The following is a 227,999-nucleotide window of genomic DNA, read 5'->3' as shown; positions in this document are numbered from 1 at the left end:
GAGTCCGAGCACGATTTCGTCGAGAACTCCCACGCCTCCACCGCGCTGTCCTACGCCGACGGCCTGGCCAAGGCGTTCAAGCTGCGCGGCGAGCACGACCGCACGGCCATCGCGGTGATCGGCGACGGCGCGCTGACCGGCGGCATGGCCTGGGAGGCGCTCAACAACATCGCGGCGGGCAAGGACCTGCGGCTCGTCATCGTGGTCAACGACAACGGCCGCTCCTACTCGCCGACGATCGGCGGCCTGGCCTCCCACCTGTCGTCGCTGCGGGTCAACCGCCGCTATGAGGACATGCTCGAGTTCGTCAAGGAGAAGCTCGGGAACGTTCCGGTGCTCTACGACGCGCTGCACGGCATCAAGAAGGGCGTCAAGGACGTCTTGGCCCCGCAGGTCATGTTCGAGGACCTCGGCCTGAAATACGTCGGCCCGATCGACGGCCACGACGAGCAGGCCATGGAGGCGGCGCTGCGCAAGGCCCGCGACTTCCGCGGCCCGGTCATCGTGCACGCGCTCACCCAGAAGGGCCGCGGCTACTCACCGGCCGAGAACCACGACGAGGACCAGTTCCACTCGCCCGGCGCCTTCGACCGGGCCACCGGCGCCGAGAAGCCCAAGGGGCGCATCTGGACCAACGTGTTCAGCGAGGAGCTGGTCAGGCTCGGCAAGGACCGCGAGGACCTGGTCGCCATCACCGCCGCGATGCTCCACCCGACCGGTCTGGCCGCCTTCGCCGAGGCCTACCCCGACCGCATCTACGACGTCGGCATCGCCGAGCAGCACGCCCTGACCAGCGCGGCCGGGCTGGCGCTCGGCGGCATGCACCCGGTCGTGGCCGTCTACGCGACCTTCCTCAACCGGGCCTTCGACCAGCTGCTCATGGACGTGGCGCTGCACCGGCTGCCCGTCACCGTGGTGCTCGACCGGGCGGGCGTCACGGGCGACGACGGCGCCAGCCACAACGGCATGTGGGACCTGTCGATCCTGCAGGTCGTACCCGGCCTGAAGATCGCCGTGCCGCGCGACGGCGAGCGGCTGACCGAGCTGCTCGGCGAGGCCGTGAAGATCTCCGACGGGCCGACCGTGCTGCGCTTCCCCAAGGGCCCGGTCGCCGAGCCGATCGAGGCCGTCGGCAAGCTGGGCGAGATGGACGTGCTGCGCGCGGGCGACCCCGACGTGCTGCTGGTGGGCGTCGGCCCGATGGCGCGGGTCTGCATGGACGCCGCCGTCCTGCTCGACGCGCAGGGCATCTCGGCCACCGTGGTCGACCCGCGCTGGGTCAAGCCGCTCGACGAGGCACTCGTGCTCGCCGCGAGCGCCCACAAGCTGGTCGCGGTCGTCGAGGACAACGGCCGCGTGGGCGGCGTCGGCGACGCGGTGTCCCGCCTGCTGCGTGACGCCGACGTGGACGTGCCCGTACGCGGCTACGGCATCCCGCAGCGCTTCCTCGACCATGCCAAGCGGGCCGCGATCCTCGGCCAGATCGGGCTGACCGCCCAGGATCTGGCCCGTGAGATCACCGAGGCGATCGCCAAGCGGAGCAGCCAGGTCGAGAGCCAGTCCGCGCCGCGCTGAGCGCCCTCCTCACCCTCGGGACAGGAATGATCACCGAGGGTGGGGGAAGACGCTGGATGTGGACATCTTTCGCACCAAGAGCGTCGAGCAGTCGGTCCGCGACACCGAAGCCCCCGAGCACCGGCTGCGAAAGCGACTGACCGCCATCGACCTCACGGTCTTCGGCATCGGCGTCATCGTCGGCACCGGTATCTTCGTGCTGACCGGACGCGTGGCCAAAGAGACGGCCGGGCCCGCCGTGGCGTTCTCCTTCATCGCGGCGGGCATCGTCTGCGGCCTGGCCGCGCTGTGCTACGCGGAGTTCGCCTCGTCGATCCCCGTGGCCGGGTCCGCCTACACCTTCTCGCTGGCCACGCTGGGGGAGTTCCCGGCCTGGGTCATCGGCTGGGACCTGATGCTGGAGATGGCGCTCGCGGCGGCCGTGGTGGCGGTCGGCTGGTCGGGCTACTTCGCGTCGCTGATGTCCTCCATCGGCCTTGAGCTGCCCGCGTGGATGGCCGGGGACGAACCGGTGGTCAACCTGCCGGCGATGATCGTCGTGCTGATCCTCACCGGCGTCCTGGCCGCCGGGATCAAGCTGTCAGCGCGCGTCAACCTGGTGATCGTGACCATCAAGGTGGCGGTGATCCTGCTGGTCATCGTGGCCGGGCTGTTCTTCGTCAAGGTGGCCAACTACTCGCCGTTCATCCCCCCGCCGGTGTCCACGCCCGGGGTCGAGGGGCTGAAGGCGCCGCTGATCCAGGTGCTGTTCGGCATCACGCCCGTCGCCTTCGGCGTGATCGGCATCTTCTCGGCCGCCGCGATCGTGTTCTTCGCCTTCATCGGCTTCGACGTCGTCGCCACCGCCGCGGAGGAGACCATCGACCCGCAGCGCGACCTGCCGCGCGGCATCATCGGCTCCCTGGTCATCTGCACCGTGCTGTACGTCGCGGTGTCGGTGGTCGTGGTCGGCATGCAGCGCTACGACCAGCTCAGCGAGAAGGCGCCGCTCGCCGACGCCTTCACCGCGGTCGGGCAGTCATGGGCGGCCGCGCTGATCAGCATCGGCGCGATCGCCGGCCTGACCACCGTGGTGATGATCCTCATGCTGGGGCAGAGCCGGGTGCTGTTCGCCATGTGCCGCGACGGGCTGCTGCCGCGCGGGCTGGCGAAGGTCCACCCCAGGTTCGGCACGCCGGCCCGGCTGACGATCATCATCGGGCTGGTGTCCGCGGCGCTGTCCGGGTTCATCTCGCTCGGGGCGCTGGCCGAACTGGTGAACATCGGCACGCTCTTCGCGTTCGTCGTGGTCTCGGCCGGTGTGATCATCCTGCGCCGCACGCGGCCCGACCTGCACCGGGCCTTCCGTACGCCGTTCGTGCCGGTGCTGCCGATCCTGTCGGTGCTGGCCTGCGTCTACCTCATGCTCAACCTGCCGGTCGAGACGTGGCTACGGTTCGTGATCTGGATGATCATCGGTGCGGTGCTCTACTTCGTGTACGGCTACCGCCACAGCCGGGTCGAGGCGCCCAGCCCGAAGGGGTAGACGCCCGGAAGCCCCCACCCCCTCGGCGGGCCATCAGAAGGTGAAGACCGCTCCGCCCGCTGCCTTCATCCGGCAGGAGTTGGAGTAGGCGTGGGCCCACTTGACCGTCCGGTCGTGCCACCTGCCCCGCACCATGACGGTGTGGCGCTCGTACTCGTCGGTGCACACGGGGTTGGGCACCACGTTCAGCTTGGCCGGGTCGCCGTCGACCTTCCGCAGCAGCTCGCAGGCCGCGGCCGGGGTGGGGTGCCCGCCGCCGTCGGGGTCGCAGGTGAGGACGACCCCCTTCAGCGGCCGGTCCTTCACCATGACGACGATCCTCAGTGTCGCCTGGGGGCCGGGTTCGGCGAGTGCGGGGGACGCCGTCGCGAGGACGGCGCCGCACAACGCGATCGTGCCGGCTGCTCTCATCATTCGATCTTCTCCGTTCGTAGCGCGGCGAACACGCTATGTGACGGAGTGCCATGCCCGGGGAGGCCCGCCGTGCGGGCCTCCCCAAGCTTGGGTCAAGCGGGTACGGAGGCCACGCCGGGCGCGAGGAAGCGCGGCCGGGCCAGACCCGACCTGTCCAGGTACGGGGTGATCCCGCCCAGGTGGAACGGCCAGCCGGCACCGAGGATCATGCACAGGTCGATGTCCTGCGCCGCCGCGACCACGCCCTCGTCCAGCATGATCTGGATCTCCTCGGCCAGCGCCCGCAGCACGCGCAGCCGTACCTCGGCGGCGGTGGACGGCGTGGCGCCACCCGCGAACAGCGCCACCGCCTCCGGGTCGAGCGAGAAGTCGGGCAGGTACACGCCCGGCTTGCCGGAGGCGACCAGCTTGGCCATGTTCGCCGAGACGCCGAAGCGCTCGGGGAAGGCCGCGTGCAGGGTCTCGGCCACGTGCAGTCCGACGGCCGGGCCCACGAGCTGCAGCAGCGCGAACGGCGTCATCGGCAGCCCGAGGTCGTCGAGCGAGTGCTCGGCCGTCTCCAGCGGCGTGCCCTCGTCGACCGCGGCGATCACCTCGCCCATGAAGCGGGTGAGCAGCCGGTTCACCACGAACGCCGGAGCGTCCTTCACCAGCACCGACGACTTCTTCAGCGACCGGCCCACGGCGAAGGCGGTGGCCAGCGTCGCGTCGTCGGTCGACGGCGCCTTGACGATCTCCAGCAGCGGCATCACCGCGACCGGGTTGAAGAAGTGGAACCCGACCAGCCGCTCCGGACGCTCCAGCCCGGCGCCCATCTCGGCCAGCGAGAGCGAAGAGGTGTTGGTCGCGAGCACGCAGCCGGGCGAGACCACCGCCTCCACCTCCGCGAACACCTGCCGCTTGACCGACAGCTCCTCGAAGACCGCCTCGATGACGAAGTCGGCGTCGGCGAACGCGTCCTTGGTCAGCGAGCCGGTCACCAGCCCCTTGAGCCGGTTGGCCTGGTCGGCCGAGACGCGGCCCTTGGCGAGCAGCTTGTCGACCTCCGCGTGCACGTGGCCCACGCCCTTGGCGAGCCGGGCCTCGTCGAGGTCGGTCAGCACGACCGGCACCTCCAGGCGGCGGGCGAACAGCAGCGCCATCTGCGAGGCCATCAGCCCCGCGCCCACCACGCCGACCTTGGTCACCTTGCGGGCCAGCGCGGCGTCGGGGGCGCCCGCCGGGCGCTTGGCCCGCCGCTGCACCAGATCGAAGGAGTAGAGCCCGGCCCGCAGCTCGTCGCCCATCAGCAGGTCGGCCAGCGCCTCATCCTCGGCGGCGAAGCCCTCGTCGCGCGAGGCCGTACGGGCCAGGGAGATCAGGTCGAGCGCCCGGTAGGGCGCGGGGGAGGCGCCGCGCAGCTTCATGTCGACCAGGAACCGCGCGTCGGTGACCGCCTTGTCCCAGTCGTCGGCCTCATGCGAGGCGCGCTCCACGACGGTGTCGCCGGTGAGCACCCGGGCGGCCCAGCGCAGCGACTCCTCCAGGAAGTCGGCCGGCTCGAACATCGCGTCGGCGACGCCCAGCTCGAACGCCTGGGCCCCCTTCAGCATGCGGTTCTGCGACAGCGGGTTCTCGACGATCAGCTTGATCGCGCGGGCCGGCCCGATCAGGCGCGGCAGCAACTGGGTGCCGCCCCAGCCCGGCACCAGCCCGAGGAAGCACTCGGGCAGCGCGATCGCCGGAACGCCCGAGGAGATCGTCCGGTAGGTGCAGTGGAGGGCCACCTCCAGCCCGCCGCCCATCGCCGCCCCGTTGACGAAAGCGAACGACGGGATCGGCAGTTCGCCCAGGCGGCGGAACACGTGATGCCCCAGCGCGCCGATGGCCTGCGCCTCCTCGCGCGCGGCCATGCTCGCCGCGCCCTTGAGGTCGGCGCCCACCGCGAAGACGAACGGCTTGCCGGTCACGCCCACGGCGGCCAGGTCGGTGCGGGCGGCGATCTCGGACAGCGCGCCGTTCAGCGCGAACAGCCCGTGCGGGCCGAACGTGCTGGGCTTGGTGTGGTCGAAGCCGTTGTCGAGCGTGATGAGTGCCATCGTGCCGGCCCCGCCGGGCAGCTCGACGTCGCGGACCAGGGCCTTGGTGACGACTTCGCCGGTGTCGCGCTCGGTCAGCAGCGAGCGCCAGGTGTCGAGGTTGCTCATGCCAGGTTCTCCCAGATCACGGTGCCGCCCATGCCCATGCCGACGCACATGGTGGTGATGCCGTAGCGCACGTCGGGACGCTCGCCGAACTGCCGCGCGAGCTGCGTCATCAGCCGCACGCCCGAGGAGGCCAGCGGGTGGCCGAAGGCGATCGCCCCGCCGTAGGGGTTCACCCGGGGGTCGTCGTCGGTGATGCCGAAGTGCTCCAGGAAGGCCAGCACCTGGACGGCGAACGCCTCGTTGATCTCAAACAGCCCGATATCGGAAATATCAAGATTTGCCAGGCGGAGCGCCCGCTCAGTGGACGGGATCGGGCCCACGCCCATCACCTCGGGGTCCACCCCGGCGAAGGCATAGGAGACCAGCCGCATCTTCGGCGCCAGGCCGAGCTCGGCGGCCGTCTCGGCGGCGGCCACGACGCAGCCGGTGGCGCCGTCGTTGATGCCCGAGGAGTTGCCCGCCGTGACGTTGCCGTGGGAGCGGAACGGCGTCTTGAGCGCGCTCAGCCCGTCCAGCGTGGTGCCGGGGCGCGGCGCCTCGTCCTCGACCGCCAGCCCCCAGCCCTTCTCGGCCGTCCTGATCGCCGTGGGCACCAGATCCGGCTGGATCCTGCCGTCGGCGTACGCCTTGGCCACCTTCTCCTGCGACAGCACCGCGTAGGCGTCGGCGCGGTCCTTGGTGATCGCCGGGAAGCGGTCGTGCAGGTTCTCGGCCGTCATTCCCATGACCAGAGCGCTCGGGTCGACCAGCCGCTCCGACAGGAACCTCGGGTTGGGGTCGACGCCCTCGCCCATCGGGTGGCGGCCCATGTGCTCGACGCCGCCCGCGATCGCCACGTCGTACGCGCCGAACGCGATGCCGCCCGCGACCGTGGTCACCGCGGTCATCGCGCCCGCGCACATGCGGTCGATCGCGTAGCCCGGCACGGTCTTGGGCAGCCCGGCCAGCACCGCCGCCGAGCGGCCGATGGTCAGGCCCTGGTCGCCGATCTGGGTGGTCGCGGCGATCGCGACCTCGTCCACGCGCTCCGGTGGCAGTCCCGGGTTGCGCCGGATCAGCTCGCGGATGACACGCACGACCAGGTCGTCTGCGCGGGTCTCCGCGTACATGCCCTTGGGCCCGGACCGGCCGAAAGGTGTGCGTACGCCGTCGACGAACACGACGTCACGAGAGGAAGGCACGGATTCGCTCCTCGTTGCTCGGCAGTTACCGCGCCTATGCTACTCGCCAGTAACCACGCCGCAGACGAGGACGGCCGCCAGCAGCACGTACAGCGTCACGGTCGCCGGCTCCCACAGATGAGCCCGCGCCCCGACCAGAGCCATAACCGCCCCCACCTGGAGCCCAGCCCCCACACGGAGCGCCGCGCTCGCATCGAGGGTCGTGCCTGTGCGAAGCGTCCGGCCTTTTCGCCGACGCGTGAGCCGGTCGGGGTCCCACGGATCGTCAGGTGATCCACCCGGCCGGTTGGCACGCGTCGGCTGCCCCCATGCCTCACGTGCCCACCAGGCGACGAAGCACACGCCCGCCGCCGAACCCGCCAGCGCCAGCGCCTCGGTGGCCTGGCCCAAGGCGTGGGCGAGGTCGTACAGGCCCGACTCGCGGAACGGGCGCGGCGCCGTACAGCCGAGCAGCAGCGTCACCGCCCATCCGCAGCCGACGCCGAGCCTGCTGAGCGCCCGTAGCGGCGTGCCGGGCGGGCTCGCGTACAGCTCGTGCTCGCGTCTGCGCACGGCCCGCGTCCGCGCGCCCCAGACGGCCTGGGTGACCGCCAGCGCGGGCAGCGCGAGGAGAAAGAGCGTGAGCGCCAGTACGGCCAGCGGCAGGGTCTCCTCGCCCGCCGGGGCCCGTTCGGCGAGCGATTGGGAGAAGGCGATCAGCGCGAGCGAGCACGAGAGCGTGACGATCGCGGTCCGGCGCGCGGCGCGGGCCCGAGCGCGTAATCCGGTCATCGCCAGGGCGCCGGGAGGGGGTGGAACCTCGGTCATACTGGTCATGATGTCGTCACGCCGCGTAACGGCGCCCCGGATTCCGGTCTTTTGGCTGGAGCCCTAGATGAGACCGTAATTCCCGTCCTGACCGAGATCAGCGCCGTCATATGCGGCATTTGTTGGCTTTGGGTCGGCCGTGTGTCGTTACGGTGCGTATGGGGATGGACCAGGTGCGTGGCCAGGTGCAGGCAACCATTGGACATACCCTGAGGGGGGTTTCTGAAACAGTTGTGACACCAGGTTATTTGTGAGCATCTTGTGAAATTTCCGGACAAGTGGTGGTGGAGTCTGTTAGGAAAGGTCGCGGTCCAGATTCGTATTAGAGAGGTTCCATCGTGGCGCGCGACGAGAACGACAGGCCATATGAGGATGGGCAGGGAAGGTCGCTGAACCCGGATTTGACCGGCGACGTTCTGTCCCCGCGGTGGAGCACGGATGACACCGACGAGCAGCCGGCCATTGTGGTCTCGGGCAACGAGACCTACATCCTCCCGCCGGACAGGGGCGCGCCCGAGCTGTACACCCCGCAGGCCGAGGGACAGCACCGCGTTGAGAGCGTCGAGGGTGACGGCCCGCTTTACACCGGCGACTCGCCCAGTGGCGCCCTCTATGGGGATTCGCTCTACTCGGGCGGTGACCAGCTCTACACGGGCGACGCGCCCAGTGGCTCGCTTTACACCGGTGACGCCGCCAGTGGGCCGCTCTATTCCGGTGACGCGCCCAGCGGTCCCCTTTACGGCGGCGACGCGCCCAGTGGTCCGCTTTACACCGGCGACGACAGGGAAGGCGCCCCGCTCTACACCGGCGACCAGCCGAGCGACGCCTACCTTCCGCTCGACAAGAGCTACGAGTCCCCGTACGACGATGACGAGCCCGAGGCGCCCAAGCGTGGCTTCCTCGGCTCCGGCTGGACCGACAGCTCCCAGGGCGGTGGCGGCCACCAGGCCGAGGGCGACAAGGAGGTGCGCCGCCGTACCAAGGTGCTGCTCATGGCGGCCGTCGCGGTCGTCGTGCTCGGCGCGGGGGCCGGCTGGATGCTGACCGGCACGTCGTCCGACGACCCGTGCGCGGGCGCGAAGTGCGCCAGCGCCGAGCAGGTGAAGAAGCCCGCCACCTCTCCCGCGGAGATCGAGGACACCGAGGAGCCGGTCGCCGATCCCACGGACACCGACACGGCGGAGCCGACCACGTCGCGGACCGCCGCCCCGTCGCCGACCGCCGCCAAGGTACGCGCCACCCGTACCCCCACGCCCCGGGCCACCCGCACGCGCATCGGCCAGCCGACCGCCAAGCCGAGCAGCCGGGCCACCAGGGCGCCGCAGGAGACCATCAAGGACACGGACGCCGACACCGCGACCGAGACCGAGCAGCCGACGGCCAAGCAGCCGACCAGTCAGCCGACGCAGGCGGTTCAGACGCAGGCCCCGGTGCCGGCCCCGACGCAGACCAGCAAGGGCCTGTTCGACATCCTCTTCCCCTGGTCCTGATGCTTTTCGGCGGCGGCTTCCTGTCGCGCTGGGCCCGAGGCGTGTAAGGATGCGGACCCAGGTGTCGATCTGGCACACTGGAAACCGCTTTCCTGGAGGTCTCGTGGTCACGCTGGAAGACGTCGCCAAGCAGGCGGGCGTCTCGCTCGCGACCGCCTCGCGGGTGCTCAACGGCAGCACCCGCCAGGTGGGCGCCGACCTGCGAGCCCGAGTCGAGCGGGCCGCGTACGAGCTCGGCTACCGCGCCAACATCGCGGCGCAGACGTTGGCCCGCGGGGCGAGCAACGTCATCGGCATCGTGGTGCACGACCTGACCGACCCCTACTTCGCCGCGCTGGCCGACGGCGCGATGCGGGCCGCGGCCGGCGAGAACCTGCTGGTCATGGTGGGCACCACGCACCGCGACCCCGACCAGGAGATCGCCTACGTCGCGACGCTGAACGCCCAGCGCGTGCGCGCCGTGCTGCTGGTCGGCTCCCGGGTCGCCGATCCCGGCGTGACCGAACGGCTCCGCGGCGAGCTGGACCGCTACCGGACCAGCGGCGGCCGGGTCGCCTGCGTGGGCCAGGACCTGCTCGGCGTCGACACGGTCGCGCCCGCCAACTACGAGGGCGCCGCCGCGCTGGCCCGTTCGCTGGCCGAACTCGGCCACACCCGCTTCGCCATCCTGGCCGGGCCGCCGCACCTGATGACCGCCCGCGACCGGTGCGCCGGATTCGCCTCGGCACTGGCCGAACTCGGCCTGCCGGAGCCGCGCGTCATCCAGGGCCCCTTCGACCGCGACGGCGGCTACCGGGCGGCTCAGGAGACAGGTGACGCGACCTGCGTGTTCGCCGTCAACGACGTGATGGCCGTGGGGGCGCTCGCCGCGTACCGGGAGCGGGGGGTCCGGGTGCCGGACGACGTGTCGGTGGCCGGCTTCGACGACATCGCGACGCTGCGGGACCAGGTGCCCGCGCTGACCACGGTACGGCTGCCGCTGCAGGACATGGGCGCCCGCGCCCTTGAGCTGGCGCTGGCGTCGGGGGAGGAGCCGACGGTGGAGCAGGTGGCGGGCGAGGTGGTGTTGCGGGAGAGCGTACGGGCGTTGGGGTGAGCGCGGGGCAAGGGGCGCTTCCGAAGGGGAGGTGCCGCACAGGCGGTACGGTCGCTCGGGAGGGCGCGATGAAACTGGCGGTCAGCACGCTCGGGATGCCGGGAGACGGGCTCGACAGGGCGATCGAGGTGGCGACCGGGCAGGGTTGCCAGGGCCTGGAGCTTCGGTTGCACCCCGACACCGGCGTACACCGGGGCCTGTCGGCGGCCGAGCGGTCGTCGGTGCGGGAACGGGTCGAGGCAGCCGGTCTGGAAATATCCGCGCTCGCCGGATATGTCGGCGTATGCGAACCAGGTCCCGACGAGCCGCTCGTCGAGGCGCTCATCGCGGACCTGACGCTCGCCGCCGACCTCGGCGCCCCGGGCGTCCGGGTGTTCCCGCGCGGCGACGACCCCACGATCGGCGCGCGCAGGCTCAAAGCCGTCTCCGGTACGGCCGCCGAACTCGGCCTGCGGGTCCTCGTCGAAACCCACGACCGCATGGCCACCGGCGCGGCCGTCGCCCGGCTGCTCGGCGAAGCGGCCTGCCCCGAGACGACCGGAGCACTCTGGGACCTGCTCCACCCTTGGCGTCACGGCGAGTCCCCGGCCGACACCCTGGCCCTGCTCGGCCCGTACCTCGCCTACGTCCAGGTCAAGGACGCGGTCTCCGCCCAGGACACCACACCGGTGCCGATGTGGACCGGCACGGTACCGCTGGACGAGTCCGGCGAACTGCTGCGCGCGTGGGGCTACTCCGGCTGGGTGTCGCTCGAGTGGGAGCGCACCTGGTATCCCCAGGTCGCCCCGGTGGAGGAGATACTGCCTGGGGCCGCCGAATGGGTGCGGCGTTTCCGAAGGGAGTAGCCATTGAAGGACAAGGTGCTGGTCGTCGGCATGGACGGTCTCCGCTTCGACCGCCTGCTCGCGGTGGGGCCACCGGAGTTGACCGGACTGATGTCCAGAGGCGCGTACGGAACGAGCCTCCTCCCGTACGGCGAGGCCACCGCCCCGCGCACCGAATCCCCCGGCGAGATCGTCCCCGAGACCACCAGCGAGCCCGCCGAGCCCGACCAGCGGAGTGCCGTCCGTGTCATCAGGTCTCGGACCGACTCCGGGCCCGGGTGGTCGTCGATCGCGACGGGGGTGTGGCCCGACAAACACGGCGTCGTCGACAACGCGTTCACCCGCCAGCAGTTCGCGAAATATCCGGACTTCTTGACTCGCGCCAAGACGGCCCGCCCCGACCTGGACACCGCGGCGTTCTTCTCCTGGGCGTCGCTGGCGGAGCACAGCGCGTTCGGCCCGGCCATCGACACCCGCTTCGTCCTCGACGGCTACACGATCGACTGGCCGATCGCCGACAAGCAGGTCGCCGAGGCCGCCGAGCGGCACCTGGCGAGCGCGGGCGCCGACCTCACGTTCGTGTACCTGGGCGAGACCGACGAGGTGGCCCACGACCTCGGCCCGCACTGCCCCGAATACACCAAGGCGCTACATACCCAGGACTCCTACCTGGGCCGCCTCCTCGACGCGATCCGGGGGAGGTGGACGTTCTCCGACGAGCGCTGGACCGTGCTGGTCACCACCGACCACGGTCACATCGACGACGGCGGCCACGGCGGCACCTCCGTCGAGGAGCGCACGGTCTTCGTCATCACCGCCACTCTCGGCGAGGACCTGGGCGGCGCCGACCTCGGCGGCCCGAGGCTGGTGGACGTCGGCCCGACCGCGCTCGCCCGGCTCGGCATCGAGCCCGACCCCGCCTGGGGCCTCGACGGCGCGCCCCTGGAAGTGTGAGCGACGCCACTGTTCACCAAGTGTTGAATTCTTTGCCGCGAAGCGTGAGACTCGTAACCAGACGCTGAACGGTGGGGGTACACCCAATGAAGACGGCACTGGACTTTTCCGAGATCGACGGCGGCATGCTGGCCGAAGTCGGTGGCAAGGCGGCCAACCTCGGTGAGCTGACCCGGGCCGGGCTCCCGGTCCCGCCCGGCTGGGTGCTCACCACGGAGGCCTACCACGAGGTGGCACAGGCGGCGGGCCTGGACGACGTCATCGCGACCGGCGGCCCGGGTCTCGCGGAGGCCGCCAGGACCCGGCTGCTGGAGGCCCCGATCCCCGAGGCCATCGCGGAGTCGATCCGCGAGGCCTACACCACGCTGGGCAAGGCCGTACAAACACCAAAGGCGGTGCCGGTCGCGGTGCGGTCGTCGGCCACGGCGGAGGATCTGCCGTTCGCCAGCTTCGCCGGGCAGCAGGACACCTACCTCAACGTCGTCGGCGCCGACGCCGTGCTCGACGCCGTACGTCGCTGCTGGGCCTCGCTCTGGACCGACCGCGCGGTCGCCTACCGCGACTCCAACGGCATCGACCACGCCTCCGTACGGCTGGCGGTGGTCGTCCAGGTCATGGTCGACTCGCGTACGGCGGGCGTGATGTTCACCGCGAACCCGCTCACCGGACGCAGGCACGAGGCCGTCATCGACGCGAACCCCGGCCTGGGCGAGGCCGTGGTGTCCGGCGCCGTCAACCCCGACCGGTTCGTGGTCGACGCGGCGAGCGGCGAGATCCTCGACCGGCACGCGGGCGACAAGCGGCTGGCGATCCGAGCCCTGCCCGGCGGCGGCACGGAACGCGTCGAGTCCGCCCACGACGGCCTCTGCCTGACGGATGATCAAGTACGCGATCTGGCCGCGCTCGGCGCGCGCGTCGAGGACCACTACGGCGCGCCGCAGGACACCGAGTGGGCCATCGACGCCGACGGCACGCTCTGGCTCACGCAGGCGAGGCCGATCACCACGCTCTACCCGCTGCCCGAGACCACCAGGGAGGGCCTGCGGGCGTACTTCTCCATCAATGTCGCCCAGGGCGTCATGGGCCCGCTCACCCCGATGGGCCTGTCCGCGTTCCGGTTGATCAGCGCGGGTGCCGCCGGGGTGTTCGGCTACGGTCCGGCCGAGGCGCGCGATGGGGCCGCGTTCATGTTCGAGGCGGGTCAGCGCACCTGGCTGGACCTGACCACGGCCCTGCGCAGCCGTATGGGGCGGGCGATCCTGCCGCGCGCGCTGACGATGGGCGAGGCCAGGGCCGCGGCGGTGCTGACGGACCTGTTCGAGGAACCACGGTTCTCGGTGATCCACACCTCCCGCCGCCCGTTCTTCCGCGCGGTGGCGCACTTCGCCCGCCGCGTGCACGCCCCGACGCGCGTCCTACAGGCGTTGATCAGGCCCGATCGGGCGCTCGCCTACACCAGGCGACTCGGCGAGGACCTGGACCGGCGGCTGCGCGTGCCCGGCTCCGCCACGCCCGTCCAGCGCCTCGACCACGCGGAGCGGATGCTCAGCGGCACGTTCCCGGTGATCGTCTCGCTCATGCCGATCGCGATCACCGGCTACGGCCTGTTCGGGCTGGCCTCGAAGCTCTCCGGCCGGTCCATGAGCGACATGCAGGACGTGCTCCGCAGCGTCCCCAACAACCCGACCACCGAGATGGACCTCGAACTCTGGGCGCTGGCGACGCGGATCGAGCCGGAACCGTTCAGGAACGAAACGGTGAGCGAGCTCGTACGCCGCTTCCGGGCCGGCGAACTGCCCCCGAAGGCCCAGCAGGGAATCACCGCTTTTCTGGATAAGTACGGGCATCGCGGTGTCGCCGAGATCGATCTGGGCGTTCCGCGCTGGTCCGAGGAGCCGGCGCACATCCTCGGCGTCCTGGCCAACTACCTGCGCATGGAGGACGGCGGCGACCTCGCGCCCGACAAGCTGTTCGCGAGGGGAGCGGCCGAGGCCGAGGCGGCCGTCGCGCGGATCGTGGCGACGGCCCGCGGCAAGGGCGCGTTCCGGGGCGCCGTCGCCGGGTTCGGGCTGCGGCGCACCAGGTTGTTCGCGGGGGTGCGCGAGATGCCGAAGTTCTACCTGGTCAAGACCCTGGCCGCGGTACGGCGGAGCCTGCTCGTCGTCGGCGAGCACCTGGTGACCACCGGCGTGCTGGAGACGGCGGACGACGTGTTCTTCCTGCGGATCGAGGAGGCGCGGTCGGCGCTGGGCGGAGGCGATCTGCGGGAGCTGGTGATCGAGCGGCGGGCGGCCTACGAGCAGGAGTCGCGCCGCAGGCACGTACCGAGGATCGTGCTGTCGGACGGCACCGAGCCCGAGGCGTTGTCGACCGTCGCCGCGGAGGGCGCGCTGATCGGCAGCGCCGCCTCCGCGGGCACGGTCACCGGCCGCGCCAGGGTGGTGCTCGACCCGATCGGTGCGCACCTGGAGCCGGGCGAGATCCTGGTCTGCCCGTCGACCGACCCCGGCTGGACGCCGCTGTTCCTCACCGCGGGTGGGCTGGTGATGGAGATGGGCGGCGCCATGTCGCACGGCGCGGTGGTGGCCCGCGAGTACGGCATCCCGGCGGTGGTCGGCGTCCCGGACGCCACCCACCGCATCGTCACCGGCCAGGAGATCACGGTGAACGGAGCCGCGGGCACGGTGACGATCACCGAGCCCGAGCCGGGCGTCGAGAACGAGGACGCGGCGGAGAACGCACCGGCCACCAGCCCGGCCTGACCCCCAGCGGCCAGGCCGGCCACACTCGGGGCGTTACGGGGTGGCGGTCACCACCTGGGCGTAGCGGCGCTTCATGGTGGCCACCACCTCGTCCGGGTCGGCGGCCCAGACGTCGGCGTTGAAGATCTCCACCTCGACGTCCCCCGTGTAGCCGGCCTCGGCCACGGCACGGGTGATCGGCGGGAAGTCGATCACCCCGTCGCCCATCATCCCCCGCCCCAGCAGCACGTCCGCCGGAAGGGGCTGCAGGAAGTCGCACACCTGGTACGACGCGATCCGCCGGCCGGCCCTGGCGATCTCCTCGAACACCCGAGGGTCCCACCACACGTGGAAGGTGTCGACCACCACCCCCACCTGCTCCTCCGGGTAGGGCAGGCACAGGTCGACCGCCTGCGCCAGCGTCGACAGGACGGCCCTGTCGGCGCAGTACATCGGATGCAGCGGCTCCAGCGCCAGCTTGACGCCCCGCTCACCGGCGTACGGGGCCAGCACCTCCAGCGCCTCGGCCACCTGCCCGCGGGCCCCGGCCAGATCCCGCGAGACCCCGGCGTCCGGCAGCGGTTCGCCCGGCTTCACGCCCGGGAGGCCGCCGACGACCATGACCAGGCAGGCCGCCCCCAGCTCCGCGGCCTCATCGATGGCCCGCCGGTTGTCGTCCAGCGCGCGGCCCGCGCCGTCACCCGGGGCCGTGAGGAAGCCGCCACGGCACAGCGACGACACGCGCAGCCCGGCCTCGCGAACCAGCTTGACGCTCTCGGCCAGGCCCTGCTCGGCCACCTCCTCGCGCCACAGCCCCACCGCCTCCAGGCCATGCCGTACGCAGCCCTCGACGGCCTCCGCCACCGACCACCGCTTGGTCGTCCGCTGGTTCAGGGAGAGGCTCACAGCCCGTTCACCTCCAGCAACGCCTTCATCCTCCGTACGGCCAGCTCCTGGTCGGCCAGCAGCCCGGCCTGGTCGGCGAGCCGGAACACCTCCGACAGGTGGACCAGCGAGCGGGCCGACTGGGCGCCGTTCACCATGGCGAACGCGTCCTGGTGGCCGTTCAGCCAGGCCAGGAAGACGATGCCGGTCTTGTAGTTGTACGTCGGCGACTCGAAGATCTTCCGGGACAGCGGCACGGTCGGGGCCAAGATTTCATCGTAGAGTGCGAAATTTCGGGCGGCCTCCGCGCCGGTGCCCCGCTCGGCCGCGTCCAGTGCCCGCAACGCCGCGGCCGCCGCCGGAGCGATGGCGTCGAAGATGCCCAGCAACGCGTGCGAGCCCGACTTGATCAACGACGGGTAGTTGAAGTCGTCCCCGGTATAGAGCCTGACCCCCGTGGGCAACGCGGCCCGCAGCCCCACCTCGTGCTCCTCGTCGAGCAGCGACACCTTCACCCCGTCCACCATCGAGGCGTGGGCGTGGATCAGCTCCAGGAACGACTCCGTGGCCGCGCCCACATCCGGCGAGCCCCAGTAACCGGCCAGCTGCGGATCGAACATCTCGCCCAGCCAGTGCAGGATCACCGGCCGGTCGGCCTGCCCGAGCAGCTCCCCGTACACCTGGTGGTAGTCCTTGGGCCCGCTCGCCACCCGCGCGAGCTGCCGCGAGGCCATGATGATCACTCCGGCGCCCGCCGCCTGCACGGTCTCCAGCTGCTCCGCGTACGCGGCGGTGATCGCGCGCAGGTCGGCCGCGCCGGGGGCGTGGTCGGTGCCCGCGCCGCAGGCCACCAGCGCGGCGGGGTCGCCGAACGAGCGGGCCTCGGCGGCGCTGCGCCGGATGAGCTCCTTCGTGGCGGCCCAGTCCAGGCCCATGTTGCGCTGGGCGGTGTCCATGGCGTCGGCCACGCGCAGGCCGTGCGACCAGAGGTGCCTGCGGAACCGGAGCGTGGCGTCCCAGTCGACCGCGGCGGGGGAGCCGGGCGTGTTGTCGCCGAGCGGGTCGGCCACCACGTGCGCGGCCGCGTACACGACCCGGCCGGTCGCCTGCTGCTCGACGACGGGCCAGGTCACGGGCTCACGCAGGGTGTAGGCGCCGCCGGGCAGGTTGATGTTCACAGGTGGGGCACCTCGATCCGGCGGCCCTCGGCGGACGAGCGCAGGCCCAGCTCGGCGAGCTGCACGCCGCGCGCGCCCGAGGCGAAGTCGTTCGGGAACGGCGCGTCCTCGAGCACGTGGCGGATGAACTGCTCCCACTGGATCTTGAAGCCGTTGTCGAAGTCGGCGTTGTCCGGCACTTCCTGCCAGCCCTCGCGGAAGCGGGCCGTGGCGGGCAGGTCGGGGTTCCAGACCGGCTTGGGGGTGGCGGCGCGGTGCTGGAAGCGGCAGTTGCGCAGGCCCGCGACCGCGCTGCCGTGCGTGCCGTCCACCTGGAACTCCACCAGCTCGTCGCGGTTGACGCGGACGGTCCAGGAGGAGTTGATCTGGGCGATCACGCCGCCCGCCAGCTCGAAGATGCCGTACGCGGCGTCGTCGGCGGTGGCCGCGTAGGCCCTGCCCTGCTCGTCGACCCGCTGGGGAACGTGCGTCACGGCCTTGGCGTAGACGGACTCGACACGGCCGAACAGGTTCTCCATCACGTAGTGCCAGTGCGGGAACATGTCGAGCACGATGCCGCCACCGTCCTCGGCGCGGTAGTTCCACGACGGCCGCTGGGCCTCCTGCCAGTCGCCCTCGAACACCCAGTAGCCGAACTCACCCCGCACCGAGAGGATCTGGCCGAAGAAGCCGCCGTCGATGAGCCGCTTCAGCTTGAGCATGCCCGGCAGGAACAGCTTGTCCTGCACCACGCCGTTCTTGACACCCTTGGCCTCGGCCGCCTCCGCCAGCGCGACCGCCTCCTGGACGGACTCGGCCGTGGGCTTCTCGGCGTAGATGTGCTTGCCGGCCTCGATGGCCTTGAGCACCGCCTTCACCCTGGCGCCCGTGACCTGGGCGTCGAAGTAGATGAGATTGTCGTCGTCGGCCAGGGCCGAGTCGAGGTCAGTGGTGTAGCGGGAAATGTGGTGATCGGCAGCGATCTTGGAAAGCTTGTCCGCGCTCCTGCCCACCAGGACCGGCCTGAGCTTGACCCGGCTGCCGTCGGAGAGGACTACCCCGCCCTGCTCGTTGATGGCCAGAACCGAACGGACCAGGTGCTGGCGGTAGCCCATCCGGCCGGTGACGCCGTTCATCACGACGCCGATGGTGCGCACGCTCATGAGGATCCTTTCACGGAAAGCGCTTTCCCGAACGGTAAGGCCGCCCCCGTGGGGGCGTCAAGGGGGCCGTACCTAGAGCTCGCCCTTGGTCTCCAGGCGGGCCAGGGCCTTGGCGAGCGGATGGGCGGTGAGGGAGAGCTGCCATTCGCGGGCGCCGAGCCCGCGCAGCCGGGTGGTCACGGCGTCGTCGGTGATCTCTTCCGGCGGCTCCCAGGTGAGCCTGCGCACCGCGTCGGGCTGCAGCAGGTTCTCCGTGGGCATGCGATGCTCGTCGGCGAGCGCGGCCACGACGGCGCGGGCGGCGGCGAGTCGTTTGGCCGCCGCCGGATCGCGGTCGGCCCAGCGGTTGGCCGGGGGCGGCCCGTCGCCGGGCGTGCTCGGCTGTGGCAGCTGGGATTCGGGCAGCCCGCGCGCCCTGCTCACCGCGGCCAGCCAGTCGGTCATGTGCCTGCGCGCGCTGCGTCCGGTGAACGCCGAGATCTCGGTGAGCGCCTTCTTGGTGCGCGGCACCTCCAGCGCGGCCGTGACGATCGCCGAGTCGGGCAGCACCCGGCCGGGCGCCAGGTCGCTCTCGCGGGCGATGCGGTCGCGCATGGTCCACAGCTCACGCACGATCGCCAGCGCCCGCATGTTGCGTACCTTGTGGATGCCCGACGTACGCCGCCACGGATCGGAGCGGGGGACCGGCGGCGGGGTGTTGAGCACGGCGGCGAACTCCTCGCGCGCCCACTCGAGCTTGCCGCTCTCCACCAGTTCGCCGTGGAGCACGTCGCGGAGCTCGACCAGCACCTCGACGTCGAGCGCGGCGTAGCGCAGCCAGTCTTCCGGCAGTGGCCTGGTCGACCAGTCGGCCGCCGAGTGGCCCTTCTCCAGCCGCAGCCCCAGCACGGTCTCGACCATCGTGCCGAGCCCCACCCGCTCGTAGCCGAGCAACCGGCCCGCCAGCTCGGTGTCGAACATGTCACGCGGCCTGAACCCGACCTCCAGCAGGCACGCCAGATCCTGCGAGGCGGCGTGCAGCACGATCTCCGCGCCCGACACGGCCTCGTCCAGCTCCGACAGGTCGGGGCAGGCGATCGGGTCGATAAGCGCGCTGCCCGCGCCCGCCCGGCGCAGCTGCACCAGGTAAGCGCGGTTGCCGTAGCGGTAGCCGGAGGCCCGCTCGGCGTCGACCGCCACGGGACCGGTGCCGGCCCCGAAGGCCTCGACGACGCGCGCCAAAGACGCGGCATCCTCGACGACCGGCGGGATGCCTTCACGCGGCTCCAGCAGCGGGACGACGGTTCGTTCTTCTGTCATGAGTTCACCGACCTCATGACCCTTGTGCGGTATTGACTGGTGCCCTCACTTCGTACGGTCACTCTCCGGATCTTCACGTCGGCGTGGCATGGCGGCCACGTCGGGAGGGAGCGGCGGGATCCCGGCCGCCAGGCACATGAGATCGCACCAGGCGGCCACATGGCCGGAGAGATCCTCATGCGCGGGCGACCAGGACGCCCTCAGCTCTAGCTCGGTGGTGACCGGATCTTCGGCCTTGTTGCCGAACCCCTCGGACACGGCTCTAGTCACGGTACCGCCAGCGGCGGAGTAGTCGGCCTGATGGGCTTCGAGCGCCTCGGTGAGCCAGCTCCACGCGACGGGGCCGAGCAGGGGGTCGGAGGTGATCTCCGGCTCCATGTCGGCCCTGACGTAGGCGACCAGCCGGAACGGGCCCTCCCAGCCGCGCTGGCCGTCGGGGTCGAAGAGCAGGATCAGCCTGCCTACCGCGAGCTCGTCGTCCTCGCGGTAGACCGAGGCGCCGATCGCGGCCGCGAAGGGGGCCAGCCGCTGGGGCGCGGGCAGGTCTTCGAGCTCGATCTCCGGCCGGACCTCGGCCTGACGCAGGCTTTCGACCGCGCGCCTGAAGGAGGCGGGGGCCGGTGGCTGCTCACCGAGGGTCATAGCCGAAGCGTAGGTCGAAGACGGGCGGAAGGGGACCACGGGGGTGCTCATAGTTCGCGATCAAACCGATGCCATAGCTAGCTGACGGACCGGCAGAGTGATCCCGCCGAGGATGATCGCGTGACCGCAGTCGAGGCAGGCCCACTCCGGACAGTCGCCCGGCTCGTGCCCGTCGAGACACGGAGGCTGCTCGAACAGCCGCTCGCCGGCGCAGAGAGCGCAGTGCTCACTGCGGTGTCCTGGGGAACCCCACAACGCGGTCATCGCACCGGAGCCTTTCTTCGGGTCGTCGCTCCGACGTTGGCACGGCACGCTGACAATTCGCCGCAACGCGCTCGGCGTGTCCCGAAAGTGGATGCTGAATCGATGCCGCGCGGTGGCTTGGCCAACTTTTGGTCCAGACGAGACCGGCTTTCTGGTCGCCCATGGGGTGCCGACGACCCGTGTGCGCCGCCGATGCCGAGCCGACCGGTAAACATCCATCTGGCTATCTGATCATGATTTGGACCAATCAATGCATACTTTTCCGACACCTCGCACCGGTTGCCGGACCAGCGCGAGGTCATGGCACCCTTGGAGGGTGAATCTCGCCGACTCAGCGTTCCTGCGCGCCTGCCGCCGCCAGCCCACTCCGCACACCCCGGTCTGGTACATGCGGATGGCAGGGCGCTCGCTACCCGAATACCTGAAGGTCCGCGAGGGCGTGCCGATGCTCACCGCGTGCGCGACGCCCGACATGATCGTCGAGATCACCCTGCAACCCGTCCGCCGCTACGGCGTCGACGCGGCCATCTTCTTCAGCGACATCGTCGTGCCGCTCAAGGCCATCGGCGTCGACCTCGACCTCAAGCCGGGAGTCGGCCCGGTCGTGGCCGACCCGATCCGCGACGCCGCCGGGATCGAGGCACTGCGCCCGCTGGAGCCCGGCGACGTGCCCTACGTGAGCGAGGCGATCAAGGCGCTGACCGGCGAGCTGGGCGCCACTCCGCTGATCGGCTTCGCGGGCGCGCCGTTCACGCTCGGCGCGTACCTCATCGAGGGCGGCCCATCCAAGAACCATGACCGCACCAAGGCCATGATGTACGGCGACCCGAAGCTGTGGCACGCGCTGATGGACCGGCTCAGCGACATCGTCCTGGAGCACCTGCGCATCCAGATCCGGGCCGGGGCGTCGGCCGTCCAGCTGTTCGACTCTTGGGTGGGCGCGGTGGCCCCCGACGACTACCGCGAGTTCGTGCTGCCCCACACGCGCCGGATCTTCGACGGGCTGGCCGACCTCGACGTGCCGCGCATCCACTTCGGCGTGGGCACCGGCGAGCTGCTGAGCCTGTTCGGCGAGGCCGGGGCCGACGTGGTGGGGGTCGACTGGCGGGTGCCGCTCGACGAGGCCGCCCGCCGGGTGGGGCCGGGCAAGGCGCTGCAGGGCAACCTCGACCCCGCCCTCCTCCTGGCCCCGTGGGAGGTCGTCGAGCGCAAGGCCCGCGAGGTGCTGCGCCGTGGCGAGGCGGCCGAGGGCCACGTCTTCAACCTCGGTCACGGCGTGCTGCCCTCGACCGACCCCGACCAGCTCAAGCGGCTGACCGACCTGGTTCACGAGGCCTGAGTCTCCGCCGGGGTCGGTGCCGGGCGAGCCGGGCGGCGGCGCCGTACGAGGAAGACCGCCAGGGCGGTCAGGGGTAGGACCACGATCAGCCACGGCAGCAGCACGCCGACGACCGTCAGCGCTACCTTCACGAACCCCACCAGCGCCGCCCAGCCCGACTTCAGGCCGCCGAGGAAGCCGGCCGGCTCCTCCGACGGCTCCTCCACGACCGCGACGGGGCCGACCAGGCGGAGCGTGAGCGTGGCCATGCCGACCTGGGTGGCGAGCTCCTTCTGCTGGGACTGCAGTGACTCCAGGTCGGCCTCGCGGTCGGAGATCTCCCGCTCGACCTGTAGGACCTGGCCGATCGTGTCGGCCTTCTTCAGCAGCGTGCGCAGCGATTCGAGGGCCTGCTGCGCTGACTTCAACCGGCTGTTGACGTCGGCCACCTGCAGCGTGACGTCCTGGGTGCCCTGCTGGACCGACAACTGCTTGCCGAGGTTCTTGCCGAGCGTGGTGAGCACCTCGCCGTAGCGGGCGGGCGGGATCTTGAACTCCAGCATGGCGCTGGCCTCGCTGCCCTCGGCGGAGTTCGACTCCTCCTTCGACAGGTAGCCGCCGGCCGCGGTGACGATCTGCTTGGCCTGGAGCGCCGCCCCCGTGACCTCCTTGGCCCGTACGGTCATGCTCGCGGTGTAGATGACCTGGCGGTCCTGCTGGGTGACTTTGACGTTCGAGGCGATGTTCTCGGCGGATTTGGCGGCCGGCTGCTTTTGCGGGGTGGACGCGCTGTCCTGGGCGGCCGTCGAGTCCCTGCTCTGGCCGGACGCCGCGTCGGGTGCCGACGCCGGGGCGATGGCCTCGCCGGATTGGAGGGACGCCTCGCCACCACCGCAGCCGGACAGGACCAGGACCGCGCAGGCGGCCGATAACGCTACGCCGTACCGGAATCTCTCCATGTACATAAGACGGGCGGCGGCTCGGGCGGGTTTGACGGCGGGCGTCACGGTCCGGTCACACGCGTGCTCGCCCCCGAAAGCCAGGTCGAGCCCGCTTCACGGAGTGAGGCCATAAGCAGGTAGCGTCTGGAATCGTGGCAGGGAAACAGGCGCACGTGGTCGTCATCGGGGGCGGGATCTCCGGGCTGGCCGCCGCGTGGTACCTCAAGCAGGGCGCGGGCGAGCGCGTGAAGGTGACCGTGCTGGAAGGCAGCCCGCGCATCGGCGGCAAGCTGCTCGTCTCCGAGGTCGCGGGCGTCGACGTCGACGCCGGCGCGGAGGCCATGCTGGCCAGGCGGCCCGAGGGCAAGGAGCTGGCCAAGGCCGTCGGGCTCGGCGACGACCTGGTGGACCCCGGCGTCACCCGCGCCGCCATCTACACCCGGGGCGCGCTGCGGCCGATGCCCAAGGGGCAGGTCATGGGAGTGCCCGCCGACCTCATGGAGCTGGCGAAGTCCGGCATCGTGTCGCCCGGCGGGCTGGCGCGCGTGCCGCTCGACCAGATCCTGCCTCCCACCCTGGTACGCACCGACGTCTCCGTGGCCTCCTACATCCGGGCCAGGATGGGCGGCGAGGTGCTCGACCGGCTGGTCGAGCCGCTGCTCGGCGGTGTCTACGCGGGCCGGGCCGACCGGCTGTCGCTGGAGGCCACGATGCCGGGGATCGCCGCCGCCGCGCGCGCCGAGCGTTCGCTGCTCACGGTGACCAGGCAGATCGTGGAGGAGACGCCCCGGGACGCGGGTCCCGTCTTCACCTCGCTCAGAACCGGGCTCGGCAGCCTGCCGGAAGCGGTCGCCAAGGCGTCGGGCGCCGACGTCAGGACCGGCGTCACCGTACGCGAACTGCACCGCACCGAACACGGCTGGCAGCTCGTGACCGGGCCCGTTCCGAGGCCCGAGATCATCGACGCGGACGCGGTGATCGTCGCCACGCCGGGCGCCCCCGCCGCCAGGCTGCTGCGGGCCGAGGTGCCCAAGGCGGCGAGCGAGCTGGACCGGATCGACTACGCCAGCATGGCCATCGTCACCCTGGCCTATCCCGTCGACGCCTTCCCCTCACCGCCGACGGGCAGCGGCTACCTCGTCCCGCCGGTCGAGGGGCGGCCGGTCAAGGCGGTCACGTTCAGCTCGGTCAAGTGGCCGCACCTGGCGGGCGACCTGGTGCTGGTGCGCTGCTCCATCGGCCGGATCGGCGAGGAACAGGTGCTCCAGCGCGACGACCCCGAACTCGTCTCGCTGGCCACGGCCGAGATGGGCGGCGTGATGGGCGTACGCGGGCTGCCGGTCGACACCCGGGTGTCGCGCTGGGGCGGGGCGCTGCCGCAGTACAACGTCGGCCACCTCGACCGGGTGGCCCGCATCCGCGCGGCGGTCGCCATGCAACCCGGGCTGGCGGTGTGCGGGGCGGCCTACGACGGGCTCGGCATCCCCGCGTGCGTCTCCACCGCGCGTACGGCCGCGGCCCGGATTCTGGACCACCTCTCGCCGGAAGGACAATGAACTCATGACTGAAGGCGCACCGCGGCCGAAGGCCCGCGATCTGAACCAGGTGATCCGTTACACGATGTGGTCCGTCTTCAAGGCGACCGACGCGTGTCCCGACAACCGCGAGAGCATGACCGGCGAGGTGGTCGACCTGCTGGAGGAGGCGGCGCTGAAGGACGTCGTCACCCGCGGTCTCTACGACGTGGCGGGGTTCCGGGCCGACGCCGACTACATGTTCTGGTGGCACGCGCCGACGGCCGAGGACCTGCAGGACGTTTACTCCCGCTTCCGCCGCACCGCGCTCGGCCGCCACAGCGCGCCGGTCTGGTCGGCGATGGCGCTGCACCGGCCGGCCGAGTTCAACAAGTCGCACATCCCGGCCTTCCTGGCCGAGGAGGAGCCGCGGGCCTATGTGAGCGTCTACCCGTTCGTCCGTTCGCTGGAGTGGTACCTGCTCGACGACACCGAGCGGCGGGCGATGCTGGCCGAGCATGGTCACATGGCGCGTGACTATCCGGACGTACGGGCCAACACGGTGTCGTGCTTCGCGCTGAACGACTACGAGTGGATGCTGGCGTTCGAGGCCGACGAGCTGCACCGGATCGTCGACCTGATGCGTCATCTGCGGGGGGCCAAGGCGCGCGAGCACACGCGCATCGAGGTGCCCTTCTACACGGGTGTGCGCAAGCCCGTCCAGGAGCTCGTCGCGGCGCTGCCGTAGCCACTCTCGTCACTGGCGCCCCAAGTTGGGGATCCAACTGAATTGATCTACCGCCTCTTGTCACAATCATGGGACTTCCCTTGCCTGTGCGGTGCTGAGCGAGGGTGTCACGTTCCAAGGGGGCGGGCGGAGTGCGGCGGTCGGAAGGGCACGGCTCTGGGCGACACGCGGCGGAACGATCCAGCACGCCTCCGCCGGGCCGTCGCACGCTCTTCGAACCTCCCGGGCGGAGTGCGGCGGGTCGTCGCACGCTCTTCGAACCCCCCGAGCGGCGTGCGGCGGTCTCCGCGTACGAGCCGTCGCCGAGGTCTCGGCGGGCTGGGCGGCGGCGCCGTCCCCAGGCCCGGCGTCCATGGGCCGTGGGGCTGTTCGCGGGGGCGGTGGTGCTGGCGGGCACGGCCCTGTGGCTGCTCGGCACGGACGGCACGCCGGCGCCCCGATCGGAGGCGAGCCGGAGCGTCTTGGAAGACGTGCGCCCGTCCGGAGGTACGAATTCCGGCACCGACAGCGGTTCGGCCGGGGACGGCGGTTCGGGAGAGCCGGACCTCGCTCGGGGCGGCACGACCCGCATCCCGATGAGCGTCGTCCCGACCCCGGCGAGCACCCCTCGCTCCGGAGGCGCTCTACCCTCGGGCGGCTCGAAGAACGGCACCCCGGCCGGCGCCACGCCGGGGTCGGTCACAGGAGGCGAACCCCAGGCTGAAGCGCCCCTGGACGCCGGGGCCGTCGACCCGTCGACGGGAGACGACCCGTCCGACTACAAGGCCGACGGGCCCTCGACGCACACCGACCAGGAAGCGGCCGAGTACTTCCGTACGCACTGGCCCCCGGACGACAAGGCGGCCAAACGCCTCAAGGACATCCGCAGCGTGGGCGGATATCTCCGCATTTATACCGACCTCCCGGAGTCGGCCGGCAACTCCAGCCAGGCCATCACCCTGTGCGAACGCGGCCTGCAGTACCTGAGGGAGATCGGTGAGCCGAACCCGATCGTCTTCGTCCAGGCCAAGTTCGGTGAGAACGGCAACCCGGTCCTGGCCAACATCCTCGGCCCCGCCGACAAGAGCTGCCGCGTCACCCACCCCGAACCCGACTAACCGCGCCCTCCGCACGTACCGCTTCATCCCCGGCACCGCGACCGATCGCTGTTCCCGCTCCCCAGGCGGTCCCGAGCGGTCGCCGTTCCAGCTCTCCGGAAGGTCCCGAGCGGTCGCCGTTCCAGCTCCCCAGAAAGACCCCAGCGCTCCCGCTCCCCAGAAGGACCTCAGCCGAAGTACGGCGGGGAGTGCGGAAACGTGGGCCAGTCGTGATGACATGCGAAATACGGGACCAGCCGCCCGCCCGCACCAGGGAAGACGACCGGCTCCCGGCTGGTTGGATCTGTGTGATCGACATTTCTGACAGCGGGCGAGGGGGCCTTTCGTGAGCGAGATCAAGCGAGCACTGGTGATGGGCGGCGGCGGGGTCGTCGGGATCGCGTGGACCACCGGCGTGCTGGCCGCCCTGGCCGCCGGCGGAGTGGACGTGGCCGGCTCCGCCGACAAGATCATCGGCACCTCGGCGGGATCCACCGTCGCCGCGCAGATCACCAGCGGCCTGTCGCTCCCCGACCTCCTCGAACGCCAGACCAACCCCGCCCTCCGGGCCCCCGAGCTCCAGAGCGGCGTGCCCATGGACCAGTTGTGGGCGACCTTCCAGCAGATTTACGAGAGCACAGAGGACCCGGCCGAGCAGCGGCGCAGGATCGGTGCGATGGCTCTGGCCACGGACACCGTCAGCGAAGCCGAACGCCGCAAGGTGATCGAGGCGCGCCTGCCCGCGCACAGCTGGCCCGACCGCGACCTCGTCATCGTGGCCGTGGAGGCGGTCACGGGCGAGCCCGCCCTGTTCAGGCCCGGCTCGGGCGTGGCGCTGGTCGACGCGGTCGCGGCGAGTTGCGCGGTCCCGGGCGTCTGGCCACCGGTGACGATCGACGGCGTGCGCTATGTCGACGGCGGTATCCGCTCAACGATCAACGCCGACCTCGCCTCCGGCTACGACCGGATCCTCATCCTCGCGCCGATGCCCGAACTTCTTCCCGGCTTCGAGGCGGTGGGCGGACAGATCGAGGTGATCGAGCCCGACGAGGCGTCAGTGGCGGCGGCCGGCGCCGACCCGCTCGACCCTGGGGTGCGCGGCGTCAGCGCCGAGGCGGGATACGCCCAGGGCGCCGCGCTCGTCGACCGCGTCGCCGCGCTGTGGACGTGACCAAGACGTTCTCCTGAGCGAGAACGGCTCTCTTCAGGCAGGCAGCCTCGACCGGGCGCTCGTCGGGAGCGCCCGGTCAGCGCACTCGGGTGCGGGTCTTGAAGCACACTTCGCACCGCTGGGTGACGATGCGGCCGATGGCCTCGATCGTGAACCAGCGGTGGCGAAGATGAACAAGGTTCACGGCCGTGTTCTTACCCGCCCCGCACGGTCGATACGCGGTGTCGCCGGTTGTTCACGCACTGGGTTCGAGTCGCAGGGACACGGAGTTGATGCAGTAACGGTCGTCCGTCGGTGTGGCGTACCCCTCGCCGTGGAAGACGTGGCCCAGGTGGGAGTCGCAGCGCGCGCACCGCACCTCGGTCCGCACCATGCCGTGGCTGGAGTCCTCGATCAGCCGGACCGCCGCCGAATCCGACGGCTGGAAGAAGCTCGGCCACCCGCAGTGCGACTCGAACTTCGTGTCCGACCTGAACAGCTCAGCCCCGCATGCCCGGCAGGAGTAGACGCCCTCGGTCTTCGTGTCGACGTACTCGCCGGTGAACGGGCGCTCTGTGCCCGCCTCCCTGAGCACGTGGAACTCATCGGGAGAGAGCTGGATGCGCCACTCGGCATCGCTCTTGACCACCTTTTCCATGCTTCCAGCGTACGAGATACGGCAAAAAGAGATCTCCGTCGGGTGAAGCATCCCTTCTGGGACTAATTCGCGTCTTTGACGACAAGGGGGTGTCGTCACCTCCTGCCCAGAGGTGAGATCACTCGCCGGAACGTCTGGGCGGCACAGCCCACGCCCGTGCTGGCGCCGCCGACGATCCGACAACCGGCCGGGTGGCGCGCCAGCGCCCGGAACGGTGCTGAGTGATCTTTAGGTCCGTCCCGTCGAGCCCCCGGTCCCGCCACCGCGGCGGCTCCGGGCCGGGCCGCCTCACCCATCTCACATTCACAATCTTTGTTCTTCTTTACGGCAGGCACGGTGAGCCCCACCCGCCTTACGAGGCTGGGGTCTGTCCAGGGGCACGCTCCTCCGGTGGAGGGGGCTGGGCGCCGTGACGCGCGCATGATGGGCCGAGTTCCGTGGTCGATGCGTGGGCAGGCGTTCGGCCTTACCCGATCCGCTGCAGGGCCTTCTCGCGGCGTTCGGCCACGCTGGAACCTGACTCCCGGCGGGCCATCCGGCGCAGGACGATCGGCGCGAGTAGCAGGCCGAGTACGGCCCAGGCGCCGAGCACCCCGATGGTCTCCAGGTGTCGCCAGGATTCGCCGATCTCGACGGCGGCCGCGCTGCCGGGCAGCAGGGCCGAGCGCATGCCGAGACCGAGCCAGTAGATCGGGAAGGCCTGGGCGATCCACTGCACCCACTCCGGCAGCACCGTGAGCGGGTAGAAGATTCCGGAGATCGCGATCATGCCCAAAATCGGGAGCGTGAGCAGTCCCTGGCCGCGCACGCTGACGAACACCGATCCCAGCACCGCGCCGATCGGCAGGGTCGCCACCAGCCCCAGTGCCAGCACCCAGCTCAGGGTCAGCCAGGAGCCCGGGTCGCTGATCGCGAGACCGGAGACGAGGAACATGCCGGGAATCAGAAAGATCGCAAGGTCGACGAGCAGGCCGCCGGACACCGAGACGATCTTGCCGAGCAGGTAGCCCACCATTCCGTTCGGCGTCGCCTTCGCGCGCAGCAGGGTCCCGTCCTCGCGGTCGGCGGTGAGCTGCTGGCTCATGCTCATCATGGACATCGCGGCGTTCATGCCGAGGATGCTCGGCAGTGCCAGGGTGCCGAGGGAGAACCCGCTCTGCCCGAAGGACACGTCCCGCAGGAAGAACGTGGTGATCAGCATCAACGTGGGCCAGAAGAAGTGGTTGACCAGATCTCCGGCGTTGGTGAGCGACTGCCGCAGCTCGATCAGGCCCCGGGACCAGCCCGCACGCCATGCCATCGCGGTCGGACTCATCAGGCCACCTCTTCCGTGGGCACAGTCTCATTCGGGGTGGATTCCGCCTGGCGCACCAGGGAGAGGTAGGTGTCCTCCAGCGAGGCCCGGGTGACCTCGAGGTTCTCGATCGATTCGCCGTACTGCTTGAACAGGTCGAACACCAGCCGGGTCGACTCGGTGGTCGACTGCCGGAAGCTCTGCCCGTCACGAGTCCAGCGCACCTCGTCCTGACCGGCGATCTGCCGGGCGAGCTCCGCCGCCGTGCCGTCGGCGATGATCCGGCCTCCGTCGAGGATCAGGATGCGGTCGGCGAGCTTCTCGGCTTCGGCGAGATCGTGGGTGGTGAGCAGGATCGTGGTCTCTCCCGCGTCGGAGAGGCCTTCGATGAGTTCGTGGAAACCGCGCCGGGCCACCGGGTCGAGCCCGGCGGTGGGCTCGTCCAGGAACACCAGCTCAGGGCGGCCCACGAGGCCGATCGCCACATCCAGCCGGCGCCGCTGGCCGCCGGAGAGCATCCTGACCCTCTTGTCCGCCTGCTCGGTCAGGCCGACCGCCGCGACGAGCTGATCCGCCTTCCACGGCCGTCTGATCGACTTGGTGGAGTAGACGGTGTAGTACAGGCCGAGATGCTCCAGCAGCTCGCGGACCCGCCATTTGCCGTGGTCGCGCCAGGACTGCAGGACGATCCCCACCCGTGCCCGCCAAAGCTCGTCGGCGTGTGCCGGATCGGTGCCGAGCACCTCGACCCGGCCTGCCGACCGCATCCGGAAACCCTCCATGATCTCGATCGAGGTGGTCTTTCCCGCGCCGTTCGGCCCGAGCAGGCACAGCACTTCGCCGTGATGCGCTCGGAAGTTCACGTCGTGCAGGACGTTGGTGGTGCCGTAGCGCATACGCAGGCCGCCGACATCGAGCACGACTTCGCTCGTCGCCATCGTCTCGCCTCTCGTGTGGTCGTGGTGGTTAAGGGCGCGCGGCTGGACCCGGCGAAGCATGTGAAGCCGATGGGCCGGGCTCTTGGGAGACGGGGGTCTCAGCCGCGGGCATGCAAGCAACTGTAGTTGACTAATTTGAAGTTAGTCAACGCGGGTTGCTTGGCGAGGGTGATCGCCGAGGTGGGAGTGCGGTGTGTGGTCGCTCGTCTCAGCCATTCCACGCGGATGGTTGTGCCGTCACGTCACGGCGCCCGGCCATCTCCACCGGAGGAGCGTTTCCCTGGACAGAGCCGGGCCCTGTGCGGCGAGTGGGGCTCACCCGGCCTGCCGTACAAGATCGAAAAAACAAAAGCGGTAAGTTGGGCGCATGGCGTCGCCGTTTGTTGAGATTGAGGTGGGGGAGCGGACCGTTAAGGTCACAAATCCCGACAAGGTGTACTTCCCGGAGATCGGGGCCACCAAGCGCGAGCTCGTCGAGTACTACGTGAGCGTCGGTGACGGCGCCCTGCGCGCGCTGAGGGACCGGCCGACCAACCTGAAACGCCACCCCGACGGGGTGCACAGTCCGGCGATCTACCAGAAGCGGATGCCGCCCAAGCATCCCGACTGGCTCCAGACCGTGACCGTCACGTTCCCCAGCGGGCGCAAGGCCGACTCGCTGCGCGTCACCGAGGTGGCCGCCATCGCCTACTGCGCGAACCTCGGCACCATCGACTTCCACCCCTGGCAGGTGCGCGCCGCCGACACCGAACACCCCGACGAGCTGCGCATCGACCTCGACCCGCAGCCCGGCCTGGAGTTCGACGCCGCGCGCAAGGCCGCGTTCCTGACTCGCGAGGTGCTGGACGAGCTGGGGATGACCGGGTTCGTGAAGACCTCGGGCAACCGCGGCGTGCACATCGCCGTGCGGATCGAGCCGCGCTGGGACTTCGTCCAGGTACGGTACGCGGGCATCGCCCTGGCCAGAGCCGTCGAGGCGCGGGACCCCGGCCTGGTCACGACCGCCTGGTGGAAGGAGGAACGCGGCGAACGGGTCTTCATCGACTTCAACCAGAACGCCCGCGACCGCACCATAGCCAGTGCCTACTCCGTCAGGGCCAGGCCGGACGCCACCGTCTCCACCCCGCTCACCTGGGACGAGCTGGCGGACGCCGACCCGCGTGACTTCGACATCCGCACCGTCCCGGCCCGCTTCGCCAAGCTGGGTGACGTCCACGCCGCCATCGACGACCAGGCGTACTCGCTCGACACCCTGCTCGAATGGTTCGACGGCGACGAACGCGGCGACATGCCCTATCCCCCCAACTACCCGAAGATGCCCGGCGAGCCCAAGCGCGTGCAGCCCAGCAAGGCCAGGGACAGCGACCAAGACTGAGCCGACGGCGATCTCAGAGCCGCACCATCGGCAGGAACACCTGGTCGACGATCTCGATGAGGGTCTCGTCCGTGATCTCCGCGGCCTGGCCGAGCAGGTACTCCTGGCGCAGCATGACAACGGGCACGGACGCGACGCGCGGCCTCAGCGCCTCGGGGCGGGCCTCGCCGCGCGCGACCGCCCGGCCCAGGATGGTCATCATGAGGTTCGGCTCCTGGGCGAACTCCTCGTGCAGGTGGCGTCTGAGCTCAGGGTGGGCATGGATCTCGGACATCACGCCGCGCAGGATCTCGCCGCCGGCCGACGATCCCATGCGGGCCACCGCTCCGCGCAGTAGCAGCAGGACGTCGGATCGCAGCTCGCCCGTGTCCGGCAGGGCCGCCGGTCGTCGTACGAACTCGTGGTACGCGGCGAGCGCCAGCGCGGCACGGTTGGGCCAGCGGCGGTAGATCGCGGTCTTGTTGGTGCCGGCGCGCTGCGCCACCCGGTCGATGGTCAATCGGGTGTAGCCGCCGTCGGCCAGCTCGTCGAGGGTCGCCTGCAGCAGCGCCCGCTCCAGCTCGGCTCCTCGACGCCGGGAGCGCTTGTCGCCTGCGGCCTCCCTGACTGATGGCACCGTCACGGCTACTCCTTCTGGTTACGGTCCGGTTGGTCCCTTATTGCATTCTAGGGCCCCCAGCTGTAAGGTCCTTTCCGTCCCTTAATAGGGTACTTAAGTTGCATGCAAGGGGCCTTCATCATCTCGGGGAGCCATCGATGAACAAATCCACCCTGCTCAAGACCCTTCTCCCGGATGTGGCGCTGCCCATCGCGGTGTACTACGCCTGCCGCAGGTTCGGCGTGGACGAGCAGGTCGCCCTCCTGCTGGGGGCGGCCGCCGCCCTCGTCCGGGTTCTGCTCGTGGCGGCCGTAAGGCGCCGGTTCAACGGCCTGGCCGCCCTGGTCTGCGGCGGTTTCGCGATCGGGCTGCTGCTGGCGTTCCTCACCGGCGACCCGCGATTCGTCCTGGCCAAGGAGTCGATCCTGTCGGGCTCGCTCGGACTCCTGCTGCTCGGCTCCTGCCTGGTGGGCCGCCCGCTCATGTACGCCCTCATGCGCCGCTTGACCGCCGACAACCCGCAGAAGCTGGCCGAATGGGAACGGCTCTGGCATTCCGCACCCGAGTTTCGGCGGCTGTTCCGCACGCTGACCCTCGTTTGGGGCGTCGGACTGCTCGCCGAGGCGATCATCCGGATCCCGCTCATCTATCGCCTGCCGCTCGACGTGATGACCGGCCTGTCCACGGTGCTGCAACTGGCCACGTTCGCGCTTCTGATCGGCTGGTCCCTGCTGTATCGGCAGCGGCGGATGGCCAAGGCCGCCCACTCGCGGTAACTGCCTGTCAGTCACTTCCGTGGTTTTCAGCCTGGAGGAAACGCTGAGTAAGTGACTGATTTCACTTCGGTCTCATTACTTGACTCTTGGTCTAATAATTCGCGAGGCTCTCTTTCTATCTCGGGGCGTGACAACCGATTCGGGAGCCTTGTTATGACAAGAGCGCGACGTCTCGCAGCCGCCGGAGCCTTGGCGGCCTTCGTGGCCGGTGGCGTGAGCATGGTGGCGGGCATCGGAACCGCTTCAGCCGCCACACGGGACGAGCCGGCCACCTGTCTGCTGCCCATCCTGCCGTGTGAGGTCCAGCCGTCGCTCGCGGTGCCTGACCTGCCCATCCCCAACCTGCTCGACAGCAGGTCGAGTGCGCCCGAGCCGGACGACTCGTGGTCGCCGCCGCCGGACGAGCCGGAGCCCTCCAAGGAGCCCGACCGGCCGTGGAAGCCGGTTGACGAGGACGAGCACCGGATGCCGCAGGGCCATCCCGAGACGGGCGCGGGTGGACTGGTCCCCGAGCCGCCGGTGTGGCCGTTCGCCGCAGGCGGCGTCGCGCTGCTCGCCGGGGCCGTGCTGACCGGGTTCGCCGTACGGCGGGGCAAGGGCGAGGAGGACGCGGAGAGGATGGCGCAGGCGGGCCTGCGATGACACGGGCACAGGCCACCGGCGGTGACACGGGCGCGGGGCGGGCGGGGCAGGCGGTGTGGGCGATGGCGTGGGTGACGGTCCGGTGAGCCGGGCGGCCGGGGCGAAGCTGATCTGGGCCGGGGCGGGCGTGGTATCGCTGGCCGGGGTGCTGCTGATCGGGTTCGGGATCAACGGCATGCTCGGCGACGGCGAGCCCGAGTCCGCGCCCGTGGCGGCCGCCGGGCCCCAGGCGCTCAAGGCCACCAGCCTGCCGTCGCTGGACGTGCCGCTCGACAAGGTCGCCAAGCCGATGAAGGCCGCGCGGCCCACGGCCGTCTACATCCCCTCGATCGGCGTGTCGGCGCCGCTGATGGAGCTCGGGCTCGACGCCGCCGGGGCGATCCAGAACCCGCCCTTCGACCCGCCGAACCTCGCCGGCTGGTACCGCTACGGCGCCGTCCCCGGCGGGCGCGGCGCCGCCGTGATCACCGGTCACCTCGACACGAAGAACGGCCCGGCCGTGTTCGCGAGCCTCAAGAACGTCAAACGCGGCGAACAGGTGCAGGTGCTGCGAGCCGACCGGTCCGTGGCCGTGTTCGTGGTGGACCGGGTCGAGCACACGCCGAAGAAGGGCTTCCCCGCCAAGAAGGTGTACGGGAAGATCAACTACCCGGGGCTGCGGCTGGTGACCTGCGGGGGGACCTTTGACCGGCAGGCGCACAGCTATCGCGACAACACCATCGTGTTCGCCCACCTGGCGGCGCCGTACTATCCGAAAAGCTAGGGGCTATCCGAAAAGCTAGGGATCGCGGGGGAGGCCGAGGGCGCGTTCGGCGATGATGTTCAGCTGGACCTCGGCGGTGCCGCCGCCGATGGTGAACGCCCTGGTGGTCAGGATCGTCCGTGACCAGCGGGCGTTCGACGGGTCGAGCGACCAGCAGAACTCGGAGATGGCCTGCGCGTGGCGCATGACGAGGAGTTTGCGCACGCTGGGAGCCGTTCCCGGGTCGGCGCCCGAGAGCTGGGAGAGCGTCACGCGCAGGCCGAGCGCCGAGATGGCCTGGCCCTCCGCCCAGAGGCGGCCCGCCTGTTCGCGCTGGGACTGCCGGAGGCCGGGCAGCTCGCCGACGAGTTCGATCATGTCGGTGTGCTGGGAGCCGGGGCCCCAGGAGTCGCCGAGCGCGACCCGTTCGTGCGACAGCGTGTCGCGGGCCACCCGCCAGCCGCCGTCGACCTCGCCGACCACCAGGTCATCGGGTACGAAGACGTCATCCAGGAACACCTCGTTGAAGACCTCCTCACCGTTGATCTCCTTGAGCGGCCTGACGGTGATCCCCGGTGTCGACATGTCCACCAGGAAGTAAGTGATGCCCTCATGCTTGGATTTTTCGGGAGATGTCCGCGCCAGACATATCCCGAAATGTGCGTACTGGGCGAGGGAGGTCCAGATTTTCTGGCCGGTCAGGGACCAGCCGCCCTCCACCCGCGTCGCCTTCGTCGAGAGGCCCGCCAGGTCGGAGCCCGCGCCCGGCTCGCTGAAGAGCTGGCACCACACGATCTCGCCGGCGAACGTTCTGGGCAGGAAGCGTTCCGCCTGCTCGGGGGTGCCGTACTTGATGATGGACGGCACGGCCCACGCCGCGATGCCGAGGTTCGGGCGGTTGAGGTCGCGGAACTCCTGATGGATGATCACCTGCTCCAGCGGTGATGCCGCCCGTCCCCACGGCTTCGGGAGGAAGGGCATGATCCACCCCTCCCGGGCGAACCTCCCCAGTCGGGCTCCCCGCTCCATCGCCCGCAGGGACGCCGCCTCGGCCCGGATCATGTCCCGTACGTTCGCCGCCTCCTCCGGCAGATCGGGTTCCAGGCGCCGCCGCACCCCCGCCACGGCCAGCCCGGCGACCTTCTCCGCCCACATGCCCGGATCGTCGGCCAGCATCCTGTCGGACAGGGCCCTGCGGTAGTAGCGATGGGCGTCGTGCTCGTAGGTGTAGCCGATGCCGCCGAGAACCTGGATCGCGTCGGCCGCGCACCGTACGGCCGCGTCGGGCCCCAGCACCGCCGCCACCCCGACCGCCAACCGCGCCTCATCGTCGACCATCCGCGATCCCGTAAGGTCTGCGGCCGGCGGGTTCCTGACGCCGGTGCGATTGCCGGCACCTGAGGAGGGGATCGTCTCGTCCAGGGCCCTGGCCGCGTCCCATACGGCCGCGCGTGCCTGCTCCAGCGCCACCAGCGCCGCCGCCACCCGATGCTTGACCCCCTGGAACTGCCCGATCGGCCGCCCGAACTGCTCCCGCACCTTGGCGTACTCGGCGGCCGTCGCCACGGCCCACGCCCCCACCCCGCACGAGTCCGCGCCCAGCAGCACGGCCGCCACCTCACGTACCGGTACGGCACCGAGCGGCCGCCCCCGCGTCTCGGCGAACCCCACGATCGAGCACCCGGCCCGGTCGAGATCCACGCCCTCGAACGGCTCGGCGGTGACGTCCGCCCGCTCGAACAACGACCACTCCCCGTCCCCGACGGGCAGCAGGAAGACCTCGGCCTCGGCGGACCCCAGCGCGAGCAGCGAGTCGCCGGCCGTACCGTGCAGAGCGACCGCCGCGGTGAGCGACCCGTCGGCGAGAGCGGTGAGCAGGTCCGTCAACCCCGAGGACCGCGCGAGCACCGCGGAGGCGAGCACGGTCGGCAGGTAGGCGCCGGACACCCGCCGCTCGCCGAGCACCTCCAGCGCCACGGCCAGCTCCAGCAGCCCGTAGCCCTGCCCGCCGTACTCCTCGGGCAGGTGCAGCCCGAGCACGCCCTGCTCGGCCAGCGCGCGATGGCTCATGTCCCGCCCGGCCTGCCCGCGTACGGAGGCGGCCAGCGCCCGGTGCTCCTCGGTCAGCCCGATCCCCATGCGACCGAATCTAGAACCCTATTCGGTAGATCTCCAGAGATCAGCGGGAACGTCGCTGATCTCAGACCGGGTAGTTTCCGGCTTCGAGGTCTTCGAGCAGGCTCGGGTGGGTGGGCCGCCAGGTGAACTTCTCGCGGGTGATCGCGCTGGCGGCCGGTTGGTCGGCGGCGAAGACGTTGCCGAGGAAGCCGAAGTTCTCCCTCGGCACGGCCTCAGTGGGCAGGCCGAGCCGGCGGCCGATGACCTCGGCGATGGCGCGCATGCTGTCGCCTTCGCTGCCGACCGCGTGCGCCACCGTGCCGGGAGCGGCCTCTTCCAGGAGCAGGCGGATGAGCCGGGCGGTGTCCAGGCGGTGCACCGCCGGCCAGCGCTGGGTGCCGTCACCGACATAGCCGGAGACCCCGGTGCGCCGGGCGGCCTCGATGAGTATCGAAGCGAACCCGTAAGGCCCGCCCCGGGCGTGTACCGATCGCGGCAGACGGACGACCACGGAGCGCACGTCTTCGGCGGCCAGATCGAGGACCGCCTGGGCGTTGCGTCCGCGACCGCCCACGGGTCCCTCGGTCGGCGCCGGGTCTTCCTCGGTCGAGGGGCGGCCGGGGACGGCGGGGGTGCCGGACGCGATGACGAGCGGCTTGCCGGTCCCCTTGAGTGCGGCGCCGAAGGTCTCGACCGCGAGGGACTCCTCGGCGACGCACCTCCCGAAGTCGGTGAAGTCGTTGCCGAAGGCGAGGTGGATCACCCCGTCAGCCTCGGTGGCGCCGGCGCGCAGGCTGTCGGGATCGTTGAGGTCGCCCCGGAGGGCAGTGGCCCCCGCGGCGGTGACGGCCCGCGCTGAGGCGTCGGAGCGGGCCAGGGCGAGAACCTCGTGGCCGGCGCCGATGAGCTCGGGGACGACCGCGGAGCCGATCCCGCCGCTGGCACCGGTGATGAAGACACGCATGGGAGACTCCCCAAAGTGATGAGACCTTTGTCCCATCACCGTAGCAGAGTGATGGGACAAAGGTCTCATTGATATGATGGCGCAATGCCCCGATGGGAACCCGACGCCCGCGAGCGGCTTGTCGCCGCCGCGCTGCACCTCTTCTCCGAACGGGGATACGACGAGACGACCGTCACCGAGATCGCCGAGCGCGCCGGGCTCACCAAGAGCACCTTCTTCCGCCACTTCCCGGACAAGAGGGAAGTGCTCGCCGCCGGTCAGGAGACGCTGTCGCGGCTCCTGACCGAAGGCATCGCCGCGGCACCCGAGGGCGCCACCCCCCTGACCGCGGTTGCCGCCGGGCTCGAGCGGGCGGCCGGGGCGATGACGCCGTTCAACCGCGAGCTCGCGCCCCGAGTCCGTGCCATCATCGCGACCAGCGCCGAGCTCCAGGAGCGTGATCAGCTCAAGCAGGTCGGCATGGCCGCGGCCATGGCGGATGCGTTGCGCGCCCGCGGCCTGCCGGACCCGGCGGCCACCCTGGCGGCCGAGCTGGGCATGCTCGCCTTCAAAGAGGCATTCGCCACATGGGTCACGACGGACAACCAGCAGGAGCTGGGCGAACTAGCCCGAACGAGTTTGGACCGGCTGCACGGCGCGCTCACCGAACTCGGCTGACCATCCGTCGCTCCGGCCTGCTCACGTGCGCGGCGGCCTGATGGAGGCTAGGACAGGGCGTCCGGGACCGGAGGTTCGGCGCCGGACACCCTGCTGCGGACCGCCGGGAACGCGAGCACCAGGACGGCCGACAGGGCGAGAGCGGCGGCCTGAAGGGTGAGCTGCACCCCGTAGTCGATGTCCCGCGTGGGGAACAACTGGCTCAGGTAGACCGCGTTGTGCACCCCCACCGACATCCACAACGCCCCCGTCCGCTCCCGAGCCGCCCCGCACAGCAGCCCGAGCGCGATGGCCATCACGACATAGAGCAGCTTCTCCGTGATCCCAGAGGCGGGGCTCTGCGACAGGATGTGGATCGAGCCGAAGGACAGTGTGGTGACCGCCAGGACGGCGCGTGGGCTGAGCCGGTCGGACAGCGTGTCGTACAGATGGCCGCGGAACAGCAGCTCCTCCGGGAACGAGGCTTTCAGCGCGATCACGATGACGACGAGCGGGATCATCAGGGGTGGGAAGTCCGCGGGCGGCAGCCACGTCGCCGCGCCCACCCAGACGGAGACGGCGTTGGCCCCGAGCAGGGCGGCCAGGCCCACCAGCATGCCGAGCACCGCCTGGGGCAGGGCCCACCAGGTCAAGCTGATCCGGAGGCCGGACCAAGGGCGGTGGCTCACGAAGCGCCGGTAGGCGTAGACGAGCAGGAGCACCAGCACCGTGATCAACGGCGCCACCGCCTGGGAGCCGCCGGGCAGGACGTTGCCGATCGCCATGACTCCGAACGTGGCCGCGAACAGCATCGCGATCGTGACCAGGACAGCACCAAGGATTCGCATGACGGCACGCTAGGGCCCACCCGTTGGAGCGCACATCGAGCGCAGGATAGATCCGGACATGACCGAAGTACCGTGTCGCTGGGGGGATGCCCCGAAGGCCGGCAGCCGCGTAGGGTCCGCAGCTGTGATGTTTCGCGACCCGGACCGGCCTGTGCTGCTCTCTGTGGTGTTCTGGGTGGTATTCGCGACGGTCCTGGCCGGTGGCGCCGGCGCCGCCGGTTCCTGGCCGCGTTTCGGGCTCTTCGCCGGTGTGATGGCGCTGGTGGCGGCGCTCTGGCTGATCATGCCGTGGAGCCCGGCAGCCGGCTCGGTGCGTAAGCTGGCCGCCCCGGTGCTGATGGTGACGGTCCTGCTCATCGGCCAGGTGCTGAGCGGATGGCACATCGCGCTGGTGTTCGTCGCGATCGTGAACCTCGCCTTCGTGTACGGCATGCGCACCGCGATCGTGATCACGGCGATCTACTTGCTCTCCGTGGGCGCGTTCATCCTGCTGTTGTCGGACGGGAGCTGGCGCCAAGCGCTCGACGAGTTCGTACCGATGACGCTGCTCGCCGTCTTCTCCCTGGTCATGACGTCCGCCCTGCTGGAGGCGAGGAGGCAGCGCGCGGCGGCGCAGCGCCTGATCGAGCGGATCAGGGAGCTGGCGGTGGCCGAAGAACGCGCCCGGATGGCCAGGGACATGCACGACTCGATCGGGCACCAGCTCACCGTGATCAAGGTGAACCTGGAGAACGCCGAGCGCTACCGCGAACGGCATCCCGAGCTGATCTGGGAGGAAGTGCGCCAGGCCAAGGAGATGACCGTCCGGGCACTGGCCGAGGCGCGGCGGTGGGTGCGCGCGCTGCGTCCCCTTGCGCTGGACGGCCAGCTCGGCAGCACCGCGCTCGGCCGGCTGGCCCGCTCCTTCGAGGGCGCCGGGGTCGAGGTCAGCTTCACCGTCGACGGGATCGAACGCCGCATCGACCCCGACTCCGAGCTGGTCCTCTACCGTGTGCTCCAGGAGGGGTTCACCAACGCGCTGCGGCACGCCGAGGCTCGCCAGGTGCGCGCCCGCCTGGATTTCGGCGAGGATCGGGTGGTGCTGGTGATCGGTGATGACGGCAAGGGCGCGGTGGACACGGCCGGGTTCGGCCTGTCCTCGCTGGCCGAGCGGGTGCGGGCCATCGGCGGCAGCTTCCGGGCGGCCAACGCGCGGGACGGCGGGTTCGAGCTGCGGGCCGAGGTGCCGGTGGCCCGGCCATGATCCGCGTGCTGCTCGTGGACGACCAGGAACTCATGCGCCGCGGACTGCGCAAGCTGCTGGAGATCGAGGACGGGATCGAGGTGGTGGGCGAGGCCGCCGACGGCTGGGAGGCGCTGGCCGCCGTGCCGCGCAGCACGCCCGACGTGGTGCTCGTCGACGCCAGGATGCCGCGGATGGACGGGGTCGAGCTGACCGCCCGGCTCGCCGCCGAGCACCCGCGCATCGCCGCGCTGGTGCTCAGCACCTTCGAGGAGGACGCGTACATCTTCGGCGCGCTGCGCGCCGGAGCCCGTGGCTACCTGCTGAAGGATTGCACTCCCGAGGAGCTGATCGCCGGGATCCGCAAGGCGTACGAGGGCGAGACCGTGCTCGACGGGCCGGTGGCCGCCCGGCTCGTGGCCGAGCTGCGCGGGTGGCCGCGCGGCCCGGTGAGCCCGGTTCGTGGTCAGGAACTGCTGTCGGGCCGGGAACTGGAGGTGGCCAGGATGATCGCGGTGGGTGCGACGAACCGGGAGATAGCCGCCCGGCTGTTCATCACCGAGGGCACGGTGAAGAACCACGTGTCGAGCATGCTGCGCAAACTCGGCCTGCGCGACCGCACCCAACTCGCCCTGCACCTGTCCGGCTCGTGAACGGCTGACTCAGGAGTCGCCGAACTCCAGCTCCAGCGCCCGGGTGAAGTCGGCCACCGCCTCCTCGTGCCGCTCCATCTCCTGCAGGACCTCCCCGCGCACCCGGTACGCCCAGGTGTAGTCCTCGTCCAGCTCGATCGCCCGGTCCAGGTCCCGCACCGCCGCCTCGTTGTCGCCCATCTCGCTGAGGACCGCGCCACGGCTGCCCAGCGCGCGGTCGTTGTCCGGGTCGAGCTCGATGGCCCGGTTCAGGTCGGACAGGGCTTCGTCGTAGCGGTCGATCATGCGTAGCGCCTCGCCGCGCCTGCTGAACGCCCGTACGTACTCGGGCTCCACCTCCAGCGCCCGGGTGTAGTCGTCGATGGCCTCGGAGTACAGGTGCATGCGCTGGTAGAGGTCGCCTCTGGCCAGCCACGAGTACGCGAGCTGCTCGTTCAGGGCGATGATCTTCGCGTGCTCCTCCAGCGCCTCGTCCAGGCGGTCGAGATCGGCAAGAGCGTCCGCCTTGGCCTCCAGGATCCACAGCGACTCGGGCGAGAGGGTCAGCGCGTGCTCGAAGTCGTCCATGGCCTCCTCCAGACGGCCGAGCGCGGCGTACGTCTGGCCGCGCGAGCCCAGGGCGTACCCGCTGTCCGGCTCCAGCTTCAGTGCCTCGTCGAAGTCGGACAGCGCGGCCTCGTAGCGTTCGATGATGCGATGGCTCTCACCCCGCAGCCGCCAGGCTCGGGCATTGTCCGGTACGAGCGCGATCGACTCCGTAAGATCGGCGATGGCGGCGTCGTGTCTTGACAGCGCGATGTACGACTCGGCCCGGCTGCGCAGCACCGAGGCGCGAGACTGTGCGGCAGCCTCGGAAAGCTCCGGCTTTTCGTTGATCCCCTCGCTCATGAGGGGAATCTATCCAACTAAATCTGGATGATGGCCGCCTTTTCCCGGGTGTACGCGAGGACCGAGTCGTGCCCGTACCCGCTGTCCTTCACGCCGCCGAAAGGCAGCCCCGGCGGCATCTGCCGGAAGGTGTTCACCCACACCGTCCCGCTCCGCAGATCGCGGATGAACCTGTGGGCGCGGCCCAGGTCACGCGTCCACAGACCGGCCGCCAGCCCGTACGGTGAGTCGTTGGCGATCGTCAGCGCCTCCTCGTCCGTGTCGAACGGGATCGCCACCGCCACGGGCCCGAAGATCTCCTCCTGGCAGATGCGCAAGGCGTTGTCGCCGGTCGTGTAGAGGGTGGGCGCGACCCAGTAGCCGCCGGGCAGATGCGGCACCACCTCGGCGCCCGCCCGGCCGCCGAACACCAGCTCGGCGCCCTCCTTCTCGGCCACCTCCAGGTACGACACGACGCGTTCGTACTGACCGGCCGACACGATCGGCCCCATAGTGGTCGCCAGGTCGAGCGGTTCGTCCAGGACGAGGCTCTCCGCGATCTGCTGGGTACGGCCCAGCACCTCATCCCAGATGGACCGATGGATCAGGATCCGCGAACCGGCCACGCAGACCTGTCCGGCGTTGCCGGTGAAAATGGAGTTCACGGTGATGCCCTGGGCCGCCGCCTCCAGATCAGCATCAGGAAAGACGATATTTGGCGATTTGCCGCCCAGCTCGAAGGTCATCGGCTTGAGCGAGTCGGCAGAGGCGCGGGTGATGGCCTGACCGGTGGCCGTCGAACCGGTGAGGCTGATCTTGCCGACGCCCCGATGCCGTACCAGAGCGTCACCCACGTCCTCACCCATGCCGCTGACGATGTTCAGCACCCCGGGCGGGAACACCTCCGCGAGCAGTTCGCCCAGCCGCAACACCGACACGCTCGCCTGCTCGGCGGGCTTGACGATGACCGTGTTGCCGGCCGCGAGGGCGAATGCCGCCTTCGCGGAGAAGGTCGAGATGGGGGAGTTCCAGGGGATGATGCACACGGCCACGCCGTACGGCTCGCGACGCGTCATGCCCAGGGCGTCGGGCCCCAGGATGACGGTGTCCCCCTTGACCGCGTCGAGGCACTGGCCCGCGGCGAGCTGCCACAGGTAGGTCATGCCCGGAAGGTCCTTCTTCAGGGTGTCGCGAAGGATCCTGCCGTTGTCGCGCGTCTCCAGCCGGGCCAGCTCCTCGGCATGCTGGGCGAACAGCTCGGACACCTTGCGCAGGAAGTGCGCCCTGCCCAGCGCCGGCATGGCCGACCAGCGGGGGAACGCCTCCTGAGCCGCCGCCACGGCCGCCTCGGCGTCCTTGGGGCCGCTGGCCGGGATGGTGGTCCATACCTCGCCGGTGGCCGGATTGACGGAGTTCATGGTCTTACCGTCGGCGGCCGGGACGAGCTTGCCGCCGATGAGATTGCGATAGTCAGCCACGGGGCCAAGCATATGCTTGCTTGCCTCGTACGGGCTAGATCTCCCATGATCATCAGGGGCCGGCCGGAGCTGCGGCAGGGCCCGCAGCTCCGAGACTTCCGGCGGTCCCACCCGGCGAACGAAGGGCCGGGTGGTCGGTACGGCAGGAGCGGTCACGGTCCCGCGTAGGCGGCGATCCTCTCGCGATCCTCCTGGGTGAGCGGCACCATCAGATCCGCGTGCTCGCGTGCCATGCTCGCCAGAAGCGGCTGCATGTTCTGGACGGACACGGTGATGTCGACGAACGACACACCCGCGCTCACGTCGACACCGGCCGGAAGTGGAACCGTCATGCTCGTCACTCCGCCGTTCGCCGACGGTGGCGGCTCGATGTTGGACAACCGGCCTTCGGTGCGACCCGCTCCCCTGATGGTGAACAGGTAGATGCCCGTCAGGACCAGACCGCCGACGACGCTGACCATGGCCAACCGCTCCGACCCGCTCACCCTCATGCGGATGAAGGGGCCGATCTTGAATTCCGCGTTCGCGGGCTGGTTCGAAGCCGACGCTTGGATCGTGTTGTTTTTCTCGCCATTGCCGATCCCCGCCGAGTTGTTACCCGTACGTGGGGTGACGACGAACTCGTCCACGTCCGCCAGCGAGTACGCATTGAACGCGCCTGAAATGGGGAACCTATTATTCCCGGTGATCGTATAATTCTCTCCCTCAGGTTCGCCGCTCTTGGCGGCCGGGAAGTAGATCCCCACCTCATCGTCCGATTGATTTACCGCCCAGATATGGTTGAATTCATCCAGCCAGAAAATCACCTGACCTATCTTCGGGTTGATGCCGCTGCCTGTCGGACCGATATGAGTCAGCGTCCCCGTGCTTCCCTGAAGAGCTCCCGCGATCTTGCCGATGGTCGTCCCCACGGAGAGAGCAGCATCCAGCCAGCCCATTATGGACTCCTTTTGTGTGATTTTTCCGACCGCACCGGGCAGGGTTCGGCCAGTCCATGCGCTGAAAGTATCAGCGCCGTCCAGATTGCCTGGAAATCGCGTGGGCTTCATTCTGCACAAATCAGCAAGATCTTCCTTTCGCTGATCGACGGTCGCCATGGCGATGTTTTGACCGATGGCGAGGCTTGCCGGCGTTCATCCCATTCATGAATGTCCCGCCAGGCAAGGGTTGATGGCCGAGGCGAGGCGGCCGGAAGTCCGGCAGGCGCCTTCTGTCCTCAGGCCTGTCGCCGAGGCCCGCCCGTCGCGCCCTCCAAACGCTGTGATTGACTCTCTGTCATCAATCAACTCCACATTGTGAGGAGAGGCCATGCTTCTGGATCCCAAACTCGCCGGCATCCACGTCGCGCTCAACGCCGATGGGCGCCTGGAGGCGGTCGCCCGAGGCATCGACAGCACCTTGCAGCACGTCTGGCAGACCACCCCCAACGGCAACTGGAGCGATTGGGACAGCCTCGGCGGTGTGGTCATCGCCGCCCCGACCGTCTTCCGCGACGCCGAAGACTGCCTGGAGGTGCTCGCCCCAGGCATCGACAACCGCATCCACCACATCCAGCAGACGGCCCCTGGCGTATGGGGCGAGTGGAACGACCTCGGTGGCGAGTCCTTCGGCGGCGAAGTCGCGATGTTCCAGGACGCCGGCGGAGGGCTGGTCGCCTTCATGCGCGAGATCAACAACACCCTTCAATGCGCCTGGCAGACCACCCCCGGCGGCGAATGGACCGGGTGGAAGGATCTCGGCGGCAAACTACGCAGCAACCCGGCGGTGTTCCAGAACGCCGACGGACGGCTGGAGGTGTTCGTGCGGTGGGACGGCAACGCCGTATGGCACATCGGGCAGAGCAGCGTCAACAACGGCTGGGGCGAATGGGAGAGCCTCGGCGGCAGCGTGGACACCGATCCGGCGGTGTTCCGGGACGCCGAAGATTGCCTGGAGGTGTTCACGCACCGCTCCGACAACACCCTGTGGCACATCAGGCAGACCAGCGCCAACGGCCCCTGGGGCGAATGGGAGAGCCTTGGCGGGAAGGTCTACGGCGTTCCGGCGATCTTCCGGGACCGTGACGACCACCTCGTCGTCCTCGCCCGAGGATCCGAGGACTCCGCGATCTACGCGATCGCCCAGACCGAGGACGGCTGGGGCCCGTGGAGCTCCCTCGGCGGCGAGGCGGCCGGCGATCCGGTTCTGGCCCGCAACGCCGACGGCCGTCTGGAGGCCTTCTACCTCGGCTACGACTCCGCTGTGTGGCACAAGTGGCAGGTAGACGGCACCTGGAAACCCGACTGGGTATCTCTGGGAGGCGACATAGCCGACTTCTGACCCCAGCTGAGACCCCGGCCCGCGTACCGCGGTCGCAGTAGCGCGGGCCGGTACCACCGGATGAGGGAATGCGCCCAGCTCACACCTAACGTGTAGGGGTGCGTCCGCTGACCTGGCTGAGACAGGAACTCCGTTCCCGACCCTACGTGGCGGACACGATCCTGGCCGTGTTCCTGTACGCGGCCATGCTGCTGACGCCGGTCGCGCCCCAACCGCCGGGGGCGATGTGGCGCGGCCAGGTGCAGCCCCTCACCACGTACAGCATCGCGCTGGCGGCGGTCGTCTGCGGGGCGCTGGCCTTCCGGCGGCGGTGGCCGCGCGCCGTTCTCGCGGTCACGGTCGCCGGGTTCGTGGCCCAACTCATGGTCGGCGGCGGGCGCAGCCCCTTGGACCTGGGGCTGGGGATCGCGGTGTACACCGTGGCCGCGCGCCACCCGCGCCGGGACGCGTGGATTTACGGCGGGCTCGTCGCGTTGGTGGTCACCGTGGCCAAGGTCGTGTTCAACGGTGACACGTGGCTGGCGCCCGAGGTGCTGGCACAGGTCGCCCCCATCGGCATGGCCACCGCCATCGGGGACGCGCTGCGCAGCCGCCGGGCCTATGTGGCCGCCATCGAGGAGCGGGCGCGCAGGGCCGAGGAGACGCGCGAGGAGGAGGCCGAACGCCGGGTGATGGAGGAACGCCTGCACATCGCCCGCGAGCTGCACGACGTCCTCGCCCACCACATCGCGCTGATCAACGTGCAGGCGCAGGTCGCCGCGCACCTGCTGGCGACCGAACCCGAGCAGGCCCGTACGGCGCTGGGCCATGTCCGGCACGCGGGCAAGGAGGCGCTGGACGAGCTGCGGACCACCGTGGGGCTGCTGCGCCGTCCGGGCAGCCGCGACGAACTGCTGACCGAACCCGCCCCCGGGCTGGATCGGCTGCCCGACCTGGTCGACTCGTTCACCGGCGCCGGGCTGAAGCTGGGCTGGCTGATCTACGGCGAACCGAGGCCGCTGCCCGCTCCCGTGGGCCTCGCCGCGTTCCGGATCGTCCAGGAGGCGCTGACGAACGTGAGCAAGCACGCGCCACGGGCGACCGCGACCGTGCGGATCGACTACACCTCCGACGCGGTGGTCGTCGACGTGGCCGACGACGGTGAGAGCGATCCGGGTGGAATCTCCTCCGGGACCGGTCACGGGCTGATCGGCATGCGGGAGCGGGCCCGGTCGGTCGGCGGGACGTTCGTCGCCGGACCCGTGGAAGACGGTGGGTTCCGGGTACGCGCCGTGCTCCCCACCTCCAGGAAGAACAGCCCATGACGATCAAAGTGGTACTGGCCGACGACCAGGCGCTGGTCCGCGCCGGTTTCCGGGTGCTGGTCGACTCGGCGCCCGACCTGGAGGTGGTCGGCGAGGCCGCCAACGGTCATGACGCCGTACGGCTGGCGCGGGAGACCATGGCCGACGTGGTGCTGATGGACGTCCGCATGCCCGGAATGGACGGTCTCGCCGCGACGAGTGAGATCACCTCCGACAAGGCCATGGCCGGGGTCCGGGTGCTGGTCCTGACCACGTTCGAGATCGACGAGTACGTCTTCGCCGCGCTGCGGGCGGGCGCCAGCGGGTTCCTCGGCAAGAGTGTGGAGGCCGGCGAGTTGCAGGAGGCCATCCGGGTGGTGGCCAGGGGCGAGGCGCTGCTGTCGCCGTCGGCGACCAGAGGACTGATCACCCGGTTCCTGGCCAGCCCCGGCGCCTCGGCCGAGCACGTGCCGGACGACCTGGCCGTGCTGACCGAGCGCGAAAGGGAGGTGATGATCCTGGTGGCCTGCGGGCGTACCAACGATGAGATCGCCGACCTGCTGGGAATCAGCCGGATGACCGCCAAGACGCACGTCAACCGGGCGATGATCAAGCTGAAGGCGCACGACCGCGCCCAACTGGTGATCATCGCCTACGAGACCGGTCTGATCCGCCCCCAGGCCCGCTGATCCGCCCCCAGGCCCGCTGACCGGCCGGGAACCGCGGGCGCGGTAGCCCGCCCCCGCGTCTACCGCGATCGCCGCAGATCAAGACCCTCCTCCAGGGGGACGTTCTCCCGGGACGAGGCCACGAGTCTTGAGTAGGGACCACGACGATGCCGTGCTGCTCGCCCGTGGTGAGGCGCCGCCTCCGGCTCTCCCGTTCCTGCGCGATGTGCGGTCTGACACCCAGCTGAAGAGAAGTGGAAAGATGTCGTTTCTGGCTAGATTGAGCCTCGCGAATCGAGGGCTCATCGCGCTCATCACGATCGTGGTGGTCGCGTTCGGCGCCTACATCACCCCGGCGTTGCAGCAGCAGCTCTTGCCCTCACTGTCGTTTCCGCAAGTGTCGGTCGTGGCGACGTACGCCGGTGCCGCGCCGCAGATCGTCGAGGACCGGGTCACGGTACCGCTGGAAGAGGGGGTACGCGGGGTGGCCGGCGTCACCGGCGTGACCTCGACCTCGCGGGAGGCCAGCGCGACGATCCAGGTGGCCTTCGACTTCGGCACCGACATCGACGACGCGCAGAGCAAGATCCAGCAGGTGGTCGGCGGGTTGTCCAGCCGGCTGCCCGACGGGGTGGATCCGCAGGTGGTCGTGGGCAGCACCGACGACCTGCCGGTCATCCAGCTCGCCGCCGCCTCCGACGGCTCCCAGCAGCGGCTCGCCGAGCGCCTGGACACCCAGGTGGTGCCGGCGCTCACCGGCATCGAGGGGGTGAAGGAGGCCTCGGTCACCGGTACCCGGGATCAGGTCATCACCATCACCCCCGACGCCGATGAGCTGAAGGAACACGGGCTGGACACCGCCGCGATCTCCACCGCCATCCAGAACGCGGGCCAGCCGATTCCGGCCGGCACCCTCACCAAGTCGGACACCACCCTGAGCGTCCAGGTCGGTGCCCGGTACGCCTCGATCGAGGACCTCAAGGACCTCTACCTGACCCCCGCCGCCCAGGCGTCCACCGCCCAGGCGTCCCCGGCCCAGCCCACGGCTCAGGGTCAGCGTCCGGGCGCGCCGCAGCCCAAGAAGACCCCCGCGAAGCCGAAGCCGGTACGACTGGGCGACGTGGCCACCGTGAAGCTCGGGCTGGCCGAGGCGGCCACGCTCACCCGCACCGACGGCAAGCCCAGCCTGGGCGTCTCGATCACCATGAAGCCCGACGGCAACGCGGTGTCGATCTCGGAGGACGTACGCGCCAAACTGCCCGCCCTGGCCACCGCGCTCGGCACGGACGCCGCGCTCACCATCGTCTTCGACCAGGCGCCGCAGGTGGAGAAGTCGATCGAGAGCCTGACCACCGAGGGCCTGCTGGGCCTGGCCATGGCCGTGCTGGTCATCCTGGTCTTCCTGGTCTCGCTACGCTCCACGCTGGTGACCGTGGTCTCCATCCCACTGTCGGTGCTGATCGCGTTGATCGGGCTGTGGGTCAAGGACTACTCCCTGAACATGCTCACCCTAGGCGCCCTCACCATCGCCATCGGCCGCGTCGTCGACGACTCGATCGTGGTCCTGGAGAACATCAAACGCCACCTGTCCTACGGCGAGCGCAAACGCCAGGCGATCGAGAACGGCGTGCGTGAGGTCGCGGGCGCCGTGACCGCCTCCACCCTCACCACCGTCGCGGTGTTCCTGCCGATCGCCTTCGTCGGCGGTTTCGTCGGCGAGTTGTTCGGCCCGTTCTCCATCACCGTCACCGTGGCCCTGATCGCCTCCCTGCTGGTGTCGCTGACCGTCGTACCGGTGCTGAGCTACTGGTTCCTCAAGCCGCCCAAGAACGGCGACCGCGACAAGGCCGAGGAGAAGGAACGCCGCAGCCTGCTCCAGCGCGCCTACGTCCCGGTGATCCGCTTCGCCACCCGGCACCGGCTCACCACGGTCGCCGGCGCCCTGGCGATCCTCATCGGCACCCTCGCCCTGGTCCCCAGCCTGCAGACCAGCTTCATCGACAACGCGGGCCAGAACACGGTCAGCGTCACCCAGAACCTGCCCGCCGGCACGTCCCTGGCCTCGGCCGACGCGAAGGCCAAAGAGGTCGAGAAGATCCTGACCGGCCTCGATGACATCCAGTCGTACCAGGTCACCGTAGGGGGCGCGAGCGGCGTCGGCTTCGGCGGCGGGCGTCCCGGCGGCGGTGGCGGCGGAGGTACGGCCCGCGCCAGCTACTCGCTCACCCTGCACGAGGGCAGCGACACCGCGGCCGTGGAGAACACCCTGCGCGATCGGCTGAGCAAGCTGACCGACGCGGGCCAGATCAGCATCGGCGAGAGCGGCGGCTTCGGCGGCGACAAGCTCGAGGTCCTGGTCCACGCCAGTGAGCAGGACACGTTGGACGACGCGGCGCGAGTCGTCCAGCAGACCATGGCGGCGATGCCCGGCGTCACCGAGACGACCAGCACCCTGGCCGACACCGCGCCCCGCGTCGACGTCACCGTCGATCGCAAGAAGGCCGCCAAGCACGACCTGTCCGAGGCCGTCATCGGCCAGGCGGTGTCCCAGGCGTTCCGCGACAGCACCGTGACCCAGCTCACCTTCGACGGCACCACCGCCGACGTCGTCGTACACACCGGCGACGCCCCTGTCTCCCTCGCCGAGCTGCGCAAACTTGATCTGCCCGGAAAGGTGGAACTCTCCGACGTCGCCGAGGTCAAGCAGGTCAACGGCCCCGTATCGGTCACCCGCATCGACGGGGATCGCACCGTCACCGTCTCCGGCAAGAGCACCGGCGCCAACCTCGGCGCCATCAGCGCGGATCTGGAGACCCGGCTCGCCAAGCTGACCCTGCCCGCCGGCGCCACCTACTCCATCGGCGGCGCCAGCGCCGACCAGGACGAAGCCTTCGGCAGCCTCGCCCTGGCCCTGGTGGCGGCCATCGCGCTGGTGTTCTTCGTCATGGTCGCCACCTTCCGCAGCCTCATCCAGCCGCTGCTGCTCCTGGTATCGATCCCGTTCGCCGCCACCGGCGCGATCGGCCTGCTGCTCATCACCGACACGTCCCTCGGCCTGGCCGCCATGATCGGCCTGCTGATGCTCGTCGGCATCGTCGTCACCAACGCCATCGTGCTCCTCGACCTGATCAACCAGTACCGCCGCCAGGGCATGCCGCTGTACGAGGCGGTCGTCGAAGGCGGCCGCAACCGGCTGCGCCCCATCCTGATGACCGCACTGGCCACGATCTTCGCCCTGCTGCCGATGGCCCTGGGCATCACCGGTGGCGGCGGATTCATCTCCAAACCCCTCGCCATCGTCGTCATCGGCGGCCTGATCAGCTCCACACTGCTCACCCTCGTCCTGGTCCCGACCCTCTACACCATGGTCGAAAGCCGCAAGGAGAAAATCCGCACCCGCCGCGCCGGCCGCCCCGACACCCCACCCCTGGCCGAAACCCCCAAGGAACCGGCCCACTCCAGCTAACCCCGACCCATAACGCAGCCACCCCGACGCCCCCGTGCCCCTGAGCCCCGAAAGACAGGCCAGGGGCACGGGGGTACGGCCGCGGCCGACACGCAGACAGCCCAGCGCCGCAGGCAGGCACTGAGCAACCGGGCAGGGCCGCACTGGGTCGCGCCGCACTGGGTCGCGCCGCACCCCGCCGCCCCGCACCCCGCCGCACGGCACCGCGCCGGGCCGCACCGTCGAGGGCAAGGCCACGTGAGGCAAGGCCATCGTCGGCGGGAGGGCGGGGCGGCCCTAAGATCGGAGGCATGGAGCTCGCCCCCGGAGTGCACGTCGCCATCACCGATCGTCACGGGGGAGTGAGCGCTCCGCCGTACTCGTCGCGCAATCTCGGCGGCCTCGTCGGCGACGACCCCGACGCGGTGCGCGCCAACCGGGCGGGTGTCGCGGCCGAGCTGGGCGTGCGGGCCATCGTGTTCATGCGGCAGGTTCACAGCGCCGACGTCGCGTACGTCAGCGAGCCGTTCGGCGACGACGCGCCGCCGTTCGACGGCGTCTTCACCACCGAGCCCCGGCTGGCGCTCGCCTCACTCGGCGCCGACTGCCCGGCCGTGCTCGTCGCCGACCCGGTCGCGGGCATGGTCGCCGCCGCCCACTCCGGACGACCAGGCACCGAGGCGGGCATCGCCACCGCCCTGGTCGAGGCGATGGCGGCCAAGGGCGCGGCCCCCGGGCGGATGGTGGCGCTGATCGGGCCCGGCGCGTGTGGCCGCTGCTATGAGGTGCCCGCCGAGCTGCGCGAGCGGGTCGCGTCCCGGGTGCCGGCGACCTGGTCCACCACCTCGTGGGACACGCCCGCACTGGACCTCCGGGCAGGCATCGAGGCCCAGTTGCGCACAGCGGGCGTCGCAGACGTACGGCACGACACCCGGTGCACGATCGAGTCGCAGGAGCTCTACTCCCACCGCCGCGAACAGCCGGGCGGCCGCTTCGCCGGCCTGATCTGGCTCACCTGACCCCGATTGCGTCTGACCCAGCGGATCTGGCTCGGCTGGGCCCCCGGCTGATCTGGCGTGCCCGCCTCGGCGGTGGGCGTCGAGGTCAGTTACGGCTACCGAAGATTCCGTTGAGCATGACGACGCCGATCCAGATCGGCGCGATCATCCACATCTCCTTGCCGCCGAAGATCACGGCCAGGGTCACGACGGTGCCCAGGGCGAGCGACACGATCGCCAGCGCCAGCCGCTGACCCTCGCTCGGCCCCTGCCTGGCGACGTCTTTGCCTTTGCCCTTGCCCTTCGGCCCCAAGGTGGCGAGCCGTTCGTCGACTCGCCGGTCGACCTCCTGCCCCATCTTCTCGAGGAAGGATTCGACTATCGCGTCCTCGAAATCGGGCCCAAGGTCGCGACGGGCGCCCACCGCCGCCCGTAACTCATCACCGGTACTCATATGTCGAGATATAACGGGTTGAGGGGCTATCGAGCAAGGATGTCGTCGAGGTTGTACGAGACCGGTCTCTCCAACTGCTCGTACGTGCACGATTCCGGCGTGCGGTCCGGCCGCCACCGCCGCCATTGCGCGGTATGCCGGAACCGATCGCCCTCCATCTGGTCATAGGCCACCTCGATCACCAACTCCGGCCGGAGCGGGATGAACGACAGGTCCTTCTTGGCGTTCCAGCGTGACACCGCGCCCGGCACCCGCTGCCCGCCCGTCGCGGGCCCGGCCGCCGGCTGCCCGACGGTGGCCGCCGCCTGCTCGGCCCAGTGGCCCCACGGATGCTCGCCCAGCTCGGCGATGTACGGCTTGAGCTCCTCGACCAGCTCGGCCCGGCGCGCCATCGGGAACGACGCCGCCACGCCCACATGATGCAGCCGGCCGTCATCACCATAGAGGCCGAGCAGGATCGAGCCCACGATCGGCCCCGTCTTGTGCTCGCGGTAACCGGCCACCACCACGTCGGCGGTGCGCTCATGCTTGACCTTGAACATCGTGCGCTTGTCGGGGAGGTATGGCTGGTCGCCGGGCTTGACGATGATGCCGTCGAGCCCCGCGCCCTCGAACATCTCAAACCATTCGGACGCCTGCTCGGTGTTGGTCGTGACCGGGGTCAGCCGGATGGACCTGCCCTTCTCCGGGAAGATCTGCTCCAGCCGGGCCCGCCGCTCGCTGAACGGCGTCTCCATCAGCGACTCGTCGCCCAGCGCCAGCAGGTCGAACGCCACGAACGACGCGGGAGTCCGCTCGGACAGCATGGTGACCCGCGACGCCGCCGGATGGATGCGCTGCTGCAGCGCGTCGAAGTCGAGTTGCGAGCCCTGCGGCAGCACGATCTCGCCGTCGACCACGCACCTGTCCGGCAACTCCGCCCTGACCGCCTCGACCAGCTCGGGGAAGTAGCGGGTGAACGGGCGCTCGTTGCGGCTGCCCAGATAGACCTCGTCACCGTCGCGGAACACGATGCACCGGAACCCGTCCCACTTCGGCTCGTAGAACAGCGTGCCGTCCTGCTCGGGCATCTTCTTGACCGGCTTGGCCAGCATCGGCGCCACGGGCGGCCGGACCGGCAGATTGGGCACCGGCTCCGGCTCTTCGGCGACCGCGACCTTGGCCTCGATCTCGGCCTCGATCTCGGCGGGCGGCTGGGTGGGCTCGGTCATGTCGTTGACTCCCTCGTGTACTTGCAGAAGAGGACCCCCTCCTCCTCCAGCACCTGGCTGAGCCGTAGCTCGACCTGCGATGCCTCGCCGTTCAGAATCCGCGCGGCCCCGCCCCCGACCAGCAGCGGGCTGATCGACAGGCAGAGCTCGTCGATCAGGTCGGCCGCCGCGAGCTGTCCGTTGAGCCGGGGGCCGCCCTCGCACAGGATCCGCGTCAGACCGCGCTCGTGCAGCTCGCGCACGGCCACCGACATGTCGACCGCGTCGCCGCCCGCCACCACGACGTCGGCCACCCGGGAAGCGTCGGCGCGGCGCTCGGCGGGCGCGGCCTCGCAGGTGATGACGATCGTCCGGCTGACGGCCTCGGTGAACAGCGGGCTGCCCAGATCGAGGTCGAGCCGGCGGGTGACCACCGCGAGCGGCGGGGCCGGCGGCCTGCCCTCCCGCAGCGTCCGCCAGGATTCGCGCGGCTTGACCGCTCCGTACCCCTCGGTGCGTACGGTCGCGGCGCCCGCCATGACCACGTCGGACAACCCGCGCAGGACCCGGAAGATCCGCCGGTCGCCCTCACTGGACAGCCCGCCCGACAGCCCCTTCAGCCAGGCGGCCCCGTCGGCGCTGGCGACCATGTTGAGGCGCAGCCATGGCCGCCCCTCCGGGTAGGCATAAGCCTGCTCGATGTCTGGTTCGTCTTGGATGTCGGGATGGATGCGACGCACTCCTCCACCTTGGCACACGCCTCCGACAACGAGCCGATGTAGGGGCCTTTGGCGGGAGGGATAGCACTTTTGTGTATCGAGGGACACACGCAGCGTGATGCGCATACCGTGGCGGCAGGCACATGGGGATCGGGGCACTTGGGGATCGGGCACGCGAGGGAGGCCCAATGGGGCTGATCACTGCCGTGACATGGCTGTTCACCGCGCTCGTGGGGATCTACCTGCTCTACCTCTGGCTGTCGGGCGGCGGGCTGCGGCAACAGGCGACGAAGGTCACGCGCTTTCCGGTGACGCTGATCTTCTCCCACCCGGTGCTGGCGCTGTCGGCGCTGACCTGCTGGATGGCCTTCCTGATCACGGGCAACCGCCTGCTGGCCTGGACCGCGTTCGGGGTGCTGGCGGCGGCGGCCCTGCTGGGCTTCACGATGTTCACCCGCTGGCTGGGCACAGGCCGCCACGCCCGAGGCGCGGAACGCCGCTTCCCACTCCTGGCAGTGCTTCTGCACGGCCTGGCTGGCGTGGCGACATTCGTCCTGGTCCTCCTCACCGCAAGCCTGACCGGCCACCTCTGAACGACCGGTCGGCGAGCAGACAGTCCAGAAAAGCTCGCCCACCCTGAACGTCTACCGGCGGGGGAGAGAGGCGGACCGGAATGGCCCGCCACCCCTGAACGTCTACCGGCCCGTGAGGCAGGCGGACCGGGAAGGCCCCGGTCTCACCGTCTCGTCACGGCGCCCAGCCGCGTGAACCGCAGGAGCGTTCCCCTGGACAGACGCCGACCACGTATGGCGGGTGGGGCTCACCGTGCCTGCCGTAAAACAAAATGGTGGTAATCAGCGCGGCCGATGAAGCACCTGCATGCTGCGGGAGGTCACCACCACTTGAGCAGCGCACTCATAATCTCCGTCGGAGACGCCCTTGTCGTCGGTGTTGAGGATCGGCAGCCAGTGGTCGCCGAACTCCGCGCCCGGCAAGGTGAACGTCATGTCCTCATGGTGGGCGTTGATCAGCAACAGGAAGGAGTCGTCCACGATCCGCTCGCCGCGCGTCCCCGGTTCGGTGATCGCCTCGCCGTTGAGGTAGACCATCAGCGACTTGGCGTAGCCGATGTGCCAGTCGCCGGCCGTCATCTCCGTGCCGCCGGGCGTGAGCCACACCAGGTCGCGCTTGCCGTCCTCCGGGTGGCGCCCGTGGAAGAAGCGGCGGCGCTGGAAGACCGGGTGCTCGCGCCGCAGCCGCGACAGCTCGCGGACGAAGTCCAGCATCTCCGACTCGGTGTGGAGCTGCGACCAGTCGATCCAGGCGAGCTCGTTGTCCTGGCAGTAGCCGTTGTTGTTGCCCCGCTGCGTGCGGCCGAGCTCGTCTCCGTGGGAGAGCATCGGCACGCCCTGCGACAGGAACAGCGTCGTCAGGAAGTTGCGGCGCTGGCGGAGGCGGAGCCGGACGATCTCGGGGTCCTCGACGGGCCCCTCGGCGCCGCAGTTCCAGGAGCGGTTGTCGTCGGTGCCGTCGCGGTTGTTCTCGCTGTTGGCCTCGTTGTGCTTGCGGTCGTACGACACCAGGTCCGTGAGGGTGAAGCCGTCGTGGCAGGTCACGAAGTTGATGGAGGCGACGGGCCGGCGGCCGGAGGAGGCGTAGAGGTCGGCGGAGCCGGTCAGGCGGGAGGCGAATTCGGGCAGCGCCGAGTGGGTGCCCCGCCAGAAATCTCGCACTATGTCGCGGTATTTCCCGTTCCACTCCGTCCACAATGGCGGGAAATTTCCGACTTGGTAGCCGCCGGGGCCGACATCCCACGGCTCCGCGATCAGTTTGACCTGCGAGATCACCGGATCCTGCTGGATCAGGTCGAAGAAGGCGCTCAGCCGGTCGACGTCGTGCAGTTCCCGCGCCAGCGCCGCCGCCAGGTCGAACCGGAACCCGTCGACGTGCATCTCCAGCACCCAGTAACGCAGCGAGTCCATGATGAGCTGGAGCGCGTGCGGCGACCGGACGTTCAGTGAGTTGCCGCAGCCCGTGTAGTCGAGGTAGTAGCGCCGGTCACCGTCGTGCAGCCGGTAGTAGGCCGCGTTGTCGATCCCCCTGAACCCCAGCGTGGGCCCCATGTGGTCGCCCTCGGCCGTGTGGTTGTAGACCACGTCGAGGATGACCTCGATGCCCGCCTCGTGCAGCGCCCGCACCATGGCCTTGAACTCCAGCACCTGCTCGCCCCGCGTGCCCGAGCTGCTGTAGCGGCCGTGGGGGGCCAGGTAGGCCATCGTGTTGTAGCCCCAGTAGTTGGTCAGCCCCCGCGCCACCAGGAAGTGCTCGGGCATGTAGTGGTGCACCGGCATCAGCTCGACCGCCGTCACGCCGAGCGAGAGCAGGTGGTCGATGATCGCCGGGTGTCCCACGCCCGCGTACGTGCCGCGCTGGTCCTCGGGCACCGCCGGGTGGCGCATGGTGAGCCCCCGCACGTGCGCCTCGTAGATCACGGTCTCGTGGTACGGGACGTGCGGCGGCCGGTCGTTCCCCCACTCGAAGAACGGGTTGACGACCACATTTTTCGGCATAAAGGGGGCGCTGTCGGCCGTGTTCAGCCGCGTCGGGTCGGTGAAGTGATACGGGAACAATGCCTCATTCCACGTCAGATCACCGTCGATCGCCTTGGCATAGGGATCGAGGAGCAGTTTCGCCGGATTGCACCGGTGCCCCTGCGACGGCTCGTACGGGCCGTGCACCCGATATCCATAACGTTGTCCTGGCGCGATGCCCGGCAGGTAGCCATGCCAGACGAATCCATCGACTTCCGGCAGACCCACGCGTTCTTCGGAGCCGTCATCGTGAAAAAGGCATAGCTCAACTCGCTCGGCCACCTCGGAGAACACCGCAAAACTGGTGCCCACGCCGTCCCAGGTGCCGCCAAGTGGATAGGGCTCTCCCGGCCAGACTTCGCGCATGTGACCCAATTGTCGCACGCGATCGCGGTCCCGCTAGAGGAGTTCGGCGTTGAGGGTGATCGTCGTGCCCGTCAACGCCTTACTCACCGGGCAATTGGCCTTCGCGGTTTCCGCCGCCTCCTGGAATTGCTCGGCCGTGATCCCGGGCACGTGTCCCTTCACGCTGAGGACGATTCCGGTGATGCCCTCACCCGGCTGGAACGTCACGTCCGCGCTGGTCTGCAGCGACTCCGGCGGCGTGCCGGCGCCGGCCAGGCCGTGCGAGAGCGCCATCGAGAAGCAGGAGGAGTGGGCGGCCGCGATGAGCTCCTCGGGCGAGGTCTTGCCGTTCGCCGCCTCGGCCCTGGAGGCCCAGGAGACCTCGAACGTGCCGACACCCGAGGTGTCGAGCGACACCGTGCCCGACCCGTCGAGCAGCGCGCCCTTCCACTGAGTGGTGGCGGTGCGAGTGGTGGCCATATCGGTTGCTCCCTCTGGTCGTGGGATTCCGACCCTATCGCGAGCTCGACAAAGTTCTGCGGCTCGGTCATCCGTGTGCACTTTTCCGGCGAATAATGACATGCTCGGGTCGCGGCGCACCCGCCGCCTTGGTCCGGATCACGGGAGTGTGGTGCCAGTGGAGGCACCGTACGACGACCGCCTGCTGCATCAGCGGGTGGTCGGCGGCGACGAGGCCGCGCTCGGGGAGGTCTACGATCGGCTCTCCTCGCTGATCTTCGGTCTCGCCCTGCGGGTCACCAGGGACCGTGTGATCGCCGAGGACATCACGCAGGAGGTGTTCCTGGTCTTCTGGGAACGGCCGCTGGCCTACGACCCGGACCGTGGCACGCTGCGCGCGTGGCTGGCCACGATCGCGCACCGCCGCGCGGTCGACCACGTACGGGCCGAGGAGCGCAGGCGGGTCTCCACGCTGGGTCCCAGGCTCTACGAGCCGGAGCCCGCCAGGCTGGAGGACAACGTGCTCGCGGCCGACGAGGCCGAACGGGTACGGCAGGCGGTGACGGCGCTGCCCGAGGGCCTGCGGGAAGCGGTCGAACTGGCCTACTACGGTGGTAGGACATACCGCCAGGTGGGCGAGGAACTGGGCGTGCCCGAGGGCACGGTCAAGTCGCGGATCCGGCTGGCGTTGCGCCGCCTGGCCGACGCGCTGGCAGAGGAAGAGGTGTGATGGAGCCCGTCGAGCGTCTCTATCTGGACGCGCTGATGGAGGACCCGGCCGTACCGGAACGCTCTCTGCGACCCCAGCTCCTCGCCGGGGCCAGGGCCCGCCGAAGGCCCGCCGCTCCCACCGCGCCCTGGGCGGAGCCGTACGCGGGGCGGGTCGCCGCCATGGACGCGCTGCTCGCCTCCGCCGGTGAGGACGACTGGTCACGGGTCATCGTCGAGGGCTGGACGCTTCAGGAGCTCGTCGCCCACCTCGCCGCCAAGGACGGCCTGCTGGCGGCCTCGGTCGGCGCCCCCGTACTGGGCCCGGCCATCGGCGCGAACGACGCGCTGGGCCGTACCGCCGACGTCCAGAACTACGAACGGGCCCGCAGCCCGGAACAGACCAGGCGCGACTGGCGCGCCCAGGCCGACGCCCTCTGCCGCCACCTGACCGACCTCGCACCCGGCACCGTCGCGAGCCTCGACGGCCTGGACGCGCCGGTGTCCGACCACGTGCTGGCCAGATGCCTGGAGACGTGGGTACACGCCGACGACGCCGCCCGAACCGCGAGCCTCCGGCTGCCGCACCCGATCCCCGAGCACATCCACCCCACGGCCGACCTGTGCGCGCGGCTGCTGCCGTGGACGATGCTCCTGTCCGGCCTGGACGGCAGCGGGCGCACGCTCCTGCTCACGCTGACCGGGCCAGGGGGCGGCGAGTGGCACGTGCCGCTGGGCGTGGGGGACGCCGCGGACGCCGCCGGTGGCGACGCCCCGGACGCGCACATCACGGCGGACGTGGTGGGGTTCTGCTTCCTGCTGGGCGGGCGGGGCGACCCGCGATCGTTCCCCGCCGACCTCGAAGGCGACCTCGCCCTGGCCCACGACGTCCTCGACACCGCCCCGGCCCTCTCAGGCCCCTGACGCGGGGCCGGCGTCCTCGCCGGAGTCGAGGCGCCTGTGTCTCCCGCAGAGCGGGCGGTCAGGACTGAGCCTGGGTCACCAGATCCCTGGCGTACTCGTCGTCGCTCTCCGCCAGCACCCGCTTGGCGCCCTGTTCGGCCCGCGCGTCGCCCCGGTCGGCGAGCCCCCGCGTGGCCTCCGCCACCGTACGGAAGTCGGTGTCGTCGAGCCGGTCGGCGAGTGCCTCGCGGATCCGCGGCGTGTCGGCCTTGAGCGAGGCCAGCCCGGCCGTGGCCCAGTCGCGGACCTCCGCCTCGTCGTCCCGCGTCATGCCGATCAGCAGCTCCAGCCCCTCCTCGTGGTCCGGCGGCAGCACGTCGGCCAGCGCGATCGCGTCGGTCATGGTGCGCCGGTGGTCCGGACGGCCGATGATGTCGAGCACCTGCGGCAGCCCCCGGGGGTCGCCCTGATGGCCGAGCGCCGCCAGCACCGAACGGAGCACCTGCGGGTTGCCCTCGGTGGTGGCCATCTTCTGCAGCAGCGGCAGCGTCTGCTCCAGGTATGGTTTGGCGTCGTCGGCGAACCCGAACTGGGCGATCGCGTCGACCCCGAACTCCCGCTCTCTGGCGTCCTCGCTCACGCAGAGCCCGGCCAGCACCTCGTAGGTCTCGTCATCGGCCCGCTTGCCCAGCGAGTCGGCGACGATCCACCACGTCTCGGCGTCCTCGTCGGTGTCGCGGTGCGCCAGGGCCCGCGCCACGAGCTGGTCGGCCGCCGTGTAGACGCTCGTGGCGTCCTCCAGCAGCGTCGCGATGGCGGCGTGCCCGCGCTGTGCCTGCACCTGCTCGGTCTGCTCGCCGTCGGGGGAGCGCCCGGCCACGGTGACGAGCTCGGTGCCGTCCTTGGCGAACTGGCGCGCAACGACGTACTCCCAGTCGTCCTGGCCGATCTGGTCGACCAGCGCGGTCTCCAGGTGCACGCCCACCCAGTCGATCGCGATGTCGAGCGGGCTGTCGCCGTCTCCGTCGTACTTGCCGGCGTCGGCCCCGCTGTCCAGCAGCAGCCGCACCACGCCCAGAGCGCCGCGCCTGGCCGCCAGCGAGAGCGGGGTGTCGCCGTCGTCGTTGGCGGCGTCGACCTCGGCCCCGGCCTCGATGAGCGCCTCGGCCGTCTCGGCGTGCCCCTTGGCCGCGGCCCAGAGCAGCGCGGTCCAGCCGCCGTTCTCCCGCCCGTTCACCTCGGCGCCGGCGGCCAGCAGCATGCTCGCGACCTCGGCCCGGTCCCAGGCGGCGGCCGCGCAGAGCGGCAACCCGCCTTCCTCGCCCGCACTGGCCTGGTTGGGGTCGGTGCCACCGGCGAGCAGCTCGCTCACCTTCTCCGACTCGCCGTTCAACGCGGCCCGGTAGAGCTGTTCCTCATGCATAACTGGACCCTAGCTTGGATCGGGGCACTCCCGGGTCCGGCCCCCGCGAGGCTCGCCGCCCCCCGCCCGCCGGTTGCCGGCGCGGGGTGGTGCTCCGGATCAGCTGTCGGAGGTATCACTGTTCCTCCCACGGGAGGAGCCAGATCATTCGGAAACGCGATATGTTGCGAGTATGACTGACCCTGGCGAGGTTAGGGCCTCGGACGCCGAACGTGAAGCAGTCGTGGAGCAGCTCCGGGTCGCCTCGGTCGACGGGCGGCTGACGCTCGTCGAGCTGACCGACCGCACAGAGGCCGCCTACACCGCCTCCACCCACGCCGAGCTGGCCATGCTCACCCAGGACCTGCCCGCCTCCGGCGCCGCGCCCATGCCGCCGGTCCACCAGCAACAGCCCGTGCGCAAGCGGCGCTGGTTCGTCGGCATCATGGGCGACTCCAAGCGGCGCGGTAGCTGGCGGATCGACCAGGAGTTGGGCGCGGTCGCCGTGATGGGCGACGTGCTGCTCGACCTGCGCGAGGCCGAGGTCCGCACGAACATGGTCGACATCATGGCCGTCTCGGTGATGGGCGACGTGAAGATCATCGTCCCCGACGGCGTGAACGTGGATCTCGACGGCATGGCCATCATGGGCGACAAGCGGGTCGACGTCTTGGAGGCGGCGCCGGGCACCAACGCGCCGGTCATCCGGGTGCACGCGTACGCGGTCATGGGCGACGTGAAGGTGATCGGCGACTCCCGCGCCCAGCCGCTGCAGCGCGGCCTGGCGGCTTGGCGCGAGCAGTGGCGCAAGCTGCACGGCGACGACTGGCGCGGCATGCGCAGGCAGCTCCGCGACGACCACCGCGGCTACTGACGCGTCAGGTGCTGGGCGGCGGCACGTCGTCCGCGGGGGCGGCGACCAGGCCGCGGCCTTTGATGCAACGTTTCGTGGGTTCTGGCGCGTAGAGATCGGTGACCTCCACCGAGCGGCGTCCCGGTGGACATCACCGATGAGTAAGGACTCCGATGCGGGATCGAGCCGATTTCGAGCGCTACGTCGAGCAACGCTCGGCCCGCCTCCTGAGGACGGCGTACCTGCTCTGCCGCGACTGGCCCACAGCCGAGGACCTGGTGCAGACGGCCCTGGCCAAGGCGTGGCTGGCCTGGCGGCGGGTCGGCGGCAACCCCGACCCGTACGTCTACCGCATCCTGGCCAACACGCACGCCTCCTGGTGGCGGCGGCGCTGGCACGGTGAGACGCCCACGGAGGACGTCCCCGACCTGGCCGGGCAGGACCCGAACGCCGATCTCGGCACCCGCGAGGCACTCAGGGCGGCCCTGGCCGCGCTGCCCGCCAGGCAGCGGGCCGTGATCGTGCTGCGGTATTTCGAGGACCTGCCCGACACGGTGATCGCCGGGATACTCGGCTGCTCGGTGCCGACCGTCCGCAGTCAGGCGAGCCGTGCGCTGGCCAAGCTGCGGCTCGACCCCGCGGCCAGGGCCGCGATCCAGACGGGGAGCTGACCATGACCATCACCGAACAGGACCTGCGCGAGTTGCTGGACCACGACAGCCACGACGGTCCCCACGGGGGCGTGACCGTCGCCGACGTCGACCGCAGGGCGGGTGCCATCCGCCGCAGGCGCGGCCAGGTGGCGGGCTCGATCGCCGCCGTCGCGCTGGCCGTCACGTTCCTGACCGGCACACCGGCTGAAACCCCCGAGGAGACCTGGCGCGGCACTCTGGCCGTGCCCTCGCCGACCTGGACCGAGGACTTGAACAACAGGTTCGTGTTCCTGGAAAGCTACCGGGAGGGGGGCAAGCCGAAGACGTTGACGTTCTCGACCGGGGCGAAGGAGGTCTCGGTCGCGGTCAGTTGCCCCGTGGGCTCGTACGCGCTGGCCTGGCTCAACGGCAAGCTCGTGGCGCACGGACGCTGCGATCGGGTGCACGCGGTTGTCGCCGGCTCGCTGGCCGCTCTCCGGGGCGAGAACAAGGTCGTCGCGGCCCTCATCCCCGTCGCGTCGGCTGCCGGTGCCGACCGGACGGCCGCCCAGTGGGCCGACGAGGCCCTGGCCTTCGCCCGGCCATACCCGGCGCGGTGGACGGCCGTCGTCCTGAAGGGTGCGGTGGATTCGCTGGCGACGTGCCAGATACCGCAGGACGGCGGCCGGATGCCGCAGCACGCCATGGTCAACCCCACTACAGGTGCGATCGAGGACTGCCGGCCCGGCTCATGAGCCCAGCACCGCCATCAGCGGGAGCGGGTTGATGTAGTCGCGATAGTGCACAATATGTCCGTCACGCACCCGGATCACGGCGATGACCCGCTGGGTGAACGGCGCCCCGGTGGCGGCGACGTGACCATGGACGGTGTACTCGACGATGACCACCTCGGGATCGGCCGTCTCATGGATCACCACATCGACGTGCTTCTCGAACTCGATCAGCCGCCCACCCGTCGCCATGAAGGCGCGGATCTCGTCCCGCCCGTTGAGGGTCTCCGGGACGCCCTCGGGACGGTACGGCCACTCGATGACCCCGTCGGGAGCCATCAACTCCACGAACCGCTCCACATCCGCCGACAGGCTCGTCTCCAGCACCCGCTCGGCCACCTCACGTGCGTTCACGGTCACACCTCTTTCGTTGAACACGTGTTCATTGAACGACCGTATAATGAAGATCGTGGTTCAGTCAACGCCCGTACAATGAATCGGTGTCCGACGAGAAGCCGCGCCGTACCCGCGCCGAACAGCGCCGTGAGACCGAGGCCCGGATCCTCGCCGCCGCTCGCGCCACCTTCGCCGAGCTCGGCTACGAGCGCACGACGATCCGGGGGGTGGCGTCCGCCGCGGGGGTCAACGCGGGGCTGGTGATGCACTACTTCGGCAGCAAGGAGGAGCTGTTCTCGCGCGCGGCCATGCTGCCGGAGGAGGAGCTGCCGGTGGGGCATCCGGCGGAGGCCCTGCTCACCTCGCTGCGCCGGCGACTCGACGACGAACCGGTCGCGTCGCTCGTCGTGCTGCGTTCGATGCTCACGCACGCGGAGGCGTCGGGGGAGTTCCGGGTGGCGGCGTCGGCCTGGCTCGACCGGGTGGGGGCGGCGATCCCGGCCGCCGACGCCGAGCTGCGGGCCGGGCTGATCAGCGCGATCATCAACGGAGTGGTGCTCGATCGCTACCTGCTCAAGCTGAGTTCGCTGGCGGACGCTCCCGCCGACGACATCCTCGCCCTGCTGCGTCCGTGCTTCGAGAGCCTGGCGGGAGAGTCGGGCTGACGTCCTGGGCCATGGGCCGCCGTTACGAGGCCGCCGCGCCGGCGGGCGCGCGGGCGGCGGTGGTGTAGCGCTCCAGGAGGACCTCGGCCAGTTCGGGAGCCGGGCCGAGCACGTCGGCGACCACGTCGGCGCCTGCTTCGAGGGTGGTCCGCCGCACCTTGTCGGCGAAATAACCGGGCGCCAGCAGGTACGGCGCGACGGCCACCCGCGGCGCGCCCGCCTCGCGGAGGAGCGCCACCGCCTGCGCGGGCGTCGGCTCGGCCGCCGACGCGTACGCCGCGGTAACCGCCCACCACCCTCGCCCCACCACACCCGAGCCACCGCTGAAGCCCGAGCCTGTCCGGGAGAGCGAAGGACGCCCCCAGTCGCGGGCCATCCGCGCGACCACGCCGTTGGCACGCGGATCGCTGGACCCGGCCGACACCAGCACGACCGCCGTATCCGGATCTCCGACCACCACTCCCGCCTCAGCCAGCCGCCGTTCCAGCGTCGTCAGCAGCAGCGGGTGCGGTCCCAGCGTCGCGCCGTAGCGCACGCGCAGCAGCGGGTCGCGCGCCCTGGCCTCGTTGAGCGCCGCCGGCAGGTCCACCCGGCTGTGGTACGCCTCGGTGAGCAGCAGCGGCAGCACCACGGCCTCGTCCAGCCCGCGCAGCGCCTGCGCCAGGGACGGGGTCGCGTGGTCGAGGTACGCCGTACGCACCGGCAGCCCGGGCCGGGCCCGCCGTACCTCGTCGAGCAGGGCTTCCACGGTCGCGGCGGCGCGCGGATCACGGGACCCGTGCGCCACCGCGACCAGTGGGACGTCCTGGCCCGTCCCGTCTGCCAACGAGACGGGCCACATGCTGGGGTTTACAGGTGAATGCCGCATTCGACCTTCCCCAGCCCCGCCCAGCGGCCGCTGCGCGGGTCCTCGCCCTCCGCGACCTGCCGGGTGCAGGGAGCGCAGCCGATCGAGGGGTAGTTGTCATAGTGCAACGGGTTGATCAGCACCCCGTTGTCGGCCATGTAGTTGTCGACGTCGTCCTGGGTCCACTTGGCGATCGGGTTGACCTTGACCATCTGCCGCTTGGCGTCCCACTCCACGACCTTGGTGTCGGCGCGGGTGGCCGCCTCGTCGCGGCGGATGCCCGAGATCCACGCCAGGTACGGTTCGAGCGCCCGGTTGAGCGGCTCCACCTTGCGCAGATAGCAGCACAGGTCCGGATTGCGGCCGAACAGGCGCGGCCCGAGCTCGCGTTCCTGCTCCTCCACCGTGCGCGGCCCCCGCACATTGATCACATTGACGTCATAGACCTGCTGAACCGCGTCACGCGTGCCGATCGTCTCGGCGAAATGGAACCCGGTGTCGATGAACAGCACGTCAACCCCGGGCTTGACCCGGCTGACCAGATCGATGAGCAGGGCGTCGCTCATCGAGGAGGTCAGGCACAACCGGTCGCCGAACGTCGCCGCCGCCCACCGGATGATCTCGCGGGCGGACGCGTCCTCCAGGAAGACCGCGGCGGACTCGACGATGTCCTGCAGGTCGAGCGTGCCGCGTTGATCTCTTAGACCGACCTCGATGTCGACGAGCGTCATATCTTCACTCCGATTCCGAGAAATTTAAGCTTGAAGGCGCGGGCGCAGGACCGGCAGTACCAGCCGCCGTGCGCCGCGGAGTCGGGGGCGTCGGGATCGCCTTCGTAGGGCTCGAGGTCCTCGTCGCCGCAGTAAGGGCAGTGGAAGGGAACGGCACGCGTGGTCATCTCAGGTCCGCCTCGTCCGCTCGCTGCACCCAGTCGGCGAACGACTCGCCGTCCTTCTTCTGGGCGTCGTAGTGCGTCACGACCCGCTCCACGTAGTCGGGCAGCGCCTCGGCGGTGGTCTTGAGCCCGCGTACCTTCCTGCCGAAGCCGGGGTTGACGCCGAGCGAGCCGCCCAGGTGGATCTGGTAGCCCTCGACCTGCTCGCCGTTCTCGTCGACGACGAGCTGGCCCTTGAGGCCGATGTCGGCGACCTGGATGCGGGCGCAGGAGTTGGGGCAGCCGTTGACGTTGATGGTGAGCGGCTCGGCGAAGTCGGGCAGGCGCCGCTCCAGCTCGTCGATCAGGTTGGCGGCGGTGGCCTTGGTCTCGACGATGGCCAGCTTGCAGAACTCGATGCCGGTGCAGGCCATCGTCTGGCGGCGGAACGTCGACGGGTTGACCTGGAGGTCGTTCGCCTCCAGCTCGGCGACCAGGGAGTCGACCTGGTCGGGCGCGACGTCGAGGACGACCATCTTCTGCTCGACCGTCGTGCGGACGCGGCCGGAGCCGTGCCGCTCGGCGATGTCGGCGATCACGTGCAGCTTGTCGCCGTCGAGCCGGCCGACCTTGGGCGCGAAGCCCACGTAGAAGTTGCCGTCCTTCTGCGGGTAGACCCCGACGTGGTCGCGGCGCGAGCCTCGGGGCACCTCGGGCGCGGGCCCGTCGGGCAGCGCCTCCTTGAGGTATTCGGTCTCGAGGACTTCCCGGAACTTCTCCACGCCCCAGTCGTTGACCAGGAACTTGATCCGCGCCCGGTGCCGCAGCCGCCGATACCCGTAATCACGAAATATCCCGATCACGCCGCCGTAGACGTCGCCCACCTGGTCAGGTCGTACGAACACCCCGAGCCGCTTGCCGAACATCGGGTTGGTGGACAGCCCGCCGCCGACCCACAGGTCGTAGCCCTTCTCCCCGCTGGGCAGCTCGACGCCCACGAACGCCACGTCGTTGATCTCGTGCACCGTGCAGTGCGACGGGCACCCGCTCAGCGCCGACTTGAACTTGCGCGGCAGGTTCGAGAAGGCCGGGTCGCCGATGAACCGCTCGTTCAGCAGGCGGATCTCCTCGCTGGCGTCCAGCACCTCGTCGGTGTCGATCCCGGCCAGCGGGCAGCCCAGGATGACGCGCGGGGTGTCGCCACACGCCTCGGTGGTCGACAGGCCGACCGCCTCGAGCCGCTCCCAGATGTCGGGGACCGACTCGATCTCGATCCAGTGCAGCTGGACGTTCTGCCGGTCCGTCAGGTCCGCGGTGCCCCGGCCGTAGTCGTTGGAGATGTCGGCGATGACCCGCAGCTGCGGGATGCTGAGCTGACCGCCGTCGATCCGCACCCGGAGCATGAAGTAGCGGTCATCGAGCTCCTCGGGCTCCAGGATCGCGGTCTTGCCGCCGTCGATCCCGGGCTTGCGCTGGGTGTAGAGGCCGTACCAGCGCATCCGGCCGCGCAGGTCGGCCGGGTCGATCGAGTCGAAACCACGCTTGGAATAGATGTCGATGATCCGCTGGCGGACGTTCAGGCCGTCGTCGTTCTTCTTGTTCTCTTCATTCTTGTTCAGCGGCTCCCGGTAACCGAGAGCCCACTGGCCTTCGCCGCGCGGGCGTTTGTGATGCCGGCTGGTGGCAGGGGTGCTCATTGCGCGTCCTTCGGTTGGTGGGCGCGCGCAGGCTTCCTCCCGCCTCATCATTGAGTGCAGGGGTGAAGGAGGAGATTTTGCGACGCGCGCAACGGAGAAAACGGGTGGGTTAGCGGGCGTCGCAACAGATGGCACTGCGGACACGCTGAAGATCGACGTGTCGTCGACCGACAAGCATGGGGTCCGCTGGCATATCTCGAAGATACGCTAGGTATCCGTTATGTCCAAGACAGGGTCCAGACTGTGGACGCCTCACTACCCCTGACGAGGCCAGTCCAGGTCCGACTCGGCCGGCTCCTCCGCCTGCTGGTGCTGGCAATCGCACCAGGATCCGCCGCGACACTCCTCGTGGCGCTTGTCCTTGCAGTTCTCGCAGATCACCCTTGCATTATTCCTCGTAGAACGTTGTTCGGTTAGGCTGGCCCGCGTGGACCTGATGGGCGAGTTGCTGGCCGACCTGCGCGCGGAGACCGCGTCACTCGACGATCTGTTACTGACCCTCGAACCCGGAGACTGGGAGCTCGCCACGCCCGCCGAGGGGTGGGCCGTGCGCGACCAGGTGAGCCATCTGGCCTGGTTCGACGAGGCCGCGCGCACCGCCGCGACCGATCCCGACGTGTTCCGCACGGCGGCGGCGCACTTCACCTCCACCGACGACCTCGCCGCGGAGTTCCGCGGGCTGGCCCCTGACGAACTGCTCCACTGGTTCCGTACGGCCCGCGCCCGCAGCATCGCGGTGTTCGCGCGGCTCTCCGCCCGCGACCGGCTGCCGTGGTACGGGCCCGATATGTCGGCCGCGTCCTTCGTGACCGCCCGGCTGATGGAGACCTGGGCGCACGGCCAGGACGTGGCCGACGCGCTCGGCGTCACCCGAGAGCCCACCCGCCGGCTGCGGCACGTGGCGATGATCGGGGTCAGGGCGATGCCCTACGGTTTCGCCGTCCGGAATCTGCCCCTCCCGGAGCGGCCGGTCCGCGTGGAGCTGACGATGCCCGACGGGACGCCGTGGACGGCGGGGCCCGAGGACGCCGCCGACGCGGTGAGCGGGCCGATGCTGGACTTCTGCCTGCTCGTCACCCAGCGCGTCCACCGGGACGACACCACCCTGGAGATCACCGGCGAGACGGCCCGTGCCTGGATGGAGACAGCGCAGGCGTTCGCCGGACCGCCGGGTAAGGGTCGATCAGGGAAAGGCCAGGGGCATACCCGATGATCTGAGGAGCGTTCGCGGTGTCATGCTGGGGTTATGCGGACAATCCTGAACATCATCTGGCTGATTTTCGCGGGGGTCTGGCTGGCCATCGGCTACACGATCGCCGGGATCATCTGCTGCATCCTGATCGTCACGATCCCCTTCGGCATCGCCTCGTTCCGGATCGCGGCCTACGCGCTGTGGCCGTTCGGCAGGACCGTCGTCCGCGACCCGGACGCGGGGGCGCTGTCCACCATCGGCAACGTCATCTGGCTCATCTTCGCCGGCTTCTGGCTGGCGGTCGGGCATGTGGTCACCTCGATCCCGCTGTTCCTGTCGGTCATCGGCATCCCGCTGGGCGTGGCCAATCTGAAGCTCATCCCCGTCTCGCTCCTACCGCTGGGCGCACGCATCGTCGACGTCGACTAGGGCAGTACTCCGGGGACGTAAGCTGTCCCGAAGAGTCACTGCCACACAACCGTTGGGTGCCATGACGTCCACCGATGCGCCTAGCCGGTCGAAGCGGAGGCGGCTCGCCTCCAACGCCCGGGCCAGGCTGAGCTGGGTGCGCGACACGAAGTCGTGGGCGACCGTCCGCGCGACCACGAACGCGGGCGTCACCTACCGCGTGACGGGTCTGGCGGGCGAGGCGGCCTTCTTCGCGCTGCTGTCCCTGCCGCCGTTCGTGCTGGGTCTCATCGGCGTCCTGGCCAAGCTCGGAAGCTGGCTGGGGCCTCAGGTAATCGGGCAGGTCAAGGCCTGGGTCATCGAGCAGGCCGGGCTGCTGTTCACCGACGACGCCGTGCACAAGGTGGTCAACCCGCTCATCACCGACGTCCTCAGCGACGACGCGAGCAAGGTGTCGATCATCTCGGTGGGCTTCCTGCTGTCGCTCTGGTCGGGCTCGCGGGCACTGTACGTGTATGTCGACCTCATCTCCGTCTCCTACGGGCTCGGCGAGGCGCGCGGCATCATCAGGACCAGGCTGATGTCGTTCGGCCTGTACGTGATCGGGCTGGTCATCGGCATCATCGTGATGCCGGTGCTGGTCATCGGGCCGACGCTGCTCAAGGACGCGCTGCCGGGGGAGTACGGCGTCCTCGTCGACCTGCTGTACTGGCCGGTGGTGGTCATCGGCTCGGTGCTCTTCCTGACCGTGCTCTACCACGTGAGCGTGCCGATTCGCACGAAGTGGTACCGGGAACTGCCGGGGGCGATCCTGGCGCTGTTCCTGTGGATCGTGTGCGCCGCCGTGCTGCGGGCCGTGCTCGCCGCGTGGTTCTCGCCCGTGTCCGTCTACGGCTCCCTGGCCGCGCCCATCGCGCTGCTGCTCTGGCTCTACATCACCGCGCTCGCCGTGTTGATCGGGGCCATTCTGAACGCCGAGATCGATCGGCTCTGGCCGGGCGCTGGCCGTACCAAATAGGAAATAATCCCCCCGATGGACGGACAGCAGCGGGTCGGGCCGTACACCCTCGTCCGCAAGCTGGGCGAAGGCGGGATGGGGTTCGTCTACCTGGCCACCGAATACGTCGAGGGCCCCGACCTGTCCGGCGTGGTCGCCCGGCAGGGGCCGCTGACCGGCTCGAACCTCGAGGCGCTGGCCGTCGGCGTGGCCACCGCGCTGGCCGCGATCCACCAGGCCGGGGTCGTGCACCGCGACCTGAAGCCGTCGAACGTGCTGCTCAGCTCGGTCGGGCCGCGCGTCATCGATTTCGGCATCGCCCAGCTCGCCGACACCGGGGGCGCGCCCGTCACCATCGCCCAGCACATGGGCACGCCCGCGTACATGTCGCCCGAGCAGGCCAAGGGCGAGCAGGTGACCTCGGCGAGCGACATCTTCTCCTGGGCCGCCCTGGTGACGTACGCGGGCATCGGCAGCCCGCCGTTCGGCACCGGAGGGGTGGCCGAGGTCGTCTACCGGGTCATCAACCACGCGCCGGTGCTCACCGGACTGGACGAGCGGATCAGGCCGCTGGTCGAGCGGGCCCTGGACAAGGACCCTGAGCGGCGGCCCAGTGCTCAGCAGCTCCTGGACCGGCTGCTCGGCCGCGCCGAGGTGCCGGTGGACGCCGCCACCCGGCTGGTCACGGACAACTGGACGCCGATCGTGCCGACCCCACCGGCGTCCCCCACGCCCGCTGTCACGCCTGCTGCTGTCACGCCCGCTGCCACGCCAGCCCCAGCGCCCGCTGCCACGCCTGACCTGCCGGGGTCGTCTGGCTCGCCTGGTTTATCCGGCTCGTCTGGCCCAGCTGGCGGGACGCGGGCGGTGCGGCGCGGCTGGAAGGGCCCGCTCGCCGGCGCCGTCCTCGCGGCCGTCCTGGGCGTGGCCGCCACGCTCGCCGTCCTGCGTCCGTGGCAGGAGCGGAGCGCCGAGCCGAACACCCCCGCCGTCACCCGCACGGTCGACGCCCTGAGCACCACCTTCCAGGTACGGATCGACTCGCTCGTACGGCAGGGCGGCACGGCCCGCCTGCAGTGGACGGTCAAGAACGTCGGCAAGCAGAACGCGCCCCTTTACGACAGGTTCGGCGGGGACACCTTCGACAACACCGTGTCGAAGGTGAGCATCGTCCCTCCCGGTGTGGGCAAGCCGATCTACCCGGCCAGAAAAGACAACGCCTGTCAGTGCGCCGACGTCCCCAAGGCCGCGTTCGAGGGCGGCATGCAGCTTCAGTTATGGGCCGTCTTCGAAGGCCTGCCCGAGGACGCGGAGCACGTGGACGTCAACCTGGGACCGCTCGGCATGATCAAGAACGTGGCCCTCTCATCCGCCTGATCACCTGATGCGTGCCCGGCCGCCCCCATGGGATCCGCTATCGTCTAGAACGTAGCGACTGGCGCGTTAGGTGGGGCGAACCACCGGGGAGCGGAGGGGCGAAGGCCGTGCGCCTGGGTCTTCGCGCATTGTCAACGATGACAGGAGAGTCATGAGTTCTCTCGCTACCGTAGACCCGCAGATCGCCGAGCTCATCAAGGCGGAAGAGCGTCGTCAGGCCGACACCGTCAAGCTCATCGCGTCGGAGAACTACGTCTCCAAGGCCGTCCTTGAGGCCACGGGCACCGTCCTGACCAACAAATACTCCGAGGGCTACCCCGGTAAGCGCTACTACGAGGGCCAGCAGGTCATCGACCAGGTCGAGACCCTGGCCAACGAGCGGGCCAAGGCACTGTTCGGCGTCAACCACGCCAACGTCCAGCCCTACTCGGGCTCGCCCGCCAACCTGGCCATCTACATGGCCTTCCTGCAGCCGGGCGACACCGTGATGGGCATGGGCCTGCCGTTCGGCGGCCACCTCACGCACGGCTGGTCGGTCTCGGCCACCGGCAAGTGGTTCAACCCGGTCCGCTACGGCGTGCGTCAGGACACCGGCCGCATCGACCTCGACGAGGTCAGGGCGCTGGCGCTGGAGCACCGGCCGAAGCTGATCTTCTGCGGCGGCACCGCGATCCCGCGCACGATCGACTTCGAGGGCTTCGCGTCGATCGCCCGCGAGGTGGGCGCCGTACTCGCCGCCGACATCGCGCACATCGCCGGCCTCGTCGCGGGCGGCGCGCACCCGTCGCCGGTGGGCCACGCCGACGTGATCTCCACGACCACGCACAAGACGCTGCGCGGCCCGCGCGGCGCCATGCTCATGGCCACCACCGACGAGCACGCGACCGCGCTCAACAAGGCCGTCTTCCCCGGCCTGCAGGGCGGCCCGCACAACCACACCACCGCCGCCATCGCCGTGGCCCTGCACGAGGCGTCCACCGACGACTTCAAGGCCTACGCGCACCAGGTGGTGACCAACGCGAAGGCGCTGGCCGAAGAGCTGTCGAGCCGCGGCTTCGACCTGGTCTCCGGCGGCACCGACAACCACCTCATCCTGCTCGACCTCACGCCCAAGGGCATCGGCGGCAAGCCGGCCGCCCAGGCGCTCGACCGCGCGGGCCTGGAGACCAACTACAACACGGTCCCCTTCGACACCCGCAAGCCCTTCGACCCGAGCGGCATCCGCATCGGCACCCCGTCTGTCACGTCGCGGGGCATGGGGCCGGCCGAGATGCGGCAGATCGGCGCGTGGATGGACGAGGTCGTCACCGCCCTGGCCAAGGGTGACGCCGAGCACGTCATCAGCCGCGTCCACCACGAGGTCAGCGAGCTCACCGCCCAGTTCCCGGCCCCCGGCCTGGCCTGATTTCGGTCCACCGCTTGCCGCACGTGGCTGGGGGCCTCCAGGAAGACGCCCGCTGAACCCGGCTTGCCTTTCGCGTGAACCGCTTTCATCCGTTACGGCAAGCCGCACTCACCGCCACCCACCGCACGTGGCTGGGGGCCTCCAGGAAAACGCCCGCTGAACCCGCACAGGGGCAGGCGCCGTTACGTGCGTTCAGTTGGCCGGTGGCGTGGTTCGGCGGGCTGGAGGCGCCCCTCCCGGGTGGTGATCACCGGGAGGACGCGGCGGGTGGGCGGGCGGCGGGTTCTGCGGGTGCGCACACATGCGCGGTTCGGCGCCTCGCCCCACAGCCGGGCCCCGGGGGCGTGCCGTGCCATCGTCTGCCAGCTCGCGGGGAGTCGTGGGCGCGCTGTGTTGTCGTCTGTCAGCTGCGGGGAGCTGTTGGCGTGCCGTGCTGTCGTCCGCCGACTGCGGGGAGCTGTCGGGTGCCGCGCTGTCCGGCGACCCGAACCGGCTGAGCACTGACGCGAACCATGGACCGCTCCCATGGTCAACAATGCGCACGTAACGGCGCCCGACCCCGTAAACCGGAGGAGCGTGCCCCTGGACAGTCCTCAGCCCCGGTCGGTGGGTGGGGTGGGGGTGGCCGGCCGTATCAGATCGGCCTTTGAGAGCGCTGGTCGGTGTGGGGGGCGGCTGGTCGTAAAGATGTAAAAAGCCCTGGTCGGCGGGCGGGGCGGGCGCGGCGGCCCGTAACGAGAGAGGCCGTAAGAAGCGAGGAGGCACACGGACGCCCCGCCGTACGGAGGGTTACGGCGGGGCGTCGGGTGCCTTCGGGGATGGGCCGGTGTACCCCCGAAGGCGGTGGCCGGTGGCGGGCGGGGGAAAGTCGCCGCCATCAGCCGGGGGCGGTCCTTGCGGGCGGGACCGAATCGCCCGCGCGGACCTGGTCTTCAGTTGGTCGGTCAGTTCAGGAGTGGGTGGTCGGGCGGGACCGGATTGCCCGCGCGGACCTGGTCTTCAGTTGGTCGGCCGGCTCAGGAACAATCAGCCCAGGAAGAGATAGTCGGCCTGGTAGTCGACCTGGGTCTTGGCGCCCACGGTGCAGGTGCCCGTGGGGGCGACGCCGCCCTCGGTGTTGAGGCGCAGGATCGTGGTGGCGTGGGCCAGCAGTCCGGTGTTCTTGCCGGACTGGGTGGCGTCCAGGACCAGCTCGGGGATGTTGCCGTCGCCGTTCGGGGTCTTGGTGACGAGCGTTCCGCGCACTGCGCTACCGTCTGGAGCGATCCACTGCGGTGGTCCCGCGGCGGGGGTCACGAAGGAGTGGTCGATGCCGCGCCGCAGCTTGGCGGACACGCCGAACTGGGTGAAGGCGGGGGCCGCGCCGGGCTGCTGGGTGCAGGCGTAGATCTGGGCGCCCTTCAGGACCTCGGCGGTGACCGCGCGGGGGTGGGCGAACGGGTCGCCGGAGAGCTGGCCGCGCACCGCGCCGCCGTTGAACTCCGTGGTGTGCAGGTTCGTGTAGTAGCGGCCGGGGTTGGCGGCGATGCGCTTGACGATCGGCGCGGCGACCTTGGTCTCGCCCGCGATGCCGGTCAGGTTCGACGGCAGGCCCGCGGCGTCGGCGAACAGGTCGGCGACCACGTCGCCGTTCTTGCCGTTCACGCCCTTGTGGATGTGGCCGTTGGTCACCGGGGCGAGCCCGGTCCAGAAGGCCGTGTAGCCGATGGCCGAGCCGTTCGGGCGCAGCCACCAGGTGGCCTGACCGTCCTGGTCACCGCGCTTCTTGCCGTCGTCGGCCGGCACTTCCTTGGTGCCGTCGGCGCGCGAGGAGAGCGTGGCCTGGTTACTGCCCTGAAGGACGCCGTTGAGGTCGATCGGCTTGTTCAGCCGGTGGAACTGGCCGCGGACCGCGCCCTTGGGGTGGGCGGCGTCGTGCAGGTTGGCGTAGAAGCCGGCCGGGTCGTCGATCAGCGCCTTGACCAGCGCCGGGTCGGCCGTGACCGTGCCGGTCACGCCGAGCGCGGACTTGGGCAGCGGCTTGGTGAAGAACTCGAGCTTGACGTCGCCGTTGGCGCCCTTGGCGGCCTGGTGGATGTGCCCGGCGGTAGGGGAGTCGATCTTGTTCCAGCGAGCCGCGAACGTGACCTCGTTGCCACTGATCTTGATGACCACGGTCGAACGGCCATCGGCGTCACCCTTGACGCCCACCTCGTTGGCGCCGCGCAGTCCGGCGGCGAGGTACACGTCGTCACCGGAGGCCTTGGCAGTCGCCTGAGCTGCGGTGACGGGAGCGAGCAGGCCGGTGGCGAGCAGTGCCCCGGACAGGGCGAGCGTGCGAATCGACATGATGAAACCTCTTAAAGGATTGTCATTCGGGTTGGTACGGCAAGCAGTACGCGACCCGGCCTCGAAGAGGTTCAATCGAGTTATCGGTAAAAGTACACATAGGGAGAGGGATACAAAAAAGCCCTCCCACCTGCGGCGGAAGGGCTTCTGAAGAGCTGGTTCAGGCTCTGACGGTAAGTAAAGTCTTACCTGTGGTGGTGACCACTTCGAAATGATCGATTTCCTGAATCTTCCACGGACTGCCGCCGTGCATGTAGAGAGGATCGGGCGAACCGGGCACGCCATATCCGGCGGGCGGCACCGACCAGCCCGTCATGATCCGCTTCTGGCCCGACTTGGACACCGAGATCAGCTCACATTCGAGCGGGCCCTTCACCCCCGAGAGCTTGAGCGCGGCATGCGTGCCCCAGCCCTTGGACTCCAGCACCAGCCCACCGGTCACGCCGTCCGCGCCGACGCCCGGGATCGGCGTGCCGTCGGCGTAGAACTGCTCCGCGGGACCCAGATGCTGGGCGTGCTGGTCCGACGCCACGACCGGCGCCGCGTCATTGCCCCCGAGCTGCGTGCCGACCGCGAGTCCGCCGGCCACCAGCGTGACCGAGGCAGCCAGCCCGATCACGAACGTGCCCCTCCTGGACCGCCGGTCCTCCGCCTTCTTACGCCGGAGCAGGTCGACGACATCGGCCTGCCCGTAATCAGGAGGGGGATCTTCTCGCACCGGCCCGATCCCTGTCAGCACGCTGGCCACCCCGGCCAGCTCGGACAGCTCCGCCGTACACGACGGACAGAAGGCGAGGTGCGCTTCGAAGGCCAGCCTGTCGTCGTCGTCCAGCAGGCCGAGGGCGTAGGCGCCTACGTCCGTATGCTCGACTCTGTTCACGCCGTCACCCCTCTCTCCTGCAGTGCGACGCGCAACGCGCGGACCGCGTAATAAACCCGGGACTTCACTGTGCCAACGGGTATGCCGAGCGCCAGCGCGGCGTCGTTGACCGACCGGTCTCGCAAGATCGTCTCGTTGAGGATCTCGCGGTGGGCCGGTGATAACGCCATCAGCGCCTCGGATACGACCACCTGGTGCAGCAGTCCCTCCATCTCGTCCGGCACGGGCATGCTCTCCAGCGGGCCGTCGCCTGATTCCGGCGGGCGGGCTTCCTTGCGCCGCCGGTCATCGATCACGATACGGCGCGCGACCGTCGCTAGCCAGGGCATAAGGGAAGCTGAGTTCGGATCGAGCTGCTCGGAACTTCGCCAGGCGCGGATCATGGTCTCCTGCACGACGTCCTCGGCCCATTGCCGATCGCCCGCCGTCAGCCGGATCACGAATGCCAGCAGCGGCCGGTGGTACTCCCGGTAGAGCGTGGAGACGACCACCTCGTCATCCGGACGTACTCGCCTCATCCGGTGGCGTGAGCGTGGCTTGCCCATGGGGGCGGCTCCCTCGGCCGAGGGCGGGGGACACGTGCTGACTCGCATCATTCCCCTTTCAAAGTGCAGTCGGCAGGAAGTACGGACAGAATGTGGCCCCAGGTTCAATAGATCGGGAAGAAACTCGTTGCGAATCCCCAGGGGAGATGCGTAGAGTCTGTCCCCAACAGGAGCGAGGAGGTGAAGACCATGCGGGTTGTTCTGTTCCGCTTGTCGTCTGTCAACCTCCGGGTGCCCGCGTAGTCACGCGTAGAGACCCGGGTCCTTCTCGACCACAAAGGTGTCACTCCGTTGTTTTCCGATCTGTTCCTGCTCGGCTGGACCGAATCCCGCGCCGCCGAGCTGCCACCGCTGACCGTCCCGGCCCGGGTGTCCCGGGTCGATCGCGGCGCGGCCGAGGTGATCGCCGCCGACGGGCAGCATCACGTCAAATACGGCGCCCGCGTCCGCAGGGCGTCCGCTGACGACCCCGTGGCGCTGCCCTGTGTCGGAGACTGGGTCGCGATCAAAGAGCTCCCAGAAGGCCGGTACGAGCTCGACGCGGTCCTGCCGCGAACCAGCGCCTTCGTCAGGGGCGGCGTCAGCCGCGACTCGCGCGGCGGGCTGTCGGGCGACGGCCAGGGCCAGGTGCTCGCGGCCAACGTCGACATCGTCTTCGTCGCCGAGCCGTCCATGCACGCCACGGACTTCGCCGACCTGGGCCGCATCGAGCGGCTCGTCGCCCTGGCCTGGGAGTCCGGCGGCACGCCGGTCGTGCTCGTCACCAAGTCCGACCTGTTCGAACAGGGCCTGGACGAGCTGCTCACCGACGTGCGCACCGCGGCGCCGGGCGTCGACGTGCACGCCGTCTCCTCGGTGCTCGGCGACGGCGTCGAGCTCGCCCGCGGCTACCTCGAGGGCTCGCGCACGGCCGTCGTGCTCGGCCCGTCGGGCGCGGGCAAGTCCACGCTCGTCAACGCCATGGCGGAGGGCGCGGTGATGGACACCCAGCAGGTCCGCGCGGCCGACGGGCGGGGCCGCCACACCACCGTGCACAGGGAGCTCATCCCGCTGCCTGGCGGCGGGCTCGTCATCGACACGCCGGGCATCCGCCGGGTCGGCCTCTACGAGATGAGCGAGGGCGTCGAACTCGTCTTCTCCGACATCGAGGAGCTGGCGGCCGGCTGCCGGTTCGACGACTGCGGTCACGAGAGCGAGCCCGGCTGCGCGGTGCTCGCCGCGATGGAGAACGGCGAGCTGCCCGAGCGGCGGCTGCTGAGCTGGCGCAAGCTCCAGCGCGAGGCCACCTGGATGGCCTCGCGCACCGACGCGCGGCTCCGCAAGGAGCAGCGGGACAAGTGGAAGATCATTCACAAGGAGATGCGCCGGACGGGCAGAAACCGGCCCTGATCGGGTAATACCCCTGCATGGACCTGCTGTTCGCGGACCGTGCGCAAGCGGGGACGATGCTCGCGGACCGCCTGCGCGGCGCGCGGGACCCCCTGGTGCTGGCGCTCCCGCGCGGCGGCGTGGCGGTGGCCGTGCCCATCGTCCGCGGCATCGGCGGCCGGCTCGACGTGCTCGTCACCCGCAAGATCGGCTATCCGCCGACGCCCGAACTGGGCGTCGGCGCGATAGCCGAGGGCGGCGAGCCGGTGTTCGACCTGGTCCTGCTGCGCCGGCTCGGGATGACGCCCGCGTCGGTGGCGGAGGTGGTCGCGGAGGAGCGGCGCGAGCTGGCCCGCCGGGTCAAGGTCTACCGGGGTGACCGCCCGTTGCCCGACCTCGCCGGTCGCGAGGTGATCGTGGTCGACGACGGCCTGGCCACCGGCGCGACCGCGCGGGCCGCGCTCCGGGCGGTCCGGGCGGCCAAGCCGGGCCGGGTGACGCTGGCCGTCCCGGTGGGCGCCCGCGACACCGTCGAGGCCATGCGCGCGGAGGCCGATGAGGTGGTGGTGCTGCGGGTTCCGGCGGATTTCCGGGCGGTCGGGCAGTGGTACGAGCACTTCGACCAGCTCAGCGACGCCGACGTGCTCGAACTGCTGGCAGAGGTTTGAGGCGCTCAGACCAGAGTCAGGCGGACAGGACGGCCCAGACGAGCTTGCCCTGGCCGCCGGGGGTGAGCCAGCCCCAGCCCGTGGTGAGCGCCTCGACCAGCCGCAGACCGCGACCGTATTCGGCGAAGATGTCGGTGGCGGGGGCGGTGGCCGGCGCGTGCCGGCTGTAGTCGCTCACCACGCACGCCACCTCGCGCAGCCGGCTCAGCAGCCGGAGCTGGATGGCGCCGCCGCCGTGCCGCATCGCGTTGGTGACGAGCTCGGAGACCACGAGCTGGGCATCGAAGACGATGCCGTCGGAGCCCCACGAGGTCAGCGTCCGGTCGACGAACCGCCTGGCAGAGGCCACGCACTCGGGCTCGAATGTACTGAGTTCGTGAAAGGGGAAGGCCGCGTCACACGGTCCGCGTCGCCCTTCGAGCAGAATGGGCAGCAGCCAATCCGGTGCCTCAGCACCGGCGGCGGCTTGCGGCCGAGCGTCGAAAGTCGTCATTCTGGCCCCCGAAGCGCGGTCTAGGTGATCCAATGCCCATCTTTACGGCGTGTGCTTACCGATGCAAGACTTTTCGTGTTTTACAGATGCAAATCGCATCTGCACGTGCAGATGATCTGGGAGCGGTAGTGTGAGCGCACTGAGTGCGGAAGGGAACGTCATCGGCCACTCGCCGGGAAGCCCGACGGTGCTGCGGATTCTGCTGGGTACGCAGCTGCGCAGGCTCCGTACGGAGCAGCGTATCTCGCGGGAGGACGCGGGGTACGCGATTCGCGCTTCTCACGCGAAGATCAGCCGGCTGGAGCTCGGTCAGGTCAGCTTCAAGGAGCGCGACGTGGCCGACCTGCTCACGCTCTACGGCGTCACCGACCCCGCCGAGCGGGCGCCGCTGCTGGAACTGGCCCGGCAGGCCAACGCCCCCGGCTGGTGGCACAAGTACGGTGACCTGCTGCCCGGCTGGTTCGAGGTGTACATCGGGCTGGAGGGCGCGGCCTCGGTCATCCGGACCTACGAGAACCAGTTCGTGCCCGGCCTGCTCCAGACGCCCGCGTACGCCAGAGCGGTGATCAAGCTGGCGCACGAGACGACTCCCGCCGCGGAGCTCGACCGGCGCGTCGCGCTGCGCATCAGGCGCCAGGACCGCCTGACCGGCGACCGGGCGCTCAAGCTGTGGGCGGTCATCGACGAGGCCGTGGTGCGGCGCGCGCTGGGCGGCCGCGAGGTGATGCGCGGGCAGATCGAGCACCTGCTGGAGATGACGGCACGGCCCAACGTCACCGTCCAGGTCGTCCCGTTCGAACGCGGCGGGCACGCGGCCGCCGGCGGGCCGTTCAGCATCCTGCGCTTCCCCGAGCGTGACCTGCCCGACGTCGTCTACCTGGAGCAGCTCACCAGCGCCCTCTACCTCGACAAGCCGGCGGAGTCCGAGCACTACATGCAGGTCATGGACCGATTGAGCGTCCAGGCCGACTCCCCTGAGCAGACCAAACGCTTCCTGGAGCGGCTTTTGTCGGTGTGATCCACACCATAAGAGGATTTTGGTCATCACCTATATGGCGATCTTGTCGCTACCGTATCGTGATCTCGCAACCACGGCTGCACGTGCATCCGTAAGCGCGCGAGGGAGCTTCCCCATGCATGAGTTCCGGAACGGAACGCCCGCCGGTCGCCTTTCCGCCGTCTGGCGCAAGAGCAGGCGGAGCAACCCGAACGGCAACTGCGTCGAGGTGGCCGATCTGCCCACGGGGGAGGTGGCGATGCGCAACTCGCGCTTCCCCGAGGGGCCCGCCTTGGTGTACACGCGGGCTGAGATCACCGCGTTCGTGCTGGGCGCCAAGGACGGCGAGTTCGACGACCTGATCGTCTGAGCCGGCAGCACCGAGCCGTAACGATCCAGCGGCACCTGTCCCCGGAAGGTGCTGAACCTGGGGATTCAGATCCGGAAACCACTTCAGCCCGGCGTCACGGATGACGCCGGGCTGAAGCGCGTGCTCGGGGTAGAGCTGGTGCTTGATCAAGCAGTTGTCCCGACCGGGTTCACCGGAGCCTGGACGTGGCGGGCCAGGCTTCGGCTCATCGGGACAACTGCGTGATCATGCGGTGATCACGGACGCTGCCGGGTGGAGTCAGGCGGCGGAGATGCCGGCGCTGGCCGCGCGGCGCATGCGACGGCGACGCTCGGAAGCGCGCTCGTCCTCGTTCAGGCCACCCCACGTGCCGTACTTCTCCGGACGGGACAGCGCGTAGTCCAGGCACTCGTTGCGGACAGGGCACTGGGCGCAGATCGCCTTGGCCTTCCGCTCGCGCACGTCACGCTCGGGCTGCCGCTCCCCATCGGGGCCGAAGAAGAGCACGAGGTCCTCACCCCGGCACGCGGCATCATCCTGCCAACCCCAGCTGGGGCGCGGGCGGGCGAGCTGCCGACGTACCTGAGACATGAGAAAACCACCTTCGTGAGAGGTATTTCAGTAATTGAGCCGCATTGGACGCTTTCGGCGTCACTGTTCCAACGCAAAGGTAGGCCGTGATGTTCCCGTGATCAGGTAAGCGCGGGCGTGGCGTACCGCACAGGCCTGAGCCTGTCCAGCGAAACCAGCCGGTAGGTGGTGATCTTCTCGGCGCAAGCCGTACCACACGGCGCTTGGAGCACCGATGGCTCAACCACAACCTGGAACCGGACGTCGCCGCAGCGCACGATGGCTTCGGTGACGTCGCCGTCCGACCTGGAGGATTCCACGGCCACTGCGCCGACAGAACGCTCTCCCGTATGGGTTCGGGCGAAGTGCTCGACGGCTTGCAATGGCTCAGGGATGCCTGCGCGTCCCCGGTAACGGTCGAGAATGATCTCGCCCGACCGGTACGCGTTAGCCGCTGCGATCGCAGCAGCCTGAGACATGCTGCCGTAGAAAATTCCGTGTGGCAAGCACACGAGGTTGGCGGCGTAACGATCGCCGCCAACGTGTGACGTTTCCCACACTCTGTCCGGCCAGTTTTCGGCCAGTGTCCGAGCGAGGGGTAGTCCAATGCGGGCGCAACACGCATTGCGCTTGGCGTGCGTGCAGACCAGAAATACCGGCTCGTCTTCAAGTATGCAGGACTCCGGGACCACTCCGGCCACCAGCGCGTCGAGGTCAAGATCTTCGGGACCTGCGATGACTCCGCTGGCCAGCCAGGGGTTGGGGCCTATGGCGTAGCCCACTAGCACACGCAGGTCCTGCTCCTGCGGGCGGGCTCGCCGGCCGGGGCGGCGGATGAGCTGGGGCCGGATGCCACGTTCGAGGGCGCGCTGCACGAGTTTCGAGATTCTCTCAGGAAGCTCGAAGCTTTCCAGATGCGACGGCCACGGCCCGTCGTACTCGACGAGTAGCCACAGCCGGGCTCCCACGGTGGCGCTGGCCAGATTCGGCACAGCGCCGGTGTGGGAGCCGTCCGGATGCTCGCAGGCCCTGGTCAACGCCTTCCTCCCTCACTTGCGAATTAGGTAAGACTAACCTAACGGCGAGGGGGTAAAGGTGTTATCCGGCAAACGCCGCCCGCGCGGCGGGCAGCGCCGCCGCCCTGTCCTCGGGGACGAGCCCGATCCTGGTCCTGCGGTCGAGCAGGTCGTCCGCGTCGAGCGCGCCCTCGTGGGCGACGGACCACCGCAGCTCGCCCAGGGTGATGCCGAGACAGACCTCTTCGGGATGCGCCTTGACGAGCTCGTGCACGGCCGCCGCCTCGAAGCCGTAGCGGGCGACCAGCCGCTCGGGCGTGCGGTCCGGCCCGCCGGCCGGGGGCGGGGCGCCATGATTCTGGACGGCTCCGACGAGCGGGAGCGAGGTGGTGCGGCTCGGGCCCGCCCGGAGGTTCCGCGCCGAGACCGCTCGATCCACCGCGTCCTCCGCCATCCGCCGGTATGTCGTGAGCTTGCCGCCCACGACCGTGATGAGGCCTCCATCCGCGAACACGGCGTGCTTGCGGGAGACGTCGGCCGTCCGCCCGTCCGCCGCCAGGAGCGGCCTGAGCCCCGCGTAGGCGCCCGCGACGGCCTCGCGGGCCACCGGTGCCGCCAGAACCGTGTTGAGCACGCTCAGGAGCGCCCTGATGTCCTCCTCGGGCGCCTCGGGCACGTCGGGGACGGGGCCGTCGAGAGGTTCGTCGGTCAGGCCCACGTACACGCGGCCGTCGGCTTGGGGGAGTACGAGCGCGAATCGGTTGCTCTCTCCGGGTATCGGGATGTGCAACCCGGACAGGAGGCCGGGCAGGGTCCCGGGGCGGAGCACGAGGTGTGTGCCACGTGACGGGCGCAGCTCCACCTGGGGATCCAGCAGGCCCGCCCACACGCCCGCCGCGTTGATCACCGTCCTGGCCCGGATGCCGAACTCCGCGCCGGTCAGCTCGTCGCGGACCTTGGCGCCCTCGCCGGTCAGTTCCAGGGCGCGGCAACGGGTCAGGATCCGCGCCCCGTGCGCCGCCGCCGTCCGGGCAATGGCGACGACCAGCCGGGCGTCGTCGAGCACGCGGCCGTCCCAGGACAGCAGCCCGCCCCGCAGGCCGTGCTCGCTCAGCATGGGCGCCAGCGTGTGCGCCCGGGCGGCCGTCAGCCGGGACGGGCCGGGCAGCAGGCGGCGCGGCGTGAGGGCGGTGGCGCGCAGGGCGTCGCCGAGCCGGTAGCCGGTCATCAGCAGCTTCGCCTGGGGCCTGGAGACCTCCGGCGTCAGCGGCAGCACGTACGGGTGCGCCTTGACCAGGTGCGGAGCCGTCCGCCGCAGCAGGATGCCGCGCTCGACGGCGCTTTCGCGGGCGACGCCCACCTGGCCCCTGGCGAGGTAGCGGAGCCCGCCGTGAATGAGCTTGGAACTCCACCGCGATGTGCCGAAAGCCAGGTCGTGCGCGTCGATCGCCGCTACGGTGAGACCACGCGAAGCGGCGTCGAGCGCCGCGCCCGCACCCGTCGCGCCCAGGCCCACGACCAGCACATCGACGGTCTCCTCCGCGACCACGGCCAGCTCGCGGGCCCGTCGCGGCGCGTTCAGCGAGCTATCCAAGGTAGGCCTCCAGCAGGGTGGCGAGTTCGGCGTCGAGTTCGTCGAGTGTCACGGGGTCGAGCATGGTGGGCGCCGACAGCAGGAACGACTGCGCCACGAGCAGCACCGCCCTGGCCTTGCGGCGGTCGCCGACGACGTCTTCGAGCACGGCCAGCACCGCCTCGTGGGTGGCGCCGCGCCGATCCAGCAGGTACGGCAGGAGCAGCTCCGGATCCGCTTCCACGATCTTGCGCCAGAGCGGATGCCCGCGCAGCCGTCGTACCCCTTCGACGACCGCCGCGACCGGATCCGACATGTCGAGATCCGTGACCGCCAGCACCCACTCCCGCGTCATCACGTCGGCGACCAGGCTCCGCACGTCGGGCCAGCGGCGATAGAGCGTCATCCGGGACACCCCCGCCCGGCGCGCCACGTCGGTGAGCGTGGTGCGCCGCACCCCGTAGGCGAGCACACAGTCGCGGGCCGCGTCCAGCACGCCGTCATTGTGACGAATCGACGTCATATGTCACAGTGTAGACGTGCTGAACGAACCCATGCTCTGGTCGGGCTGGGGCGACCCCGCCAAGGCCCGCGAGCTGCCCCAGCAGATCCGCGCGCTGCTCCACGACCTGCTGGGCGTGCGCGAGCCGGCCGCGCCCGCCGTCTCCTTCGAGTCCGTACGGCTGGCCCCGGTCGCACTCCCGCCCGCGCGCCTGGCCGCGCTGGCCGAGGTGGTGGGCCACGAGCACGTGCTGACCTCGCGCGCGGCCAGGATCGGGCACACGCGCGGCAAGTCCACGCCCGACCTGCTGCGGATGCGCGCGGGAGACGGCTCGGACGCGCCCGACGCCGTGGTGCTGCCCGGGTCGCACGACGAGGTGGCCGCGCTGCTGCGACTGTGCGCCGCCGAGCGGATCGCGGTGGTGCCCTTCGGCGGCGGCACGTCCGTGGTCGGCGGCCTGGCGGCGGCCCGGTCCGGCTTCGCCGGGGTGGTGGCGCTGGACCTGGCCCGGCTCGACCGGCTCGTCTCGGTCGACGCCGAGTCGATGGTCGTCACCGTCGAGCCGGGGCTCCGGGCGCCCGAGGCCGAGCGGCTGCTCGAACGGCACGGGCTGACCCTGGGGCATTTCCCGCAGTCGTTCGAGTACGCCACGCTGGGCGGGTTCGCGGCGGCCCGGTCCAGCGGGCAGGCTTCGGCGGGGTACGGGCGGTTCGACGACATGGTGGTGGGACTGACCGTCGCCACGCCCTCCGGCGACCTGTCCCTGGGGCGCGCGCCGAAGTCGGCGGCCGGGCCCGATCTGCGGCAGCTCCTGCTGGGGTCGGAGGGGGTGTTCGGCGTGATCACGGCACTGCGGCTGCGGGTGCGGCGGGTGCCCGAGCGGCGGGTGTACGAAGGGTGGCGCTTCGGGTCGTTCCAGGAGGGGGCGGCCGCGCTGCGGGTCCTGGCGCAGGAAGGGCCGCTGCCGACGGTGCTGCGGCTCTCGGACGAGACGGAGACCATGATCGGGCTCGCCCGGCCGGACGCCATCGGGGGCGGTGACTCCGGCTGCCTGGTGATCGCGGGCTACGAGGGACCGGCGGCCGGACCACCGGAGACGTCGGCCGAGGGGCGGCGGGCCGGGGCGGGGGCGGTGCTGGCGCGGATGGGCGGGGTGCCGCTCGGGACCGAGCCCGGACAGGCGTGGGAGCACGGCCGGTTCGCGGCGCCGTACCTGCGCGACTCGCTGCTGGCCGTCGGCGCGACGGTGGAGACCGTGGAGACGGCCGGGTTCTGGTCCGCGCTGCCGCGCCTGTACGACGCGGTGCGGCTGGCGCTGCTCGGGGCGCTGGAGTCGCCGCTGGTCATGTGCCATGTCTCGCACGTGTACGAGACCGGGGCCTCGCTGTACTTCACCGTCGTCACCGCGCAGAAGGGGGACCCGGTGGAGCAGTGGGAGCGGGCCAAGGAGGCGGTCAGCGCGGCCATCGTGGCGGCGGGCGGCACGATCTCGCACCACCACGGCGTCGGCCGCGACCACCGCGAGGCGTACGCGGCGGAGCTGGGGCCGGTGGGCGTGGACATCCTGCGGGCGGTCAAATCCCGGCTCGACCCCGCGGGCATCCTGAACCCCGGCATCCTGATCCCCTGAGCCCCCGCGGTCAGTCGGGTGGGTCGACCGCCGTGGCCTCCGTCATGGCCTCCGCCGCGTCGCCGTACCGCTGGAGGGCCTCGTAGACGTCCGACAGGCAGGCCAGCGAGACGATCAGCGGCGCGCCACCCGACGGGCGGCAGAGTTCGACGGCCTCCTGGGCGAGTGGCAGCGCCTCCTGGGCCTGGCCGCGCCGCAGCAGCAGCTTGGCGGCGGCCCGCAGGCAGCGGGCGAGCAGCACGGAGTGCTCGTCGGGGTCCGCGGCGACCAGCTCCCGGCTGAGCCCGATCGCCTCGTGGACTCTGCTGAGCGCGCCCCCGCCCCAGCGTGACCGTCTGCCGGCGTACGCCAGCAGTCCCTCGACGGCGGCCACCCCCATGGTGCCTTTCCGGGTGGCGTCGTCCGAACCGTTCCGGGCCATGGCAGCCCCCCTCGGCGGCGACGAACCGCTTGCTTGGGGCGTGAGGTTACACCATCACGAACCGATTGTGTTCCCCACGGCACGCTGCGTTCCGGATGTGCTTGGGGAAGAGGGTGCGGCTTGGGGAAGATCGCGGTAAAGATGTGGTCATGGTGGAAGTCGCGGCTGAGCGTGGAAAGCAGCTCTCCTCCCGGGTGTCGGAGGAAGGCGCGGGGTGGGCGTGCCAGCGGATCGGCACGTTCACCGGGCTGAGACCGGACACGAAGGGGTTCACCTGGTTCAGCCCGCGCACGCTGTGGCACTCGCGCAACCAGATCGTCGCCGGGCTCTTAGGCGACCCGTCCGGGCAGGTGCGCCGCAGGTGGGTGGCCGAGCAGGCGGCCCGTGGCGCCGACCCGGACTTCCGCGTCCGGCCCGAGGTGGGGGAGAGCTTCAGCTTCCTGCTGCTCGGCGACACGGGTGAGGGCGACGCCTCCCAGTACGCGGTCGTGCCCGGCCTGCTCAAGGTGGGCGAAGGCACCTCCTTCGCCGTCATCGCCAGCGACGTGCTGTATCCGGCCGGGTCCGGCAACGAGTACGAGAACAAGTTCTTCCGGCCGTACAAGGACTATGACGCTCCGATCTACGCGATCCCCGGCAACCACGACTGGTACGACGGGCTCGGCGGGTTCATGCGCGTGTTCTGCGACGCCCAGGCGCTCAAGCCCAAGCGGGAGTCCGGGCTGCGCGGCCTGCTCTGGCGCAAGTCGGACACGATCGACGAGCGGCTCCTGGCCGAGGCGCGCAGGTTCAGGGAGCGGCCGTCGCAGCAGGCCGCGCAGCCGGGGCCCTACTGGGTGATCGAGACCCCCAGCCTGCTCATCGTGGGCGTCGACACCGGCATCCAAGGGGGGATCGACGCGCAGCAGACCGAGTGGCTGCGCCGCGTCTCGCTGGACCCGCGCCCGAAGATCCTCGTCACCGGCAAGCCGATCTACACGCGCAACGACTACAAGCCGTCCCCGCTGGAGGGCGGCGGCACGATCGACGACATCATCCGCGCCCCCGAACACCGCTACGTGGCCGCCATCGGCGGCGACGTGCACAACTACCAGCGCTACCCCGTCAGAGTGGGCGACCGGGTGATCCAGTACATCGTCTCCGGCGGCGGGGGCGCGTTCATGCACGCCACCCACACCACCCGCCGGGTGGACGTGGCGGGCGTGCACGAGGACGACTTCAAGTGCTATCCGCTGCGCGGAGACTCGCTGTCCTTCTACAGCCAGCTGTACGCGAAGCGGCTCCGGATGAAGTGGATCTACCTCACCCCGGCCGAGGCCGCCTGCATCATGGCGGAGCAGATCAAGAACACCCCGGTCCGGCCCGTCGCGGGGCCCATCAAGATCACCCGCAGGATGAGGTGGGCGGCCCGGCTGCTCGGGGCCTGGCCGATGCCGTTCCGGCTGCCCGTGGGGACGGTCTTCCACCGGTACCTCTCCGAGCTCTCCGACTGGGACACACCACCGTTCTTCAAGCAGTTCCTGCACCTTTCGGTCACGCCCGACCTGCTCAAGGTGCGCTGTTTCGCCGCCACCGGCTGCCTGCCGCAGGAGGTGGATCCGCCGATGGAGGACGAGGTGCACATCAGTTTGTCGTAGTCACCTGGCAGGCTGGACGGCGTGCACGTAGTGGTGACAGACCGGACGATCCTCCCGGTCGGCGGCCCGGCTCGTCAGGTCGACGACCTGGCGCGGGCCGTACGAGAGCTCGAAGCCGAGCGGCCGCGCTGGGTCTGGGCGGACGCGCGCGAGGCCTATCCGCCCCTGCTGCGCAGCGGTGTGCGGGTGTCACGCTGTCACGATCTGGCCCTCACCGAGGGCCTGCTGCTCGCTCATGAGGGACGCTACGGCCAGCCGCGCTCGGCCAAGGCCGCCCACGCCAGGCTGCACGGCCTGCCGGTGCCCGACGAGCAGCCCAACATGCCCGACACCCTGTTCGCGCCCGAGCCGCTCGGCGCGGAGGCGGTGGCGGAGGTGCTGGCCGACCAACTGCGCCGGATCGAGGCGCTGCCGGACCCCGGGCGGTTCCGGCTGCTGGTGGCGGCCGAGTCGGCGGGCGCGCTGATCGCCGCCGAGATGGGTTACGACGGCATGCCGTGGCGCCGCGACGTGCACGAAGCCCTGCTCACCGACCTGCTCGGGCCGCGCCCGGTGCACGGCATGCGCCCGGCCAAGCTCCAGGCGCTGGCCGACGAGGTGTCGGCGGCGTTCGGGCATCCGGTCAATCCCGACTCGGTGCAGCAACTGGTCAAGGCGTTCAAGGCGGCGGGCGTCGCGCTCAGGACCACCCGGTCGGAGGAGCTCAAGCAGATCGACCATCCGGCCGTCGCGCCGCTGCTCGCCTACAAGGAGCTGGCCCGGCTCCACAGCTTCCACGGGTGGGTCTGGGCCGACCAATGGGTGCGCGACGGGCGCTTCCGTGCCGAGTACGTGGTGGGCGGCGTGGTGTCGGGGCGGTGGGCCACCAGCGGTGGCGGCGCGTTGCAGATCCCCAAGGTGATGCGCCGCGTGGTGGTCGCCGACGACGGCTGGACCCTGATCGTCGCCGACGCCGCCCAGCTGGAGCCGCGGGTGCTGGCCGCGATGGCCGGAGACAACGGGCTGGCGCGGGCGGCGGGGGAGATCGATCTCTACTCGGCGCTGGCCAAGTCGTTCGGGGGCGAGCGCGACCACGCCAAGATCGCGATGCTGTCCGCCATGTACGGGGGCACCAGCGGTGACGCGCCCAAGCTGCTGGCGGTCATGCGGCAGCGCTTCCCCAAGGCGTACCAGTTCGTCGAGGACGCGGCCAAGGCGGGGGAGGAGGGGCGGCTGGTGCGTTCCTGGCTCGGCCGCACCAGTCCGCCGCCGTCCGACCGGTGGAAGTCCCTGGTGTCGGGGCCCGAGGGGAGCAGGGCGCTGCGTGATCGGGGGCGGTTCACCCGCAACTTCGTCGTGCAGGCCACCGCCGCCGAGTGGGCGCTGGTGCTGATGGCGGTGCTGCGCGGGCGGTTGTCCGGCCCGGCCCGGCTGGTGTTCTTCCAGCACGACGAGATCATGGTGCACTGCCCGCTCGGCCAGGCCGAAGAGATCATCGCCGCGGTGTCGGAGTCGGCCGCCGAGGCCAGCCGGCTGCTGTTCGGGCAGACGCCGGTGCGGTTCCCGATGGAGGCGGTCGCGGTCTCCTGCTACGCCGACGCGAAGTGACGCGTTTCTCCGTACGTCAGGCGGTGACTTCTCCCGGCGCGCGGTGCCAGGTGATCGCCAGCCAGACTCCGGCCAGTGTCACCATCACGCCCACCACCAGCCCGAGCACCCCGTACGACAGCCCGCCCACGATCGCGCCCGCGACGATCGTGCCGGTGGCGCCGCACACGTTCATCAGCAGGTCGGACAGGCCCTGCACGGCGGGACGGCTCCCGACCGGCACTGACTCCGAGACCAGCGCCGACCCGGCCACCAGGCCGCACGACCAGCCCAGGCCGAGCAGGATCAGCGCGGTGCTCACCTGCCAGACGCGGTGCCCGGCCGTACCCGCCAGAACGGCGGAGCTGAGCAGCAACGCCATGCCGAGCAGCAGCACCGGCACCTTGCCCGCCTTGTCGGCCAGCCAGCCCACCACCGGCGACATGACGTACATCCCGGCGATGTGCAGGCTGATCACCAGGCCGATGACGTCCAGGTTCGCGCCGTCGTGGTGGAGTTTGACCGGGGTCATCGACATGACCGACACCATCGCCGTGTGGCTGATCGCGATCATGACCAGGGCCTTGCGGGCCATGGGGGTGGTGCGCAGGGTCGTCCAGGCGTTCCTGATCGTCCGGTTCCGGCCGGGGGCGGGGGGCTGCGTGCCGTTCAGCTCGCGGGCCAGTTTGAGCGGGTCCGGGCGCAGGCCCACCAGGATGATGAGCATCGCCAGCGCGAACGCCAGCGCCGCGAACGCGAACGGCCCGGCCTTCTCCACCAGGCCGGCGGCCATGCCGATCTGGTCGGCGGGCTTGGCCAGGTTCGGGCCGGCGACGGAGCCGATGGTGGCCGCCCAGACGACCAGGGACAGGTGCCTGGCGGCGTGCCCCGACGGTGACAGGTCGGTCGCCGAGTAGCGGGCCGCCAGGTTGCCCGCGCTGCCGCCGCCCACCAGGACCAGCCCGGCCAGCAGCAGCGGCCAGTTGCGGAGGCTGATGGCGCCGACCGACACCACGCAGCCCGCCAGCGCGGCGACGTACGCCAGCGCCAGGCCCGCCCGCCGGCCGCCCCGGCCGGACGCCTTGGCGGTCGGCAGCGCCAGCAGGGCCGCGCCGAGGACGGTCGCGGTGCCCGCGAAGCCGCTGATCACGGTGGAGCCGGAGAGCTCGTCGACGACGACCGAACTCAGGGCCAAGCCGACGGCGACGCCTACGCCACCCACTATTTGCGCGGCGGACAGGATCGCGAGAGTGCGCCGCTGGACGACCCGGATCCGGTCAGGGGATGAAATATAGGGCTTAATAGGGGCGCTGGTCACGTGTGAAGTCTCGCATAGCCCCCGAGATCCCCCTAAAGACCCAAATCACCCCACGCGGTGGTATTCGGCCATATGCAGGATGCTTTCGGGTGCTCGATCGCCCGCCGCCGCGCTCAAAGGACCGCTACCGGATCGCCCTGCGTGATCCGGCCCGGTGCCTCCGGGATGAGGTTCCTGCCGAACCAGACCTTGCCGTCCCACCGGCGGTGCTTGGCCAGGGTGCGGATGGGCTCCTTGCCCTTGGTGTAGGTGCGGGTGTCGACGGTGGTCAGCACGCAACGGTCGCAGCTCTTGACCACCCGGAACTCCGTGTCGCCGATGCGGATCCGCTTCCATCCGTCCTCGGCGAAGGCGGTCTCCGCGCCGTCCACGACCACGTTCGGCCGGAACCTGCTCATGGGTAGCGGCGCGGGCAACTCCTCGCCGCGCTCGACCGCCGTCTCCGCGATCCAGTCGTTGAGCTGCGCCAGCGAGGCCGTGGACGTGAGCAGCAGCGGGTACGCGTCGGCCAGGCTGACCCGGTCGTCCGGCCGGCCGTACTCGGGATCGACGGGACGGCGGGTCGGGTCGTCCAGCCAGGCCAGCCGGGCGGGGCGGTCGATCAGCGCGGTCAGCCACGCGGCGGCGTCGTCACCGCAGTCGGTCAGCTCCACCGGCGTGTTCCGCATGTTGATCACGGAACGGGTGGAGGTGGGGGTGACCCGCAGCGGCGCGGCATGCGGGCCGGTGAGCGTGAGCGTCTCGCCGTCCAGCTCCGGCAGGCACATCAGCAACCGGGGGAACTCGCGGGCGGTCAGTATCACGCCGTGCTCGTCGAGGACGAGGTAGCGCCGGTCACCGGCCAGGCCCCAAGGCTGGACCTCGGCCTCTCGCACGTCGTGTCCGCTCGTCGACTTGACGGGATAAAAGTGGATGCTCGCCAGCTTCATGCGGCCGACGGTACCTGACGCTCACCTGCGGGGACATCCGGCGCTTCGCCGAGGGCCGAGGCGTTGGGGGTGGGTCGTCGGGCGGCTGTTAGCGTACTGATCGTTCCGAGAGAGGAGAGGTGTATGAGGGCTGCCACACCTGGGGTGACGTTCGACAGCGACGGGGTGCCGTTGCTGGGGGTGCTGCACCTGCCGGCGGGCGAGGGGCCGCATCCGGTGGTGGTGCTGCTGCACGGTTTTCCCGGGAACGAGCGCAACTTCGATCTCGCCCAGGCGCTGCGCCGGGCCGGGTACGCCAGCCTGGTCTTCCACTACCGGGGCTCCTGGGGAGTCGGCGGGCACTGGTCGTGGGCGAACGGCCTGGCGGACGCGGCGCGGGTGGTGGCGGCCGTGCGGGACAAGCCGTTCGCGGTAGAACACCGGCTCGACCCGGAGCGGGTCGCCGTGGTCGGACATAGCTTCGGGGGGTTCGTGGCGCTGATGACGGGCGCCGCCGATCCGGGCATCGCGGCCACCGTGTCGGTGTCCGCCTTCGACTTCGGTACGATCACCCGCGGGCTCGACGCCGAGGGGCGGCGGGCGTACGTCGAGGCGTTCGACGACGAACTGCTCCCGCTCACCGGCACCAGCGGCGAGGCGCTGGTGGCCGAGATGGAGGCCGCGGGGGAGCGGTGGAGCCTGGCCTCGCTGGCACCCGCGTTCGCCGGACGCCCGGTGATGCTCATCGGGACCGGACTCGACCCCGTGACGCCCGCCGAGGTGCACCACCGGCCGCTGGTGCCCGCGTACGCGGGGGCCGCGCTCGAACACCATGAATGGGCCACCGACCACGCCCTGTCCGACCACCGCGCCGAACTGGCCACGACGGTCCGCGACTTCCTCGACCGCGCCCTCGGCGCGCGGTGACCGTTCAGATCCCGGCCGCGTGACCCGCCCACCCGCGCTCATGGCGCGGTGGGCGGGGGGTCAGGTCGTCTGGCGGAAGGTGTCGAAGAAGACCTTGCGGGTTTCGGCCTGGTCGTCCCACTTGAGCTCGGGCATGGTAAAGATGATCTTGAAGGCGTTGGTGTCGTCCATCGTGACGTACCGGGTCAGGGCGTGCATGGGGACGCCGTTGGCCAGCGTGTAGGTGTACTCCCAGTCGGCCGCCTTCCAGTCGCGATACCGCGTCGCCTGGAGCTGGACCTGGATGTAACCGTCGACGCGGCCGTCCGCCTCCTCGCGGGCCAGCTCCGCCAGGCCGCCGTCCGGCTGCGGGGTCGCCTGCTCGACCCGGGTCGTCATGCCCGAGTCCTTGGGGCCGGTGAACGTGGCGTCACCGCCTGACGCGGTCAGCTTCCAGCCGTTGGGCACGGCGGCGGAGAAACCGGGTGGGGTCTGCTCGCCGAAGCCGTCGGGCACGGTCGCCGTCAGGGGGTCGTCGGCGGCGGGCTGCGACGCGACGGTGGTCGCCGCGCTCGGCACCGGAGCGGGTGTGCCATCCGTGCGGACGTACAGGACGACGGCCACGATCGCGCCGAGTGCCGCGATGGCGGTGACGATCAGGCGCGGGGTGGGGCGGCCGTCGCGGAGCCAGCCGCCGTCGTCGTCCTCGACCCTGCGCCTGCTCTTGGTCAGGCGTTGCGAGGCGCTGGGCAGGCTGGCCAGGCGGTTGTGGGTCAGGTCGCGCGACAGGTCGATGGCCTGGTCGCGCAGGTGGTCGGACGAGGCCAGGGGCCAGGGGGCGGCGCGGCTGTCACTGGTCAGGGGCAGGATCGGCTGCGGTCCCGACGGGCCGAAGGCGTCGTCGCGCGATTCCGGGCCCGCCGAGCCGCGGCGCGGGCCCGAGGGGCCGCCGAACGGTGAGCGGTCGGGCACCCGATGCGATCCCGATGGGCCGCCGAACGAAGGCGGCGCACCGGACGGCGACGAAGGCGGCGCTCCGAGCGGCCCGCCGGACGCGAAGCCCGGCGACGACGGCGGCCCTCCTGGCGGGAAGCCCGGCGACGACGGTGGCCCGCCCGACGGGTAGTCCGGCGGTGGGAAGCCCTGCGACCCGTAGTCCTGCGACGCGTAGTCCTGGGACGCGTAATCCTGGGACGGGTAGCCCTGGGACGGGTAGCCCTGCGAGGCGTAGTCATGCGACGGGAAGTCCCGTGACGGGGGGCCGCCCAGCGGTCCTGTCTGGCCGCCGGTGAAGGGGCGTACCACCGACGGGCCGGCCGGGTCGCTCTGCGACGGATGCGGGCCGGTCCCCGGTACCCGGTGCGACCCCGACGGGCTGGTGAACGCGTCAAACCCGTCCGCCCGGGGCAGCGCGTCCGTGCGGTGGCTGCCGGACGGGGTGGACATCCCGTCGTACGGCATGGAGTAGCCGCCCGACGGGCTGTTCAGCGGGTCGTACGGCACCCGTACCGGCCCCGAGGGGGTCTCCACGATCCGCGACGGCATCGGCCCGGACGGCATGTCCAGCGGCGGCAGCAACTCGGCCGGCGTCGAGTCCGTCCGCGTCGGCAGGGACCGCGCGGATTCGGCGGGGCGCGGGCGGACCGAGCCGTGCGCGTGCAGGACCCGTTCCAGCATGTCGCTGACCTGTTCGGCGGTGAGGCGTTCGGCCGGGTCCTTGCGCAGCAGGCCCTCGATCACCGGTGCCAGCGCGCCCGCCCGCTGCGGCGTGACCGGTTCCTGCGTGAGGACCGCGCCCAGCACCGCGATCGGGTCCGGCCCCTCGTACGGCGGGCGCCCCTCGACCGCGGCGTACATCGTCGCCCCGAACGACCACAGGTCGGCCGCCTGGGTGATCGACTGCCCGGACAGCCGTTCCGGCGGGATGTAGGCGGGCGAGCCCATGAGCAGTCCGGTCTGGGTGATCGTGACGTCACCCTCGATCGCGGCGATGCCGAAGTCCGTGAGGATCACGCGGTCCGCGGTGAGCAGGACGTTGCCCGGCTTGATGTCACGGTGCAGGATCCCGGCCGCGTGCGCGTGCCTGACCGCGTCGAGCACCCGGATGCCGATCTCCGCCGCCTGGATCACCGGGAGCGGTCCGCTCTGCCGGACCGCCTGTTCGAGGGACCAGGCCCGGACCAGTTCCATGACGATCCACGGCCGGCCGTCCTCTTCGACCACGTCGTGCACGGTCACGATGCCCGGGTGGGTCAGCCGTGCGGCGGACCTGGCCTCCCGCAGCACGCGCCGGTGGGCCACTTGCCTGCCCGTCTGGTCCAGTCCGTACGGGAGGATCAGCTCCTTGACCGCCACGTCGCGGGCGAGAAGCACGTCATGCGCGTGCCACACGATCCCCATGCCGCCTCGGCCGACCGGTGACATCAACCGGTAACGCCTGCCGATCAGACGACCCTGGCTCTGTGAAGCGTTTCCCTCCGCACCGGTGCCGCTGAGCAAGCGGTCGGCTGCCATGTTCCCGCCCCAATCTCCAGCCTCATCGGTCACAAGCGTCGCGCCGCCATACTTCCAGATTATGAGCGTTGGCCACGATATAGGCAGGTCATCGCCAAAGGAACCCAACGCGCTTCTTACAAATGCCTTGACGTGCGGAAATATCATCCATCAAATGGATCAGTCAGAGCGGTCGGCCAGTGCTATCAATGCGCTGGTGAATGCCTCTACGGGCGGTTTCACCAGGCCCGCTCCTACCTGACCGGTGCCCGCCACGCGGCCCGCGATACCCGTGTTGACGACGGGCAGGACACCGGTCCTGGCCACCAGCGTGAGGTCGATGCCGACCGGCGTGCCGCGGAAACCGAGCCCCGGGATCTGATAGGCGGGATGCTCGGCCAGCGTGATCTCGTACATGGACCGGGTCGCCGCCACCGCGTCCGCCACCTCACCGCCGACGAAGCGGACGATGGCCGGAGACGCCGCCATCGCGAACCCGCCCAGGCCGGACGTCTCGGTGATCGTTGAGTCGCCGATGTCCGGGTTGGCGTCCGCCGGGCCGTACGCGCCGAGGTAGAGCCCGTCCGGTACGCCCGCCGGACCGGTGAACCACTGATCGCCCAGCCCCGAGACCTGCACCCCGAAATCGGTGCCGTTGCGGGCCATGGCGACGACCATCGAGGAGCCCGGCACGTTTCTGGCCGCGTCGGTGCTCACCTTGCCCGCGGCCATGGCGGCGTTCAGGAAGAAGTGGTCGTTGCCGTTGACGAAGCGCAGCACCTCGGCGGCGCTGCCGGCCGCGGCCTCGACCACCCACGGGGCCAGCTCGCGCAGAAGCAGTGAGGTGGCCGCGCGGTTGCGGTTGTGCAGCTCGTCGCCCATCTGCAGCGCCTGCGCGATCAGCGCGCGCAGGTCGATGGGCCCGCTCAGCTCGATCGCCGCCGAAAGGACAGGCCCGAGCACCCGGTCCATCCAGTGCAGCCGGTCGAGCACCTCGGGCCCGTACGCGCCGTAACGCAGCACCTTGCCCAGGCCCTCGTTGAGCGAGCAGTACGCCGTGCCGCCATGCTCGGTGTCGCGCACCTCCAGCATCCACATCGACGGGCTCACCACGCCCGCCATCGGGCCGACGGTCGCGTGCCGGTGGCAGGGCTCCAGGCGCACCTGCCCGGAGGCGAGCAACTGCTCGGCCGACGGCACGTCGCGGGCGTACTCCTCGAGCAGCATCGCGCCGATCAGCGCCCCGCGCATCGGGCCCGACGCGCGTTCCCAGTCGATGGGCGGGCCCGCGTGCAGGAACATCAGCTCCGGCAGGCCGAGCACCTCCGAGGCCCGCCGTACGCCGACGAGCTGGGGACGGGCCGAGGTCAGGCGGCCGACGGCGCGCTCGTTGGCCGCGGGCAGGCGCGGGTCGGCGAGCACCCGGGCGAGCGCGTCCGCGGTGCCGGGCAGGGGCGGGCGCCACGCGACGGCGGTCGTGGGCACGGCCTGCGCGTCGAGCGACTCCTGGAGGAGGCCGGCGCCGACGGTGATCACGTGGGGCGGGCCAGAGAGCAGGGTCATAGGAGGTTCCTGGCGTGCCGGGCGGCTTGGGCGTTGGACGTGAAGACGGTCGCGCCCGCCTCGCGGAACGCGGCGGCCTGCCGGTGCAGGCCCTGCGGATCGCCCTCGGTGCCGATGAGCGCGACGACGACGGTGGCGGCCCCGTGGCCGCTCGCGTGGCTGGGGGCGTGATAGGTGGTGCGGGCGGTGACGTGGGCGATGGCCGAGGCGAGCGAGGCCGCCGGGTCGGGGTCGGCGCCGTGGCCGAGCACGACGTCCATCAGGATCACGTCGCCCGGCTCCACCTGGGCGAGGGCCTCCAGGCGCAGCGTCGGGTCGATCATCGGATGGGCGCGTCCCCGGGTGTAGGCGTCGTCGCCGTAGTCGGTGAACTCGCCCGACCCGGCGATCAGGCTCGCCTCGGCGCAGAGCGTGCCGCCCGAGTAGATGCCCTTGAGCTTCGTGTACGTCGACGTGGGCGACCAGCCGGGCCACGACTCCCATGCGGGGACCGGCCGGCCGAGGGCGCGCAGCGCCTCCTCTGTCGCCGACGTCAGGTCGCGCTCCCCGAGCAGCGCGGAGACGACCGGCGTACGCAGCGTCTCCACCACCTCCTGTACGGCCCGCGCCACCGCCGGGTCGGGCGGCTTGGAGACGAGCACGATCAGCTCGGTGGCCGGGTCGTCGTCCAGCATGCGCAGCGCCCGCATCGTCGACAGGCCGCCCACCTCGGCCGACAGGTCCCTGCCGCCCACGCCGAGCACGTGGCTCACCCCGGCCCCCGCCTGGTCGAGCAGGGACGTCACCTGCTGGGCGCCGGTACCGGAGGCCGCGACGACGCCGACCGGGCCCGGCCTGAGCACGTTGGCGAAGCCCAGCCCGGCGCCGGCGATCACGGCGGTGCCGCAGTCGGGGCCCATGACCAGCACGTCCCGCTCCTCGGCCAGCAGCTTGAGCCGCCGCTCCTGGGCGACCGGGACGCCGTCGCTGAAGATCATCACGGGCAGGCCCGCGTGGACCGCGTCGAGCGCCTCGCAGAAGGCGTGCTCGCCGGGGACCGACACCAGCACCAGGTCGGCCGGGGTCCTGGCGGCCGAGCGAGTGGTGAGCGGGGGCTGGTCGGCCGCCTGGGTCCGGGAGGCGGACAGCAGGGCCAGGGCCTGGTCGAGCTCGCCGGCGGCGGCCTCCACGCCGTCGCCGCGCAGCGCGACGAGCAGGTCGCCCGGGTCGGCGGGAGGCAGGTCGAAGCCCAGGTCGCGGGCCAGGCCGAGGTTCAGTTCCGTGGCCATGGCGACGATGGCCACCTGCATGCCGGGCAGGTCCGACAGTGAGCGGCTCACCCGCATGAGGGTGACCGAGTCGTGGTAGACGCCCTTGCGGATGAGCACCGCGTCTCGGGTCATCCGAGCACGCTCAAGGCATCGGACGGGGTTCCGGTCCCGCTCAGGCTTTCGGTCATGGCAAGGACGGCGTTCAGGCCGATGGAGATGCCCTGGAGCAGGTCGGATCCGGAGGTGTGGCCGAGCGCCCGCAGCCGCCGCCGCGCCGGTTCGAGCTCCTGCCGCCCGGCGAGGCCGCGCAGCACGGCGATCATCTCGGGGCTCGCCTCGCCTCTGGCCGCGCAGTGCAGGAGCGTCGCCGAGATCGGCGTCGTACGGGCGCGGGCGTCGTACGTCACGGTCGCGGCCAGCCAGTCCGCCAGCCACACCGCCCGGTCCGACCCGGTCGCCGCGCCGAGGTGCCTGAGCGTGACCAGCAGCCCGGCGAGCACGTCGTCCCCGCTCGGCGTCAGCCCCGGACCGAGGCCGACCAGCTGCTCGGCCGCCGTCACCGCGCCCAGCAACCGGCCGCTCGCGCAGCTGGTTGCCAGGAGTTCGATGGCGGCGTTGCCGGCCAGTCCCGGTTCGCCGGGGGCCAGGTGAGGGGCGGTCTGTCTGAGCCGTACCGGATCGACCTGACCGAGCGGCGGCGCGGGATCCCACCAGCGGCGCGCCCGCAGGCTCAGCCGTCCCAGCTCGATGGAGCCGTCGCCCACGGCGGCCTCGTCACCCACGGTGAGGTGCGGCAGCTCGGCGGCCAGCAGCACGGAGTTGGGCAGCCGGGTCGCCGCGCCCGTGATGACGGCGATCACGGACGGCTCAAGATCAGTCCTGACCTCCACGTACGCCCCGGCGGGGAAGACGGCCAGCACGCGGGCGGGGCTTCGCGGCGCCTCCAGCACAGGGCGTACCGCCGCGCTGGCCGCCCCTGTCACATGGGTACGCGGGCGCCTCGCATGAGTACCGACGGTCACCGAACCTCCCTGCTGACGTTGGACCTGACCGTAGAACGTCTCGGACAACCCTCCGTACGGATAAATTTGCCAACAGTCAGCGAGAAGGTTGGCTCTTCCTGACAGACCGCTTCTGGGGTCACAATCTTCACATGGAGCCCCCCGTCCGACTCGCCAGCACGGGCACGATCACCCACGGTGTGTCCGTGGGCGAGGTGCTCGGCGTATCGACCCTCGCGGACGCCCGCCTGATCGCGGGGGAGAGCGGGCTGGGCCGCATCGTGCAGCGCCTCAACGTCATGGAGGTGCCGGACATCCTGGCCTGGGTGAAGCCGCACGAGTTGCTGCTGACCACCGGCTACCCGCTGCGCAACACCCCGCAGTCGCTCGGCCGCCTGGTGGCCGACCTCGACGAGCGCAAGCTGGCGGCGCTGGCCATCAAACTCGGCAGGTACGTGGACAAACTGCCCGACGAGATGGTCGAGCAGGCCGACCGGCTCGGGTTCCCGCTCATCATCCTGCCGAACGACGTCGGCTTCGACGACATCCTGAACCAGGTCCTGACCGACATCCTCAACCGGCAGGCCGCCGTGCTGGCCCGCGCCGAAGAGGCGCACCGGGCGCTGGTACAGGTGGTGCTGGCCGGTGGCGGGCTCGACGAGGTGACCGCCGAGGTGGCCGCGCTGCTCGACGTCGCGGTGGCGGCGGTGGACGGCGGCGGGCGGGTGCTCGCCACGGCCGGGCCGGCCGACCACGTGACCCTCCTGTGGGAGTCGATCGCGCACGAGGGACCGCCGCTCATCCCCGCCCCCACCTCGGGCCGGACCCCTTCAGGCACGCCCGCCTCCGGTACGGCCGGCCGCACGCGGGCGTTCGCCTCCGTGCCCGTCGTCGCGGGCGGGCACCACCACGGCCGCATCGTCGCCTACAGCCCGGCCGGGACGATCCGTGACAGCGACGTCGGCATCCTGGAGCGCGCCGCGACCGTGGCCGCGCTCGTCGTCACCAGGCAGGAGGCGGTCAACGCCGTCGAGAGCAAGTACCGGGCGGACTTCCTGCGCGACGTCCTCACCGGCCGGGCGGGCACGGCCGAGCGCGTCACGGCACGGGCCAGGGCGTTCGGCTGGGACCTGGAACGGCCGGTCACCGTGCTCGTCGCCGAGCTCGACCCGGACGGCGACGAGCGCGCCACCCAGGACCGCCTCGTCGCGTGCTGGGTCGCGGCGATGCGCCGCCACGACCCCCAGGGCGCGGTCGCGGGTTTCTCGCACGAGGTGGTGGCCGTGCTGGACGCCACGGTGGACGCCGCCAGGGTGGCCAAGGACGCCGCCTCCGCGTTCGCCGATGTGCCGCCCGCCACGTTCTCGACCGGCACCTCCCGCCCCTCGCCCGGCGCCGAACTGCTGCCCGAGGCGTACTCGCAGGCCCTGAAGGCGGCCCGCGTCGGCCGCCAGCTCCACGGCCCCGGCGCGGTGGCCCACTTCGACCAGCTCGGCGTCTATCGGCTGCTGTCGCTGGTGAACGACACGGAGGAGCTGCACGCGTTCGTCCGCGAGACGCTGGGACCGCTGGCCCTGGACAACGACGCCGAGAACTCCGACCTGCGCCGCACCCTGCAGGTGCTCCTGGAGACGAACCTCAACGTGGCGGAGACGGCCAGACGGCTGCACTTCCACTACAACACGCTGCGCTACCGCATCGGCAAGCTGGAGCGCCTGCTCGGCAACTTCACCGACGACCCGCACCTGCGCCTCAACCTGACCCTGGCCCTGCACGTGCTGCGCATGCGGGGCATCTAGGCTGAGTGGTCGTGGACTTCGAACTGCGCTCCGAGTACATCCCGCTGTGTGACCTGCTGAAGTACTGCGGGGTCACGGAGACGGGCGGCATGGCCAAACACCTGATCGCCGAGGGGCTCGTGTCGGTGGACGGGGAGGTGGAGCTCCGCAAGACGTGCAAGATCCGGGCGGGGCAGGTGGTCACGGGGGACGGCTTCTCGATCCAGGTGCACTGAAGTCACGGGAAGTCACCGCGAGATTACTCGCTGTTTACTATCCTCGAACATGAGAGTGAAAAAGAAACGGCCCCCGTCGCCGGGGGCCGTAGAGCCCGGGAACGTAGCCCCGGGCGTTGCATGACTCCATGTTAGGGAAGGTCGCCGTGGGTGACAAGTCAAACACCGAAACAGCGCGCGTCGGAGTGTACGTCGACGGCTTCAACCTCTACGACGGTCTCAAGCGCCTCAGCGGTCGGCGTGACCTCTGGCTCGACCTGGCGGCGATGGCCCGGGACCTGCTCAGGCCCGGGCAGCGGCTGGAACTGGTCACCTACTTCACCACGCTGGTGCGCGGCGACCCGACTTCCGTGGAGCGGCAACGGGCCTACCTGGCCGCGCTGAAAGCCCACGGCGCCGACGTGGTGCTCGGCAGGTTTCAGGAGCAGCTGAGGAGATGCCGGAAGTGCGGCGCCACCTGGCGGTCCTACGAGGAGAAGAAGACCGACGCCGCCATCGCGAGCGCCATGGTCGCTGACGTCGCACTCAGTGCGATCGATGTCGTCATGCTCGTGTCGGCCGATTCGGATCTCTGCGCGGCGGTCGAAAAGATCCGCGAGATCGACGTGCTGCGTGGAACCAAGACGCGGGTCGTCGCCGCCTTCCCACCGGGCAAAAGCTCGGACGGCCTGCGCAGGTGTAGCGACGCGTGGTTTCCCATCGGAGCGGCCGTCGTGCGGCGCTCCCAGTTCCCCGATGTGGTGAGCGGCCCTGGAGATGCCGTCTACCATCGCCCCCCGCACTGGAACTGACCGTTCACCGAACCCCCCGAAGGTAGTGCGCAACCACACCTCTGGTCAGGAAAGCGAATTTGGCAGATCATGCCCGTGTACGAGCACGCCCACGGGCCTAATGTGCCCGCAACGGCAGCACGAATCTCAGGCGGGATGCAGAAGGAGCCTGCGGGGCGGCACTGGAAGCGGCGGCCCGGGTGAAGAGGGGCTCACATGGTTTTCGGTTGGACCAAGCACGGCGACGGCAAGCACCTGGCTCCCGGTGAGATCGTCCGGCCCGACGAGCGGCTGACCTGGCCGCGCATGATCGGGTTCGGCGCGCAGCACGTGATCGCGATGTTCGGCGCGACGTTCGTGTTCCCGCTGGTGATGGGGCTGGACCCCAATGTCGCGATCATGATGTCGGGTGTGGCCACGATCCTGTTCCTGCTGATCGTGAAGGGCAGGATACCCAGCTACCTGGGCACCAGCGCGTCGTTCGTGGGCGGGGTGTTCGCCATCAGGGCGATCTTCGGCGGCGACACCGCGGGCGCGGACGCCATCGTGACCGGCGCGATCCTGGTCGTCGGGTTGGTGCTCGCGCTGGCCGGGGTGGCCGTGCACTTCCTCGGGGTGGAGATCATCCACCGGATCTTCCCGCCGGTCGTCACGGGCGCGGTGGTCATGCTGATCGGGTTCGGGCTGGCGTACGTGGTGGCGGACGTCTACTGGCCGCAGGACCAGTGGATGGCGCTGATCACGATGCTGGTGACGTTCGTGGTCGTGGTGGCGTTCAAGGGTTTCATCGGGCGGATCGGCATTCTCATCGGCCTGATCGTCGGGTACGCGCTGTCCTGGGTCGCCGACCAGCTCTTCGGCCAGGTCCCGGCCTACACCGACGGCACGCTCAAGATCGCCCCGCACCTGCGCGTCGACTTCTCCAAGCTCGCTGACGCGCCTTGGGTGGGCCTGCCGTCGTTTCATCTGCCAGACTTCAGGTTCTCGGCCGTGCTGCTCGTGCTGCCCGCGGTGATCGCGCTGATCGCGGAGAACATCGGTCACGTCAAGGCCGTGGGAGAGATGACGCGGACCGACGTCGATCCTTACGTCGGCCGCGCCATCGCCGCCGACGGCGTCGCCACCGTGGTGACCAGCGCCGTCGGCGGCTCGCCCACCACCACCTACGCCGAGAACATCGGCGTCATGGCCGCCACCAAGGTCTACTCCACCGCCGCCTACTACATCGCCGGCCTCATCGCCATCCTGTTCGGGCTCAGTCCGAAGTTCGGCGCGCTGGTCTCCGCCACTCCCTCTGGTGTACTGGGCGGTGTGACCGTCATCCTGTACGGCATGATCGGCCTTCTCGGCGCCAAGATCTGGATCGAGAACCGGGTGAACTTCGCCGACCCGGTCAACATGGTCCCCATCGGCGCGGGCATCATCCTGGCGATCGGACCGGTGAAGCAACTGATCAGCGGCGACTTCCGGCTGGAGGGCATCGCGCTCGGCACCATCGTCGTCGTGGGCGGCTATCACCTGCTGCGGGCCATCGGCGGGCGGGCCCCGGACGAAGGAACGGCCCCCCACGGGAGCGACGCCGGGTGAAGCCGCCGCCGTTCGAACACCACGCGCCGCGCGACCTCGGCGAGGCCCTCGACGTCCTCGCCGAGGTGGGCCCGCACGGCAAGGTGCTCGCCGGCGGCCAGAGCCTGATCCCCATGCTCAACATGCGGCTGGCGGCGCCCGAGCACCTGGTCGACATCAACCGCGTCGAGTCGCTGGCCACCGTCGACCCGTCCGCGGAAGGCGTCACCGTGGGCGCGCTGGCCAGGCACTCCCAGGTGGAGCGGCAGGCCGGGCATCCGCTGCTGCGGCAGGCGCTCCGGCTGGTCGCCCACCCGGTGATCCGCAACCGGGGCACGGTGGTGGGCAGCCTGGTGCACGCCGACCCGGCCGCCGAGCTCCCCGCCGTGCTGGCCCTGCTCGGCGGGACCGTGCGGCTGGCCCGGCTGGGGGGTAGCCGCGAGGTGGCCGCCGCCGAGTTCTTCGTCGGGCCGATGGAGTCGGCCGTCCAGCCGGGCGAGCTGGCTGTGTCCGCATATTTCCCGTCACCCCCGCCGAGGTCCGGCACGGCGTTCCGCGAGGTGGCCAGGAGGCACGGTGACTACGCCCTGGCCGGGGTGTGCGCGGTGGTCACGCTGGACGACGACCTGCGCATCGCCGCCGCCCGGGTGGCCTGCGTCAGCGTCGGGCCGGTGCCGGTCGTCGTGGACGTGGGCGGGCTGTGCGAGCGCCGTCCCGCCTCGACCGTCGACTGGGCGGCCGTGGCGCAGGCCGTACGAGAAGAGACCGAGCCGGAAGGCGACATCCACGCGAGCGCCGCCTACCGCCTGCACCTGGTCGGCGTCCTCGCCGAGCAGGCGCTGAAGGACGCGGCCCGTGAGGCGGCGGAACCGTGGGGTAGCGATCCAGCAGGGACGTGAAAGGGAGGCCGGTTTGGAGCGCGAGATCACGCTGGTGGTGAACGGCGCCGCGCGGCGGGTGCGGGTGCCCGGGCGGCGGCTGCTGTCCGACTGCCTGCGCCACGACCTCGGGCTGACCGGCACGCACGTGGGCTGCGAGCACGGCGTGTGCGGGTGCTGCACCGTGCTGCTGGACGGCGAGCCGGTGCGGTCGTGCCTGACGTTCGCGGTGACCGTCGACGGGCAGGCGATCACCACGGTGGAGGGGCTGGCCGGACCGGACGGGATGTCGGCGGTGCAGCGGGCGTTCGCGGAGTGCCACGGGCTGCAGTGCGGCTTCTGCACACCGGGCTTCCTCTGTACGGTGACCGCGCTGCTGCGGGACAACCCGGCGCCCACCGACGAGGAGGTGGTCGACGGCATCTCCGGCAACCTGTGCCGCTGCACCGGCTACCAGAACATCGTCAAGGCCGTCCACCGGGCGGCGGAGCTGATCGCCGAGGAGACCTAGGGATGACCACCAGGCTGTTCGGGGAGGCGGTCCAGCGCCGGGAGGACCCCAGGCTGCTCACAGGCGGCGGCCGGTACCTCGACGACCTGGGCTCCGGCGCGCTGGAGGCGGCGTTCGTGCGGTCGCCGCACGCCCACGCCCGCATCCGCGACATCGACGTGAGCGCCGCGCTCGACGTCGACGGCCTGGTCGCGATCTACACCTGGGAGGACCTGCCCGAGCGGGTGGGCCGCCCCCTGCCCCTGCTGATCCCGCATCCCGCGCTCACCCACGGCCGCACCGCCTACCCGCTGGCCAGGGACGTCGTCCGGCACGTGGGCGAGCCGGTGGTGATGGTCGTGGCGAGGGACCGCTACCTGGCCGAGGACGCGTGCGGGCTGATCGAGGTCGACTACGAGCCGCTCAAGCCGGTGGTGGGGCTGGAGGAGGCGGTTCAGGGCGCCCAGCTCGTGCACGAGGACGTACCGGGCAACGTGGGCGCCCATCTGGTGCAGGAGGTACCGAGCCGGACGGGACGGAGCGCCCGCGAGGCCATCGAGGCGTCGCCGCACACGCTGTCCTTCCGGCTCGACATCGAGCGCAGTGCGAGCATGCCGCTGGAGGGCCGCGGCGTGTACGCCCGGTGGGACGGCTCCGACCTGCGTGTCTACACCAGCACCCAGACCTCGACCAGCGTCCGCATGGCCGTCGCCGCCGCCCTGGACCTGCCCCTGCCGCACGTCGAGGTGATCGCGCCCGACGTGGGCGGCGGGTTCGGGGTGAAGATCGTGCACCCGTGGCCGGAGGAGATCCTGGTGCCGTGGGCGGCGATGCGCCTCGGCCAGGAGGTCAAGTGGACCGAGGACCGGCGCGAGCACTTCATCTCCTCGGCGCACGAGCGGGGCCAGGTGCAGCACGTCAAGGTCGGGTTCGACGACGACGGGGTGGTCAACGGGCTGGACGTGACGATCCTGCACGATCACGGCGCCTACACGCCGTACGGGATCATCGTCCCGATCATCACCTCGACGCAGTTGCTCGGGCCGTACCGGATCGGTGCTTATCGGGTCGAGTTCTCCGCCGTATACACCAACACCGTGCAGGTCACCCCGTACCGGGGGGCGGGACGGCCGCAGGCCGTGTTCTGCATGGAGCGGACGATGGACAAGATCGCCCGCTACCTGGGCAAGGACCGCACCGAGGTGCGCGCGGCGAACTTCATCGGGCCCGACGAGTTCCCCTACGACCAGGGCATGATCTTCCAGGACGGGCGCCCGCTGATCTACGACAGCGGTGACTATCCCGAGATGCTCCGCATGATCAAGGAGCTCATCGGCTGGGACGACTTCGAGCCCGCCGAGCACCGGGGCATCGGCATCGGCTGCTACGTCGAGGGCACCGGCGTCGGCCCGTACGAGGGCGGCCACGTCCAGATCACCTCAGACGGCCGCGTACACGTCTCCACCGGGCTCACCTCGCAGGGGCAGGGCCACGAGACCGTGTTCGCCCAGATCGCCGCCACCGAGCTGGGCGTGCCCATCGAGCGGATCTCGGTCGTCACGGGCGACACGCGCAGGTTCGGGTACGCGGTGGGCACGTTCGCCTCCCGCGCGGCGGTGATGAGCGGCAACGCCATCGCCCTGGCCTGCCGCAAGGTGCGCGAGAAGGCGCTGCGCATCGCCGCCGAGGCGCTGGAGGCCGACCCGGGCGACCTGGAGATCGCCGACGGCCTGGTGCACGTGGTGGGCGCCCCGTCCGCCTCGATCCCGCTGTCCACGGTGGCGGTCCTGGCCAACCCGCTGCGGTACGCCTTCGACGAGGAGGCGGCCAAGGCGACCCAGTTCTCCGGCAACTCCTCGCCCGACAAGCCGCCGGTGGCCGAGGGCGACGAGCCGGGGCTGGAGGGGCGCGACTACTACTCGCCGATCAGGTCCACGTTCGCGGCCGGGATGCACGCCGCCATCGTCGAGACCGACCCGCTGACCGCCGAGATCAAGGTGCTGCGCTACGCGGTCGTGCACGACTGCGGCCGGCTGATCAACCCGATGATCGTGGAGGGACAGATCCACGGGGGAGTCGCCCAGGGCATCGGCGGCGCCCTGTACGAGCGGATGGTGTACGACGGGCACGGGCAACTGCTCAACGCCTCGTTCATGGACTTCCTCATGCCGTACGTCACCGAGATCCCGCACATCGAGACCGCCCACCTGGAGACGCCGTCGCCGCTCAACCCGCTCGGCATCAAAGGAGCGGGGGAGGCCGGGGTGATCCCGGTCTCGGCGGTGATCGCGGGGGCGATCGAGGACGCGGAGGGCATCGAGATCGACCGCATGCCGATCTCGCCGTCCGAGCTGTTCGACCTCAGGAACCTCGCCGGACAGGCCGGCGGCGGCGCGTGCGATGATCGGCGCCGTGACGATCCATGACGAACTGCGCGCACCCGGCGCGGGTCTGACCACCTTCCCCGGCTCGGCCGCCGAACTCGGCGAGGTGCGACTGATCGACCTGGCCTGGAACGAGCTCGCCGAGCTCCCCGCGTGGCTGGGCGGCCTGACGTCGCTGGCGGAACTCCGGCTGGACGGCAACCGCCTGAGCTCACTGCCGAGCCTGGCCGCACTCACCGGACTGCGGGCGCTGCACCTCGACGGCAACCGGCTGACCGAGGTCCCCGGCTGCCCGCCGTCACTGGAGACACTCTCCCTGTACGGCAACGCCATCGAGACGCTGCCGGAACGGCTCAGCACCGGGCTGCGGCACCTGGCGGCGGGCGGCAACCGGCTGACCGGCGTCCCCGACGCGCTGTGGAAGCTGACCCGGCTCGAATCGCTCAACCTGGCCGAGAACGCGCTCACCGAGGTGCCTGCGGCGATCGGCGGCCTGACCCGGCTGCGCATGCTCGACCTCGGGCACAACCAGCTCACCGCGATCCCGCCGGAGATCGGCGACCTGGGCCTGACCGACTACCTCTACCTGAGTGACAACCGGTTCACCGAGGTGCCCGCCGCGATCGGCCGGCTCGACCGGCTCGCCTACCTCAACGTGACCGACAACCTGCTGACCGGCCTGCCCGAGGCGCTCGGCGGCATGGCGTCGCTGGTCGAGCTCCGGCTCTACAACAACCGGCTGGCGGAGCTGCCCGGCTCCATCGGCGGGCTGGGCCGGCTGCGCGAGCTGCACCTGCAGGGCAACCGGCTGGCCGCGCTGCCCGCCTCGATCGGCGAGCTCGGCGAGCTGCGCGTGCTCGACCTGCGAAACAACCAGTTGCGCTCGCTCCCCGGCGCGGTCGCGGGGCTGGCCCGGCTCACCCACCTGGACCTGCGCAACAACCGGCTCAGGACGCTGCCCGAGAGCCTCGGCGACCTGCCCGCACTGGAGAAGCTCGACCTGCGCTGGAACAAGCTCGACGGCGAGCCTGACGCGCTGCGCCGCCTGGCCGAGCGCGGCTGCGTCGTCCTGCGGTGAATCTCGGTTTTATCTCAAGCGAAAGTGAACCGGCCCTATGAGGGTTGCGTATCTCGGCACATGACGACATTTCCACGTCTGGCCGCTACTGCGCTGCTGGTCGGGCTCGTCGCTGGCTGTACTAACGCCAGCGGCTCAGTAGGCGCGGGCGAGAGCGCCGCGAATGCTGGGGGCGAAGCCATCGTGCAGAAGCCCAAGGTGGTCGACAACAACGTGTACACCGTCGAGCAACTGTCCGAGAAGGTGGGCTGCAAGCCGAAGATCCAGGTGAACGCCAAGGAGCTTCGTACGGGTTTCTGCAAGACCCAGGACGGCGAGTTCTTCGTGAACACCTTCGCCACCCAGGAAGGCAAGGACGCCTGGATGGACACCGCGCCCGAATACAACCCGCACCTGGTCGGCAACCGGTGGACCGTGCTGTCCAGCCGCAAGGTGCTCGATCTGATCAAGGAGCGGCTGCACGGTGAGCTCCATCTCAAGGACCACAGGACCAAGCAGATGCAGACTAGCGGCACCACCGGCTGACGGAGGGCTGGGAAGGCGGTGGGAGTCCTCCCAGCCCCAGCCGTTCAGCCTCGGGTCGCCAGCTTGTACTGGGCCCAGACCTCTATGGGCGCGGCGACCCTGTCGAGGAACATCAGGTCGTCCATCCGGCAGTTACACGGGTTGTTCTCTCTGGTGTTCTGCGGGTAGCTTCCGCCGATCTTGATGCCTCGGGGGTCGGTGGCCGAGGTCAGATCGGGTTCGGGCGCGCCCTCCACGGCCCACGGGTCGCCGGTGAGGGTGTAGAAGCCGTCGAGCGGCCGGCCGTTCTTGTAGAGCTTCATCGTGGCGTTGTCGAAGTCGAACGTGGCCGCGAGGAAGACCCATTCGTTCAGCGGGAGCACGCTCTGCCAGGGCTCGCTCGCGGCGAACGTCTGGGAGCTGCCGCCGTCGACGCGCCTGCCCAGCGCGACCACGCGCAGCTCCCCGTTCACCGTGATGAGCTCGAGCAGGGCCCGCACGTCGTGGCCCTGGGAGTTGCCGCTGAGCACCCCGGCCAGCCCGATCGCTCCGAACTGGTCGGCCGGGTCCTCGGTGTTGGAGTTGGGGCTGGGGTTCTGGCCGGTCATCTTGAACCAGCCCATGACGGTGGCGCCCTCGACGGCGTTGAAGGCGTGCAGGGTGGGCACTCCGGTCTCGGAGTAGATCCCGGCCTTCCAGTCGTCGTTGCCCATCGTGGCAGGGTTCACCTGCTGGAGCTGGATGGCGTGCCCGCTGCCCCGGTGGGCGTTGTCGGCCACGCGCATGGCTGCGCCGCCGTTGATCAGCGTGATGTCCGTCCCCGACCTGCCCTGGTCGCGCTCCCGCGCGGGGTCCGCGGAGACCGGGTGGTCGAAGTCGTACGCGGCGACGAGGTTGTGGCGCAGCGTGGGCAGCACGCCGGGCCGGTCGTGGGCGGCGGCCGGGGTGGCGAGCGTCGCCGTCAGCACGAGGGCCACCACGGGGGCCAGATACCGGTGTCTCATGGCGTCGCCGTCATGCAGGCGCCGGTGACCTTCCAGATCTTGCCGTTGGCCTTGGACAGCAGGTAGAGCTCGCCCGCGGCGTCCCGGCTCAGGCGCAGGTCCACCCGGGTGTCCCCGGCCAGGTCGCGCATGGTGACCGCGGTGCCGCTCGCGTTCACCAGCTTGGGCTGGTAGATCGTGGCGCGCGGGGCGCCCTGCTTCATCTGACCGGCGATGGTGAAGAAGACGCGGCCGTCGACGATGTCGCCGAACAGGTACTTGCCGTAGAGCAGCGGCAGCCGCGAGCCGCGGTAGACGAATCCACCGGCCACCGCGTGACCGCTGTCGGCCGTGCAGGAGTGCCCGGGCGGCGGGTCGTGGTCGTAGGCCGCGACCGGGTAGGTGTAGCCGAACGTCGCGTCGTTGTCGGGCAGCGTGTACAGGTGGCAGCGGTCGGCCTTGTTGAACACGAAGGATCCCTCGCGCTCGCTCCAGCCCAGGTTGTTACCGGCCTTGACCTCGTAGATCGCCTCTATGGCGTGCTCGCCGATGTGGCCGAGGAACAGCCTGCTGCCCTGCGGGTCCCAGCTGAACCGGTGCGGGTCGCGCATGCCGTAGGCGTAGATCTCGCCGATCGCGCCCGCCTTGGTGACGAACGGGTTGTTCGCCGGGATGCCGTACTTGCCATTGGCCGCGTTCGTGCCCAGCGGGTCGATGCGCAGCAGCTTGCCCTGCGGGATGGCCAGGTTCTGCGGGTCGTCGCTCGACACGCCCCGGCCGCCGTCGCCGGCCGCGATGTAGAGCTGGCCGTAGTCGGCGTCCCTGCGCCGCGCGAACGGGTTGAAGTCGATCTGCTGGATGCCGTGGACCTGGCCGTTGAAGCCGAGCCTGAGCACCTCTCTGCGGGTGCCGCTGAAGGTGTCGGCCTTCGGGTTCGTGGCCGTCCACTCGGTGAGCACGCCGTGGAACTTGGTGTCGGGCTGGGGGGTCAGGTCCGGCGTCTTGGTGGTGAGCGCCGCTCCCCATTCAGTGTGTACGGTGTAGAACTTCCCGTTACGGGCGAAGTCCGGGTGGAAGGCGACATACCCGAACCCGGAGCCCAGGCCGCGGCCGGAGAGGAAGTCCGGCGCGAACGTGGCGCCGACGTCGAGGTACTCCTGCGGCTGGCCGTTCTTCAGCAGGTACAGCTTGCCGTTGAGGTCGTTGACGAACTGGCGGTGCGACCCGTCGGGGATCTCGCCGATGTTGTTGATCCTGGCCCAGCGCATCAGCCGCTGGTCGGTGGGCGTGGGGACCGGCTCGGTCTTGGGGAAAGCGGCGTACTCGGTCAGCGTCAGCGTGAGAGCGGACGCGGTGGGATTCTCCGGGATGGGATCGTCGAGCGGGGTCGAGTCCAGCGCGACTGCCGGTGACGCCCATAACGCGGTCGCCAGCATCGCGGCAAGGAGGTACCGGAGGTATTTCGGCATTCCTGTCCACCACCTGAGGGTTGTTGGGAGTGTTGTTCAGCCGGTCTTGCAGGCGGGGGTGCCCGTGACGGTCAGGCCGCGCACCCTGCCGATGTTGTCGAACGAGCCGAAGCCGACCCGGCCCGAGGTGAAGGTGTGGTCCGTGGCCGTCATCAGCGGCGTGGCCGAGCCGTCGACGAAGACCGAGATGCGGCCGGTGTCGGTGCAGAACCGGACGCGGACCTTGTGCCACTGCTCGTCGGTGACCGCGGGAGGCGCGCCGACCTGCCCGTTCCACTGGTCGTCGATGCGGAGCCGGTCGGCGTTGTTCACTACGAAGATGCCGTTGTGCGGGTAGATGGTGTTGTCCTGGGAGAGGTGGGTGTAATAGAACTCCGTGTCCGAGCGGTAGCCGAACACGATGATCACGTCGCGGTTGCTGACGCTGGTCGGGGTGTCGAGGCGCACTTCTGCGTCGATCTGCACCGAGCCGAAGGATGGGCCCTTCTGGAGCACGGCGTACTCGAAGGGACGGCGCGGGCCCGGACGCTGCTCGCCCGCCTCGGCCAGGATCACCTGGTCGCCGGGGAACTGCCACTTCGCCGGGGTCACCGGCGCCCAGTTGGCGCCGGCGTTGGTGTTGCGGACGACCGTACGGCCCTTGCCGCACTCGGCCGCGGCTGCGGCCTGGCCGGTCGCCGGCTGATCCGCGGCGGTCGCGTGGGCGGTGGGCGCGATGAACTGGGCCAGGATCAGCACCAGGCCGAGCGCGCATAGGCGGATGAACGTGGGCATCGGAATCCTCTCAGTGGGGGAGGGGCGGATCCGAGTGGCCGGGGCGGTCAGTCGCTGTGGCCGGCGGCCCCCAGCAGGTCGCGGATGTGGCTGGTCGCGGCGGCGAACGCGGGCTGGGACATGGTCGCCGCGTAGTCACGCACCCGCGGCAGCGCCACGTCGATGACCTCGGCGATCGTGCCCGGCCGCGGCGTCATGACGACCACCCGGTTGCCGAGGTAGACCGCCTCGGCGATGGAGTGCGTGACCAGCAGGACCGTGGTCTCGGTCTCGTGCCAGATGCGGTGCAGCTCGACGTTCATCTGCTCCCTGGTCAGCGCGTCGAGCGCGCCGAACGGCTCGTCCATGAGCAGCACCGGCGGCCGGTGCAGCAGCGCGCGGCAGAGCGCCACCCGCTGCTGCATCCCGCCGGACAGCTCGTGCGGCAAGGAGTCCTCGAAGCCCGTCAGCCCGGTCATGGCGATCAGCTCGTCCGCCCGGGCGGCGGCCTCCTTCTGTGCCATGCCACGCATCTCGGCCTGCAGCAGGATGTTCTTGCGCGCCGTACGCCACTCCAGCAGGGCGGCGCGCTGGAAGACGTACCCGACGTCATGACGTGGGCCGCCGACGGTGCCGCCGAGCAGCCGCACCGCGCCCGCCGACGGCTTGAGCAGCCCGGAGACCAGCTTGAGCAGCGTGGACTTGCCGCACCCCGACGGGCCCACGATGGACACGAACTCGCCGGGGCGGACGTCCATCGACACGTTCTCCAGCGCGAGCACGTCGCGCTTCTTCGATCGGAACCGCACCGCCACCGTGTCGATCTCGACGGCGGGGGCCTGTTGCGTCACGGTCATCCCTTCGGCGCCACGCTGGAGTCCCAGTAGGCGCTGGGCGCCTGCGGGTTGGAGACCAGGCCGGCCTTGGCGAACGTGTCGATCGTCTTCTGCCAGTCGGCCTCGGTGTTGACCCCCGGGGCCTGGCCCTGGGTGGCGTCCGTGTGCAGCAGCGTGGTCGTGGTCTTGAACTGGTCGAGCAGCACCTGCGCCGGGGGCAGCTGCTCCGAGGCGCCCTTCATGGCGTCCACCGCGGCCTGCTGGTCCTTCTCCGCCGCCGCCCACGCCTCGCTGGTGGCCGCGACCATCCGCTTGGCCAGGTCGGCCTTGCTCTGCAGGAAGCTGGCGGAGGTGAGCAGGCCGTTGCTGTAGTAGTTCAGGCCGAACTCGGAGAAGCGCAGGTACGCCACCGGCTTGCCGGCCTTGTTCTGCATGGTCGGGCCCTGGTCGGAGGCGTAGCCGAGCAGCGCGTCCGTCTGCCCCGACATGACCGCCGCGATCTTGCCGGCCGGGTCGGTGTTCTGCAGCTTGACGTCGGCGTCGGTCATCCCGTTGGCCTTGAGGAACACCGGGAACGTCTTGGTGAGCGCGTCACCGGCCGTCGAGGCGATCGTCTTGCCCTTCAGGTCGGCCGGCTTGGTGATGTTCTTCTCCTGGAAGAACTGCACCGAGGCCGGGGTCGTCTGCAGGAAGACGCCCAGGCTCTTCACCGGCACGCCCTGGCTCACCCCGCCGAGCAGCGCGGGGGTGTCGGCCCAGCCGAAGTCCGTCTGGCCGGCGCCGGTGGCCTGCACGGTCTTCTGGGAGCCCTGCCCGGCCTGGATCGTCAGGTCGATGCCGTGCTTCTCGAAGATGCCCTTCGACTTGCCGTAGTAGAACGGGGCGTGCTCGCCGTACGGATACCAGTTGAGCGTGAGCGTGGCCTTGTCGAGCTGCTTGCCCGACGAGCTGGTGGTCTTCTCGCCGCCGCCGGAGCCGCACGCGGTGGCGAACAGGAGCAGGGCCGGGGCTAAGGCGGCGATCAGCGTGCGTGTCTTCATGGCGTCCTCAGTAGGTCACGGTTACGGCGTCACCGCGGCGGCTGGCGTGCCAGGGCAGCAGCAGCCGCTCGGCGAACTCGACGGCGACGAAGAGCACGACGCCGAGGAATGACATGACAAGGAGTCCCGCGAACAGCATGGGCGTGTCGATGTTGCCGTTGGCCTGCAGGATGACCGAGCCGAGCCCGTCGTTGCCGCCGACGAACTCGCCCACGACCGCCCCGGTGACCGCGAGCGTCACGGCGACCTTCAACCCGGAGAACAGGAACGGCAGGGAGGCGGGAAACCTGATCTTGACGAAGGTCTTGGCCGGGCTCGCGCCCATGGTCGAAGCCAGCTGGAGCATCTCCGGGTCCACCGACTTCAGGCCGGTGACCATGGAGATGACGACGGGGAAGAACGCGATCAGCACGGCGACCACGATCCTCGGAGTCAGCCCGAACCCAAGCCAGACCACGAACAGCGGGGCGATCGCGATCTTCGGGACGACCTGCGCGAACAGCAGCAGCGGATAAAGGGTCTTCTCGACCTCGGCCGAGGCCACCATCAGCACGGCCGCGGCGATGCCGACGACGACGGCGATCGCGAAGCCGAGCACCGTCTCATAGCCGGTCACCAGTGTGTGGTGACCGAGGTAGCCGGCCTTGTCGGCCATCACCTGGAGGGTGACCCCGGGCGACGGTACGAGATATCGGGGCACGATCTCGAACTCGGTGATCGCCCACCAGATCGCATAGCAGGCGGCGAGCAGGGCGAGGGGCCGCCAGGAGCGGTCCACCAGTTCCACGACGCGGTCGCGCGAGCTCGGGCTCTCGCGCCGCATGATCCCATCAACGGTCTGTACCACGATCGAAGGTCTCCCTTCACCGCGTGCCATCAGGCCATATGCGAGAAAGCGCTATCTGAAAGCGCTTTCCTGCGGTACGCTAACCCGGTACGGTCGAGGGGTCAAGGTCGTGAACTTCCTGTTACAGGAGGGCGAGTGGCCGATCGCGTTCACGTCACTCTGCGGGATGTGGCGACGGCCGCCGGAGTCTCCCTCGCCACCGCCTCACGCGTCCTCAACGGCACCGCCAAGGTCCGCGAGGACCTGCGCGACCGGGTCGAGGCCGCCGCCTCCGAGCTCGCGTACACGCCCAATGCCCACGCCCAGGCCCTCGTCCGGGCCTCCAACGAGACCGTCGGCGTGATCTGCCACGACGTCAGCGACCCCTACTTCTCCGGCATCGCCAGAGGCGTCATGCGCGCCGCCGCCCAGCGCGACCTGCTGGTGATGCTGGCCAGCACGTTCCGCGACAGCGCGCGCGAGGTGGCCTACGTCTCGATGCTGCGCGCCCAGCGGGCCCGCGCGATCCTGCTGATCGGCTCCGGCTTCGAGGACCGGCGGTGGGAGCGGGCCATGGACGTCGAACTGCGGCCCTACCTGAACGCCGGCGGCCGGGTCGCGGTGGTCAGCCGGCACCGCAGCCTGCGCGTCGACACCGTACTGCCGGAGAACCGCGAAGGCGCCGCCGCCCTGGCCAGGGCCCTGCTGGCGCTCGGCCACCGGCGCTTCGCCGTGCTGTCCGGGCCGCCTGGCCTCAGCACGGTCGTGGACCGGGTCGGCGGCTTCCGCGACGCGCTGGCGGCGGCCGGGGTGTCGGCCGGCCAGGTCGTGGAGGGGCCGTTCAGCCGCGAGGGCGGCTACGCCGGGGCGTCCGCCCTTTTGGACCGGGGGCTTGATGCCACGTGCCTGTTCGCCGCCACCGACGTGATGGCGGTAGGGGCGCTGGCGGCGTTACGGGAGCGGGGGCTGCGGGTGCCGGATGACGTGTCGCTGGCGGGGTTCGACGACATTCCGGTGGTACGTGATCTGACGCCGCCGCTGACCACGGTGGCGCTGCCGTTGGAGGAGATGGGGGAGCGGGTGATGGCCCTTGCTTTACGGGGTGGGAGCCGGGGGCGGCGGCGGATCGAACGGATCGCGGGCCGGGTCGTTCTCCGCGCCAGCACCACCGGCCCTCCCTAGTCTCATCAGCCCTGTACAACGCCATTCACCCACGAATTCCTGATCCCGCGACAGCGCCCTCATTTGCCAGGCGGTTGGGAGAGTGTCCCATGCGGCACCGTCCCCGGGGCGACCTGCAGCAAGGCGGCCATGAGAGTCAGGCCGACACCGATGCTCAAGGCGTGCTCAATGATTGCGACCATCACGTATTCCGCGGTCACGAACCCTCCGGGTCGCAGAATCGCCATGGGAAGCTTCCAGCAACTCCACGCGAACAGCGACCCTGACGCCCCGAAGGCCAGCGTCATGGGGATCCACCGTCGGAGCCGGACAGGCCGGCGCCGCGTGACCGTCCAGATGCTCCAGGCTCCGAGCAGGGCCCACAGTCCCGAACTCGAGTTCAGCAGCCGCCCGTTGAGATCCCAGTGATCGCGATGAGCCGGGTCAAGGCCCAACGTCCCGCCCAGCGCCCAGTAGGACCAGAGCAGGCCCAGCCCGACGGCCACCGCCATCGCCGCCGTGACGGGCTTCGATGAGCGGGCGGTACCGTCCCCGACCCGGCCGAGAAAGGGACGCGGCCATCGCTCTCTCAGGTAGATCGGCAAGGCCACGGCCAGCCCCACGGCCATCGCGGCGAAGCCGATGGTGATGAAGATCTCCTCTCCTCGCGGACTCGAGGCTGAGTCGTCACCACCACCCAGGTCGATCCGGAGCGCGCCGAGAACATTACTGATCACCACATAGGGCAGCATCGGGACCAGGAACCCCGCACCCACCCAAGAAACGAAGATCACTGGGATGGCCGGCAGCCGACGGCCCCACGGCTGGGCCAGCGCCAGCCCCAACCCGATCCCGGTCACCGCCATCAGCACGGTGACGGCGTTGAGCGCCACCCAGTCGCCGGTGCTGTAGTCGTCCGGACCATGCCCCAGTAAAGCCGCGACGACCCAGACCACCTTGACGGCCGAATAGAGCGCCATCCCGAGCGCCGCGGTATAGCCCGCGAGCCTGCGCACCCCACTCCATCGCGCGCCTACAGCCGGAAAGCTCGCCGAATCCTGTGCCACCTGCACCCGAACCCCCAAAGCCGGTCGATCTCGACACCGTCGATCTTTCTGGAGCCGTCGACCGGGCAGGATCCCTCTCCGGCGTGAACCGCGATGGTTTCGTCCCCTGCACGGGGGAGGTCGGGTGTCTCGTCGCGGCCGGCGTTTCGGCGAGCATGTCGCCCAGCTAATAGATAGATCATCGGTATATAATGATCAAATGAAACCCATGCGGCTGCGCGCCGCCGGCCTTGGAGGAACGGCGTGAGATCCCTCGAAGCTCGATACCGGCGGATCCTGGCCTGGTATCCCCAAGATCATCGTGCCCGGCACGAGGAAGACATGATCGGCGTACTGCTGGCCGGATCACGACCCGGTCAGACCCGCCCGCGCATCGCTGACATGGCCGATCTGCTGGCAGGCGCGATGCGCATGCACTGCCGGCGAGCCTTCGGTACGGTGTCGGCGCCCGCCTGGCGGGACGCCATGGCCGTGGGCATGGCGCTGTGGCCGCTTCTCGTCCTGACCGACGCGCTGGCCCGCCAGGTTCTGTCGCTGGGGCAGAACCTCGTCCTCGTCCCCGACCTGCCTCACTACTGGATGCAAGAGCCGTGGTCGCTCCTGCACTGGGCCCGACCGATCATCGTCTTCGCCCTGCCCGTGCTCGCGGTCGCGTTCCGTCACCGGGGGATCGCCGTGCTGGGCGCACTCGCTTTCCTGCTGTATCTGTCGGACGGGTCAGGCTCCCCCCTGCCCTTCGGCGAACTGGACGGGCTGTTACTGCCGAGCGTTGGTCTGCCTCTCCTGGCGCAAGTGGTGGCGGTCGTCGCCGCCTTCACCCGTCAGGCTCCCACCGGGATGTCGCTCATCTCCCGGCGTACGCTCATGCTCTGGATGCCGCTCGGCCTGATCGGGTTGGCGGCCAGCAAGGTCGGCAGGCACTTGCTCGACGCCGCCACCCATCATGAGATCGCGCTCTGGAAGCCTGTGCCCTGGCTCATCATCATGGCGGCGGCCGCGGGATCCGCGGCGGGGTTCGCGGTGGGACGGCGCGTGGCACTGCTGATGTTCCTGCCCGCGGCGGCGCTGGGTGATCTCGGGAGGCTGCCTTCCGTACCCGCGTCCCTGGCCCTTGTGCAGATCGGCTGCGTGCTCAGCGCTTTCGCCATCGGAACGGTGCTGGTCTCTCGGCGTGGAAGCCGAGAGAGTGCCTTGCCGGAGATCCGGGCGTAGCGGGTTCGCGAGGCGATCGACGTCGTACTCTGGCCCGCCCGGTCGCGCGGTTCACGACGTGGCCACCGTGAGCGTACGGCCGTGGGCGGTGCCTTCCACGGCCTCCACGTAGACCCGGGCGACCTCGGTCACCGGGGTGCCGGGAGCCGGGTCCATGCCGAGGCTCAGGAGGGTTTCGCGGACCCAGCCGGGGCTGACGGTGTTCAGGCGGACGCCCCGCGGCATCTCCGTCGCCGCGGCGTGTACGAACGCCTCCAGGCCGGCGTTGACCAGATAGCCGAGCGAACTCCCCGGGATGGGCTCGGCGAACCGGCCGCTGGTGAGCGTCACGGATCCGCCGTCGCGTACGTGGGTGAGCGCTCGCCGTACCAGGTTCACCTGCCCGATGAGTTTGCCGTCGAGGCCGTTCCAGAAGTCCGGGTCCGACGGCGCGTCCAGCGGGGTGAGGCTGCCGCTCGCGGCGCAGCACACTACCGCGTCCACCTCGCCGACCTGCGCGAACAGGGCGTCGATCGACGCGGCGTCCGCCATGTCCACCCGCGCTGGGCCACGGCGGGACGCACTCAGCACCTCATGGCGCGCCGCCAACGCATCGGCGACCGCGCTGCCGATGGTTCCCGTCGCACCGATCACAAGAATCTTCACCGTAGGTCCGTTCCGTCTGGTGGCTGGTAGGGACCAGATTGCGACAGGTCGGCATGCCGGGCCCAGCCATCTGCCGGGTGTACACCTGCGGTGACTACATCTGGCAGGTGCAGGCTCGGCTCGCGGAACTCGGGGTCGCCCACACCGCGGCCCGTACCTGGTGCCATCCGGTGGGCGCTCATGGCCGAGGTAGCCAGCCCTCCGGATTTCCCCTGTCCTCGATTGCGAGCCTTCTCCCATCCGATGTGATCATCTCGATGGTCAAGGTGCACCTCCCGCGGCAGCGGCACCTCTCGGTTGGCTTTCCCAGATTTACGACAAAGGTCACGTACGAGGCGTTGGCGATCGGCCGGTGAAGGCTCGACGGTCTTGGCTCCGCGACACTGGTACGTATGGCGGAGTTGGGGGAGTTTCTGCGATCGAGGCGGGCGCGGCTGCGGCCGGAGGATGCCGGGCTGCCCACGTACGGGGGGCGGCGCCGGGTGCCGGGGTTGCGCCGCGAGGAGCTGGCTCAGCTCGCCGGGGTGAGCGCCGGATACTACACGCGGCTCGAACAGGGGCAGAGTCCCAATGCCTCGGATGCCGTGCTCGACGCCGTCGCCCGCGTTCTGCGTCTGGACGATGACGAGCGCGCCCACCTGTACTCACTGGCCCGGCCGAAGCGTTCGGCAACCCGCCGCCGGGTCGCCGCCAAGCCCGAGCAGGTACGGCCGGGTGTACGACTCATGATCGAGTCGTTCGGGGACGTGCCCGCTCTCATCATGGGGCGCTTCCTCGACGTCCTCGCGTGGAACCCGATGGCGCACGCTCTGCTGGCCGGCCATCTTGACGCGGCCGCGCCGAACCGGGCCACCGAGCGGCCCAACATCGCCCGCATGCTGTTCCTGGACCCCCACATGCGGGAGCTTTATCCAGAGTGGACCCGTAAGGCCCGGTCCACTGTCGAAGACCTGCGGCTGATCGCCGGACGCCACCCCGGCGCCCCCGAGCTGAGCAGGCTCATCAGCGAGCTGACCCTCGGCAGCCCCGAGTTCGCGGAGCTCTGGGCCGCCCACGGGGTGGGTGACTGCGGCACCGCAGCCCGTACCTACTGCCACCCGGTGGTGGGCGGCATGACGCTCATGGCCGAGTTCATGGTCCTGCCGAACGACGAGGGGCAGCGCGTGGCCGTGTTCAACGCCGAACCGGGCTCACCCTCCGAAGCCGCCCTGCGGATGCTCGCCGGCCTGACCGCCACCGCTACGCCGCTCGTCGGGTCACTGGACATCAAGGCGCGCCGCCTCTGAGGGGGGCAGACCAAGTACGAGACTGAAGGAGGCCGACTTCACCCGGAGTGGTGATCGTCCGCAGCGACGTCGCTGAACCCGAGGCTGCTCCCGTGAAACGGCAGGTTGGCGCCAGCACGTGGGATTCCATCGCTTTGGGGCCTTGAATGTCGAAAGACGTCGATCGCACCCCGTTGGCTAGAACCGGCGGCCGCCGGGCGGCAGCCTGTGACCCGTGATTACTCGTGACATCGACCGGATCGACCACTCCGTCCTCTACACCACCGACATGGACGCCACCGCAGCGACCTACGAGGCGCTCGGCTTCACGCTCAGCCCGCTGTCCATGCACATGGGCTCCGACCGCCCCGGCGGCGAACGCGGGCCGATGGGTGCCGGAAACAGATGCGCCCTGTTCGGCCGCACCTACCTGGAACTGCTCGGCCTGTACGGGGACGGCTCGGTCGACCCCTGGAACATCCGCCCGCTCATCGCCCAGTACGAGGGCCTGCACGGCTACTCCTTCGGCTGCACCGACATCGAAACCGCCGAAAAGCGCCTGCGCGCGACCGGCTTGTCCTCCTCCGGCGTGCTGCCGCTGCAGCGGGATGTAGACACCCCTGACGGTATGGAGAGCGCCCGCTTTCAGGCGGTCCACCTCGACCGCGCACTCACACCCGAAGGCCTGATCCACGCCGCGTACCACCTGACCCCCGAACTGATCCACCAGCCGCGCTACCTGGAGCACGCCAACGGCGCCACCGGCCTGTACAGTGTGCTGCTCGTGGTGGACGAGGCCGACTTGGAGTCCACCGTCGCCCGCTACGCCCTCATCCTGGACACCGAACCGGTGATCGAGGGGCCGGCGCACGTGCTGCCGCTGCCGCTGGGACGGGTGCAGGTCGTCGCGGTGTCCACCTTCCGCGCGATGATGCCCGGCGAGCCGGTGCCCGCATTGCCGTACATGGCCGGGCAAGCCGTGTCGGTACGGGACGTGCGGGCGGCCCGCGACCTGGTGGAGGGGAACGGGTTCACCACGGGGGACATGCCCGGCGGGTTCTTCGTCGGGGCCGCCCAGGCCCGCGGCGCCGCGCTGGCCTTCCTGGAGGTGTGACCGGTGACCGGCCTGATCCACGCACCCGCCGGGACGTTGCGCGGCGTCCCCGCGGGCGGCGCGGTCACCGTCTTCCTCGGCATCCCCTATGCCCGCGCCGGGCGGTTCGCCGCGCCACAGCCGACGCGGTGGAACGGCGTGCTGGATGCCGTCCGACCGGGCCTGGCAGCCCCGCAGCCGCGCAGCTTGAGCAGCTCGTGAGGCAGGTGCAGGACGCCTGGACGGCCTTCATCCACGACGGCTCGCCTGGCTGGCCCGCCTTCCCTCACGTCGAGCACATCACGCTGGCCTGACCACCGTGGCTGCCCTGGCCATGGACGAGCTCGATCGCGCCATCGTCCACGCCCTGCACGTGGACGGCCGCGCGCCCTTCAGCCGTATCGCGTCCGTGCTGGAGGTGTCCGATGCGGCCGGACCCATCGCTGGGGCACTGGCTCGTCGGGCACGCTCTACGCCAAGCCCGGCGCCGAGGCCATCGCGGCGGTCACCCCCTATCTTGGCTCGCCACGCCGTATCCACTGAACCAGCTCCTCTCCCTGGGCAGGTCTGGCCACTGCCCCTTTCCGGCGTGCTTGGTCTGCCCCCTGAAGGGCTCCGCTGACCGGGCTGCCGTTGGACGCCTGATCGCCGATGGTAGGCACCGGCATGGAAACGCCGGGGAAACGTGCCTCCGGGTTGTGTGGCCTCACGACCGCTGCGATTACCGCGGCGGTGCGACTTTCGAGCACGACGTGAGGACCTTGATATGACCCCTTCGGCCGATTTCGATGCCCCCGACCGGCGCGCGTTCCTGCGGGGCCTGGCCGTGGCCGCGAGCCTTCCCCTGCTGGGTTCCGTCCCGAGCCCGGCGTTCGCCGCCGCGGACGATCCTGACCAGTTGTTCAAGGACGGCAGGTTCGCCGCGGCCGAGCGCGGCTATCGGCGCCTCCTGCGCGAGGATCCGCGGAACGCGCACGCCTACGCCCAGGCCGGATACATCGCCCTGCTGTCCAACCGCTTCGGCGAGGCGGAGAAGCACCTGTCCAAGGCCGTCGCCCTGCAGCCCGGCGACGTCGCCTCGGCGCAGCGGCTGGCCGAGTGCTTCGTCCGGCAAGATCAGCTCGCCCCTGCTATACCGCTGCTCCAGGGGACCGGCCGCCCTCGTGACAAGGCGTACGCCGACCTCTACTCCCAGATCAGCGGCTCACCATGGCAGATTCACGGGGCGCGGAGCGCGCACCTGCCCTTCGTCACCCTGGATCCCGTGCCTGCCGTCGAAGCCAGCCTGAACGGGGGGAGGCCCGGGACGTTCTGGCTCGACACCTACGCGACGCTCGACCTGTCGCGCGAGGTGGCGGAAGCGGCGGGGCTGCGCGCGGTGGCGAGCCACTCGGGAGGCGTCGCCAACAATCAGCCGATCACCATCTGGCTCGGTGTCCTGAACTCGTTCAAGATCGGCAACATTGAGATCCGGAACCTTCCGGTGCAGTGGAGCGACGCGCAGCGGCCGTCCCTGCCTGACGGGTCACCGGCGGCGGGCGCGTTCGGAACGACGATCTTCTACCACTTCCTGACCACGATGAACTACGCCGGCCGCGCCCTGATCCTGCGGCCCAAGGCCAAGGCCGCGCCGCGCGCGGGCGCCGCCGACCGGCTCCCGCTGTGGCTGGCCGGGGACCACTACCCGTGCACGCTGGGCAGTCTGGGTGACTACGGGCCGCGGATGGTCACCCTCGACACCGGCGGCATCGGCGTCGGCCTCGACACCACGGTGGAGATCGCCGAGCGGGTGGGCATGAAGGTGGACTACGACCATCCCATCCCACAGCCCGGAACCAAGCTCTATCCGATCACGGCCGAGCGCATCAGCCTGGGCGGGGCCGTCGGGCGCGAGGTGCGCGGCCATGCCGCCGAGCAGGTCTTTCCCGGGTTCCCCGGCCCAGGTCAGTCCGCGCAGTTCGGCTTCGATCTGATCGCCAACTTCACCCACGAGTTCTTCAAGCCTTTCGCGATCACCTTCGACTACACCGACATGCACCTGTACATCACCCGCGGGTGAGTCCTGTCAGTGCGTCAGGACCACGCGCTTACGGAACACCCAGTACGTCCACCCCTGGTACACCAGCACGAACGGCAGCGTGATCAGCCCGATCCAGCTCAGCATCGTGAGGGTGTACGGCCCCGAGGCCGCGTCCGTGAGGGTGAGGCCGGGTAGAGGAGCCCACCGAAGTTCGGCGAAGAGCGCCACGGAGGCCAGGGCGATGGCGCCGGCGGTGGCGGCGAAGGCCCAGCCCTCCCTGCGGCGGAACGTCAGTGCCGCCGCGGCGGCCAGCGCCGCCATGGAGATCAGGGCGGGGATCGAGCCCAGGGCGGACAGCGCCGCCACGGCCAGCGGCAGGACCACGGCGCTCGCGGCCAGCGCGGTCGCGCGGGCGCGTCGGCGTACGGGGCCGTCGGTCTTGAGCGACAGGAAGACGGCGCCGTGCAGGACGCACGTGGCCAGTGTGAAGAGGCCGCCCACGAGCGCGGCGAGCGCGCTGTCGAACAGCAGGTCGGCGAAGACCGCGCCCCACAGGAACGCCGGAAGGGCACTGCCGGCCACGATGCCCAGGTCGCACCAGAACGGGTTGGTCACCTTGCCGCGCCATTCCAGGCCGACGCCGCGGACGATCAGGCCGACCAGGATCAGCACCACCGGCAGGTAGAAGGCGCTGAACATTCCGGCGTACCAGGCGGGGAAGGCCGCGAACATGGCGCCCACGGCGGTGATCAGCCACACCTCGTTGCCGTCCCAGACCGGGCCGATCGTCTCCAGGCTCTGCCGGTGCTGCTCGGGGCCCCTGCTCACGAACGGTGCCAGCAGGCCCACGCCGAAGTCGAAGCCCTCGAGCACGAAGTAGCCGGTCCAGAGGAAGGCGATGATGACGAACCACAGATTGATCACTGTCTGCACCTCAATACATCAGCGACGGCTGGAGTCGCTCGGTCGCGGGGACGGGCTCCGTCTGCTCGGGGCCCTTGCGTACGTGCCTGGTCAGGAGTACGGCTTCGGCCACCGCGAGCCCGCCGTACAGGAGGGTGAAGATCGTCAGTGAGGTGGCCACCTCGGCGAGGCTCACGCCGGGCGACACGCTGGCGGCCGTGAGCAGTTCGCCCGCCACCGTCCACGGCTGGCGGCCTATCTCGCTCAGCAGCCAGCCGGCGATCATCGCGAGGAACGGCAGGGGCAGGGCCAGCACCATGGTCCGGGCCAGCCAATCGGGCAGGTCGCGTCTGCGGCGGGTGAGCCAGAGGCCGAGCACCGACAGCGCCACCGTGGTCAGGCCGAAGACGATCATCACCCGGAACGACCAGAAGACGACGGTCTGGTTGGGCCGGTAGTCGCCGGGGCCGAACTGCCGCTCGAACTTGGCCTGCAGGTCCTCGGTGCCCTGGACCGTGGCGGTGAAGTCGTGGGTGGCGAGGAGGCTGAGAAGGTTGGGGATCTCGATGCCGGGGGCGATGGAGAACGGGGCTCCGGCCGTGTCGTGTTCGAGGCCCTCGGCGGAGGCCAGCTTCATCGGCTGCTGCTCGTACAGCAGCCTGGCCGAGGTGTCGCCGGTGCCCGCGACGACGGCCCCGGCCAGCGCGGTCATGACCAGCGCGGCCCGCGCGGCGCTGCGCCACATGGGTGCTTTCGTCTTCAGCAGCCAGTAGCCGCTCACCGCCAGCACGAACCCGCCCGCCACGATGAAGGCGGCGGCTATGACGTGCGGCACCTGGGCGATCGCGGTGGGGTTGGTGAGCACGGCCCACAGGTCGGTCATCCTGGCGCGGCCGCCGACCACCTCGTAACCGACCGGGTGCTTCATCCAGGCGTTGGCCGCGAGGATGAAATAGGCCGACAAGTTGGAGCCGATGGCGGCGGCCCAGATGCACGCCAGATGGACCTTCTTCGGCAGCCGTTCCCAGCCGAAGATCCACAGTCCCAGGAACGTGGACTCCATGAAGAACGCCAGCAGCGCCTCCATGGCCAGGGGCGCGCCGAACACGTCGCCGACGAACGTGGAGTATTCGCTCCAGTTCATGCCGAACTGGAACTCCTGCACGATGCCGGTGACCACACCCATGGCGAAGTTGATCAGGAACAGCTTGCCGAAGAACTTCGTCAGCCGGAGGTAGCGCTCCTTGCCCGTCCGGTGCCAGGCGGTCTGCAGCCCGGCCACGAAGATGCCCAGGCCGATCGTCAACGGCACGAACAGAAAGTGGTAAACGGTGGTCACCCCGAACTGCCACCGCGCGAGATCGAGCGCGTCCATCTTCCCCCCACCGGGTGCTTTGCTCTACAAGCTGTAGTGCGTCTACTTACAGTAGTACTACAGGCTGTAGAGCTGGGCTATGCGATCTTCGTCACAAGCCTGCGGATCGGTGGTCTCACGATGGCGTGCGGGGGTGTTCGGGCGCGTCAGCCGAGGGGCTGATTCGTGCGTACGTCTTGGGGTGGACCTGGTCCACGGTGCTGGGTGTCAGCCGGTTACGCCGCTCGAGATCTCCGGCGCCTTCGACAGCATGGGCATGGACGCCGGCCAGCTGCTGGCCGCAGAGATCGAGACGATGGTCGCCGCGGCAGACGCCCGCTGACCCTCCCTCGTCGGGGCGCGGTCAGCTGGCGTTTGTCCGGCTTGCCGCGGTCGCTGCCGCGCTTCTCACGGTTGCCGCGGCTTGCCGCGGGGCAACGTGATGGATCATGGCCGGCCTGTACTTCCTGCGCGGTGGGCCGGAGCCCGCGTCTCCCCGGGGCGGGGCGCTTCTGGCAGGCGCGGGGGATGGCGCATGGGGATCGGCGTGATGCTCAGGTGATGCGGCCGGTCCAGGAGGCGGCCGCGGCCTTGAAGATCATGGCCAGTTCAGTGTCGAAGTACGGGGAGGCCCCCGTGTCGTAGCGGCCGTCGCCGTCGGTGTCGGAGACCCCGGTCGTGATGCCGTTGAGGTAGCCGAGGCCGTGCTCGTCGCTGTAGTCCTTCAGCCAGGCGGAGCCGAGCGAGCCGTCGCCGGTGAACGGGGACTCGACGCCGACCAGTTGATCGGCGGGCGGACTGGACAGGCTCATCGCGGATGTCCTGCCGGTGGACCGTTCGAGGCTCTGGCCGGTGTAGGGCCGGGTTCCGTCGGGGTGGGGGCCGGCGGGGAAGCCGAAGATGTCCACAGCGGGGGCCGTCGTCTCGTTGATCTCCTGATTGAAGGTCAGGCCCTGCCCGCCGACGATGTCCGCCAGCCTCCCGTTGGTGGTCAGCGTTCCGTCGGCGGACGGGACGACGCCGCTGTAGACGTTGACGAAGGCGAAGTCGCGGTCATGGTCCTGGTACTGGGTGAAGTCGTAGTGGGTGAACGCCCGCTTGCCGACGTAGAGGCCGAACGGGGTCGCGCCTTCGGCGGAACCGGGGATGAAGACCCAGTTGTGGGTCGTGACGGGCGCGCCCACCGTGTCGTACACACAGTGCGCGGCCGTGGCGACGACGTTGCGGTACTGCGTGTGCACGGCGGCTCCCGAGCACCAGTGTGGCTGCTCGTCACCGCCGACGAAGAACACCTTGCCCGCGGTCTGGGGCAGGTCGCCCTCCGCCAGCGGAGCCACGGGGTTGTACTGGACGGGCTGGGTGGACGGCACGATGGCCCCGGACGTGCGTTCCCCGCGGACCTCGTGCGGCGGGGCGAAGGGGGTGGCGGCCTTGAGGTTGGCGGCCCCGTCGGCCAGCCAGAACGCCGCGACCTGCTGGGCTTCCGCCGCGCTGAAGGCCAGCGGGGCCGACACCACGTTCGCCGCATGGGCGGGTGTGGCCAGAGCGGTGGCGCCCAGCAAGCCTAAGGCGACGCCGGACGCGAGCAGCTTGCGTCTCATATCGATCTTCCCCGTTCCGTCGTGGGGCCGTTGTGACGACCTCATCTACGTGGAGCAGCAGGAAGATCGTAAACTTTGGCGAGTGCACAGGGAAGCCTTTATGCGAACCTGTATTCGATTAAGGCGCTGCCTTCGAATATAAGCTTTCGTACGCGCTCGATCACCGCGTGGTGGGCAGGCGTGCGAAATGGCCAGGGGGTGTCCTGGTCTTTTCGGGCTGAGGTCGGGACGGCCGGTGTCAGCGGTTGGTGGCGGCGTCCAGGTACGCCTGGAGGTTGCCCAGTTCGTAGCCGCGGCGCTTGATCTTGTTGACCAGGATGCGGAAGTCCCTGGCCAGGTTCGGGCGGAAGTGGATCAAGAGGATGTCGCCGGGGCGCAGCTTCTTGTCCGGCACCTGGTAAGCGATCTTGCCGCCGGGCTGCACGGTGGCCGTCCAGAGCAGGACCGTCTTCAGGCCGCAGTTCTTGGCGGCTCTGAGTGTGTCGGTGTTGTAGTTGCCGAACGGCGGCCTGAACAGCGTCGGCCTGGCCCCCAGCTCTCTCCTGATGATGGTGGAGGAGCCGCAGATCTCCCGTCGCTGGGCGTCGTAGCCGAGGAGGCGGAGGTTCGGGTGGGTGAGGGTGTGGTTCTCGATGGGTACGTGGGCGTCACGTAACGAGCGGAAATATCCCCATTTCCCGGCGCCTACGAACTGGCCGGGGCCGCCGGCGGGGTCGGGCGTGCCCTTGGCCTCCACCGCGTCCCGCATGGCGAACGCGGTGATCGGGATCCGCTGGTCGCGTACCTGCTGGACGAAGCCGGGGTCCTGTTCCCAGCCGTCGTCGATGGTCAGGAAGACGACCTTGCGGGTGGTGGGGATGGAGCTGATCACCTGGGGCAGGGGGCCGGTGGCCGGGAGCTCGCGTACCTCGCCGCGCCTGGGCACCGCGCCGGGCGGGCCGTCGAGTTGCTGCGTGGTCGCGTCGGATCTGGGGGCGGTAGTGCTGGTGGCCGTGCTGCCTGGCGTGGCGCCGGTCGTGTCGCCTCCTGGGCCGTCTGCCGTACCGCCTGACCCGCCGCTGGTCGCACAGCCGGCCAGCAGGACCGCGACCGCCGCCACGGCGGCCACGCGGATCGGCCGGGCCACGGGGGCCAAATCGTCCGCTTGGGCCGCTCGCGTCAGGGCCGCATGGGTTAGGGCCGCTTGGGGCGGGGCCGTTCGCGTCAGGGTCGCTCGGGCCAGGGCCGCTCGGGCCATACCGGCCGCGCGTACTGCGGGGACCTGCGCGCGTACTGCGGGGAATGCGCGGGCGACTCGGGACACTCGGGCACCCAGCACATCGGCCACATGGGCCACGATCGACACGTTTCGTCCCCTGACTCGACCCTTCAACATCGGTCCCATCCTGCCAGCCATGATCGCAAGGCGGGCACATCCGATAAGGAGTGATCGTCCGGCTGGCGAGTGTTGCCCTTATCGCGAACGTCCCTTCGTCCCTAGAGTGGCGATGTGAAGGTGGCAGGCAGCGCCATGATCGGCGTCGAGAGGCATCGCGTGTGGGACGCGCTCCAGGATCCGGCGGTGCTGGTACGCACCATCCCGGGCTGTGAGCGCCTGGAGGAGACGGGGCCGGACACGTACAGGATGACGGTGACGGCGGGGGTCGCCTCCATCAAGGGCGTCTACCAGGGCGAGGTGTCGCTGGCCGAACCGTCGGAGCCGGAGAGCTTCGTGCTGCGGGCGCGCGGCCAGGGCGCTCCGGGGACGGTGGAGGCGACCGTTCTGGTACGGCTCAGCGAGGTGGACGAGGGGACTCGGGTCGACTACGACGCCGACGCGGTCATCGGCGGCATGATCGGCGGGGTGGGGCAGCGGATGCTCGGCTCGGTGGCCAAGAGGACGGCGGGGGAGTTCTTCGCGGCCGTCGAGGATCATCTGCGTGCCCCGGAGGATGAGTACGCCGTGCGCGGCGGCGTACCCGCGGCCGGAGAGGCCGGGTCGCGAGCGGCGGCGGACCGTGGGGCCGGGCAGGGCGCGGTGGTGCGTTCCGGAGCCGGGCAGGGAGCGGTCGCCGAGGGAGGAGTGGGGGTGGACGAGCTGGCCGCCCGCCGAGCCGCGGTGGCGCGTGCGGCTGGTGAGGCCGCGGATGCGGAGGGGCGCCGGGCGCCTGCCGTGTACGAACGCCCATCCGCCGTCTACGAACGCTCGCCCAGGAGCCACACGGAGACACGCCCGTGGGTGATGCTGGCGTCGTTCGGGATGGGGGCGGGCATCGCCCTGACCGGCGTCGCCGTGGGCTGGCTGCTCGGCCGGACAGGCCGTCGTCCACGCCCCTGACCGCTGCTCGGTCGAACGGGCCGTCGTCCGCGCGCGCCCCTGACCGCCGCCCCACCGGACCAGCGCCATCCTGGCGCGTCGAGACGGCGATACGGGAAAGGACGGCTGCGCCTGCCACCGGGTTCCGTCTCGAAGGATGTCGGGATCTTCTTGAGGGACGTCCGGCATCGCCTCGGGGATGGCGGTGCCGACGGATTGGCCGCCGGTGAGGGCTGAGGCCTTGAAGGGGGCCGGGTCGTCAAACCGGCTGCTCATGAGGGTGGGAATGAGCTCTCGCGGAAAAGGATCTCCAGGCGTAGCGTGGCTGTATGCGGCAGGCACACGCTGAAGACGCACGAACCGAGGCCCGGCGAGTCATACGCAACCTACTTGGAGAGGAGCGCCCGACCGCCGAGGCGCTGATCGGCGACGCGCGCCCCGCCCTGGGCGACGAGCGGACCGAACGCTGTCTGAGTCTGGCGCTCGGCGCGTCTCTCACCAGGCGGTCCGCCGAGCTGGCCGCCATCGCCGCGCTGCTGGTCGGCGCCCGCGAGCTGGGTGCCGAGTGGTGGACGCGGCCCCGGGGCGGCAAGTTGCCCGCACCCGACGAGGTGCTCCGTACGGCTGTCGCGATCGAGCCGTGGACCGATCTGACCGCGCTGGAGATGCTCGCCGCCTGGATCTCCGACGACGCGGCCGACCAGCTGTGGGGCGAGCCCGTCGCCCAGGTCGACCTGAACTCGTGGCAGGCCGAGGACCGTTTCGAGCTGCCCGAGGGGGCGAAGCCGGGTCAGCGGCTCGTCGTGCACTTCGATGCCGGCGGGCGGCTCGACGCGGTCGTCACCCGGCGGCCTGACGAGGACCTGGGCTCGAACCTCGACTTCCACTCGTTGCGTTATTCGCGTCCGGCCGAGGCGCAGTGGAGCTGGGGAGTGGCGGCCGGGCTCGGGCCGCACCGGCTGCCGGGGGAGGACCCCGATCCGTACGCCCGCGAGGTCCCCAGTGCCGCCGCCGGCATCCTGCGTGCCTGGGCGCTACGGCACGGCGCCACGCGCGAGCAGCTGGGCGAGCGGTGGCAGACGGTCGGCGACGTGGTGGCGGCCATTGAGAGGGTCGACTGGATGTGGCGGAGCGGGGAGTGGTTCGGCTGGTGGCGTGGCGCCTCCGCTCTGGTGGACGACTCGGCCTACCTCCCCTATCGGCTGGAGGAACTGGCCGCCGGGTGACCGGCCCGTAAGGGAACGGCCGACGGGTGACCGGCCTGTCGGTAACGGCCGCTGGGCCACCGGCCTGGTGACCATGGGCCACCGGCCTGATGGGGCGTACCCGGCCGGTGGAATGGGGGCCGGGTTCCGGAGGTTGTCATCGAGCGTGAAAGTCGAGATATTTTCGGACATCGTCTGCCCCTGGTGCTACATCGGTCATGCCCGCTTCGCCCAGGCCGCCGACCGGTTCCGCGCCAAGGGCGGCATCGTGGACATCACCATGCGCCCGTTCCAGCTGAACCCGGACGCCCCCGCCGAAGGCGAGCCGTTGCTCCCCGCCCTGGAGCGGAAGTTCGGCGGGAACGTCGCGCAGATGACCTCCCGCGTCACCGGCGTGGCCGCCGAAGAGGGGCTGGACGTGCGCTTCGAGCAGGCCGTCAGCGCGAACACGTTCGAGGCGCACCGGCTGGTCGAGCTCGCCACCCGGCAGGGGCGCGGCCAGGAGGCGGTCGATCGGCTGTTCCGCGCGCACTTCACCGACGGGCTGAACGTCGGCGACCAGGACGTGCTCACGAAGCTGGCCGCCGAGGTGGGCGTGGACTACCCACTGGGTGAGGGCGTCCAGGAGGTGCGCGAGCAGCTTGACCGGGCGCGGGCGCTGGGGATAACGGGTGTGCCGCTGTTCCTGTTCGAGGGGCAGTTCGCGGTGTCGGGGGCGCAGCCGACGCAGACGTTCGACGCCGCGTTCGACGAGGTCGCGGCGCGCACCGGCCAGACGCCGGTGACCGTCCTCGCGGACCCGGCCGACGGCTGCGACGACGGTTACTGCGCCGTCTGAGCGGTGATGTTCCCGGGCAACCGCGCCGTCCCAGCGGTGACGTCCTCGGCCTATTTCGCCGTCTGAGCGATGATCTCCTCGGCCAGCCACTCGGCCACGTTCGCGGGGCCGGGTGGGCGGACGCCGAGGACGAAGTGCGTCACACCGGTGTCCGCCAGCTCGCCGATCAATGACCGGGAGGTGGCGGGGTCGTCGGCGGAGATGACGAGCTGCGTCGAACGGGTGATCTCCGCCGGATCGCGGCCGATGGCGGCGCACTTCTCGTCGAGCACCTTGTTCCGCTCCCTGATGAACTCGACCGTGTTGTGCGGCGGCCCCGGCACGTTCCAGATATCGGCGTGCTCGGCCACCACACCGAGCGTCCTGTCGCCCCACCCGCCGATCAGGAGCGGTGGCGGCACGGCGGGCTTCGGCGCGCACACCACGTCGCGCAACTGGTAGTAGCGGCCGGAGAAGTCGAACCGGTCCTCGGTCCACATCCGCTTGATGATCGTGCAGGACTCGGCCAGCCGGGCCACGCCCTCGGCGGGTGAGGCGATGTGCAGGCCGTACGCGTTGTACTCCCTGGGCACCAGCGTGTCGCCCGGCTGGTGGGTGCCGCCGACGCCGAGGCCGAGGACCAGCCGGCCGGGCGCGATGGCGTCCACGGTCGCCGCGATCTTGGCGAGTACGGCCGGCGGCCTGGTGAGGTTGCTCGTCACCATGAGCCCAAGCTGGAGCCGTGAGGTCCGCGCGGCCAGGGCGGCGAGCATTGTCCAGCCCTCGTGGATCGGCGCGTCCACCGGCCCGAACAGCGGCAGCATGTGGTCCCAGAGCCAGGCGTGCTCGATGGCCGGTACGGCGTCGGCCTGCTGCCAGGTCCGCAGCAGCGCGTCATAGGTGACCCCGACGGGGACGGTCTTCATTCCGAAACTCAGCATGGATCAGCTCCACTGATTGTCAGTAATGCTGATGATTAGGCTAGTGCGAGAATCGGGAGGTGTCGAGACGCCGCCTTGGATACCTGCTGAAGCACGCGAACCTGCGCCTGACCCAGCTCACCGGCCCGGCCCTGGAGCCGTACGGGATCGACGGCCGTGAGCTCGCCGTGCTCCACGTGCTCGACGAGGCCGACCCGTTGTCGCAGCAGGAGGCCGCGCGGCGGCTGCGGATCGACCGGACGACGATGGTCGCCCTGGTCGACGCGCTCGAAGGCAAGAAGCTGGTCAGCCGCCGGCCGCACCCGGACGACCGGCGCAAGAACATGGTCGAGCTGACCACGCGCGGCCGCGACACGCTGCGCGACGGGGGTCAGGCCGTGGAGGAGGCGGAGCGGGCGTTCCTGGCGAAGCTGCCGGCAGACGACGCGGCCCTCCTCAGAGAGCTGCTCGACCGGCTGATCTAGATGGTGCCCTCGCCCAGGAGTCCAGAGCGGTGATGGCGGCGGCAGAGCACCTGGTAGCGCACTGGAGAGGCGTCCGTGTCGCCGATCACGACCTGCTCGCCCGTACGGACCAACTGGCCGCCCACGATCCGCCCGTTGAGCAGTCCGGGCCGCCCGCACCAGCACAGCACCTCGACCTGCAGCCGACACACCTCGTCCGCCAGCTCGAACAGCCGCTGCGCCGCCGGGAACATCACCGACCTGAAGTCGGAGGCCAGTCCGAAGGCGTAGACGTCGACGCCGTGGTCGTCCACCAGGTCGGCGAGTTGCTCGATCTGGTCGACGGTGTAGAAGCAGACCTCGTCGCAGATCAGGTAGTCGATCCGGTCACGCCCGGTCACCAGCGCCACCAGATCGAGCGAGTCCACGACCTCGATCGCGTCCAGACCGAGCCCTATCCTGCTGGTGACCTGGGGTCCGCCCGAGCGGTCGTGCTTGGTCAGGACCAGCCCGCGCCTGCCCTGGCGGCCGTGGTTGTAGTTCATCTGGAGCGCGAGCGTGGACTTCCCGCAGTCCATGGGACCGAAGTAGAACTTCAGCACGGCATCACGAGCGCCGGACGGGACGGCGGACAGGGCAAACGATTCGGTCACAGGGGGCCACCTTAGCGGCTTGGCTTGTTCCATGACCTCGTGGGACATTTCTCCCCTGGAGTTATCAGGAGGATCCGTGGTCACAGAGAAGCCACCACCCGCGCTCGACGCGATGATGACGACCGACGACCTCACGGCGGCGCAGGCCGACGCCACGAGGTGGCGGTACGGCTTCCTCGTCGTCGTGACGGGGATCATCGCGATCCTGGTGGCCTTCGGGGCCGCCGTGTTCGCCACGAGGGAGTTCGCGGCGTTGTTCGCGGGCGTGGCCGGGGTGGTCGGCACGATCATCGGCGCCTACTTCGGCGTGCAGGCCGGGCAGTCGGGAAAGGCCAGGGTTGAGGCCGAACTGGCCAGGTCACAGGAGTTGGTAGTGCGGTTGGCGGCATATGTTGGCACTGAGAACGCGCCCCGTGTCATCGATGAAGTGCTCGGCCGGCGCCGAAGCTGAGGAGCCATGCGTAGCGTCCGTATCGGAGTCGACACCGGAGGCACCTTCACCGATGTGGTGGCGGTGGACGACCAGACCGGTGAGATCGTCACGACCAAGACCCCCTCGACCCCGGCGAACCCGGCCGACGGGTTCGTCAGGGGCATCGAGAAGCTGGGCCGGCTCGACGCGAGTTCCGTCGTGCACGGCACCACCGTGGCCACCAACCAACTGCTAGAGGACCGGATCGCGAACCTGGGGTTCATCACGACCGAGGGTTTCGAGTACATCCTGGAGATCGCCCGGCAGAGCGTGCCCGACGGCTATGGCAACTCCTACTTCTGGGTCAAACCACCGAGGATCGTCCCGATCCACCTGGTCAAGACCATCGGGGGGCGCCTCGACCACACCGGCGCCGAGGTGCGGCCGTTCGCCGAGGAGCAGGCCGCCGAGGTGGCGCGCTGGTTCAAGGCCAAAGGCGTGACCGCGATCGGCGTGTGCTTCCTGCACTCGTACGCCAATCCGGACCACGAACGGCGCATGCGGGACGTGCTGGCCCGCGAGCACCCCGAGGCGGTCGTCTCGCTGTCGAGCGACGTGCTGCGCGAATACCGCGAGTACGAGCGGTCGGTCACCACGCTCGTGGACGCGGCGGTCAAGCCGACGATGCGCCGTTACCTGGCCAACCTGTCGGCCCGGCTCGGCATGCCGTTCTCGGTGATGAAGTCGAACGGCGGGGTGCTGTCGGCCCGCGAGGTCGTCAACCAGCCGATCACCACGGTGCTGTCGGGACCCGCGGCCGGCGCGCTGGGCGCGGCGCTCATCGCGTCCACGGCGGGGCACCCGTCGGTGATCACCCTGGACGGCGGCGGCACCTCCACCGACGTCTCGGTGGTGATCGACGGCGAGCCGTCCATCACCACCGAGGGAGCCATCGGCCGCTACCCGTGCAAGATCCCGATGATCGACATCGTCACCGTCGGCGCGGGCGGCGGCTCGATCGCCTGGATCTCGCCCGAGGGCACGCTGAAGGTCGGCCCCAAGTCTGCCGGGGCCGATCCGGGGCCGCTCTGCTACGGCCGGGGCGGCACAGAGGTGACGGTCACCGACGCGCACGTCTTCCTCGGCCGCATCCCGCCGCACCTGCTCGGCGGCGAGATCCCGCTCGACGTGGCGGCCGCGCGCACCGGCATCGAGGCGCTGGCCGACAAGCTCGGGATCGGCGCCGAGCGGACCGCGACCGGCATCCTGGAGATCAGCGCGTTCAACCAGAGCAACGCCATCCGCCAGCTCACCGTCAAGCGCGGGCTCGACGTGCGGGACTTCCCGCTGGTGACGTTCGGCGGCTCGGGGCCGCTGCTGGCCTGCCGGCTGATCGACATCCTGGGCCTGCCCGCGGTGATCGTGCCGCCGGATCCCGGCAACGTGTCGGCGTTCGGCCTGCTCACGGTGGACGTCAAGAACGACTACGTCCGTACGTACGTCACCCGCGACCTGTCCCTGGAGACGGCCGGGGAGATCTTCCGCGAGCTGGAGGGCGAGGCGGCGCAGGCGCTCGACCGGGAGGGCTTCGACGACCCGGTCTACGCCCGCAGCGCCGACCTGCGTTACTACGGCCAGGCGTACGAGGTGCGCGTGGCCGCCCCGGCGGGCGAGGTGGACGAGGAGTGGCGCCGGGAGGTGCTGGACCGCTTCCACGCGGCGCACGAGAAGCTCTACGGCTACGGCTACCGCGACGACGAGCGGCACGGCGTCGAATGGGTCAACCTGCGTGTCTCCGGCATCGGCCCCATCACTCGCCCGGTGATCCGCCAGAGGTCGCCGCGCACCGAGGAGCGGCCAGCGGCGGGGACCAGGAGCGTGCACTTCGAGTCGGCCGCCGACACGCCGATCCACCAGCGGTCCGACCTGGACCCCGGGACCGTGGTCGAGGGGCCGGCGGTCATCGAGGAGTACGGCTCGACGATCCCCATCCATCCCGGCTTCACCGCCGAGGTGGACGAGTACGGCAACGTGGAGGTGCGGCGTGGCTGACCCCGTTCTCGTCGAGATCGTCGAGGGCACCCTGGCCTCCGTGGAGAAGGAGGTCGAGACCGCGATCGCGCGGACCGCCCGCTCGCCGATGATCCGCGACGCGCACGACTTCCGCGCGGGCATCCACGACGCCCGGCTGCGCAAGCTGACCGGCCGCTCCTACAGCGCGCTCGTCCAGCCGATCGTCCGCGACTTCCCGATCGACACGATGAAGCCCGGCGACGTCTACTTCCACAACGACGTCTACCTGTCCGAAGGCGGGATCGGCCACCTGCCCGACCTGTGCGTCACCGTCCCGGTCTTCCACGAGGGCTCGGTGGTGGCCTTCGTGCAGGCGTTCGGGCACCACGACGACATCGGCGGCTCGGTGCCCGGCTCGATGCCCTCGCACGCGCGCAGCGTGTTCGAGGAGGGGCTGATGGTCCCGCCGATCAAGCTGTGGGACGCGGGCGTGCCCAACGAGGCCGCGCTGCGCATCATGACCCGCAACTCGCGCATGCCCGACTCGCTGGCGGGCGACCTGGACGCCGAGTGCTCGGCTTGCCTCATGGGGGCGCGCCGCCTGGGCGAGCTGTTCGACAGGTACGGCAAGGCCGAGGTCGAGGAGTGCTTCGACGCGATCATCGGCAAGACGACGGAGACGTTCCGGCGCGAGCTGCTGGCCAAGATCCCCGAGGGCACCTACGCCTGGGAGGACTACGCCGAGCACGACGGCGTGGATGAGCCGAGACTGCACGCCCAGCGGATCACGCTCACCGTCGACCACGCGGCGGACGCCCCGCTGAAGATCGACTTCACCGGTACGTCACCGCAGGCCAAGGGGCCGATCAACCACGCGGGTGACTACGCCGACGGTGTGTTCCTGAAGAAGTGGCTGGCCCCCATCCTGCGCAACCTCGCCGACACCCCCGAACGCATGGCCGAGCTGGATGTCAACGAGGGCGTCGTCCCCCTGATCGAGATGGTCTTCCCGGAGAAGGGGACGCTGCTCACGCCGATCTTCCCCGCGCCCACCAACGCCCGGACGTTCGTGATCCTGCGCCTGCTCGGCGTGCTCGCGGGCGTGCTGGCCAAGGCCACCGGCGGCCGCATGCCGGCCGACCAGGAGACGATCCGCTACACCGGCGTCCACGGCGCCGACGCCGACGGCCTGCCGTACCTGATGAGGGAGGTCCTCGGCGGCGGCTCCGGCGGGCGCTGGTACGCCGATGGCGAGGACACCATCCACGTGGTGCCCGACTCGCGCAACATCCCCGTCGAGTTCGCCGAGGCGCGCTGGCCGTTCCGGGTCGAGCGGCTGGCGCTGGCCTGCGACTCGGGCGGGCCGGGCATGTTCAGGGGCGGGCTCGGCTACGACAAGCACATCAGGATGCTCAGGGACGCCTCGTACATGTCGATCGCCGACCGGTCGATCCTGTCGTGCTGGGGCGTCAACGGCGGGCTGGCCGGGCGGCCGTTCCGGGTCGAGATCGCGGGCAAGGAGATGGAGGGCCTGGTGGACGACCACCAGGTGCAGGCGGGCGAGACCATCCGCATCCGCACCACCGGGGGCGGCGGCTGGGGCTCACCGTACGACCGGGACCCGCGCGCGGTGGCGGCGGACGTCCGCGACGGCAAGGTGTCGATCGCGGGCGCCCTGGGCGACTACGGCGTGGTGCTGGACGGCGACCGCATCGACGAGCAGGGCACCGCCGAGCTCCGCGCCAATCTGCGCCCGCCGGCGGGCCGCTTCTTCGACCGCGGCCCCGGCTACGCGAAGCTGTCGGGCGGCCGCTCCCACGCGGAGGTGGACGAACTCTAGGCTGCCATGATGGGCACCATTTCCTGGGTTGTCACGGATTTATCCAGAAATGGAGGACGCCATGCGCGTCGCCCTCGCCGGTCTTGCCACCAGCCACCCCTTCACCGACGCCCACACCCTGGCCCGCCACGCGGACCTGCTGGTGTGGGAGGAGGACCCGGAGCGGCTGACGCGCTTCACCGAGGAGCACCCCGCCGCCAAGGTGCTGCCGAGCCTGGCCGCGCTGCTGGCCGCCGAGCCCGACGGCGTGGTGCTGACCGTGCCGAACCCGCGGGTGCCCGAGGCGCTGGCGGCCGTGCTCGACACCGGCGCGGCCTGCTTCGTGAACAAGCCCGCCGTCGCCACCCGCGCCCAGTTGCGCGAGCTGGACCGGCTGCCGATCCACGACCGCGTGCTGTCCAGCTCGGTGCTCCGCTTCGCTCCGGCCTTCGCCGGAACGCGGGTGGATCCCGCCGACGTGCTCGCGGTCCGGGCCACCGTACGGCATGACGTCGGCCTCTGGGCCAACGGCTACAACGCCTGGCAGGATACCCCCGGCGAGGGCGGCGGGACGCTGGTGACCATGGGGATCCACGGCGTGGAGCTGCTGGTCGCGCTGCTCGGCCCGGACGTACGGCTGGCCGGCGCCGCCTCGGCCACCAGGCACTACGCGGGACTGCGCTCGGAGGACACCGGCGTCATGGCCCTGCGCTGGGACAACGGCGTCACGGGCACCGTCGAGATCCTCGGCGTCTCGGACGCGGAGTCCTATGTCGTCACCGTCCACCGCCGCGGCGGCAGCGACACCATCGTGATCGAGGGAGGCGACGACCACGTCCAGGGCCTCGGCTACGAGGGGACGATCGAGGCGTTCCTGGCCATGATCGGGGGCGCGCCGAGCCCCGTCCCGTGGGCGGAGACCCGGGCCATCCTGGAGGTTCTGGTCGCCGCGCGCGAGAGCGCCCATTGACAGCCTAACTCCGGCGCAGTTACGGTCTGGACCGTAAATACGTAACGGAGGAGAGTGCGTGCGGACGACAGTGGAACTCGAGGAGCGGCTGGCGCGGCCGGGCGACGCCCTCGTCGAAGACCTGGGCAGGCTCGACGGCGACATCCTGATCCTCGGCGCGGGCGGCAAGCTCGGCCCGAGCCTGGTCCGGCTGGCGCTCAACGCCACGCGCGGCGACCGGCGGATCATCGCGGTGTCCCGGTTCTCCGAACCCGGGCTGGCCCGGGCGCTCCAGGACGACGGCGCCACCGTGGTCGCCGCCGACGTGGCCGACGAGGGAGCGCTGCGCGAGCTTCCCGACGCGCCGAACGTGGTGTTCCTGGTCGGCGCCAAGTTCGGCACCGAGGGCCGCGAGCACGCCACCTGGTTCACCAACGCGTACCTGCCCGGCCGGGTCGCGGACAGGTACCGGGACGCCAGGATCGCCGCCCTGTCCACCGGCAACGTCTATCCGCTCGTCCCCGTCACCAGTGGCGGCAGCATCGAGGACTCGCCGACCGGGCCCGTCGGTGACTACGCGATGAGCTGCCTCGGCAGGGAGCGGGTGCTGTCGCACTTCGCGGAGGCGAACGCCACGCGCATGTCGCTGATCCGGCTCAACTACGCCGTCGAGCTCCGCTACGGCGTGCTCGTCGACCTGGCCGGGAAGATCCTGGCCGGGGAGCCGATCGACCTGTCCACCGGACAGGTCAACGTGGTGTGGCAGGGCTACGCCAACGAGGTGGTGCTCCGTTCGCTGCTGCTCGCCGAGTCGCCGCCGTACGTGCTCAACGTGACGGGACCCGAGCTGATCTCGGTGCGGCAGGCGGCGCTGGACCTCGGCGCGGCGCTGGGCAAGGAGCCGGTGTTCACCGGGGAGGAGGCGCCCACGGCGCTGCTGTCGAACGCCGGCAAGTGCCACCGCCTGTTCGGCTACCCGGAGCTCACGCCCGCCGAGCTGATCGAGCACACGGCCCGCTGGGTGGCGGACGGTGGCCCGCTGCTCGGCAAGCCCACCAAGTTCGAACGCCGTGACGGCCGTTTCTAACCGCCCGCCCTGCTCATTGACCCAAGGGGGATTCGACGTGCTCAGCACGGTTCCAGATGCGCAGATGTCCGTGCGCGACCTGTTCAGGCGCGGCCTGGTGATTCCGGCCCACCCGCTGGCGCTGACCGAGGACAGGAAGCTGGACGAGCGCCGCCAGCGGGCGCTGACCCGCTACTACGTCGAGGCCGGCGCGGGCGGGCTGGCGGTGGGCGTGCACACCACGCAGTTCGCCATCCACGGCACCGACCTGCTGCCGCCGGTGCTGGAGCTGGCCGCGCGGACGGCGGGCGAGTACGAGCGCGAGGTCGTCCTGGTGGCCGGGGCGACCGGGACCACGCGGCAGGCCGTGGCGGAGGCCGAGCTGGCCAGGTCGCTGGGCTACCACATGGTGCTGCTGAGCCCGTGCCGTGAACTGGACGAGGACGGGCTGATCGAGCGGGCGCGGGCGGTGGGCGAGGTGCTGCCGGTGATCGGCTTCTACCTGCAGCCCGCCGTCGGCGGACGCACCTTATCCCGAAATTTCTGGACAAGGTTGGCGTCGATCGAGTCCGTGGTGGGCATCAAGGTCGCCCCCTTCGACCGTTACCGCACGCTCGACGTGCTCCACGGCGTGGTGCGGGCCGGACGCGCGGCCGAGGTCGCCCTGTACACCGGCAACGACGACCACATCCTGGCCGACCTCGTCACCACGCACCGGGTCGTCGTGGACGGGCGCGAGGTCGAGATCGAGTTCGTCGGCGGGCTGCTCGGTCAGTGGGCGGTCTGGGTGCGGCGGGCGGTCGAGCTGCTGGAGGAGGCCAAGCTGGCCCGTGGGGGCGACGACGCGGCCGTCCGGCGGCTGCTCACCCTCGACGGCCACCTCACCGACGCCAACGCCGCCATCTTCGACTCGGCGAACGGCTTCCACGGCTGCATCCCCGGCATCCACGAGGTGCTGCGCCGCCAGGGGCTGCTGGCCGGCCGCTGGTGCCTGGACCCGGCGGAGGAACTGTCGCCGGGGCAGCTCGCGGAGCTCGACCGGGTCTGGGCCGCCTACCCGTGGCTGCGCGACGACGACTTCGTCAGCGACGGCCTGTCCCGCTGGCTGGCCTGACCTCATGCGAGCCCGCGCCCTCCCGCCGCATGCGTTCCCCGAGCCCGCCGTCCCCACGCATGCGGTCCCCGAGCGCGCGGCTCACGCGCCCGCGATCCGCGAGCCCGCCGTCCCCGAGTGTGCCGTCTCAGAGAGTGAGGCGGTACAGGGTCAGGGGGCGGCCGCTGGAGCCGCTGGTGAGGTTGCCCGTGCGCTCGGCCAGCCCGGCCAGCTCCAGCCGGTGCAGCATGCGCCGGGCCGTGCGCTGCTGGACCTCGAGGCGGTCGGCGATCTCCCTGGTGGTGAGCGGCTCGTCGCCCGCCGCCGCCCGCGCCTGCAGCAGGCGCTCGATCGTCGCCACCGACAGGCCCACACGGCGGGCGATCACCGAGAGGTTCCGTCCCGACGCCGGGACGCCGGCCACGGATTCCAGGACGATGTCCGTGTCGGCGCGCAGGGACAGGACCGCCGCGACGTCGCCGATGCGCCGGGCGCGGGCCAGGGCCCGGCGGGCCAGGCTCTCCGCCTCCGCCGCGCTGCGGCCCAGCCCGAAACCCACGCGTACCGCCTGGTTGTGCGCCGCCAGGCGGCCCAGCATGGGCAGGCCGGTGAAGCCGCCCGTGGCGTCGTACAGCGGGCCCCGGGTGGTGACCAGGAGGTGGATGCCGCCCCGGAAGGCGGCCAGCGTGCCGCCCAGCGCGGTGGCCTCGCGCAGCAGGCCCTCCTCGGTCTCGACCTCGATCAGCCCGAGCGCGATCTGCGCGTCCTCCTGCGCCTGCCCCTCGGCGGTCAGCAGCAGCTGGCGCAGCGCCACCCGGACCGAATGGACGGACGGCGCCAGGCGCAGCACGTGCATCTCGCCGCGCAGTGCCTCGTGCACCGAGCTGAGGCAGGTGATCACGGGATGGTCGGGGCCGCGCCGGTGGAAGGCGACCGCCTTCTTGGAGGTCATCTCCGGCCGGTAGGAGAGCGTGCGCAGGGCGTCGGCGGGCAGCCCGGCCTCGGCGAACGTGGCGACCACGTCGGCGGTGGGCAGCGTGTCGATCGACAGCCTGGTCACGTCCTGGCCCTCGTGCTGCAGCCGTACCAGGGCGCTGAGCAGCGTCGCGCCCGAGTAGTCGACGAACGCGGCGGGACGGGTCAGCGTCTCGGCGTCGCGCGACAGCATGTACGGCACGATGCCGGTGAACAGCCACCCCTCCACGGCGGCGGCGTGCGCCTCGACGATCTCGGGTGCCTGCGACTCGTGGTCGTAGTCGAGCCGCAGCGCGCTGACGCCGGGCTGCTCCTCGCACGTGGCCGCGACGTCGTCGACCAGATCATGCGGGCCGACGACCCCGATGACGATTCCCACCCACGCCTCCCTCTCGCTCATTTCGGTCAAGACCGCAATCATATCTTGTGAGGAGCCCCTGTGAAGTTCCCGTCCATGGCGGAGGCCGCGGGCCGCACACTCGGCGACGAGGAGGTGGCCGCCGCGACGCGGGTGATCCGCTCGGGCATGCTCAGCTCGGTCTGGGGGACCGAGACGCGAGCGCTCGAACGCGAGGTCGCCGCAATGTACGGCGTCCGCCACGCCGTCGCCTGCGGTTCCGGCACGGCGGCCCTCCATCTGTCGGTCGTGGCGGCTGCGCCGGACCCCGGAGACGAGGTCATCACGACGCCGATCACGGACTTCGGGACCGTGGCCCCCATCTTGGCGCAGAACGCGGTCCCTGTCTTCGCGGACGTCGACCCCTCGGACGGCAATCTGGACCCCGCCGCGGTGGCGAAGCTGATCGGCCCGCGGACCCGGGCGATCATGGCCGTCCACCTGTTCGGCGCGCCGGCCCGGGTGGCGGAGCTGCGGGCGCTGGCCGACGAGCACGGGCTCGCGCTGATCGAGGACTGCGCCCAGGCGTGGCTCACCGAGCTGCCGGGCGGTCGGCTCGCGGGCACGGTGGGCGACGTCGGCACCCTCAGCCTCCAGCAGTGGAAGCACATCACCTGCGGCGACGGCGGCCTGACGCTCACCGACGACGACGAACTGGCGCGTCGGATGCGGCTGTTCGCCGACAAGGGCTGGGACCGGGCGGCCGGGCGGTCGCACGCCGGTTTCGGCCTGAACTACCGCATGACCGAGCTGCAGGCCGCCGTCGCGCGGGCCCAGCTCGCCAAGCTGCCGGGCGTGGTCGCGGCCCGCCGCCGCACGGCCGTACGGCTGCTCGAAGCCCTTCAGGACCTGCCAGGAGTACGGCTGCCGCGGCCGGAGGGGCACGCCTGGTGGCTGTTCCCCATCGTGCGGCCGGCGGGCGACGCCCGGGAGCTGGCCGCGCACCTGGCCGCGGCCGGGATACCCGCACGGGCGGGTTACCTGGAGGAGCCGCTGAACCGCGCCCCTTTGTGGGGCCGGCCCATCTACGGCACCTCGCGCTACCCGCTGGACGGCTACGTCCCGAACCCGTGCCCGGAGGCCGAGCGCCTGGTCGCCGAGACGCTCCTGATCATCGATTGGAACGAGAACTACACGACCGAGCACGCCGACGCCGTCGCCCGCGAGATCACCCGCTTCGCCAAGAGATAACCGTGTGGCGGTAGTTACGTTCAGGCATCAGCCATTGACCCCACCGGCCCGCCGTCATTAGGTTTCGGTCAGGACCGGTATTACGTGAAAGGAATCCGCCGATGAGGAAGACCGCGGCACTCGGCCTGACGGCCGCCCTGGCCCTCGCCGCCGCAGGGTGCGGATCCAGCGGCTCGGACAAGAGCACCGTGACTCTCTGGATGTACCCCGTCATCGGGGACCAGGCCAAGAGCCAGGCGTTCTGGAGCAAGATCGAAAAGGACTTCGAGGCCAAGAACGCGACGATCGACATCAAGATCGACCAGCAGCCGTGGGAGGGCCGTCAGGAGAAGGTCACCACGGCCCTGGTCTCGAAGAAGGGCTTCGACCTGGTCGTCCTGGGTCCCGACCAGATCCCGCAGTACGCCCAGCAGGGCACCATCGAGGCGGTCGACGACGTGGTGGCCAAGGACAAGGCGTCCTACCTGCCCAGCGCGCTCACCGCGCTGACCGTGAACGGCAAGCTGTACGGCGTGCCGATCTACCAGACGATCACCGCCCCCATCTACAACAAGAAGCTGTTCGCCGAGGCGGGCGTCGACAAGGTGCCGGAGACGCTGGCCGAGCTCAAGGCGGCGGCGCCCAAGCTGGCCGCCAAGAAGGTCGCCGTCCTCGACTACCCCGGCAAGCCCGAGGTCAGCCTCAACCAGAGCTTCTACCCCATCCTGTGGGCCAACGGCGGCACGGTCTTCACCCCCGACGGCAAGCAGGCGGCCTTCAACGGCAAGGAAGGCGTCGACAGTCTGCAACTGCTGCTCGACCTGAAGGCCGCCGGCGGCCTGCCCGCGGACGCCGCCAGCAAGGGCAACGAGATCGAGGGCGGCGCCCTGGCGAGCGGCAAGAGCGCGATGTACCACGCGGCCACCGCCCTGCAGGCCACTCAGCTCGGCGCCGCGATCGGCGCCGAGAACGTCGGCATCGGCCTGCCGCTGGAGGGCACCAAGCGGGTCGCGTTCGGCATCCCCGGCGCCCTGGTGCTGGCCAAGCACACCGAGAACAAGGACGCCGCGAAGAAGTTCGCCACCTACCTGTCCTCGCCCGAGGTGGCCGCCGACCTGGCCAAGGAGTCGGGCTTCTTCCCCGCCCGCACCGGCGTGACCGTGCCGGGACAGTCGGCCGCGGCCACGGAGTTCGCCAAGTCTCTGCAGTACGCCTTCCCGGGTGACGCCCACCCGAAGGCCCGCCCCGTGATGGCCATCATCGCCCCGCACATCCAGGCGGCCCTGCTCGGCAAGGAGGACGCGAAGACGGCGCTGGACGCGGCGGCCAAGGAGGCCAACGCGCTGCTGAGCAACGGCGGATAGGGGATGCGCCATCGCCTGCGTGATCCGGTCACGGGACTGCTGTTCGTGCTGCCCGTGCTGGTGCTCTTCCTGATCTTCCGGATCTTCCCCTCCCTCGCGGCGGCGGGGATGAGCCTGACCAACTGGAACATCGGCGGCGAGTGGGACTTCGTCGGCGCCGACAACTACGCCCGGCTGCTCGACGACGCGATCTTCTGGACGAGCCTGCGCGTGACGCTCGTGTACGTGGCCGTCTACGTGCCGCTCACCCTGCTCGTCTCGCTGGGCACGGCGTTGCTGCTGAACCAGGTCGTGTTCCTGCGCGGCCTGTTCCGCGGCATGCTGTTCCTGCCGTACGTGACCAGCTTCGTGCTGGCGGGTGTCATCTGGCGGTGGATCTACGAGTTCGACGGGCTGATCAACGGGATCCTGGGCAAGGCGGGCCTCGGCCCGGTGGCCTTCCTGGAGCAGTCGTCGCTGGTGCTGCCGGCCCTGGCCGTGGTGTCGGCGTGGAAGGGCTTCGGCTACTCGATGCTGATCCTGCTGGCCGGGCTGAAGGCGATCCCGGGCTCCTATCTGGAGGCGGCCCGGGTCGACGGGGCGTCGGCGTGGCAGCGGTTCCGCCGGATCACGCTGCCGCTGCTGAAGCCCGCGATCTTCTTCGTCCTGGTGATCGAGACGATCAGCGCGTTCCAGACCTTCGACACCGTCTACGTGATGACCGGCGGCGGTCCCGCCAGGGCCACCTACACGCTCATCTACGGCATCTACGACCACGGCTTCAGGTCCTTCGACTTCGGCTACGCCGCCACGTGGGGGATGGTCCTGTTCGCCCTGGTGCTCATCGTGTCGCTGATCCAGCGCCGCTTCCTGGACCGGGGGAACACATGACGCGCACGCGGCGCCGCTGGCCGCTGATCGCGCTGCTCGCCGTGCTGTCGGTGCTGACCGTCAGCCCGTTCGCCGCCATGCTGGTCGTCGCGCTGTCGCCCGCGGGCCAGCCGACCCTGCCCGCGCGGTGGCCGGACTCGCTCACACTCGACAACATCACGCGGGTGCTGTCGGCGTCCGGCTTCGTGGGGTGGACGGTCAACTCGCTGGTATATGCGGTGGTCTCGGTGGTGATCATCCTCATCACCGCCTCGATGGCCGGGTACGCCTTCGCCAAGAAGCGCTTCCCCGGCCGCCAGGCGATGTTCTGGACCTTCCTCGCGACCATGATGGTGCCCTTCCAGGCCACGCTCATCCCGACGTTCGTGCTGGTCAACAGCCTCGACGGGGTGGACACGTTCTGGGGGCTGATCGTGCCGACGCTGGCCAACTCGCAGGCCGTGTTCCTCATGCGGCAGTTCATCCTGGGGCTGCCCGACGAGCTGTTCGACGCGGCCAAGGTGGACGGCGCCTCCGAGCTGCGGGTCTACTGGACGATCGTGGTGCCGCTGACCCGGCCCGTGCTGGCCACGCTGGGCGTGTTCGTGTTCCTGTGGCACTGGAACGACTTCCTGTGGCCGCTGGTCGTCGGGCAGAGCGACGCCACGCGTACGCTCACCGTCGGTCTGACCACACTGCGGACCGAGGAGCTGCAGCTGTCGGTGCTGATGGCGTCGGCGGCGGTCTCCGTGGTGCCGTGCCTGCTGGTCTTCTTCCTGTTGCAGCGGTACCTGGTCAACAGCATCGCGATGACCGGGCTGAAATAAGCTCTCTCGGGTGGATATTTCGGCACAAGCCCTCCGTGATCGTCTTCGCGGCACTCTGCTCGCCGCCGCGGCCACCCCCATGACCGAGTCGGGCGAAGTGGATCTCGGCGTGGTGTCGCGCTACTTCGCCGGGCTGGTCGAGGACGGTGCCGACGGGCTGGCGGTGCTCGCCCACACCGGCCGGGGGCCGTACCTGGCGCCGGACGTACGCGCCGGCGTGATCGAGCGCGCGGTCGCGCTGGGCGTGCCGGTCCTCGTCGGCGTCGGCGGCTCGCCTGACCCCTCCGGCGCGGCTGGGCCTTTCGCCAAGGCCGCGGAGGAGGCGCGGGTGGCCGCGAGCCTCGGCGCGCACGGCGTCCTGGTCTTCCCCGCCGAGGGCGACCGGCTGGGCGGGCACGACGCGATCTGGCGGGCGGCCCGGCTCCCCATGATCGCCTTCGACCTCTACACCCGGCCCTGCCCGCCTGACACCATGCGGGATCTTCTCCGGCACCCCGGCGTGGCGGGGCTCAAGACCGCGCTGCTGTCCGACGCCATGGGCTGCCAGCGGGCCATCGCCTTCGCCAGGCAGGAGGGCAGGCTGGCCATCACCGGCGAGGACCGCATGTTCGGCCCGTCGCTCCTGTGGGGTGCCGAGGCCGCCCTGGTGGGCCTCGCGGCCGCGTCGGTGGGCGTGACGGCCGCGGTCATGGACGCCTACCGGGGTTCGGACCTGCGTGCCTTCGACGCCGCGTCGGGCCGCCTGGACCGCCTGGCCACGGCCACGTTCACCGAGCCCATGGAGGGCTACGTGCAGCGGATGCTGTGGCTCGCGGCGACCGAGGGGCGGATCCCCGAGTCCCACGCCCACGACCCGTACGGCCCGTCCCTGCCGGAGCGGGAACGGGCCGCGGTGGTGAGCGCGGGCGGCTTCGCCGCCCGCTAGTTACTTCGCGAGGTAGGCGTCGGCGACGGTCTGCGAGACGGTGTTGCCGTCCTTGTCCTTCGCCTCCGCCTTGATCGTGATGCTGCCCGCGGGGTTGAGCGTGAGCACCTTGTACGAGCCGCCCAGCCCCGGCAGGACCGTGGCCGGCGACCAGTGGGCGCCCTTGTCGGCCGAGGTCCAGATCCGCAGCGCGGACGCGCCCTCCGCCTTGACGGTGAAGGTGAACAGGCGGCCCGCCGCCACGGTGTCGTTCCCCGGCAGGTTGAGCTGGTACCGGAGCTGGATCAGCGGCAGCTTGCCGCAGGGCTGCTTGTCATCGAAGAGCACGCTGTCGATGCAGGTGTAGGGCGCGTTGTTCTTCACCGGCCGGGCCGAACGGAACGTCCAGGTGGACTCGACGCTGGTGCCGGAGTGCTTGCCGGGGAAGGCGTCCTTCCACACGTCGGTCAGCCGGTACGTGCCCGACCCGGCGGGCACGCTGTAGTAGGGCACGCCGATCTCGTCGACCTGGGGCTGCACCTCCGTGTCACCGCTGAACAGGTGGGTCTGCTCGTCGCCGGGCGCGCCCACGTAGGTGTGGCTGGGGTCGGAGGCGTCCGTGTAGTAGCCGAGACCGAACGGGGCGAGCGCGCGCAGCCGCATCCGGTCGCCCTGGCGGCAGGTGTCGCAGAAGACCCCCGGATCGGCCCAGTCCGGCCGGTCGGGCCCGTTGGCGATCTGGGTGGGCAGGAGAGCCTCGTTCCAGTTCTCCCGCTCCTGGGTGGCGCGGGTGAACCCCCGCTCGGACGTGGCCAGCCGGGTGGTGTCCGTGGCGGGGTCGCGGAACTGGTAGTCGCGCTGCCACAGCACCTCGCTGCCGGTCGTGTTGTAGTACTCGGTCCGGGTCAGGGGCGCGCCGAACAGGTGCGAGCCGCGGACGCTGAGCGGCTGGACGGGGATGAAGGTGTGGTCGACCTCGTTGAAGTTCGGGTACGGCCCCCACGTCCCCTGCTGCATGGGGAACTCGGCGTGGTAGGTGGTGTCGATCTCGGTCAGCTCGCGGGCCTTCGGGGCGAAGGTCAGGCGGCCGGCGGTGGTCCCCTTCAGGTAGTAGGCCAGCTTGTACTCGAACGGGCTGGTCGGCTGGACGGTCAGCTTGCCGGTCGGGTACGGCTTGCGGGCCATGGCCTTGCCCAGGGTGTCGGCCTCGGCGCTGTCGATCCACAGGAGGGGCAGCTTGTTCTGGGCGGTGTACGCGGTGGCGCTGAGGATCCAGGCGAAGCGGTCGCTGGTGATCACACCCGCCGCGCCGCCCTTGATCGCCAGGTCCAGGTCGGCCAGGAGGAGCTGCAGCGAGTTCCTGGCGGGGAGGTAGACCAGTTTGCCGCGGACGTCCGCGCCGGTGGTGGTCAGGCTCAGGCGCTGGTCGGCGGCGAACTTGGGCACCAGGGCGTCGTGCTCACTGATGTAACTCGGGTGCAGCCGCAGGCCCGGCACGCTCAGCGAGACCTCCGGGGCCCGGCGGATCTCGTCGAACAGGAACGTGAAGGTGCCTATGGACGGCTTGGACTTGAGGGGCGTGACCCAGTAGCCGCCCGCGATGACCGGCTCGTAGCTCAGCAGCGAGGCGCCGGCGTACATCCGCCCCGAGGCGGTCGTCCGTACGTTCATCGTGTTCAGGAAGACCGGCTCCGACTCGCGCGGCGTGCTGATCTGGAGCTGCTCGGCCTTGGTCGCGTCCAGGGTGATCGTGGTGTCGCCGTCGAGCTTGGTCTCCGGGGCGATCAGCAGGCCGTACTGGAGCTGGTGGGCCGGCATGGTGTACCACCACGGCGCGGCGCTCGTGGAGTAGACGCCGCCGTGGGCGAGCTTGATCACGGTCTCCACCGTGCCGGGCACGTCGGTGGTCCGCCAGTTCTCGGTGACCACGGTGAGCGGCTCGCCGGCGAGGAGCGGATCGGTGTCGCCGACCCTGATCACGGACAGGGGTCCGGGGTGCAGCGCCCACTCGGGCTTGCCGACCAGCTTGACGCGCACCGTGTCCATCTGGGCCTGCTTGCGGAAGGCGATGGGCGCCGTCAGCCGGTCGGTCCCGGCCGTCGCCGTCAGCCGGCCCTCGTACCATCCGGGCTCGCCGAGCGTGGGCTCGATGGTGAGGTCCGCGGAGGCGGTGCCGCCCGCGGGGACGGTCAGCGACGACGGCGTGATCGAGGCCATCCCGGCGGGCGCCTGCGCGTCGCCGTGCGTCAGCGCCAGCGACAGGGCCAGCGTGACGGGGTCCTTGCCGGTGTTGCGGTAGGTCACCTTCTTGGTGAGCGTCTGGCCGGTGTACGGGTCGGTGAACCCGGCCGAGACCACCGACAGGTCGTCGAAGACCTGCTGGGTGACGGCCCGGCCGATGTCCAGCCGCCCGGCGCCCTGGTCGTACGGCGAGGTGGCGCCGAGGGGCTGGGCGGTGCCCACCAGGGCGGTCTTGAGCTGGTCGGCCGTCCAGTCGGGGTGCTGGGCGGCCAGGATGCCCGCCGCGGCGGCCACGTGCGGGGTGGCCATCGAGGTGCCGGACGCCGCGGTGTAGTTGTCGTCGATCGGGCCGCCGCCCGGGACGCTGCTGCCCTCGCCGAGCGAGGTCCCGGCCGCGCGGGCCGCGACGATGTTCACGCCGGGCGCGGTGATCTCCGGCTTGATCGCGAAGTCGTCGCTGAGGCGCGGGCCGCGGCTGGAGAACGACGCGATCTTGTCGGCGGAGTCGACCGCCCCGACCGTGAGGGCCGAGGTCGCCGCGCCGGGCGCGGCCACGGTGAACCGGCCGGGGCCCGAGTTGCCGGCCGCGACCACGAACAGCGTGCCGTACTCGGCGGTCAGGTCGTTGGCCGCCTGGCTCAGTGGGTCGGTGCCGTCGGTCGCGCCGTTGCTGCCCAGGCTCATGTTGACCACCCGGGCGTGCTCGGTGGCCGCCTGCCACTCCATCGCCGCGATGATCTCGGAGTTGTTGCCGCTGCCGGTGTCGTCCAGCGCCTTGGCGATGGTCAGCCGGGCGCCGGGCGCGACGCCCTTGTAGCGGCCGCTGGAGGCGGCGCCGCTGCCCGCGATGATGCCCGCCACGTGGGTGCCGTGGCCGAACTTGTCGGTGGCGTTGGCCGGGTCGCCACCGCCGGGGCTGCCCGCCGGGACGAAGCTGCGGGCCGCGGCGATCCTGCCCTGGAGGTCGGGGTGCTTGTCGTCGATGCCGGTGTCGATGATGCCGACCGTGGCGCCGGTGCCGTCGAACCCGGCGGCCCACGCCTTCGGCGCGCCGATCTGCGGGTTGCTGACGTCGTCGAGCGCCTTGACCTTCCCGTCGAGCCACACCTTGCGCAGGCCGTTCTCGAGGGCGGGGCTCGCCTTCGCCTTGGCCTCCGGGGTCGTCTCCCCGGTGACGGACTGCCAGAAGGCTCGGGCCTGCTTCTTGTCGACCTTCAGCGCGGCGCCGTCGATGCTCTTCAGGACCAGCGGCTCCGCGCCGCCCTTCAGCGACCGGGCCTTGCCCGCGACGTCGCCGGACTTCACCTGCGGCTGGTACTGGACGATGAGGGGGAGCCGGCCGGCCTTGGCGTCGCCGTACCCGTTGACGGCCAGGTAGTCGACGTTGAACAGTTCCTTGTCCAGCAGGCCGCTGCTCACGTACGGCCCGGCGTCGGCGGGGATCACGTAGTAGCCGTGCTCGTCCTGCTCGGCCTGGTAGGTCCGTGCCTCGCGGCCGTCGTCGGGGTCGACCACCACCGAAGCGCGGCCCGAGCCGTCCTTGGAGTAGGTGACGGTGTCGCCGGTGATCAGGGTGACCTTGACCGGGCCCGTACCGACCGCCACAGGGACGGCGGCGGTGGTGGCGGTCGCCGCGGCGGTGGCCGGTCCGGGCACCGCGATCAGCGGCACCGCCAGGGCCAGCCCGACTAAGGCCCCGAGTCCACGGCGCGAGGGGAGGGGCAGAATGGGCACAACACACTCCAGAGGTGTATGGAGATCGTTTCTTCGCTGACCTAATCTGGGAATCAGTCAGGGCACAAGTACGCCGAACGGGCCAAAACCCGCCAGGTGGCGGCATCCCGCCACCGGCGGGAGGATGGTGACACCATGCTCGAAGCGATCGGCCTGTCACCGGCCGAGAGCCGCCTGTACGCGATGCTCGTCGAGAACCCGAGGTCGTCGGCCGCCGAACTGGCCACGCACTGCGGGGTGTCGACGCCGCTGGCCGCGCGCATGCTCGCGGGATTCGCCAGGCGCGGGCTGGCCAGCCGGCTGCCGGGCCGCCGCGCCCGGTACGTGGCGGTCGCTCCGGACATCGCCATCCGGCCGATGCTCAGCCGCCAGGAGGAGGAACTGCACCAGGTGCGGACGGCCATCCACGACCTCACCACGTCGTTCCAGCGCGCCTCGCGATACGCCGCGCACCCGGCCGAGCAGGTGGAGGTGGTCATGGGCACCGACAACATCATCAGCCGGGCGTACGCGCTCCAGGAGAGCGCGCAGAGCATGTTCCGCAACATCGACAAGCCCCCCTATGTCATGCCGGACCTGTCCGGCAATACGGAGCGAGAGCTGCGGATGCTCCAGGCGGGGGTCGACTACCGCAGCGTCTACGACCTGGAGGCGCTGGCGATGCCGGGCCGGCTGGAGCTGATCCAGGCCGCGGCGGCGCGCGGCGAGAAAATCCGCGTGGTGGCGGACGCGGCGGTGAAGATCTGGATCGCCGACGACGAGCTCGCGCTGATCCCCATCCGCAGCGGGGCGTACTCGATCGACGCGGCGTTCATCCTGCACCACTCGGCGCTGCTGGACGCGCTGATCGCGCTGTTCGAGCGGGAGTGGCGGCGTGGCTTCCCGTTACGGACGGCGCCCCGGCCGCCCGCCGACGGGCCCGACGATCTGGCCAGGGACCTGCTGGCGCTGATGGCCGGCGGGCTGACCGACGAGGGCATCGCGCGGGCGCTCGGGCTCGGGTTGCGCACCGTGCAACGCCGCATCCACGACCTCATGCAGGAGCTGAACGCCATCACCCGCTTTCAGGCGGGGATGGCGGCCAGGGAGCGCGGCTGGATCTGATGGCTCAGCGGTGGCCCGAGATGGCGATCCGGACCAGGTCGCGGCCGCGCACGCCGTACAGGGCCCGTCCCGAGGGGTCCAGCGCCAGCTTCGGCTCGCCGCCGAACCACTGACCCGCCAGGCCCTCGACGATCGTCTTGGCGGTGAACGTGGCCAGGTCCAGCTTGTACACCTTGTCGCCGTCGGTGCAGTAGGCGACGCGGCCGGTGACGAACAGCTCGCCGCCCTTGGCGCCCACCTTGAGCGTCCTGGTGACCTTCCTGCGGATCAGGTCGAACTCGAACACGTCCCCCGTGCTCGCCATGCCGTACAGGGTGATCGGGCCCAGCGCGAGGGAGGAGATGTACCGCGCGCCCGGGATCGGCTCGACCTGCCACAGCAGCTTCCGCTTGACCAGGTCGAACGCGGCCAGCCTGGCGCTCGTGGTGACGGGCGGCAGGCCGAGGCCCTCCTGGGTGGTGGTGCCGAGGTAGGCGGTGCCCCGGCGGGCGGTGACGGAGTAGACGGTCTGCCGCTCGACGGCGGGCCGGTAGGTCTCGTACGTGCCGGAGCGCGGTGAGTAGAGCGACAGCGCGCCGTTCATGTGGCCGGGCTCCGGCTGCGTGGGCATCACGATCAGGCCCGTCCGCGAGTCGTAGGCCAGGTCGCGCGGGCGGTCCTGCTCGTTGCCCGTGCGGGCGAGCAGCTTCGGCTCCGCGTCGCCCGGCCGGTAGGAGTAGAGCGCGGCCTGGGTGTAGACGCCGAGGTAGGTGGTGCCACCGACGGTCAGCAGCGTCTTGGGCTCGCCCGAGATGCCGAGCCTGCTCACCTTGCCCGTGGCCAGGTCGTGGATGTCGGCGCCGCCCTTGCCGCCCACGTAGACGCGGCGGCCGTCGGAGTGGACCGACATCGGCTCCTCCGGCGCCGCCTTGAGCCCGCGCTGCACCAGGTTGAGGTAGTCGAGGGTGCCCGTCGCCGGGTCGTACACGAAGACGGCGCTGTCCTGGATGCCGTACACGCGCCCCTCGTGGGCCAGCAGCCGGTGCGTGAGCGCCTCGAAGTACGGCACGCCCAGCACTTCCAGCGTGCCCGTGGCCAGCTCGTAGCGGTAGAAGGTGCCCGAGGGGCGGCCGGCGAAGTAGACGTGGCCGTCATGGATCAGCACCGCGACGACGTACTTCTCGCCCGGGGCCGTGGCCTTGACGACCTTGTAGTTCTTGTTGGTCTTGTCGATGACGACCAGCTCGGCGAGGGAGTTCATGCCGCCCGCGATGTGCGTGTCTGAGACGTTCATGCTCGACACCCAGTCGCGGTCCGCCAGCGCGGCCGGGAGCAGTTCCCGCTTCTCGCCGGTCGCCCGGTCGATCGCGATGAGGTGGGCGTGGGAGCCGACGCCCGCGTAGACGTACTTGTCGTCGGCCTGGATGCTGCGTACGTACGCCTCGCCGGGGGCGGGCTGGCCCAGGTCGCGGCTGGTGCCCGTCGCCGGGTCGTACTCCCAGACGCGGCCCGGCTCCGACGTGCCCATGTAGACCTTGCCGTCGGGGGAGGAGGCCATGGTCCAGATGTAGTGGTCGGGGTACTCGGCGACCTTCGTCACCTGGCCCGCGACCGTGTCGATGCGGTAGAGGTCGGAACGGGCGTGCGTGCCCACGTAGACGTCGGTGCCCACCCGGCACATCGCCCAGATGCCCACGCCGGTCGGGATGTCGTAATGGGTGGTGACCGCATCCTTGGCCAGGTCGTAGGCGCCCACGACGTTGGGGGACAGGCCGCGGGAGCCCACGTACAGGACCCCGCCCACGAACTCGCCGTTGCCCAGCGGGCTGGCGACGCTCGCGGGCCCGAGGCCGGTGACGGTGCCCTCGGGCTCGCTCATCGCGGCTTGGGCCTGGGCTTCAGCGGCGTGGACCGGTATGGCGGCCAGGGAGACGGTCGTGGCGGCCGCTTGCAGGAAACGACGACGGGGGATCATGGCGGCTCCCTTGGTGAAGTTTCGCCGCACGCTATAACGGACCGGGCCGTAATGTCCAGATCGTCGTCAATGCGGCTGGGTCGCCGTCAGGCCGAACAGCTCCGCCGCGTTGCGCCACGCGATCCGCTCGGCGGTCTCGCCGGTGAGGTTCGCCGCGGCGACCGCGCCGAAGGCCGACGACGGGTCGATCAGCGTCGCGTCGGTGCCGAACAGCAGTTGCCGCGCGTCCACCTTCGCCGCCACCTCGGCGATGCGGCCCGCCGGGGCGTGGGACCAGCAGGGCTCCAGGTAGAGGCGGTCGCAGGCGCGGGCCGCCTCGATCGCGTACCTGAACCCGTCGGCGCCCATGTGCCCGGCGATCACCCTGAGCCCCGGCGTGTCGAGGCAGACCTGGGCCAGATCGAGCACCGAGGCGCCCCAGGTGTGGACCAGCGCCGGGCAACCCGCCGAGGCGACCAGTTCGAGGGCGTCGCGCAGTTGCGGCGAGGTGGCGGGCGAGCCCGTGTAGTCGGTGTGGATCTTGACGCCGACGAACCGGCCGGTCGGCAGGTATCGGCGCAGGTCACGGTCCGCCTCGCGCAGCCGGCGCGGGTTGACGGTGACGTAGCCGAACAGCCGCTCCAGGCCGTCATCGTGTCCGCCCAGCGCCGCGGCCAGGGCGCGGTTGCCCGCCGGGGCGTCGTAGATGACGGCTTCTGTGGACGACACGACGGCGCGGTCGATGCCGTAGCGGTCCATGGTGGCGAGGGTCGCCCCGGCCACGTCCATGGTGAAGAACCAGGGCCCCCAGTGGGCGTGGACATCGATGATCATCCGAGCAGCCTCCTGGCGTTGCCGCCCGCCACGGCGGCCACCTCGTCGGCCTTCAGGCCGCTGGTCGCCAGCCTGAGCAGGGGGACGAGGGGTTCGTAGTGGGGGGTCCGGGAGCCGTACAGGAGTCGCTCGGCGCCGAGCTCCGCGGCGACGGTCTCCAGCGCGTCGGGGGAGTTGAGCAGGCGGGTGGAGGTGTGGAAGCCGGGCTCGTCGGCGGCGGCCACCAGGAAGTCGCCCAGGTGGTAGAAGTGCGTGTCGAGGAAGACCACGCTGAGGTCCAGCCCGGCGAACGGCTGCCAGAACCTGCGCACGTCACCACCGGTCAGCACCGTCAGGTCCAGCCGCGCCGCCCGCCGGGCGACATGCCGGACCGACGGAAAACCGGCCTCCACCCCCTGCTCGTCCGGGAACAGCCGGATCGCCCGGACCCCCGCCGCGGCCAGGCGGTCCATCTCGCGGCCCGCTCCCACGGGATCGCGCAGATCCACCACCCCGACCGGCGTGAACCCCACCGGCTCCTGTTCGCCGGCCGCCGTCAGGGCGAGAGTCGCGTCGTTGCCCGAGCGCATGTCGAAGAGCGCCGCGCGCAGGCTCGCCACCACGCCCGCCCGGATCCGGTGCTCGGCCAGCATCGCCCGTACGGAAGCCGGAGTCCCGGGCGGCCCGTCGCGGTCCGGGTAGGCGCCCACGAGCACGTCGACGTCGAGGGCCACCTCCAGCCCACCGATCAGCCCCCAGGCGTCGAACGCTATACCGGCCTTGTCCCTAATCGCCATGCGAGCAATCATGCCATTGACGAACAGCGCGCATAAGATTACGGTCAGGGCCAAAATTGCTCAGAAACGAACGCGAGGCCCACATGCTCCGCTCCCTCCTGGTCGTCGTGGCAGGCCTGTTACCCGCGCTGCTCACGGCTCCCACCGCTGCCGCCGCCGTCGCCGTCGATTGTGACAGCCCGGGGGTGGAGACCTTCGGACCGGCATCGGTCACCGGCGCGATCGTCGGCGCCGTCGTCCACGAAGGACACGCCTACGTCGTCGAACGCGGCCCCAAACCGCCCGTACTCGCCGACATCGACCTGGCCACCCGCAAGGTCGTCAGGAGCGTCACGCTCCCTGACGGACCGGCCGCGGGCGAGGCCGAGGGCGGCTGGGCCACCGCCGTGTCCGGCGGCAAGATCTATGTCGGTACGTACCCGGTGCCCGACCTCTACAGCTTCGACCCGGCGACGGGCGAGGTGAAGCGGCTGCACTCGTTCGGGAAGAACGGCGGTTTCGTCTGGAGCCTGACCGCGGCGCCCGACGGCACCCTCTACGCCGGGACCTATCCGGACGGCAAGGTCTGGGAGTACGTCCCCAGCACCGGCGCGGTCCGCGACTTCGGCGTGCTGGCAGCCGGTGAGCGATACGTCAGGGCGGTCGCCGCGGACGCCGGGCACGTCTACGCCGGCCTGCTCGACAAGGCGCAGCTCGTGTCGATCGACCGGGCGACCGGCGCGGTCACGCGGCTCGCCACCGGCCCCACGGGAGTCGGCGCCGTCGCGGAACACGGCGACCGCGTGCTGGCGGCCAGCGGCGGCACGCTCATCGACGTGCGCAAGGACGGCGCCGACGCCAAGCAGCCCACCCTGGCGGAGGGCAGCCTCGACATGCTCACGGTGGCCGCCGACGGCACCGTCTACACCACCACCCGCCCGGACGGCGCGGTCTACCGCTACCGGCCCGGCGACACCACGCTCACCAAGATCGCCGAACCGCCGTCCCCCGGCGACGAGACCAGGCGGCTGCAACTGCTCGATGACAACACCCTCTTCGGCGTCTCGGGCAGCGGCGGCATGTGGTGGCTCGACCTGCGTACGGGCAAGTCGGAGTTCGTGGACCTGATCGAGGCCGGACTGCCCGCCGGTGCCGAACGGCCGCAGAGCATGCTGCTCGTGCCCAACCGCGCCCTCTACATCGGTGGTCACTTCTCGATGGAGGTCCGCGACCTCCGTACGGGTGCCAAGCGCAGGTTCCGCCTGCCCGGCGAGCCCAAGGACCTGGTACGGCGCGGTAACAAGATCTACGCCGCCATGTACCCCAGCGGCCAGATCCTGTCCATCGACATCCGCACCGACCAGGTCCGCGGACTCGGCTACCTGGGCCACGACCAGCAGCGGCCATGGGACATCGAGTACGACCCGCTGACCGACAAGCTCCTGGTGGCCAGCGCCCCGCTCGGCGCGAAGCTCTCGGGCGCCCTGTCCGTGGTCGACCCGGACACCGGGAAGATGGACGTGTACGTGGACGTCATCCCCGGCCAGAGCCTCATGAGCCTCTCACTGGGCTTCGGCGTCGTCTACCTGGGCGGCGACGTGCTGGGCGGCGGCGGCACCCCGCCGGTCAAGACCTCCGCCTCGGTGGCGGCCTTCGACCTGCGGACGCGCAAGGTGCGCTGGCAGGTCGATCCGGTCCCCAATTTCCGTACGTTCCAGGACATCAAGGTGCACAACGGCCTGCTGTACGGGGTGTACAAGCGCGACTCGGGCTCCTGGATCGCGCTGGACCTGGCCACCAAGAAGGTGGTCAGCCAGGGCAAGCTCTCCGGCTACGGCGAGCTGACCGTCCATCGGAACAAGGTGTTCGTCTCCACCTTCTTCGGCGGCGGCAACGCCTACGAACTGGGCACCACGGAAAAGCTCCTGGCCACCGGCCTGGGCGACGAGTGGTACACCAACCCCCAGCTCCACTTCGAGCCCGGCACCTGGCGGGCCTGGGCCCTGGTGGGCAGGAACCTGGCCAGGATCAGGCTGGACCCCGCCTGCCCGCCCTTGACCGCCCCGACGGCCACTGGCTAGATTTCGGTCTGTGCCGAAATCTGTGATCGATGCCCACCGGCTCATCGGCCCCGTACCGTTCGACGATCTGCCGTCGGACCCCCGGGCCGAGATGGACCGGCTGGGCATCGACCGGGCCTGCGTGACCCACACGCTCAGCCTCTACTCGGACGCGCAGGCGGGCAACGACGCCCTCCTCCGGCTGGACGACCCCCGGCTCATCCCGGTGCCCGTCGTGGTGCCCGGCGTGCCGGGGGCGTCCGCGCCCGCCGACCTCCACCAGGTGCTGGAGTGGAACGTCCGCATGATCAGGCTCTGCCCGGAACGGCACCGCTTCGACCTCACCGGCCCGATCGCCCTGCGCTGGCTGGCCGCCCTGGCGCTGCCCGTGGCGATCGACCTGGAGGAGACCTCGACCGCCCAGCTCCACACACTGTTCTCGCGGCTGCCCGAACAGCGCGTCCTCCTCCTCAACCCCGGCTACCGCCGCCTGCGCGCGGTGGCCGAACTGATGGCGGAGACCCGCCACGTCTGGGTGGAGATGGGCACCGTGAACACCCAGGGCGGCGTCGAATGGCTCGCCCACCGGTTCGGGGCGGACCGGCTCGTCTTCGGCACGGGCGCCCCGATCGCCGACGACTGCGGCCCCCGCTTCCTCCTCGACCACCTCGACCTGGAGCCGTCCGCCGTCGACCTGATCGCCGCCGGCTCCCTGAGCGGGCTCCTGTGATCCTCGACGCGCACGGCCACGTAGGCTCCTGGCCCGACTTCCTCATCCCCGACCCTTCCGCGGAGGGGCTGGTGGCCGTGATGGACCGGATCGGCGTCACGGCGATGGGTATCAGCCACCTGCTCGCCGTCGGCCCGGACGCCGAACGCGGCAACCGGCTGGCCACCGAGATCGCCGAACGCTTCCCCGGCCGGTTCGGCGTCTGGCAGGTCTACAACCCGCACCACCGCACACCGCTGGTCTCTGACGGCGTTTGGGGCGTCAAGCTGCATCCCGACGTACACCAGTGCCGTCTGGACGATCCGCTCTACGACCCGGTGTGGGACCTCGGCCTGCCCGTTCTCGCCCACGGCCAGACCGACTCGCCGTGGAGCGACCCCGCCCAGTTCGCCGCCGTCGCCGCCCGGCGTCCGGAGGTGCCGCTGCTCATGGGACACACCGGGCTCTGGCCGTACGGCTTCGCCCGCGCGGCCCGCCTTGTCGCCGACCACCCGAACGTCTACCTGGAAACCTGCGGCTCCAAGATGACCGGCCGCTGGATCGCCCGCCTCGCCGCCATGATCGGGGCGGACCGGGTGGTGTTCGGCTCGGACGCCTGCTTCCTCGACCTCCGTACGGGCCTCGGCCGCATCGCCCTCGCCCCACTCACCACCCCCGACCGCACCCTCATCCAGGGCACCAACCTCGCCCGCCTCCTCACCCTTCCCACCTGACCGCCTTCTCGGACGTCCGCCCCCGTGACTGCTCTCTCTTTCTCCGAAGTCCGCTTTTCCGACGCCTGTCTGCCTCGACCTCGTCTCGAAAAGGATGCTTGCCGTGACACTCGCCCTCCACGGTGGTACGCCGGTCCGCTCGGCGCCCTGGCCCGCGTGGCCGCCGCCGCTCGACGCGGCCCAGCGCGCCCTCGTCACCGAGGTCCTGGAGAGTGGCCGGTGGGGCGCCACCCAGGGTGGCTCCGCCGTGACGGACCTGGTCGCCGCGTTCGCCCACAGGTCCGGCGTGCCGTACGCCGTGGCGGTCGGGAACGCGACACTGGGCCTGTTCGCCGCGCTCCGCGGACTGGGCGTGGGGCGAGGCGACGAGGTGATCGTGCCCGCCTACACGTTCGTCGCCTCGGCCACGGCGGTACTCCTCACCGGAGCCACGCCCGTGATAGCCGACGTGAACCCGGTGGACCTGCACCTGTCCCCGGAGGCCGTCGAAGCCGCGCTGACCGGCAGAACCGCCGCCATCATGCCCGTCCACCTGGCCGGCAGCCCTGCCGACATGGACCCGCTCAACGCGCTGGCGGCCCGCCACGGCCTGGTCGTGGTCGAGGACGCCGCCCAGGCCCACGGCGCGACCTACAAGGGCCGCCCGGTCGGCGGCTTGGGCGACGCCGGGGTGTACAGCTTCCAGGCGAGCAAGGCCATGACGGCGGGCGAGGGCGGCCTGATCGTCTGCCGCGACGAGGCCACGTACGAGGCGATCTGGTCGGTATGCAATCTCGGCCGCAAACGCGGCGGCCAGTGGTACGGCCACCCCACGATCGGCTGGAACCTCCGGCTCACCGAGATCCAGGCCGCCCTCCTCCTGCCCTGGCTCGACCGCCTCGACGCCGAGATCGACCACCGCGAGTCCTTCTGCACCGCCGCCGAACACGCACTCACCGCCGAGTCGCGACTAGCGCGCGGTGGTGAGCCGGTGGGAGTGGCGTCGGCGGGCGGTGGCGGCCCGTCTGGTGCGCGGCTGCCGTACGGCGCTGAGCTGCCCGTGAGTGTGGTGCCACAACCGCCGGGTACCACTCGTGACTCCCGTCACCTGCTCATGCTCCGCCTCCACGTGCCGGTGGACCGGGAGTTCCTGCTGGCCGCGATGGCCGCCGAGGGGGTGCCGCTCGATGCCGGGTATCCGCCGCTCGGGACGTTCGAGGCGCTCGCCCGGGAAGGTGCCCGCGTGGAGCAGTGCCCGGCCGCCGAGGCGGCTGCTCAGGAGGTGGTCTGGGTCCGGCAGTCGATGCTCATGGACGATCCCCGCAACGCCGTCCACCTGGCCGAGGCCCTGGCCAAGGTGCTGGCCGCCATGCCGCCGCGCGACCAGGCGTGATCTCCGCCGTCATCCAGGGCCGTGCGCGCGCCCTCCGGGCCCGTCCTCCGGGCCCGTCCTCCACGGCTGTCCTCCAGGATCGTCTTCCGGGGCCGTTATCCGTGTCCGCTTAGTTCGGTCAGCGGGGCTCCGGGAGCGCTCTGGGTGGATTTTTCGGAAAATCTGGCGATCGGGTAGCGATCAAGGATCTCCTCCGGGATGGCGAAGGCGTCCACGAGGAGCAGCGCGTACGGCGCGAGCTGCGCGACGGCCTTGTCGAGGACGATGGGAAGCTGTTCGACCTGCTCGGCCGACAGGTGGCCCGCGGCCATCAGGCTTCCGCTGTGCGGAGAGATCCGCCGCACGGCGAAGACCCGGTGGAGGAGGCGGAGCAGGTCCTGCCCCGCGGCGTCCGAGACGATGTCGTCGGCGGCGTTGATCAGGGCATCTCCGGCCAGCCGCTGGGCATGGGCGGCGACGAGTTCCAGGGCGGGGTTCGTGGCGGCGTTCCAGCGGCTCAGCGGGTGGGGGTCGGCGCATCGCGCCAACGCGGCGCGGGCCCGCCGGTCCCAGATGCGTTCGAGGCAGACCATCAGGTGGCGCAGGAAGCGCGGGCTGGTCAGGAGCGGGGCCGGCGCGGGCGGAGGCGGCGGCAGCGGCTCGCTCAGCAGCATCTTTCCCGCGGCTTTGAGCCAGATGGGCAGGTTGTCGCCTTCGGCGGTGATGGGCAGCTCGCTGCCGGTCAGGAAGTCGGCCAGCCCGTTGACCAGGAACAGCCCTTGGGCGCCGCAGCGCTCGCGGCACTCGATGAGCACGTCCCTGCACTGCCAGGTGATCCAGCCCTTGGAGATCGCCACCAGGTTCTCCGCTTGGCCGCGGTCATGCGCCGAATGAGCGGCCCATCGCCGTACCGCGGTCCGGTGCAGGAGTGTGGCGGCGTACACGGTGGCCAGCGCGTCGAGCAGCCGGGCGTGGTGGCTGCGGTAGGCGAACAGGGGCACGCTGTCGCCCACGCCCCGGGTGAGCCCGGAGGTGTGCCTGACGTGCGCGTAGCGGATGGCGATGGCGAGCGCGGCGCGGGTGCCGCCCAGGCTGGTCGCGCTCATGCAGAGCTTGCCTTCGGTGACGCGGCCGATCGAGTACAGGAACCCTCGCCGGCGCTCGACGTCGCCGGCGAAGGAGCCGTCCGGAAGGATCCGGCCGTGGTCTGACTCCAGCAGAGCGTGAAGGGGCAGCCGAACGTGGTCGAACCCCGTCAGGCAGTGGTCGATCGGACTGCCCATCCTTTCGGGCAGCCGCTGGATCTCCACCCCGGGAAGCGGTCCTGCTTCGTCGCTCAGCGGAGTGAGAAAGAGGAACACGCCCTCGTCCGCACCGTCGACGATCAGACGGGCGGCGACCAGCGCGGTCTTCGGACCGCCGATCGGGCTGGTGTTCGGCATGAACTTCCGGGCGCCGGGGTTGGGGGTGTGCAGGTCGAAGCATTCGGCCAGCGGGTCGTAGACGGCGGTGGTCTCCAGCTCGGCGGCGCTGTTGCCGTGGGCGAGCTCGGTGCACAGGAACGTCCCGGTCCGCTGGAGCGGGGCGTAGTCGCGCAGGCCGCGCCGGTCGTGCGGGGCGTGGTCGTACAGGCTGCCCAAGAACAGGTTGTAGTGGATCCCGGCGAGCATGGTGGTGCCGCAGTCCACGGGGCACGCCCACTCGTGCAGGGCGGTGAGCGACTCGATGTCGGACACGAGGTCCTCGACCGACCGCACGCTCTTGTCGACGTGCCTGAGCCGCTGGTAGGAGCGGTGCGTGCCCGCCCAGGTCGCGTGGGACGCGATCCTGACGCCACGCGTACGCCTTCAGGCTCGCCGGCATGCTCTGCGACGTGGTTTGCAACTAGAGGAGGTGGAAGGGCGGGCCCTGCACGCAACCGGGCGGAGTGTTGTTGCCGCTGATATCGAAATCAGCGCAGGTGAGGAACAGATAATTGAATTTGCCGAGCAGGAAGGCCAGGAGTCCGACGACGATTATGACGGCGATGGCCCGCAGTCGGTGCAGTGCGGGGAGTTCGGCGTATTCGGGCAGCAGGATTCTCGTCAGAAGCCAGGCCAGGGCCGGCGCGCCCGCCAGGGTGAGCACCACCTCGAAATAGTGGAGGTAGCGGAACCCGTGCGTTCTCGGCGCCAGGACGGCCACCACGATCCAGGTCGAGGGGAGTGCCAGCGCGACCCAGCCTGCCCAGGGTAGGGCGCGTCTGCTGCGCAGCAGCAGGCCCGAGAGCAGCATGGCCGCGGCCACGGCCCAGATCCCCATCACGGAGTCGAAGAAGATGGCGTCGTACGCGCCGAGCGTGAACGCGGGCCACCAGATGGCGAGTGCGCCGGCCGCAGACGCCGCCGCGGTGGCCCGAAGAGTGGGGTCGATTTCGGGGAGGCCGCGCTTCCTTTCCGGGCTCGAATCGCCGGACGCTCCACCATCCATGTCCACTGATCGAGAATATGGCGGCGCGCAACGCATTCCCGGCTCGGCGGCTCACCGTGCGTACCGAGAAATGGCCATGTTTCCGCATGAATCTACTTTGTAAAGGCGAGCCGCCGCGCGAATTAACTCGGGAGTCCGCGCTGGAGCGAGCGGATCACCCACGTGTCGAGGGCCAGGAGCGGCGGTCCACTGACCGAACCCGCCGGATTGATTCGATCGGCCAGGCTGCACACCCTTGGTCGCAATCTCAGAGCAGGTGCGGTATCTGCCGAACGACTTCAGCCCGAACCTCGGAGGCAGCCCCATGTCAGCCCCCATTCCACCGCGGCGCCAGCCGGCCAAGGCGGTCCTCGCCAGCTGGATCGGCACCACCGTCGAGTACTACGACTTCGCCCTCTACGGCTTCGCGGCGTCGGTGTTGTTCGCGAAGATCTTCTTCCCCGCGACGAACCCCGTGGTCGGCACGTTGATCTCGCTGTCCAGCTTCGGGGTCGGCTTCGTCGCGCGCCCGGTCGGCGCGCTCATCTTCGGCCACCTCGGCGACCGCGTGGGCCGCAAGACGATCCTGGTCATCACCTTGACGCTGATGGGCGCCGCGACCACGGCCATCGGCCTCCTGCCGTCCTACGCCCAGATCGGGCTCGCCGCACCGGTGCTGCTGGTCGCTCTCCGCATCATTCAGGGCATCTCGCTCGGCGGCGAGTACAGCGGCGCCGTTCTCATGACCGTCGAGCATGCCGAACCGCACAGGCGGGGCCTGTTCGGGTCCATCATCAACACGGGGACGACCGCGGGCATGATCCTGGCGAACAGCGTCTTCCTCCTGGTGAGCCAGTTGCCCGAGACACAGCTGATGTCCTGGGGATGGCGGGTTCCGTTCCTGCTCAGTTCCGTGCTCGTGATCGTCGGCCTGGTCATCCGGATGACGCTGGGGGAAAGCCCGGAGTTCGCCACCGCCAAGGACCAGGGCTCGGTCCGCAAGCTGCCGATCGTGGACGTGCTGCGCCGCTGCGGCGGCCGGGTGGTCCTGGTGGCCTTGGGGACGATCGCGGCGGGCGTGGTGTCCTCGATGACGTCGGTCTTCGCGCTCACCTACGGCAAGGCGGCGCTCGGGATGAGCACGGGGGCGACGCTCGGAGTGCTGCTTCCCGCATGGGTGGTGGCCCTGGTCTGCGTGCCGCTGTTCGGCAGGATCGGCGACCGGATCGGCGTCCGCCCGCTGTTCCTGTACGGGGCGGCCTCTCTCATCGTGCTGCCGTTCGTGTGGTTCGCGCTGCTGGGCACCCGCCAGTACGGGCTGATGCTGCTCGGGTTCGGCCTGCTGTTCTTCGGCTACTCGGCCAATTACGCGGTGTTCCCCGTGTACTTCTCCCAGGTCTTCCCGACTCCGCTGCGGTTCAGCGGCATGTCGATCGGCTTCACCGTGGGCACGATCGGGGGCGTCGCCTTCGCGCCCGCGATCGCCGCATCGATCCTGGAGGCGTCCGGCGGCTGGATCGGCATCGCCGCCTACATGGCGGGGACCGCGGTCGTGACGCTCGCGGCCGGCCTCTTGCTGCGGGCGCCCGAAGCCGAACCGGATGAGGCGACGGTCACGCGACCCGGGCTCGATCCTGAAGCCGCGGCGACGTGAGAACCGAGCGGCGTCGGCAACAGCTCCGTGGCGCCGGTCGGGCTCGCTCCGTCCACCCAGGCAGAGCTGCGCTCGCGCCGCAGGTGCACGCTCACGGTGTGGACTCGGTGCTGCCGCAGCACGTGGGGTCCTACGACCTGCCTCGTCAACCAGGGAGACGGCCTCTGACCCGCACGTGACGGCCCGCCGAACCCGGTGGCGTGGTAGCCCGCGACCGGGTTCGCACGAGCGCCGATGAGACCCGAAGCAACAGAGATCAACAGTTGACGTTGACCAGATCCGCCCGCGCCCGCGTGTCGTCGGCGTCGAACCATTCCTGCTCGGTCGCGAACCAGGCCCGCCACCGGGGTTCGAGCTCAGGACCGTCGCGCTCGACGACCCGCCGCAGTCGCACATCTTCGGGAGCCTCCACCCAGATGGTGAACGCCAACAGGTGAGCCGCCGACCTGCGGGCCGTCCCCACACCTTCGATGATCAGGACCGGCGCGGCAGGGACGGTGATCAGGTCGGTGTATTCACCGCGTACCCAGTCATACCGGCGGAACGCGCCCGGGAGCCCGCGCTGGAGCGGGCGGAGCACCTGCGTGTCGAGGGCGTCGAACCAGCCGCCGGGACCCTCGTCCCACGGGACGGGGAAATCGTCGCTGTGCACCACCTGGCAGCCGAGTTCGGCCGCCAGCTCGCCCGCGAACGTCGTCTTGCCGGACCCGGCGGGCCCGTCGACGGCGACCAGGCGGACCGGCCCGCACGACGGATCGAGTGCCTGGATGCGGCGGGCGGGCGATTTCACGGCTCCCAGGGTAGGTGAGGAGAACACGAAGCCTGAAAGAATACTCTTTCGCCACGAACGCGATTCTGGAGGCTGACCTTGTCCGGACCCCTTGGTGGCATTGTGGTGCTGGATCTGTCCAGGGCCCTGGCGGGTCCGCATGCCGCCCAGATGCTCGGTGACCTCGGCGCGCGGGTGATCAAGGTGGAGCATCCGGACGGGGGTGACGAGTCTCGGGGCTGGGGACCGCCTTTTGTCGGGCCGGATCACGACATTTCCACGTATTTTCTGGCGGCGAACCGCAACAAGCAGTCCATCGCCATCGACCTGAAGTCCGCCGAGGGCAAGCGGCTGGTCGAGCGGCTGGTACGGCAGAGCGACGTGCTCATCGAGAACTTCCGTACCGGCGTGCTCGACCGCCTGGGCTTCTCCGTCGAGCGGCTGCACGAGCTCAACCCCCGCCTGGTCATCCTGTCGATCACCGGGTTCGGCCACGACGGGCCCGAGGGCGGGCGGCCGGGCTACGACCAGATCGCCCAGGGCGAGGCCGGTCTGATGTCGCTGACCGGCCCCTCGCCCGACCAGCCGTACCGGGTCGGCGCGTCCATCGCCGACCTGCTGGCGGGCATCCACGGCGCGTACGGCGTGGCCGGAGCGCTCTACGAGCGTGAGCGGACCGGCAAGGGCCGGGTGGTGCGGACCTCCCTGCTGGCCGCCGTCACTGGGGTGCACTCCTACCATGGCACCGCGTGGACCGTGGGCGGTCAGGTGCCTGGCGCGAACGGCAACCACCACGCCTCGATCGCCCCCTACGGGGCCTTCCACTGCGCCGACGGGATGCTGCAGATCGCCGCCGCCAACGACGGTCAGTGGAAGAAGGTCGCGGCCCTACTGGACATAGATCCAAATATGGCTAAATATGCGACAAACAGGGAGAGATTTGCGCACCGGGATGAGCTGATCGCCGACATGGAGAAGGCTCTGGCCGCGCACGACCGTGGCCACTGGCTGGCAAGGCTGGGCGAGGCCGGAGTGCCCGCGGGCGCGATCCGTTCGATCGACGAGGTCTACTCCTGGGACCAGACCCGCTCGCAGGGCCTGGTGATCGAGGTGGACCACCCCGTACTCGGCCGCATCGAACTGCCGGGCCCGCCCCTGCGCTTCGAGGACGGCCCAGCAGAGAACGGCCCAGAGAACGGTCCCGAGGTGGTGCACACCGCGCCGCCCGCGCTCGGCCAGGACGGCGACGCCGTGCTCGGCTGGCTCGAAGAGCGCGAGGGGTGATGCGGATCAGGTGGCACCGGCGGGCACTCTCGTGCGTCAACATTGCAACATCGCCGGATAGTAGGGAGCCATGGTGAGCCGTCCGGACGCGCGCACGCTGATCGAAACGGTCCTCGACGCGGGATCGTGGAAGTCGTGGGACGCGCCGCCCGCCGATCCGGTGGCGCCGGGCTCTTCCTATGCCGACGAGCTGGCCACGGCCCGCGCCAAGTCCGGCTACGACGAGTCGATCATCACCGGGGAGGGCCTCCTCGACGGGCGCCGGGTCGCCGTCGTGGTCTCGGAGTTCTCGTTCATGGCCGGGTCCATCGGGGTGGCGGCGGCCGAGCGGGTCGTCCTCGCGGCCGAGCGGGCCACCCGTGAGCGGCTGCCGCTGCTGGCCGCGCCCGCCTCGGGCGGCACCAGGATGCAGGAGGGCGCGCTCGCGTTCGTGCAGATGGTGAAGATCACCGCGGCGGTGCAGGCGCATCGCGCGGCGGGCCTGCCGTTCGTGGTCTATCTGCGGCATCCGACGACCGGTGGGGTGTTCGCGTCGTGGGGGTCGCTCGGGCATGTCACGGCCGCGGAGCCGGGGGCGCTGATCGGGTTCATCGGGCCGCGGGTGTTCGAGTCGTTGCACGGCTATCCGTTCCCCGAAGGCGTACAGGTGGCGGAGAACCTGCACGAGCACGGCCTGGTCGACGCGGTGGTGTCGGCCGGCGACGCGCGGGGAATCGCGATCAGCGCGTTGAACGTGCTGTGCGCCGAGCGCACCGGGCTGGTCGCCGGTGAGCCGCCTGAGGAGGATCTGCGGCCGGTGGAGGCGTGGGAGGCGATCACCCGCTCGCGCCGCGACGACCGTCCCGGCGCGCGCACGCTGCTCAAGCTGGCCGCCACGGACGTGACCCCGCTCACCGGCAACGGCGCGGGCGAGAACGAGCCGGGCCTGGTGCTGGCGCTCGCGAGGTTCGGCAGCGCGCCGGCCGTCGTGCTCGGCCAGGACCGGCGCAGGGCGCGGCCCAGCTCGCCGCTCGGCCCCGGCGGGCTGCGGATGGCCAGGCGTGGCATGCGGCTGGCCGCCGAGCTGGGGCTGCCGCTGGTCACCGTGATCGACACGCCTGGCGCGGCGCTGTCGAAGGCGGCCGAGGAGGGCGGGCTGGCCGCGGAGATCGCCCGCTGCCTGGCCGACCTGGTCATGCTCGACGCGCCGACGGTGTGCCTGCTGCTCGGCGAGGGTGCGGGCGGTGCGGCGCTCGCCCTGCTGCCGGCCGACCGGGTGCTGTGCGCCCAGCACGCGTGGCTGTCGCCGCTGCCGCCGGAGGGCGCCTCGGCGATCCTGTATCGCAGTGTGGACTTCGCGCCGGAGATCGCCCAGTTGCAGGGGGTGCGCGCGACCGACCTGCGGCGTAACGGGATCGTCGACCGGGTGATCCCGGAGGTGCCCGACGCCGCGTACGAGCCGCGCGCGTTCTGCGAGCGGGTGGGGCGGGCGCTGGAGTACGAGATCGCCGGGTTGCTGGCGCGGAGCCCGGCGGACCGTCGTGCGGCCCGCCAGGCCCGTTTCCGTAGCTTGGGCGCTTAGTAGTCCAGCCCCTTCGGCTCGTACGTCCAGAGCACGCGGCCGTCGGCGCCGTAGCCGGTGAACCGCACGCCCGGCCAGAACAGCCCCTGCCTGATGGCCGCCTCGGGCGCCGGCCCGGCGAACAGCAGCACGCCCTGCCCCCACGGGTCGGGCACCGTGTTCGCGGTGGCGCGCCCGCCTTCCTTGAGCGTGATGTCGACTTTGGCCGTGCCGGGCACGGTGAAGCCGTACCACTGCCCCTTGTTGGCCGACCACTTCAGTGGCAGCTCCGGGGCGGCGATCAGGTCGCTCAGCTTCCCGCCTGGGGCGGGCTGGAAGGAGCTGGGCTGTTCCTTGCCGTTCTTCCACCACTTGATGCACGCGCCGTCGTGCAGGTTGGCGGTGAGCCCGCCGTCGAAGACGTGGCCGGCGTCCAAGGGCTTGTTGTCGCTCCAGCACCATTCGCGGTGCCGATCGAGCTGTTCGATTTGCTTGCCACGTACCTTGTACGCGAAGGCGCCGATCTTGGCGTCGCGCGGATACTTGACCCACCACACGGGCGCGGGCAGGTCCTTGCCGCGCATCAGGGTGGCCGGGAGGCGTCGTCCGTCCTCCAGCACCGCGTCGACGGACAGCCAGTCGTCCTGGGCCGTGCCGAAGGCGACGACACTGCCCGGCAGCGGCAGGTAGGTCTGCACCTTGCTGCTGGAGAACGAGCCGGACCGGGCTTCGGACTTCACACTGGAGCAACTGAGCTGGGGGGCGCCCTCGGGGTAGGTGCCACCGGTGGCGCACAGCTGCAGGTCGTTCTCCCGGCCCTTGTAGGTGTAGGTGCCGAACAAGAGCTGTACCGGCCCGTTGGTGAAGTCGTCGGTCCCGGGGATGGTGATGGGCTCGCTGGTCCGCTTGAAGCGCGACTTCGGCTGCCCGGTACGACGCGGGTAGTCCTTGCGCCAGAGCTGCTTGCCCGCGGCGTCATAGCCCGCCACCCGGCCGCCGGCGGACCAGTCGAGCGGCGCCAGGTGCGCGAGGGTGAACAGGTTGCGGTCGAGGTCCCACGGATCCGGGACGCCCACCAAGGTGATCGGCGCGTCGGAGCCGGTCGTCAGCACGATCTTGGCGGTGTCCCTGCTCGTGACGGTGTAGATCAGGCCCTCCTCGGACCAGATCATCGGCACGGGGTCCGGTGTCGGGTCCTTCGAGTCCAGGTTGATCCAGCCGAGCTCTTTGCCCTGGCGGAACCAGAAGATCCTGCGGCCCAGGACCTTGAAGTCGTAGGGGCGCATGGTGACCTCGCCGGGCAGCCGCATCGCCTGGCCGATCGGCGTGCCCCTGCTGCTCTCGTGAGTGAGGTACGTGTGCGACATGTCCGAGCCCTGCCTGCCCTTGGCGTCGGCGAACTGCACCTTGGACACCCGGTCCTGGGCCGACAGCGCCAGCGTCCAGATGACCATCGGGGCGCCCTCGGACCGGTGCAGGGTCGCCTCCACCCGCCTGCCGTCCGTCAGCACGGCCGTGACCTTCGTCACGTCGGTCTGGGCCACGCCGTAGTCCACGTAGGCGGACGGGGTGTCGGTCCGGGTGGAGCCCTCGTACGTGCCGCTGCGCTCCATGATCTCGGCTACTCGCAGGTCGTGGCACGAGCCGAAGGGATCGCCGTCCACGGGCTGGGCGACGTAGCACACCAGGGGGGCTCCGACCCGGTCCCGGGCGAACCACAGACGCAGCGGCTTGCCCTGTGCCGGGTCGTTCACCACTACCTCCTCACCGGCTGCCGTCCTGCCCTCCATGAGCTGCTTGTAGACCCCGTCGGGATCGTTCGCGCTGTTCCGGCCCAGGCCCCCGTTGAGCAGGAAGGGGACGAAGACGGCGAGCAGGGCGATGGGCAGGGCGGCGAGCAGCCACCGCCCGCGGGGCACCGGCGGGGGAGTGCGGCGCTGGACGTCGAGCCAGGCGTTCGGACTGGCCGGGAAGGTCTGGGCGCGGGCTTCGAGGGCCGCGCGCAGCCGTGCTTCCAGATCGCTCACTGGTCCTCCTCCTTCAGCGCCTTGCCCAGCGCGGCCAGGGCTCTGCTGGCGTGGGTCTTGACCGAACCGGCCGAGACGCCCATGACGTCGGCGATCTCGCGTTCGGACAGGTCGAGCCAGTAGCGCAGGACGAGGGCCTCGCGCTGCCTGCGCGGGAGGCGGTCGAGCGCCGCCAGCAGTTCGCGGTGCTCCTCGGCGATGATCACCGCGTGCTCGCTGCTGTGTTGCGGCTCTGGAGGATCGGGGCGGCGTAACCGGACCAGCCTGAGGTGCCGCAGGCGGTTGCGGGTGAGGTTGCAGACGATCGTGCGCAGGTACGCGACCGCGGCCCCGTCGTCGCGCAGCCGTCTGACGTGCAGCCGGGAGAACGCCTCCTGGGCGATGTCCTCCGGGTCGTCGGCGCCGAGCAGGCCCGCCAGCCGTACCAGCGGCTGGTAGTGGGCGGCGAACAGTTCGGCGAATGACGGCTGCGCCATGGTGGAGGAGTCGATCACAGTACAGAGACACCCAAGGCGGGTGTCGGTTGACTAGGTGACCGGAATCCGTTCGACGCGGATCGAGAAGACCTCCTCGCGGGGCACCACGACCTCGTAGGCGCCGTGGTCGACCATCCAGTAGCCGAGTGCCTCCGCCTTCATGCCGCTGTGGCCGGTGTAGGCGATGTGCAGGCCGTCGTCGTCCTCGTCGAGCACGATGCACGGCTCGCCGCCGAACGCGCCCACGGTGCGGATCAGCACCAGCCATTCGAGCTCGGAGCGGTCGACCGAGCGCCGCCAGTAGCCGCCGGAGCCAGCCTCGAACCCGTCGAGCTCCTCCTCGCTGAACAGCACCACCTGGTCGCTGTCGGGGCCGAGCGCGGCGGGCAGCGTGCGCTCGGCGAAGCGGGCGACGAAGCCGGAGGCCACGGGGGTGATGTCGTCGCTCATGTGGCGGGCCGCCAGGTGAGCCCGTCGTAGGCGGCGAAGGGGCGCTCCTGCTCGGGCGTGATGTGCACGATCTCCGCGCCCGCGGGGATGGGGATCGGCGTGGTGTGGAACTGCGGGATCACGTGGTCGCGTGAGGTGGTGAACCCGTTTCCGGCGAACGGTGGCGCGTCGCTCCAGTCGCCGCCCATATGAGGTCCGTACGGGACGGCGTAGGTGTCGGCGTCGCGGGCGTACCAGCGCATGACATAGAGCTCGGGCACGTCCGCCGTCAGCTCCGATCCCTCGAAGGAAAGGTCGAGTCCGTAGTAGAGCTGCCTGGGAGTCGTCAGCCGGGCGCAGTCCTGCAACCGGTAGACGTAGCCGGAGATGACCGTGCGTTTACCTGAAAGGTAGGGCACGAGCAGACGCGGCGGGACGACCTTCTGCATCTGCGTTCTGCTCACTGTTCCACTTTACGATCGCTTGACACCTAGTACGCGATGTTCCAGGCATGGCAGGGCGGTCCTGGCCGAGGCGGTCACCTCGGGGTCCACCTCCACGACCTGGATGCCCGGGCCGGTGCCCAGGTCCGCGCGGACCACGCCGAGCGGATCGACCAGCATGCTGCGGCCTACCCCGAATCCGTCACTCGACTCGGCCGGATTGGGCGCCTGCCCGACGGCGGCGGTCCACATCGTGTTCTCCAGCGCCCGCGCCCGCACCAGCGTGATCCAGTGGTCCTCCTTGAGCGGGCCCGACCCCCACGCGGCGATGACCGCGAACAGCTCGGCGCCCTGGTCGACCAGGGCCCTGGCCAGCTCGGGGAAGCGGACGTCGTAGCAAGTGATCAGCCCGACGCGGAGCCCCGCCAGCTCCACCACGACCGGCTCGGCGCCGCGGGCGACCAGCTCGGACTCCTTCGCGCCGAACGAGTCGAACAGGTGGATCTTCCGGTACGCGGCCTGGATGGCGCCCTGCGCGTCGATGGCCACGGCGGTGTTGTGCACCCGGTCCGGGCCCGGTTCGAACACGCCGGCGATCACCGCGACGCCGTGCTCGCGGGCCGCCTCGGCCACGCCGGAGACGAACGGCCCGTCGAGCGGCTCGGCCAGCTCGGTGATGCGGCTGCCGTAGCGGGTCAGCGTCGCTTCCGGGAAGATCGCCAGCTCGGCGCCGTCCGCTCTGGCGAGTGCTTCGCGGACCCTCTTGAGGTTGGCCGACGGGTCAGGAGACACCGGGATCTGGCAGAGGGCGATTCTGGTCACGGCCCGACTCTAACCGGTTGGGCACCCGTCGAAACCAGGTCAGGCATCGCCAGATCCACTCGAGCGGGCCGTACCTGTATCTCGACTGCCACCACACGCTGAACGGAATCTGTACGGCCAGCGTCGCAGTCGTGACCGCGAGCACCGAGAGGCGAGTCGGGTCGGTCTTGAGCAGGTGGCTCGTCAGGGCGATCACCAGCGTGCCGGAGACATAGGTGGTCAGCGCCATCCGCCCGAGCGGCTCCAGCACCGCCGACACCGGCGCCGCCCACCGGGCCCGCAGCGCGAGCAGCAGACCGGTGGAGTAGGCGGTGGCTCCGGCGAGCGCGGCGACGCTGTAGAGGGTCCAGTTGCCGGGAGCGCCCGGGGCGCGGGTGACGAACCAGGCGGCGGTGAGCAGGGCGGAGGCCAGCGCGCTGACCGCGAAGACGGGCAGCAGCAGCCGACCGGGCGGGCGCGACTCCATCAGCGCCATGCCGAGCAGGAACAGCGCCGGGATGAGAATCGGCCCCGCCCCGACCCACACCGCCCACACGACCGCGGCCGCTCCGAGAATCAGCAGGGGCGGCCCCCCGGCCAGGAACGAGGCGGGCAGCAGCACCAGCGCCCCGAACACCGCGTAGTCCGTCAGCACCTCGCCGCTGTAGAACACGTGCTGGACCAGCCCGAAGCAGAGCAGCCAGAACAGCCGGCTCAGCAGCACCCACCGTCCGGCCCGCTCCAGCACCAGGACGAAGCTGATGCCGAACAGCAGCGAGAAGATCGGGTAGAACCGGCTCTGGGACAGTGCCTCAAGGGTCCAGTCGATGCCGTTCCTGGGGTCGTGCACGGCGTGCTGCCAGGTGTTGACCAGCATGATGCCGCACACCGCGAAGCCGCGGAGCGCGTCGAGCTCTCGGATACGGCTCACAGCACCCAAGCGAACCACCATACGAGGAATCCGGCCGCCGTTACTGCTGACACCGCCTGTGGCCAGCCCGGCCGCCGGGCGAGCGCGCCGAGCGTCAGCACGGCCGAGCCCACCGCCACCCAGGTGTACGGCCAGGCCGACGCGGGCAGGCCGACGGCCAGCGCGGTCTCGTTCTCCTTCACCAGGCTCCACACCGCCGCGCCGGTCAGCCCCGTGAACGCCGTCCCGGCCAGCCCGGCGAAGGCGGCCAGCGCCCGGCCCTTCAGCGCGCCGGTGACGAACTGGATCAGCGACACCAGCGCGAACAGCGCGAGCGGCGCGGCCAGCCAGGGGGACAGCGAGATCTGGTAGGCGGCGCCGGTCACCCGCACGTCGCCTGGGTCCAGCCGGGGGAAGACGGCGGCCTGCCCGGGTGAGCACGGAGCGGCGGCCGGGGTCGCCGCGCCACCTGACAGGGTGTCCACGAAGGCGAGGATGTGGCGGCGGGCGCAGCCGTTGACCAGGAACACCGCGTGTCCCGTGCCGGCGAACTCCACGAAGCGGGCGTTGGGGAGGGCTTTGGCGGCGGGCTCGCTGGTCCTGGTCGGGGTCGTGGGGTCGTACTGGCCGCCCACGACGAGCACCGGGGCCTTGGTCGTGGCGTTGACGGGCGCCGACTTGGGAAGCTTCCAAGCATCACACACCGCTTTGTCACTGTTTACGGTGAAAAGTCGGGATTTTGTGGTGAAGGTGTTGAACGGGACCTCGTCCTGGCACTGCACCGCGTGATACAGCCCGAACTCGTGCGAGACCAGCGCGTCACCCACCGCGTCGGCCAGCGGGCGCAGCAGTTCGTCGTGGCCCTTGCCCAGCGCGTCGATCAGCGCGGGCGCCACGGCGATCACGTCGGCCTCGTGCAGCGCCTCCGCCATGATCGTCGCCACGTCGTCGCCGGTCAGCCGGGCGGTGAATCCGGTGCCGAGCAGCGGGTCGGTGGTCGGCACCCGGGCGGGGCGGGCGTTCAGCCGGGTCACCATCGCCTCGAACGGGGCGCGCAGGCCGAGCTTGGCCACGGTGTCGGTCAGGTTGCGGTCGGCGTCGTCGTACCAGCCGACGTTCTCCGGCAGGTACGAGTCGAGCACCACCGATCGCACGCCCGCCGGGTCGGCGGCGGCCACGTCCATCATGACCCGGGTCGAGTAGCTGACCCCGAACAGGTTCCAGGTGGGGTAGCCGAGCGTCTTACGCAACTGGACGACGTCGGCGGTGATCTCCTTGGTGGTGTAGCCGCGCAGGTCCACGCCCTGCTGCCGGAGCCGCTCCCGGCACGTCAGCGCGGCGGCGCCGACGTCGGCCGACGGCCGGCGCAGCCGGTCCAGCATCGCCTCGGCCGTCTCCGGGCAGCCCAGCGTCGGCTGGGAGTACTTGCTGCCGCGCTGCTCCACGGTCACCACGTCGCGGTCGGGGAACATCTGGCTCAAGAACCCCGTCAACTGCATCGACGCCGAGGCCGGGCCGCCGCTCATGTAGACGACCGGGTCGGGCTTGCGGTCCTTGGCCGTCGAGGTGTGCACGGCGTAGCCGACCTTGATGGTCTTGCCCGGTGTGTCCCTGCGCTCGGGAACGACCAGGAAACCGCAGGTCGTGTGATCGGGCATGGCGACGGGACACGCGCTCTTCTCGACGCCGCCCGGGTCCATGACGGGCGGCACGGACAGGATGAGCGCCAGCAGGAGCCGAGTGATCACAGGAGGAGACTAATAGTCTGGGGCCGTGACGGAACCACTTGTATCCCGGATGCGCGCTTTCGGTACGACGATTTTCGCGGAAATGAGCGCGCTGGCCGTACAGACCGGGTCGATCAACCTGGGCCAGGGGTTTCCCGACACCGACGGCCCCGCGGCGATGCTGGACCGGGCGGTGCAGGCCATCGTGTCCGGCGCGAACCAGTACCCACCCGGCCCCGGCGTCCCGGAGCTGCGGCAGGCCGTCGCCGAGCACCGGGCCGCGCACTACGGCCTGGACTACGCGCCCGACGGCGAGATCCTGGTGACGGTGGGCGCCACCGAGGCGATCGCGGCCTCCGTGCTGGCGCTGTGCGAGGCGGGCGACGAGGTGATCGCGTTCGAGCCGTACTACGACTCCTACGCCGCCTCGATCGCGCTGGCCGGGGCGCGGCTGGTGGCGGTGACGATGCGCCCCGTGGAGGGACGCTTCACCTTCGACCCGGACGAACTACGCGCCGCCGTCACTCCGCGGACCCGGGCGATCCTCGTCAACTCCCCGCACAACCCGACCGGGACCGTGTTCACCCGCGCCGAGCTGACCGCCATCGCCGAGCTCTGCCAGGAGGCCGGGCTGATCGCGATCACCGACGAGGTGTACGAGCACCTGACGTTCGACGGGGTCGAGCACATCCCCCTGGCGACGCTGCCCGGCATGCGCGAGCGCACGGTGATGATCTCCTCGGCGGGCAAGACGTTCTCCGTCACCGGATGGAAGACGGGCTGGATCTGCGCGCCCGCCGCGCTGATCACGGCCGTGCAGACGGTCAAGCAGTTCCTCACGTTCACCGCCAGTGCGCCGTGGCAGCTCGCGGTGGCCTACGGCCTGCGCAACGAGCTGGAGTGGGTGTCGGCGCTGTGCGACGGGCTGCAGCACAAGCGGGACCGGTTGATGGACGGGCTGGCCACGGCCGGGTTCGAGGTGCTCAGGCCCTCCGGGACGTACTTCGTGCAGACCGACATCCGCCCGCTGGGCTTCAGCGACGGGCTGGAGCTGACCCGGCGGCTGCCGGAGCTGGTGGGGGTGGTGGCCATCCCGACGCAGGTCTTCTACGACCACCCCGACCGGGGACGGCACTTCGTCCGGTTCGCGTTCTGCAAGAAGGACGAGGTCATCGACGAGGCGGTCACGCGCCTCAAGCGGCTGTCGGCCTAGACGTCCCTCACAGAAGTGAATCTGATCGGTTACAGAGAGAAATGAGCCCAGCTGGGTTAGGGTTGGCGGCGCCTCACTGAGTAGGGATCACCTCCTAAAGGAGACGAAACGTTGCTCACCGTCGGTGACCGCTTCCCCGAGTACGAGCTCACCGCCTGCGTCGCCCTCGACCCCGAGAAGGCGTTCGCGGAGATCGACCACAAGAGCTACGAGGGCAAGTGGCGTGTCGTGTTCTTCTGGCCGAAGGACTTCACCTTCGTCTGCCCGACCGAGATCGCCGAGTTCGGGCGGCTCCACCGTGAGTTCGCCGACCGTGACACCCAGGTGCTCGGCGTCTCCGTCGACTCCGAGTACGTCCACCACGCCTGGCGCACCCACCACGACGACCTGCGTGACCTGCCGTTCCCGATGCTGAGCGACGTCAAGCGCGAGCTGTCGGCCGCGTGCGGGGTGCTCGGCGACGACGGCGTCGCCCAGCGCGCGACGTTCATCGTGGACCAGAACGACGAGATCCAGTTCACGATGGTGACCGCCGGTTCCGTGGGCCGCAACGTCCAGGAGGTCCTGCGGGTCCTCGACGCCCTGCAGTCCGACGAGCTCTGCCCCTGCAACTGGAGCAGGGGCGAGGCCGGTCTCGACGCGCGCGGGCTGCTGGCCCGGTGAGCATCGACGAGCTGAAGGCGGCGCTGCCCGACTACGCCAAGGACACCAGACTCAACCTGAGCTCGGTCACGACCACTTCGTCGCTGACCGGCCGGCAGCTGTGGGGCACGGTGCTGGCGAGCGCGCTGGCCACCAGGTCCGGGCTGGTCATCGCCGCGGTTTCCGAGGAGGCCACCGCCCGGCTGTCGGCCGAGGCGTTCACGGCCGCCAAGGCCGCCGCCTCCATCATGGCGATGAACAACGTCTACTACCGGGCCGTCCACCTCATCGGTGACGAGACGTACGCGACGCTGCCCGCGCGGCTCAGGATGACCGTGATCGGCGATCCGGGCGTGGACAAGGCCGACTTCGAGCTGTGGTGCCTGGCCGTCTCCGCGATCAACGGCTGCGGCCGGTGCCTGGAGTCGCACGAGCAGGTGCTGCGCGGCTCCGGCCTGCCCCGCGACCGCGTCCAGGAGGCACTGCGGGTGGCTGCCGTGATCAACGCCACCGCGATGACCCTCGACGCCGAGGCGGCGCTGCTCACCGCCTGACGCCCGGGACCTCCGTGGCGGAGGTGGGCTCTCCGGGTGTCCACCTCCGCCACGGGTCAGTTCTTCGCGTCCTCGTCGTGGGGCGCGTCCAGCGAGGTCAACGTCGCCGTCGCCGCCTCGTGGTCCATCCCGGTCGCCTGGAGCAGGTCCACGGCGATGGAGCGCAGCTGCGCGATGATGACGTGCGCCGAGAAGCCCAGCCGTTCAGGGCGCTTCCGCGCCGCGACGGCCAGCAGCGCCTGCCGGGCCAGCATGGGCTCACGGCCGGCCGCCAGTTCGAGCTGGAGCAGCAGTGCCGCCTCCGACACCTCGCGCATCGCCTCGGCCAGCGAGGTCGGCGGCGGGCTCGTCTCGCCCAGCGCCGCCAGCGTCCGGCGGGCCAGCACCCTGGCGTTGCGCAGGGCCAGGTCCACCGGCACGGCCGCGGTCTCGTACCTGGCCAGCCTGGCACGGCGGTGCCAGTGCAGCGGTGAGATGAGCGTGATCTCCTTGCTGGTCTCCACCGCCCGTTCGAACTCCTCGACCGCCGCCTGGGTGGTGCGGGCCTCCTCCAGCGCCTCGGCGGCCAGGTCCACGTCGCGCTTCTCGATCGCCTCCGCGGCCCGTTCGAGCACCGTGGACAGCGCGTCGAGCACGCCCGACAGGTGCTTGGCGGCGATCGTGAAGGGGCTGGCGGGAAGCAGCGCCGCCGTGGCGACGGCGATGAGGCCGCCGGTGAGCGCGTCGGCCATCCGGTCCAAGCCCCCGGCGCCGTTCGTGGGCAGCAGGGCGGCGACCAGCACCGCGGACGATCCGGCCTGCGCCACGAAGAGCGCGCCGCTGTTCAGCAGTACCGCCGTGGTCATCGCCAGCGCGACCACCAGCGCGATCTGCCAGGCGCCCGAGCCGATCCAGGACACCAGCAGGTCGCCGACACCGACGCCGAGGCTGACCCCCACCACCAGCTCGGCCACCCGGCGCAGCCGCTGCCCGAGCCCCACACCGACGCAGATCAACACGGAGATCGGCGCGAAAAACGGGCGGGCGTGGCCGAGCAGGTGGATGGCGACCGTCCAGGCGAGTGCCGCGCCCACCGCGCACTGCGCGATGGAGGGCGCCATCATGCCGAACCCGCTCAGCCGTTCCCGTACATGATCGCTGAGCTTCGTTCGCACCCCTCTACCCTGGCGGATCCTTGTGACATTGAGGTCACATTGCCCGGATTGCGGCTCCGCTGAGCGTCCGGAAAGCGCCCTTCACCGGCGGTGTCGGACGGTTAGGGGATGTCCTGATCGCCGGGCGTGTCGAGGGGCGGGAGGGCGGCCACCGCCTGCTCGCGGTCGCCGCCGCTCGCCTGGAGCAGGTCCACGACGATCGACCGGAACTGCGCGACCATCACGCTGGCCGAGAACCCCCACCGCTCCGTCCCCTGCCGCCCCGCCACCGCCAGGATCGCGTCGTGGGCCCGTTTCGGCTCCTGCCCGTGGGCCAGCTCCTGCCGGAGCAGCAGGGTCGCGTCGGCCAGTTCGCGCAGCGCGTCCGGCATCCAGGCGGGCGGCGGGTCCTGCCCCTCAAGAGCCGCGACGGCCCGCCGGGCCAGCACCCTGACGTTCCTGACCGCGTGATCGAGCGGTACGGCGGCCGTCTCGTACCCGTCCAGCCGGGAACGGCCGTGCCGGTGCAGCGGTGAGATGGTGGCGATCTCCCAGCTGGTCGCCAGCGCCTGCTTGAACTGCTCCACGTTCGCCTGGGTGCTCCGCGCGCCGTCCAGGGCCTTGGCCGCCAGGCCGGGGTCGGACTTCTCGATCGCCTCCGAGATCTGCCGCAGCGCCCGGGCCAGCGCCTCGAACATCCCCGACGCCTGCTTGGCCACGAGGGTGAACGGGCTGGCCGGCAGCAGGGCCAGCGCGATGATCCCCACGACGCCGCCGGTCAGCGCGTCGAGCATCCTGTTCAGCCCGCCGACGCCCGAGGGGGGCAGCAGGGTGGCGACCAGGATGGCCGAGGACCCGGCCTGCAGGACGATCAGGGATCCGCTGTCGAGCAGGACGCCGACGGCCATCGCCAGTGCCACCACGAGCGCGATCTGCCAGGCGCCCGAGCCGATCCAGGACACCAGCAGGTCGCCGACGCCCACGCCCACGCTGACCCCGACGACCATCTCGACCATCCGGCGCAGGCGCTGCCCGAGACCCACGCCGATGCTGAGGATCACCGCGATCGGGGCGAAGAACGGGCTGGGGTGCCCGAGGACGTTCTTGGCCACCAGCCAGGCCAGAGCGGCCCCCACGGCGCACTGCCCGACCGTCGGGGCCATCAGCGCCAGCCTGTTCAGGCGCTTCTTCGCTTGCACGAACCCTTGCCTACCCAAGCTGGGACGCTCAATCGGCCAGGTAGTCGTCGACGGCCCGCAGGAACGCCTCGCGCGCGGAGACGTGGATGAGATGCCCGACGGCGATCGTGACCAGCTTGGCCCCCGGAATCCCCGTCGCCACCCGCTCGACGTCGAGATGGCTGGCGCCCGACACCACCAGCGTCGGCGCGGTGATCGAGGCGAGCCCCGCGGCCCACGCCGGATCGGGCGCGAGGAACTGCCGCTCGGTCTCGTGCACCATCCGCCAGTCGAACCCGGGGGACTCGCCGTCCTCCACGATCGGCGGACGATCCGTCATCGTGTACGGCGGGGCCGGATCCTCCAGGACCAGCCGCTCGACGCGATCGGGCCAGGTCATGGCCAGGAGATAGGCCACCGCGCCGCCCAGCGAGTGCCCCACCAGCGTCGCCCGTTCGAACCCCAGCTCGTCCAGCAGCGCGACGACGTCCCGCGCCATGTCGGGCAGCGCGTACGTGCCCGGGTAGTCACTGGCGCCGTGACCCCGCAGGTCGAGGGCGATCACGTGATAGCGGGCGGCGAAGTGCTGGGTGACGCCGTTCCAGTCGTTGTGGTTGGCGGTCCGTCCGTGGATGAGCACCAGCGGGGGAGCGGCCGGGTCGCCCTCCTCGCGATAGACGAGCCTGATCCCGTTGACGTGTGCTTCGCGAATCACACCGGTGACCCTATCGCCGAGGCCGCCCGCCACGTTGGGCAGACATTGCCGGTGAAAGGCCGATTCGCTGGTGGATAGCGTGTCCTGCGGGCCGCCGGGGTACATCTGGGAGTTCCGCGGGCTCGCCGCCGAATAGCCGAACAGGGGTTGTGATGCCGGATCCGATAGAAGTGCGCAAGGTGCCGATCGAGAGCGTGACGGACGCCTCCGGCCTGGCTCGGCTGATCGATGACGGGGTGATCGAGGCGCGCCGGGTGCTCGCGGTGGTCGGCAAGACCGAGGGCAACGGGGGCGTGAACGACTACACCCGCATCCTGGCCGATCGGGCCTTCCGTGAGGTGCTCGCGGCCAAGGGGCATCCGGCGCCGGAGACCGTACCCCTGGTGTGGTCCGGTGGGACGGACGGCGTGCTCAGCCCGCACGCGACCGTGTTCGCCACCACCGACCCGGCGCGCGCTCCCCAGTCGGACGAGCCGCGGGTGTCGGTCGGGGTCGCGATGAGCGAGGTGATCCTGCCGGAGGACATCGGCCGCCCGGCGATGGTGGAGAAGGTCGCGGCGGGAGTACGCGAGGCGATGAAGATCGCGGGCATCGACGACCCGCGCGACGTCCACTACGTGCAGACCAAGACGCCGCTGCTCACGCTGGCCACCATCACCGAGGCCAAGAGCCGCGGCCAGGACACCGCCATCGAGGAGACCGGCCCCTCCATGGACCTGTCGAACTCCACCACCGCCCTCGGCATCGCCGTCGCCCTCGGCGAGATCGACATGCCGCGGGCCGACCAGATCCACAAGGACCTGTCCCTGTACTCCTCGGTGGCCTCGTGCTCGTCCGGGGTCGAGCTGGACCGGGCGCAGATCGTGCTGGTGGGCAACGTCCGGGGCATCGGCGGGCGCTACCGCATCGGTCACGGCGTGATGCGCGACGCCCTGGACGCCGACGGCATCTGGGACGCGATCCGCGACTCCGGGCTTCCGCTCCCCGAACGGCCGCACCACAGCGACCTGGGCGACCGCCTGGTGAACGTCTTCATGAAGTGCGAGGCCGACCCGTCCGGCCGGGTCAGGGGGCGGCGCAACATCATGCTCGACGACTCCGACGTGCACTGGCACCGCCAGATCAAGGCCACCGTCGGGGGAGTCGCGGCGGCGGTCACGGGCGACCCGGCGGTGTTCGTCTCGGTCGCCGCCGTCCACCAGGGCCCGTCGGGCGGCGGCCCGGTCGCCGCCATCGCCGACCTGGGATAGCGAACCTGCCGCCGGCCCGCGTTGCGTCCGGTCGAGCGCCGGGTCGCGGGCCGGGTCGCGGGCCGGGCCGTGAGCCGCCGCCGGTAGTGTCGAGGGTTGTGCCCAGCATTCCGCAGCCACTCGACCCCGGCGACGACGGCACGGCCGCGCCCGCCGTGGCCGCCGCCCTGGCCTCCTACGAGCGAGGCGCGGCGGACGCCACCGACGTGCTGAACGCCCTGACCGGCGCCCGGCTCCTGGTCCCCGTGGTCGCCCTGCTGACCGAGTCCGAAGTGGGCGAGCACGGGCTGCGCCAGGAGAAGGAGAGCGAGATGGCGCTCCCCAAACTGGTCGGCAAGGACGGCAGGGAGGCGGTGCCGGCCTTCACCGGCGCCGAGTCCCTGGCCAGGTGGCGGCCCGACGCCCGGCCCATCCAGGCCCGCCTGCTCCAGGTCTGCCGGGCCGCCGCCGGTGAGCGGGTCGCGGCGGTCGTGGTGGACGTGGCGGGGCCGGTGCCGTTCGTGATCGAGGGCGAGGTGCTGCAAGCGCTCGCCGCCGTCGAGTCCGGCACGCTCGACCAGCTCTCCGGCGCGACCGTGGCCCGCGTCGAGCCGGAACGCAAGCGCCGCTGGTTCACCAGGAAGTAGGGTCGGCGGGTGGTAGCACTCGTGGCGCTGCTCGGCCTGATCGTCGGCCGCTACGTCAGGACGCTCGCCGACTGCTTCGTGGCCAACCCCTTCGACACCCGCGAAGAGGCGCACGCCGCCCTGGACGCGTTGGTGCGCACTGCTCCCGTGCCGCGCTGGCCGCCCACCGTAGAGGTGGCCACCGCCGCCTTCGCCGCGCTGGTCGCCTGGCGCGCGGGCCTGCCGTACGTCTACTTCGCCCTGATCGGCACGGTCCTGGCGATCATCGACTGGCGGACCACGAGGCTGCCGGACGTGATCACCCTGCCGTCGTACCCGATCCTGGCCTTGACCCTGCTCCCCACGGGAGAGCTGTCCAGGGCGCTGCTGGGCGCGCTGGCGCTGGCCGCCGCGTACGCCGTGCTCTGGTTCGCCAGACCGGAGGCCATGGGCCTGGGCGACGTCAAGCTCGCGGGGCTGATCGGCATGGCGGCCGCGGCGATGAGCTGGCAGGCGTGGGTCGTCGCGGCCGTCGGCGGCCAGCTGTTAGGCGCCCTGTACGCCATCGCCCTGCTCGTCGCCAGACGCGCCACTCGCGACACGCAGTTCCCTTTCGGCCCGTTCATGCTGCTCGGCGCGTTCACGGCGCTCTGTCTCGGCCAGTGAACGCCGGACATCCCACTAGGCGGCACGTGGAAGACTTGTACGCATGTTGCGCTGGTTGACTGCCGGAGAGTCCCACGGCCCTGAGCTCGTTGCCGTTCTGGAAGGCCTGCCGGCCGGGGTCGAGGTGACCACGGCCGCCATCGACGAGGCCCTGCGCCGCCGCCGGCTCGGCTATGGCCGCGGCGCCCGGATGAAGTTCGAGCAGGACCAGGTGACGATCGCCGGCGGCGTCCGGCACGGCCGCACCATGGGCAGCCCGATCGCCGTCCGCATCGGCAACACCGAGTGGCCCAAGTGGGAGAAGGTCATGTCGGCCGACCCGGTCGACCCGGCCGAGCTCGAAGGGCTGGCCAGGAACGCGCCCCGCTCCCGCCCCCGGCCGGGCCACGCCGACCTGGCCGGGATGCAGAAATACGGCTTCGACGACGCCCGCCAGGTCCTCGACCGGGCCAGCGCCCGCGAGACCGCGGCCCGCGTCGCGCTCGGCGAGGTCGCCAGGCGCTTCCTCAAGCAGGCGCTCGGCGTCGACATCGTCAGCCACGTGACCTCCATCGGCGGCGCCCAGACGCCCACCGAAGACCTGCCCGGCCCCAACGACCTGGAGCGCATCGACGCCGACCCCGTCAGGTGCGCCGACCCCGAGGGCAGCGCCGCGATGGTCGCCGTCATCGACCAGGCGCACAAGGACGGCGACACGCTCGGCGGCGTCGTCGAGGTGCTGGCCTACGGCCTGCCGCCGGGGCTCGGCAGCTACACCCACTGGGACCGGCGGCTCGACTCCCGGCTGGCCGGGGCGCTCATGGGCATCCAGGCGATCAAGGGCGTGGCGGTCGGCGACGGCTTCGAGACCGCGCGCAGGCCCGGCTCGCGCGCCCACGACGAGATCGAATACACCGCCGCCGACGGCGTCAAGCGCATCACCAACCGCGCGGGCGGCGTCGAGGGCGGCATGACCAACGGCGAGATCCTGCGGGTCAGCGCCGCGATGAAGCCCATCTCCACCGTCCCGCGGGCGCTGGCCACGATCGACGTCCTGACCGGCGAGGCGGCCAAGGCGCACCACGAGCGTTCCGACGTCTGCGCGGTCCCGGCCGCGGGCATCGTCGCCGAGGCCATGGTCGCGCTGGTGCTGGCCGACGCGGCGCTCGAGAAGTTCGGGGGCGACTCCGTGGAGGAGGTCGCCCGCAACCTGTCCGGCTACCTCTCATCGATGGTGATCAAATGACGAAGGCCGTCCTCATCGGCCCACCGGGGTCCGGCAAGACCACCCTCGGCCGCCTGCTCGCCGACCTGCTCGGCGTCACCTTCCGCGACACCGACGCCGACGTCGAGGCGGTCGCGGGCAAGCCCGTGGGCGACATCTTCATCGAAGAGGGCGAGGCCCGCTTCCGCGAGCTCGAACTGCAGGCCGTACGCCAGGCGCTGGCCGAGCACGACGGCGTGCTGTCCCTCGGCGGCGGCGCGGTGCTCAACGAGGAGGCGCAGGCGCTGCTGGCCGGCCACCCGGTCGTCTACCTCCAGGTGGGCCTGGCCGACGCGGTCCAGCGGGTCGGCCTGGCCTCCGCCCGGCCGCTGCTCGTGCTCAGCCCGCGCAGCCAGCTGAAGAAGCTCATGGAGGAGCGCCGCCCGATCTACGAGCGGCTCGCCGTCCTGACGGTCGTGACCGACAAGCGCGAGCCCGCTGAGCTGGCCGAAGAGATCATGAAGGGCCTCCAGTCATGACCGCGACCAGGATCACCGTACGCGGCGACAGCCCGTACGAGGTGGTGATCGGCACCGGGGTGCTGCCGGAGCTGGCCGGGCTGTTCAAGCCGGGCGTACGCACGGTCGCGGTCATCCACCCGGCGGGCCTGCCCGAGCTGTCCCGCCCGGTCTGCGAGGCGCTGTCCGGCGCCGGATACGACGTGGTGGAGCTCCCCGTGCCCGACGGCGAGCAGGCCAAGTCGGTCGAGGTGGCCGCCGAGCTCTGGTCCGCCCTCGGCCGCTACGGCGTGACCCGATCCGACGCCGTCGTGGGCGTCGGCGGGGGAGCCACCACCGACCTGGCCGGGTTCATCGCCGCGACCTGGCTGCGCGGCGTCCAGGTGGTGCTGGTGCCGACGACGCTGCTGGCCATGGTCGACGCGGCGGTCGGCGGCAAGAACGGCATCGACACACCCGAAGGCAAGAACCTCGTCGGCACCTTCCTGCCCCCGGCGGGCGTGCTGTGCGAGCTGGGCACGCTGTCGAGCATGCCGCGCGCCGACTACGTGGCCGGGCTCGCCGAGGTCATCAAGGGCGGCTTCATCGCCGACCCGACCATCCTCATGCTGGTCGAGGACGACCCCGACGCCGCCGCCACGCCGGAGGGGCCGCACACCCGCGAGCTGATCGAGCGGAAGATCCAGATCAAGGCCGACGTCGTCGGCGCCGACCTGCGTGAGGCCGGGCTGCGCGAGATCCTCAACTACGGCCACACGCTCGCCCACGCGATCGAGCGGGCCGAGGACTACCGCATGCGCCACGGCGAGGCCGTCGCCATCGGCATGGTGTTCGCCGCCGAGCTGTCGAGGCTCGACGGGCGCATCGGGCTCGACCTGGTCGAGCGCACCAGGTCCATCCTCACCTCGGTCGGGCTGCCCACTTCCTACCGGGCCGACGCCTGGCCGCAACTGCGCGACCACATGCGCCTCGACAAGAAGAACCGCGGCGCCAAGCAGCGCTTCGTCGTCCTCGACGGGCTGGCGAAGCCGGGACGGCTGGAAGGCCCGTCCGAGGAGCTTCTGGAGGCGGCCTACCGGGCGGTCGCCCGATGACGCCTTTCGCTCGTTTGGGGGTGGCGCCGGGCGTGGCGGCGGGGTTGGCACTACAGTCGGATGTCCTGAAGCACCACGGCACGGCGGAGATGAACAGCAGGTCATGAGGCAATACGACTCATTCGTCGCTCTTGGTGACAGCTTTACCGAAGGACTGAACGACCCCGGCACCAACGGCCACTACCGCGGCTGGGCCGACCGGGTGGCCGAGCGGCTGGCGGCCGACAACCCGTCCTTCCGCTACGCGAACCTGGCCGTACGCGGCAGGCTGCTCGACCAGATCGTCACCGAGCAGGTGCCGATCGCCGTCGAGATGGCGCCCGACCTGGTCAGCCTGTGCGCGGGCGGCAACGACCTGCTCCGGCCGGGCAGCGACCCCGACCTGATGGCCAAGCGGCTCGCCCGCGCCGTGCGCGAGCTGCGGGCCAGCGGCGCCGACGTGCTGCTGTTCACCGGCGTCGACCCGCGCGACACACCGGTGATGCGGCGGCTGCGCGGCCGGTTCGCCATCTTCTACCTGCACATCCGCTCGATCGCCGACCTGTACGGCTGCCGGCTCGTCGACCAGTGGTCCATGCAGGGGCTGCGCGACTGGCGGGCGTGGAGCGAGGACCGGCTGCACATGAACCAGGACGGGCACCGGCTGGTGGCCGCCCGGGTCCTGGACGTGCTGGGCGTGCCGTTCGACGACTGGCAGAAGGCGTGGCCCGAGCGCACCCTCGACCCCCGCGCCAGGCGCCGCGAGGACGCCCAGTGGATCCGCGAGCACCTGGTGCCGTGGGTGTCCCGCCGCCTGCGCGGCGCCTCCTCCGGCGACGGCTTGGACCCCAAACGCCCCGACCTCACCCCGTGGACCCTCTGACCAGCCCGTACCTTAGGACGCCCTAGAGGCCGGACCACCCGCGAAAGCAGATCCGCCCGGACACCTGGCTGCACTGCGAGGACACGCCACACCGCGAGGAGGCCCCGCCGCGAGGGCGGGCGATCCCCAGGGGGCGGTCCTCCCGGGGCAGGACACAGGCGGGCGGGTCGTACACGAGGACGGGCCATTGTCCAGGGGGGCCGCGCCATGAGGGCGGCCCCACACACGAGTGCGAGCGCCGCCGCGAAGTCCGACCACACCGTGAGGGCGGGCCACACCGAGAGGACGCCACGCCGCAAAGGCGGGCCACCCAGGGGCCGCGCCGTAACGGCGGGTCGCATGCGATTGCGAGCCGCCGCGAAGTCGGGACACGCCGCGAAGGCGGGACACCCCGTGAGGGCGGACACCTCGAAGTCGAGCCACCCCGTGAGGGCGGACACCCCGAAGTCGGGTCACGCGCTGAAGGTGGGTCAGTCTTCTGTTGACAGGCGTTTGAGTGCCGCTCGCGGGATCGCCGGGTCCGTGGTGCGCCAGAACGGTGGCAGGGAGCCCAGCAGGAAGCTGCTGTAGCGGGCGGTGGCCAGGCGGGGGTCGAGGACGGCGATGACGCCCTTGTCGTGCTGGGCGCGCAGCAGCCGGCCGGCGCCCTGGGCGAGCAGCAGGGCGGCGTGGGTGGCGGCGACCGTCATGAAGCCGTTGCCGCCCTTGGCCGCCACGTGCCGCTGCCGGGCCGAGGTGAGCGGGTCGTCGGGGCGCGGGAACGGGACGCGGTCGATGATGACCAGGCGCAGCGACGGGCCGGGGACGTCGACGCCCTGCCACAGCGACAGCGTGCCGAACAGGCAGGTCGCCTCGTCCTCGGCGAACTGCTTGACCAGCAGCATCGTGGAGTCGTCGCCCTGGCAGAGCAGCGGTACGTCGAGCCGGTCGCGCAGCGCCTCGGTGGCTGCCTTGGCGGCCCGCATCGAGGAGAACAGGCCGAGCGTGCGCCCGCCCGCCGCCTCGATCAGCTCGGCGATCTCGTCGAGGTAGGCCTGGGGCAGCCCGTCACGGCCGGGCTGCGGCAGGTGCTTGGCGACGTACAGGATGCCCGCCCGTGGGTGGTCGAACGGGGAGCCGACGTCGATGCCCTGCCAGCCCTTGTCGCCCAGCCCCCACTGGCGGGCCAGGCCGTCGAAGGTGCCGCCGAGCGCCAGCGTGGCGGAGGTGAGGACCACCGTGCGGTCGCCGAAGAGCCGGTCGCGGAGCATGCCGCCGACGTTGAGCGGGGCCACCCGCAGCGCGGGCGGGCGGCGGTCGGTGGCGCCTTCCAGCCAGACCACCTCGGCGCGGTCCTCCTCCGAGGCGTGGCCGTAGGCCTCCAGCATGCGCACCGCCGTGTCGTGCACCTCGTCGAGCGCGGTGAAGGCGGCCTTGCGCTGGCCTGCCTTGTCCGGATCGTCCTTGTCGCCGCCGCGTGGGCCGAGCGCCGAGACACACCGCGCCGAGGTGTCGCGCAGCAGTGCCAGCGTGAGCCCGAGCACCTCGGGCAGCTCGTCGACGCGGCCGGGGGGAGCGGCGGCCAGCAGTGCCTTGAGGTCCTCGGACGCCTCCAGGAGCTGGTCGGCGATCGGCTGCTCGATGAGCCGGCCGACCCGGCGTACGGCGAGCGCGGCCGAGCTCTCCGACAGCTCGGCGGTCACCACCGAGGTCACCCGGTCGACCAGCTCGTGGGCCTCGTCGACGACCACCATGTCGTGCTCGGGCAGGAGCGGGATGTCGCCCATCGCGTCGATCGCCAGCAGCGCGTGGTTGGTGACGACCACGTCGACCTCGCCGGCCCGGCTCCTGGCCATCTCGGCGAAGCACTCGGCGCCGCTCGGGCAGCGGGTGGCCCCCAGGCATTCCTGGGCGCTCACCGAGAACTGCCGCCACGCCTGCTCGTTGACCCCGGGCACCAGCTCGTCGCGGTCGCCCGTCTCGGTCTCCTCGGCCCATTCCTGGATGCGCTGGACCATCCGGCCCGTCGCGCCGACCTCGCGCGGGTCGAAGAGCTGGTCCTGCTCGTCGTCCTCGGGCCAGCCGGCCGTCGCCTTGTAGCGGCACAGGTAGTTGCGGCGGCCCTTGAGGATGGCGAACGTCGGCTCGTGCGGCAGCTCCTTGCCGAGCGCCTCGGCCAGCCTCGGCAGGTCGCGGTCCACGAGCTGCCGCTGGAGCGCGATCGTGGCCGTGGAGATGACCACCGGTTTGTCGGCCGCCATGGAGTGCCTGATCGACGGCACCAGATAGGCGAGCGACTTGCCGGTGCCCGTGCCCGCCTGGACCGCCAGATGCTCCTCATCGTCGATGGCCCGCTGCACGGCCTGCACCATCGTGATCTGGCCCCGTCTTTCGCTCCCTCCGAGAGCGTTGACCGCGATGCTGAGCAGTTCTTCGGCTGGGGGCAGATGGGAGTCCGGCACGGCAGTAAACGGTACCGGCAATCGGGGGTCGACGCGCCGAACGCGGTGTGATCGTGTGGACGCATCCCGGCGTTCCCGGTCGGCTCAGGTGGCTCGCGTGGCACACTGGACGATCGGAACTCCAACTGGTCCCAAAGATCTACCATAGAAGGGGCCAATGGGGTACGAGCTCAGGTGGGGAAAGCCGGTTCAGTAGGGTTTACCGGGGTTGAGTGGACGGATAAAGGCTGGTTAAAGCAGTATGTCTGCCATGTCGGAAGTTGTCCCGTTGCCGTCGTTCGGCGAAGTGTTCTTCGATGCCCGAGGTCAGGAGCGGTGCCTCCGGGTCACGTGGCATGAGGGCACCTTGGTGCTCAGCCTGTGGCGAGGTGAGATGTGCACCGCCAGCTTCCGCATGCCGATGGACGATGTCGGCCGGTTGCTCGACACCCTCGACGACGGGTTCGCCGAAGCCACGGGTGAGCAGCCCGCCGTGCCCGCGCACGACCCGGGCACCGAGGTGATCCCCGGCACCGGCCAGTACCAACGGCCGCACCAGAGCTCCCCGCCGCCGCATGACGAGCGGCCCACGGCCGCCCTGTCTCCCAACGACGTCCTGGTGGCCAGGGGCACCCCGCCGCCGCCGGACAAGCTGGTGGCCTCCTACCCCGAGACGACCGGGGCGCGCGACCCCCATGGCCAGCAGTACGGCGAGCGGGCGTCCTTCGGCGCCCCGCAGTACGGCCAGCCGAATCCGCGCGAGCCGTTCACCGGCCCCCAGTACACCGAGCCCGAGGCGCCCGAGCCCTTCACCGGCCCGCAGTACGCCGTCCCCGGCGCCCCGGAGCCCTACAACGGCCCCCAGTACACCGGAGACCCGTTCACCGGCCCCCAGCAGTACGCGCAGCCGGCGCAGGACCCAGGCGAGCCCGTCTACCAGATGCCGGGTGAGCGCCGCCGTCAGGCGCCCACGTCCACCGACCCGCTCGGCTTCCCCTCCCAGACCGCCCAGCCGAACCGGCAGCAGCCCGACCCCTTCCCCCAGCAGCCGGCTCACGACCCCTACAGCCAGCGCGGATACCAGCCGCAACAGCCGCCCCCGGCGGCGCTGCCGGACTCGGGTGCCGCCGGGCTCGGCACCCCGATGCACGGCATTCCCGGCGCGGGAAGGCGCCAGGAGCCCATCACCTACCGCGAGAAGTACCCGCAGGTGCCCTACCCGTCCACGGACGGCTTCCCGGCCTACCAGACCCCGCCCAACCCGGTCGACCCGCTGTTCTCGATGGGCAGCAACCAGCAGCAGGTCCCGCCGTACCAGGCGGACCTGTCGCGCCCCTACGTGGGCGACCCGATGTTCTCCACCGGCGAGCGGCTCCGTCCCGACCAGGAGTACGACGACGACAGGGACCGCCGCAGGGAGTGGTGAGCCGGCACACCTTCAGGAGCGGTACGCTGCGATCGCGTGCCCGTGCCGACGTGGAGGAGCGCCGTGAACACCACCATGGGCCTGCAACTGCTGCTGATGGCGGCAGGAGCGGTCGCGGTCTCCGCCGTCGCCCGCCGCAAGGGCTGGCCGGCGCCGCTGCTGCTGGTGGCCGCCGGGCTGCTGGTCTCGCCGCTGGTGCCGGGCGTGCCGCTCGACCCCGACCTTGTGCTGTACGTGTTCCTGCCGCCGCTGCTCTACTCGGCCGCGCTCGACAGCTCCTACCTGCGCCTGCGTGACGTCAAGCGGGCCGTGGCGCTGCTGTCGGTCGGGCTGGTGCTGTTCACCACTGCCGTCATCGGGCTGGTCGTCCACCTGCTGCTGCCGGAGCTGTCGCTGGCGGCGGCGTTCGCGCTGGGCGCCATCATCGCGCCGCCCGACGCCGTGGCCGCCGTCGCGGTCGGCAGGCGGCTCGGCCTGCCGCGCCGGGCGCTGACGATCCTCATCGGCGAGAGCCTGTTCAACGACGCGACCGCGCTGACCCTCTACCGCGTGGCGATCGGCGCGGCCGTGGGCGGCACGGTGGACCTGCTCGAAGGCGTCGGCGAGTTCCTCTACTCGGCGGCGGTCGGGGTGGCGATCGGGCTGGCGCTGGCGTTCCTGTTCGCCTGGGTGTTCCGGCACACCCGTGACTCGCTGGTCGAGAACACGCTGATGCTGCTGATCCCGTTCGCCGCCTACTTGGCGGCCGAGTCGGTGCACGCCTCGGGCGTCATCGCGGTGGTGATCGTCGGACTGTATCTCGGCAACCAGATGCACCAGCGGGGGTTCGGCACCCGGCTGGTGTCCGACGCGGTGTGGAAGGTGACCGACTTCTTCCTGGAGGCGATCGTCTTCGCGCTGATCGGCCTGCAACTGGTCACCGTGATCAAGGGGATCGGGGGCGGCGGCTACGGCGCGTGGGAGGTCGCGCTGTACGCGGGCGTGGTGTTCCTGGTGACCGTGCTGGCGAGGTTCGTCTGGATGTTCCCCGTCACGTACATGACCAGGCTGTTCAGAAGGAACGAGCCGGGGCCCGCGGTCTCCCATGTCGTGATCATCAGCTGGGCGGGCATGCGCGGGGTCGTCTCGCTCGCCGCCGCCTTCGCCATCCCGGTCGGCACGCCCAACAGGGACATCCTGCTCTTCCTCACGTTCACCACGGTGATCGGCACGCTGCTCGTCCAGGGCACGACGTTCCCCATGTTGATCAGGCGGCTGCGCGTGTCGAGCGATCAGGAGCAGTATGAGGACCGGCTGGCCGAGGCGTCGGCGCAGCAGGCCGCGCTCGCCGCGGGCCTGGAGGTGCTCGACCGCCTGGCCGAGGCCGAAGGCGAGCCCGACGAGATCCAGAAGCAGGTCATCGATCAGCTCAAGGAGAAGTCGTGGCGGCGCTCGCTGACGGCGTGGGAGCGCCTGGGCGGCGGCACCGCCCAGGGCGGCGCCGAGACGCCCAGCTCCCTCTATCGCCGGCTGCGCCGCGAGATGCTGCAGACCGAGCGCGAGACGTTCGTCCGGCTACGCGACGAACGCCGGCTCGACGACGAGGTGCTCCGCGAGGTGATGGCCGAGCTCGACTTCGAGGAGGCCATCCTGGAGCGTTAACCCATCGCGTTGTCGACGAAGCACCACTTCCACGCCTCGCCGGGCTCGAACGACTGCATCACCGGGTGGGAGGTGCCATGGAAGTGCTTGGTGGCGTGTTTGCTGGGCGAGGAGTCGCAACACCCGATATGACCGCACTCCAGGCAGCGGCGCAGGTGCACCCAGCGGCCACCGGCGGCCAGGCACTCCTCGCAGCCTTCGGGCGTGCGTGGAGGCGGGTCGCCTGCCTTGAGAAGATGCTCACACGTTGTCATGGGGAAATCCTAGAACGCCGGCCGTGTCCCCGTGTGCCCGGACTCCTTGCCGCCGGATGACAAGCCGGGGGCGCGAATCCGTTGGGTAGGGTCCCCAGTATGCGTCGCCTCAAAAGCCGGTTCGTGCCCCTCGCAGCCTTCGCCATGTTCGTGCTCGCCGCCGGATGCGGTGAGGTCAACAACACCATCGACAAGGCTCAGTCCTGCCTGGAGGCCCCGAAGATCGTCACCGAGCTGGGCGCCAAGATCACCCAGCTCAAGGACGACCCCAAGGCCATGGAGAAGGCCCTCGACGACAGCGCCGCCAAGCTCAACGAGGTGGCCGACAAGGCCGCCAACACCACCCTCAAGGAGGCTTCGGACGACCTGGCCAAGACGCTGAGCGGCATCGACGTCAAGGACGTCAACGGCGCCGTCGACGCGGTCCAGAAGGTCGGCACCGAGACCGCCACCTACCTGAAGACGGTCGCCCAGGCCTGCGGCGGCTAACCCCGGCTTCTCTAGGGGGAATATGTGCAAACTAGCGTCGTTCGTATGGAGCCTGACCCGCGTTTCACCCTTGCGAATGAACGCACGTTCCTCACGTGGTTGAGCACCGCGCTGGCACTCAGCGCGGGTGGGGTGGCCATGGCCGCGCTCCCTGACGGTCTGTTCATCCCATGGGTGCGCACCGCTCTGGCCGTCGTCCTGGTCACCCTCTCCGCGCTGGCGGCGGGCATGGCCTACCCGCGCTGGCGCAACATCCAGCGCGCGCTGCGCGAGCGGGCGCCGCTGCCGCCACCCGCCCTGGCCGCCGTCTTCGGGTACGGCGTGGCGGCGGTCGCGGTGATCGCCCTGGTGGTCATCGTCATGGGGGCCTGATCCGGCCGTGTCCGACGAGATCTGGGACCCCGGGCTGCAGAGCGAGCGGACCCGCCTGGCCTGGGTACGCACCGCCGTGGCCCTGTCGTCCGGCGGCCTGGGCGCGATGGGCCTGTCGGCGCGGCATGGGCTGCCCCTCGGCGTCATCGCCGCGTTCGTGCCGGCCGCGTTCTGCGGTGCCGCGCTGCTGCTCAGGACCGGGATCCGGTTCCGTCGCGTCCAGGAGGCGCTGCACGGCGGCAGGTCCGTGGACGCCGGGCTCGACGCGTTGTTCGCCTGGCTCGGCACGCTCAGCGTGGTGGGCGGAGCGCTCGCGTTCGTGCTGGCTCTCGCGTAAGCGGTTGCGATTTTCCGACAAATAGGACGACACTCAAAGGAGGGGGTGACTCATGGAAGAAGAGATCAGGAGTCTGCCGTTCGAGTGTCAAGAGTGCTGGTACGTGTGGGAAGAGGAATACCACGTCAGGCACTTCGACGATCGCCACGGCAATGAGCGCGAGATCTGGTTGCGCTGCGGTGTGCCGGTCCCACCGCCTTCGTCGGGGGCGCTCTGCCCCAAGTGCGGCTGCCAGCACGTCACGATGTTCCCGGCAGGCTACCTCAGACGGCATCCGGAGCTGATGTCTCCGGCCGAGCCCGCGCCGCCCGACGCGACGCCGCTGCTCAGTCCGGTTCAGAGACGGGTTTACCCTCTCTAACCTGACAGTAGGTGAGCATTTCATAGCCCTGAGTGTCATAGTGCCGTCTTGTCCGGGTCACGGGTGGGGCGGACACTCGAAATCGGATGGCGGTACCTGACCGGGGGTGGTCCTGGTGCGCGAAGGGTTCAATACCCAGGAGACATGGCCTTTCGAGTGCATGCGCTGTTTGCATGTCTGGGAGGAAGAGTACGTCGTCAGGCATCTGACCGACGACTACGGCAACCAGGTCAAGATCTGGTTGCGAGGCAGTGTGACCGTACAGCCGCCAGGGTCGGACACGTGCTGTCCGGGCTGCGGGGCGTACCACGTCACCTCGTTCCCGACGGGATACCTCTCACGTCACCCCGAGCTGGTGCCCATGCCGGCGCCGGCGCCGGAGCCCGTGGCGGAGCTGCCCGCCGCGCGAGACGTGGTGGTGCGGGCGCCCATGGCGCGGGCGGCCCTCCCCGGACGGCTGCTGCTGGCGGTCGGGCTGCCCGTGGCGCTGTTCGTGGGCTACGAGCTGTACGAGAACATGACGCGCGTGGTGCACCCGCGCTGACGGCCGACTTCGGGCGCCCGCCGCCGATTGCCGCGAGCGCCCGAGGCTGTTAGCTGAGGCTGTCCAGCCAGGCCTGGTGCAGGCCGGCGAAGCGGCCGGAGGCGGCGATGAGCCGGTCCGGCGAGCCGTCCTCGACGATCTCGCCCCGCTCCATGACCAGCACCCGGTCGGCGATCTCCACGGTCGACAGCCGGTGCGCGATGATCAGCGCCGTCCGGTCGGCGAGGATCGTGCGCAGCGCCCGCTGCACCAGCCGTTCGCTCGGCACGTCGAGGCTGGAGGTCGCCTCGTCGAGGATGAGCACCGCGGGGTCGGCCAGGAACGCCCTGGCGAACGCCACCAGCTGGCGCTGACCGGCCGACATGCGCCCGCCCCGCTGGCCCACCTCGGTGTCGTAGCCGTCGGGCAGCGCGGAGATGAACTCGTGCGCGCCGATCGCCTTGGCCGCCTCGCGCACCTCGCGGTCGGACGCGCCGGGGCGGCCGAACCTGACGTTGTCGGCGACCGTACCGCTGAACAGGAAGTTCTCCTGCGTCACCATGACCACGGCCTTGCGCAGCGTCGGCTCGTCGAGCTCGCGCAGATCGACGCCGTCGAGCAGGACGCGGCCGGCGGTCGGGTCGTAGAAGCGGGAGATCAGCTTGGCCAGCGTCGTCTTGCCCGCGCCGGTCGAGCCGACCAGCGCGACACTCTGCCCGGCCGGGATCGTCAGATCCAGCCCCGGCAGGATCGGCCGCTCCTCCACGTAGGCGAACCTGACGCCCTCGAACTTGACCTTGCCGCGGGCCTTGGGCAGCGCCTGTGGCTCGCGCGGCTCCGGCACGGCCGGCTCCTCCTCCAGCACGCCCGACAGCTTCTCCAGCGCGGCACCCGCCGACTGGAGCGTGTTGTAGAACTGGCTGATCTCCTGCATCGGCTCGTAGAACTGGCGCAGGTAGAGCAGGAAGGCCGCCAGCACGCCGACCGTGACCTCGCCGTGCAGCGCCAGCCAGCCGCCGTAGACCAGCACGCCCGCCACGGTCACGTTGCCGATCAGCTTGATGCCCGGCATGAACACCGCGATGAGGTGCATGCTGCTGGCGTTGGCGCCGCGGTAGTCGTCGTTGAGCTGCTTGAAGATCTCCTGGTTCCGCGGCTCCCGGCGGAACGCCTGCACGGCGCGGATGCCGGTCATCGACTCCACGAAGTGCACGATGACCAGCGCCACCGTCTCCCTGGTACGCCGGTAGACGATCGCCGACTGACGGCGGAACCACCGGGTGAACAGCAGCAGCAGCGGCAGCGGGATCAGCGCCACCAGCCCTAGGTGGACGTCGAGCACCAGCAGCAGCGCGGCCGTGCCGAACATGGTGAGCACGGCGGTGACCAGGCCGTCGAAGCCCGACTGCAGCAGCTCGGCGATGGCGTCGATGTCGGAGGTGAGCCGCGAGATGACCCGGCCGGAGGTGTACTTCTCGTGGAAGCTCAGCGACAGCCGCTGGAAGTGGTCGAACACCCGTCTGCGCAGCTCCAGCAGGATGTTCTGGCCGATGCGGCCCGACAGCTGCAGGAACACCTGCCGGGTGAGGGCCTGCGTCACCGCCGCCGCCAGGATCACCCCGACGACGGTCAGCAGCGTGCCGGGGCCGGTGCCCTTGAGCATCGGCGGGATGCCCGCGTCGATGCCGACCTTCACCAGGTAGGGGATCGCCAGGCCGGCCAGGTTGGACACGATGATGATGCCGGTGAGCAGGGCGATCGCCTTGCGGTGCGGGGTGAGCAGGTCGCCGAGCAGTCTGCGGGAGCGCTCCCGCAGTAAGACCGTCACCGTCTCGGACAAATCATCCTGATTCTCGGAGGCGACACCCCGCCAGTCGGCCGCGTTCGGGGTCGTGGTGGTCGTCATCGGAGTGCTCCTTCCGAGGGGTCGAAGTCGGCGTCCTGGGCGAGCAGCTCACGGTATTCGGGCACCTCGTCGAGCAGGTCGTGGTGCCGCCCGACGTGCGTGATCGTGCCGTCCCTGAGCAGCGCCACCTTGTCGGCCAGGAGGACCGTGGAGGCGCGGTGGGCGACCACGATGCCGGTCGCCTCGCGCAGCACGTGACGCAGCGCCTCCTCCACCAGCGCCTCCGTCTCGACGTCGAGCGCGGACAGCGTGTCGTCGAGGACCAGGACGCGCGGCTTGCTCAGCACGGCCCGCGCCAGCGCCAGGCGCTGCCGCTGGCCGCCGGACAGGGACATCCCCTGCTCGCCGATCCGGGTGTCGAGGCCCCAGGGCAGGTCGTACACGAACATGGCCTGGGCGGTGCGGATGGCGTCGTTGAGCTCCTCCTCGGTGGCGTCGTGGCGGCCGAGCGTGAGGTTCTCGCGCACGCTCATCGAGAACAGCGTCGGCTCCTCGAACGCCGTGGCCACCACCTCGCGAAGCGCGGGCAGCGACAGGTCGCGCACGTCGTGTCCGTCGATCGTGACCCGCCCCGCTGTGGGGTCGATCAACCGGGGTACGAGCGAGGTCATCGTCGTCTTGCCCGAGCCGGTCGCGCCGACGATGGCGACCGTCTCGCCCGGCCGTACTTCAAGCCATACGTCACGCAGCACCGGCTGGTCGGCGCCGGGGAAGCGGAACTCCACGCCCTCGAAGCGCAGGTGGCCGCGCGGCCGCTCGATCGAGTCGGTGCCGCCCTCGATGGCCGGGACCGTGTCCATGACCTCCATGACGCGGTCGGCGGAGGTCATCGCCTCCTGGGCCATCGCCAGGATGTAGCCGAGGCTGGCGATCGGCCAGACGAGCTGCAGCATCAGCGTGGTGAAGGCGACCAGTGTGCCCAGTGTCATCGAGCCGCTCCCCACGGCCAGCGCGCCGAGCAGCAGGACCAGGGCGAGGGTGAAGTTGGGGATCATCTCGAGGAAGGTGAAGAAGCGGGCGGACAGCCGTACCTTGTCCATCGAGGTGCCGTAGACCTTGCGTGCCGTGTCGTCGAACTGGTCGAACACGTGGTGCCGGCGGCCGAACGCCTTGATCGTCCGGATGCCGATCGCCGACTCCTCGACGACCGTGGCGAGGTCTCCCTGCTGGTCCTGCACCTGGCGGGAGATCCTGATGTACTTCTTCTCGAAACTCAGCGACGTCAGCACGATCGGCACCGCCGACGCGGCCACCAGCAGCCCGAGCGGCCAGTACATGTTCAGCAGCAGCACCGTCACGGTGGTCAGCTGCAGGATGTTCATGACCAGGAAGAGCATGCCGAAGCCGAGGAAGCGGCGGATCGTGGACAGGTCGGTGGTGGCCCGCGAGAGCAGCTGGCCCGACTGCCAGTCGCCGTGGAAGCCCATCGGCAGGCGCTGCAGGTGCGCGTAGAGGTCGTCGCGGATCTGGGTCTCCAGCCCGAGGACCGGGCCGGTCTGCGTCCAGCGCCTGAAGAAGATCAGGAACGCTTCGAGCACGCCCACGCCCAGGGCGATGAGCCCGAGGGGGAGCAGGGCACCGGAATCGCCGTGGAGCACGGGCCCGTCGACGACCTCCTTGCCCACGAGAGGCAGGGCGATGCTCGCCCCGATGCCGATGATCGCGGCCAGCCAGATGAAGACCAACCTGAGGACGTAGGGGCGGAGATAGGGCTTCATCCGCCACAGGGCGTTGGAGGTGAGTGGCTTGGAGATGGGCAGGGGACGGCGAGGAGAACGCGTATCGGGAGGCATCCCATCCAGGCTAATACGTCGGATCAACCGATTTTCTTGCAGGTACCGCCTGCTCCGTGCCCCCAAAGCGGAACAGTTTTCCAACCACACAGCCCATTGAGAGGCCAGGTCCAAGGGCTGTGGGGTGATAAATCCGGATGCGTCCGGGGCCGTCGATCGGGTTGACTGCCTCGCATGATCTCGTCGCGGCAGGTGTCGGTGAGCGGCTACGCGGGCGAGCGGGATCTGCGGGCGATGCAGGAGCTGAGCAGCCGCCTGTGGTCCCCGGGCGCCCGCTGGCACGTCGGCGATCTGGCCTGGGGCCGCTTCCAGCACACCGGCAGGGAGCCGGAGTGGCCGACGCGGCTGTGGCGGGCGGGGGAGCGGACGGTCGCCTGGGGCTGGATCGAGCTGCCCGACCATCTCAACCTGGCGGTCGATCCGGCGTACGACGGGCTGGCCGGGGAGGTGCTGGACTGGTTCGCCGCGACGGCGCCCGACGTACGGCGGTCGGTGAGCGTGCTCGACTCCGAGCCGCACCTTCTGGCGGCGCTCGACCGGCACGGCTACCGGGACGCCGGTGATGTGCCGTTCTTCGTCCAGCTCGCCCACGACCTGCGAGACCTCGCCGAGCCGGATGCGCCGCCCGGATACCGGCTCAGGACCGTGGGGGAGGCCGACGTGCCCGGCCGGGTAGCCGCGCACCGGGCCGCGTTCCACCCCTCGCGAGTGACCGAGGAGAGCTACCGGGTCGTACGGGCCGCCTGGCCGTACCGGGCGGATCTGGACTGGATCGTCGAAGCGCCAGGCGGGGAGGTGGCCGCGTACTGCCTGGTCTGGCTGGACGAGGCCAGGCAGGCGGCGGTGATAGAACCGGTGGGCACCGTCCCGGGACACCGGCGGCGCGGGCTCGCGCGCGCCGCCTGCCTGGCGGCCCTGCACGCGGCCCGGAACGCGGGCGCGACACGGGCCGTGGTCGGGCCGCGTGGCGACGCCGCCTACCCGGCCCCGGCGCGGCTGTATCGCGGCCTCGGCTTCCGCGACGTCGCCAGAAGCCGCCTTCTGTGCTCCCGACCGCGTTGAGGCACGCGAATCCTAGAAGGGGTACGTGGGTGGCTCGCCGCGCATGGTGACCCAGCGGGTCTCGGTGAACGCCTCGATGTTGGCGGCGGCGCCGCCGAAACGGGCTCCCGTGCCGGAGGCGCCGATGCCGCCGAACGGGCTGTTGGCCTCGTCGCTGACCGTCTGGTCGTTGATGTGCACGATGCCGGTCGGGATGCGGTCGGCCAGGGCCAGGCCCTTCATCACGTCCCGGGTGACGATCCCCAGCGACAGCCCGTACTCGGTGGCGGTGGCCAGCCGTACGGCCTCCTCCACGCCGGAGAACCGGGTGACCGGCGCGACGGGCCCGAAGATCTCCTCGGTGAAGGCGGGCGCGTCCGGCGTCACCTCCGACAGCACGGTGGCCGGGTAGAACAGCCCGTCGTAGGTGCCACCCGCGGCGAGCTTCGCGCCGGCGTCCACGCTCGCGGTGACCACCCGGTGGATCCGGTCGCGCTGCCCGGCGTCGATCAGCGGGCCGAGCGCGACCTCCTGGCCGGCCGGGTCGCCGACCGGCAGGTTCGCGGCCTTGGTGGCGAGCCGTTCCACGAAGTCGTCGTAGACGCGCTCGTGCACCAGGTGCCGTCCGGTCGTCATGCAGATCTGGCCCTGGTGGAAGAACGTGCCGAACGCGGCGAGGTTGGCGGCCTGGTCCACGTCGGCGTCGTCGAGGACGATCAGCGCCGAGTTGCCGCCGAGCTCCAGGTGCGCCCGCTTGAGGTGCCGGCCGGCCAGCTCGCCCACCCGGCGCCCCGCGGCGGTCGAGCCGGTGAAGGAGATGACGCGCACCAGCGGGTGCGTCACCATCGCCTCGCCCACGTCGGTGCCGCCGGGCAGCATCTGGAAGACTCCCGGCGGCAGGCCCGCCTCCTCCAGGACGCGGGCGATCGTCACGCCGCCGGTCACGGCGGTCCTGGGGTCGGGCTTGAGGATGACCGCGTTGCCCAGGGCCAGCGCGGGCGCGACCGAGCGGATCCCCAGGATGATCGGCACGTTGAACGGCGAGATGACCCCGACGACGCCGACGGGCATCCGCCTGGCCATCGACAGGCGCGGCTCCTCGCTCGGCAGCAGCTCCCCGTAGGACCGGCTGGGCAGGCTCGCCGCCTCGTAGCACTCCTGCTCGGCGACGTGCACGGCGAACCCGGCCATGGCGGGCACCGCGCCGACCTCGCGGACGTTCCACCAGGTGATCTCTTCGGCGTGCTCGGCCCAGAGCCGCGCCGCGCGCCGCAGCACGGCCGCGCGCCGGGGGTGCGGGGTGGCGGCCCATTCGCGCTGCGCCTCGGCCGCGCTCTCGGCGGCTCTGCCGAGGTCGGCCGCGTCGGCCAGGCCGGCCTGCCCGAGCACGGATCCCGTCGCGGGCTCGGTCACGTCGATCGTGCCGCCGCTGCCGGGGGACCAGGCCCCGGCGACGAAGATCCGGCCCTGCCAGGTTGCTGAGTCGAGGAACACCTGCGCCCCCTTCGCTCGCGGACAAGGGCCGAATGTAGTTCGGAGGTGGGGCGCAATCAATACGGCGTTTCAGCTACTGGAACACAAATTTCCGCCGCGGAAGCCGAGCCCGCTGGAGATCTCTCCGGCGGTACGGCGCAGCGGCCCCTCCAGGCGGCCCACGACCGAGTCGACGGGGACGTTCCAGGTCGTCAGGTGGACCGCGATGTTGATGGCCGCCACGACGTTGCCCGACCTGTCGCGCACCGGCGCCGCCAGGGACCGCAGCCCCGGGGCGAGCTCCTCGTCGTTGACCGCGATGCCGCTCTGCCGTACCCGCTCCAGGGCGGCGACGAGCTGCTCGCGCGCGGTGATGGTACGGGGGCCGCGCCGGGCGAAGTCGGTACGGTCGAGCAGCGCGCGCAGCGCGGCGGGCTCGCGGAAGGCGAGCAGGACCTTGCCCATCGAGGTGCAGTAGGCCGGCAGCCGCGAGCCGACGTGCAGGTTGAGATCGACCGCGAACCCGCCGCCGCCCCTGCCGCTGCGCCGCCGCTCCACGTAGACGATGTCGGGCCCGTCGAGCACGGCCATGCTGGCGGCGTAGCCGGTCTCGTCGGACAGGGCCTGGAGGTGGCGGGCGGCGACCCGGGTGATCTCCATCGAGTTGATCGCGGCGAAGCCGAGGTCGACGACCCGCGGCCCCAGCGAGTATTTCTTCGTCTCGGGGTCCTGCTGGACGTAGCCGAGCTTGGCCAGCGTGGCTACGTAGCGGTAGGTCGTGCTCTTGTTCAGGCCGGCCGAACGGGCCAGGTCGGCGATGCCGAGGATCGGCCGTGCCTCGCTGAACGTCGAGAGGATCAGCAGCCCGCGCTCCAGCGACTGGGAGGTCATGCCTCAAGCGTTTCATATGCTCGAACGCTGCGTTGACTTGTGGCACGGCGGGCGCAGGTCCCGTTACTGCCGGTCGGATACCGTCTGGAAGACTCGGCCCCGTGACCCTGGCGGTACGGCACTACATCGACGGGCGCTGGTCCGACTCAGGCACCGGGCGGCGATACGACAAGCACAACCCGTGGACGGGCGCCGTCCTGGCCGAGGTCGCCGCGGGCGACGCCGAGGACGCCCGGCACGGTGTCGAGGCGGCGCACGCCGCGTTCGCCTCCTGGTCGGCGACGTCGCCGACGGACCGGCAGCGCGTCCTGCTCCGCGCCGCCGACGTCGTCGAGCGGCGGACCGAGGAGATCGCCGGGCTCCTGACGGCCGAGATCGGCTGCACCCGGCAGGTCGCCATGATGCACATCGGCTTCTGCACCTCCCTGCTGCGCCAGGCGTCCGGGCTGGCCCACGGCCCGATCGGGCAGATCATGCCGTCGGACGTCCCCGGCACCCGCGCGTACGCCATCAGAGGGCCGGTCGGCGTGGTCGCCGCCATCGCGCCGTGGAACGCGTCGCTGGTCCTGGCCGCGCGGGCCATCGTGGGGCCGATGGCGCTGGGCAACACCGTGGTGCTGAAGCCCTCCGAGGAGTCACCGCTGACCGGTGGCGCGCTGTGGGCGGAGGTGTTCGCCGAGGCCGGACTGCCTGCCGGGGTGCTCAACGTGGTCACCCACGCGCCCGGCGACGCCGGCGCCATCGCCGAGGAGCTGATCGGCCACCCGCACGTCCGCCGCGTCAACTTCACCGGCTCGACCGTCACCGGCCGGCGGCTGGCCGAGGCGGCCGGGCGGCACCTCAAGCGCATCGTGCTGCAGCTCAGCGGCCACAACCCGCTGATCGTGCTGGCCGACGCCGACCTCGGCTACGCGGTGAACGCCGCCGCCTACGGCGCCTTCGTCCACCAGGGGCAGGTGTGCATGTGCGCCCGCCGCATCTACGTCGAGCGGGCGATCGCCGGTGAGTTCACCGAACGGTTCGCCGCCAAGGCGGCCACGCTGCCGATGGGCGACCCGGCCGAGCCGCGCACGGTCATCGGCCCGCTGATCAACAAGTGGGCGCTCTCGCTCGTCACCCGCCGTGTCGAGGAGGCCGTCGCGATGGGCGCCGGCCTGCTCGCGGGCGGTACGCCCGAGCCACCGTGCTACCCGGCCACCGTACTCACCGGAGTGCCGGCGGGCGCCGAGCTCGCCTTCGACGAGACCTTCGGTCCCGTCGTCATCCTCGACGTCGTCGAGGACGCGGACGAGGCGGTACGGCGGGCGAACGAGTCCCGCTTCGGCCTGACCGCGGCCGTGTTGACCGGGCAGCCGAGCCGGGGACTGGAGATCGCCCGGCGGCTGGAGGCGGGGATCGTGCACATCAACGACCAGCCGGTCAACGACGAGCCGCAGATGCCGTTCGGCGGGGTCAAGGACAGCGGCTGGGGGCGCTTCGGCGTGGGCTTCGCCGCCGAGGACTTCACCGAGCTGCAGTGGGTGACCTCCCGCGACACCCCACGGCCCTTCGCCTTCTGACTTTCAGACCGGGGTGACCGCCTAGACGGCCGGATTCCGGGCATTTGTTGGGGTCTTGCGTGAAGAAGGAGCCCTCGATGAAGAGTTCGGAGAAGACGGTGACCGCGGCGGGGAAGGCGGGGCGGGAGGCGCGGACCGCCGCCAGGAGGGCGGCCCGGCATCCGGCGCTGAACCGGCTCACCAGGGTCGGGCTGGCCTGCCGCGGTGTCCTGTACGCCCTGATCGGGGTACTGGCCGTGCAGATCGCGCTCGAAGGAGGGGGCCAGGAGGCGGACAAGGCGGGAGCGATCTCGACGGTGGCGCGGTGGCCGTTCGGGGAAGTGGTGTTGTGGGTGATGGTGGCGGGGTTCGTCGCGCTGACGCTCTGGCAGTTTTCGGAGGCGCTGCTCGGCGGTCCCGGAGTGGCGGACCGGCTCGCCTCGGCCGGCCGGGGCGCCGTGTACGTGCTGATCTGCAGCACGCTGCTGAGCGTGCTGCTGGCCGGGAAGACCTCCTCCGACGACGAGAAGTCGCGCGACGCGACGGAGGCGCTGCTCGGTCTGCCGGGCGGCCCGTTCCTCGTGGGCGCCATCGGACTGGGCCTCGTCGCGCTCGGCGTCCACTGGGTGCGTGAGGGCGTCACGAAGGGCTTCCGTGAGGAGCTGAACCTCGGCCAGATGTCCCGGCGAGCCCGCTCCGTCATGGACAAGCTCGGGCTCGCCGGGTACGTCGCCCGTGGGGTCATCGCCGGCTTGGCCGGGGTCTTCGTCGTCCAGGCGGCGATCACGTACGACCCGGACAAGGCGGGCGGCCTGGACGCGACGCTCAGAGCCTTCGCCGACACCCCCGCGGGGCCCTGGCTGCTGGTGACGGTCGCCTTGGGGCTGGTGTTGTTCGCGGGATACTGCTTCGGCGAGTCACGCTGGCGCCGCGTCCACTGATGGCGAGGCGAGTTACCTGGGCGCCGCGTCCATGAGACGGGTCACGCGGGCGTCGCGTCCACGAGGTTCGTCACGCGGGCGTCGCGTCCGCTGACGGGCGGGAGCGGAGCAGGCCGGCGTGCCGGCGGATGTCGGTCGTGGCCGCGTCCAGTTTCTCCTCGTCGGGGAGCGTGGTGTTGCCCTCGTACGTGACCCCCTCCGGCACCTCGCCCGACCCGACCGGGTCGGCGTCCCAGAAGTTGCCCCGGTAGACGACGTTCTCCAGCGGCGGCGACACCTGCAGGACGGCCGTGTTGTCGGCGCCCGCGACCACGTTGTCCTCGACGGTCACCCACGCGGCGCCGTAGTCGGTGTAGAGGCCGAAGTTGTACGGCGTGCGGGTGTCCTTGATGACGTTGCCCCGGATCACCGCGCCGTTCTCGTACGAGTCGCCCTGCGGGCCCGACAGGTAGACGCCGCCGCCGTCGGCCAGCACCAGCATCGTGCCGGCGGTGAGGTTGCGCAGGATGCGGGTGCCCTGGGCGGGCCCGGCCACGATGCCGCAATGGGGCACGTCCCCGACCTGGTTGTGGGCGACCGTGCAGCCCTTGGTGCCCATCAGCGCGACGCCGGGGGAGCCGGCGAACTCCAGACCGGTGTGGTGGATCCAGTTGTCCTCGACCAGGGCGTTCTCGGTCCCGGTGACGGAGACGGCGGTGGCCGAGAGCGTGTCGAAGTCGCACCCGCGCACGCTGACGTCCGCGCCGCCGGTGAGCCCCAGCCCGGCGGCGCCCATCCGGGTGAAGCGGCAGCGCTCGATCTCCACGCGTACGCCGCCCTCGACCACCACGCACGCGGGGATCGTGGCCGACTCGCGCGGAACCGTCACCCACGCCTGCCCCTCGACCAGCGACACCTTGTCGACGGGGCCGCCCTCGTAGTAGCCGCTGCCGTGGTAGTGCGGGAAGCCTTCCGCCCGGCCGGGCCGCAGCCAGGTGGCGTCGGCGAAGACCAGGCCGCGGAAGGACACGTCGCTCGTGCCGGTGGCCCGCAGCAGCGTCTCCAGAACCGGGGCGACCACCCGCGTACGGTCCGGGGCCTCTCCCGGAAGGGGTAGGTAGCGCAGGACGTGGTGGCCGGGCAGTGAGCGGTCCAGGACGAAGGTGCCGGGCTCGGTGAGGAAGGTGGCGTCGTTCTCGATCCGGGTCGGCAGGCCGGGTCCGCGTGAGACGTTGCCTTCCCAGGCGTAGTTGTAGAGGTCGAGGGCCCGCTCGAAGCCGGGCTGGGCCATGGTGATCGCGGTCCGCCCGTCATGGCCGGTGACCGTGGCGACGCCGAAGCGGGCCTCGGTCCACGGGTAGACGCCGCGGTAGACGAACTCGACGTCGCCGGGGCTGTGCCAGGTCCCGGGGACCGCGCTGTCGGTCTCGTAGCCGGTCTCCGTCATGGTCGCGGTGCCGGGCAGGCCGTCCATGGCGGCGCGCTCGGACCTGCGGCCGTCGACGTACAGCTGGCGCGTGTCCAGCTCGCCCACCTCGGCCAGCCAGACGCCGTCCTCGACCCGCCAGCCGGTGATCTCCCGCCCGCCGCTGACGACGACCTCCTCCTGCTCGGCGGTCCCGTAGCCGAAGGCCTCGTAGACGACCCGGTGACCGTCACGGCCGGAGTCGGCCTCGGTGAGCTCGAACGGCGTGGTCAGCACGTGGGTCCCGGCCCGTAACCGGATGACGACGTCTCCGCCCGCGTCCCGGGCGGCGTCCCGGGCGCGGTGCAGGCCGGCGAACGGGCGCTCCGCAGTGCCGGGCCAGGAGTCACTGCCCGAAGGATCGACATGGAACTCGGTCATGATGCACCGCCTTTGCTGTTTATGATGTACACAGTGTTTTATACCATAAACAAGGGAGGCGCCAATGACCAGAGGCGGCACGGATGATTCCGACGACGGGGTGGAGCTGCTGTGGCAGGACGGCGACGGCGAGCCACGACCGGGGCTGAGCCTGAGCCGGATCGTCCGGGCCGCGATCGAGCTGGCGGACGCCGACGGGCTGGAGGGCCTGTCGATGCGCAAGGTCGCCGAACGGCTCGGGTTCACCACGATGTCGCTCTACCGCCACGTGCCCGGCCGCGACCGCCTGCTCGACCTCATGCGCGACGCCGTCATCGGCCTCCCGGGCACGATCCCGCCCGAAGGGGCCACCCCGGGGCAGGCCGGCGAGGCGGCCGAGGCGGGAGGGTGGCGGGCGCGGCTGGAGGCGTGCGCGCGTGAAGGGTGGGAGCTGCGTAAACGGCACCCCTGGGTGGCCGAGGTGCGGGGCACCCGCCGGGTGCCGGGTCCCAACGCCGTCGCCCATTACGAGTACATGCTGAGCGCCGTCTCCGGCACCGGCCTCACGCCCGCGGAGATGATCGCCGTCGTCGGGCTCGTCGCCCGGTTCGTCGACTCCGAGGCCGTACGGCTGGCGGAGGTGGCGCGGACCGAGCGGCTCAGCGGGGTGAGCGAGGAGGAGTGGTGGGGCGCTCGCGACACGCTCTACGCGCGCCTCGACCGCTACCCGACCCTCTCCTACCTGTGGGAGGCGGGGGGCTATGACGAGCCGGAGGACCCGTTCGAGTTCGGGCTGCGCCGGGTGCTGGACGGCATCGAGGTGCTGGTGCGAGAGCGTGATGAAACGCGTGATGAAAGCTGTCAGGTGTGTGGCGCCCCGGTCGAACGGGCCGCTTCGGGACGGCCGCGCGCGTACTGCTCGCGGGCCTGCCAGCAGCGCGCCTACCGCGAGCGCAGATCCGGGGTCACGCGTGGTCGAGAAGGTTCATGACGGCGCGTCAGGTCCCGCGCCGTACCGCCACGATGGCCACGTCGTCCTCCCGCGAGCCGAACGCGGCGAGCAGCCGGTCGCAGAACTCCTCCAGATCGTCCTCGACCGTCTCGGCCACCTGCCTGGCCTGCTCCAGGCTGTCGTCGAGCAGGATGCCGCGGTCCTCCACCAGCCCGTCGGTGAACAGCAGCATCGTGGCGCCCGCGGGCAGCTCCAGCCGGGTCACCTTGTAGTCCTCGTGCGCCACGCCCAGCAGCAGGTTGCCCAGGCCCAGATAATGGGCGCCGGGACCGGCCAGCATCGGCGGGATGTGCCCGGCGTTGGCCATCTCGACCACGCCCGTCTCCGGATCGATGAGCAGCAGGCAGACGGTGGCCGTCATGCCGGGGTGGTAACGGCGCAGCACCTTGTTGAGCAGGTCCATCGACGCGCTCAGGTCGACCGAGTCGATCAGCGAGGCCCGCAGCGCGTGCCGGAGTTCGGCCATGATGGTGGCCGCGTGCAGCGAGTGGCCGGCCACGTCGCCGATCGCCACCAGCACCCGGTCGCCGAGCCGCAGCACCTCGTAGAAGTCGCCGCCGACCTCGATGTTGTCCACGGCCGGCTGGTAGCGGAACGTCACCGTCAGACCGGGCACGTCGGGGATACGCTTGGGCAGCAGGCTGCGCTGCAGGGTGAGCGAGATCGTGTGCTCCTCGGTGTAGACGCGCAGCGCGTCGACCGCCAGCGCCAGCCCCTGGCCGAGCTGCCTCAGCACGTTCATCTCGTCGCCGTCCAGCGGCGGGTCTGCCTCCAGCCCCAGGTAGACGGGCGGCTGGCCCCTCTTGGTGCGGCACAGCACCCCCGTGACCGGCGCGCTGATCCGCACGTCGTTCACCAGCTCGACCCACTCGGCGGCTGCCACGGTGAAGACCTGGGCCCCCGCCGCCTCGCCCAGCGACATGGCGCTGAGCCGGTCCAGCAGCTTGGGGATGGCCGACCGGCTGCTTGCCGTTTCGCCGGGCCGGGCGCGGACGCGGCGCATCCGGCCGTCCGGTGGCAGCGCCAGCGCGCCCGTGAAGCGGCCCAGGATGTCGACCAGGCCCTCGACGGCCACGGCGAGCAGCCGGTCGAAGGAGTCGGCCGCGTTCATCTTCGAGGTGACGTCGGCCAGCTTGGCCATGCGCTCGGCCATCAGCTCCGCCCGCCGCCGCGCGCGGTAGTAACGCAGTGTCGCCTCTACCGTCGCTGCGAACTCGGCCGGTTCGATCGGCTCCGACAGGTAGGCGTCGGCGCCGCGTTCGAGACCTTCCGTACGGTCGGCCGAGGTGATGGCGTTGCCCGACACCTGGATGACCGGGATCGAGGTCGTCGCCGGGTCCGCCTTGATCCGCTCGCACACCTCGAAGCCGCCGAGATCGGGCAGTCGTACGTCGAGCACGACCAGGTCGGGCCGGTGCGCGGCGAGCACGGCCAATGCCTCCTCGCCGCCCGCGGCCTCGACCACGGTGTGGCCCGCCCGGCGCAGCCAGCTCGACAGGATGTAGCGCTTGGTCGGGGTGTCGTCGACCACCAGCACGGTCGCGGATCCGCCCGCGGGCTCGATCGCCGCCCTTGGCTCGTGCTCAGCCACGATCGGTCACCACCGCGTCGCGTACGGCCTGAAGCAGCTGGTCGCGGCGGAGCCCCTGCTTGGACAGCACCGGATGGCCGGACGGCGCGGTGTCGGGCCGTATCGTCACCACCACCACACCCACCTGCCCCAATGCCTCGTCCTCGGCCATGCGCTGCAGCAGCGCGTGGCCGTCCAGCCGGGGCATCAGCATGTCCAGCAGGATCACATCCGGCGGGTTCGCTGTCATCATCTCCAGCGCGGCGGTCCCGTCACCCGCCTCCTCCGTCTCGACGGCGAAGCCGTACAGCATCCTGCGGGCGGCGGCGCGGAACGCCTCGTCGTCGTCGGCGATCAGCACCCGGCGCACCTCGGGCGTGCCGTCGTGATGCGGCAGCCGCATCGTCACGGAGGTGCCCCGCCCGACGTCGCTCTCCAGCTCCAGCGTGCCGCCCAGCGCCTCGGCGAGCCGGCGGGCGTACGGCAGGCCGAGCCCGGTGCCCTTGGTCTTGACCTGGAGCGCGCTCGGCACCTGGAAGAACTCCTCGAACACGCTCTTCAGATAGTGCTCGGGGATGCCGATGCCGGTGTCGCTGACCGTGATGACCACCTCGTCGGTGGCCGTGTCGGCGTGGACGCTCAGCCGTACCTCGCCCTTCGGGGTGAACTTCAGCGCGTTGGACAGCAGGTTGCGCAGGATGCGGGCCAGCATCACCTCGTCGGTGTAGACGTCGTCGACGCCGGGCGCGAGGTCGACGCGCAGCGTGACGTCGCCGGGCTCGCTGGTGGGCTGCATCGTCAGGCGCAGGTGGTTGGCCAGCGTGGGCAGATGGACGACCGACGACTGGGGGTCGAGCCGCCCGGACTCGGCCTTGGCCATGTCGAGCAGCTCGCCGACCAGCTCCAGCAGCGTCTCCGCCGAGCCGCCGATGAAGCGCACCTGACGTGACTGCTCCTCGCTGAGCGGCTCACTGCCGGGCCCGACCAGCAGCCTGACCAGGCCGATGATGGAGTTGAGCGGGGTGCGCAGCTCGTGGCTGACCGTCGCCCAGAACCGGCTCCTGGCCTCGCCCGCCTCGCGGAGCTGGCCGGACTTCTCGTCCAGCTCCGCGTAGAGGGCGACCACGCCCCTGTTGGTCTCCTCCAGCTCGGCCGACAGCTGGTTGTAGAGGGCCAGCACGCCGGTGTTGGTCTCCTGCAGCTCGGCGTTGAGCTGCAGCACGTCCTCCAGGGTCGAGGCCAGCTCCTTGTTCTGCTGGCGCAGCTCTTCGATCGCGCTGACGGGCGCCATCCCGGCCAGGCGCTCGCGGATCTGGTCGATCGGGAGCCGGGGGGAGTGGGGAGGCAGCCGCTTGGCGATGGTGACCCGTCCACGGTCGGCCTCGAGGGTGACCGCGTCGACCAGGCGGGCGGCCAGTGCCAGTCCCTCGGACTGGGCGAGGCCGGCTCCCGGTGCGTGATCCATGGTGATCAGTAGATTCCCTTCGTCCAGCGAGAAGACGACGACCGCTCCGGCGCCGATCAGCTCCCTGCAGACCTCGCTCAGCGCGGTGGCCACCCTGACCTGGTCCTGCGTCTCCAGCCCGGCCAGCTCGGCGGCGGCCCTGCCCAGGCGGCGCACCGTGAAGACGTCCTGGTCGTGTTCGAGCCGGGCCCTGGCCAGCTCAGTCGCGGTCATCGCCGGGCCTCACGGTCACCACGCAGGCGTCGTCCCTCCGGCTGCCCGCCTCGCGCAGCAGCCCGGCGGCGACGACCGCGGGGGAGCGGGCGAACAGGCCGGGCACGGCGGAGGGGTGCCAGCGTTCGGTCAGCCCGTCGGAGTGCAGCACCACGGTGGAGTGCTCGGGCAGGTCGAAGTCGTACTGGCGCAGGTGCCTGGCCTGGTGCCCGGCGATGCCGGGCACCGAGACCATCCCCCGGCGGCCCTCGGCGTTCGCGATCCAGCCCGAGATGTTGCCCAGCCCGGCGTAGGACACGCTGGTGGCCCTGACGCGCGCCACCGCGACCGCCCCTCCGCGGGTATGTCCGAGGCCCCGGTGCAGGCGTTCGAGTGTCGCCAGCGGCTCCTCGTCCGCTGCCCGCAGGAACAGCTCCACCGCGGTCCTGGACGCCTGGGCGGCCAGCTCGCCGTGGCCCAGGCCGTCGCACAGCAGCACCGTCGTCTCGGGCGCGGCGCCGTCACCTGTCGCGGCGATCGCGAAAGAGTCGCCGGAGACCGTCTCCTCGCCGATGGGGCGGCTCAGGCCGCTGGCGCGCGGCGCCGCGCTGGGCGCGTCGGCGGCGGCGAAGTGCATGACCAGGATGGTTCCCTTGCCAGGCCGGGAGTGGACGTCGTACCAGGAGGAGATGCGGGCCATCGCCCCCATCCCGATGCCGAGGGTGCCGGAGGTGGAGTAGCCGTCGCGCAGGGCGCGGGCGACGTCGGGCATGCCCGGTCCCCTGTCGATGGCGACCAGCTCCACGACGGCCGGGTTCGTGGGCTGCGAACGGACCATGACGACGCCCTCCACCGCGTGCTTGACCAGGTTGGAGACGGCCTCGGTGACCGCGACCGCCGTCTGCCCCGTACGCTCGGCGTCGAACCCGGCGGCCTCGGCGAGATCGACGGCCATCCGGCGGACGGTGCCCACCGCGCTGGAGTTCTCGGCTCGTACCCAGGTGTCGTCGTGCGCGTATCTCACCGCCACCATGTCATCGAGCCCATTTCGTCACCGTCACCGTCGTGCCCTTGCCGGGCGCGGAGACCAGGTCGAACTCGTCGACCAGCCGCCGTGATCCGCTCAGCCCGAGACCCAGGCCGGTGCCGGTGGTCCAGCCGTCGGTGAGCGCCTGCTCGATGTCCGGAATCCCCGGCCCCTCGTCGCTGAAGGCGATTCTAAGGCCCTGGCGTGCCCCGTTCTGGACGAGCTCGATCTTGGCCAGGCCGCCGCCGGCGTACACCAGGGCGTTGCGGGCCAGCTCGCTGGCCGCGGTCACCACCTTGGTCTGATCGATGAGAGACAGCCCCACCTCGACCGCGACGCTCCGCACCCGCTGGCGGACCATCACGACGTCGGCGTTGCCGGCGATGGGCAACTCCCAGCCGGCGGTCACGGGGTCGCGCCTCTCACATGGTCGAGGCGCGCGATTCCCTTCTCCAGATTGAGCGCGGTCTGTACGCCGCCCAGCGACAGGCCGAGCTCGACCAGGGTGATCGCCACGGCGGGCCGCATGCCGACGACCACGGTCTGGGCGTCGAGCATCCGCGACATGGCGGCGATGGTGGACAGCATCCTGCCGATGAAGGAGTCGACGATCTCCACGCCGGTGATGTCGATGATGACGCCGCGCGCCCCGGTGGTGACCACGGCGTCGGCCAGGTCTTCCTGCAGGGCGAGGACGCTCTGATCATCGAGGTCGATCTGGATGGAGATGATCAGGATGTCGCCCAGTTTGAGGATGGGCACCCGGTCCATCAGACGTGCTCCGTCCGCACCGCGATGCGGGTCGCCTTCGGCGCGATCACTTCGATGCCGCTCCGCCTGAGCGCGTAGGCCAGCGCGTCGGCCAGAGAGGCCTTGGTCACGATGTCGCCGAACTCGATGCCGAGTGTGACGATGGTGTGCGCGATCTGCGGGCGGATGCCGGAGATGACACACTCGGCGCCCATCAGCCGGGCGGCGACGACGGCCTTCAGCAGGTGCTGGGCGACCTGGGTGTCGACGGCCGGAACACCGGTGATGTCGATCACCGCGTGCTCGGCGCCGGTGTCGACCAGCGTCTGGAGCAGCTTCTCCATCACGACCTGGGTCCTGGCCGAGTCGAGCGTGCCGACCAGGGGCACCGCCACGATGCCGTCCCACAGCTTGACGACCGGCGTCGACAGCTCCAGCAGCTGCTCGGCCTGGTCGAGGATGATCCGCTCGCGGGCTGTCGTGTACGACTCGAAGGTGAACAGGCCGAGGTCGTCGATGAGCCGGGAGAACCAGATGAAGCCGCGCAGCGCGTCGGGGGCGCCGTCGGCCTCGACGACCTCGTACAGCGCCTCCTTCAGGCCGAAGACGGCCCTGGAGGTGTCGGCGGGGGTGAAGCCCTGGCGGGCGCGGGTGCGCGACAGCTCGGCGAGCAGGCCGCGCAGGTCGGCGAGGTCGCTGCTGCCCTGCTCAAGGGCGGAGAGCAGCGATCGGTAGATCTCCGTGAGCTCCTCGCCGGACGCCTTGGCGATCAGGGTCCACCGGTGCAGGATCTGCGCCTCGTTCTCACGGAGCAGCTCTTCGATACGTCGCCTGGCGACATCGGCATCGACGGTCAAGATCACTCCTGGAAGAGAGAATTCACCGGCATTGCCGGGGATGCTAACGACACTGTTCCGCATCGGCGGGCGGTTGGCGAAATCGCCCGCTTTCATGCGTCGAACGACAATATCCGACGTTATAAACGCTTACGTCCTGGTTTGTGGGAAATGTCGCCTCATGCCCTGGCGAATCTCTCGCCGTTGGCCGGGCGGGCGCCCAGCCGGGTCAGCAGCCGCACCATGCGCGGGGCGTCGAGCGGGTCGACCGGCAGCACGTGACTGGTCCACCAGTGGGCGACCTCGGGCGTGGGCCCCTGCCGGATCCTCGGCATGTAGTCGTCCAGCGGCGGATCGTAGACGAAACCGGGCACCACGCCCAGCCGCTCCAGCTTGGCGACGATCTCGTCCCGCCTCTCGACCATCAGGGGGACCCGCAGAAGCGGACGTATGGGGGCTTCGCGGACGCCCACCGCCACCCATGGGGTCCGGCGCAGCGCCTCGACCCCGGCCAGGCGGCGCTCCCGCTCGCGGTCGATCACCCGCAGGCGCGCGCGCTGGTAACGGCAGAGCGCGGGGCCGGGGCGCATGCGCCAGCCGTCATGGTCGATCCCCAGCCACGGGTCCATCGCCGTCAGATCGCCCATGACGGCCCGGAGGGTGTCCTCATGGGGCAGGGGGCGGTGCCCGGCCCACTTGACGATCCCGAGCCGCCGCGAGGCGTGCCACATCAGCCGGACCATGCCGGTGCGGTGGAGCGTCTCGCGGAGCATCGGCTGCAGCACGGCCTCCGCCTGGTCGCGCGGCTCACCGGGCAGCAGCAGCGCCTCCCTCGCCTCGGCCAGCGCCGCCAGCGCGCCCGCATTGGGGGTGGTCAGGAAGCCGCCGGACATCGCCCGGCCGTGCTTGGCCAGGCTGAACACGCCGGCCTGGCCGAACGTGCCCGCCGGGCGGCCGCCGACCATCGTCTGGAAGGCGTGGGCGGCGTTGTCGATGAGGACGAGGCCGCGCCGCTCGCACTGCTTCATCAGCTCCGTCATCTGGTCCGGCTGGCCGTACAGATGCGTGGTGATGACACCGGAGAGGCCGCTCCAGTTGACCCGTGGCGCGTCGATGTTGCCGTCGCGCCACGACACCGGCGCCATCACCGGCTCCAGGCCGGCGGCCAGCGCGATGAACAGCACGGTCTCGGAGGTGGTCGGCGCGATCAGCACCCGGTCGCCGGGGTCGAACCAGTGACGCAGCGCCAGCAGCAGGCCGAACCGGGCGGACGGCACGTGCAGGCAGTCCTGGCCGATCCGGTGCCGCATGAGGTCTTCCAGCGGGCTCATCGGCTGCCGCCCCGGGTGTGCGATCGGTCGTACCGCTTCAGCACGCGGTTGCTCTCGGTGACGGGAACGTTCCTACAGCACAGGGCGCGTTTGTCCGCTCGCTCGGCGGCACGACGGTGACTTTCGCCAAGGATTCCCCTTTTGTGGCTTTTGGATGGCTAATGGAGGTATATAGCAGCCGAGCCTCGAAGGGGCTTAGCGGGCGTAACAAAGTGATATCCGCTCGCGTTTGCCGGTCGCTCCTCCTACGCCATCACTCGACGACCGTGGCCGCGCTGCGCCGCGGCCCCACGTAACGCGTGAAGAAGGCGACCAGGACGCTCACCCGGTTACGCCCGCCCAGCAGGTACGTCACGTGCAGCCCGATCCAGGCCAGCCAGGCGGGCAGGCCGTGCATGGTCAGCCCGTTGGCCAGCTGCAGCACGGCCTGGCCCCGGCCGACGGTGGCCATGATGCCGGGATCGCGGTAGGAGAAGGGTGCCGCGGGACGGCCATGCGCGAGTGCCAGGATCTGCTTGCCCACGTGCTTGCCCATCTGGATGGCGGGCTGGGCGAGCTGCGGCAGCGGGTCGGGCGGCCCCGCCAGGTCGCCGGCGACGAAGATCTCGGGGTACTCCTCGACGTTGAGCGCCGGGGTGACCGTGATGCGGCCGCCCTTGCCCTGCGGCAGGCCCAGGTTCGACACCTCCGCGGGCGCGGCGACGCCGAGCGCCCACACGGTCACGTCGCTCGGCAGCCGGGTGCCGTCGCTCAGCACGACCGCGTCGGCCTCGACCGAGGCCAGCGTGCTGCCCAGCCGCAGGCGCACGCCGCGTTTGAGCAGCGCCTTCGCGGCCGCCTCGCGCAGCCGGGGCTTGTACGGCGCGAGCACGTAGTCGAACCGCTCGACCAGGGTGACGCTCGTCTGTTTGGGGGTGATCTCCGGAAAGGTCACCGGGAGGTTCCGGCGGCGCAGCTCGGCCATCGTGCCCGCCATCTCCACCCCGGTCGCGCCCGCGCCGACCACCACGGCGTGCGCGCTCTCACGCTTGCCCGCCGCGACCTCCTCCAGGAGTTGCTGCAGGCGCCGGCGCAGCACGATGGCGTCGTGAACCGAATAGATGGGATAGCTGTGCTCCCGCGCGCCCTCGATGCCGTACCAGTTGGTGGTCACGCCGGTGGTGAGCACGAGGTAGTCGTAGTCGAGCGAGGTGCCGTCGTCCAGGTCCACGCGCCGCTCGGCCGGGTGCACCTTGGTCAGCGCGGCCCGGCGGGCGCGCGCCGTCGGATACTTGGCCGCGTAGGCCCGTGTCGGGTACGACACGTCGCCGGGGCCGAGCCCGGCCGTCGCCACCTGGTAGAGCAGCGGCTGGAAGGTTGTGTACGGGTGGCGGTCGACGAGCGTGACGCGCGCGCCGCCGCGGGCCAGCTCCCGCGTGGCGTTCAGCCCGGCGAAGCCCGCGCCCACGACGACGACGTGCGGCGGTCCGCCGGACCGCGGTTCCTGGACCATCAAGAGGTGCTCCCTCGTGCGAATGCCGTCTCGGTGCATATGGCACAAAAGGCAACTCTTAAACCACTCGCCTGTCAGGCAGCTGAGGTCAGGAGGCGCCGAGTTCGATGGTCTCGGCGACCTCGGCGTGCCGCTCGGACTCCTCCTCGGCGAAGCGGGCCTCGTCGAGCTTGTCGGCGATGTCCTCGTCCTGCTTCATCAGCGCGTCGAGCGACTGGCCCGCCATGTCCAGCACGCCCATGTCCGCGTACGCCTGCTGCAGGCGCGGGCTCCACAGCCCGATGTCCTTCACGCACGGCACGATCCGGCTGAACAGCAGCGATCGGAACAGCCGCAGGTACTCCGAGTGCTCCGTGGCCACCTCGGCCTCTTCGACCTCCGCCTTGGACAGGCCCAGGTTCTCCCACGTCTCCCGGCCCCTGAGCCGGTCGCGCATGAGGTAGCAGCCCTCGATGACGAAGTCCTCGCGCTCGCGCCGCTCGGCCTCGGTCAGGCTGCCGTAGTAGTCGCGCAGCGCCATCCGGCCGAACGCCACGTGCCGGGCCTCGTCCTGCATGACGTACGCGAGGATCTGCTTGGGCAGCGGCTTGGTGGTGATGTCGCGCATCACGCCGAACGCCGCCAGTGCTAAGCCCTCGATCAGCACCTGCATCCCCAGGTACGGCATGTCCCACCGCGAGTCGCTGAGCGTCGAGTCGAGCAGCGCCTTGAGATGCTCGTTGATGGGGTAGGCCAGGCCCACCTTCTCCTGGAGGAAACGGGCATAGGTCTCGGCGTGCCGGGCCTCGTCCATGGTCTGGGTGGCGGCGTAGAACTTGGAGTCGAGGTCCGGGACCGACTCCACGATCTTGGCCGAGCAGATCATCGCGCCCTGCTCACCGTGCAGGAACTGGGAGAACTGCCACGCCGCGCCGTGCAGGCGGACGTCCTGACGCTGCTTCTCGTCCATCCGGTGCCAGAGCGGCGTGTCGTAGATGGCGATCGTCTGGTCAGGGATGCCCAGGACGTTGTACGGGTCGACCTCCAGGTCCCAGTCGATGCGTTTGGTGGAGTCCCACTGCTTGTCCTTGCCCTTTTGGTACAGGGCGAGCATGCGATCCCTGCCGTCGTCGTACTCCCACGTGAACCTGCTGGCTCCGGCCATCTCCACGTCCCAGGTGGAGAGCTCGGCGGGGATGGTGTAGAGGCGGTGAGTCGACATGAGTCCTCCGCAGGGGGGTTACGTACACCGTACGTCCTCATCGAGGCTTGCACGTACGGCGTACGTCCGTCAATAGAATGAGCTATGCCCACCGAGCCTCTTTCGCGGACCCGCATCGTCGCCGCGGCGATCGATCTCATCGAGCGCGAGGGGGCCGACGCGGTGTCCATGCGGCGCATCGCGGCCGAGCTCGGCGTCGGGGTGATGTCGCTCTACAACCACGTGCCGAACAAGGACGCCCTGCTGAACGGCGTCGCCGAGGCGGTGCTCAGCCAGATCGAGTTCACCGACGATCCCGACGCCCACTGGACCGACCGGGTGCGGATGCAGGCTCGCGCCTTCCGCCAGATCGCGCACGGCCACCCGCGCTCCACGATGCTCGTCGTCAGCCGCCAGCTCCATTCGAACGCCGGGTTGCTGCCGGTCGAGCGGGCCCTGGCCACGCTGCGCAGCGCCGGGTTCGACGGGGTCGACGCGGTACGGGTGCTGCGGATGTTCATCGCCTACATCGTGGGCTCGCTGCTGCGCGAGGTCGGGGTGACACCCACGTTCGCCCCGCTGCACCGGCACATGGTCAACCCGGACGACGTCGATCCGGCGCTGTTCCCCGAGGTGAGCGGGCTGGCGCCGCTGCTGGCCAGCTGCGACCACGACGCCGAGTTCGACTTCGGCGTCGAGCTGCTGATCCAGGCGATCGCCGTGCTGCCGAAGAGGGAGGGCACCCGGTGATCCCGGATGCCCTCGCCTCGCTAGTACCAGTTGTGTGATCTGAAGTGGCCCCAGGCGCCACACGGCCGGCCGTATCTCCCCTTGATGTAGGCCAGGCCCCAGCGGATCTGTGTCTCGGGGTTGGACTTCCAGTCCGGGCCTGCCCCTCGCATCTTCCCTCCCGGGAGTGCCTGTGGGATGCCGTAGGCGCCTGAAGAGCTGTTGTACGCGCGATGGTTCCAGTTGCTCTCTCTGGTCCAGAGATTGTCCAGGCACCGGAACTCCTGGTAGGACCAGGCCCGCTGGACGACTTGGTGGAGAGCGAAGCCCTTGCTGCTGGTCTTGCGCGTCGCGGCCTTGATCTTCGGCTTGGCGGCGGTGGTCCAGGTCCGGGTCTTGATCACGGGGGCGTGCCACGAGCCCTCGTATATCCGCGGTTTGGCGGTCCGCAGTTCGAATATTCGCGGTTCTGATGCGGCTCCGGCGAGCGTCGATGGTCCGGTGACGGCCGTGAGCACGGTCAATGTGATGAACGTGTAGCGCAGGGCGCGGTTGCTGTCCATGTCGATCCTAGCTGTCGGGTCGCGTGCGGACGGGCGCTCTCGCTTCCCCGGCGCCCTGCCGGTCCGCGTCCGTGGCTCGGACGCGGAGGGTCCGCGCGGCCCTCCGGGCTTCGGTTGCGCCCGATAGTGCTGGGCGGCCCGGAGGGCTCCACGACGTTTCCTCTAGCCGGTTTTTATTACCGACAGTCACCATCAATCACGCTCAGTGATTGGCTTTGGGGAGACGTTGGCGCGGTGGCTGGGGATATTTGGCGTTCTCGCTGGACCGCCATGGTGTGGCCCGTTCGCGCGTTGACCGTGCCTTTCGCGAAAACGGGGGCGGATTCGAGGTTTGGATCAGTACCAGTGGTGGGAGCGGAAATGCGCCCACGCGCGGCACGGGGAGCCGTACCGCTGCTTGATGTAGCCGAGGCCCCAGGCGATCTGCGTGCGCGGGTTGGTGCGCCAGTCGTGGCCCTTGGTGGACATCTTGTGGCCGGGCAGCGCCTGTGGGATGCCGTAGGCGCCCGAGCCGTTGCCGGCCCGGTGGTTCCAGCCGCTCTCCCTCGACCAGAGCCGCTCCAGGCAGCGGAACTGGGCCCTGTTCCAGCCACGCTTGCTGACCATGGGCTTCGCGATCGCCTTGTTCTTGGCGACGGCGGTCTTGGCGACGGCGCTCTTCAGGGCCTGGGAGCTCTGCGCCTGTGCGGCCGTCGCGCCGCCTGTCGCCACGAGCGTGGCCGACAGGATCAAGACGCTGGTACGGCGGAGCATGGGCATGCGGATTTCCCTTTCGATGGGTTTGGGGGACCGCGCCACCCTGCCCTATCCGCCCGATTTACCGCGAATTGACCATGAAAAGGTAGATCGTTAGTAAAGATCACGCTTTATGGTTGTTCAGGGGAAATGTCCGGAAAATGTGGACTGCATCACAAACTGCGGGCGGAGGGGTTCTGTAGGGTCGGATCATGAGTCTTCGTGACATCCCGGTCCGCACCCTCGCGGACGCCCCGACCACGCTCGCCGAACTCGTCGGCGACAAGGCCCTGCTCATCGTGAACGTGGCCTCCAAGTGCGGCCTCACCCCGCAGTACACCGGTCTCGTCGAGCTGCAGCGGCAGTACGGCGAGCGCGGGTTCAGCGTGGTCGGCATGCCGTGCAACCAGTTCATGGGCCAGGAGCCCGGCTCGGCCGAGGAGATCCAGGAGTTCTGCGCCACCACGTACGGGGTCGACTTCCCGCTGCTGGAGAAGGCCGAGGTGAACGGCCCCGGCCGGCACCCCCTCTACGGCGAGCTCGTCGAGACGCCCGACGCCGACGGGGCGAGCGGCGACATCCAGTGGAACTTCGAGAAGTTCCTCGTCGACCGCGACGGCGCCGTCGTGGCCCGCTTCCGCCCCGGCACCACGCCGGACGACCCGGCCGTCATCGCCGCGATCGAGAAGCTCGTCTAGCGGGCTAGGTCGGTCTTCCGCACGTCATCACGACTGGCCCAGGTTTCCGCACTCCCCGCCGTACTTCGGCTGGGGTCCTTCTGGGGAGAGGGAGCGACGATCGCTCGGCCTCTTCCGGGTGCGGGCGCGGGAACGCTCGGGTCCTTCCGGTGCGGGAGCGCTGGGGTCCTTCTGGGGTGCCGGAGTGGCGACCGCTGGGGTCCTTCCGGGAACGGGAGTGGCGATTGCTCGGGCCCTTCCGGGAAGCCGGAGCGGCGATCGGTCGGGTCCCTCTGAGGGGCGGGAGTGGCGATCGGTCGCGGTGCCGATGGCGGGGCGGTGCGTTTGGAGGGCGCGGTTAGTGGCGCGGGCCGCAGCTGCCGCGGACGATGAGCTCCGTCGGCAGCAGCACGCTGCGGGGCCGCCTGCTCCCCGCCCGCAGCACCAGCTCCGCCGCGCGGTAGCCCATGTCGCGGCCCGGCTGGGCGATCACGGTCAGCGGCGGGGAGCACAGCTCGGCCCACGGCACGTCGTCATACATCACCAGCGACACGTCGCGCGGCACCCGCAGATCCAGCTCTCTGGCCGCGAGCACGGCCGCCTCGCCCAGCACGTTGCCTCCGGTCACCACCGCCGTCAGGTCAGGACGGCTCTGGAACAGCACGGAGGCGGCAGCGTAGGCCGAGTCGCGGCTGCCCGTGGCGAACACCACCAGTTCCTCGTCCACGGGCGCGCCCACGGCCTCGCGGAAGGCCGTCACCCGCCTGCCGTGCCCGGGGCCGCCGAGGAAGGCGATCCGCCGGTGGCCGAGCCCCCTCAGGTAGCGCACCGCCGTACGGATGCCGGCTCTGTCATCCGCCAGCACGGCGGGAACGTCCAGCGGCCGGGCACGCGACACGGGCGGCAGGCCGTCGAGCAGCATGAGGTCGGAGACGGTGGCCGCCCCGGAACCCTCGTCGGACGGCGAGCCGGGCCGATCGAGCCGTGCGTCGGTGGACGGGTCGGACGGCAGCCGGTCGGCGAAGACCACCGTCATGCCCGCCTTGATCGCCGGGCTCCACGTCTCGGCGCCGCCCGCAGGGACCGCGATCACCCGGTCCACGCCCTGTTCCAGCAGCATGCCGACCAGCTCGGCCTCCTGCTCGGGATCGTCGCCCGTCGAGCCGAGCACCACCGGCTCGCCGGCCGAGCGCGCGCAGGCCAGCACCCCCTCGGCCAGCTGGCCGTAGAACGTGTCGGTGAGGTCGGGCACGAACAGCCCCATGCCGCCGGTGCGGCGCTGGCGGAGGTTGCGGCCGAGCGCGCTCGGGCGGTAGTCGAGGTGGGCGGCGACGGCCAGCACCCGCTCCCGCGTCTCCGGACTGGCCGAGCCGCCGGACAGGACCCGGGACACGGTCGCGACGCCCACACCGGCCGCCTCGGCCACGTCCTTGATGGTCGCCCGCCTCGATTCCATGGAAACGATTCCATCATGGTTTCCGTCGCGCTGGAAGCCCGGGCCACCAACATCGGCTGCTCTCTTGACACCCTTGTCCGTTTCGGGTGAGATGCTTGAAAACGTATCCATGCGAGTGGGTACCCCCCGCACAACATCCGGGTCACTGCTCGGGAGCGCGAAGGAATGGCATGGCATCCATCGTTCTGACCAATGTCGACAAGATCTACGCCGGTGGCGTGAAGGCTGTGAACGGGCTCAACCTTGAGATCAAGGACGGCGAGTTCATGGTGCTGGTCGGCCCCTCCGGTTGCGGTAAGTCGACCGCGCTCCGGATGATCGCAGGCCTGGAGGACATCAGCGGCGGCGAGATCGCGATCGGCGAGAAGGTGGTCAACCACCTGCCGCCGAAGGACCGCGACATCGCCATGGTCTTCCAGAACTACGCCCTGTACCCCCACATGACGGTCGAGGAGAACCTCGCCTTCGGCCTCAAGCTTCGCAAGATGCCCAAGCCGGAGATTCAGAAGCGCGTCAACGACGCCGCCAAGATGCTCGGCCTGGAGACGTACCTCAAGCGCAAGCCGGCCGCCCTGTCCGGTGGTCAGCGCCAGCGTGTCGCGATGGGCCGCGCCATCGTCCGCGAGCCGCAGGCGTTCCTCATGGACGAGCCGCTGTCGAACCTCGACGCCAAGCTCCGTGTCTCCATGCGCGCCTCGCTCAACCAGATGCACGAGCGCCTCGGCGTCACCACCGTCTACGTCACCCACGACCAGGTCGAGGCCATGACGCTGGGCGACCGCGTCTGCGTCCTGCGCGACGGCATCCTGCAGCAGGTCGACACGCCGCAGAACCTGTTCGACAAGCCAGTCAACCTGTTCGTCGCCGGCTTCATGGGCTCGCCCGCCATGAACTTCGTCACCGCCGAGCTGGTCCGCGACGGTGGCGCCGCCGTCACGTTCGCCGACCTCAAGCTGGACATCCCGGAGTCCACCTTCACCGACAAGCCGGGCCTCGACCAGTACATCGGCAAGCAGGTCATCCTCGGCATCCGCCCGTCCGACTTCGAGGACGCCGCTTCGGCCGGCCAGAACGCCAACGGCTGGGCCACGCTGGCCGTCAAGGCGGAGGTCACCGAGGAGCTCGGCTCCGAGATCAACGTCCTGTTCCTGATCGACGCCCCGCCGGTCGAGCACAAGGACACCGTCGCCGCCGCCGACACGGGCGACGACGAGGAGGCGGCGCTGCCGCTGCTGGGCGACAAGTCGCTGTGGACCGCGCGCGTGAACGCCCGCAGCCACGCGCGTCCGGGTTCGAGCCTCGATCTGGTGCTGGACACGCACAACCTGCACTTCTTCGACCCCACCTCGGGCCTGGCCATCGGCCACGAGGCGAACGTCGGCAAGTGATCTCCACCGAATCTCGGTCGTGAGCCCGCTCGCGACCGACCGGGTGCCTCCCGCATCCGATCTCGGTCGTGAGCGTGCTCTCGACCGACTGGGCCCCCACCGCGACCCCCTCCCGCGGTGGGGGCCCGATCTCTTCCTCTTGTTCGTCTACGCCACGTTCTTCGCTCGGTGCCGTTCTTTCTGACCCGCCGTCCCGCCATTCGGCGAGACGCTTTTTGCTTTTATGTACGGCAAGCCCGGTGGGCGCCAAACGCCGTTCCTGGCTGGCCTCTGTCCAGGGAGACGGCCGCTGAACCGGGTGCACCGTCCCGCCGTTACGGCCCGCGTTCAAGCCGTCGGCCCGCGTCGCCTAGCGGCCGATTTTCGCTCCCCTGTTGCCGATGAGCCTGCGGGGGATGAATCTGCCGATCGCCACGATCGTCTTGTAGCGCACGTCGGGGATCGACACCCACTTGCCCAGGGCCAGGTCGCGCATGGCCGCGTTGACCACGTTGTCGGCCTTGAGCCAGAGGAAGCCGGGGATCTGCGAGGTGTCCATCGACGCCCGGTCGTGGAATTCGGTTCGCACGAAGCCGGGGCACAAGGCCATCACCTTGATCCGCGGACCGGCCACTTCGGACGCGGTCGATTCGCTGAAGTTGACCACCCACGCCTTGGAGGCGCTGTAGGTGCCTCGGGTGAAGAAGGCCGCGACGGAGGCCACGTTGATCACCGCGCCCCGATCGCGCTCCCGCATGCCGGGCAGCGCGGCCAGCGTCAGCCGGAGCACGGCTTCGCAGTGGAGCTTGAGCATGCGCGTCTCGTCCTCGACCGGCACCTCGAGGAAATTCCCTGGGTGGCCGAACCCGGCGTTGTTGACCAGGAGGTCGACCCCGTCGCGCAGCCGCCCTTCGACCCGGGTCAGGCCGTCGTCCGTGGCCAGATCGGCGGGCAGCGGCTCGACGTTCACGCCGTACCTGAGCTTGAGCTGACCCGCGACCTCCCTCAGCCGGGCCTCGTCGCGAGCCACCAGAACCAGGCTGAACCCGTCGGCGGCCAGCCGGCGGGCGAAGGCGGCGCCGATGCCGGCGGTCGCGCCCGTGATCAATGCGGTAGGCATGCCAGAACCTTAGCCTCTCTCCTGCCCGCCGCCTGGCGGGCCATATTGCCGCGGGGGACATTCTCGAGTGAACTGAAGCCATAGTCGAGATCACGAGGAGCAGCGGTGAGCAGGCTTCGCTTCGGCGTCTTCATGGCCCCCTTCCACACCGCGGGGCAGAATCCCACCCTGGCCATCGAGCGCGATCTGGCGTTCATGGAGCACCTCGACCGGCTGGGGTTCGACGAGGCATGGATCGGCGAGCATCATTCCGCCGGTTCCGAGATCATCGCGGCGCCGGAGATCTTCATCGCGGCCGCGGCGCAGCGCACCCGTCACATCCGGCTCGGAACCGGCGTGACCTCGCTGTCGTACCACAACCCGCTCTGGGTCGCCGATCGCATGGTGCTGCTGGACCACCTGACGCGCGGGCGGATCATGCTCGGCGTGGGTCCCGGCTCGCTGCCCACCGACTCGGCGATGATCGGGCTCAATCCCACTGACACCCGCGAGTTGCTCGACGACAACCTGGACATCGTGCTGCGGCTGCTGCGCGGCGAGAGCGTCACGGCGCAGACTCGTACGCACGCGCTGATCGACGCGCGGTTGCAGCTGCGGCCGTACACCGACCCGATGTTCGAGGTGGCCGTCGCCGCGGTGGCCTCGCCGACCGGTCCGCGCCTGGCCGGACGTCACGGCCTCGGCCTGCTGTCGATCGGCGCCACGCTCACCGCCGACGGGTTCGACGCGCTGGCGCACCACTGGAACGTCATGGAGGAGCGCGCCGCGACGTACGGGACCACCGTCGACCGCGACGCCTGGCGGCTGGTCGGCGTCATGCACGTGGCCGAGACCCGCGAGCAGGCCGTCAAGGACGTGGAGTACGGCATCGAGGCATGGTTCCGGTACTTCCAGAAAGTGGCGGCATTCCCGCAGATGGCCGTGTCGGGTGGTGACCTCAAGGAGATGATCGACTTCGTCCGGGAGTCCGGCATCGGCGTGATCGGCACCGTCGAGGACGCGAAGGCCCAGGTGCGGCGGCTGATCGACCAGTCCGGCGGCTTCGGGGCGATGCTGTTGATGGCGCACGACTGGGCCAACCCCGCGGCCACCAACCGGTCCTACGAGCTCATCGCCCAGCACGTGATGCCCGAGTTCCAGGGCCAGGCGCAGCCGACCCTGGACGCGCGGGACCGGGCGAGCGCGGTCCGCGAGGGCCACGCCGAGGCGCAGCTGGCGGCGGTCACCCACATGATGGACAAGTACCAGTCCGAGGCGAACATCAAGGACTGATCGCATCGGAAGGTCGTCGGCGGACCCGGGGTGATCCGACCTGTCCGGGGGTGGTTAGCCTGGGCGGCAGCCGGCGATCGGAGAAGGACGTTGAGTACGACCACCCGTTCCACCTCGGTCCATGGGCGGTCGCCGTGGCTGATCGTGGGGCAGTCGGCGGCGGCACTGGCCGCCGGGATAGGTGTCGGGCGGTTCGTCTACACTCCCATCCTGCCGCTGATGCACGCCCAGGCCGGGCTGTCCGCCGAGCTCGGCGCGTCGCTGGCCACGGCCAACTACATCGGCTACCTCACGGGGGCGCTCGCGGGCACCTTCGTTCCCGCTCTGGTGCGGTCGGTCGTCGTTCTGCGCGGCTCGCTGGTCATCCTGATCGCGACGCTGGCCATGATGCCGGTGAGCCATGACGGCGCGGTCTGGTTCGGGCTGCGCCTGATCGCCGGCGTGGCCAGCGCCCTGATCTTCGTGATCGCCGTCAGCTCGGCGCTGACCCGGCTGCGCGGGCAGGTGCAGCACCTGACCGGGTGGGCCTTCGGCGGAGTCGGCGCCGGTATCGCCCTGTCCGGCCTCCTGGTGCTCCTCCTGCGGACCGCGACCACGTGGCAAGCCGCGTGGTGGAGCTGCGCGGCCCTCGCCACCGTCCTGGCCGCCGCCGCGTGGGGGCTGGCTCCCGTACCGCAGCCGGCGCCCACCGACCAGGCGGTCTCAGCCGACCGGCCCAGGACGCGCCGGTGGTTCTGGCCGCTGTTCGGCAGCTACACCTTCGAAGGCATCGGGTACATCATCGCCGGCACCTTCCTGGTCGCGGCGATCGAACAGGGTGTCCCCGGCCCGGTCGGCAGCGGCGCCTGGATCCTGGTCGGCCTCGCCGCCCTGCCGTCCAGCGCGCTGTGGGCCTGGCTGGCGCACCGCTGGTCGCGGCCGTCCCTGCTGTTCGCGGCGCTGGCCATTCAGGTCGTCGGGGTCGCGCTGCCCGCCCTTCTCGGCGGCGTCGCACCGGCGCTGATCTCGGCGGTGCTGTTCGGCGGCACGTTCATGGGAGTGAGCACGCTCGCGCTGGCCATCGGCACCCACCTCCAGGGACCGCGCTCCGTCTCCCTGCTCACCGCCGGATACAGCGCCGGCCAGATCCTCGGCCCCATGCTGGCCGCCCCGCTGCTCCAGCACGGCTACCGCCAGGCCCTGCTGCTCGGCGGCGTCGTGGTCCTGGCCGCCGTACTCGCGGCCATCGGTGTGTGGATCCGGTACCCGCAGGTGCGGGCTCCCTTTCCCACCCCGCTGGACACGCCCTCTCGTCCCTGAGCGAGCGGTATTCGATCTCCGTGTAGCCCAGTTGGGGTACCCTGCCGGACGTGCGGCGATTGATCAACTTACGCGGGTTATGGCTCGCGCTTGCGGCTACCGTTGTGGCGGTGACGGTCGCTGTGATCGTGCGTTCTCGCCGCCGTTCGACACGTCGGCCGGTAGCCCAGCCGGGCGCGGCGGCTTCCGAAGCCTCGGTAGCGCGGTGGCCTCCGGTCCCGATTCTCGGCACCCCCACCGCTGAGGACCTCGAGCGCTACGCCGCCGAGCCCTCCATCTTCGAACGCCCCGCGATCCAAATGGTCTTCGGAGGCGGCCAGAAGAGGGAGCCGCTCGACGAAGCCACCCGACGCCGCCTCACCCGCTGGGGAGCCGCCGGACTCGCGCTCTGCCTGCTGGCCGTCGGCTCGCAAGCCCTTGAGTCCGCCACCTTCTCCAAGGACTCCGGGCTGGAGACCTCCGGCGAGATCTCGTATGAGCCTTGCATCGCCGCACCCTGCTGGGCCGCCGAGTTGGAGCAGGCGCCCGCTACGGACGACGCTGACTACCCTGAGCCCACCCAAGTCGGCGAGACCCAGGAGCCGAGCCTCGACGCGGACTGCCGGCCCGAGAGTCGCAACCCGCGCGTACGGAAGCTCGACGCCACGATGACCCGGGCGGTGAACCGGCAGTGGCAGCGCATCGAAGCATGGCTCAAGGTCCACGCCCCCAAGAGCTATCGGACGCTCAGCAAGCCCGGAAAGGCGGAGAGCATCGCGGCGGCGGAGGCGGAGACGGGTCTGCGATTCCCCGACGACCTGTGGGCCTCACTACTGCGACACGATGGAGCCGCCGTAGCGGACGACACCTGGGCCTTCGGTTTCCTGGGCAACTGGAACCTGAGTCTCCAAGAGATCCGCGACACGTGGCGAGGGCTGTGCGAGATCGACGGTGAAGATGAAGAGGAGATGGCCGATCCTCGATCGGACTGGTGGGACGGGCGCATGCTCCCGTTCGGCGCCGACGGAATGGGCGACCACCTCGTGATCGACTCGGTGAAGCGTGACGTCGGCGAGACCGATCACGAAGGCAGTATGAGCTTCACGCCGGGAGGGGTCCGGATCCGCTCGTACTACGCCTTGCTGAAGGCCACCGCCGACGCCTTGGAGAACGGCGGCTCGATCGGCTACTGGAAACCCAGAACAGTCGCCGATGAGCTTGATTGGGACGTCCGCGAGCGAGACTAGTTCACGATGATGTAGTTGAGCCGTACTTTCAGGGTGCTATCCCAGTGGATGTGCCCGCGCACGATGATGTCGCCATTGGCGCGTGGGACGACGTTGTTCACCGTCATGACGGCGCTGCCCAGGAACGGGTTTCCGTCGCTGTCGAGTTCGGTCATCGAGACGGCTACCTGAGAGAACGCGTTGACTCTGTCCGTGCCGAGGGACTCCCGGTGGGCGAAGGGCCCGCTCCCGCTGAAGTCGACGAAGTGCCAGAACGTGCTCGACGGGACACCCGAGCGGACGATCTTGCCGAGTTCGTCGCTGCTCTTGACGGAGTCTTCTGCGATGAAATCGACTGACGAGTTGCCGGACGTGCCATCGACCTGGTCGGTGCCGTATGTGGACGCCATGAATTCCCACCTTGTACGGAGTGATATCTGGATCCGTGGATACCCCGCGCTTCGCGCGCGACAACCGTGAATTCCCGCAGTTTGCCGACAAGGTGGGAATATTTGAGATCGCGGATCAGGTGTGTCGTGCCTGCAGCATCGGTTTGAGCGCCACCAGCGCGCCCGCGATGAAGATGGCGGTGGCCACGTAGATGAGCCCCAGGTGGCCGACTGTGGCGAGATGGTACGGGTAGTGCGCGGGCAGGGCGATGACGAGGGCCAGCACGGGCACCACGATCGCCGTCACGTACGCCCACCACAGCCCGTGCCTGACCCCGAACCAGGCGAGTGCCGCGGTGGCCAGCCCGGTCGAGGCGATGAACCCCGACAGCGCGATGTGCAGGTGCGACATATATCTGAACAGCTCCGGACTGAACGCCAGGACCTGGGCCCGGCCGACGTCGACCTCGTTCGGGCCGATGCCGAGCTCCAGGAACTCGCCGGTGAAGTTGCGGACGAAGAAGATCACCGCGTAGCCGATGAACGCCAGGCCGGCCAGTGCCATGAGTCCCGCGCCGAGGCGCAGGGCGGCGGGCTCCGCGCCGGTCGCCGGGTGATGAGCGATGGTCGCCATGGCCGCCCCCTTTCTGGAATGTTCGCCAAGGGGGATGAACACCTCTATTGTCCCACCTGCCCGAGAGCCGGGTAGGACCGCCGCCGTCCTACCCCGCCCCTCGGCGACCCGGCTTAGAAGTCCATGTCTCCGCCACCCGGCATGGCCGGGGCGGCAGGGTTCTTCTCGGGCTTCTCGGCGATGACCGCCTCGGTGGTGAGGAAGAGCGCCGCGATGGAAGCGGCGTTCTGCAGCGCCGAGCGCGTCACCTTGGCCGGGTCGATGATGCCCGCCTCGAACATGTTGACGTATTCGCCCGTGGCGGCGTTGAGGCCCTCACCCGGGGTCAGGTTGCGGACCTTCTCCACCACGACGCCGCCCTCGAGGCCGGCGTTGACGGCGATCTGCTTCAGCGGCTCCTCGAGCGCCTTGAAGACGATCGCGGCACCGGTGGCCTCGTCGCCGTTGAGCTCGAGCTTGTCGAACGCCTTGGCGCCCGCCTGCAGCAGCGCCACGCCACCGCCGGGGA

General features: G+C 70.5%; 212 protein-coding genes (1 of these 212 running past the window's edge). 111 read left to right on the top strand and 101 right to left on the bottom strand.

Going from position 1 to position 227,999, the window contains the following annotated elements:
- Both dxs and ACGFNP_RS23600 read left to right on the top strand, forming a co-directional pair.
- Positions 1-1,575, top strand: partial view of a 1-deoxy-D-xylulose-5-phosphate synthase gene (gene dxs / locus ACGFNP_RS23605; RefSeq protein ID WP_358315684.1) — the 3' portion only. It extends 306 nt beyond the left edge of the window; only the last 1,575 of its 1,881 coding nucleotides appear in the window; the start codon falls outside the window, past its left edge; its stop codon occupies positions 1,573-1,575.
- 58 nt (positions 1,576-1,633) lie between these two features.
- Positions 1,634-3,100, top strand: a complete 1,467-nt coding sequence (locus ACGFNP_RS23600; protein ID WP_393321993.1) for an amino acid permease — start codon at positions 1,634-1,636, stop codon at positions 3,098-3,100.
- A 33-nt stretch (positions 3,101-3,133) separates the two neighbouring features.
- Here the strand turns inward: ACGFNP_RS23600 and ACGFNP_RS23595 are convergent, their stop codons facing one another.
- The 4 genes from ACGFNP_RS23595 to ACGFNP_RS23580 all read right to left on the bottom strand — a co-directional run bounded on the left by ACGFNP_RS23595 (position 3,134) and on the right by ACGFNP_RS23580 (position 7,688).
- Positions 3,134-3,514, bottom strand: coding sequence for an SSI family serine proteinase inhibitor (locus ACGFNP_RS23595; protein WP_358314449.1), 381 nt, complete (start codon positions 3,512-3,514; stop codon positions 3,134-3,136).
- 92 nt (positions 3,515-3,606) lie between these two features.
- Positions 3,607-5,700, bottom strand: coding sequence for a 3-hydroxyacyl-CoA dehydrogenase NAD-binding domain-containing protein (locus ACGFNP_RS23590; RefSeq protein ID WP_358314446.1), 2,094 nt, complete (start codon positions 5,698-5,700; stop codon positions 3,607-3,609).
- Positions 5,697-6,860, bottom strand: a complete 1,164-nt coding sequence (locus ACGFNP_RS23585; RefSeq protein ID WP_393323635.1) for a thiolase family protein — start codon at positions 6,858-6,860, stop codon at positions 5,697-5,699. Before ACGFNP_RS23585 ends, ACGFNP_RS23590 begins: the two co-directional genes overlap by 4 nt.
- Before the next feature lie 60 nt (positions 6,861-6,920).
- Positions 6,921-7,688, bottom strand: a complete 768-nt coding sequence (locus tag ACGFNP_RS23580; protein WP_393321989.1) for a hypothetical protein — start codon at positions 7,686-7,688, stop codon at positions 6,921-6,923.
- Between the two features lie 338 nt (positions 7,689-8,026).
- On the opposite strand from ACGFNP_RS23580, the gene ACGFNP_RS23575 reads away from it, so the two are divergent.
- From ACGFNP_RS23575 to ACGFNP_RS23555, 5 genes are all read left to right on the top strand, one after another.
- Positions 8,027-9,178: a hypothetical protein gene (locus tag ACGFNP_RS23575; protein ID WP_393321986.1), complete on the top strand. Its 1,152-nt coding sequence runs from the start codon at positions 8,027-8,029 to the stop codon at positions 9,176-9,178.
- A 103-nt stretch (positions 9,179-9,281) separates the two neighbouring features.
- On the top strand, positions 9,282-10,274 hold the full coding sequence (locus ACGFNP_RS23570) for a LacI family DNA-binding transcriptional regulator (protein ID WP_358314435.1): 993 nt from the start codon (positions 9,282-9,284) through the stop codon (positions 10,272-10,274).
- Between the two features lie 68 nt (positions 10,275-10,342).
- Complete coding sequence (locus ACGFNP_RS23565) at positions 10,343-11,119, top strand: sugar phosphate isomerase/epimerase family protein (protein ID WP_393321983.1); 777 nt, start codon at positions 10,343-10,345, stop codon at positions 11,117-11,119.
- Positions 11,120-11,122: 3 nt separating this feature from the next.
- Entirely contained in the window at positions 11,123-12,052 is a 930-nt protein-coding gene (locus tag ACGFNP_RS23560) for an alkaline phosphatase family protein (protein WP_393321980.1), read from the top strand.
- An 86-nt stretch (positions 12,053-12,138) separates the two neighbouring features.
- A complete protein-coding gene (locus ACGFNP_RS23555; protein ID WP_393321977.1) occupies positions 12,139-14,814 on the top strand; it encodes a PEP/pyruvate-binding domain-containing protein in 2,676 nt (891 codons plus the stop codon).
- 33 nt (positions 14,815-14,847) lie between these two features.
- On the opposite strand, the gene ACGFNP_RS23550 is transcribed toward ACGFNP_RS23555, so the two are convergent.
- From ACGFNP_RS23550 to ACGFNP_RS23530, 5 genes are all read right to left on the bottom strand, one after another.
- Positions 14,848-15,699: a sugar phosphate isomerase/epimerase family protein gene (locus tag ACGFNP_RS23550; protein WP_393321974.1), complete on the bottom strand. Its 852-nt coding sequence runs from the start codon at positions 15,697-15,699 to the stop codon at positions 14,848-14,850.
- Positions 15,696-16,856: a dihydrodipicolinate synthase family protein gene (locus tag ACGFNP_RS23545; protein WP_393321971.1), complete on the bottom strand. Its 1,161-nt coding sequence runs from the start codon at positions 16,854-16,856 to the stop codon at positions 15,696-15,698. Before ACGFNP_RS23545 ends, ACGFNP_RS23550 begins: the two co-directional genes overlap by 4 nt.
- Complete coding sequence (locus ACGFNP_RS23540; protein ID WP_393321968.1) at positions 16,853-17,998, bottom strand: Gfo/Idh/MocA family protein; 1,146 nt, start codon at positions 17,996-17,998, stop codon at positions 16,853-16,855. Before ACGFNP_RS23540 ends, ACGFNP_RS23545 begins: the two co-directional genes overlap by 4 nt.
- 72 nt (positions 17,999-18,070) lie before the next feature.
- Positions 18,071-19,297: a ribonuclease D gene (locus tag ACGFNP_RS23535; RefSeq protein WP_358314419.1), complete on the bottom strand. Its 1,227-nt coding sequence runs from the start codon at positions 19,295-19,297 to the stop codon at positions 18,071-18,073.
- A 45-nt stretch (positions 19,298-19,342) separates the two neighbouring features.
- A complete protein-coding gene (locus ACGFNP_RS23530; protein WP_219530972.1) occupies positions 19,343-19,939 on the bottom strand; it encodes a DUF3000 domain-containing protein in 597 nt (198 codons plus the stop codon).
- A 652-nt stretch (positions 19,940-20,591) separates the two neighbouring features.
- Between ACGFNP_RS23530 and hemE the strand changes: the two genes are divergently transcribed.
- Positions 20,592-21,542 carry a uroporphyrinogen decarboxylase gene (gene hemE, locus ACGFNP_RS23525; RefSeq protein WP_358315678.1) on the top strand — a complete coding sequence of 317 codons (951 nt, stop codon included), beginning with the start codon at positions 20,592-20,594 and terminating at the stop codon, positions 21,540-21,542.
- Here the strand turns inward: hemE and ACGFNP_RS23520 are convergent.
- The gene (locus tag ACGFNP_RS23520) at positions 21,530-22,480 is read right to left on the bottom strand and encodes a DUF4349 domain-containing protein (RefSeq protein WP_393321962.1); all 951 of its coding nucleotides are present in this window, start codon (positions 22,478-22,480) and stop codon (positions 21,530-21,532) included. The two genes, hemE and ACGFNP_RS23520, sit on opposite strands and share 13 nt — an antisense overlap.
- A 134-nt stretch (positions 22,481-22,614) precedes the next feature.
- Between ACGFNP_RS23520 and hemG the strand changes: the two genes are divergently transcribed.
- From hemG to ACGFNP_RS23500, 4 genes are all read left to right on the top strand, one after another.
- Positions 22,615-24,018, top strand: a complete 1,404-nt coding sequence (gene hemG, locus ACGFNP_RS23515) for a protoporphyrinogen oxidase (RefSeq protein WP_393321959.1) — start codon at positions 22,615-22,617, stop codon at positions 24,016-24,018.
- A 4-nt stretch (positions 24,019-24,022) separates the two neighbouring features.
- Positions 24,023-24,724, top strand: coding sequence for a hydrogen peroxide-dependent heme synthase (gene hemQ, locus ACGFNP_RS23510; RefSeq protein WP_358314388.1), 702 nt, complete (start codon positions 24,023-24,025; stop codon positions 24,722-24,724).
- Positions 24,725-25,083: 359 nt separating this feature from the next.
- Positions 25,084-25,821, top strand: coding sequence for a hypothetical protein (locus ACGFNP_RS23505; RefSeq protein WP_358314385.1), 738 nt, complete (start codon positions 25,084-25,086; stop codon positions 25,819-25,821).
- Between the two features lie 325 nt (positions 25,822-26,146).
- Positions 26,147-26,971, top strand: coding sequence for a patatin-like phospholipase family protein (locus ACGFNP_RS23500; protein ID WP_393321955.1), 825 nt, complete (start codon positions 26,147-26,149; stop codon positions 26,969-26,971).
- Between the two features lie 235 nt (positions 26,972-27,206).
- On the opposite strand, the gene msrB is transcribed toward ACGFNP_RS23500, so the two are convergent.
- The 3 genes from msrB to ACGFNP_RS23485 form a co-directional block, all read right to left on the bottom strand.
- Positions 27,207-27,608 carry a peptide-methionine (R)-S-oxide reductase MsrB gene (msrB, locus tag ACGFNP_RS23495; RefSeq protein ID WP_358314379.1) on the bottom strand — a complete coding sequence of 134 codons (402 nt, stop codon included), beginning with the start codon at positions 27,606-27,608 and terminating at the stop codon, positions 27,207-27,209.
- 466 nt (positions 27,609-28,074) lie between these two features.
- On the bottom strand, positions 28,075-28,923 hold the full coding sequence (locus ACGFNP_RS23490; RefSeq protein WP_393321951.1) for an ABC transporter permease: 849 nt from the start codon (positions 28,921-28,923) through the stop codon (positions 28,075-28,077).
- On the bottom strand, positions 28,923-29,840 hold the full coding sequence (locus tag ACGFNP_RS23485) for an ABC transporter ATP-binding protein (protein WP_393321948.1): 918 nt from the start codon (positions 29,838-29,840) through the stop codon (positions 28,923-28,925). The genes ACGFNP_RS23490 and ACGFNP_RS23485 overlap by 1 nt, the downstream gene beginning before the upstream one ends.
- Before the next feature lie 367 nt (positions 29,841-30,207).
- On the opposite strand from ACGFNP_RS23485, the gene ligD reads away from it, so the two are divergent.
- Entirely contained in the window at positions 30,208-31,215 is a 1,008-nt protein-coding gene (gene ligD / locus ACGFNP_RS23480; protein ID WP_393321945.1) for a non-homologous end-joining DNA ligase, read from the top strand.
- Positions 31,216-31,228: 13 nt separating this feature from the next.
- On the opposite strand, the gene ACGFNP_RS23475 is transcribed toward ligD, so the two are convergent.
- Positions 31,229-31,837: a TetR/AcrR family transcriptional regulator gene (locus tag ACGFNP_RS23475; RefSeq protein ID WP_393321942.1), complete on the bottom strand. Its 609-nt coding sequence runs from the start codon at positions 31,835-31,837 to the stop codon at positions 31,229-31,231.
- A 134-nt stretch (positions 31,838-31,971) separates the two neighbouring features.
- Between ACGFNP_RS23475 and ACGFNP_RS23470 the strand changes: the two genes are divergently transcribed.
- The 3 genes from ACGFNP_RS23470 to ACGFNP_RS23460 all read left to right on the top strand — a co-directional run bounded on the left by ACGFNP_RS23470 (position 31,972) and on the right by ACGFNP_RS23460 (position 33,994).
- Positions 31,972-32,589 carry a VC0807 family protein gene (locus ACGFNP_RS23470; protein ID WP_393321939.1) on the top strand — a complete coding sequence of 206 codons (618 nt, stop codon included), beginning with the start codon at positions 31,972-31,974 and terminating at the stop codon, positions 32,587-32,589.
- A gap of 153 nt (positions 32,590-32,742) precedes the next feature.
- Positions 32,743-33,231 (top strand): hypothetical protein, encoded by a 489-nt coding sequence (locus ACGFNP_RS23465; RefSeq protein WP_393321936.1) that lies wholly within the window; start codon positions 32,743-32,745, stop codon positions 33,229-33,231.
- Positions 33,232-33,298: 67 nt separating this feature from the next.
- The gene (locus ACGFNP_RS23460; protein WP_393321933.1) at positions 33,299-33,994 is read left to right on the top strand and encodes a class F sortase; all 696 of its coding nucleotides are present in this window, start codon (positions 33,299-33,301) and stop codon (positions 33,992-33,994) included.
- Between the two features lie 15 nt (positions 33,995-34,009).
- Here ACGFNP_RS23460 and ACGFNP_RS23455 read toward each other — a convergent pair whose 3' ends face one another.
- Together ACGFNP_RS23455 and ACGFNP_RS23450 are read right to left on the bottom strand one after the other, a co-directional pair.
- A complete protein-coding gene (locus ACGFNP_RS23455) occupies positions 34,010-36,112 on the bottom strand; it encodes an acyl-CoA dehydrogenase (protein WP_393321930.1) in 2,103 nt (700 codons plus the stop codon).
- Between the two features lie 61 nt (positions 36,113-36,173).
- On the bottom strand, positions 36,174-37,055 hold the full coding sequence (locus ACGFNP_RS23450; protein ID WP_393321927.1) for an SDR family oxidoreductase: 882 nt from the start codon (positions 37,053-37,055) through the stop codon (positions 36,174-36,176).
- A gap of 84 nt (positions 37,056-37,139) precedes the next feature.
- Here ACGFNP_RS23450 and ACGFNP_RS23445 point away from each other — a divergent pair, with 84 nt between their 5' ends.
- Positions 37,140-37,712 (top strand): TetR/AcrR family transcriptional regulator, encoded by a 573-nt coding sequence (locus tag ACGFNP_RS23445; protein ID WP_358314350.1) that lies wholly within the window; start codon positions 37,140-37,142, stop codon positions 37,710-37,712.
- Positions 37,713-37,759: 47 nt separating this feature from the next.
- Here the strand turns inward: ACGFNP_RS23445 and ACGFNP_RS23440 are convergent, their stop codons facing one another.
- Entirely contained in the window at positions 37,760-38,539 is a 780-nt protein-coding gene (locus ACGFNP_RS23440) for a CPBP family intramembrane glutamic endopeptidase (RefSeq protein WP_393321924.1), read from the bottom strand.
- A gap of 127 nt (positions 38,540-38,666) precedes the next feature.
- Here ACGFNP_RS23440 and ACGFNP_RS23435 point away from each other — a divergent pair, with 127 nt between their 5' ends.
- Together ACGFNP_RS23435 and ACGFNP_RS23430 are read left to right on the top strand one after the other, a co-directional pair.
- On the top strand, positions 38,667-39,782 hold the full coding sequence (locus ACGFNP_RS23435; RefSeq protein WP_393323632.1) for a sensor histidine kinase: 1,116 nt from the start codon (positions 38,667-38,669) through the stop codon (positions 39,780-39,782).
- Positions 39,779-40,414 (top strand): response regulator, encoded by a 636-nt coding sequence (locus ACGFNP_RS23430; protein WP_393321921.1) that lies wholly within the window; start codon positions 39,779-39,781, stop codon positions 40,412-40,414. Before ACGFNP_RS23435 ends, ACGFNP_RS23430 begins: the two co-directional genes overlap by 4 nt.
- A gap of 9 nt (positions 40,415-40,423) precedes the next feature.
- Here ACGFNP_RS23430 and ACGFNP_RS23425 read toward each other — a convergent pair whose 3' ends face one another.
- From ACGFNP_RS23425 to ACGFNP_RS23415, 3 genes are all read right to left on the bottom strand, one after another.
- A complete protein-coding gene (locus ACGFNP_RS23425; protein ID WP_358314342.1) occupies positions 40,424-41,302 on the bottom strand; it encodes a tetratricopeptide repeat protein in 879 nt (292 codons plus the stop codon).
- 17 nt (positions 41,303-41,319) lie between these two features.
- Positions 41,320-42,759, bottom strand: coding sequence for an aldehyde dehydrogenase family protein (locus tag ACGFNP_RS23420; protein ID WP_393321918.1), 1,440 nt, complete (start codon positions 42,757-42,759; stop codon positions 41,320-41,322).
- A gap of 152 nt (positions 42,760-42,911) precedes the next feature.
- Positions 42,912-43,856 carry a hypothetical protein gene (locus tag ACGFNP_RS23415; protein ID WP_358314336.1) on the bottom strand — a complete coding sequence of 315 codons (945 nt, stop codon included), beginning with the start codon at positions 43,854-43,856 and terminating at the stop codon, positions 42,912-42,914.
- Positions 43,857-44,067: 211 nt separating this feature from the next.
- Between ACGFNP_RS23415 and ACGFNP_RS23410 the strand changes: the two genes are divergently transcribed.
- From ACGFNP_RS23410 to pgeF, 5 genes are all read left to right on the top strand, one after another.
- Positions 44,068-45,078, top strand: a complete 1,011-nt coding sequence (locus ACGFNP_RS23410) for a hypothetical protein (RefSeq protein WP_393321915.1) — start codon at positions 44,068-44,070, stop codon at positions 45,076-45,078.
- A gap of 98 nt (positions 45,079-45,176) precedes the next feature.
- The gene (locus ACGFNP_RS23405; RefSeq protein ID WP_358314331.1) at positions 45,177-46,382 is read left to right on the top strand and encodes a histidine kinase; all 1,206 of its coding nucleotides are present in this window, start codon (positions 45,177-45,179) and stop codon (positions 46,380-46,382) included.
- Positions 46,379-47,050: a response regulator transcription factor gene (locus tag ACGFNP_RS23400; protein WP_358314329.1), complete on the top strand. Its 672-nt coding sequence runs from the start codon at positions 46,379-46,381 to the stop codon at positions 47,048-47,050. Before ACGFNP_RS23405 ends, ACGFNP_RS23400 begins: the two co-directional genes overlap by 4 nt.
- 241 nt (positions 47,051-47,291) lie before the next feature.
- A complete protein-coding gene (locus ACGFNP_RS23395; RefSeq protein WP_393321910.1) occupies positions 47,292-50,495 on the top strand; it encodes an efflux RND transporter permease subunit in 3,204 nt (1,067 codons plus the stop codon).
- A gap of 290 nt (positions 50,496-50,785) precedes the next feature.
- The gene (pgeF, locus tag ACGFNP_RS23390) at positions 50,786-51,493 is read left to right on the top strand and encodes a peptidoglycan editing factor PgeF (protein ID WP_393321907.1); all 708 of its coding nucleotides are present in this window, start codon (positions 50,786-50,788) and stop codon (positions 51,491-51,493) included.
- An 85-nt stretch (positions 51,494-51,578) separates the two neighbouring features.
- Here pgeF and ACGFNP_RS23385 read toward each other — a convergent pair whose 3' ends face one another.
- Genes ACGFNP_RS23385 through ACGFNP_RS23375 form a run of 3 tightly spaced genes read right to left on the bottom strand, consistent with a single transcriptional unit; the run spans position 51,579 to position 53,856 of the window.
- Positions 51,579-51,926, bottom strand: coding sequence for a hypothetical protein (locus ACGFNP_RS23385; RefSeq protein WP_393321904.1), 348 nt, complete (start codon positions 51,924-51,926; stop codon positions 51,579-51,581).
- Between the two features lie 26 nt (positions 51,927-51,952).
- Positions 51,953-53,137 (bottom strand): ATP-dependent DNA ligase, encoded by a 1,185-nt coding sequence (locus tag ACGFNP_RS23380; RefSeq protein ID WP_393321901.1) that lies wholly within the window; start codon positions 53,135-53,137, stop codon positions 51,953-51,955.
- The gene (locus ACGFNP_RS23375) at positions 53,134-53,856 is read right to left on the bottom strand and encodes a pyrimidine reductase family protein (RefSeq protein ID WP_358314314.1); all 723 of its coding nucleotides are present in this window, start codon (positions 53,854-53,856) and stop codon (positions 53,134-53,136) included. The genes ACGFNP_RS23380 and ACGFNP_RS23375 overlap by 4 nt, the downstream gene beginning before the upstream one ends.
- A gap of 167 nt (positions 53,857-54,023) precedes the next feature.
- On the opposite strand from ACGFNP_RS23375, the gene ACGFNP_RS23370 reads away from it, so the two are divergent.
- Positions 54,024-54,428 (top strand): hypothetical protein, encoded by a 405-nt coding sequence (locus tag ACGFNP_RS23370; RefSeq protein WP_393321897.1) that lies wholly within the window; start codon positions 54,024-54,026, stop codon positions 54,426-54,428.
- A gap of 261 nt (positions 54,429-54,689) precedes the next feature.
- Here ACGFNP_RS23370 and glgX read toward each other — a convergent pair whose 3' ends face one another.
- Positions 54,690-56,792, bottom strand: coding sequence for a glycogen debranching protein GlgX (gene glgX / locus ACGFNP_RS23365; RefSeq protein WP_393321894.1), 2,103 nt, complete (start codon positions 56,790-56,792; stop codon positions 54,690-54,692).
- A gap of 33 nt (positions 56,793-56,825) precedes the next feature.
- Complete coding sequence (locus tag ACGFNP_RS23360) at positions 56,826-57,251, bottom strand: OsmC family peroxiredoxin (protein ID WP_358314306.1); 426 nt, start codon at positions 57,249-57,251, stop codon at positions 56,826-56,828.
- Positions 57,252-57,402: 151 nt separating this feature from the next.
- On the opposite strand from ACGFNP_RS23360, the gene ACGFNP_RS23355 reads away from it, so the two are divergent.
- Both ACGFNP_RS23355 and ACGFNP_RS23350 read left to right on the top strand, forming a co-directional pair.
- A complete protein-coding gene (locus ACGFNP_RS23355) occupies positions 57,403-57,960 on the top strand; it encodes a sigma-70 family RNA polymerase sigma factor (RefSeq protein ID WP_358314304.1) in 558 nt (185 codons plus the stop codon).
- Positions 57,960-58,862, top strand: coding sequence for a maleylpyruvate isomerase family mycothiol-dependent enzyme (locus ACGFNP_RS23350; protein WP_393321890.1), 903 nt, complete (start codon positions 57,960-57,962; stop codon positions 58,860-58,862). Before ACGFNP_RS23355 ends, ACGFNP_RS23350 begins: the two co-directional genes overlap by 1 nt.
- Before the next feature lie 58 nt (positions 58,863-58,920).
- Here the strand turns inward: ACGFNP_RS23350 and ACGFNP_RS23345 are convergent, their stop codons facing one another.
- Positions 58,921-60,264 carry an ankyrin repeat domain-containing protein gene (locus tag ACGFNP_RS23345; RefSeq protein ID WP_393321887.1) on the bottom strand — a complete coding sequence of 448 codons (1,344 nt, stop codon included), beginning with the start codon at positions 60,262-60,264 and terminating at the stop codon, positions 58,921-58,923.
- Between the two features lie 172 nt (positions 60,265-60,436).
- Here ACGFNP_RS23345 and ACGFNP_RS23340 point away from each other — a divergent pair, with 172 nt between their 5' ends.
- The 3 genes from ACGFNP_RS23340 to ACGFNP_RS23330 all read left to right on the top strand — a co-directional run bounded on the left by ACGFNP_RS23340 (position 60,437) and on the right by ACGFNP_RS23330 (position 62,483).
- Positions 60,437-61,117, top strand: a complete 681-nt coding sequence (locus tag ACGFNP_RS23340; RefSeq protein ID WP_358314298.1) for a DUF1707 domain-containing protein — start codon at positions 60,437-60,439, stop codon at positions 61,115-61,117.
- Between the two features lie 152 nt (positions 61,118-61,269).
- Positions 61,270-61,767 (top strand): SigE family RNA polymerase sigma factor, encoded by a 498-nt coding sequence (locus tag ACGFNP_RS23335; protein WP_358314295.1) that lies wholly within the window; start codon positions 61,270-61,272, stop codon positions 61,765-61,767.
- A 2-nt stretch (positions 61,768-61,769) separates the two neighbouring features.
- Complete coding sequence (locus tag ACGFNP_RS23330; protein ID WP_393321883.1) at positions 61,770-62,483, top strand: hypothetical protein; 714 nt, start codon at positions 61,770-61,772, stop codon at positions 62,481-62,483.
- Here ACGFNP_RS23330 and ACGFNP_RS23325 read toward each other — a convergent pair.
- On the bottom strand, positions 62,478-62,873 hold the full coding sequence (locus ACGFNP_RS23325) for a nuclear transport factor 2 family protein (RefSeq protein ID WP_393321880.1): 396 nt from the start codon (positions 62,871-62,873) through the stop codon (positions 62,478-62,480). The genes ACGFNP_RS23330 and ACGFNP_RS23325 overlap by 6 nt on opposite strands.
- A gap of 86 nt (positions 62,874-62,959) precedes the next feature.
- Between ACGFNP_RS23325 and ACGFNP_RS23320 the strand changes: the two genes are divergently transcribed.
- The gene (locus ACGFNP_RS23320) at positions 62,960-63,520 is read left to right on the top strand and encodes a TetR/AcrR family transcriptional regulator (protein ID WP_219530934.1); all 561 of its coding nucleotides are present in this window, start codon (positions 62,960-62,962) and stop codon (positions 63,518-63,520) included.
- Positions 63,521-63,542: 22 nt separating this feature from the next.
- Here the strand turns inward: ACGFNP_RS23320 and ACGFNP_RS23315 are convergent, their stop codons facing one another.
- The 4 genes from ACGFNP_RS23315 to ACGFNP_RS23300 all read right to left on the bottom strand — a co-directional run bounded on the left by ACGFNP_RS23315 (position 63,543) and on the right by ACGFNP_RS23300 (position 67,131).
- A complete protein-coding gene (locus ACGFNP_RS23315; RefSeq protein WP_393321877.1) occupies positions 63,543-64,361 on the bottom strand; it encodes a sirohydrochlorin chelatase in 819 nt (272 codons plus the stop codon).
- Between the two features lie 8 nt (positions 64,362-64,369).
- Positions 64,370-65,098 (bottom strand): phosphoadenylyl-sulfate reductase, encoded by a 729-nt coding sequence (locus tag ACGFNP_RS23310; protein WP_358314280.1) that lies wholly within the window; start codon positions 65,096-65,098, stop codon positions 64,370-64,372.
- 163 nt (positions 65,099-65,261) lie between these two features.
- Positions 65,262-66,938 (bottom strand): nitrite/sulfite reductase, encoded by a 1,677-nt coding sequence (locus tag ACGFNP_RS23305; RefSeq protein ID WP_393321874.1) that lies wholly within the window; start codon positions 66,936-66,938, stop codon positions 65,262-65,264.
- Between the two features lie 109 nt (positions 66,939-67,047).
- Entirely contained in the window at positions 67,048-67,131 is an 84-nt protein-coding gene (locus ACGFNP_RS23300; protein WP_311132608.1) for a putative leader peptide, read from the bottom strand.
- Positions 67,132-67,374: 243 nt separating this feature from the next.
- On the opposite strand from ACGFNP_RS23300, the gene ACGFNP_RS23295 reads away from it, so the two are divergent.
- From ACGFNP_RS23295 to glyA, 5 genes are all read left to right on the top strand, one after another.
- The gene (locus ACGFNP_RS23295) at positions 67,375-68,151 is read left to right on the top strand and encodes a TIGR03084 family metal-binding protein (RefSeq protein ID WP_393323629.1); all 777 of its coding nucleotides are present in this window, start codon (positions 67,375-67,377) and stop codon (positions 68,149-68,151) included.
- A gap of 33 nt (positions 68,152-68,184) precedes the next feature.
- Entirely contained in the window at positions 68,185-68,559 is a 375-nt protein-coding gene (locus tag ACGFNP_RS23290) for a YccF domain-containing protein (protein WP_358314275.1), read from the top strand.
- 61 nt (positions 68,560-68,620) lie between these two features.
- Entirely contained in the window at positions 68,621-69,556 is a 936-nt protein-coding gene (locus ACGFNP_RS23285; protein WP_358314272.1) for a YihY/virulence factor BrkB family protein, read from the top strand.
- A 15-nt stretch (positions 69,557-69,571) separates the two neighbouring features.
- The gene (locus ACGFNP_RS23280) at positions 69,572-70,912 is read left to right on the top strand and encodes a serine/threonine-protein kinase (protein ID WP_393321869.1); all 1,341 of its coding nucleotides are present in this window, start codon (positions 69,572-69,574) and stop codon (positions 70,910-70,912) included.
- A 151-nt stretch (positions 70,913-71,063) separates the two neighbouring features.
- The gene (gene glyA / locus ACGFNP_RS23275) at positions 71,064-72,317 is read left to right on the top strand and encodes a serine hydroxymethyltransferase (RefSeq protein ID WP_219530927.1); all 1,254 of its coding nucleotides are present in this window, start codon (positions 71,064-71,066) and stop codon (positions 72,315-72,317) included.
- Positions 72,318-73,343: 1,026 nt separating this feature from the next.
- Here glyA and ACGFNP_RS23270 read toward each other — a convergent pair.
- From ACGFNP_RS23270 to ACGFNP_RS23260, 3 genes are all read right to left on the bottom strand, one after another.
- Complete coding sequence (locus tag ACGFNP_RS23270; RefSeq protein WP_393321865.1) at positions 73,344-74,645, bottom strand: CHRD domain-containing protein; 1,302 nt, start codon at positions 74,643-74,645, stop codon at positions 73,344-73,346.
- Between the two features lie 160 nt (positions 74,646-74,805).
- On the bottom strand, positions 74,806-75,525 hold the full coding sequence (locus ACGFNP_RS23265) for an anti-sigma factor family protein (protein ID WP_393321862.1): 720 nt from the start codon (positions 75,523-75,525) through the stop codon (positions 74,806-74,808).
- The gene (locus tag ACGFNP_RS23260; protein WP_393323626.1) at positions 75,522-76,043 is read right to left on the bottom strand and encodes a sigma-70 family RNA polymerase sigma factor; all 522 of its coding nucleotides are present in this window, start codon (positions 76,041-76,043) and stop codon (positions 75,522-75,524) included. The genes ACGFNP_RS23265 and ACGFNP_RS23260 overlap by 4 nt, the downstream gene beginning before the upstream one ends.
- Positions 76,044-76,361: 318 nt before the next feature.
- On the opposite strand from ACGFNP_RS23260, the gene rsgA reads away from it, so the two are divergent.
- Positions 76,362-77,459 (top strand): ribosome small subunit-dependent GTPase A, encoded by a 1,098-nt coding sequence (gene rsgA / locus ACGFNP_RS23255; RefSeq protein WP_393321859.1) that lies wholly within the window; start codon positions 76,362-76,364, stop codon positions 77,457-77,459.
- Positions 77,460-77,476: 17 nt separating this feature from the next.
- On the top strand, positions 77,477-78,106 hold the full coding sequence (locus tag ACGFNP_RS23250) for a phosphoribosyltransferase family protein (RefSeq protein WP_358314254.1): 630 nt from the start codon (positions 77,477-77,479) through the stop codon (positions 78,104-78,106).
- Between the two features lie 16 nt (positions 78,107-78,122).
- On the opposite strand, the gene ACGFNP_RS23245 is transcribed toward ACGFNP_RS23250, so the two are convergent.
- Positions 78,123-78,455 carry an ATP-binding protein gene (locus tag ACGFNP_RS23245; protein ID WP_358314251.1) on the bottom strand — a complete coding sequence of 111 codons (333 nt, stop codon included), beginning with the start codon at positions 78,453-78,455 and terminating at the stop codon, positions 78,123-78,125.
- Between the two features lie 274 nt (positions 78,456-78,729).
- On the opposite strand from ACGFNP_RS23245, the gene ACGFNP_RS23240 reads away from it, so the two are divergent.
- Both ACGFNP_RS23240 and ACGFNP_RS23235 read left to right on the top strand, forming a co-directional pair.
- The gene (locus tag ACGFNP_RS23240; RefSeq protein ID WP_358314248.1) at positions 78,730-79,617 is read left to right on the top strand and encodes a helix-turn-helix transcriptional regulator; all 888 of its coding nucleotides are present in this window, start codon (positions 78,730-78,732) and stop codon (positions 79,615-79,617) included.
- 115 nt (positions 79,618-79,732) lie between these two features.
- On the top strand, positions 79,733-79,966 hold the full coding sequence (locus ACGFNP_RS23235) for a DUF397 domain-containing protein (RefSeq protein WP_358314245.1): 234 nt from the start codon (positions 79,733-79,735) through the stop codon (positions 79,964-79,966).
- Positions 79,967-80,224: 258 nt separating this feature from the next.
- Here ACGFNP_RS23235 and ACGFNP_RS23230 read toward each other — a convergent pair whose 3' ends face one another.
- The 4 genes from ACGFNP_RS23230 to ACGFNP_RS23215 all read right to left on the bottom strand — a co-directional run bounded on the left by ACGFNP_RS23230 (position 80,225) and on the right by ACGFNP_RS23215 (position 83,627).
- Positions 80,225-80,536: a WhiB family transcriptional regulator gene (locus tag ACGFNP_RS23230; protein WP_080036407.1), complete on the bottom strand. Its 312-nt coding sequence runs from the start codon at positions 80,534-80,536 to the stop codon at positions 80,225-80,227.
- Positions 80,537-80,637: 101 nt separating this feature from the next.
- The gene (locus ACGFNP_RS23225; protein WP_358314242.1) at positions 80,638-81,552 is read right to left on the bottom strand and encodes a sucrase ferredoxin; all 915 of its coding nucleotides are present in this window, start codon (positions 81,550-81,552) and stop codon (positions 80,638-80,640) included.
- Between the two features lie 61 nt (positions 81,553-81,613).
- Complete coding sequence (locus ACGFNP_RS23220; protein ID WP_358314239.1) at positions 81,614-83,125, bottom strand: glycerol-3-phosphate dehydrogenase/oxidase; 1,512 nt, start codon at positions 83,123-83,125, stop codon at positions 81,614-81,616.
- On the bottom strand, positions 83,118-83,627 hold the full coding sequence (locus ACGFNP_RS23215) for a TetR/AcrR family transcriptional regulator (protein WP_214636010.1): 510 nt from the start codon (positions 83,625-83,627) through the stop codon (positions 83,118-83,120). The genes ACGFNP_RS23220 and ACGFNP_RS23215 overlap by 8 nt, the downstream gene beginning before the upstream one ends.
- 31 nt (positions 83,628-83,658) lie before the next feature.
- Here ACGFNP_RS23215 and ACGFNP_RS23210 point away from each other — a divergent pair, with 31 nt between their 5' ends.
- The gene (locus ACGFNP_RS23210; protein ID WP_393323623.1) at positions 83,659-85,236 is read left to right on the top strand and encodes an FAD-binding oxidoreductase; all 1,578 of its coding nucleotides are present in this window, start codon (positions 83,659-83,661) and stop codon (positions 85,234-85,236) included.
- A 10-nt stretch (positions 85,237-85,246) separates the two neighbouring features.
- Here the strand turns inward: ACGFNP_RS23210 and ACGFNP_RS23205 are convergent, their stop codons facing one another.
- Positions 85,247-85,657 (bottom strand): tetratricopeptide repeat protein, encoded by a 411-nt coding sequence (locus ACGFNP_RS23205; RefSeq protein WP_358314236.1) that lies wholly within the window; start codon positions 85,655-85,657, stop codon positions 85,247-85,249.
- Between the two features lie 149 nt (positions 85,658-85,806).
- On the opposite strand from ACGFNP_RS23205, the gene ACGFNP_RS23200 reads away from it, so the two are divergent.
- The gene (locus tag ACGFNP_RS23200; RefSeq protein ID WP_393321851.1) at positions 85,807-87,294 is read left to right on the top strand and encodes a metallophosphoesterase family protein; all 1,488 of its coding nucleotides are present in this window, start codon (positions 85,807-85,809) and stop codon (positions 87,292-87,294) included.
- 21 nt (positions 87,295-87,315) lie between these two features.
- Positions 87,316-88,881 (top strand): bifunctional 3'-5' exonuclease/DNA polymerase, encoded by a 1,566-nt coding sequence (locus ACGFNP_RS23195; RefSeq protein ID WP_393321848.1) that lies wholly within the window; start codon positions 87,316-87,318, stop codon positions 88,879-88,881.
- A gap of 16 nt (positions 88,882-88,897) precedes the next feature.
- Here ACGFNP_RS23195 and ACGFNP_RS23190 read toward each other — a convergent pair whose 3' ends face one another.
- Both ACGFNP_RS23190 and ACGFNP_RS23185 read right to left on the bottom strand, forming a co-directional pair.
- Complete coding sequence (locus ACGFNP_RS23190; RefSeq protein WP_358314227.1) at positions 88,898-90,178, bottom strand: MFS transporter; 1,281 nt, start codon at positions 90,176-90,178, stop codon at positions 88,898-88,900.
- Between the two features lie 113 nt (positions 90,179-90,291).
- Complete coding sequence (locus ACGFNP_RS23185; RefSeq protein ID WP_393321845.1) at positions 90,292-91,107, bottom strand: MOSC domain-containing protein; 816 nt, start codon at positions 91,105-91,107, stop codon at positions 90,292-90,294.
- 123 nt (positions 91,108-91,230) lie between these two features.
- On the opposite strand from ACGFNP_RS23185, the gene ACGFNP_RS23180 reads away from it, so the two are divergent.
- Positions 91,231-92,013, top strand: coding sequence for an alpha/beta hydrolase family protein (locus tag ACGFNP_RS23180; protein ID WP_393321842.1), 783 nt, complete (start codon positions 91,231-91,233; stop codon positions 92,011-92,013).
- 60 nt (positions 92,014-92,073) lie between these two features.
- On the opposite strand, the gene ACGFNP_RS23175 is transcribed toward ACGFNP_RS23180, so the two are convergent.
- From ACGFNP_RS23175 to ACGFNP_RS23160, 4 genes are all read right to left on the bottom strand, one after another.
- Positions 92,074-94,506, bottom strand: a complete 2,433-nt coding sequence (locus ACGFNP_RS23175; RefSeq protein WP_393321839.1) for a serine/threonine-protein kinase — start codon at positions 94,504-94,506, stop codon at positions 92,074-92,076.
- 159 nt (positions 94,507-94,665) lie between these two features.
- Positions 94,666-96,048: a DUF1116 domain-containing protein gene (locus tag ACGFNP_RS23170; protein ID WP_358314215.1), complete on the bottom strand. Its 1,383-nt coding sequence runs from the start codon at positions 96,046-96,048 to the stop codon at positions 94,666-94,668.
- Positions 96,045-97,430, bottom strand: coding sequence for an FdrA family protein (locus tag ACGFNP_RS23165; protein WP_358314212.1), 1,386 nt, complete (start codon positions 97,428-97,430; stop codon positions 96,045-96,047). The genes ACGFNP_RS23170 and ACGFNP_RS23165 overlap by 4 nt, the downstream gene beginning before the upstream one ends.
- Positions 97,427-98,320 carry a DUF2877 domain-containing protein gene (locus ACGFNP_RS23160; protein WP_393321835.1) on the bottom strand — a complete coding sequence of 298 codons (894 nt, stop codon included), beginning with the start codon at positions 98,318-98,320 and terminating at the stop codon, positions 97,427-97,429. Before ACGFNP_RS23160 ends, ACGFNP_RS23165 begins: the two co-directional genes overlap by 4 nt.
- A gap of 131 nt (positions 98,321-98,451) precedes the next feature.
- Here ACGFNP_RS23160 and ACGFNP_RS23155 point away from each other — a divergent pair, with 131 nt between their 5' ends.
- The 9 genes from ACGFNP_RS23155 (at position 98,452) to ACGFNP_RS23115 (ending at position 108,004) form a co-directional block, all read left to right on the top strand.
- The gene (locus ACGFNP_RS23155; RefSeq protein ID WP_358314207.1) at positions 98,452-100,098 is read left to right on the top strand and encodes a PucR family transcriptional regulator ligand-binding domain-containing protein; all 1,647 of its coding nucleotides are present in this window, start codon (positions 98,452-98,454) and stop codon (positions 100,096-100,098) included.
- An 11-nt stretch (positions 100,099-100,109) separates the two neighbouring features.
- A complete protein-coding gene (locus ACGFNP_RS23150) occupies positions 100,110-100,313 on the top strand; it encodes an RNA-binding S4 domain-containing protein (RefSeq protein WP_358028224.1) in 204 nt (67 codons plus the stop codon).
- 146 nt (positions 100,314-100,459) lie between these two features.
- Positions 100,460-101,104 carry an NYN domain-containing protein gene (locus tag ACGFNP_RS23145; protein ID WP_393321831.1) on the top strand — a complete coding sequence of 215 codons (645 nt, stop codon included), beginning with the start codon at positions 100,460-100,462 and terminating at the stop codon, positions 101,102-101,104.
- A 195-nt stretch (positions 101,105-101,299) separates the two neighbouring features.
- Positions 101,300-102,670: a uracil-xanthine permease family protein gene (locus ACGFNP_RS23140; RefSeq protein WP_393321828.1), complete on the top strand. Its 1,371-nt coding sequence runs from the start codon at positions 101,300-101,302 to the stop codon at positions 102,668-102,670.
- Positions 102,667-103,548: an FAD binding domain-containing protein gene (locus ACGFNP_RS23135; protein WP_393321825.1), complete on the top strand. Its 882-nt coding sequence runs from the start codon at positions 102,667-102,669 to the stop codon at positions 103,546-103,548. Before ACGFNP_RS23140 ends, ACGFNP_RS23135 begins: the two co-directional genes overlap by 4 nt.
- A gap of 13 nt (positions 103,549-103,561) precedes the next feature.
- A complete protein-coding gene (locus ACGFNP_RS23130; RefSeq protein WP_219530900.1) occupies positions 103,562-104,038 on the top strand; it encodes a (2Fe-2S)-binding protein in 477 nt (158 codons plus the stop codon).
- Between the two features lie 2 nt (positions 104,039-104,040).
- Positions 104,041-106,443, top strand: a complete 2,403-nt coding sequence (cutA, locus tag ACGFNP_RS23125) for an aerobic carbon-monoxide dehydrogenase large subunit (RefSeq protein WP_358314197.1) — start codon at positions 104,041-104,043, stop codon at positions 106,441-106,443.
- Positions 106,430-107,479 carry a leucine-rich repeat domain-containing protein gene (locus tag ACGFNP_RS23120; protein ID WP_358314194.1) on the top strand — a complete coding sequence of 350 codons (1,050 nt, stop codon included), beginning with the start codon at positions 106,430-106,432 and terminating at the stop codon, positions 107,477-107,479. Before cutA ends, ACGFNP_RS23120 begins: the two co-directional genes overlap by 14 nt.
- Positions 107,480-107,662: 183 nt before the next feature.
- On the top strand, positions 107,663-108,004 hold the full coding sequence (locus ACGFNP_RS23115; RefSeq protein WP_358314191.1) for a hypothetical protein: 342 nt from the start codon (positions 107,663-107,665) through the stop codon (positions 108,002-108,004).
- Positions 108,005-108,048: 44 nt separating this feature from the next.
- Here the strand turns inward: ACGFNP_RS23115 and ACGFNP_RS23110 are convergent, their stop codons facing one another.
- The 6 genes from ACGFNP_RS23110 to ACGFNP_RS23085 are packed head-to-tail and all read right to left on the bottom strand — an operon-like array spanning position 108,049 to position 113,911.
- Positions 108,049-108,987, bottom strand: coding sequence for a hypothetical protein (locus ACGFNP_RS23110; protein WP_393321819.1), 939 nt, complete (start codon positions 108,985-108,987; stop codon positions 108,049-108,051).
- Positions 108,984-110,435 carry a PQQ-dependent sugar dehydrogenase gene (locus ACGFNP_RS23105; RefSeq protein WP_393321815.1) on the bottom strand — a complete coding sequence of 484 codons (1,452 nt, stop codon included), beginning with the start codon at positions 110,433-110,435 and terminating at the stop codon, positions 108,984-108,986. The genes ACGFNP_RS23110 and ACGFNP_RS23105 overlap by 4 nt, the downstream gene beginning before the upstream one ends.
- A 36-nt stretch (positions 110,436-110,471) precedes the next feature.
- Complete coding sequence (locus tag ACGFNP_RS23100; protein WP_393321812.1) at positions 110,472-111,209, bottom strand: hypothetical protein; 738 nt, start codon at positions 111,207-111,209, stop codon at positions 110,472-110,474.
- Positions 111,210-111,256: 47 nt separating this feature from the next.
- Positions 111,257-112,045 carry an ABC transporter ATP-binding protein gene (locus ACGFNP_RS23095; protein WP_393321809.1) on the bottom strand — a complete coding sequence of 263 codons (789 nt, stop codon included), beginning with the start codon at positions 112,043-112,045 and terminating at the stop codon, positions 111,257-111,259.
- Positions 112,042-113,064, bottom strand: coding sequence for an ABC transporter substrate-binding protein (locus tag ACGFNP_RS23090; protein ID WP_358314176.1), 1,023 nt, complete (start codon positions 113,062-113,064; stop codon positions 112,042-112,044). The genes ACGFNP_RS23095 and ACGFNP_RS23090 overlap by 4 nt, the downstream gene beginning before the upstream one ends.
- A gap of 7 nt (positions 113,065-113,071) precedes the next feature.
- Positions 113,072-113,911: an ABC transporter permease gene (locus ACGFNP_RS23085; RefSeq protein ID WP_358314173.1), complete on the bottom strand. Its 840-nt coding sequence runs from the start codon at positions 113,909-113,911 to the stop codon at positions 113,072-113,074.
- Positions 113,912-114,046: 135 nt separating this feature from the next.
- Here ACGFNP_RS23085 and ACGFNP_RS23080 point away from each other — a divergent pair, with 135 nt between their 5' ends.
- Positions 114,047-115,072 carry a LacI family DNA-binding transcriptional regulator gene (locus ACGFNP_RS23080; protein WP_393321805.1) on the top strand — a complete coding sequence of 342 codons (1,026 nt, stop codon included), beginning with the start codon at positions 114,047-114,049 and terminating at the stop codon, positions 115,070-115,072.
- A gap of 59 nt (positions 115,073-115,131) precedes the next feature.
- Here ACGFNP_RS23080 and ACGFNP_RS23075 read toward each other — a convergent pair whose 3' ends face one another.
- Positions 115,132-116,124, bottom strand: coding sequence for a hypothetical protein (locus tag ACGFNP_RS23075; RefSeq protein ID WP_393321802.1), 993 nt, complete (start codon positions 116,122-116,124; stop codon positions 115,132-115,134).
- Between the two features lie 237 nt (positions 116,125-116,361).
- Between ACGFNP_RS23075 and ACGFNP_RS23070 the strand changes: the two genes are divergently transcribed.
- Positions 116,362-117,330, top strand: coding sequence for a hypothetical protein (locus ACGFNP_RS23070; protein WP_393321799.1), 969 nt, complete (start codon positions 116,362-116,364; stop codon positions 117,328-117,330).
- Between the two features lie 51 nt (positions 117,331-117,381).
- Here ACGFNP_RS23070 and ACGFNP_RS23065 read toward each other — a convergent pair whose 3' ends face one another.
- Complete coding sequence (locus ACGFNP_RS23065) at positions 117,382-117,975, bottom strand: short chain dehydrogenase (RefSeq protein ID WP_393321796.1); 594 nt, start codon at positions 117,973-117,975, stop codon at positions 117,382-117,384.
- Between the two features lie 392 nt (positions 117,976-118,367).
- Between ACGFNP_RS23065 and ACGFNP_RS23060 the strand changes: the two genes are divergently transcribed.
- The 5 genes from ACGFNP_RS23060 to ACGFNP_RS23040 all read left to right on the top strand — a co-directional run bounded on the left by ACGFNP_RS23060 (position 118,368) and on the right by ACGFNP_RS23040 (position 122,392).
- Positions 118,368-119,261 carry a helix-turn-helix transcriptional regulator gene (locus ACGFNP_RS23060; RefSeq protein WP_358314158.1) on the top strand — a complete coding sequence of 298 codons (894 nt, stop codon included), beginning with the start codon at positions 118,368-118,370 and terminating at the stop codon, positions 119,259-119,261.
- 214 nt (positions 119,262-119,475) lie between these two features.
- Positions 119,476-120,354: a VOC family protein gene (locus ACGFNP_RS23055; protein ID WP_393321793.1), complete on the top strand. Its 879-nt coding sequence runs from the start codon at positions 119,476-119,478 to the stop codon at positions 120,352-120,354.
- Positions 120,355-120,357: 3 nt separating this feature from the next.
- Positions 120,358-120,555 carry a carboxylesterase family protein gene (locus ACGFNP_RS23050; RefSeq protein WP_393321791.1) on the top strand — a complete coding sequence of 66 codons (198 nt, stop codon included), beginning with the start codon at positions 120,358-120,360 and terminating at the stop codon, positions 120,553-120,555.
- A 112-nt stretch (positions 120,556-120,667) separates the two neighbouring features.
- On the top strand, positions 120,668-120,955 hold the full coding sequence (locus ACGFNP_RS23045) for an AsnC family protein (RefSeq protein ID WP_393321788.1): 288 nt from the start codon (positions 120,668-120,670) through the stop codon (positions 120,953-120,955).
- 144 nt (positions 120,956-121,099) lie between these two features.
- Positions 121,100-122,392, top strand: a complete 1,293-nt coding sequence (locus ACGFNP_RS23040) for a tetratricopeptide repeat protein (RefSeq protein ID WP_393321785.1) — start codon at positions 121,100-121,102, stop codon at positions 122,390-122,392.
- 6 nt (positions 122,393-122,398) lie between these two features.
- Here the strand turns inward: ACGFNP_RS23040 and cydB are convergent, their stop codons facing one another.
- Both cydB and ACGFNP_RS23030 read right to left on the bottom strand, forming a co-directional pair.
- Positions 122,399-123,277, bottom strand: a complete 879-nt coding sequence (gene cydB / locus ACGFNP_RS23035; protein ID WP_358314143.1) for a cytochrome d ubiquinol oxidase subunit II — start codon at positions 123,275-123,277, stop codon at positions 122,399-122,401.
- Positions 123,278-123,287: 10 nt separating this feature from the next.
- Positions 123,288-124,631: a cytochrome ubiquinol oxidase subunit I gene (locus tag ACGFNP_RS23030; protein ID WP_358314140.1), complete on the bottom strand. Its 1,344-nt coding sequence runs from the start codon at positions 124,629-124,631 to the stop codon at positions 123,288-123,290.
- A 181-nt stretch (positions 124,632-124,812) separates the two neighbouring features.
- On the opposite strand from ACGFNP_RS23030, the gene ACGFNP_RS23025 reads away from it, so the two are divergent.
- On the top strand, positions 124,813-124,953 hold the full coding sequence (locus ACGFNP_RS23025) for a hypothetical protein (protein ID WP_358314137.1): 141 nt from the start codon (positions 124,813-124,815) through the stop codon (positions 124,951-124,953).
- A 211-nt stretch (positions 124,954-125,164) separates the two neighbouring features.
- Here ACGFNP_RS23025 and ACGFNP_RS23020 read toward each other — a convergent pair whose 3' ends face one another.
- Both ACGFNP_RS23020 and ACGFNP_RS23015 read right to left on the bottom strand, forming a co-directional pair.
- A complete protein-coding gene (locus tag ACGFNP_RS23020; RefSeq protein WP_393321781.1) occupies positions 125,165-126,211 on the bottom strand; it encodes a trypsin-like serine peptidase in 1,047 nt (348 codons plus the stop codon).
- Positions 126,212-126,449: 238 nt separating this feature from the next.
- Positions 126,450-127,337 (bottom strand): polysaccharide deacetylase family protein, encoded by an 888-nt coding sequence (locus ACGFNP_RS23015; RefSeq protein ID WP_393321778.1) that lies wholly within the window; start codon positions 127,335-127,337, stop codon positions 126,450-126,452.
- Between the two features lie 363 nt (positions 127,338-127,700).
- On the opposite strand from ACGFNP_RS23015, the gene ACGFNP_RS23010 reads away from it, so the two are divergent.
- The 3 genes from ACGFNP_RS23010 (at position 127,701) to ACGFNP_RS23000 (ending at position 130,550) form a co-directional block, all read left to right on the top strand.
- Positions 127,701-128,528 (top strand): carbon monoxide dehydrogenase subunit G, encoded by an 828-nt coding sequence (locus ACGFNP_RS23010; protein WP_393321775.1) that lies wholly within the window; start codon positions 127,701-127,703, stop codon positions 128,526-128,528.
- Between the two features lie 308 nt (positions 128,529-128,836).
- Positions 128,837-129,733 (top strand): hypothetical protein, encoded by an 897-nt coding sequence (locus tag ACGFNP_RS23005; protein ID WP_358314127.1) that lies wholly within the window; start codon positions 128,837-128,839, stop codon positions 129,731-129,733.
- A 145-nt stretch (positions 129,734-129,878) separates the two neighbouring features.
- The gene (locus tag ACGFNP_RS23000; protein WP_393321772.1) at positions 129,879-130,550 is read left to right on the top strand and encodes a DsbA family protein; all 672 of its coding nucleotides are present in this window, start codon (positions 129,879-129,881) and stop codon (positions 130,548-130,550) included.
- A gap of 50 nt (positions 130,551-130,600) precedes the next feature.
- On the opposite strand, the gene ACGFNP_RS22995 is transcribed toward ACGFNP_RS23000, so the two are convergent.
- A complete protein-coding gene (locus ACGFNP_RS22995; RefSeq protein WP_393321769.1) occupies positions 130,601-131,470 on the bottom strand; it encodes an LLM class flavin-dependent oxidoreductase in 870 nt (289 codons plus the stop codon).
- A 59-nt stretch (positions 131,471-131,529) separates the two neighbouring features.
- Between ACGFNP_RS22995 and ACGFNP_RS22990 the strand changes: the two genes are divergently transcribed.
- Complete coding sequence (locus tag ACGFNP_RS22990; protein WP_393321766.1) at positions 131,530-131,934, top strand: MarR family winged helix-turn-helix transcriptional regulator; 405 nt, start codon at positions 131,530-131,532, stop codon at positions 131,932-131,934.
- Here the strand turns inward: ACGFNP_RS22990 and ACGFNP_RS22985 are convergent.
- Positions 131,931-132,566, bottom strand: a complete 636-nt coding sequence (locus ACGFNP_RS22985; protein WP_358314114.1) for a thymidine kinase — start codon at positions 132,564-132,566, stop codon at positions 131,931-131,933. The two genes, ACGFNP_RS22990 and ACGFNP_RS22985, sit on opposite strands and share 4 nt — an antisense overlap.
- 76 nt (positions 132,567-132,642) lie before the next feature.
- On the opposite strand from ACGFNP_RS22985, the gene ACGFNP_RS22980 reads away from it, so the two are divergent.
- From ACGFNP_RS22980 to ACGFNP_RS22955, 6 genes are all read left to right on the top strand, one after another.
- Positions 132,643-133,017, top strand: coding sequence for a hypothetical protein (locus tag ACGFNP_RS22980; RefSeq protein ID WP_358314111.1), 375 nt, complete (start codon positions 132,643-132,645; stop codon positions 133,015-133,017).
- Between the two features lie 6 nt (positions 133,018-133,023).
- On the top strand, positions 133,024-135,030 hold the full coding sequence (locus tag ACGFNP_RS22975; protein ID WP_358314108.1) for a hydantoinase/oxoprolinase family protein: 2,007 nt from the start codon (positions 133,024-133,026) through the stop codon (positions 135,028-135,030).
- Positions 135,023-136,831, top strand: coding sequence for a hydantoinase B/oxoprolinase family protein (locus ACGFNP_RS22970; RefSeq protein WP_358314056.1), 1,809 nt, complete (start codon positions 135,023-135,025; stop codon positions 136,829-136,831). Before ACGFNP_RS22975 ends, ACGFNP_RS22970 begins: the two co-directional genes overlap by 8 nt.
- Positions 136,832-136,892: 61 nt before the next feature.
- On the top strand, positions 136,893-137,780 hold the full coding sequence (locus ACGFNP_RS22965) for a Gfo/Idh/MocA family oxidoreductase (RefSeq protein ID WP_358314053.1): 888 nt from the start codon (positions 136,893-136,895) through the stop codon (positions 137,778-137,780).
- A gap of 58 nt (positions 137,781-137,838) precedes the next feature.
- Positions 137,839-138,846: an NAD-dependent epimerase/dehydratase family protein gene (locus tag ACGFNP_RS22960; RefSeq protein WP_358314049.1), complete on the top strand. Its 1,008-nt coding sequence runs from the start codon at positions 137,839-137,841 to the stop codon at positions 138,844-138,846.
- A gap of 64 nt (positions 138,847-138,910) precedes the next feature.
- Complete coding sequence (locus ACGFNP_RS22955) at positions 138,911-139,939, top strand: dihydrodipicolinate synthase family protein (RefSeq protein ID WP_393321760.1); 1,029 nt, start codon at positions 138,911-138,913, stop codon at positions 139,937-139,939.
- Between the two features lie 127 nt (positions 139,940-140,066).
- On the opposite strand, the gene ACGFNP_RS22950 is transcribed toward ACGFNP_RS22955, so the two are convergent.
- Complete coding sequence (locus ACGFNP_RS22950) at positions 140,067-141,293, bottom strand: hypothetical protein (protein WP_358315664.1); 1,227 nt, start codon at positions 141,291-141,293, stop codon at positions 140,067-140,069.
- Between the two features lie 39 nt (positions 141,294-141,332).
- Here ACGFNP_RS22950 and ACGFNP_RS22945 point away from each other — a divergent pair, with 39 nt between their 5' ends.
- The 5 genes from ACGFNP_RS22945 to ACGFNP_RS22925 all read left to right on the top strand — a co-directional run bounded on the left by ACGFNP_RS22945 (position 141,333) and on the right by ACGFNP_RS22925 (position 146,425).
- Positions 141,333-142,481, top strand: coding sequence for a DegT/DnrJ/EryC1/StrS family aminotransferase (locus ACGFNP_RS22945; protein ID WP_393321757.1), 1,149 nt, complete (start codon positions 141,333-141,335; stop codon positions 142,479-142,481).
- Between the two features lie 101 nt (positions 142,482-142,582).
- Positions 142,583-143,824, top strand: coding sequence for a sugar ABC transporter substrate-binding protein (locus tag ACGFNP_RS22940; RefSeq protein ID WP_358314040.1), 1,242 nt, complete (start codon positions 142,583-142,585; stop codon positions 143,822-143,824).
- A 3-nt stretch (positions 143,825-143,827) separates the two neighbouring features.
- Complete coding sequence (locus ACGFNP_RS22935) at positions 143,828-144,694, top strand: sugar ABC transporter permease (RefSeq protein ID WP_358314038.1); 867 nt, start codon at positions 143,828-143,830, stop codon at positions 144,692-144,694.
- Complete coding sequence (locus tag ACGFNP_RS22930) at positions 144,691-145,500, top strand: carbohydrate ABC transporter permease (protein ID WP_358314035.1); 810 nt, start codon at positions 144,691-144,693, stop codon at positions 145,498-145,500. Before ACGFNP_RS22935 ends, ACGFNP_RS22930 begins: the two co-directional genes overlap by 4 nt.
- A 10-nt stretch (positions 145,501-145,510) precedes the next feature.
- Positions 145,511-146,425: a dihydrodipicolinate synthase family protein gene (locus ACGFNP_RS22925; RefSeq protein WP_393321752.1), complete on the top strand. Its 915-nt coding sequence runs from the start codon at positions 145,511-145,513 to the stop codon at positions 146,423-146,425.
- Here the strand turns inward: ACGFNP_RS22925 and ACGFNP_RS22920 are convergent, their stop codons facing one another.
- Complete coding sequence (locus ACGFNP_RS22920; RefSeq protein WP_393321749.1) at positions 146,426-150,379, bottom strand: S8 family serine peptidase; 3,954 nt, start codon at positions 150,377-150,379, stop codon at positions 146,426-146,428. It lies immediately after the preceding gene.
- A 135-nt stretch (positions 150,380-150,514) separates the two neighbouring features.
- On the opposite strand from ACGFNP_RS22920, the gene ACGFNP_RS22915 reads away from it, so the two are divergent.
- Positions 150,515-151,483, top strand: a complete 969-nt coding sequence (locus ACGFNP_RS22915) for a helix-turn-helix domain-containing protein (protein ID WP_393321746.1) — start codon at positions 150,515-150,517, stop codon at positions 151,481-151,483.
- Positions 151,484-151,487: 4 nt separating this feature from the next.
- Here ACGFNP_RS22915 and ACGFNP_RS22910 read toward each other — a convergent pair whose 3' ends face one another.
- The 3 genes from ACGFNP_RS22910 to ACGFNP_RS22900 all read right to left on the bottom strand — a co-directional run bounded on the left by ACGFNP_RS22910 (position 151,488) and on the right by ACGFNP_RS22900 (position 155,026).
- Positions 151,488-153,437, bottom strand: a complete 1,950-nt coding sequence (locus ACGFNP_RS22910) for a hypothetical protein (RefSeq protein ID WP_393321743.1) — start codon at positions 153,435-153,437, stop codon at positions 151,488-151,490.
- A gap of 66 nt (positions 153,438-153,503) precedes the next feature.
- On the bottom strand, positions 153,504-154,250 hold the full coding sequence (locus tag ACGFNP_RS22905) for an amidohydrolase family protein (RefSeq protein ID WP_393321740.1): 747 nt from the start codon (positions 154,248-154,250) through the stop codon (positions 153,504-153,506).
- Positions 154,247-155,026, bottom strand: coding sequence for an amidohydrolase family protein (locus ACGFNP_RS22900; RefSeq protein ID WP_393321737.1), 780 nt, complete (start codon positions 155,024-155,026; stop codon positions 154,247-154,249). Before ACGFNP_RS22900 ends, ACGFNP_RS22905 begins: the two co-directional genes overlap by 4 nt.
- Before the next feature lie 83 nt (positions 155,027-155,109).
- On the opposite strand from ACGFNP_RS22900, the gene ACGFNP_RS22895 reads away from it, so the two are divergent.
- The 4 genes from ACGFNP_RS22895 (at position 155,110) to ACGFNP_RS22880 (ending at position 159,880) form a co-directional block, all read left to right on the top strand.
- Positions 155,110-157,086, top strand: a complete 1,977-nt coding sequence (locus ACGFNP_RS22895) for a hypothetical protein (protein ID WP_393321734.1) — start codon at positions 155,110-155,112, stop codon at positions 157,084-157,086.
- 10 nt (positions 157,087-157,096) lie between these two features.
- Positions 157,097-157,795 (top strand): amidohydrolase family protein, encoded by a 699-nt coding sequence (locus tag ACGFNP_RS22890; RefSeq protein WP_358314016.1) that lies wholly within the window; start codon positions 157,097-157,099, stop codon positions 157,793-157,795.
- Positions 157,792-158,508, top strand: coding sequence for an amidohydrolase family protein (locus ACGFNP_RS22885; protein WP_393321731.1), 717 nt, complete (start codon positions 157,792-157,794; stop codon positions 158,506-158,508). Before ACGFNP_RS22890 ends, ACGFNP_RS22885 begins: the two co-directional genes overlap by 4 nt.
- A gap of 103 nt (positions 158,509-158,611) precedes the next feature.
- Positions 158,612-159,880, top strand: a complete 1,269-nt coding sequence (locus tag ACGFNP_RS22880) for a DegT/DnrJ/EryC1/StrS family aminotransferase (RefSeq protein ID WP_393321728.1) — start codon at positions 158,612-158,614, stop codon at positions 159,878-159,880.
- Positions 159,881-159,975: 95 nt separating this feature from the next.
- On the opposite strand, the gene ACGFNP_RS22875 is transcribed toward ACGFNP_RS22880, so the two are convergent.
- On the bottom strand, positions 159,976-161,595 hold the full coding sequence (locus ACGFNP_RS22875; protein ID WP_393321725.1) for an acyl-CoA dehydrogenase: 1,620 nt from the start codon (positions 161,593-161,595) through the stop codon (positions 159,976-159,978).
- A 148-nt stretch (positions 161,596-161,743) separates the two neighbouring features.
- Positions 161,744-162,334 carry a hypothetical protein gene (locus ACGFNP_RS22870; RefSeq protein ID WP_393321722.1) on the bottom strand — a complete coding sequence of 197 codons (591 nt, stop codon included), beginning with the start codon at positions 162,332-162,334 and terminating at the stop codon, positions 161,744-161,746.
- 298 nt (positions 162,335-162,632) lie between these two features.
- On the opposite strand from ACGFNP_RS22870, the gene ACGFNP_RS22865 reads away from it, so the two are divergent.
- On the top strand, positions 162,633-163,961 hold the full coding sequence (locus ACGFNP_RS22865) for an MFS transporter (protein WP_393321719.1): 1,329 nt from the start codon (positions 162,633-162,635) through the stop codon (positions 163,959-163,961).
- Between the two features lie 256 nt (positions 163,962-164,217).
- Here ACGFNP_RS22865 and ACGFNP_RS22860 read toward each other — a convergent pair whose 3' ends face one another.
- Positions 164,218-164,751, bottom strand: coding sequence for an AAA family ATPase (locus tag ACGFNP_RS22860; RefSeq protein WP_358313999.1), 534 nt, complete (start codon positions 164,749-164,751; stop codon positions 164,218-164,220).
- Positions 164,752-164,829: 78 nt separating this feature from the next.
- Between ACGFNP_RS22860 and ACGFNP_RS22855 the strand changes: the two genes are divergently transcribed.
- Complete coding sequence (locus ACGFNP_RS22855) at positions 164,830-166,014, top strand: CaiB/BaiF CoA transferase family protein (protein ID WP_393321714.1); 1,185 nt, start codon at positions 164,830-164,832, stop codon at positions 166,012-166,014.
- Between the two features lie 70 nt (positions 166,015-166,084).
- Positions 166,085-167,575, top strand: coding sequence for a carboxyl transferase domain-containing protein (locus tag ACGFNP_RS22850; RefSeq protein WP_358313993.1), 1,491 nt, complete (start codon positions 166,085-166,087; stop codon positions 167,573-167,575).
- On the opposite strand, the gene ACGFNP_RS22845 is transcribed toward ACGFNP_RS22850, so the two are convergent.
- Genes ACGFNP_RS22845 through ACGFNP_RS22815 form a run of 7 tightly spaced genes read right to left on the bottom strand, consistent with a single transcriptional unit; the run spans position 167,572 to position 174,388 of the window.
- Complete coding sequence (locus tag ACGFNP_RS22845; RefSeq protein ID WP_393321711.1) at positions 167,572-169,581, bottom strand: hypothetical protein; 2,010 nt, start codon at positions 169,579-169,581, stop codon at positions 167,572-167,574. The two genes, ACGFNP_RS22850 and ACGFNP_RS22845, sit on opposite strands and share 4 nt — an antisense overlap.
- Positions 169,578-170,075: a SigE family RNA polymerase sigma factor gene (locus tag ACGFNP_RS22840; RefSeq protein ID WP_393321709.1), complete on the bottom strand. Its 498-nt coding sequence runs from the start codon at positions 170,073-170,075 to the stop codon at positions 169,578-169,580. The genes ACGFNP_RS22845 and ACGFNP_RS22840 overlap by 4 nt, the downstream gene beginning before the upstream one ends.
- Before the next feature lie 33 nt (positions 170,076-170,108).
- A complete protein-coding gene (locus tag ACGFNP_RS22835; protein WP_358313984.1) occupies positions 170,109-170,507 on the bottom strand; it encodes a hypothetical protein in 399 nt (132 codons plus the stop codon).
- A complete protein-coding gene (locus ACGFNP_RS22830) occupies positions 170,504-170,950 on the bottom strand; it encodes a hypothetical protein (protein ID WP_308127475.1) in 447 nt (148 codons plus the stop codon). Before ACGFNP_RS22830 ends, ACGFNP_RS22835 begins: the two co-directional genes overlap by 4 nt.
- A gap of 9 nt (positions 170,951-170,959) precedes the next feature.
- Positions 170,960-171,751 carry a carbon-nitrogen hydrolase family protein gene (locus tag ACGFNP_RS22825; RefSeq protein WP_393321705.1) on the bottom strand — a complete coding sequence of 264 codons (792 nt, stop codon included), beginning with the start codon at positions 171,749-171,751 and terminating at the stop codon, positions 170,960-170,962.
- Complete coding sequence (locus tag ACGFNP_RS22820; protein ID WP_393321702.1) at positions 171,711-172,661, bottom strand: DUF418 domain-containing protein; 951 nt, start codon at positions 172,659-172,661, stop codon at positions 171,711-171,713. Before ACGFNP_RS22820 ends, ACGFNP_RS22825 begins: the two co-directional genes overlap by 41 nt.
- Complete coding sequence (locus ACGFNP_RS22815; RefSeq protein ID WP_393321699.1) at positions 172,658-174,388, bottom strand: alpha/beta hydrolase; 1,731 nt, start codon at positions 174,386-174,388, stop codon at positions 172,658-172,660. Before ACGFNP_RS22815 ends, ACGFNP_RS22820 begins: the two co-directional genes overlap by 4 nt.
- 25 nt (positions 174,389-174,413) lie before the next feature.
- Here ACGFNP_RS22815 and ACGFNP_RS22810 point away from each other — a divergent pair, with 25 nt between their 5' ends.
- The 3 genes from ACGFNP_RS22810 (at position 174,414) to ACGFNP_RS22800 (ending at position 176,776) form a co-directional block, all read left to right on the top strand.
- On the top strand, positions 174,414-175,580 hold the full coding sequence (locus ACGFNP_RS22810; RefSeq protein ID WP_358313972.1) for a pyridoxal phosphate-dependent aminotransferase: 1,167 nt from the start codon (positions 174,414-174,416) through the stop codon (positions 175,578-175,580).
- A 111-nt stretch (positions 175,581-175,691) separates the two neighbouring features.
- On the top strand, positions 175,692-176,243 hold the full coding sequence (locus tag ACGFNP_RS22805) for a peroxiredoxin (protein WP_393321695.1): 552 nt from the start codon (positions 175,692-175,694) through the stop codon (positions 176,241-176,243).
- Positions 176,240-176,776 (top strand): carboxymuconolactone decarboxylase family protein, encoded by a 537-nt coding sequence (locus tag ACGFNP_RS22800; protein WP_393321692.1) that lies wholly within the window; start codon positions 176,240-176,242, stop codon positions 176,774-176,776. Before ACGFNP_RS22805 ends, ACGFNP_RS22800 begins: the two co-directional genes overlap by 4 nt.
- Positions 176,777-176,832: 56 nt before the next feature.
- Here the strand turns inward: ACGFNP_RS22800 and ACGFNP_RS22795 are convergent, their stop codons facing one another.
- The 3 genes from ACGFNP_RS22795 to ACGFNP_RS22785 form a co-directional block, all read right to left on the bottom strand.
- Positions 176,833-177,930: an FUSC family protein gene (locus ACGFNP_RS22795; RefSeq protein WP_358313965.1), complete on the bottom strand. Its 1,098-nt coding sequence runs from the start codon at positions 177,928-177,930 to the stop codon at positions 176,833-176,835.
- 101 nt (positions 177,931-178,031) lie between these two features.
- A complete protein-coding gene (locus tag ACGFNP_RS22790; RefSeq protein WP_393321689.1) occupies positions 178,032-179,108 on the bottom strand; it encodes an aromatic acid exporter family protein in 1,077 nt (358 codons plus the stop codon).
- A gap of 28 nt (positions 179,109-179,136) precedes the next feature.
- Entirely contained in the window at positions 179,137-179,802 is a 666-nt protein-coding gene (locus ACGFNP_RS22785) for an alpha/beta fold hydrolase (protein WP_393321686.1), read from the bottom strand.
- Between the two features lie 152 nt (positions 179,803-179,954).
- On the opposite strand from ACGFNP_RS22785, the gene ACGFNP_RS22780 reads away from it, so the two are divergent.
- The 7 genes from ACGFNP_RS22780 to ACGFNP_RS22750 all read left to right on the top strand — a co-directional run bounded on the left by ACGFNP_RS22780 (position 179,955) and on the right by ACGFNP_RS22750 (position 185,980).
- On the top strand, positions 179,955-181,052 hold the full coding sequence (locus ACGFNP_RS22780) for a ring-opening amidohydrolase (RefSeq protein ID WP_358313956.1): 1,098 nt from the start codon (positions 179,955-179,957) through the stop codon (positions 181,050-181,052).
- A gap of 98 nt (positions 181,053-181,150) precedes the next feature.
- Positions 181,151-181,678, top strand: a complete 528-nt coding sequence (locus ACGFNP_RS22775) for an SseB family protein (protein WP_393321682.1) — start codon at positions 181,151-181,153, stop codon at positions 181,676-181,678.
- A 9-nt stretch (positions 181,679-181,687) separates the two neighbouring features.
- Positions 181,688-182,323 carry a prepilin peptidase gene (locus ACGFNP_RS22770; RefSeq protein WP_393321679.1) on the top strand — a complete coding sequence of 212 codons (636 nt, stop codon included), beginning with the start codon at positions 181,688-181,690 and terminating at the stop codon, positions 182,321-182,323.
- Positions 182,324-182,366: 43 nt separating this feature from the next.
- A complete protein-coding gene (aroC, locus tag ACGFNP_RS22765; protein ID WP_358313949.1) occupies positions 182,367-183,548 on the top strand; it encodes a chorismate synthase in 1,182 nt (393 codons plus the stop codon).
- The gene (locus ACGFNP_RS22760; protein ID WP_358313946.1) at positions 183,545-184,045 is read left to right on the top strand and encodes a shikimate kinase; all 501 of its coding nucleotides are present in this window, start codon (positions 183,545-183,547) and stop codon (positions 184,043-184,045) included. The genes aroC and ACGFNP_RS22760 overlap by 4 nt, the downstream gene beginning before the upstream one ends.
- Complete coding sequence (gene aroB / locus ACGFNP_RS22755) at positions 184,042-185,118, top strand: 3-dehydroquinate synthase (protein ID WP_393321675.1); 1,077 nt, start codon at positions 184,042-184,044, stop codon at positions 185,116-185,118. Before ACGFNP_RS22760 ends, aroB begins: the two co-directional genes overlap by 4 nt.
- Positions 185,119-185,221: 103 nt before the next feature.
- Positions 185,222-185,980 (top strand): SGNH/GDSL hydrolase family protein, encoded by a 759-nt coding sequence (locus ACGFNP_RS22750; RefSeq protein ID WP_358313941.1) that lies wholly within the window; start codon positions 185,222-185,224, stop codon positions 185,978-185,980.
- Between the two features lie 470 nt (positions 185,981-186,450).
- Here the strand turns inward: ACGFNP_RS22750 and ACGFNP_RS22745 are convergent, their stop codons facing one another.
- Positions 186,451-188,421 (bottom strand): ATP-dependent DNA helicase, encoded by a 1,971-nt coding sequence (locus ACGFNP_RS22745; RefSeq protein ID WP_358313939.1) that lies wholly within the window; start codon positions 188,419-188,421, stop codon positions 186,451-186,453.
- Between the two features lie 250 nt (positions 188,422-188,671).
- Between ACGFNP_RS22745 and ACGFNP_RS22740 the strand changes: the two genes are divergently transcribed.
- The gene (locus ACGFNP_RS22740; protein ID WP_393321671.1) at positions 188,672-189,826 is read left to right on the top strand and encodes a hypothetical protein; all 1,155 of its coding nucleotides are present in this window, start codon (positions 188,672-188,674) and stop codon (positions 189,824-189,826) included.
- Between the two features lie 63 nt (positions 189,827-189,889).
- A complete protein-coding gene (locus tag ACGFNP_RS22735; protein WP_393321668.1) occupies positions 189,890-191,467 on the top strand; it encodes a Na+/H+ antiporter in 1,578 nt (525 codons plus the stop codon).
- Here ACGFNP_RS22735 and ACGFNP_RS22730 read toward each other — a convergent pair.
- Positions 191,464-191,721, bottom strand: coding sequence for a UBP-type zinc finger domain-containing protein (locus ACGFNP_RS22730; RefSeq protein ID WP_358313933.1), 258 nt, complete (start codon positions 191,719-191,721; stop codon positions 191,464-191,466). The two genes, ACGFNP_RS22735 and ACGFNP_RS22730, sit on opposite strands and share 4 nt — an antisense overlap.
- Positions 191,722-191,820: 99 nt before the next feature.
- Between ACGFNP_RS22730 and ACGFNP_RS22725 the strand changes: the two genes are divergently transcribed.
- From ACGFNP_RS22725 to ACGFNP_RS22705, 5 genes are all read left to right on the top strand, one after another.
- On the top strand, positions 191,821-192,210 hold the full coding sequence (locus tag ACGFNP_RS22725; protein ID WP_358313931.1) for a hypothetical protein: 390 nt from the start codon (positions 191,821-191,823) through the stop codon (positions 192,208-192,210).
- Between the two features lie 45 nt (positions 192,211-192,255).
- Positions 192,256-192,582 carry a DUF202 domain-containing protein gene (locus tag ACGFNP_RS22720; protein ID WP_358313928.1) on the top strand — a complete coding sequence of 109 codons (327 nt, stop codon included), beginning with the start codon at positions 192,256-192,258 and terminating at the stop codon, positions 192,580-192,582.
- 7 nt (positions 192,583-192,589) lie between these two features.
- Entirely contained in the window at positions 192,590-192,919 is a 330-nt protein-coding gene (locus tag ACGFNP_RS22715; RefSeq protein ID WP_358313925.1) for a DUF202 domain-containing protein, read from the top strand.
- Between the two features lie 52 nt (positions 192,920-192,971).
- Positions 192,972-193,280: a hypothetical protein gene (locus ACGFNP_RS22710; RefSeq protein ID WP_358313923.1), complete on the top strand. Its 309-nt coding sequence runs from the start codon at positions 192,972-192,974 to the stop codon at positions 193,278-193,280.
- 160 nt (positions 193,281-193,440) lie between these two features.
- Positions 193,441-193,824, top strand: coding sequence for a hypothetical protein (locus ACGFNP_RS22705; protein ID WP_393321662.1), 384 nt, complete (start codon positions 193,441-193,443; stop codon positions 193,822-193,824).
- Between the two features lie 49 nt (positions 193,825-193,873).
- Here ACGFNP_RS22705 and ACGFNP_RS22700 read toward each other — a convergent pair whose 3' ends face one another.
- On the bottom strand, positions 193,874-195,709 hold the full coding sequence (locus ACGFNP_RS22700) for an ABC transporter ATP-binding protein (RefSeq protein ID WP_358313917.1): 1,836 nt from the start codon (positions 195,707-195,709) through the stop codon (positions 193,874-193,876).
- The gene (locus ACGFNP_RS22695; RefSeq protein WP_393321658.1) at positions 195,706-197,502 is read right to left on the bottom strand and encodes an ABC transporter ATP-binding protein; all 1,797 of its coding nucleotides are present in this window, start codon (positions 197,500-197,502) and stop codon (positions 195,706-195,708) included. The genes ACGFNP_RS22700 and ACGFNP_RS22695 overlap by 4 nt, the downstream gene beginning before the upstream one ends.
- Before the next feature lie 174 nt (positions 197,503-197,676).
- On the opposite strand from ACGFNP_RS22695, the gene ACGFNP_RS22690 reads away from it, so the two are divergent.
- On the top strand, positions 197,677-198,564 hold the full coding sequence (locus tag ACGFNP_RS22690) for a GNAT family N-acetyltransferase (protein ID WP_393321655.1): 888 nt from the start codon (positions 197,677-197,679) through the stop codon (positions 198,562-198,564).
- A 12-nt stretch (positions 198,565-198,576) separates the two neighbouring features.
- Here ACGFNP_RS22690 and ACGFNP_RS22685 read toward each other — a convergent pair whose 3' ends face one another.
- Together ACGFNP_RS22685 and ACGFNP_RS22680 are read right to left on the bottom strand one after the other, a co-directional pair.
- The gene (locus tag ACGFNP_RS22685) at positions 198,577-200,037 is read right to left on the bottom strand and encodes a benzaldehyde dehydrogenase (protein WP_393321652.1); all 1,461 of its coding nucleotides are present in this window, start codon (positions 200,035-200,037) and stop codon (positions 198,577-198,579) included.
- Between the two features lie 69 nt (positions 200,038-200,106).
- A complete protein-coding gene (locus ACGFNP_RS22680; RefSeq protein WP_358313906.1) occupies positions 200,107-200,907 on the bottom strand; it encodes an IclR family transcriptional regulator in 801 nt (266 codons plus the stop codon).
- 101 nt (positions 200,908-201,008) lie between these two features.
- On the opposite strand from ACGFNP_RS22680, the gene ACGFNP_RS22675 reads away from it, so the two are divergent.
- Complete coding sequence (locus ACGFNP_RS22675; protein ID WP_393321648.1) at positions 201,009-202,466, top strand: aldehyde dehydrogenase family protein; 1,458 nt, start codon at positions 201,009-201,011, stop codon at positions 202,464-202,466.
- Between the two features lie 77 nt (positions 202,467-202,543).
- The gene (locus ACGFNP_RS22670) at positions 202,544-203,386 is read left to right on the top strand and encodes a DUF1206 domain-containing protein (RefSeq protein ID WP_358313900.1); all 843 of its coding nucleotides are present in this window, start codon (positions 202,544-202,546) and stop codon (positions 203,384-203,386) included.
- A 70-nt stretch (positions 203,387-203,456) separates the two neighbouring features.
- Here the strand turns inward: ACGFNP_RS22670 and ACGFNP_RS22665 are convergent, their stop codons facing one another.
- Positions 203,457-205,211 carry a right-handed parallel beta-helix repeat-containing protein gene (locus tag ACGFNP_RS22665; RefSeq protein WP_393321644.1) on the bottom strand — a complete coding sequence of 585 codons (1,755 nt, stop codon included), beginning with the start codon at positions 205,209-205,211 and terminating at the stop codon, positions 203,457-203,459.
- 64 nt (positions 205,212-205,275) lie between these two features.
- Between ACGFNP_RS22665 and ACGFNP_RS22660 the strand changes: the two genes are divergently transcribed.
- Positions 205,276-206,181 (top strand): TetR/AcrR family transcriptional regulator, encoded by a 906-nt coding sequence (locus ACGFNP_RS22660; protein ID WP_393321641.1) that lies wholly within the window; start codon positions 205,276-205,278, stop codon positions 206,179-206,181.
- 7 nt (positions 206,182-206,188) lie between these two features.
- Here ACGFNP_RS22660 and ACGFNP_RS22655 read toward each other — a convergent pair whose 3' ends face one another.
- The 9 genes from ACGFNP_RS22655 to ACGFNP_RS22615 all read right to left on the bottom strand — a co-directional run bounded on the left by ACGFNP_RS22655 (position 206,189) and on the right by ACGFNP_RS22615 (position 216,066).
- Positions 206,189-207,793, bottom strand: coding sequence for a SpoIIE family protein phosphatase (locus ACGFNP_RS22655; RefSeq protein ID WP_393321638.1), 1,605 nt, complete (start codon positions 207,791-207,793; stop codon positions 206,189-206,191).
- Positions 207,786-209,450, bottom strand: coding sequence for an ATP-binding protein (locus tag ACGFNP_RS22650; protein ID WP_393321635.1), 1,665 nt, complete (start codon positions 209,448-209,450; stop codon positions 207,786-207,788). Before ACGFNP_RS22650 ends, ACGFNP_RS22655 begins: the two co-directional genes overlap by 8 nt.
- A complete protein-coding gene (locus ACGFNP_RS22645; RefSeq protein ID WP_393321632.1) occupies positions 209,437-210,462 on the bottom strand; it encodes an ATP-binding protein in 1,026 nt (341 codons plus the stop codon). The genes ACGFNP_RS22650 and ACGFNP_RS22645 overlap by 14 nt, the downstream gene beginning before the upstream one ends.
- A gap of 1 nt (position 210,463) precedes the next feature.
- Complete coding sequence (locus ACGFNP_RS22640) at positions 210,464-210,865, bottom strand: anti-sigma regulatory factor (protein WP_358313882.1); 402 nt, start codon at positions 210,863-210,865, stop codon at positions 210,464-210,466.
- Positions 210,862-211,227, bottom strand: a complete 366-nt coding sequence (locus tag ACGFNP_RS22635; RefSeq protein WP_358313879.1) for an STAS domain-containing protein — start codon at positions 211,225-211,227, stop codon at positions 210,862-210,864. Before ACGFNP_RS22635 ends, ACGFNP_RS22640 begins: the two co-directional genes overlap by 4 nt.
- The gene (locus tag ACGFNP_RS22630) at positions 211,227-212,069 is read right to left on the bottom strand and encodes an STAS domain-containing protein (RefSeq protein WP_393321627.1); all 843 of its coding nucleotides are present in this window, start codon (positions 212,067-212,069) and stop codon (positions 211,227-211,229) included. Before ACGFNP_RS22630 ends, ACGFNP_RS22635 begins: the two co-directional genes overlap by 1 nt.
- A 152-nt stretch (positions 212,070-212,221) precedes the next feature.
- A complete protein-coding gene (locus ACGFNP_RS22625; RefSeq protein WP_393321624.1) occupies positions 212,222-213,373 on the bottom strand; it encodes a DegT/DnrJ/EryC1/StrS family aminotransferase in 1,152 nt (383 codons plus the stop codon).
- A gap of 253 nt (positions 213,374-213,626) precedes the next feature.
- A complete protein-coding gene (locus ACGFNP_RS22620; RefSeq protein WP_393321621.1) occupies positions 213,627-214,865 on the bottom strand; it encodes an NAD(P)/FAD-dependent oxidoreductase in 1,239 nt (412 codons plus the stop codon).
- 88 nt (positions 214,866-214,953) lie between these two features.
- Positions 214,954-216,066, bottom strand: a complete 1,113-nt coding sequence (locus tag ACGFNP_RS22615; protein WP_393321618.1) for a ferritin-like domain-containing protein — start codon at positions 216,064-216,066, stop codon at positions 214,954-214,956.
- Between the two features lie 84 nt (positions 216,067-216,150).
- Here ACGFNP_RS22615 and ACGFNP_RS22610 point away from each other — a divergent pair, with 84 nt between their 5' ends.
- Positions 216,151-216,795, top strand: a complete 645-nt coding sequence (locus tag ACGFNP_RS22610) for a TetR/AcrR family transcriptional regulator (RefSeq protein WP_214636128.1) — start codon at positions 216,151-216,153, stop codon at positions 216,793-216,795.
- Between the two features lie 20 nt (positions 216,796-216,815).
- Here the strand turns inward: ACGFNP_RS22610 and ACGFNP_RS22605 are convergent, their stop codons facing one another.
- Positions 216,816-217,337, bottom strand: a complete 522-nt coding sequence (locus ACGFNP_RS22605; RefSeq protein ID WP_393321615.1) for a lytic transglycosylase domain-containing protein — start codon at positions 217,335-217,337, stop codon at positions 216,816-216,818.
- Between the two features lie 336 nt (positions 217,338-217,673).
- Positions 217,674-218,096, bottom strand: coding sequence for a transglycosylase SLT domain-containing protein (locus tag ACGFNP_RS22600; protein ID WP_393321612.1), 423 nt, complete (start codon positions 218,094-218,096; stop codon positions 217,674-217,676).
- A 188-nt stretch (positions 218,097-218,284) separates the two neighbouring features.
- On the opposite strand from ACGFNP_RS22600, the gene ACGFNP_RS22595 reads away from it, so the two are divergent.
- Positions 218,285-218,770 (top strand): glutathione peroxidase, encoded by a 486-nt coding sequence (locus tag ACGFNP_RS22595; protein WP_358313858.1) that lies wholly within the window; start codon positions 218,285-218,287, stop codon positions 218,768-218,770.
- Between the two features lie 337 nt (positions 218,771-219,107).
- On the opposite strand, the gene ACGFNP_RS22590 is transcribed toward ACGFNP_RS22595, so the two are convergent.
- On the bottom strand, positions 219,108-220,205 hold the full coding sequence (locus tag ACGFNP_RS22590) for a LacI family DNA-binding transcriptional regulator (RefSeq protein WP_393321608.1): 1,098 nt from the start codon (positions 220,203-220,205) through the stop codon (positions 219,108-219,110).
- 170 nt (positions 220,206-220,375) lie between these two features.
- Here ACGFNP_RS22590 and ACGFNP_RS22585 point away from each other — a divergent pair, with 170 nt between their 5' ends.
- Positions 220,376-221,593 (top strand): sn-glycerol-3-phosphate ABC transporter ATP-binding protein UgpC, encoded by a 1,218-nt coding sequence (locus ACGFNP_RS22585; protein ID WP_358313853.1) that lies wholly within the window; start codon positions 220,376-220,378, stop codon positions 221,591-221,593.
- A gap of 349 nt (positions 221,594-221,942) precedes the next feature.
- On the opposite strand, the gene ACGFNP_RS22580 is transcribed toward ACGFNP_RS22585, so the two are convergent.
- Positions 221,943-222,692: an SDR family NAD(P)-dependent oxidoreductase gene (locus tag ACGFNP_RS22580; protein WP_393321604.1), complete on the bottom strand. Its 750-nt coding sequence runs from the start codon at positions 222,690-222,692 to the stop codon at positions 221,943-221,945.
- A 105-nt stretch (positions 222,693-222,797) separates the two neighbouring features.
- On the opposite strand from ACGFNP_RS22580, the gene ACGFNP_RS22575 reads away from it, so the two are divergent.
- The 3 genes from ACGFNP_RS22575 (at position 222,798) to ACGFNP_RS22565 (ending at position 226,489) form a co-directional block, all read left to right on the top strand.
- A complete protein-coding gene (locus tag ACGFNP_RS22575) occupies positions 222,798-223,964 on the top strand; it encodes an LLM class flavin-dependent oxidoreductase (RefSeq protein WP_393321601.1) in 1,167 nt (388 codons plus the stop codon).
- Positions 223,965-223,994: 30 nt separating this feature from the next.
- The gene (locus ACGFNP_RS22570; protein WP_393321598.1) at positions 223,995-225,263 is read left to right on the top strand and encodes a YbfB/YjiJ family MFS transporter; all 1,269 of its coding nucleotides are present in this window, start codon (positions 223,995-223,997) and stop codon (positions 225,261-225,263) included.
- A gap of 110 nt (positions 225,264-225,373) precedes the next feature.
- Positions 225,374-226,489, top strand: coding sequence for an SMI1/KNR4 family protein (locus tag ACGFNP_RS22565; RefSeq protein WP_393321595.1), 1,116 nt, complete (start codon positions 225,374-225,376; stop codon positions 226,487-226,489).
- On the opposite strand, the gene ACGFNP_RS22560 is transcribed toward ACGFNP_RS22565, so the two are convergent.
- From ACGFNP_RS22560 to ACGFNP_RS22550, 3 genes are all read right to left on the bottom strand, one after another.
- Entirely contained in the window at positions 226,486-226,878 is a 393-nt protein-coding gene (locus ACGFNP_RS22560) for a hypothetical protein (RefSeq protein ID WP_358313838.1), read from the bottom strand. The two genes, ACGFNP_RS22565 and ACGFNP_RS22560, sit on opposite strands and share 4 nt — an antisense overlap.
- A gap of 115 nt (positions 226,879-226,993) precedes the next feature.
- Positions 226,994-227,491: a hypothetical protein gene (locus ACGFNP_RS22555; RefSeq protein ID WP_358313835.1), complete on the bottom strand. Its 498-nt coding sequence runs from the start codon at positions 227,489-227,491 to the stop codon at positions 226,994-226,996.
- A gap of 113 nt (positions 227,492-227,604) precedes the next feature.
- A partial coding sequence (locus ACGFNP_RS22550; protein WP_393321590.1) for a TCP-1/cpn60 chaperonin family protein occupies positions 227,605-227,999 on the bottom strand: 395 nt, incomplete at its 5' end.

Source organism: Nonomuraea sp. NPDC049269, assembly GCF_043197155.1.
GTDB lineage: Bacteria > Actinomycetota > Actinomycetes > Streptosporangiales > Streptosporangiaceae > Nonomuraea.
This window is presented reverse-complemented; position numbering and strand designations above follow the sequence as displayed.

Coding starts and splice junctions, on each gene's coding strand:
- ACGFNP_RS23595 (WP_358314449.1), bottom strand. CDS start 3,514: ATGATGAGAGCAGCCGGCACGATCGCGTTGTGCGGCGCCGTCCTCGCG.
- ACGFNP_RS23590 (WP_358314446.1), bottom strand. CDS start 5,700: ATGAGCAACCTCGACACCTGGCGCTCGCTGCTGACCGAGCGCGACACC.
- ACGFNP_RS23580 (WP_393321989.1), bottom strand. CDS start 7,688: ATGACCGAGGTTCCACCCCCTCCCGGCGCCCTGGCGATGACCGGATTA.
- ACGFNP_RS23565 (WP_393321983.1), top strand. CDS start 10,343: ATGAAACTGGCGGTCAGCACGCTCGGGATGCCGGGAGACGGGCTCGAC.
- ACGFNP_RS23555 (WP_393321977.1), top strand. CDS start 12,139: ATGAAGACGGCACTGGACTTTTCCGAGATCGACGGCGGCATGCTGGCC.
- ACGFNP_RS23540 (WP_393321968.1), bottom strand. CDS start 17,998: ATGAGCGTGCGCACCATCGGCGTCGTGATGAACGGCGTCACCGGCCGG.
- ACGFNP_RS23535 (WP_358314419.1), bottom strand. CDS start 19,297: ATGACAGAAGAACGAACCGTCGTCCCGCTGCTGGAGCCGCGTGAAGGC.
- ACGFNP_RS23530 (WP_219530972.1), bottom strand. CDS start 19,939: ATGACCCTCGGTGAGCAGCCACCGGCCCCCGCCTCCTTCAGGCGCGCG.
- hemE (WP_358315678.1), top strand. CDS start 20,592: ATGCGGATGGCAGGGCGCTCGCTACCCGAATACCTGAAGGTCCGCGAG.
- ACGFNP_RS23520 (WP_393321962.1), bottom strand. CDS start 22,480: ATGGAGAGATTCCGGTACGGCGTAGCGTTATCGGCCGCCTGCGCGGTC.
- hemQ (WP_358314388.1), top strand. CDS start 24,023: ATGACTGAAGGCGCACCGCGGCCGAAGGCCCGCGATCTGAACCAGGTG.
- msrB (WP_358314379.1), bottom strand. CDS start 27,608: ATGGAAAAGGTGGTCAAGAGCGATGCCGAGTGGCGCATCCAGCTCTCT.
- ACGFNP_RS23490 (WP_393321951.1), bottom strand. CDS start 28,923: ATGAGTCCGACCGCGATGGCATGGCGTGCGGGCTGGTCCCGGGGCCTG.
- ACGFNP_RS23485 (WP_393321948.1), bottom strand. CDS start 29,840: ATGGCGACGAGCGAAGTCGTGCTCGATGTCGGCGGCCTGCGTATGCGC.
- ligD (WP_393321945.1), top strand. CDS start 30,208: ATGGCGTCGCCGTTTGTTGAGATTGAGGTGGGGGAGCGGACCGTTAAG.
- ACGFNP_RS23470 (WP_393321939.1), top strand. CDS start 31,972: ATGAACAAATCCACCCTGCTCAAGACCCTTCTCCCGGATGTGGCGCTG.
- ACGFNP_RS23465 (WP_393321936.1), top strand. CDS start 32,743: ATGACAAGAGCGCGACGTCTCGCAGCCGCCGGAGCCTTGGCGGCCTTC.
- ACGFNP_RS23455 (WP_393321930.1), bottom strand. CDS start 36,112: ATGGGGATCGGGCTGACCGAGGAGCACCGGGCGCTGGCCGCCTCCGTA.
- ACGFNP_RS23450 (WP_393321927.1), bottom strand. CDS start 37,055: ATGCGTGTCTTCATCACCGGTGCCAGCGGCGGGATCGGCTCCGCGGTC.
- ACGFNP_RS23445 (WP_358314350.1), top strand. CDS start 37,140: ATGCCCCGATGGGAACCCGACGCCCGCGAGCGGCTTGTCGCCGCCGCG.
- ACGFNP_RS23440 (WP_393321924.1), bottom strand. CDS start 38,539: ATGCGAATCCTTGGTGCTGTCCTGGTCACGATCGCGATGCTGTTCGCG.
- ACGFNP_RS23435 (WP_393323632.1), top strand. CDS start 38,667: ATGTTTCGCGACCCGGACCGGCCTGTGCTGCTCTCTGTGGTGTTCTGG.
- ACGFNP_RS23430 (WP_393321921.1), top strand. CDS start 39,779: ATGATCCGCGTGCTGCTCGTGGACGACCAGGAACTCATGCGCCGCGGA.
- ACGFNP_RS23425 (WP_358314342.1), bottom strand. CDS start 41,302: ATGAGCGAGGGGATCAACGAAAAGCCGGAGCTTTCCGAGGCTGCCGCA.
- ACGFNP_RS23415 (WP_358314336.1), bottom strand. CDS start 43,856: ATGGCGACCGTCGATCAGCGAAAGGAAGATCTTGCTGATTTGTGCAGA.
- ACGFNP_RS23410 (WP_393321915.1), top strand. CDS start 44,068: ATGCTTCTGGATCCCAAACTCGCCGGCATCCACGTCGCGCTCAACGCC.
- ACGFNP_RS23400 (WP_358314329.1), top strand. CDS start 46,379: ATGACGATCAAAGTGGTACTGGCCGACGACCAGGCGCTGGTCCGCGCC.
- ACGFNP_RS23395 (WP_393321910.1), top strand. CDS start 47,292: ATGTCGTTTCTGGCTAGATTGAGCCTCGCGAATCGAGGGCTCATCGCG.
- pgeF (WP_393321907.1), top strand. CDS start 50,786: ATGGAGCTCGCCCCCGGAGTGCACGTCGCCATCACCGATCGTCACGGG.
- ACGFNP_RS23385 (WP_393321904.1), bottom strand. CDS start 51,926: ATGAGTACCGGTGATGAGTTACGGGCGGCGGTGGGCGCCCGTCGCGAC.
- ACGFNP_RS23380 (WP_393321901.1), bottom strand. CDS start 53,137: ATGACCGAGCCCACCCAGCCGCCCGCCGAGATCGAGGCCGAGATCGAG.
- ACGFNP_RS23370 (WP_393321897.1), top strand. CDS start 54,024: ATGGGGCTGATCACTGCCGTGACATGGCTGTTCACCGCGCTCGTGGGG.
- glgX (WP_393321894.1), bottom strand. CDS start 56,792: ATGCGCGAAGTCTGGCCGGGAGAGCCCTATCCACTTGGCGGCACCTGG.
- ACGFNP_RS23360 (WP_358314306.1), bottom strand. CDS start 57,251: ATGGCCACCACTCGCACCGCCACCACTCAGTGGAAGGGCGCGCTGCTC.
- ACGFNP_RS23350 (WP_393321890.1), top strand. CDS start 57,960: ATGGAGCCCGTCGAGCGTCTCTATCTGGACGCGCTGATGGAGGACCCG.
- ACGFNP_RS23345 (WP_393321887.1), bottom strand. CDS start 60,264: ATGCATGAGGAACAGCTCTACCGGGCCGCGTTGAACGGCGAGTCGGAG.
- ACGFNP_RS23340 (WP_358314298.1), top strand. CDS start 60,437: ATGACTGACCCTGGCGAGGTTAGGGCCTCGGACGCCGAACGTGAAGCA.
- ACGFNP_RS23335 (WP_358314295.1), top strand. CDS start 61,270: ATGCGGGATCGAGCCGATTTCGAGCGCTACGTCGAGCAACGCTCGGCC.
- ACGFNP_RS23330 (WP_393321883.1), top strand. CDS start 61,770: ATGACCATCACCGAACAGGACCTGCGCGAGTTGCTGGACCACGACAGC.
- ACGFNP_RS23315 (WP_393321877.1), bottom strand. CDS start 64,361: ATGTGGCCCGTCTCGTTGGCAGACGGGACGGGCCAGGACGTCCCACTG.
- ACGFNP_RS23310 (WP_358314280.1), bottom strand. CDS start 65,098: ATGACGCTCGTCGACATCGAGGTCGGTCTAAGAGATCAACGCGGCACG.
- ACGFNP_RS23305 (WP_393321874.1), bottom strand. CDS start 66,938: ATGAGCACCCCTGCCACCAGCCGGCATCACAAACGCCCGCGCGGCGAA.
- ACGFNP_RS23300 (WP_311132608.1), bottom strand. CDS start 67,131: ATGCCAGCGGACCCCATGCTTGTCGGTCGACGACACGTCGATCTTCAG.
- ACGFNP_RS23295 (WP_393323629.1), top strand. CDS start 67,375: ATGGGCGAGTTGCTGGCCGACCTGCGCGCGGAGACCGCGTCACTCGAC.
- ACGFNP_RS23290 (WP_358314275.1), top strand. CDS start 68,185: ATGCGGACAATCCTGAACATCATCTGGCTGATTTTCGCGGGGGTCTGG.
- ACGFNP_RS23285 (WP_358314272.1), top strand. CDS start 68,621: ATGACGTCCACCGATGCGCCTAGCCGGTCGAAGCGGAGGCGGCTCGCC.
- ACGFNP_RS23280 (WP_393321869.1), top strand. CDS start 69,572: ATGGACGGACAGCAGCGGGTCGGGCCGTACACCCTCGTCCGCAAGCTG.
- glyA (WP_219530927.1), top strand. CDS start 71,064: ATGAGTTCTCTCGCTACCGTAGACCCGCAGATCGCCGAGCTCATCAAG.
- ACGFNP_RS23270 (WP_393321865.1), bottom strand. CDS start 74,645: ATGTCGATTCGCACGCTCGCCCTGTCCGGGGCACTGCTCGCCACCGGC.
- ACGFNP_RS23260 (WP_393323626.1), bottom strand. CDS start 76,043: ATGAGGCGAGTACGTCCGGATGACGAGGTGGTCGTCTCCACGCTCTAC.
- ACGFNP_RS23250 (WP_358314254.1), top strand. CDS start 77,477: ATGGACCTGCTGTTCGCGGACCGTGCGCAAGCGGGGACGATGCTCGCG.
- ACGFNP_RS23235 (WP_358314245.1), top strand. CDS start 79,733: ATGCATGAGTTCCGGAACGGAACGCCCGCCGGTCGCCTTTCCGCCGTC.
- ACGFNP_RS23230 (WP_080036407.1), bottom strand. CDS start 80,536: ATGTCTCAGGTACGTCGGCAGCTCGCCCGCCCGCGCCCCAGCTGGGGT.
- ACGFNP_RS23215 (WP_214636010.1), bottom strand. CDS start 83,627: ATGACGTCGATTCGTCACAATGACGGCGTGCTGGACGCGGCCCGCGAC.
- ACGFNP_RS23210 (WP_393323623.1), top strand. CDS start 83,659: ATGCTCTGGTCGGGCTGGGGCGACCCCGCCAAGGCCCGCGAGCTGCCC.
- ACGFNP_RS23205 (WP_358314236.1), bottom strand. CDS start 85,657: ATGGCCCGGAACGGTTCGGACGACGCCACCCGGAAAGGCACCATGGGG.
- ACGFNP_RS23200 (WP_393321851.1), top strand. CDS start 85,807: ATGGTGGAAGTCGCGGCTGAGCGTGGAAAGCAGCTCTCCTCCCGGGTG.
- ACGFNP_RS23185 (WP_393321845.1), bottom strand. CDS start 91,107: ATGAAGCTGGCGAGCATCCACTTTTATCCCGTCAAGTCGACGAGCGGA.
- ACGFNP_RS23180 (WP_393321842.1), top strand. CDS start 91,231: ATGAGGGCTGCCACACCTGGGGTGACGTTCGACAGCGACGGGGTGCCG.
- ACGFNP_RS23175 (WP_393321839.1), bottom strand. CDS start 94,506: ATGGCAGCCGACCGCTTGCTCAGCGGCACCGGTGCGGAGGGAAACGCT.
- ACGFNP_RS23170 (WP_358314215.1), bottom strand. CDS start 96,048: ATGACCCTGCTCTCTGGCCCGCCCCACGTGATCACCGTCGGCGCCGGC.
- ACGFNP_RS23165 (WP_358314212.1), bottom strand. CDS start 97,430: ATGACCCGAGACGCGGTGCTCATCCGCAAGGGCGTCTACCACGACTCG.
- ACGFNP_RS23155 (WP_358314207.1), top strand. CDS start 98,452: ATGGAGCCCCCCGTCCGACTCGCCAGCACGGGCACGATCACCCACGGT.
- ACGFNP_RS23140 (WP_393321828.1), top strand. CDS start 101,300: ATGGTTTTCGGTTGGACCAAGCACGGCGACGGCAAGCACCTGGCTCCC.
- cutA (WP_358314197.1), top strand. CDS start 104,041: ATGACCACCAGGCTGTTCGGGGAGGCGGTCCAGCGCCGGGAGGACCCC.
- ACGFNP_RS23110 (WP_393321819.1), bottom strand. CDS start 108,987: ATGAGACACCGGTATCTGGCCCCCGTGGTGGCCCTCGTGCTGACGGCG.
- ACGFNP_RS23105 (WP_393321815.1), bottom strand. CDS start 110,435: ATGCCGAAATACCTCCGGTACCTCCTTGCCGCGATGCTGGCGACCGCG.
- ACGFNP_RS23100 (WP_393321812.1), bottom strand. CDS start 111,209: ATGCCCACGTTCATCCGCCTATGCGCGCTCGGCCTGGTGCTGATCCTG.
- ACGFNP_RS23095 (WP_393321809.1), bottom strand. CDS start 112,045: ATGACCGTGACGCAACAGGCCCCCGCCGTCGAGATCGACACGGTGGCG.
- ACGFNP_RS23090 (WP_358314176.1), bottom strand. CDS start 113,064: ATGAAGACACGCACGCTGATCGCCGCCTTAGCCCCGGCCCTGCTCCTG.
- ACGFNP_RS23060 (WP_358314158.1), top strand. CDS start 118,368: ATGGCGGAGTTGGGGGAGTTTCTGCGATCGAGGCGGGCGCGGCTGCGG.
- ACGFNP_RS23045 (WP_393321788.1), top strand. CDS start 120,668: ATGGACGAGCTCGATCGCGCCATCGTCCACGCCCTGCACGTGGACGGC.
- ACGFNP_RS23040 (WP_393321785.1), top strand. CDS start 121,100: ATGACCCCTTCGGCCGATTTCGATGCCCCCGACCGGCGCGCGTTCCTG.
- ACGFNP_RS23030 (WP_358314140.1), bottom strand. CDS start 124,631: ATGGACGCGCTCGATCTCGCGCGGTGGCAGTTCGGGGTGACCACCGTT.
- ACGFNP_RS23020 (WP_393321781.1), bottom strand. CDS start 126,211: ATGAGACGCAAGCTGCTCGCGTCCGGCGTCGCCTTAGGCTTGCTGGGC.
- ACGFNP_RS23005 (WP_358314127.1), top strand. CDS start 128,837: ATGCGGCAGGCACACGCTGAAGACGCACGAACCGAGGCCCGGCGAGTC.
- ACGFNP_RS22995 (WP_393321769.1), bottom strand. CDS start 131,470: ATGCTGAGTTTCGGAATGAAGACCGTCCCCGTCGGGGTCACCTATGAC.
- ACGFNP_RS22975 (WP_358314108.1), top strand. CDS start 133,024: ATGCGTAGCGTCCGTATCGGAGTCGACACCGGAGGCACCTTCACCGAT.
- ACGFNP_RS22965 (WP_358314053.1), top strand. CDS start 136,893: ATGCGCGTCGCCCTCGCCGGTCTTGCCACCAGCCACCCCTTCACCGAC.
- ACGFNP_RS22955 (WP_393321760.1), top strand. CDS start 138,911: ATGTCCGTGCGCGACCTGTTCAGGCGCGGCCTGGTGATTCCGGCCCAC.
- ACGFNP_RS22950 (WP_358315664.1), bottom strand. CDS start 141,293: ATGAGCGAGAGGGAGGCGTGGGTGGGAATCGTCATCGGGGTCGTCGGC.
- ACGFNP_RS22940 (WP_358314040.1), top strand. CDS start 142,583: ATGAGGAAGACCGCGGCACTCGGCCTGACGGCCGCCCTGGCCCTCGCC.
- ACGFNP_RS22935 (WP_358314038.1), top strand. CDS start 143,828: ATGCGCCATCGCCTGCGTGATCCGGTCACGGGACTGCTGTTCGTGCTG.
- ACGFNP_RS22930 (WP_358314035.1), top strand. CDS start 144,691: ATGACGCGCACGCGGCGCCGCTGGCCGCTGATCGCGCTGCTCGCCGTG.
- ACGFNP_RS22915 (WP_393321746.1), top strand. CDS start 150,515: ATGCTCGAAGCGATCGGCCTGTCACCGGCCGAGAGCCGCCTGTACGCG.
- ACGFNP_RS22910 (WP_393321743.1), bottom strand. CDS start 153,437: ATGATCCCCCGTCGTCGTTTCCTGCAAGCGGCCGCCACGACCGTCTCC.
- ACGFNP_RS22905 (WP_393321740.1), bottom strand. CDS start 154,250: ATGATCATCGATGTCCACGCCCACTGGGGGCCCTGGTTCTTCACCATG.
- ACGFNP_RS22900 (WP_393321737.1), bottom strand. CDS start 155,026: ATGGCGATTAGGGACAAGGCCGGTATAGCGTTCGACGCCTGGGGGCTG.
- ACGFNP_RS22895 (WP_393321734.1), top strand. CDS start 155,110: ATGCTCCGCTCCCTCCTGGTCGTCGTGGCAGGCCTGTTACCCGCGCTG.
- ACGFNP_RS22865 (WP_393321719.1), top strand. CDS start 162,633: ATGTCAGCCCCCATTCCACCGCGGCGCCAGCCGGCCAAGGCGGTCCTC.
- ACGFNP_RS22850 (WP_358313993.1), top strand. CDS start 166,085: ATGGTGAGCCGTCCGGACGCGCGCACGCTGATCGAAACGGTCCTCGAC.
- ACGFNP_RS22835 (WP_358313984.1), bottom strand. CDS start 170,507: ATGAGCGACGACATCACCCCCGTGGCCTCCGGCTTCGTCGCCCGCTTC.
- ACGFNP_RS22780 (WP_358313956.1), top strand. CDS start 179,955: ATGCCGGATCCGATAGAAGTGCGCAAGGTGCCGATCGAGAGCGTGACG.
- aroC (WP_358313949.1), top strand. CDS start 182,367: ATGTTGCGCTGGTTGACTGCCGGAGAGTCCCACGGCCCTGAGCTCGTT.
- ACGFNP_RS22760 (WP_358313946.1), top strand. CDS start 183,545: ATGACGAAGGCCGTCCTCATCGGCCCACCGGGGTCCGGCAAGACCACC.
- aroB (WP_393321675.1), top strand. CDS start 184,042: ATGACCGCGACCAGGATCACCGTACGCGGCGACAGCCCGTACGAGGTG.
- ACGFNP_RS22750 (WP_358313941.1), top strand. CDS start 185,222: ATGAGGCAATACGACTCATTCGTCGCTCTTGGTGACAGCTTTACCGAA.
- ACGFNP_RS22740 (WP_393321671.1), top strand. CDS start 188,672: ATGTCGGAAGTTGTCCCGTTGCCGTCGTTCGGCGAAGTGTTCTTCGAT.
- ACGFNP_RS22730 (WP_358313933.1), bottom strand. CDS start 191,721: ATGACAACGTGTGAGCATCTTCTCAAGGCAGGCGACCCGCCTCCACGC.
- ACGFNP_RS22725 (WP_358313931.1), top strand. CDS start 191,821: ATGCGTCGCCTCAAAAGCCGGTTCGTGCCCCTCGCAGCCTTCGCCATG.
- ACGFNP_RS22720 (WP_358313928.1), top strand. CDS start 192,256: ATGGAGCCTGACCCGCGTTTCACCCTTGCGAATGAACGCACGTTCCTC.
- ACGFNP_RS22710 (WP_358313923.1), top strand. CDS start 192,972: ATGGAAGAAGAGATCAGGAGTCTGCCGTTCGAGTGTCAAGAGTGCTGG.
- ACGFNP_RS22705 (WP_393321662.1), top strand. CDS start 193,441: ATGCGCTGTTTGCATGTCTGGGAGGAAGAGTACGTCGTCAGGCATCTG.
- ACGFNP_RS22700 (WP_358313917.1), bottom strand. CDS start 195,709: ATGACGACCACCACGACCCCGAACGCGGCCGACTGGCGGGGTGTCGCC.
- ACGFNP_RS22695 (WP_393321658.1), bottom strand. CDS start 197,502: ATGCCTCCCGATACGCGTTCTCCTCGCCGTCCCCTGCCCATCTCCAAG.
- ACGFNP_RS22690 (WP_393321655.1), top strand. CDS start 197,677: ATGATCTCGTCGCGGCAGGTGTCGGTGAGCGGCTACGCGGGCGAGCGG.
- ACGFNP_RS22680 (WP_358313906.1), bottom strand. CDS start 200,907: ATGACCTCCCAGTCGCTGGAGCGCGGGCTGCTGATCCTCTCGACGTTC.
- ACGFNP_RS22670 (WP_358313900.1), top strand. CDS start 202,544: ATGAAGAGTTCGGAGAAGACGGTGACCGCGGCGGGGAAGGCGGGGCGG.
- ACGFNP_RS22665 (WP_393321644.1), bottom strand. CDS start 205,211: ATGACCGAGTTCCATGTCGATCCTTCGGGCAGTGACTCCTGGCCCGGC.
- ACGFNP_RS22660 (WP_393321641.1), top strand. CDS start 205,276: ATGACCAGAGGCGGCACGGATGATTCCGACGACGGGGTGGAGCTGCTG.
- ACGFNP_RS22650 (WP_393321635.1), bottom strand. CDS start 209,450: ATGACCGCGACTGAGCTGGCCAGGGCCCGGCTCGAACACGACCAGGAC.
- ACGFNP_RS22645 (WP_393321632.1), bottom strand. CDS start 210,462: ATGGTGGCGGTGAGATACGCGCACGACGACACCTGGGTACGAGCCGAG.
- ACGFNP_RS22635 (WP_358313879.1), bottom strand. CDS start 211,227: ATGGACCGGGTGCCCATCCTCAAACTGGGCGACATCCTGATCATCTCC.
- ACGFNP_RS22625 (WP_393321624.1), bottom strand. CDS start 213,373: ATGAGCCCGCTGGAAGACCTCATGCGGCACCGGATCGGCCAGGACTGC.
- ACGFNP_RS22620 (WP_393321621.1), bottom strand. CDS start 214,865: ATGGTCCAGGAACCGCGGTCCGGCGGACCGCCGCACGTCGTCGTCGTG.
- ACGFNP_RS22615 (WP_393321618.1), bottom strand. CDS start 216,066: ATGTCGACTCACCGCCTCTACACCATCCCCGCCGAGCTCTCCACCTGG.
- ACGFNP_RS22610 (WP_214636128.1), top strand. CDS start 216,151: ATGCCCACCGAGCCTCTTTCGCGGACCCGCATCGTCGCCGCGGCGATC.
- ACGFNP_RS22605 (WP_393321615.1), bottom strand. CDS start 217,337: ATGGACAGCAACCGCGCCCTGCGCTACACGTTCATCACATTGACCGTG.
- ACGFNP_RS22600 (WP_393321612.1), bottom strand. CDS start 218,096: ATGCCCATGCTCCGCCGTACCAGCGTCTTGATCCTGTCGGCCACGCTC.
- ACGFNP_RS22595 (WP_358313858.1), top strand. CDS start 218,285: ATGAGTCTTCGTGACATCCCGGTCCGCACCCTCGCGGACGCCCCGACC.
- ACGFNP_RS22590 (WP_393321608.1), bottom strand. CDS start 220,205: ATGGAATCGAGGCGGGCGACCATCAAGGACGTGGCCGAGGCGGCCGGT.
- ACGFNP_RS22585 (WP_358313853.1), top strand. CDS start 220,376: ATGGCATCCATCGTTCTGACCAATGTCGACAAGATCTACGCCGGTGGC.
- ACGFNP_RS22580 (WP_393321604.1), bottom strand. CDS start 222,692: ATGCCTACCGCATTGATCACGGGCGCGACCGCCGGCATCGGCGCCGCC.
- ACGFNP_RS22560 (WP_358313838.1), bottom strand. CDS start 226,878: ATGGCGTCCACATACGGCACCGACCAGGTCGATGGCACGTCCGGCAAC.
- ACGFNP_RS22555 (WP_358313835.1), bottom strand. CDS start 227,491: ATGGCGACCATCGCTCATCACCCGGCGACCGGCGCGGAGCCCGCCGCC.